General features: G+C 29.3%; 230 protein-coding genes, 2 tRNA genes and 1 CRISPR repeat array (2 of these 233 only partly in view). Of the genes, 42 read left to right on the top strand and 190 right to left on the bottom strand.

The window, feature by feature from the left end; translation table 11 throughout:
• The 6 genes from QU666_RS06865 to QU666_RS06840 form a co-directional block, all read right to left on the bottom strand.
• Positions 1-403: the 5' portion of a M15 family metallopeptidase gene (locus QU666_RS06865; protein ID WP_021768675.1), read on the bottom strand. 233 nt of this gene lie to the left of the window's left edge; 403 of the gene's 636 nt are visible here — the first part of the coding sequence; its start codon is at positions 401-403; the stop codon falls past the left edge of the window.
• 11 nt (positions 404-414) lie between these two features.
• On the bottom strand, positions 415-744 hold the full coding sequence (locus tag QU666_RS06860; protein ID WP_021768674.1) for a hypothetical protein: 330 nt from the start codon (positions 742-744) through the stop codon (positions 415-417).
• A gap of 45 nt (positions 745-789) precedes the next feature.
• The gene (gene hisJ / locus QU666_RS06855) at positions 790-1,641 is read right to left on the bottom strand and encodes a histidinol-phosphatase HisJ (RefSeq protein ID WP_021768673.1); all 852 of its coding nucleotides are present in this window, start codon (positions 1,639-1,641) and stop codon (positions 790-792) included.
• A gap of 42 nt (positions 1,642-1,683) precedes the next feature.
• Entirely contained in the window at positions 1,684-2,106 is a 423-nt protein-coding gene (locus QU666_RS06850; RefSeq protein WP_021768672.1) for a hypothetical protein, read from the bottom strand.
• 30 nt (positions 2,107-2,136) lie between these two features.
• Positions 2,137-2,790 carry a bifunctional phosphoribosyl-AMP cyclohydrolase/phosphoribosyl-ATP diphosphatase HisIE gene (gene hisIE / locus QU666_RS06845; protein ID WP_021768671.1) on the bottom strand — a complete coding sequence of 218 codons (654 nt, stop codon included), beginning with the start codon at positions 2,788-2,790 and terminating at the stop codon, positions 2,137-2,139.
• A 123-nt stretch (positions 2,791-2,913) separates the two neighbouring features.
• A complete protein-coding gene (locus QU666_RS06840) occupies positions 2,914-3,177 on the bottom strand; it encodes a nucleotidyltransferase family protein (protein WP_156908192.1) in 264 nt (87 codons plus the stop codon).
• A gap of 132 nt (positions 3,178-3,309) precedes the next feature.
• Here QU666_RS06840 and QU666_RS06835 point away from each other — a divergent pair, with 132 nt between their 5' ends.
• Both QU666_RS06835 and QU666_RS06830 read left to right on the top strand, forming a co-directional pair.
• Entirely contained in the window at positions 3,310-3,567 is a 258-nt protein-coding gene (locus QU666_RS06835) for a type II toxin-antitoxin system Phd/YefM family antitoxin (RefSeq protein ID WP_015769455.1), read from the top strand.
• Positions 3,557-3,889, top strand: a complete 333-nt coding sequence (locus QU666_RS06830) for a type II toxin-antitoxin system RelE/ParE family toxin (protein WP_021768669.1) — start codon at positions 3,557-3,559, stop codon at positions 3,887-3,889. Before QU666_RS06835 ends, QU666_RS06830 begins: the two co-directional genes overlap by 11 nt.
• A 60-nt stretch (positions 3,890-3,949) precedes the next feature.
• Here QU666_RS06830 and hisF read toward each other — a convergent pair whose 3' ends face one another.
• The 5 genes from hisF to QU666_RS06805 all read right to left on the bottom strand — a co-directional run bounded on the left by hisF (position 3,950) and on the right by QU666_RS06805 (position 7,793).
• Entirely contained in the window at positions 3,950-4,705 is a 756-nt protein-coding gene (gene hisF, locus QU666_RS06825) for an imidazole glycerol phosphate synthase subunit HisF (protein WP_036070182.1), read from the bottom strand.
• Between the two features lie 47 nt (positions 4,706-4,752).
• Positions 4,753-5,469, bottom strand: a complete 717-nt coding sequence (gene hisA / locus QU666_RS06820) for a 1-(5-phosphoribosyl)-5-[(5-phosphoribosylamino)methylideneamino]imidazole-4-carboxamide isomerase (protein WP_021768667.1) — start codon at positions 5,467-5,469, stop codon at positions 4,753-4,755.
• A gap of 179 nt (positions 5,470-5,648) precedes the next feature.
• A complete protein-coding gene (locus tag QU666_RS06815) occupies positions 5,649-6,503 on the bottom strand; it encodes a hypothetical protein (protein ID WP_021768666.1) in 855 nt (284 codons plus the stop codon).
• A gap of 82 nt (positions 6,504-6,585) precedes the next feature.
• Entirely contained in the window at positions 6,586-7,215 is a 630-nt protein-coding gene (hisH, locus tag QU666_RS06810) for an imidazole glycerol phosphate synthase subunit HisH (RefSeq protein ID WP_021768665.1), read from the bottom strand.
• Positions 7,216-7,655: 440 nt separating this feature from the next.
• Entirely contained in the window at positions 7,656-7,793 is a 138-nt protein-coding gene (locus QU666_RS06805; RefSeq protein WP_021768664.1) for a hypothetical protein, read from the bottom strand.
• Between the two features lie 190 nt (positions 7,794-7,983).
• On the opposite strand from QU666_RS06805, the gene QU666_RS06800 reads away from it, so the two are divergent.
• The gene (locus QU666_RS06800) at positions 7,984-9,198 is read left to right on the top strand and encodes an ATP-binding protein (RefSeq protein WP_021768663.1); all 1,215 of its coding nucleotides are present in this window, start codon (positions 7,984-7,986) and stop codon (positions 9,196-9,198) included.
• A gap of 232 nt (positions 9,199-9,430) precedes the next feature.
• Here QU666_RS06800 and hisB read toward each other — a convergent pair whose 3' ends face one another.
• Entirely contained in the window at positions 9,431-10,021 is a 591-nt protein-coding gene (gene hisB, locus QU666_RS06795) for an imidazoleglycerol-phosphate dehydratase HisB (protein ID WP_021768662.1), read from the bottom strand.
• A 161-nt stretch (positions 10,022-10,182) separates the two neighbouring features.
• Between hisB and QU666_RS06790 the strand changes: the two genes are divergently transcribed.
• On the top strand, positions 10,183-10,554 hold the full coding sequence (locus tag QU666_RS06790) for a hypothetical protein (RefSeq protein WP_021768661.1): 372 nt from the start codon (positions 10,183-10,185) through the stop codon (positions 10,552-10,554).
• Between the two features lie 63 nt (positions 10,555-10,617).
• On the opposite strand, the gene hisC is transcribed toward QU666_RS06790, so the two are convergent.
• The 22 genes from hisC to QU666_RS06680 form a co-directional block, all read right to left on the bottom strand.
• Complete coding sequence (gene hisC, locus QU666_RS06785; RefSeq protein WP_021768660.1) at positions 10,618-11,697, bottom strand: histidinol-phosphate transaminase; 1,080 nt, start codon at positions 11,695-11,697, stop codon at positions 10,618-10,620.
• Between the two features lie 18 nt (positions 11,698-11,715).
• Positions 11,716-12,408, bottom strand: a complete 693-nt coding sequence (locus tag QU666_RS06780) for a hypothetical protein (RefSeq protein ID WP_021768659.1) — start codon at positions 12,406-12,408, stop codon at positions 11,716-11,718.
• A gap of 49 nt (positions 12,409-12,457) precedes the next feature.
• A complete protein-coding gene (locus QU666_RS06775) occupies positions 12,458-12,604 on the bottom strand; it encodes a hypothetical protein (RefSeq protein ID WP_021768658.1) in 147 nt (48 codons plus the stop codon).
• A gap of 242 nt (positions 12,605-12,846) precedes the next feature.
• Positions 12,847-14,127 carry a histidinol dehydrogenase gene (gene hisD / locus QU666_RS06770; RefSeq protein WP_021768657.1) on the bottom strand — a complete coding sequence of 427 codons (1,281 nt, stop codon included), beginning with the start codon at positions 14,125-14,127 and terminating at the stop codon, positions 12,847-12,849.
• A 61-nt stretch (positions 14,128-14,188) separates the two neighbouring features.
• Complete coding sequence (hisG, locus tag QU666_RS06765) at positions 14,189-14,806, bottom strand: ATP phosphoribosyltransferase (protein ID WP_021768656.1); 618 nt, start codon at positions 14,804-14,806, stop codon at positions 14,189-14,191.
• A gap of 1 nt (position 14,807) precedes the next feature.
• Positions 14,808-15,941, bottom strand: coding sequence for an ATP phosphoribosyltransferase regulatory subunit (locus QU666_RS06760; protein ID WP_021768655.1), 1,134 nt, complete (start codon positions 15,939-15,941; stop codon positions 14,808-14,810).
• Positions 15,942-16,157: 216 nt separating this feature from the next.
• The gene (locus tag QU666_RS06755) at positions 16,158-16,565 is read right to left on the bottom strand and encodes a hypothetical protein (protein ID WP_021768654.1); all 408 of its coding nucleotides are present in this window, start codon (positions 16,563-16,565) and stop codon (positions 16,158-16,160) included.
• Positions 16,566-16,717: 152 nt separating this feature from the next.
• Entirely contained in the window at positions 16,718-18,331 is a 1,614-nt protein-coding gene (locus QU666_RS06750) for a DUF4435 domain-containing protein (RefSeq protein ID WP_021768653.1), read from the bottom strand.
• Positions 18,332-18,407: 76 nt separating this feature from the next.
• Positions 18,408-18,605: a hypothetical protein gene (locus QU666_RS06745; RefSeq protein WP_021768652.1), complete on the bottom strand. Its 198-nt coding sequence runs from the start codon at positions 18,603-18,605 to the stop codon at positions 18,408-18,410.
• A gap of 165 nt (positions 18,606-18,770) precedes the next feature.
• The gene (locus QU666_RS06740; protein WP_036070180.1) at positions 18,771-19,304 is read right to left on the bottom strand and encodes an NUDIX domain-containing protein; all 534 of its coding nucleotides are present in this window, start codon (positions 19,302-19,304) and stop codon (positions 18,771-18,773) included.
• A gap of 140 nt (positions 19,305-19,444) precedes the next feature.
• Positions 19,445-20,527 carry a dihydropteroate synthase gene (folP, locus tag QU666_RS06735; RefSeq protein ID WP_021768650.1) on the bottom strand — a complete coding sequence of 361 codons (1,083 nt, stop codon included), beginning with the start codon at positions 20,525-20,527 and terminating at the stop codon, positions 19,445-19,447.
• Positions 20,528-20,595: 68 nt separating this feature from the next.
• Positions 20,596-21,981 (bottom strand): folylpolyglutamate synthase/dihydrofolate synthase family protein, encoded by a 1,386-nt coding sequence (locus QU666_RS06730; RefSeq protein ID WP_021768649.1) that lies wholly within the window; start codon positions 21,979-21,981, stop codon positions 20,596-20,598.
• 66 nt (positions 21,982-22,047) lie between these two features.
• Positions 22,048-22,290, bottom strand: a complete 243-nt coding sequence (locus tag QU666_RS06725) for a T6SS immunity protein Tdi1 domain-containing protein (RefSeq protein WP_021768648.1) — start codon at positions 22,288-22,290, stop codon at positions 22,048-22,050.
• A 47-nt stretch (positions 22,291-22,337) separates the two neighbouring features.
• Positions 22,338-22,595 carry a GAD-like domain-containing protein gene (locus QU666_RS06720; RefSeq protein WP_232218403.1) on the bottom strand — a complete coding sequence of 86 codons (258 nt, stop codon included), beginning with the start codon at positions 22,593-22,595 and terminating at the stop codon, positions 22,338-22,340.
• Positions 22,596-22,634: 39 nt separating this feature from the next.
• Positions 22,635-23,108, bottom strand: coding sequence for a hypothetical protein (locus tag QU666_RS06715; protein WP_021768646.1), 474 nt, complete (start codon positions 23,106-23,108; stop codon positions 22,635-22,637).
• Between the two features lie 10 nt (positions 23,109-23,118).
• On the bottom strand, positions 23,119-24,585 hold the full coding sequence (locus QU666_RS06710) for a hypothetical protein (RefSeq protein WP_021768645.1): 1,467 nt from the start codon (positions 24,583-24,585) through the stop codon (positions 23,119-23,121).
• Between the two features lie 35 nt (positions 24,586-24,620).
• Entirely contained in the window at positions 24,621-25,211 is a 591-nt protein-coding gene (folE, locus tag QU666_RS06705) for a GTP cyclohydrolase I FolE (protein WP_021768644.1), read from the bottom strand.
• Positions 25,212-25,648: 437 nt separating this feature from the next.
• Positions 25,649-26,137 (bottom strand): 2-amino-4-hydroxy-6-hydroxymethyldihydropteridine diphosphokinase, encoded by a 489-nt coding sequence (gene folK / locus QU666_RS06700; RefSeq protein WP_021769789.1) that lies wholly within the window; start codon positions 26,135-26,137, stop codon positions 25,649-25,651.
• Between the two features lie 28 nt (positions 26,138-26,165).
• Positions 26,166-26,492, bottom strand: coding sequence for a dihydroneopterin aldolase (gene folB, locus QU666_RS06695; protein ID WP_304984789.1), 327 nt, complete (start codon positions 26,490-26,492; stop codon positions 26,166-26,168).
• A gap of 152 nt (positions 26,493-26,644) precedes the next feature.
• The gene (galU, locus tag QU666_RS06690; RefSeq protein ID WP_021769791.1) at positions 26,645-27,547 is read right to left on the bottom strand and encodes a UTP--glucose-1-phosphate uridylyltransferase GalU; all 903 of its coding nucleotides are present in this window, start codon (positions 27,545-27,547) and stop codon (positions 26,645-26,647) included.
• A gap of 48 nt (positions 27,548-27,595) precedes the next feature.
• Positions 27,596-28,144 (bottom strand): hypothetical protein, encoded by a 549-nt coding sequence (locus QU666_RS06685; RefSeq protein WP_021769792.1) that lies wholly within the window; start codon positions 28,142-28,144, stop codon positions 27,596-27,598.
• Between the two features lie 240 nt (positions 28,145-28,384).
• Positions 28,385-28,918 carry a PH domain-containing protein gene (locus QU666_RS06680; protein ID WP_021769793.1) on the bottom strand — a complete coding sequence of 178 codons (534 nt, stop codon included), beginning with the start codon at positions 28,916-28,918 and terminating at the stop codon, positions 28,385-28,387.
• Between the two features lie 203 nt (positions 28,919-29,121).
• On the opposite strand from QU666_RS06680, the gene QU666_RS06675 reads away from it, so the two are divergent.
• The 3 genes from QU666_RS06675 (at position 29,122) to mscL (ending at position 30,746) form a co-directional block, all read left to right on the top strand.
• Positions 29,122-29,799 carry an XRE family transcriptional regulator gene (locus tag QU666_RS06675; RefSeq protein ID WP_021769794.1) on the top strand — a complete coding sequence of 226 codons (678 nt, stop codon included), beginning with the start codon at positions 29,122-29,124 and terminating at the stop codon, positions 29,797-29,799.
• 37 nt (positions 29,800-29,836) lie between these two features.
• Positions 29,837-30,181: a hypothetical protein gene (locus QU666_RS06670; RefSeq protein ID WP_021769795.1), complete on the top strand. Its 345-nt coding sequence runs from the start codon at positions 29,837-29,839 to the stop codon at positions 30,179-30,181.
• Between the two features lie 163 nt (positions 30,182-30,344).
• Positions 30,345-30,746 (top strand): large-conductance mechanosensitive channel protein MscL, encoded by a 402-nt coding sequence (gene mscL, locus QU666_RS06665; protein WP_021769797.1) that lies wholly within the window; start codon positions 30,345-30,347, stop codon positions 30,744-30,746.
• 205 nt (positions 30,747-30,951) lie between these two features.
• Here the strand turns inward: mscL and QU666_RS06660 are convergent, their stop codons facing one another.
• The 8 genes from QU666_RS06660 to QU666_RS06625 form a co-directional block, all read right to left on the bottom strand.
• The gene (locus QU666_RS06660; RefSeq protein ID WP_198012139.1) at positions 30,952-31,683 is read right to left on the bottom strand and encodes an amino acid ABC transporter ATP-binding protein; all 732 of its coding nucleotides are present in this window, start codon (positions 31,681-31,683) and stop codon (positions 30,952-30,954) included.
• A gap of 69 nt (positions 31,684-31,752) precedes the next feature.
• The gene (locus tag QU666_RS06655; RefSeq protein WP_021769799.1) at positions 31,753-32,409 is read right to left on the bottom strand and encodes an amino acid ABC transporter permease; all 657 of its coding nucleotides are present in this window, start codon (positions 32,407-32,409) and stop codon (positions 31,753-31,755) included.
• On the bottom strand, positions 32,409-33,197 hold the full coding sequence (locus QU666_RS06650) for an amino acid ABC transporter substrate-binding protein (RefSeq protein WP_021769800.1): 789 nt from the start codon (positions 33,195-33,197) through the stop codon (positions 32,409-32,411). The genes QU666_RS06655 and QU666_RS06650 overlap by 1 nt, the downstream gene beginning before the upstream one ends.
• 199 nt (positions 33,198-33,396) lie before the next feature.
• Positions 33,397-34,386, bottom strand: coding sequence for a DUF3829 domain-containing protein (locus QU666_RS06645; RefSeq protein ID WP_021769801.1), 990 nt, complete (start codon positions 34,384-34,386; stop codon positions 33,397-33,399).
• Positions 34,387-34,476: 90 nt separating this feature from the next.
• Positions 34,477-35,421, bottom strand: coding sequence for an AEC family transporter (locus tag QU666_RS06640; RefSeq protein WP_021769802.1), 945 nt, complete (start codon positions 35,419-35,421; stop codon positions 34,477-34,479).
• A gap of 8 nt (positions 35,422-35,429) precedes the next feature.
• A complete protein-coding gene (locus QU666_RS06635; RefSeq protein ID WP_021769803.1) occupies positions 35,430-35,876 on the bottom strand; it encodes a hypothetical protein in 447 nt (148 codons plus the stop codon).
• Positions 35,877-35,921: 45 nt separating this feature from the next.
• A complete protein-coding gene (mnmA, locus tag QU666_RS06630) occupies positions 35,922-37,016 on the bottom strand; it encodes a tRNA 2-thiouridine(34) synthase MnmA (protein ID WP_036071498.1) in 1,095 nt (364 codons plus the stop codon).
• A gap of 321 nt (positions 37,017-37,337) precedes the next feature.
• Complete coding sequence (locus QU666_RS06625) at positions 37,338-37,832, bottom strand: hypothetical protein (protein WP_021769805.1); 495 nt, start codon at positions 37,830-37,832, stop codon at positions 37,338-37,340.
• A gap of 636 nt (positions 37,833-38,468) precedes the next feature.
• On the opposite strand from QU666_RS06625, the gene QU666_RS06620 reads away from it, so the two are divergent.
• Positions 38,469-40,103, top strand: a complete 1,635-nt coding sequence (locus tag QU666_RS06620) for a malolactic enzyme (RefSeq protein WP_021769806.1) — start codon at positions 38,469-38,471, stop codon at positions 40,101-40,103.
• A gap of 582 nt (positions 40,104-40,685) precedes the next feature.
• On the opposite strand, the gene rpmA is transcribed toward QU666_RS06620, so the two are convergent.
• From rpmA to QU666_RS06570, 10 genes are all read right to left on the bottom strand, one after another.
• A complete protein-coding gene (rpmA, locus tag QU666_RS06615; protein WP_021769503.1) occupies positions 40,686-40,979 on the bottom strand; it encodes a 50S ribosomal protein L27 in 294 nt (97 codons plus the stop codon).
• Positions 40,980-41,053: 74 nt separating this feature from the next.
• Complete coding sequence (locus QU666_RS06610; RefSeq protein ID WP_021769502.1) at positions 41,054-41,392, bottom strand: ribosomal-processing cysteine protease Prp; 339 nt, start codon at positions 41,390-41,392, stop codon at positions 41,054-41,056.
• Positions 41,393-41,441: 49 nt separating this feature from the next.
• Positions 41,442-41,750, bottom strand: a complete 309-nt coding sequence (gene rplU / locus QU666_RS06605; RefSeq protein WP_021769501.1) for a 50S ribosomal protein L21 — start codon at positions 41,748-41,750, stop codon at positions 41,442-41,444.
• Between the two features lie 114 nt (positions 41,751-41,864).
• A tRNA-Ser gene (locus tag QU666_RS06600) sits at positions 41,865-41,951 on the bottom strand.
• A gap of 109 nt (positions 41,952-42,060) precedes the next feature.
• Positions 42,061-42,831 carry an SDR family NAD(P)-dependent oxidoreductase gene (locus QU666_RS06595; RefSeq protein WP_021769500.1) on the bottom strand — a complete coding sequence of 257 codons (771 nt, stop codon included), beginning with the start codon at positions 42,829-42,831 and terminating at the stop codon, positions 42,061-42,063.
• Positions 42,832-42,867: 36 nt separating this feature from the next.
• Entirely contained in the window at positions 42,868-43,167 is a 300-nt protein-coding gene (locus tag QU666_RS06590) for a type II toxin-antitoxin system RelE/ParE family toxin (protein WP_021769499.1), read from the bottom strand.
• Positions 43,168-43,395 carry a hypothetical protein gene (locus tag QU666_RS06585; RefSeq protein ID WP_021769498.1) on the bottom strand — a complete coding sequence of 76 codons (228 nt, stop codon included), beginning with the start codon at positions 43,393-43,395 and terminating at the stop codon, positions 43,168-43,170.
• Positions 43,396-43,500: 105 nt separating this feature from the next.
• Positions 43,501-43,965, bottom strand: a complete 465-nt coding sequence (locus QU666_RS06580; protein ID WP_021769497.1) for a hypothetical protein — start codon at positions 43,963-43,965, stop codon at positions 43,501-43,503.
• 21 nt (positions 43,966-43,986) lie between these two features.
• Entirely contained in the window at positions 43,987-44,817 is an 831-nt protein-coding gene (locus QU666_RS06575) for a hypothetical protein (RefSeq protein ID WP_021769496.1), read from the bottom strand.
• Entirely contained in the window at positions 44,807-46,084 is a 1,278-nt protein-coding gene (locus tag QU666_RS06570) for a hypothetical protein (RefSeq protein WP_021769495.1), read from the bottom strand. Before QU666_RS06570 ends, QU666_RS06575 begins: the two co-directional genes overlap by 11 nt.
• 223 nt (positions 46,085-46,307) lie before the next feature.
• On the opposite strand from QU666_RS06570, the gene udk reads away from it, so the two are divergent.
• The 3 genes from udk to QU666_RS06555 are packed head-to-tail and all read left to right on the top strand — an operon-like array spanning position 46,308 to position 49,140.
• Positions 46,308-46,955, top strand: a complete 648-nt coding sequence (udk, locus tag QU666_RS06565; RefSeq protein ID WP_021769494.1) for a uridine kinase — start codon at positions 46,308-46,310, stop codon at positions 46,953-46,955.
• A 51-nt stretch (positions 46,956-47,006) separates the two neighbouring features.
• Positions 47,007-48,344 carry an FAD-dependent oxidoreductase gene (locus QU666_RS06560; RefSeq protein WP_036071175.1) on the top strand — a complete coding sequence of 446 codons (1,338 nt, stop codon included), beginning with the start codon at positions 47,007-47,009 and terminating at the stop codon, positions 48,342-48,344.
• Between the two features lie 13 nt (positions 48,345-48,357).
• Positions 48,358-49,140 (top strand): potassium channel family protein, encoded by a 783-nt coding sequence (locus QU666_RS06555; protein ID WP_021769492.1) that lies wholly within the window; start codon positions 48,358-48,360, stop codon positions 49,138-49,140.
• A gap of 87 nt (positions 49,141-49,227) precedes the next feature.
• On the opposite strand, the gene QU666_RS06550 is transcribed toward QU666_RS06555, so the two are convergent.
• The 17 genes from QU666_RS06550 to QU666_RS06470 form a co-directional block, all read right to left on the bottom strand.
• A complete protein-coding gene (locus QU666_RS06550; RefSeq protein ID WP_021769491.1) occupies positions 49,228-50,760 on the bottom strand; it encodes a contractile injection system protein, VgrG/Pvc8 family in 1,533 nt (510 codons plus the stop codon).
• A gap of 698 nt (positions 50,761-51,458) precedes the next feature.
• Complete coding sequence (locus QU666_RS06545; protein ID WP_304984788.1) at positions 51,459-51,974, bottom strand: hypothetical protein; 516 nt, start codon at positions 51,972-51,974, stop codon at positions 51,459-51,461.
• An 82-nt stretch (positions 51,975-52,056) separates the two neighbouring features.
• On the bottom strand, positions 52,057-53,160 hold the full coding sequence (gene ychF / locus QU666_RS06540; protein ID WP_021768173.1) for a redox-regulated ATPase YchF: 1,104 nt from the start codon (positions 53,158-53,160) through the stop codon (positions 52,057-52,059).
• A gap of 24 nt (positions 53,161-53,184) precedes the next feature.
• Positions 53,185-53,718: a uracil-DNA glycosylase family protein gene (locus QU666_RS06535; protein ID WP_021768174.1), complete on the bottom strand. Its 534-nt coding sequence runs from the start codon at positions 53,716-53,718 to the stop codon at positions 53,185-53,187.
• Positions 53,719-53,748: 30 nt separating this feature from the next.
• Entirely contained in the window at positions 53,749-54,522 is a 774-nt protein-coding gene (locus QU666_RS06530) for an MBL fold metallo-hydrolase (RefSeq protein ID WP_021768175.1), read from the bottom strand.
• Between the two features lie 55 nt (positions 54,523-54,577).
• On the bottom strand, positions 54,578-55,015 hold the full coding sequence (locus QU666_RS06525) for a hypothetical protein (protein ID WP_021768176.1): 438 nt from the start codon (positions 55,013-55,015) through the stop codon (positions 54,578-54,580).
• 163 nt (positions 55,016-55,178) lie between these two features.
• Complete coding sequence (yqeH, locus tag QU666_RS06520; RefSeq protein ID WP_021768177.1) at positions 55,179-56,300, bottom strand: ribosome biogenesis GTPase YqeH; 1,122 nt, start codon at positions 56,298-56,300, stop codon at positions 55,179-55,181.
• A 56-nt stretch (positions 56,301-56,356) separates the two neighbouring features.
• Positions 56,357-57,469 carry a tyrosine-type recombinase/integrase gene (locus QU666_RS06515; protein ID WP_021768178.1) on the bottom strand — a complete coding sequence of 371 codons (1,113 nt, stop codon included), beginning with the start codon at positions 57,467-57,469 and terminating at the stop codon, positions 56,357-56,359.
• 176 nt (positions 57,470-57,645) lie between these two features.
• Complete coding sequence (gene topA, locus QU666_RS06510) at positions 57,646-60,030, bottom strand: type I DNA topoisomerase (RefSeq protein WP_021768179.1); 2,385 nt, start codon at positions 60,028-60,030, stop codon at positions 57,646-57,648.
• 363 nt (positions 60,031-60,393) lie between these two features.
• Positions 60,394-61,485, bottom strand: coding sequence for a DNA-processing protein DprA (gene dprA / locus QU666_RS06505; protein ID WP_021768180.1), 1,092 nt, complete (start codon positions 61,483-61,485; stop codon positions 60,394-60,396).
• A 21-nt stretch (positions 61,486-61,506) separates the two neighbouring features.
• On the bottom strand, positions 61,507-62,184 hold the full coding sequence (locus QU666_RS06500) for a tetratricopeptide repeat protein (RefSeq protein ID WP_021768181.1): 678 nt from the start codon (positions 62,182-62,184) through the stop codon (positions 61,507-61,509).
• Positions 62,185-62,310: 126 nt separating this feature from the next.
• Positions 62,311-63,699 (bottom strand): asparagine--tRNA ligase, encoded by a 1,389-nt coding sequence (gene asnS, locus QU666_RS06495; protein WP_021768182.1) that lies wholly within the window; start codon positions 63,697-63,699, stop codon positions 62,311-62,313.
• 409 nt (positions 63,700-64,108) lie between these two features.
• On the bottom strand, positions 64,109-70,366 hold the full coding sequence (locus tag QU666_RS06490; protein WP_304984787.1) for an autotransporter-associated N-terminal domain-containing protein: 6,258 nt from the start codon (positions 70,364-70,366) through the stop codon (positions 64,109-64,111).
• A gap of 211 nt (positions 70,367-70,577) precedes the next feature.
• On the bottom strand, positions 70,578-77,651 hold the full coding sequence (locus QU666_RS06485) for an autotransporter-associated N-terminal domain-containing protein (protein WP_156908189.1): 7,074 nt from the start codon (positions 77,649-77,651) through the stop codon (positions 70,578-70,580).
• Positions 77,652-78,023: 372 nt separating this feature from the next.
• A complete protein-coding gene (locus QU666_RS06480; protein ID WP_021769195.1) occupies positions 78,024-78,905 on the bottom strand; it encodes a hypothetical protein in 882 nt (293 codons plus the stop codon).
• Positions 78,906-78,933: 28 nt separating this feature from the next.
• The gene (locus tag QU666_RS06475) at positions 78,934-79,851 is read right to left on the bottom strand and encodes a hypothetical protein (protein ID WP_036070839.1); all 918 of its coding nucleotides are present in this window, start codon (positions 79,849-79,851) and stop codon (positions 78,934-78,936) included.
• A 24-nt stretch (positions 79,852-79,875) separates the two neighbouring features.
• A complete protein-coding gene (locus tag QU666_RS06470; RefSeq protein WP_021769193.1) occupies positions 79,876-80,730 on the bottom strand; it encodes a hypothetical protein in 855 nt (284 codons plus the stop codon).
• Positions 80,731-80,965: 235 nt separating this feature from the next.
• Between QU666_RS06470 and QU666_RS06465 the strand changes: the two genes are divergently transcribed.
• Both QU666_RS06465 and QU666_RS06460 read left to right on the top strand, forming a co-directional pair.
• Positions 80,966-81,877 carry a toxin-antitoxin system YwqK family antitoxin gene (locus tag QU666_RS06465; RefSeq protein WP_036070836.1) on the top strand — a complete coding sequence of 304 codons (912 nt, stop codon included), beginning with the start codon at positions 80,966-80,968 and terminating at the stop codon, positions 81,875-81,877.
• A 193-nt stretch (positions 81,878-82,070) separates the two neighbouring features.
• Positions 82,071-82,439, top strand: coding sequence for a hypothetical protein (locus QU666_RS06460; protein WP_021769191.1), 369 nt, complete (start codon positions 82,071-82,073; stop codon positions 82,437-82,439).
• Between the two features lie 113 nt (positions 82,440-82,552).
• Here the strand turns inward: QU666_RS06460 and QU666_RS06455 are convergent, their stop codons facing one another.
• The 4 genes from QU666_RS06455 to QU666_RS06440 form a co-directional block, all read right to left on the bottom strand.
• The gene (locus QU666_RS06455) at positions 82,553-82,948 is read right to left on the bottom strand and encodes an OsmC family protein (protein ID WP_021769190.1); all 396 of its coding nucleotides are present in this window, start codon (positions 82,946-82,948) and stop codon (positions 82,553-82,555) included.
• Positions 82,949-82,973: 25 nt separating this feature from the next.
• On the bottom strand, positions 82,974-84,305 hold the full coding sequence (locus QU666_RS06450) for an FAD-dependent oxidoreductase (RefSeq protein WP_021769189.1): 1,332 nt from the start codon (positions 84,303-84,305) through the stop codon (positions 82,974-82,976).
• 220 nt (positions 84,306-84,525) lie between these two features.
• Positions 84,526-84,771 carry an integrase core domain-containing protein gene (locus QU666_RS06445; RefSeq protein ID WP_304984786.1) on the bottom strand — a complete coding sequence of 82 codons (246 nt, stop codon included), beginning with the start codon at positions 84,769-84,771 and terminating at the stop codon, positions 84,526-84,528.
• A 25-nt stretch (positions 84,772-84,796) separates the two neighbouring features.
• Complete coding sequence (locus tag QU666_RS06440) at positions 84,797-85,228, bottom strand: helix-turn-helix domain-containing protein (protein ID WP_304984785.1); 432 nt, start codon at positions 85,226-85,228, stop codon at positions 84,797-84,799.
• 18 nt (positions 85,229-85,246) lie between these two features.
• Here QU666_RS06440 and QU666_RS06435 point away from each other — a divergent pair, with 18 nt between their 5' ends.
• The gene (locus QU666_RS06435; protein ID WP_304984784.1) at positions 85,247-85,867 is read left to right on the top strand and encodes a hypothetical protein; all 621 of its coding nucleotides are present in this window, start codon (positions 85,247-85,249) and stop codon (positions 85,865-85,867) included.
• Between the two features lie 126 nt (positions 85,868-85,993).
• Here QU666_RS06435 and QU666_RS06430 read toward each other — a convergent pair whose 3' ends face one another.
• The 5 genes from QU666_RS06430 to QU666_RS06410 all read right to left on the bottom strand — a co-directional run bounded on the left by QU666_RS06430 (position 85,994) and on the right by QU666_RS06410 (position 90,241).
• A complete protein-coding gene (locus tag QU666_RS06430; protein ID WP_369750584.1) occupies positions 85,994-86,137 on the bottom strand; it encodes a hypothetical protein in 144 nt (47 codons plus the stop codon).
• 228 nt (positions 86,138-86,365) lie between these two features.
• A complete protein-coding gene (asrC, locus tag QU666_RS06425; RefSeq protein ID WP_036070828.1) occupies positions 86,366-87,340 on the bottom strand; it encodes a sulfite reductase subunit C in 975 nt (324 codons plus the stop codon).
• Between the two features lie 41 nt (positions 87,341-87,381).
• Positions 87,382-88,260 carry an anaerobic sulfite reductase subunit AsrB gene (gene asrB, locus QU666_RS06420; protein ID WP_021769183.1) on the bottom strand — a complete coding sequence of 293 codons (879 nt, stop codon included), beginning with the start codon at positions 88,258-88,260 and terminating at the stop codon, positions 87,382-87,384.
• The gene (locus tag QU666_RS06415) at positions 88,257-89,417 is read right to left on the bottom strand and encodes a 4Fe-4S dicluster domain-containing protein (RefSeq protein ID WP_006804090.1); all 1,161 of its coding nucleotides are present in this window, start codon (positions 89,415-89,417) and stop codon (positions 88,257-88,259) included. The genes asrB and QU666_RS06415 overlap by 4 nt, the downstream gene beginning before the upstream one ends.
• Positions 89,418-89,476: 59 nt before the next feature.
• The gene (locus tag QU666_RS06410; RefSeq protein WP_021769182.1) at positions 89,477-90,241 is read right to left on the bottom strand and encodes a formate/nitrite transporter family protein; all 765 of its coding nucleotides are present in this window, start codon (positions 90,239-90,241) and stop codon (positions 89,477-89,479) included.
• A gap of 333 nt (positions 90,242-90,574) precedes the next feature.
• Between QU666_RS06410 and QU666_RS06405 the strand changes: the two genes are divergently transcribed.
• Positions 90,575-91,075, top strand: a complete 501-nt coding sequence (locus tag QU666_RS06405) for a hypothetical protein (protein WP_021769181.1) — start codon at positions 90,575-90,577, stop codon at positions 91,073-91,075.
• Positions 91,076-91,229: 154 nt separating this feature from the next.
• On the opposite strand, the gene QU666_RS06400 is transcribed toward QU666_RS06405, so the two are convergent.
• The 4 genes from QU666_RS06400 to QU666_RS06385 all read right to left on the bottom strand — a co-directional run bounded on the left by QU666_RS06400 (position 91,230) and on the right by QU666_RS06385 (position 94,924).
• Positions 91,230-92,750, bottom strand: a complete 1,521-nt coding sequence (locus tag QU666_RS06400) for an ABC transporter permease/substrate-binding protein (RefSeq protein WP_021769180.1) — start codon at positions 92,748-92,750, stop codon at positions 91,230-91,232.
• 203 nt (positions 92,751-92,953) lie between these two features.
• A complete protein-coding gene (locus tag QU666_RS06395; protein ID WP_021769179.1) occupies positions 92,954-93,478 on the bottom strand; it encodes an NAD(P)H-dependent oxidoreductase in 525 nt (174 codons plus the stop codon).
• A gap of 144 nt (positions 93,479-93,622) precedes the next feature.
• Positions 93,623-94,453, bottom strand: a complete 831-nt coding sequence (locus QU666_RS06390; RefSeq protein ID WP_021769178.1) for an ABC transporter ATP-binding protein — start codon at positions 94,451-94,453, stop codon at positions 93,623-93,625.
• Between the two features lie 15 nt (positions 94,454-94,468).
• Positions 94,469-94,924, bottom strand: a complete 456-nt coding sequence (locus tag QU666_RS06385) for a MarR family winged helix-turn-helix transcriptional regulator (protein ID WP_021769177.1) — start codon at positions 94,922-94,924, stop codon at positions 94,469-94,471.
• Positions 94,925-95,037: 113 nt separating this feature from the next.
• Here QU666_RS06385 and QU666_RS06380 point away from each other — a divergent pair, with 113 nt between their 5' ends.
• Complete coding sequence (locus QU666_RS06380) at positions 95,038-96,024, top strand: zinc-binding alcohol dehydrogenase family protein (RefSeq protein WP_021769176.1); 987 nt, start codon at positions 95,038-95,040, stop codon at positions 96,022-96,024.
• A 184-nt stretch (positions 96,025-96,208) separates the two neighbouring features.
• On the top strand, positions 96,209-96,748 hold the full coding sequence (locus QU666_RS06375; protein ID WP_021769175.1) for a C40 family peptidase: 540 nt from the start codon (positions 96,209-96,211) through the stop codon (positions 96,746-96,748).
• A 260-nt stretch (positions 96,749-97,008) separates the two neighbouring features.
• Here QU666_RS06375 and lon read toward each other — a convergent pair whose 3' ends face one another.
• From lon to serA, 12 genes are all read right to left on the bottom strand, one after another.
• The gene (lon, locus tag QU666_RS06370) at positions 97,009-99,369 is read right to left on the bottom strand and encodes an endopeptidase La (protein WP_036070845.1); all 2,361 of its coding nucleotides are present in this window, start codon (positions 99,367-99,369) and stop codon (positions 97,009-97,011) included.
• A gap of 27 nt (positions 99,370-99,396) precedes the next feature.
• Positions 99,397-100,626, bottom strand: a complete 1,230-nt coding sequence (gene clpX / locus QU666_RS06365; RefSeq protein ID WP_021769173.1) for an ATP-dependent Clp protease ATP-binding subunit ClpX — start codon at positions 100,624-100,626, stop codon at positions 99,397-99,399.
• A 356-nt stretch (positions 100,627-100,982) separates the two neighbouring features.
• Positions 100,983-101,558, bottom strand: a complete 576-nt coding sequence (gene clpP / locus QU666_RS06360) for an ATP-dependent Clp endopeptidase proteolytic subunit ClpP (protein WP_036070820.1) — start codon at positions 101,556-101,558, stop codon at positions 100,983-100,985.
• Positions 101,559-101,748: 190 nt separating this feature from the next.
• The gene (tig, locus tag QU666_RS06355; protein WP_021769171.1) at positions 101,749-103,035 is read right to left on the bottom strand and encodes a trigger factor; all 1,287 of its coding nucleotides are present in this window, start codon (positions 103,033-103,035) and stop codon (positions 101,749-101,751) included.
• Between the two features lie 56 nt (positions 103,036-103,091).
• Positions 103,092-104,789, bottom strand: coding sequence for a single-stranded-DNA-specific exonuclease RecJ (gene recJ, locus QU666_RS06350; RefSeq protein ID WP_036070816.1), 1,698 nt, complete (start codon positions 104,787-104,789; stop codon positions 103,092-103,094).
• 76 nt (positions 104,790-104,865) lie between these two features.
• Positions 104,866-105,234 (bottom strand): 30S ribosome-binding factor RbfA, encoded by a 369-nt coding sequence (rbfA, locus tag QU666_RS06345; RefSeq protein ID WP_021769169.1) that lies wholly within the window; start codon positions 105,232-105,234, stop codon positions 104,866-104,868.
• A gap of 19 nt (positions 105,235-105,253) precedes the next feature.
• Entirely contained in the window at positions 105,254-108,319 is a 3,066-nt protein-coding gene (gene infB, locus QU666_RS06340) for a translation initiation factor IF-2 (RefSeq protein WP_304984783.1), read from the bottom strand.
• Entirely contained in the window at positions 108,316-108,885 is a 570-nt protein-coding gene (locus QU666_RS06335) for a DUF448 domain-containing protein (RefSeq protein WP_021769166.1), read from the bottom strand. The genes infB and QU666_RS06335 overlap by 4 nt, the downstream gene beginning before the upstream one ends.
• A 66-nt stretch (positions 108,886-108,951) precedes the next feature.
• Positions 108,952-110,109, bottom strand: a complete 1,158-nt coding sequence (gene nusA / locus QU666_RS06330) for a transcription termination factor NusA (protein ID WP_036070812.1) — start codon at positions 110,107-110,109, stop codon at positions 108,952-108,954.
• Positions 110,109-110,597 (bottom strand): ribosome maturation factor RimP, encoded by a 489-nt coding sequence (rimP, locus tag QU666_RS06325; protein WP_021769165.1) that lies wholly within the window; start codon positions 110,595-110,597, stop codon positions 110,109-110,111. The genes nusA and rimP overlap by 1 nt, the downstream gene beginning before the upstream one ends.
• A 523-nt stretch (positions 110,598-111,120) precedes the next feature.
• Positions 111,121-112,029: a homoserine kinase gene (gene thrB, locus QU666_RS06320; protein ID WP_021769163.1), complete on the bottom strand. Its 909-nt coding sequence runs from the start codon at positions 112,027-112,029 to the stop codon at positions 111,121-111,123.
• Positions 112,030-112,144: 115 nt separating this feature from the next.
• Positions 112,145-113,737, bottom strand: a complete 1,593-nt coding sequence (gene serA / locus QU666_RS06315; RefSeq protein WP_021769162.1) for a phosphoglycerate dehydrogenase — start codon at positions 113,735-113,737, stop codon at positions 112,145-112,147.
• A 258-nt stretch (positions 113,738-113,995) separates the two neighbouring features.
• Here serA and QU666_RS06310 point away from each other — a divergent pair, with 258 nt between their 5' ends.
• From QU666_RS06310 to QU666_RS06295, 4 genes are all read left to right on the top strand, one after another.
• On the top strand, positions 113,996-114,352 hold the full coding sequence (locus tag QU666_RS06310; protein ID WP_021769161.1) for a Fur family transcriptional regulator: 357 nt from the start codon (positions 113,996-113,998) through the stop codon (positions 114,350-114,352).
• Between the two features lie 142 nt (positions 114,353-114,494).
• Positions 114,495-115,430 (top strand): metal ABC transporter substrate-binding protein, encoded by a 936-nt coding sequence (locus QU666_RS06305; protein WP_036070806.1) that lies wholly within the window; start codon positions 114,495-114,497, stop codon positions 115,428-115,430.
• A 21-nt stretch (positions 115,431-115,451) separates the two neighbouring features.
• Positions 115,452-116,180 carry a metal ABC transporter ATP-binding protein gene (locus QU666_RS06300; RefSeq protein WP_021769159.1) on the top strand — a complete coding sequence of 243 codons (729 nt, stop codon included), beginning with the start codon at positions 115,452-115,454 and terminating at the stop codon, positions 116,178-116,180.
• A 42-nt stretch (positions 116,181-116,222) separates the two neighbouring features.
• On the top strand, positions 116,223-117,065 hold the full coding sequence (locus QU666_RS06295) for a metal ABC transporter permease (RefSeq protein WP_021769158.1): 843 nt from the start codon (positions 116,223-116,225) through the stop codon (positions 117,063-117,065).
• A gap of 88 nt (positions 117,066-117,153) precedes the next feature.
• Here QU666_RS06295 and QU666_RS06290 read toward each other — a convergent pair whose 3' ends face one another.
• From QU666_RS06290 to QU666_RS06220, 15 genes are all read right to left on the bottom strand, one after another.
• Entirely contained in the window at positions 117,154-119,061 is a 1,908-nt protein-coding gene (locus QU666_RS06290) for an AAA family ATPase (protein WP_304984782.1), read from the bottom strand.
• Positions 119,062-119,073: 12 nt separating this feature from the next.
• A complete protein-coding gene (locus tag QU666_RS06285) occupies positions 119,074-120,111 on the bottom strand; it encodes a hypothetical protein (protein ID WP_021770169.1) in 1,038 nt (345 codons plus the stop codon).
• 144 nt (positions 120,112-120,255) lie between these two features.
• Positions 120,256-120,987 (bottom strand): YaaA family protein, encoded by a 732-nt coding sequence (locus QU666_RS06280; protein WP_021770170.1) that lies wholly within the window; start codon positions 120,985-120,987, stop codon positions 120,256-120,258.
• A gap of 3 nt (positions 120,988-120,990) precedes the next feature.
• On the bottom strand, positions 120,991-121,995 hold the full coding sequence (nrdF, locus tag QU666_RS06275; protein ID WP_021770171.1) for a class 1b ribonucleoside-diphosphate reductase subunit beta: 1,005 nt from the start codon (positions 121,993-121,995) through the stop codon (positions 120,991-120,993).
• A gap of 77 nt (positions 121,996-122,072) precedes the next feature.
• Complete coding sequence (locus tag QU666_RS06270) at positions 122,073-122,369, bottom strand: type II toxin-antitoxin system YafQ family toxin (protein ID WP_021770172.1); 297 nt, start codon at positions 122,367-122,369, stop codon at positions 122,073-122,075.
• On the bottom strand, positions 122,359-122,649 hold the full coding sequence (locus QU666_RS06265; RefSeq protein WP_021770173.1) for a type II toxin-antitoxin system RelB/DinJ family antitoxin: 291 nt from the start codon (positions 122,647-122,649) through the stop codon (positions 122,359-122,361). Before QU666_RS06265 ends, QU666_RS06270 begins: the two co-directional genes overlap by 11 nt.
• Before the next feature lie 73 nt (positions 122,650-122,722).
• The gene (locus QU666_RS06260) at positions 122,723-123,667 is read right to left on the bottom strand and encodes an Abi family protein (protein ID WP_304984781.1); all 945 of its coding nucleotides are present in this window, start codon (positions 123,665-123,667) and stop codon (positions 122,723-122,725) included.
• Positions 123,668-123,877: 210 nt separating this feature from the next.
• Entirely contained in the window at positions 123,878-124,027 is a 150-nt protein-coding gene (locus QU666_RS06255) for a hypothetical protein (protein ID WP_304984780.1), read from the bottom strand.
• A gap of 34 nt (positions 124,028-124,061) precedes the next feature.
• Positions 124,062-124,589 (bottom strand): Fic family protein, encoded by a 528-nt coding sequence (locus QU666_RS06250; RefSeq protein ID WP_021768208.1) that lies wholly within the window; start codon positions 124,587-124,589, stop codon positions 124,062-124,064.
• A gap of 72 nt (positions 124,590-124,661) precedes the next feature.
• On the bottom strand, positions 124,662-125,990 hold the full coding sequence (locus tag QU666_RS06245; protein WP_304984779.1) for a hypothetical protein: 1,329 nt from the start codon (positions 125,988-125,990) through the stop codon (positions 124,662-124,664).
• A gap of 33 nt (positions 125,991-126,023) precedes the next feature.
• Positions 126,024-126,440 (bottom strand): hypothetical protein, encoded by a 417-nt coding sequence (locus QU666_RS06240; protein WP_021769422.1) that lies wholly within the window; start codon positions 126,438-126,440, stop codon positions 126,024-126,026.
• Complete coding sequence (locus QU666_RS06235) at positions 126,437-126,595, bottom strand: hypothetical protein (RefSeq protein ID WP_021769423.1); 159 nt, start codon at positions 126,593-126,595, stop codon at positions 126,437-126,439. Before QU666_RS06235 ends, QU666_RS06240 begins: the two co-directional genes overlap by 4 nt.
• A gap of 85 nt (positions 126,596-126,680) precedes the next feature.
• Positions 126,681-128,780: a class 1b ribonucleoside-diphosphate reductase subunit alpha gene (nrdE, locus tag QU666_RS06230; RefSeq protein ID WP_021769424.1), complete on the bottom strand. Its 2,100-nt coding sequence runs from the start codon at positions 128,778-128,780 to the stop codon at positions 126,681-126,683.
• Between the two features lie 386 nt (positions 128,781-129,166).
• Positions 129,167-129,538, bottom strand: a complete 372-nt coding sequence (nrdI, locus tag QU666_RS06225) for a class Ib ribonucleoside-diphosphate reductase assembly flavoprotein NrdI (protein ID WP_036071107.1) — start codon at positions 129,536-129,538, stop codon at positions 129,167-129,169.
• Positions 129,539-129,881: 343 nt separating this feature from the next.
• The gene (locus QU666_RS06220; protein WP_021768585.1) at positions 129,882-130,121 is read right to left on the bottom strand and encodes a thioredoxin domain-containing protein; all 240 of its coding nucleotides are present in this window, start codon (positions 130,119-130,121) and stop codon (positions 129,882-129,884) included.
• Positions 130,122-130,792: 671 nt separating this feature from the next.
• Here QU666_RS06220 and metH point away from each other — a divergent pair.
• The 4 genes from metH (at position 130,793) to QU666_RS06200 (ending at position 135,981) form a co-directional block, all read left to right on the top strand.
• Entirely contained in the window at positions 130,793-134,302 is a 3,510-nt protein-coding gene (metH, locus tag QU666_RS06215) for a methionine synthase (RefSeq protein WP_021770063.1), read from the top strand.
• A 76-nt stretch (positions 134,303-134,378) separates the two neighbouring features.
• Positions 134,379-134,918 carry a hypothetical protein gene (locus QU666_RS06210; RefSeq protein ID WP_021770064.1) on the top strand — a complete coding sequence of 180 codons (540 nt, stop codon included), beginning with the start codon at positions 134,379-134,381 and terminating at the stop codon, positions 134,916-134,918.
• Complete coding sequence (locus QU666_RS06205; RefSeq protein ID WP_021770065.1) at positions 134,906-135,283, top strand: hypothetical protein; 378 nt, start codon at positions 134,906-134,908, stop codon at positions 135,281-135,283. Before QU666_RS06210 ends, QU666_RS06205 begins: the two co-directional genes overlap by 13 nt.
• 98 nt (positions 135,284-135,381) lie before the next feature.
• Positions 135,382-135,981 (top strand): hypothetical protein, encoded by a 600-nt coding sequence (locus QU666_RS06200; protein WP_021770066.1) that lies wholly within the window; start codon positions 135,382-135,384, stop codon positions 135,979-135,981.
• 125 nt (positions 135,982-136,106) lie between these two features.
• Here QU666_RS06200 and QU666_RS06195 read toward each other — a convergent pair whose 3' ends face one another.
• The 5 genes from QU666_RS06195 to QU666_RS06175 form a co-directional block, all read right to left on the bottom strand.
• The gene (locus QU666_RS06195) at positions 136,107-136,931 is read right to left on the bottom strand and encodes a hypothetical protein (protein ID WP_021770067.1); all 825 of its coding nucleotides are present in this window, start codon (positions 136,929-136,931) and stop codon (positions 136,107-136,109) included.
• Positions 136,932-136,961: 30 nt separating this feature from the next.
• Positions 136,962-137,318, bottom strand: a complete 357-nt coding sequence (locus QU666_RS06190; RefSeq protein WP_021770068.1) for a hypothetical protein — start codon at positions 137,316-137,318, stop codon at positions 136,962-136,964.
• A gap of 31 nt (positions 137,319-137,349) precedes the next feature.
• Positions 137,350-138,033, bottom strand: coding sequence for a DUF1003 domain-containing protein (locus QU666_RS06185; RefSeq protein WP_036071808.1), 684 nt, complete (start codon positions 138,031-138,033; stop codon positions 137,350-137,352).
• A 255-nt stretch (positions 138,034-138,288) separates the two neighbouring features.
• Positions 138,289-138,756: a hypothetical protein gene (locus QU666_RS06180; protein ID WP_021770070.1), complete on the bottom strand. Its 468-nt coding sequence runs from the start codon at positions 138,754-138,756 to the stop codon at positions 138,289-138,291.
• Positions 138,757-138,987: 231 nt separating this feature from the next.
• A complete protein-coding gene (locus QU666_RS06175) occupies positions 138,988-139,449 on the bottom strand; it encodes a hypothetical protein (protein ID WP_021770071.1) in 462 nt (153 codons plus the stop codon).
• Between the two features lie 500 nt (positions 139,450-139,949).
• On the opposite strand from QU666_RS06175, the gene thrC reads away from it, so the two are divergent.
• The gene (thrC, locus tag QU666_RS06170) at positions 139,950-141,443 is read left to right on the top strand and encodes a threonine synthase (protein WP_021770072.1); all 1,494 of its coding nucleotides are present in this window, start codon (positions 139,950-139,952) and stop codon (positions 141,441-141,443) included.
• A gap of 304 nt (positions 141,444-141,747) precedes the next feature.
• On the opposite strand, the gene QU666_RS06165 is transcribed toward thrC, so the two are convergent.
• From QU666_RS06165 to QU666_RS06115, 11 genes are all read right to left on the bottom strand, one after another.
• Positions 141,748-142,167, bottom strand: coding sequence for a lysozyme inhibitor LprI family protein (locus tag QU666_RS06165; RefSeq protein ID WP_021770073.1), 420 nt, complete (start codon positions 142,165-142,167; stop codon positions 141,748-141,750).
• A 28-nt stretch (positions 142,168-142,195) separates the two neighbouring features.
• Positions 142,196-142,630 (bottom strand): lysozyme inhibitor LprI family protein, encoded by a 435-nt coding sequence (locus tag QU666_RS06160; RefSeq protein ID WP_021770074.1) that lies wholly within the window; start codon positions 142,628-142,630, stop codon positions 142,196-142,198.
• A gap of 83 nt (positions 142,631-142,713) precedes the next feature.
• On the bottom strand, positions 142,714-143,358 hold the full coding sequence (locus tag QU666_RS06155; RefSeq protein WP_021770075.1) for a hypothetical protein: 645 nt from the start codon (positions 143,356-143,358) through the stop codon (positions 142,714-142,716).
• Between the two features lie 64 nt (positions 143,359-143,422).
• Positions 143,423-143,899, bottom strand: coding sequence for a hypothetical protein (locus QU666_RS06150; RefSeq protein ID WP_021770076.1), 477 nt, complete (start codon positions 143,897-143,899; stop codon positions 143,423-143,425).
• 93 nt (positions 143,900-143,992) lie between these two features.
• On the bottom strand, positions 143,993-144,511 hold the full coding sequence (locus QU666_RS06145) for a lysozyme inhibitor LprI family protein (RefSeq protein WP_021770077.1): 519 nt from the start codon (positions 144,509-144,511) through the stop codon (positions 143,993-143,995).
• Positions 144,512-144,524: 13 nt separating this feature from the next.
• A complete protein-coding gene (locus tag QU666_RS06140; protein ID WP_021770078.1) occupies positions 144,525-145,511 on the bottom strand; it encodes a M48 family metallopeptidase in 987 nt (328 codons plus the stop codon).
• A 31-nt stretch (positions 145,512-145,542) separates the two neighbouring features.
• Entirely contained in the window at positions 145,543-145,890 is a 348-nt protein-coding gene (locus tag QU666_RS06135) for a hypothetical protein (protein ID WP_036071813.1), read from the bottom strand.
• Positions 145,891-146,263: 373 nt separating this feature from the next.
• Positions 146,264-148,597: an ATP-dependent zinc metalloprotease FtsH gene (gene ftsH, locus QU666_RS06130; RefSeq protein ID WP_021768877.1), complete on the bottom strand. Its 2,334-nt coding sequence runs from the start codon at positions 148,595-148,597 to the stop codon at positions 146,264-146,266.
• On the bottom strand, positions 148,587-150,113 hold the full coding sequence (gene tilS / locus QU666_RS06125; protein ID WP_021768878.1) for a tRNA lysidine(34) synthetase TilS: 1,527 nt from the start codon (positions 150,111-150,113) through the stop codon (positions 148,587-148,589). Before tilS ends, ftsH begins: the two co-directional genes overlap by 11 nt.
• A 39-nt stretch (positions 150,114-150,152) precedes the next feature.
• Positions 150,153-151,103 carry an endolytic transglycosylase MltG gene (gene mltG / locus QU666_RS06120; RefSeq protein WP_021768879.1) on the bottom strand — a complete coding sequence of 317 codons (951 nt, stop codon included), beginning with the start codon at positions 151,101-151,103 and terminating at the stop codon, positions 150,153-150,155.
• 145 nt (positions 151,104-151,248) lie between these two features.
• Positions 151,249-152,322 carry a hypothetical protein gene (locus QU666_RS06115; protein ID WP_021768880.1) on the bottom strand — a complete coding sequence of 358 codons (1,074 nt, stop codon included), beginning with the start codon at positions 152,320-152,322 and terminating at the stop codon, positions 151,249-151,251.
• A gap of 339 nt (positions 152,323-152,661) precedes the next feature.
• On the opposite strand from QU666_RS06115, the gene QU666_RS06110 reads away from it, so the two are divergent.
• From QU666_RS06110 to QU666_RS06100, 3 genes are all read left to right on the top strand, one after another.
• A complete protein-coding gene (locus tag QU666_RS06110; protein WP_021768881.1) occupies positions 152,662-152,859 on the top strand; it encodes a hypothetical protein in 198 nt (65 codons plus the stop codon).
• A gap of 40 nt (positions 152,860-152,899) precedes the next feature.
• On the top strand, positions 152,900-153,397 hold the full coding sequence (locus QU666_RS06105; protein WP_021768882.1) for a hypothetical protein: 498 nt from the start codon (positions 152,900-152,902) through the stop codon (positions 153,395-153,397).
• 206 nt (positions 153,398-153,603) lie between these two features.
• Entirely contained in the window at positions 153,604-155,301 is a 1,698-nt protein-coding gene (locus tag QU666_RS06100) for a DEAD/DEAH box helicase (RefSeq protein ID WP_021768883.1), read from the top strand.
• A 179-nt stretch (positions 155,302-155,480) separates the two neighbouring features.
• On the opposite strand, the gene QU666_RS06095 is transcribed toward QU666_RS06100, so the two are convergent.
• The 6 genes from QU666_RS06095 to QU666_RS06070 form a co-directional block, all read right to left on the bottom strand.
• Positions 155,481-156,233, bottom strand: coding sequence for a DUF4846 domain-containing protein (locus tag QU666_RS06095; protein ID WP_232218421.1), 753 nt, complete (start codon positions 156,231-156,233; stop codon positions 155,481-155,483).
• A gap of 159 nt (positions 156,234-156,392) precedes the next feature.
• Entirely contained in the window at positions 156,393-157,340 is a 948-nt protein-coding gene (locus tag QU666_RS06090; protein WP_304984778.1) for a DUF4300 family protein, read from the bottom strand.
• Positions 157,341-157,375: 35 nt separating this feature from the next.
• Entirely contained in the window at positions 157,376-157,915 is a 540-nt protein-coding gene (locus QU666_RS06085) for a hypothetical protein (RefSeq protein ID WP_021768886.1), read from the bottom strand.
• A 184-nt stretch (positions 157,916-158,099) separates the two neighbouring features.
• Positions 158,100-159,752 (bottom strand): Na/Pi cotransporter family protein, encoded by a 1,653-nt coding sequence (locus QU666_RS06080; protein WP_021768887.1) that lies wholly within the window; start codon positions 159,750-159,752, stop codon positions 158,100-158,102.
• A 126-nt stretch (positions 159,753-159,878) separates the two neighbouring features.
• The gene (locus QU666_RS06075) at positions 159,879-160,457 is read right to left on the bottom strand and encodes a chromate transporter (RefSeq protein ID WP_021768888.1); all 579 of its coding nucleotides are present in this window, start codon (positions 160,455-160,457) and stop codon (positions 159,879-159,881) included.
• Positions 160,457-161,002 carry a chromate transporter gene (locus QU666_RS06070; protein WP_021768889.1) on the bottom strand — a complete coding sequence of 182 codons (546 nt, stop codon included), beginning with the start codon at positions 161,000-161,002 and terminating at the stop codon, positions 160,457-160,459. Before QU666_RS06070 ends, QU666_RS06075 begins: the two co-directional genes overlap by 1 nt.
• A gap of 240 nt (positions 161,003-161,242) precedes the next feature.
• Between QU666_RS06070 and QU666_RS06065 the strand changes: the two genes are divergently transcribed.
• The 3 genes from QU666_RS06065 to QU666_RS06055 all read left to right on the top strand — a co-directional run bounded on the left by QU666_RS06065 (position 161,243) and on the right by QU666_RS06055 (position 164,218).
• Entirely contained in the window at positions 161,243-162,283 is a 1,041-nt protein-coding gene (locus QU666_RS06065) for a 2-hydroxyacid dehydrogenase (RefSeq protein WP_021768890.1), read from the top strand.
• Positions 162,284-162,495: 212 nt separating this feature from the next.
• A protein-coding gene (gene prfB / locus QU666_RS06060) for a peptide chain release factor 2 (protein ID WP_198012117.1) occupies positions 162,496-163,591 on the top strand; the annotation gives its coding sequence in 2 pieces (ribosomal slippage) (positions 162,496-162,567 and positions 162,569-163,591; 1,095 coding nt in all).
• Between the two features lie 105 nt (positions 163,592-163,696).
• A complete protein-coding gene (locus QU666_RS06055) occupies positions 163,697-164,218 on the top strand; it encodes a DNA-3-methyladenine glycosylase I (protein WP_232218423.1) in 522 nt (173 codons plus the stop codon).
• Between the two features lie 401 nt (positions 164,219-164,619).
• Here QU666_RS06055 and rnmV read toward each other — a convergent pair whose 3' ends face one another.
• From rnmV to QU666_RS06005, 10 genes are all read right to left on the bottom strand, one after another.
• On the bottom strand, positions 164,620-165,201 hold the full coding sequence (gene rnmV / locus QU666_RS06050; protein ID WP_021768893.1) for a ribonuclease M5: 582 nt from the start codon (positions 165,199-165,201) through the stop codon (positions 164,620-164,622).
• Positions 165,202-165,226: 25 nt separating this feature from the next.
• Positions 165,227-166,711, bottom strand: coding sequence for an aminoacyl-histidine dipeptidase (locus QU666_RS06045; protein WP_021768894.1), 1,485 nt, complete (start codon positions 166,709-166,711; stop codon positions 165,227-165,229).
• An 85-nt stretch (positions 166,712-166,796) separates the two neighbouring features.
• Positions 166,797-166,946: a hypothetical protein gene (locus tag QU666_RS06040; protein WP_021768895.1), complete on the bottom strand. Its 150-nt coding sequence runs from the start codon at positions 166,944-166,946 to the stop codon at positions 166,797-166,799.
• Positions 166,947-166,983: 37 nt separating this feature from the next.
• Positions 166,984-167,694 carry a purine-nucleoside phosphorylase gene (gene deoD, locus QU666_RS06035; protein WP_021768896.1) on the bottom strand — a complete coding sequence of 237 codons (711 nt, stop codon included), beginning with the start codon at positions 167,692-167,694 and terminating at the stop codon, positions 166,984-166,986.
• Positions 167,695-167,897: 203 nt separating this feature from the next.
• Positions 167,898-167,974 (bottom strand) — tRNA-Lys (locus QU666_RS06030).
• 235 nt (positions 167,975-168,209) lie between these two features.
• On the bottom strand, positions 168,210-168,395 hold the full coding sequence (locus tag QU666_RS06025) for an excalibur calcium-binding domain-containing protein (protein ID WP_036070480.1): 186 nt from the start codon (positions 168,393-168,395) through the stop codon (positions 168,210-168,212).
• A 54-nt stretch (positions 168,396-168,449) separates the two neighbouring features.
• Positions 168,450-169,162: a CRISPR direct-repeat array (repeat unit 26 nt; unit sequence GTTTTAGTCCCCTTCGATATTGGGGT).
• A 130-nt stretch (positions 169,163-169,292) separates the two neighbouring features.
• The gene (gene purH / locus QU666_RS06020) at positions 169,293-170,813 is read right to left on the bottom strand and encodes a bifunctional phosphoribosylaminoimidazolecarboxamide formyltransferase/IMP cyclohydrolase (RefSeq protein WP_021768899.1); all 1,521 of its coding nucleotides are present in this window, start codon (positions 170,811-170,813) and stop codon (positions 169,293-169,295) included.
• A gap of 214 nt (positions 170,814-171,027) precedes the next feature.
• Positions 171,028-172,251, bottom strand: a complete 1,224-nt coding sequence (locus tag QU666_RS06015; RefSeq protein ID WP_021768900.1) for a replication-associated recombination protein A — start codon at positions 172,249-172,251, stop codon at positions 171,028-171,030.
• Positions 172,252-172,277: 26 nt separating this feature from the next.
• Complete coding sequence (locus tag QU666_RS06010) at positions 172,278-173,084, bottom strand: hypothetical protein (RefSeq protein ID WP_021768901.1); 807 nt, start codon at positions 173,082-173,084, stop codon at positions 172,278-172,280.
• 78 nt (positions 173,085-173,162) lie between these two features.
• The gene (locus tag QU666_RS06005) at positions 173,163-174,122 is read right to left on the bottom strand and encodes a hypothetical protein (RefSeq protein WP_021768902.1); all 960 of its coding nucleotides are present in this window, start codon (positions 174,120-174,122) and stop codon (positions 173,163-173,165) included.
• A 196-nt stretch (positions 174,123-174,318) separates the two neighbouring features.
• Here QU666_RS06005 and QU666_RS06000 point away from each other — a divergent pair, with 196 nt between their 5' ends.
• The 5 genes from QU666_RS06000 to QU666_RS05980 all read left to right on the top strand — a co-directional run bounded on the left by QU666_RS06000 (position 174,319) and on the right by QU666_RS05980 (position 176,132).
• Positions 174,319-174,816 (top strand): methylated-DNA--[protein]-cysteine S-methyltransferase, encoded by a 498-nt coding sequence (locus QU666_RS06000; protein ID WP_021768903.1) that lies wholly within the window; start codon positions 174,319-174,321, stop codon positions 174,814-174,816.
• A gap of 179 nt (positions 174,817-174,995) precedes the next feature.
• On the top strand, positions 174,996-175,175 hold the full coding sequence (locus QU666_RS05995; RefSeq protein ID WP_021768904.1) for a hypothetical protein: 180 nt from the start codon (positions 174,996-174,998) through the stop codon (positions 175,173-175,175).
• A gap of 127 nt (positions 175,176-175,302) precedes the next feature.
• Positions 175,303-175,479, top strand: a complete 177-nt coding sequence (locus QU666_RS05990) for a hypothetical protein (protein ID WP_021768905.1) — start codon at positions 175,303-175,305, stop codon at positions 175,477-175,479.
• Positions 175,430-175,660, top strand: a complete 231-nt coding sequence (locus QU666_RS05985; protein ID WP_304984893.1) for a hypothetical protein — start codon at positions 175,430-175,432, stop codon at positions 175,658-175,660. The genes QU666_RS05990 and QU666_RS05985 overlap by 50 nt, the downstream gene beginning before the upstream one ends.
• 235 nt (positions 175,661-175,895) lie before the next feature.
• Positions 175,896-176,132 carry a DUF6290 family protein gene (locus QU666_RS05980; RefSeq protein WP_036070486.1) on the top strand — a complete coding sequence of 79 codons (237 nt, stop codon included), beginning with the start codon at positions 175,896-175,898 and terminating at the stop codon, positions 176,130-176,132.
• A 574-nt stretch (positions 176,133-176,706) separates the two neighbouring features.
• Here the strand turns inward: QU666_RS05980 and QU666_RS05975 are convergent.
• The 8 genes from QU666_RS05975 to QU666_RS05940 form a co-directional block, all read right to left on the bottom strand.
• Positions 176,707-177,906: a Sapep family Mn(2+)-dependent dipeptidase gene (locus QU666_RS05975; protein ID WP_021769959.1), complete on the bottom strand. Its 1,200-nt coding sequence runs from the start codon at positions 177,904-177,906 to the stop codon at positions 176,707-176,709.
• Between the two features lie 12 nt (positions 177,907-177,918).
• Entirely contained in the window at positions 177,919-178,884 is a 966-nt protein-coding gene (locus tag QU666_RS05970; RefSeq protein WP_021769958.1) for a N(4)-(beta-N-acetylglucosaminyl)-L-asparaginase, read from the bottom strand.
• 27 nt (positions 178,885-178,911) lie between these two features.
• Positions 178,912-179,991, bottom strand: coding sequence for a M42 family metallopeptidase (locus QU666_RS05965; protein ID WP_021769957.1), 1,080 nt, complete (start codon positions 179,989-179,991; stop codon positions 178,912-178,914).
• A gap of 5 nt (positions 179,992-179,996) precedes the next feature.
• On the bottom strand, positions 179,997-181,022 hold the full coding sequence (locus tag QU666_RS05960; RefSeq protein ID WP_021769956.1) for a hypothetical protein: 1,026 nt from the start codon (positions 181,020-181,022) through the stop codon (positions 179,997-179,999).
• On the bottom strand, positions 181,003-181,524 hold the full coding sequence (locus tag QU666_RS05955) for a GrdB-related putative oxidoreductase (RefSeq protein WP_021769955.1): 522 nt from the start codon (positions 181,522-181,524) through the stop codon (positions 181,003-181,005). Before QU666_RS05955 ends, QU666_RS05960 begins: the two co-directional genes overlap by 20 nt.
• Before the next feature lie 199 nt (positions 181,525-181,723).
• The gene (locus QU666_RS05950) at positions 181,724-183,073 is read right to left on the bottom strand and encodes a PTS sugar transporter subunit IIC (protein WP_021769954.1); all 1,350 of its coding nucleotides are present in this window, start codon (positions 183,071-183,073) and stop codon (positions 181,724-181,726) included.
• A gap of 1 nt (position 183,074) precedes the next feature.
• Positions 183,075-183,401 (bottom strand): PTS sugar transporter subunit IIB, encoded by a 327-nt coding sequence (locus QU666_RS05945; RefSeq protein WP_021769953.1) that lies wholly within the window; start codon positions 183,399-183,401, stop codon positions 183,075-183,077.
• A 44-nt stretch (positions 183,402-183,445) separates the two neighbouring features.
• Positions 183,446-184,342 carry a PEP phosphonomutase gene (locus QU666_RS05940; RefSeq protein ID WP_036071673.1) on the bottom strand — a complete coding sequence of 299 codons (897 nt, stop codon included), beginning with the start codon at positions 184,340-184,342 and terminating at the stop codon, positions 183,446-183,448.
• Positions 184,343-184,630: 288 nt separating this feature from the next.
• Between QU666_RS05940 and QU666_RS05935 the strand changes: the two genes are divergently transcribed.
• On the top strand, positions 184,631-185,827 hold the full coding sequence (locus tag QU666_RS05935) for a replication initiation protein (RefSeq protein WP_021768137.1): 1,197 nt from the start codon (positions 184,631-184,633) through the stop codon (positions 185,825-185,827).
• A 333-nt stretch (positions 185,828-186,160) separates the two neighbouring features.
• Here QU666_RS05935 and QU666_RS05930 read toward each other — a convergent pair whose 3' ends face one another.
• Entirely contained in the window at positions 186,161-187,900 is a 1,740-nt protein-coding gene (locus QU666_RS05930; RefSeq protein ID WP_021768138.1) for an alpha-glucosidase, read from the bottom strand.
• A 124-nt stretch (positions 187,901-188,024) separates the two neighbouring features.
• Complete coding sequence (locus QU666_RS05925; RefSeq protein ID WP_021768139.1) at positions 188,025-189,347, bottom strand: 6-phospho-alpha-glucosidase; 1,323 nt, start codon at positions 189,345-189,347, stop codon at positions 188,025-188,027.
• Positions 189,348-189,576: 229 nt separating this feature from the next.
• Here QU666_RS05925 and QU666_RS05920 point away from each other — a divergent pair, with 229 nt between their 5' ends.
• Entirely contained in the window at positions 189,577-190,284 is a 708-nt protein-coding gene (locus tag QU666_RS05920) for a GntR family transcriptional regulator (RefSeq protein ID WP_021768140.1), read from the top strand.
• Positions 190,285-190,394: 110 nt separating this feature from the next.
• Here the strand turns inward: QU666_RS05920 and QU666_RS05915 are convergent, their stop codons facing one another.
• The 6 genes from QU666_RS05915 to QU666_RS05890 all read right to left on the bottom strand — a co-directional run bounded on the left by QU666_RS05915 (position 190,395) and on the right by QU666_RS05890 (position 196,694).
• Positions 190,395-192,578, bottom strand: a complete 2,184-nt coding sequence (locus tag QU666_RS05915) for an RNA ligase (RefSeq protein WP_021768141.1) — start codon at positions 192,576-192,578, stop codon at positions 190,395-190,397.
• Positions 192,579-192,599: 21 nt separating this feature from the next.
• Positions 192,600-193,427, bottom strand: coding sequence for a Cof-type HAD-IIB family hydrolase (locus QU666_RS05910; protein ID WP_021768142.1), 828 nt, complete (start codon positions 193,425-193,427; stop codon positions 192,600-192,602).
• Between the two features lie 143 nt (positions 193,428-193,570).
• Positions 193,571-194,347, bottom strand: coding sequence for an OmpA family protein (locus QU666_RS05905; RefSeq protein ID WP_021768339.1), 777 nt, complete (start codon positions 194,345-194,347; stop codon positions 193,571-193,573).
• A gap of 33 nt (positions 194,348-194,380) precedes the next feature.
• On the bottom strand, positions 194,381-195,124 hold the full coding sequence (locus QU666_RS05900) for a basic amino acid ABC transporter substrate-binding protein (RefSeq protein WP_021768338.1): 744 nt from the start codon (positions 195,122-195,124) through the stop codon (positions 194,381-194,383).
• Positions 195,125-195,235: 111 nt separating this feature from the next.
• Positions 195,236-195,964: an amino acid ABC transporter ATP-binding protein gene (locus tag QU666_RS05895; RefSeq protein ID WP_021768337.1), complete on the bottom strand. Its 729-nt coding sequence runs from the start codon at positions 195,962-195,964 to the stop codon at positions 195,236-195,238.
• On the bottom strand, positions 195,957-196,694 hold the full coding sequence (locus QU666_RS05890) for an amino acid ABC transporter permease (RefSeq protein WP_021768336.1): 738 nt from the start codon (positions 196,692-196,694) through the stop codon (positions 195,957-195,959). Before QU666_RS05890 ends, QU666_RS05895 begins: the two co-directional genes overlap by 8 nt.
• A gap of 277 nt (positions 196,695-196,971) precedes the next feature.
• Between QU666_RS05890 and QU666_RS05885 the strand changes: the two genes are divergently transcribed.
• A complete protein-coding gene (locus tag QU666_RS05885; protein ID WP_021743886.1) occupies positions 196,972-197,481 on the top strand; it encodes a DUF1439 domain-containing protein in 510 nt (169 codons plus the stop codon).
• A gap of 16 nt (positions 197,482-197,497) precedes the next feature.
• Here QU666_RS05885 and QU666_RS05880 read toward each other — a convergent pair whose 3' ends face one another.
• The 8 genes from QU666_RS05880 to QU666_RS05845 form a co-directional block, all read right to left on the bottom strand.
• On the bottom strand, positions 197,498-197,845 hold the full coding sequence (locus tag QU666_RS05880; RefSeq protein WP_006803784.1) for an inorganic diphosphatase: 348 nt from the start codon (positions 197,843-197,845) through the stop codon (positions 197,498-197,500).
• A 60-nt stretch (positions 197,846-197,905) separates the two neighbouring features.
• On the bottom strand, positions 197,906-198,187 hold the full coding sequence (locus QU666_RS05875; protein ID WP_304984892.1) for an AzlD domain-containing protein: 282 nt from the start codon (positions 198,185-198,187) through the stop codon (positions 197,906-197,908).
• An 85-nt stretch (positions 198,188-198,272) separates the two neighbouring features.
• Entirely contained in the window at positions 198,273-199,004 is a 732-nt protein-coding gene (locus tag QU666_RS05870) for an AzlC family ABC transporter permease (protein WP_021768334.1), read from the bottom strand.
• A 100-nt stretch (positions 199,005-199,104) separates the two neighbouring features.
• Positions 199,105-202,245, bottom strand: coding sequence for a DNA polymerase I (gene polA / locus QU666_RS05865; RefSeq protein WP_036069915.1), 3,141 nt, complete (start codon positions 202,243-202,245; stop codon positions 199,105-199,107).
• Between the two features lie 400 nt (positions 202,246-202,645).
• Positions 202,646-203,083 carry a hypothetical protein gene (locus tag QU666_RS05860; RefSeq protein ID WP_021743260.1) on the bottom strand — a complete coding sequence of 146 codons (438 nt, stop codon included), beginning with the start codon at positions 203,081-203,083 and terminating at the stop codon, positions 202,646-202,648.
• A gap of 134 nt (positions 203,084-203,217) precedes the next feature.
• Positions 203,218-203,862 carry an HIRAN domain-containing protein gene (locus tag QU666_RS05855; RefSeq protein WP_021769024.1) on the bottom strand — a complete coding sequence of 215 codons (645 nt, stop codon included), beginning with the start codon at positions 203,860-203,862 and terminating at the stop codon, positions 203,218-203,220.
• 106 nt (positions 203,863-203,968) lie between these two features.
• Complete coding sequence (locus QU666_RS05850; RefSeq protein ID WP_036070628.1) at positions 203,969-204,949, bottom strand: NAD(P)-dependent oxidoreductase; 981 nt, start codon at positions 204,947-204,949, stop codon at positions 203,969-203,971.
• A gap of 102 nt (positions 204,950-205,051) precedes the next feature.
• On the bottom strand, positions 205,052-205,780 hold the full coding sequence (locus tag QU666_RS05845) for an HAD family phosphatase (protein WP_021769026.1): 729 nt from the start codon (positions 205,778-205,780) through the stop codon (positions 205,052-205,054).
• Positions 205,781-206,041: 261 nt separating this feature from the next.
• On the opposite strand from QU666_RS05845, the gene malQ reads away from it, so the two are divergent.
• Entirely contained in the window at positions 206,042-207,532 is a 1,491-nt protein-coding gene (gene malQ, locus QU666_RS05840; protein WP_021769027.1) for a 4-alpha-glucanotransferase, read from the top strand.
• A gap of 102 nt (positions 207,533-207,634) precedes the next feature.
• Here malQ and QU666_RS05835 read toward each other — a convergent pair whose 3' ends face one another.
• The 12 genes from QU666_RS05835 to QU666_RS05780 form a co-directional block, all read right to left on the bottom strand.
• Entirely contained in the window at positions 207,635-208,189 is a 555-nt protein-coding gene (locus QU666_RS05835) for a T6SS immunity protein Tdi1 domain-containing protein (RefSeq protein WP_198012121.1), read from the bottom strand.
• Between the two features lie 124 nt (positions 208,190-208,313).
• Complete coding sequence (locus QU666_RS05830) at positions 208,314-208,448, bottom strand: hypothetical protein (RefSeq protein WP_255349273.1); 135 nt, start codon at positions 208,446-208,448, stop codon at positions 208,314-208,316.
• Positions 208,449-208,712: 264 nt separating this feature from the next.
• Positions 208,713-208,865, bottom strand: coding sequence for a hypothetical protein (locus tag QU666_RS05825; RefSeq protein ID WP_021769030.1), 153 nt, complete (start codon positions 208,863-208,865; stop codon positions 208,713-208,715).
• A 28-nt stretch (positions 208,866-208,893) separates the two neighbouring features.
• Entirely contained in the window at positions 208,894-209,517 is a 624-nt protein-coding gene (gene purN / locus QU666_RS05820; protein ID WP_021769031.1) for a phosphoribosylglycinamide formyltransferase, read from the bottom strand.
• A complete protein-coding gene (purM, locus tag QU666_RS05815; protein ID WP_021769032.1) occupies positions 209,505-210,503 on the bottom strand; it encodes a phosphoribosylformylglycinamidine cyclo-ligase in 999 nt (332 codons plus the stop codon). Before purM ends, purN begins: the two co-directional genes overlap by 13 nt.
• A gap of 36 nt (positions 210,504-210,539) precedes the next feature.
• On the bottom strand, positions 210,540-211,991 hold the full coding sequence (gene purF, locus QU666_RS05810; RefSeq protein WP_036070631.1) for an amidophosphoribosyltransferase: 1,452 nt from the start codon (positions 211,989-211,991) through the stop codon (positions 210,540-210,542).
• A 21-nt stretch (positions 211,992-212,012) separates the two neighbouring features.
• Positions 212,013-212,732, bottom strand: a complete 720-nt coding sequence (purC, locus tag QU666_RS05805) for a phosphoribosylaminoimidazolesuccinocarboxamide synthase (protein WP_021769034.1) — start codon at positions 212,730-212,732, stop codon at positions 212,013-212,015.
• 25 nt (positions 212,733-212,757) lie between these two features.
• Complete coding sequence (locus QU666_RS05800; protein WP_021769035.1) at positions 212,758-213,486, bottom strand: hypothetical protein; 729 nt, start codon at positions 213,484-213,486, stop codon at positions 212,758-212,760.
• A 12-nt stretch (positions 213,487-213,498) separates the two neighbouring features.
• Positions 213,499-213,978, bottom strand: a complete 480-nt coding sequence (purE, locus tag QU666_RS05795; protein WP_021769036.1) for a 5-(carboxyamino)imidazole ribonucleotide mutase — start codon at positions 213,976-213,978, stop codon at positions 213,499-213,501.
• Between the two features lie 79 nt (positions 213,979-214,057).
• The gene (locus QU666_RS05790; protein ID WP_021769037.1) at positions 214,058-215,173 is read right to left on the bottom strand and encodes a DUF3829 domain-containing protein; all 1,116 of its coding nucleotides are present in this window, start codon (positions 215,171-215,173) and stop codon (positions 214,058-214,060) included.
• 197 nt (positions 215,174-215,370) lie between these two features.
• Positions 215,371-219,177, bottom strand: a complete 3,807-nt coding sequence (locus tag QU666_RS05785) for a phosphoribosylformylglycinamidine synthase (protein ID WP_021769038.1) — start codon at positions 219,175-219,177, stop codon at positions 215,371-215,373.
• A gap of 714 nt (positions 219,178-219,891) precedes the next feature.
• Positions 219,892-220,560 carry a DNA-3-methyladenine glycosylase gene (locus tag QU666_RS05780; RefSeq protein ID WP_021769039.1) on the bottom strand — a complete coding sequence of 223 codons (669 nt, stop codon included), beginning with the start codon at positions 220,558-220,560 and terminating at the stop codon, positions 219,892-219,894.
• Between the two features lie 345 nt (positions 220,561-220,905).
• On the opposite strand from QU666_RS05780, the gene hpf reads away from it, so the two are divergent.
• Complete coding sequence (gene hpf / locus QU666_RS05775) at positions 220,906-221,226, top strand: ribosome hibernation-promoting factor, HPF/YfiA family (protein WP_006803647.1); 321 nt, start codon at positions 220,906-220,908, stop codon at positions 221,224-221,226.
• 102 nt (positions 221,227-221,328) lie between these two features.
• Here hpf and QU666_RS05770 read toward each other — a convergent pair whose 3' ends face one another.
• From QU666_RS05770 to QU666_RS05710, 13 genes are all read right to left on the bottom strand, one after another.
• Positions 221,329-221,703: a DUF86 domain-containing protein gene (locus tag QU666_RS05770; protein ID WP_021769040.1), complete on the bottom strand. Its 375-nt coding sequence runs from the start codon at positions 221,701-221,703 to the stop codon at positions 221,329-221,331.
• Complete coding sequence (locus QU666_RS05765; protein ID WP_021769041.1) at positions 221,696-222,016, bottom strand: nucleotidyltransferase family protein; 321 nt, start codon at positions 222,014-222,016, stop codon at positions 221,696-221,698. The genes QU666_RS05770 and QU666_RS05765 overlap by 8 nt, the downstream gene beginning before the upstream one ends.
• Positions 222,017-222,053: 37 nt before the next feature.
• Positions 222,054-222,704, bottom strand: a complete 651-nt coding sequence (locus QU666_RS05760) for an NUDIX hydrolase (protein ID WP_021769042.1) — start codon at positions 222,702-222,704, stop codon at positions 222,054-222,056.
• Positions 222,705-222,728: 24 nt separating this feature from the next.
• Positions 222,729-223,130, bottom strand: a complete 402-nt coding sequence (locus QU666_RS05755) for a hypothetical protein (RefSeq protein WP_021769043.1) — start codon at positions 223,128-223,130, stop codon at positions 222,729-222,731.
• Positions 223,118-223,396 carry a hypothetical protein gene (locus tag QU666_RS05750; RefSeq protein ID WP_021769044.1) on the bottom strand — a complete coding sequence of 93 codons (279 nt, stop codon included), beginning with the start codon at positions 223,394-223,396 and terminating at the stop codon, positions 223,118-223,120. The genes QU666_RS05755 and QU666_RS05750 overlap by 13 nt, the downstream gene beginning before the upstream one ends.
• An 80-nt stretch (positions 223,397-223,476) precedes the next feature.
• Positions 223,477-223,620, bottom strand: a complete 144-nt coding sequence (locus QU666_RS05745) for a hypothetical protein (RefSeq protein ID WP_021769045.1) — start codon at positions 223,618-223,620, stop codon at positions 223,477-223,479.
• Positions 223,621-223,675: 55 nt separating this feature from the next.
• Positions 223,676-224,857 carry a phosphopentomutase gene (locus QU666_RS05740; protein ID WP_021769046.1) on the bottom strand — a complete coding sequence of 394 codons (1,182 nt, stop codon included), beginning with the start codon at positions 224,855-224,857 and terminating at the stop codon, positions 223,676-223,678.
• A 142-nt stretch (positions 224,858-224,999) separates the two neighbouring features.
• Complete coding sequence (locus tag QU666_RS05735; protein ID WP_036070636.1) at positions 225,000-225,887, bottom strand: hypothetical protein; 888 nt, start codon at positions 225,885-225,887, stop codon at positions 225,000-225,002.
• A gap of 92 nt (positions 225,888-225,979) precedes the next feature.
• Positions 225,980-226,666: a hypothetical protein gene (locus QU666_RS05730; RefSeq protein WP_021769048.1), complete on the bottom strand. Its 687-nt coding sequence runs from the start codon at positions 226,664-226,666 to the stop codon at positions 225,980-225,982.
• Between the two features lie 80 nt (positions 226,667-226,746).
• Positions 226,747-227,382 (bottom strand): Fic family protein, encoded by a 636-nt coding sequence (locus QU666_RS05725; RefSeq protein ID WP_021769049.1) that lies wholly within the window; start codon positions 227,380-227,382, stop codon positions 226,747-226,749.
• Positions 227,383-227,394: 12 nt separating this feature from the next.
• On the bottom strand, positions 227,395-227,535 hold the full coding sequence (locus QU666_RS05720) for a hypothetical protein (protein ID WP_156908196.1): 141 nt from the start codon (positions 227,533-227,535) through the stop codon (positions 227,395-227,397).
• A complete protein-coding gene (locus QU666_RS05715; RefSeq protein ID WP_021769050.1) occupies positions 227,484-230,459 on the bottom strand; it encodes a TaqI-like C-terminal specificity domain-containing protein in 2,976 nt (991 codons plus the stop codon). The genes QU666_RS05720 and QU666_RS05715 overlap by 52 nt, the downstream gene beginning before the upstream one ends.
• 23 nt (positions 230,460-230,482) lie before the next feature.
• On the bottom strand, positions 230,483-230,686 hold the 3' end of the coding sequence (locus tag QU666_RS05710) for an endonuclease/exonuclease/phosphatase family protein (RefSeq protein ID WP_021769051.1). Its footprint extends 522 nt past the window's final position; the window shows 204 of its 726 coding nt (coding positions 523-726); its start codon lies beyond the right edge, outside the window; its stop codon occupies positions 230,483-230,485.

Genomic DNA, 230,686 nt, shown 5'->3' with positions numbered 1-230,686 from the left:
TTCCACGCCATGAATATCCAATTAACCTTTTTATCGGAAATTTTTCCTTGCCTTTATGTATCTCATGAAAAATCTCCTTTACCTCATCTGCCAAAACATCCAAAACTTGAATTTTCTCTGTGTCAGAAACCTTTTTTCCATCCTTTAGCCGCCAGACAGGCAGTTCGATCCAAACCAGTCTTGATTCAGCTTCTGATCTTGTGGAAACGTCTCTTATTCTATCCTTAACCTTTTGTTTCAATTCAGAATCTGGATCAGGATTCTCAACCTTTCGCTTAGATCTAAAAGAATATAGATTTTCATAAATATCATTTGCTGTACTTAAAGTTGCTGCAATACATATTGAAATAGCTAGAACAGCTAAGTAGTTTGTTTTTTTCCTTAATTTTTTCAAAATTATCATAATCAATCTCCTTATAAACGAATATACGTAACACCTAAAATTTTTTTATTTTGAATATAATATTGCTTAATAAAATTAATATAATCAACTAATCCATTACTACAAATTTCTTTCAAAGTGGCTGGAATTATTTTATTCTTTAATTTAAAATCTTTTGCTTTACTCAAATCTCCAATATCTTCAATCGAAGTCCAAAAGATCATATATTCTGCACAATAAAAATAAATTTTATTATCATAAAATTCAGGTATTTTACAAAATTCAACTCCGTCACTTTGTCTTTCTAATGCTTTTTTATCTCGGTAAATAAAATAAGTTTCTTTCATCTTACTTTTCTCCATAAGTATTTTAAAATTTATTGACAATATCTCACTCTATATTTTTCATTAAATCTTAAAATCCTTAAACTCTCCACCATCCAAAATCTTCACACTCTTAAACCCAACTTTTCTGGCAATTTCAAGACTTTCTTCAAAATAAAAATCAATATTTTTAGTTTCGTGTGCATCAGAAGAAATTGTAATTGGAATATTTTTAGCTAATATTCTTTCCAGTATTGGAACACTCGGATAAGGAGTTTGTGTCCATCCTCTTGACATTCCACCAGTATTAATTTCAATAATCGCATCAGTTTTTGCTATTTCATCCAGTACGTATTCTACTTTCTTTTTGTACCAGTCAGCATTTTCATCAAAATATTTCAAATTTTTGTTAAATTTTCGTACTAAATCCAAATGCCCAATAATATTAGGCTTTTGAGTATGTACCATTTCCACAATATTATCAAAATATGCTTCAATAAACGCTCTTTCATCTCCATCCACATAATTTTTTATCCCATATTCCAAAACTTCAGGCGTATTGTCAACACAATAATACTCATCTTTTTCTCTATCTTTCACATAATGAACAGATCCAATTCTAAAATCAAGTCCCATTTCCTTATCAGTTTCCTTGTTATACCCAGTATAAAAATCAGCTTCGATTCCAATATAAACCTGCATTTTATTTTTGTATTTTTCTTTTAGTTCTTTTAATTCCTTTAAATATTCCTGCGTTCCTTGTTCGGTCATGCACGGTTCTGTATCAAATACCGTAAAAGAATGTCCTGAAAACCCAACACTTGTAAAACCTTTCTCTATTGCAGTTAAAATATAATCTTCAGCATTGTTTTTACCGTCGCAGTAGAACGTGTGAGCATGAAGATTTGATGGGAAAATTGTTTTTTTAGTTTGCATTTTTATCAGCTCCTTATATTGTGATGTTCTGTATTAAGTGACTTAATTATCACTTAAATAAAGTCCATCTATTAATTCATCAAAACTATACGCAATTGTAATATCTTGAAACTCTGCTCTTGTATGAGTATCAAATACTAAACGAATTTTTTTGTCGTATTTTGAAAGTGTTAGCATATTTTCATATCCATCAATATCATTTAATACAAATTTGAAAGCTGAATGCCACTGATGCTGATATTTATCGGAAAAATTTAATTTTTCAATAAAGAAAATATCACCCCTCCAATTTTTACAACATGTTCCAAATTTAAAATATAAAATGTCATATTCTTCAAAAAGAAAACGATATTTCACTATTCCACACTCTTTAAAAAATTCATCATTAAAAATTAAACTTTTTTCAGTTTTTTTTACACTTTTGTCAAAATCTATGATTTCTTTTAAATGATTTTTATTTTCCATATTAAATATCCTTTTTAAACAAATATTTTTTTACTTTTCTCTACCCATTTTTTCCTGTTTAACTTTATGATCGACAACATGTCTTTTAGCAAGTTCATTTTTCACGTCTTGAATAGTAAGCCCTTGTTCAATCATTAATACCAAAGTGTGATAATACAAATCTGCAATTTCATATTTCAGTTCATCATTATCATTATTTTTAGCACCAATAATAACTTCTGTACATTCTTCTCCTACTTTTTTTAAAATTTTATCAAGTCCTTTTTCAAAAAGATAACTTGTATATGATTTTTCATCAGGATTAACCTTTCTATCTTTTATTAAATTATAAAGTTTCTCAGGACTAAAATTACTGTAATTTTCTGCTTCAAATAAAGAATTGAAAAAACAGCTTTCAGAGCCAGTATGGCAAGCAGGACCTTCTTTCTTTACTTCTATTAGCAAGGAATCCGAATCACAATCATATTTTAACGAAACAACATTCTGATAATTTCCCGAAGTTTCTCCTTTTAACCATAATTCCTGTCTGCTTCTGCTATAAAAACAAGTTTTTTTATCTCTCAAAGTTATTTCTAGGCTTTCCTTATTCATATACGCAAGAGTCAGCACTTCTTTTGTATAATAATCTTGTATTATTGCGGGAACAAGCCCTTTTTCGTCAAATTTTATTTGTTCTATATTCATTTTTTACCTCTTTTCTAATTTTTCTCTTAATATGTAAATATACTTTAACAAATCTTCCATTTCAAAAACAGAAACTTCATAAAGCATTTCTAAACTTGTTCCCCACTGAAGTTTCTTCTTTTTTTATACATAAATTACACTCTCCAAAATTTCTTCCTTTATATCAACTTTGTATTTCTGAACTTTCGGATTTTTAAATTTATATTCAAACATACTTTCATCAACTAAATCCATTTTTTTTTGAAAAATTTCTTCTAGTTTTTTATGTAAACTACAAAAATTCTGATACATCCCCTTCTTAAATTCCATTTTTACAAGAATATCAATATCGCTATCATTTGTATTAATATTTTTTGAAAAACTTCCAAAAAGACCTAATTTTAAAATCGAATATTTTTTTTTAAATCTCTTCTTTTCTTATATTCACTTTCTAAAAATTCAAAATTTAATTTTATTGTGACATAATTTATGGTATAATATAGGTATAAATAATATGTATATGTAAAGGAGTGTATTACTATGAAAATTATCCCTATTCGTGATTTAAAAAATACTGTTGAAATTGAAAAATACTGTTCTGAAGAACAAGGACCTGTATTTATAACTAAAAATGGTTATGGACGCCTAGTAGTAATGGATATTGAATATTATGAACGAACTATGCGTGAAATTGAAGAAGCAAAACTTCTGCTTGATGGAATAAAAGATGTTCAAAATAACAATATTTTAGACGGCAAAAATACTATTAATGAATTAAGAGGTAAATATGGAATCTAAATATTCTTATCAATTTACTAAAAGTGCTAAAAATGATTTAGAACAAATTCTTTATTACATCAAAATAGATTTAGGCAATCCAACAGCTGCATTTTCTTTTATTAATAAATTTCAAGAAGATGTTAGTAATATTCAATTATTTCCAAACAGTTGTCCAAAAGTTATAAATAAATTTTTATCTGAATCTATTATTATTAGAAAAAAATTGATTAGCAACTACGTTTTATATTATTCTGTAAATGATAATTTAAAAAGTATAATTATTTTACGTATTGTTTTTAGCCATAGAGATATAGATTCTATTTTAAAAAATGAAAACTAATGAGAGATTAAGAGATTATCTTATCTCTCTTTTTTATTTTAAAATTAAATATCAATTACGTCAAATCCTCATTTCCACTCCATTATCCCTCAGATACCTTTTCAGCTCCATAATCTCCACTTCCTTAAAATGAAAAATCGAAGCTGCGAGTCCCGCATCAATTCCTGATATTTTAAATAAGTCCTTAAAATGTTCCATATTACCAGCTCCACCTGATGCAATTATCGGAATTGACAATTTTTCAGCCAAAATTGATAAAAGTTCTAAATCAAAGCCAGTTTTAACTCCATCCGTATCAATACTGTTTACAACAACTTCACCAGCACCGTTTTCCTGCCCCTGCACAAACCATTCAATTGCATCAATTCCAGTATTTTCTCTGCCGCCTTTTGCAAAAACTTTAAATTTTCCATCAACCCGTTTTACATCGACTGACAAAACAACACACTGATCTCCATATTTTTTTGCAGCTTCTTCGATTAATTTTGGATTTCTTATCGCACCTGAATTAATACTCACTTTATCTGCTCCCGCTTTTAGCACTCTGTCAAAATCATCTAGTGTATTTATCCCACCACCAACAGTAAGTGGAATAAATATCTGACTTGCCACTTCCTTTAAAATATCAGTAAAAAGACCTCTTTCCTCAACAGTTGCCGTAATATCATAAAAAACAAGTTCATCTGCACCAGATTTATTATAAAACTTTGCTAACTCAACGGGATTATCAACTTCTTTTATCCCAGTAAAATTAACTCCTTTTACTACTTTCCCATTTCTTACGTCCAAACAGGGAACAATTCTCTTTGCAAGCATTTTTACCACCCACTTTCTTTTAATATGCTTAAACAATTTTTAAAATATTATTTGCTAACTTCCAATACTTCTTTTAAGTCAAGATTTCCAGAATAAATCGCTTTTCCAACAATAGCTCCGTAAACCCCATTTTTATTAAGTTCCTTTATTTCATCTAAAAATGTAATTCCACCAGAAGCTATAATATTTGATTTTACTATTTTGGACAATTTTTTATAAATTTCAAGATTTGTACCATTTAACATTCCATCTTTTGAAATGTCAGTATAAATTATTGTTTTTACTCCAATGTCCGATAATTTTTTACAAAACTCAACTGAATTTAATTCAACGGTTTCTGTCCATCCCTTTACAGCTACTTTTTCATTTTTCGCATCCACAGAAACTGCAATTTTATTTCCATATTTTTTTATCATTTCTCTTAAAAACTCTTCATTTTCAACAGCAATCGTTCCTAAAATAACTCTATTTACACCTAACTCAATATATTTTTTTATTCTCTCTTCATCACGGATTCCACCGCCAACTTGAACAAAAAAATCACTTTTTTCAACCAGTTCCTTTATAACTTCATAATTTTTAGTATTTCCGTCTTTTGCTCCGTCCAAATCTACAATATGAAGATTTTTTGAATTATTTTTATTAAAAAAATCCAAAACTTCAACAGGATTTTTAAAAAACACTTCCACTTGATTATAATCTCCCTGTTTCAGTCGCACTGCCTGACCGTTATGTAAGTCTATCGCTGGAAAAATCTCTATCATAATTTAATCTCCTTAAAATATTATATACTTTTATTTTACAACTCTATTTTTTGATGTACTACAAAATTTTTCAAAAAAGTTCGGTTATTCCAAAACACAAAGGAAAAATCCACATGTTTGGAATATCTGCTCCAACAACCATACTCGAAATTCTAACTTTGATAAAAAATCTCAAAATGTTAATCAAGCATTCTTATTTTATCCAGATTTTTTTGAAATATTTTCTTATTATTGTAAAAATCAGTTTTATTCGCCTTTGCAAGCTCCGATTTTATATACCAGTTTTGATACCTGTTGTAGTACAATATTTCTTCACTTGGCTTATTTTTTCCTTCAAAGTTTTCATAATAAAAATCAATTGCATCCTGCGTACGGTTCTCATTTAAATAAAAACTTATAGCAAACCATCCCATCGTCAATTTATATGCCCACGCCTGCTCATCAGAAATATGTGATTCTTCCGTTTTTGTTTTATCATCGCACATCTTCATAATGGAATTTAAACTTGCAAGTGCGGCTTTTTCATCGTTTTTCATAACATTCCAGATTGCATCTCTTCCTATCGTATATGTTACAGCAATTCTAGTGATTAAATAATCAGGGTATTCCCTTTTAAGTTTTTCATAATTTTTATCAAACGCTACTGTATCTCCTTTGTTAGAATAATACATGTTTGAAAAAAATAATTTTGACACTTCATAAGGATTATATTTTTCATACCGCTTCAAATTATTTAATTTTTCAGCATCACTTCTTCCAAGTGCATTATAAATATTTATCAAATTTTCTGACAATACAAAATTCTTCTCATTCTTTTTCAGCAATGCTTCAATTTTTAATGCCAGATTTTTTACTTTTTCCCTATCAGGTTCACTAGCTACATTAGGTATTTCTTTATCCAGTTCTATTGTTTTTATTATTATTTCCTGAGAAACTCCTAATTTTGACAAATCCTGCCTTATCATTTCACTTCGGCTTTTAGCATTCATATTCACTACAACAAAAAGGCTTATCAATAATATCATTTTTTTCATAAATACCTCTTTCTCAATTAAAAAAATAAGTTATCAAAGCTAGAAAATCAATAAATTAAACAAAATAATCATAATGTTAATTTTATTTTATTAATTCTCCCCAGTTTTTTAATAACTTCAATCCAGTATCTCCACTTTTTTCAGGATGAAACTGCATTCCATAGACATTTTCATTTTTTACAATTCCAGGTATTTTTGTCCCATACTCTGAATATGCGACAATATTTTTCATATCTGTTTTTGCAAAATATGAATGAACATAATAAACATATTCGTTATCGTTTACATCTTTTAAAATTTTATCATCCTTAAAACTATCATTTATAATCAAACTATTCCATCCCATGTGAGGTATTTTCAAATCAGAGTTTTCAGGAATGTATTTTTTTATTTCCTCAACAGTTCCATTTATAAGCCCAAGTCCTTCATATTCACCATATTCATAACTTTTTTCAAAAAGCATCTGCATACCAAGACAAATTCCCAAAAACGGCTTCCCATTTTTCGCTTCATTTATCAAAGTCTCTTTTAGCCCATATTTTTCCAAATTCCCAATAGCATCTCTAAAAGCCCCGACTCCTGGCAATATTATCCCCTTAGCATTTTTTATGTCTTCAATATTATTAGTCAGCTTCGTATCCAGTCCGACATAGTTTAAAGAAGAAAGTAAGGAAAAAAGATTTCCTACCCCATAATCAATCACTGCTATCATAATTTAAAATTTTCCTTTCTATTTTATTGTTTATTTATACACTTCATTATTTTGTTTTATCAATTCTATCCTTCTATTATTCAATTTACCAAATAAAGTTAGTGTTTCTATTTCTTTTATATTATTTCCAGTATTTAAAATTTTATTCATTATTTTTTGTGCTTCATATTTTTCTTTTGAAATATCCTTTGATTCATTAATTACTTTTATAAAATTTTATTGCTTGTAGCGAATCCCATTTTATATTTTGAATAGAAGTTATCATTGCTTGCTTCTGCATTTTATTTTCCCAAATATATTTCTTCATTCTTGTTATACCATAAAATTACTATAAAAACAATTTTTTACTTTTTATTAAATTTAGAATTTATATCGTATAAACAAAAAGAAGCAAAATATAATCAGCTTTTTTTGTACTTCATATAATCAATTATTTTTCACTATTTTACACTCCACTTTAACTTTTTCCCATAAAATGCCATTCCCGTATACACAATTTCCTTTACTCCTTTTTTTCTTTTTTTCATATTTTTTTCTTTACTATTTTCATTAATATTCATCGTTTCTTTTTCTTCCATATTTATACTTTTCCTCTTAAAATATTGTTTTATTTTATTTTATCATATAATTTCAAAAAAAGATAGGGAAATACTTTTGATAATTTTTCTTATATAACAGAAATAAATTACAAATTTTTGTATTTTTTCTTTTATAAGTTGAAAAACTTTATAATAAGTGCTATAATTTTCTTATATAGGCGGTGATAAAATGATAAAAAGAGAACAATATTTAAAAGAAATCAGAAAATTTATGGATAAACCTGTAATAAAAGTTATTACTGGTATGCGTAGAAGTGGTAAATCTATGATATTAAAATTAATATCTAAAGAACTTGAAGAAAATGGGATAAACAAGGAAAATATTATTTTTATTAATTTTGAGTCTTTAATGTTTGCCGAATTAACAAATTTTAAAAATTTATACAATTATATTATTGATAAATCCCAAAATATAACTGGAAAAATCTATATATTGCTTGACGAAATTCAGGAAGTTGATTCTTGGGAAAAAGCAATAAATTCATTATTGGTGGACTTGAACTGCGACATTTATATTACAGGCTCTAATGCTAATTTATTATCTTCTGAACTTGCCACTTATATCGCTGGAAGATATATTGAAATAAAAGTTTTCCCTTTATCCTTTAAAGAATTTATAGAATTTTCTAAAATTCAAAATCCACAGAAAATTTACACTACAGAGGAGTATTTTGAACAATATCTGAAGTTTGGAGGACTGCCTGCCATTCATAATTTTAGTCAAGATAAAACTTCGATTTATCAATATTTGACTGATATTTATAATTCTGTTTTATTAAAAGATGTTATTTCAAGAAATAATATAAGAGATATTGAATTACTGGAAAGAGTTATTTTATTTATTTTTGATAATATCGGAAATACTTTTTCTGCAAAAAAAATTTCAGATTTTTTAAAAAATCAAGGCAGAAAGTTAAGCACTGAAACCGTCTACAATTATCTAAAAGCACTTGAAAATGCCTATATTATTTCAAAAGTTCAAAGATACGACATAAAAGGAAAATCCATTTTAGAAACGCAAGAAAAATTTTATCTTCTTGATTTAGGATTAAAACATTCTCAATTAGGATATAGAGCAAATGATATTGCCGGCCATCTTGAAAACATTATTTATTTAGAATTATTAAGAAGAAAATACAATATAAATATCGGGAAGCTAAAGACAAAAGAAATTGATTTTATAGGACAAAGAGAAAATGAAAAATTATACATTCAAGTTACTTATCTTCTGGCTTCTGACGACACTGTTGAACGAGAATTTGCGCCATTAAAGGACATTAAAGATAATTATCCTAAATACGTTCTTTCTATGGATAATTTAACTAAATTCAACATAAATGGAATTGAAAGAAAAAAAATTATAGACTTTTTATTGGAACAATAATTTTAAAAAACTAAATAATTTGTTGGGGGAAATAAATTAATATTATTCCCCTTAAATTTTTATTTTTATTTCTGATTTTCTAATTTTTTTTGATATTTTTTTCAAAAGAAGTTTCAATAAATAAATTTATTGTGGTTTCTTTTAATTCTTTTGTTACATTTTCATTAAACAATGGTTTGGTAAACGAATTTACTGAACAACATACTTATAAACAGTATCTTCTTAATTCCCATTAAACCAAAACCCCTTTAGTCGAAGGAATCTCATCCTTATACTTTTCATCAATACTTACAGCCTCTGCCAAAGCTCTAGCAACCCCCTTAAAAATCGACTCAATTATATGATGTGAATTTGTCCCTGCCATATTCTTTATATGCAACGTAGCATTCAAATGCCGTGTAAAGCCAATAAAAAACTCTTCCACCAATTCTGTGTCAAAAGTCCCAACTTTCTCAGTCGGAATATTCACATCAAAATTCAAAAAATATCTTCCGCTTAAATCAACAGCAACTAACGTCAGAGCCTCATCCATCGGCAAAAGAAAGTTACCATATCTTCTTACCCCCTTCAAATCTCCCAAAGCTTCATAAAAACATTTTCCCAATGCAATCCCAATATCCTCGGTACTATGATGATCATCCACCTGCGTATCCCCATCACAATAAACCTTCAAATCAAATTTCCCATGCTTCGCAAACAAGTCAAGCATATGATCCAAAAATCCAACCCCTGTATTATTTTCATATTTCCCAGTTCCATCAATATTTAATTCAACTTTTATTTTTGTTTCAAATGTATTTCTTTCAATTTTAGATTTTCTCATAACTTTATCCTTTCGTTATACCTTTAATTATAAATAGTATAATCTATTTTTTTCTCTTTTTCAAGATTGACCAAAAAACAAGAAATTTGTTTTGAAATATTAAAAATCGTGTTATAATTTAGTAGATAATTTAATTTATTAAAAATATAGGAGGTGAAAATATGCTTACTTCTGATGAGAGAGCTGAAAATTTTATAAAAAGATTTGGTTTTGACTTTGATAAAATTGATAAAAATCAAATAATTTCTTTAATAAATGAAGAATTTGAAAGAGCAGTTGAAGAGAGAAAAAGATGTTTTTATGATAGTTCTGAATGTCTACGTGTATTGTGCGGATATTTGTTTTGTTTAGGCGATATTTCTGATGTTCCGTTATTAGAAAAAGTAAAATATAAAATTGATATGGATGTTGGAACTATGATTGATAGCGAATGGATTGATAGTTTGGAAAATGGTGGGATAGAAGATAAATATACTCGAACAAGAAAAGAAATAATAGAAGATTTTGTAGATTATTATGAAAGTTGGCTCTAATCTAATCAGTATTCTGACAAGGGGAATTACCCCCTTGCATATTCATTTTATTTTTAATTTACATTATTTTTCCAACAAATCTTCCAATTTCTCAATAAAAATCCGCATTTCCTCATCCGTCCCAATTGTAACCCTCAAATAATTATCAATTCTATCTTTTGTAAAATATCTTACTAAAACTCCATTTTCTTTTAGCTGTTTATACAAATCGCCTGCGAAAACTTTGTTGTGAGAAATAAAAATAAAATTAGCACTTGAATTTAACACTTTAAATCCTAATTTTTTCAATTTTTCAACCGTTATTTCTCTAGTCTGAATAATTTTAGCATTAGTTTTTTCAAAATATTCATCATCCTTAAACGACTCAATTCCAGCTTCAATTGAAATTCTGTCGATTGTGTATGAGTTAAATGAAAATTTCAGTCTATTCAACCCTTCAATTATATTTTCGGAGCCAAGTGCATATCCAAGCCGTATTCCCGCCATAGAACGTGATTTTGAAAATGTTTGAACTACAAGAACGTTATCGTATTTATTTATTAATTTTACAGCACTTTCTGCCCCAAAGTCAACATACGCTTCATCAATAACAGCCAATTGATTTGGATTTTTTTTTATTATTTCTTCAATTTCATTCAATTTTAAAGCAATCGAAGTTGGTGCATTCGGATTTGTGATAATTATATGCCCATTCAAGCCAAAATATTTTTGAATTTCAATTTCAAAACTATCATTTAAAGGAATTTTGACTTCCTTCACATTAAATAAATCGGCATAAACTGGATAAAAACTGTATGTAATATCGGGATAATACACTTTATCTCCCGCATTAAAAAATGTCATAAAAATAAATGCCAGAACTTCATCCGATCCATTTCCAATAAACACCTGTTTATGTGTAACTTTATCGTTTATTTTATTAGAAAAATATTCAGCAATAACTTTTGCAAGCTCCATTACATCTGGATCTGGATACAATTTCAAATCTTCCAAATTCATAGATTTTATTTTTTCTATAACTTTCGCTGATGGCGGATAAGGATTTTCATTTGTATTAAGTTTAATATATTTTTTGTCTTTAGGCTGCTCTCCCGGTATGTAAGGCTCTATTTCTTTTATTTTATCATTCCAAAATTTACTCATTTATATTCCTCTTTTCATTTAATCATCATTTGTATTAAACCCATTCATAATTTCATTTAGATAAGTATTAAAATCATACTCTAATTCCCATTTTCCATTAATTTTTTTTACTTCTATTTCTGAATAATTTTCATCATAATCAAAATTGTTCAGCTTTTCTTTAATTTCTTCATCAAGATATTTATAAAATTTATCAAATTTTATTTTATTAATTTTTTCTATATTTTCAAGTTCTTTGTATGAAATATTAGCTTTTTCAATTGCTTCATCAATAATTTTATCAGTATCAATATTATCTATATCTTTAAATTTCGATACTATTTTAACTTTTGCTTTATTTTTTTCTGAAAATGAAATTTCATTAACAAAAATTTTTAAATTATCAATTTCACCTAAAAAATTTTTTCCCATAACTTCATTTATTTTATTAAAATACTCTTTTGCAGCCTGTTTTTGTTTTTTAGGAACATTTTTCACCAATTCATCAATTGATTTATTCATATATTCACGATAAAGTCCTTTTATAGTTTTTTTACCTTCTGTATTATATCTTTCAATTATTTCTTTATTTACAAGATTCTCAATTTCTTTACTATCCCTATCAACTTCACTTTGTGAAATTTTAACCCCACTTTTTACATAAACCTCATAATTACTTTGTGCCATTCCCAATGTTCCCAAAATAAACAATCCTAGTAGTATTTTTTTCATTAATTCCTCCAATATTTTGTTATTATTTTTTTATTTTAATTTATTTGTTTTATACTGTATTTTGCAAAAAATCTAAAATATTTATATGCCTAATTCCATCTTCGCTCAAATCTATTTCATCCATCGAAATTATAAACTTATGAAAATTATCCTTGACTTTTTTCAATTTTTTCAAGTATTCAGTTTTTTTAATCATAAAATCACCTCATACAAAGTATACCAAAAAAAGAAAAATAATCAATTTTTTTATTTTCAAATCAAAAAACTTTCAAATTTCACAATTTTTTCTTTTCTAAAATAAAAATTTCCAAAAATTAAATACTTTTTATTTTAAAAATGAAAAATTTTAATATTTTGAAAAAGCCTGAAAACTAGAAATTTATAATTTTCAATCTTATAAAAATTATTAAAAATCTGTTTTCAGACAAATTCTATTTTTTATTTATCAAATCTTTTTGAAACTGAACGAGCATGTGCTGTAAGCCCTTCATTTTCAGCAAATCTAATTACTTTATCCTTAACTTCTTCAAGTCCTTGTTTTGAATAGTAAATAAACGAAGATTTTTTAACGAAATCGTCTACTGAGAGTGGAGAAGAGAATTTGGCAGTACCGCTTGTCGGCAATGTGTGATTTGGGCCTGCTAGATAATCTCCAATTGGTTCAGGCGTGTTGTGTCCCATAAATATTGATCCTGCGTTTTTTATTCTTGGCAATAATTCAAATGGATTTTCTACTGCCAGTTCCAAATGTTCCGGTGCAACATAATTGCTTACAAAGACAGCATCATCCATATTGTCTACAATAACTATTCTTCCCTGAGTTTCAATCGATGTCCTTGCAATTTCCTCTCTTGGCAATTCCTTTAACTGCTTTTCCAATTCCTTAGTAACTTCATTTGCCAACTTTTCAGAAGTCGTAACTAATATGCAGGCTGCCAGTTTGTCGTGTTCCGCCTGTGACAATAAATCTGCCGCTGTATGAACTGGGTCTGCACTTTCATCAGCAATTATAAGCACTTCACTCGGTCCTGCTATCATGTCAATCGAAACTTCCCCATAAACCATTTTTTTAGCCATTGCAACGTAAATATTTCCTGGCCCGCCAATCTTATATACCTTTGGAATAGTTTCCGTACCATAACTAAGAGCAGCTATTGACTGAGCTCCACCCACTTTAAAGATTCTGTCAACTCCAGAAATTTTTGCCGCAACAAGAATAGAGGATAAAATTGTTCCATCTGCAGTTGGAGGTGTTACCATTATAATTTCATCACATCCAGCAATTTTAGCTGGAACTGCATTCATAAGCACAGTCGAAGGATAAGCCGCTGTTCCACCAGGTACATAAAGTCCAACTTTTTCAATCGGATTAACTACTTGCCCCAAAATTACGCCATTTTCCTGTCTTATTAAAAAATCATTCCTAACTTGCTTTTCGTGAAATTTCTTGATGTTGTGGTGTGAATACTGAATAACTTCCATTAATTCCTTGTCAATTGTGTCAAAGGCTTTTTGAATTTCCTCCTGTGTAACTTCCAGATTTTCCAGTTTTACACCATCAAATTTTTCAGTATACTCTATCAAAGCCTTATCTCCTCTAGCTTTAACATCTTTCAGAATGCTTTCCACAGTTTCATTTACATCATCGTACGAAAACTGGCTTCTAGCAAGCTCCTTTTCCAAATCAACATTTTTTGAATACTTTATTGTCTTAATCATAACGCATCACTCCATTTCACTTTTTTATTATATTTAAAATATTTTTATCAATTTTTTTATTTTACAAAATTTCTTTTATCTTATTAACAATTTCCTCAATTTTTTTATTCTTAAATCTGTAACTTGACTTATTGGCAACAAATCTGGCACTTATATCTTCGATGTTTGTAAGAATCTTCAAATTATTTTCCTTCAAAGTTGTCCCAGTTTCAACTATATCCATTATCACATCAGAAAGTCCCAGAATTGGGGCTATTTCGATAGAACCATTTAATTTTATAAGCTCTACATCCCTATTAATTGAGTCAAAATATTTTTTCGCCACATTAAGATACTTTGTTGCAACCACAAGAGGTCTATCGAAATTTTCCTTAAAATCCATCGGTCCTGCAAGCGAAAACCTGCATTTCCCAAATCCCAAGTCCATTAATTCATATACATCAGGATCTTCTTCAAGCAGTATATCCCTTCCTACAACTCCAATATCCGCACTTCCCTTTTCGACATAAACCCCTACATCCGACGGCTTCACTAAAAGAAATCTAATATTTTTTTCCTCATTCTCAAAAATCAATTTCCTATTATCTTCCTTCATTTCCAAACTTTCATAACCTATTTTCTCAAATAAATTATACACTTTATTTCCTAATCTCCCTTTAGGAAGAGCTATATTTATCATACTATTCCTCCTTTTTCAATTCCCCGTTTTGAAAAACATATTTCTCATCAAAATTAAAAATTTCAAAATCACTTTTACCTAAATTCTCAATATTTTCCGTCCTTATTCTAAGCCCCTTTTTCTGAAAATCACTCACAATTTCCACCAATTTTTCAAAATCACTGTTATCATAAGCAATCAAAACCTCAAAATCTTTTTTATCCCTATCCTTATAATACCCTTTCAATCCATCAGTCAAAATCGCAAATCCAACTGCTCCAGTATCAACTCCAAATTTTTCAAACAATTTGTCGTATCTGCCACCAGTTAAAATTACGTTTGGAAAGCCTTCAATATACCCTTGCAAAATAATTCCGTTGTAATAATTTAGATTTTTTACAACAGAAAAGTCAAATATAATTTTTGATTTCTTGTAAAATTTCATCAATAAACTGTTTAGCTGTTTAAGTTCAGATAATATTTTTTTCGTATTGACATTTATTTCATATTTTAAAAGTTCCTTTTCAATATTTTCTAAATTCCCCGACAATTCAGGAATTTTATAAATTAATTTTTTCACATTTTCTGAAATATGTTCATTTCTTTTTAGTATTTTTTGTATATCGTGGCTGTTTTTTCTATTAATGCAATCCAATATTTCTTCTTTTATTTCATATTCCAAATCAAAATTTTCAAAAATCGAAGAAATAAATCCCGCATGCGATAAAACAATCATACTTTTTTTATTTATAATATCCAGACTTTTTACTGCAAGATTAATAATCTCAAAATCCAAAAATGTCGATTCTTTTCCAATTAATTCAATCCCCAGCTGTTCATCCTCTTCGTAACCAACATATTTTGTCAAATTGTAAGTATTTTCCTGATAATAAATTTTACTGTATTTCAAAGACTGATCTTTAGACACCTTTTTAGCAACCGACAACGTAATATCGGGTCTCAACGCTAACAATTTTCCATTCGGACTCATAACAGTCAATACATTTCTATCAATAAAATCCTTATTTTCATTATATAAATCATATTCCTCAAAACTCGGAAGAGAAATCTTTTTATATCCATACGAATCATACATTTTCCGTATATTTAGTAACACTAAATCTTTTTTACTCATATTTTTTATATAATTTTTCATAATTTACTTCACTTTCCACACCTGTTTTACTTCTATCTTACCATATAATCAAAATAATTGCAAAAAAAGGAAGTTTTTATACTTCCTTACTCTTTTTACAATAGATTCCCTTCTTTATTTGATACCATCTTTTTGAACTACGGTGTATTATTTTTACTATATTTTCTCTGCTTTAATTTTACTATTCAAATTTGTTTTCCCTGTCTTAATATTATTTTAATATCCAAAATTAGGATTTTCAATTACCCATTTTCCATTCTTCCTATTAGCCTCTAAAATTTCTTTTCTTCCGACATATTTTCCATTTTTCGTTATTTTGGCAAACTCTTCATCCATAATTTCCATTTGAATTTCTCCCATTATTTCAAAAAATTTTTTCATTGCTTTTTCATCTTTTTCTGAAATTGACTTTGAATATTTTTCCATTGTTTTTCCTGTTTTTTTCTTAAAGGCAGCATCAAGTTTTTTAGAACTCTCCTCGGCTTTTTCTAGCATTTTATCGATACTATTCATACTTTTCATTTCATCCATATTAATAGGAAATCCCAATTTAACTTTTACATAAGTTTTATTTTCAGAAATATAATTTGCTATAAATTGAATTCGTTCATTTGAATTTTTCAATCACATTCCCCTCCTTTAAAATAACTCCAAGTATTGAAAATATTCTTAGCAACTTAGAGTTTTTGAATTTTTTTACATTTAGTAGTGTATATTCACTTTTCTTATTATTATCACAATTAATTTTTAATAAATTTTAGAATGATTAAATATAATTATATAGGGATATCTTCTGGTAAATACGGAATTATAGCATTAATAATATCATTTGCTTTTTCTCCTTTTATTTGTCTCAGTATAAAATTTTGATATTCTTTATTATTTATTTCCAAAAAATGCCCTATTGATTTTGAAAGCGACTTGCAATTAAAAACTTTTAAAATATCTTTATATACATGAGAATCTAAAATTTGTTTAAATTTGTGTGTTTGTTCTATTTTTATATTATCATATGATATTTCGTTAAAGGCGTTATCTAAAGTTTCTTTTGCTTTTTCTTCATTTACTTTTGATATAGATGCTGTATTGAGTTTGAACTTTAACTCGGATACGATTGCTTCACATGTTTGTTTATCAATTTCTTTAGCAAAGCGTTCTTCAATAATATATTTTTTAATATCCTCTATTCTTGAATTATTATCAAATTCCATAATCTTATTAACAGCACAAAGTAATTCTTCTGTTAAAAATAAATTTTCTACCTCTGCTACTTCTAGAGCAAAAATATTGTCTCTTTTGTAAACCTCTATCTCATAATCATTTCGATAATCACGATCTATTATTCCATAACACTTTAAATGATGTAATTGTTCATTGGCATTCATAGATTTTGTTTGAGTTATAACTGAACTACAACTACCACATGGTATTATGTAATAGTCTTTATATATTTCAGAATATAGTTTAGTATCATAACTATCACTTGTTCCTTCTACAAATAGAACAGGCTTTCTATTACCTAAAATATCTAATAAAAGTTGTTCTGGAAGATTACTATCTTTTATTTCCTCAAAATTCCAATTTGTACCATCATAATTTTTAATCCATAGTTTTTCTGAATTTTTATGAATAGCTGCAAATTGAGTATCATGTGTAATATAAATAAAAAAACAGTCTTCTCTTTCAGCTTCAATGGAGGTCCAAAGTTTATCTATAATGGAACGATGTAAATGAATTTCAGGTTCATCAATTATAATTATTTTATCTTTAGGGATACATAGACACTGTGCTATAAGATATAAGACAACTCTTTCTCCATCACTCATGTCTCTACCTTCATATTCAAAATCATTTAAGATACCTATAACTTTTCCATCTTTAATATCTATTGTCCTATGTGAAGAAAATATAGTATTCCAAATTCTTTTTAGTTTATCTAAAACCATTTCAGGAACTTTATCATGCTTTTCTCCTTGCAATTCTTTTTGTTTACAATCTTTTATAAATTTGTCCTGTTGTTTTGTTTGCATTGCAATTAAGGCTGAAAGTGCATTTTCGTAATCCTTAAGCATAGATGTTATATTATTATATTTTTCTCCATCCCATTCCCAACGATAATTATGATTTTGTGAAGGAGTTTCATTACCATAAGTAAGTAAATTTATAGCTGCTTCATAAGGTTTTAGATTTATATATTTATTAAACGTTAATGAACGTTGAGCACTTATTCTATGGACTTTATCTAGATTGTTTTGTTCTATCCAAGCTCCTAATCTGCTTTTTCCAGAACCATTTGCTCCTATTATAATCATAGATTGATAATTTGTTTCTTTTTCATTAGGGGTGTTATTCTGATCTGGTAATATATATTTATAACTTTTTTCTTTCATAATTCATATTTCCTTTCAATATGCTTATTATAATTTTTCAATTTGTTATAGGCTTTTCTAATTTTGGTATTGTAATCTAATTTATTTTTTCTATCAATCCAAACATTTCTTCTTTTGAATATATTTTGCTGACCTCTTTTTCAATTTGAGAATTATAACTTTGAATAACATTTTGAAATATTTTTGCCGATGGTTCTATTTCTATTCGATATTTTCCCTGCGTAAAAGTTGATAAACTTAGCAATACAAATAAACTTAAAATTATTTTTTTCATATTATTCACGTCTCCTTTTTTATGAATTTACCTTTATTATAAAAAACTCTATTTTTTTACTTCCTTATCATTATAAACAAATCATCTGAAGCTTCCTACAAAGCTCTTTCTTGTATAATTTGATTTGACAGATCTTATATATTATATTGTACCTCATCATTCCTATTATTCCAAATACTTATAATACCCCTTAAATTCCTCATCAGACTCATTTTCTCCTAGCAAAAACCATTCCAATTCAGCCTTTTGCGCTTCTCTATCTTCATCCAAAATAAGTTTATATCGAAAATCAATATGAATATGCTCCCCTTCACTTTTCACAGGATTTTCAGGAATATCAATCACATTAACATCAATCAATCCAAAATTTTGCATATTTTCATCAACTTTCGCAAAAAATGCAGTTTCTTCCAAAAATTCACGGATAGCAGTATCCAAAGGCATTTCACCATTTTCTACATGTCCTGCTGGCAGTAAAATAGTTTTTAAATACGGATGTTTTATAAAATAGCATTTATTTTTATTAAAAACAACTGCACTTGCTGATAAATGAACTTTTGATTTTCTGTTCGTTAAATCCTCTATTTTCATTTGTGATAATATTTCCGAAATTTTTTCAATTTTTGTTTTCAATTCAGGCTCGTATTCTGCTAAATTTTGTAAATGTTTTTTCAAAAAATTTATATTTTCAATTTTCAAAATCTTCTCCTTTTGGATATTTTCTTTAATTTTATAGTAAAACCAGTTTAAAACAGAACTCAAAGGCTATGACTATTTACTCAAACCCTAAGTTTGTATAATTTTTAATAGTTTAATTTTAAACGGGTTCGAGTATAAAATTAAATTTTATTATAAACTTCCAACATATTCAAAATATCCCTAGTTTCCTTTACATCATGAACTCTTAAAATCCTTCCACCATCTTGGACCATCAGACCCTCAAACATCAATGTTCCCATAAGTCTTTCTTCCAGCGACAGCCCAAATATTTTTTCATTAAAACTTTTTCTTGAAATTGCAATCATAATTGGTAATTTCATATCTCGCAAATATTTTACCGACTTAATTCTTTCCATATCTTCAGGTGTATTCATGCTGTTATTTGAAGAATATCCAACTCCTGGATCTATCGAAATTTTTTCTCTTTCAATTCCAGTTTCTAAAATTGCTTTTACCCGCTCATCAAAATAATTTTCCAAATAATTTTTCAAGTTCGGAATTTCATCAAACCGTCCATTATTCATAACAACCAACGCAGGTTTATATTTTTCAACTAATTTCAATTTCTTTTCCGAAGTAAATCCGTTAAAATCATTAATAATATCAATACCCGCATCCAGTCCTTTTTCAATAACTTCCTCAGTATCACTGTCCAAAGCCAGCACAATATCTGGAAACTCCTTTTTCACAGCCTCAATATATTTTTCAATCCGATTCCATTCTTCTTCTGCCGAAATATCATCAAAATTAGGCTTCGACGATTTCCCCCCAAATTCAAATATCTTAGCCCCATTTCTAACATCTTCTTCAATTCGCTTCAAAACCTTATCTAGACTCGAATTTCTCCCACCATCATAAAATGAATCTGGAGTAATATTCAAAATTGAATAAATAACCGACTCAGTTGTCAAATCAAACTCAAACCTATTCCCCTTCCAAATCAGTCTATTTTCTTGTAAAATCTCTTCCAATTTTTCAATTTCCTTTTCAAATTCAAAACTATTTTCTATTTTCAAAATCTCAACTAACTGTTTTAATTCTGAATATTTAAAAATGGTTGTAATCCATTCATTTTTATTAAATGAAAAAATATTTTTTTCTTCCAAAAAATTTTCAAATTTACGTAGTTCTTCTCTATTTCCATTAAATTCAATAACAATATTTTTTGAATCCTTATTCTTAATTTCATTGATTTTAATCATTTTTTTATTTCTTTCCCTTCTTAAATGATATGTCTGTTTTTTCCGTTTTAATATTTATTCTGATTAAATTAAAAATATTTTTCAATAACCTTCTTTACTTCTCCTAACAAGTAAAATGATCCAACTACAAAAATACACTCATCTTCATTCTCCCTCAATTCCAATGCTTTCAAAAAAGCCTTTTCAATATTTTTTTCAGAAATTATAATATTTTTAGAGTTTTCAATTTTTTTATCTTCAAAATATTGTTCCAAAATCTCTGAATCCAATTTTCTTTCTTCATTATTCGGCTCTGTCAATATAAAATTATCCCCAGCCATTTTTAAAAGATTCACACATTTCTCCACTTCCTTATCCTTTAAAAATCCAACTACAAAAAATTTTTTTCTATTATCAAAATTCTTTTTAACATAATCTACAAATGCTTCGAGACTATCCTCATTATGTGCCACATCCAAATACACATTTTTAATTTCCTCAACTTTTTCCATCCGTCCTGCAATTTGTAATGTTCCCAAAGCTCTATCTAATATTTCATCCGTATTTTCTACACTATTTTTAGAATTGTCAAAAAATCTAAAATACCACGTTAAAACTGTCGCTAGATTCTCCAGCTGTTGTTCACCTTTTAGCCCAAATTTAAAAAAATACTCATTATTTTTAAAATTTTTCCCAAAATTATAATTTCCAATTATTTCAGCTCTAACTTTATCTTGAAATTCTGAACCATTTTCAAAGTTTAAATCTTCTTTTTCGTAAATATTTTGGCTATTTTCTTCTATATTTTCGACTTTTTCAATTTTTATATTTTTTTCAGCTAAAAAAATATCACAATTTTTATATTTTGCTTCTTTTTCCAAAATTTCATAAACTACATTTCTCTGATTTGGAGCAATTATAACATTGCTCTGTTTTCTTATAATTTTTGATTTTGTTTGACAAATTTCCTCAATCGTATTCCCCAAAATATTTTTATGATCAATCCCAATCTTTGTAAAAATAGTATAATCAATTTTTGAAACTGCATTCGTTGCATCCAGTTCCCCTCCAAGCCCACATTCCAAAATCAAAACATTCACATTCTTATTTTTAAAATGTATCATCGCAATCAAAAACACCATTTCAAAATACGATAAATCATTTTCCAAATCCAAACTCAGCTCATTCAAAACCAGTCTTAACTTATTTTTACAATCTTCAAATTCCAGCTCAGTAATTTCAACTCCATTAACCTTAATCAATTCGTAAATTGTCGTTATTTGAGGACTCGTAAATAACCCAACTTTATATCCCATTTCACAAAAAATGCTATTAATCATATAACAAGTCGAACCTTTTCCATTCGTCCCGCTAACATGAATAACCTGAATATCACTCGCTGGATTATTCATTTTGTCTAAAATTTTTTCAAGCAATTTTACTCTTTTCTTTTCCCCATATAATGATTCTTTCATCACTTTTTTCTCCTATTTTTGTAAAATTATCATTTATTAAGTTTATTTTGATATTCCAGTTTAATTCTAATCATCTATTCCTACTTTCCCCACAAGCTCCGTAATCAGGTAAATATGTGTCAAAGTATCCCCTTTATCTAAATTATCAACACTTTTCTTCCCACCTAACCCTAATAATGGAACAAAACAAAAACTTTGATTATACTCTAATTCTCCATATTTTTTTACAGCCTTTTCATATAAATTTAAATCAAAAAATTCATTTCTAAGACTATCTTCAGTGTATATATCTGTAAAAAAGAAATCCATTCCAGAATCTATTATATCAAAATCTTCTTCCCTGTAAAAAATTATTCCTATATATTATTATTTTCCCAAGTTATCACATCAGCAAAAGCTGTTGTAAACAAAGGTATTGATTCTTTCCCACTAAAATAAGTCTCTTCTACCAATTCTTTGTAATCATCTGGATTTATTACTCTTAGATACCCATTCAAAAAATTTCCCAATCCATAATTTTTCCAGATTTCTATAATCTCATTTAGTACTTGTCCTTTATATTTTTCAATAATTTCTTTTGGCATTTCTTTTTCTTTTTTAAAATCTCTTAACATTTTACTTCCTCTCATAAATACTCTAAAAAATTAATTTTATTATTTGTATTTATCCATTATCCACTTATTCTTAATATAATTTTCTTTTATTTTTTCAGTATTTCCTTTATCAAAAAAATCTTTTATAACTTCACAAACAAATTCTTTATCTTCTACGAACATATTTAAAGGAACTTTATGCAGATTATTGTCTATTAAATCTGGATAATTTGGATAATATGTCAATGCTATCGGTGCATTTGGATTTATATAATAATAATATTCATAATCTTCTTCCTCATCTTCATCAAATACTTCCAAAAAAATTTTTCCATTTAGTATTTTTATGCTTAAACTTTTAGATATATAATGATTATTTTCTACTACATCAATCAAATCTAACCCTGCTCCTTGTGAAACATATTTAAATTTTAGTAACTTTTTATATTTTATTTCAAACATTTCTAATGCTTCTTCTAAATCTACTTTATTGCCATTTATTTGTCTTATATAATAATTAGTTCTTTTACACATTTTTTATTGCTCACTTCGTTGTTTTCTTATAAATTCTATCTATTTTCGCTTCAGAGATTAATCCTTTTTTTCCAAATTTTACATAATCATAAGGAAATTTATTTTTGCATTTCCAGTCGAATATTTCCTCTATTTCTGGTTCTATTAACAATTTCATTTCATTTATTTTTTCATTCATATCCGTTTCTTCCGTATAATCATCCCATACGTGAAAAGTAGTTAATCCTTCTTTTTTATTAAATGTTATAAAAACAACAGCATCACTTTCACCAGTTGGTTTTCCTCTATCTAAAATCGAAAAAATTTGTATTTCTTCAACTTCATTTTTTTCTATCATTTCTTTTATTCTTTTATCTGTTGATGTATCTAAATATTTTAATGAATTATCTTGATTTAGCCAACCATCATCTGTTCTTAATTTTACATAATTATTTTCAAATGAATGAAAATCTAAATACCATTTCATCTGTTCATACCATTTTAACTCCTTTTCTTTGTTACCTATATATTTACCTTTTATATATGCCACCCTTATTTCCACCATATACAAATCTTCCTCTTCCATAGAAATATTAGTTGCTCCTTTTCCATTCAGTTTTTCTAGTGCTTCAAAATATGGAGTAAAATCAAAATCCGTCTTATGCATTGTCAAAACATATTCACAATATCTATCTATCGCTTCAGCTGGGTTGCTAAGTATCTTCATATTTTCTATATCGCCATTTTGTATTGCATATACAATTCCATCTTTTAAATGTGTCTTCACAAATAGCGTTGTTTCAATTTCATTTTCATTTCCTTCATATCTTGTATCCAAAAAACTCATAAAATCCGTACATGTTCCGCCCAATGATTTCAAATCAAATTTTGGCATAAATTGTTCCATCCATTTATACCATCTCTTCTGTTTCCCTTTAGGAATTTTGTACGAGTCCATATATTCATCAAAACTATCCCAGCTGTTACGAGGTAATACAGATCCGATTCCACTAGTTCCAAAGCCACTAAACCTATAAAAATAAGCCATCTTTATTTTTTCTGGAAGAGAATGATACCTATTTATTTCTTTAGATATAGTTTTATTTTCCTCTTTATCACATAAGTTATTTCCATAAAAATCTCTTTCAATTTCAATTATTGTATTACTACATTCTAATCCTAAGAAAGTATTTCCCAATTCTCCTTTTTCTGTATACTCTAATTTAGTATCTAAATCTACTCCACCAAAAAGTTTAGAGTTTTCCTTCAAAATTTTTCCAGTTCTAGGCTGATATTTGTATACGTATTTCAATAACCAATCTTTTCCCCATTCTTTAAAAGGCGTCAGTATATCGTATGAATTTTCATTCTTGTAAATATCTTCTTTCAATATTTGTAATAAGTTTTCAGATATATCCTCGTATTTTCGCCAAAAAATATATTCAGAATATTCTTCCATTAATTTATAAAATTTTTCCTTAGTTATTAACTCCATCATATTTTTTCTCCAAACTAAAAAATATCCTTAAAATTTTATTTTATCCCATCCAAAAATTCCTTCTTCTTATCCGCATTCTCCTTAAATTCGCCACTATAAAAAGAAGTTCTAGTCACAGAACCAATTTTATTAACTCCTCTCATTTCAATGCACATGTGTCGTGCCTCAACCACTACAGCAACTCCCAGTGGATTTAGTATTTTTATCAATTTTTTTGCAACATTTACAGTAATTTCTTCCTGAACACTCAGTTTTCGTGAAATAAATTCCACAAGTCTTGGTATCTTGCTAAGTCCAATAACTTTATTATCTCTCGGAATATAAGCAACATGCACCTTTCCAAAAAATGGTAGCATATGATGCTCACACATTGAAAAAAAGGGTATTTCCTTCACAAGTACCATTTCCTGCGAATCGCCTAAATCTACATCAAATAATTTATAATTTTCAAAATCATCTACACTTTTTGTACTCAGAATCTCCTCATACATTTTTGCAACTCTTTTAGGAGTCTCAACAAGCCCTTCTCTATCAGCATCTTCCCCAATATTTATTAAAATTTCACGTACTGCGTTTTCAATATTTTTTAATCTCGTTTCTTTATCTATGTTTTTGTTTTTTTTCATTTTCTTAACCTTTCTTTTTATTTATATAACAAATGCTACTCTTCAATTCATCTTGGCAAATTTTATTCTCATATTTATATGCTCTTAAATAAGTTTAGTATATATTTATTACATGATTTTATCTTCGTAATTTATTATTTATAATAAATGATTACTAACTTAACATTATTCATCTTTAGTAAAGAAGATTAACTCCTTTATAAATAATAGTTATTTAATTATATTTCTAAATTTACTCAATTACATTAATAATTGTTAAATGAGTTTTTACATTTTTTTAGTTTGTCGCAATATATTGTTCTAATTAAAATAATAAAATAATAATTAACGTCCGATAATTTAATTTAAAAATTCAAAAAATATAAGAATTATGATAATTCTTTTTATTGTATTCAATATTTTAATTTGATCTATTAATTTTATAATTATTGGTTTTTTCAAATTTTTTCAATTTTTTGATCCCCTGCTTTAACTAACTCATTTATTTTTTCTGCAATTTCTTCTTTGTCAAAATACTCTCCATCGTAAATTTCAATCAATGGAACTAGTACAAATAATCTATTCATCATTTCCTTATGTGGAATTATCAAATCAGGTTCGTTAATTTTTTTATCTGAAAAAATCAAAATATCAATGTCAATAGTTCTTGGACCCCATCTAATTTCTCTTTTTCTATCCAGTTCAGCTTCAATTTTATTTATAATTTTTAAGATTTCTCTTGCTGAAAAATTAGTTTCAATCTTAATTACTGCATTTAAAAACAAATCCTGCTCTAAATATCCAACAGGAGTTGTTTCATATAATCCTGATTTTTTCAATACCTCAATTCCTTCAGTTTTTTCAATTGCTTCAATAGCTTTTTGAATATATTCTTCTCTTTTTCCAATATTACTGCCCAAACTTAAATAAACTATATCTTTAGCCATTTTTATTTTATCCCTTTCCTTGCTTTGCCTAATCTTTTATCTGAATTTCAACGCTGTCGAAAATTCCATTAATTGGAACTGCCAATTTTCGTATATTTACTTGTACATATTCAATTTTTTCATTCAATTTTTTCATTTCTTTTATAATATCCAAAGCCAATGTTTCCAGCAAATCTACTCTGCTTGCTTTAACAATTTTCTCTATTTTCCTATAACAATCTCCATAACTCAATGTACTATTTATATCATCATTCTCAATAATTTCTTTTGAAAGCGAAATGATTAAATCAATTTCAATATTTTGTCCAATTTTTTTTTCTTCTTCATAAACACCTATATATGAATGAAATTTCATATTATTAATCTTTATTTTATACAATTGAATCTCCCTCATTTTCGATTTAAAATTTGTGTATATTTTAACATATAAAATCTTAAAAATAAATAGCATTCATTCAAAAATAAAAGAGCATAACGCTATTAAACTTATGCTCTTAATATAGAAAATTATAGTTTTTCCACTAAATCTTTCAAGTAATCTTTTACTTTATCTTTTAATTCTTCATGTCTTAATCCAAATTCAACGTTTGCAACAAACATTCCAAATTTATCTCCAGTATCGTATCTTAATCCATCAAAATTATACGCATACAATTTTTCACCATCGTTCTTCATTGCCAAAATTGCATCTGTCAACTGAATTTCTCCACCTTTTCCAGGTTTTGTCCTTTTTAAATATGAAAAAATTTCAGGTTCCAACACATATCGCCCTAATGCAGCAAGATTACTCGGAGCTTCATCAACTGACGGTTTTTCAATGAAATCTTCTACTGCCACTGTTTTTTCGTCAATTTGCTTTAATGGCTTTATTATCCCATATTTTGAGACATTTTCGTGAGGAACTTCCTGTACTCCTAAAATTGTACCGCCTTGTAATTCATTATATTTTTCCACAAGCTGTTTTGTAACAGGATTTTGCCCTTTATCTTTATCTGTATAAATAATATCGTCTCCTAAAAGCACAACAAATGGCTCATCTCCCACAAATGCTTCTGCACAGCTTATTGCATGCCCTAAACCCAATGGTCTTTTCTGACGAACATAATAAATATTTGACATTTCAGAAATATTATTTACGATTTTCAATAAATCTTTTTTCCCTTTTTCTTCTAATGTTTTTTCTAATTCATAAGAATAATCAAAATGATTTTCTATTGATCCCTTATTTCTTCCAGTAATAATAAGAATTTCTTCAATTCCAGCAGCTACAAGTTCTTCTACAAGATACTGTAATGCAGGTTTGTCAACTATTACAAGCATTTCTTTAGGCTGTGCTTTTGTTGCTGGTAAAACTCTCGTCCCAAGTCCAGCGGCTGGAATAACAGCTTTCCTTATTTTTTTTATACTCATATCTAATTTCCCTCCTGAATAATTATAGACTCAAATATGATCAAATTTTTAATATATATGCCCTTCATCAGAATAAGATATTTTTGTTGATGCTAATGGAGCAAACAAATTTATTTTTTCAAAGTATTCTTTTGCCTTTGAATTAACTACTAGCTGATATTCTTTAGTTTTTAAATCATATTCATATTTTCCTATTATTATTATACTTCTTTCATCTGGAAACTGAATATAAAAACGTACTATTTCTTTATCTGGAAGTGGATTTTTCCCCAAATTTTTTGTATCAATTTTTGTAAAGAAATTTTTATAGTCATTAAATTTTTTATAAAAGTCCTTTTTAAATTCATCATTCGATGTTGTTGGACTAACTTTTATTACTATACCTACATTTGCATTATAGTCCTCATCTTCAATAGTATAATATGCCATTTTTATTTTGTCTCTATCACAAAAAATATCATCTGATCGCTTTTCAGATTGTATTTTTTTTATAACTCTATCTAAAAAAGTATCAGGGTTAGAGGCAAAGTTACATGTGCTATTACTAAATCCTTGCATTGCAACTAAAATTAAAAGTGATAATATTAATTTTTTCATTTTATCTACATCCTTCCGATCTATGCTTGACTTTGCAAAATTGAATCATAAAAATTTAGTCTAAATTAGTAAACAATAATAAGTCATAATTTTTGAAATTAAACTAATTTTATTATGTAATTTCAATTTTACCTAATTATATCATAATTTTTAAAATAATACATCAATATTTTATTATTTTATTTAAAATAAATTTTCACGTAAATATTACTTTTCTTGCATTTAAACAACCCAAAATTTTTATTTCAACAACTCTTTCTTTTTTTTGTCAAATTCTACCCGATTTATTACTCCTTCATCTAGTAATTTTTTAAATTTTATTAGTTCGTCAGCAACTGAAGTCTGATTTTTTTTTAAATTCTCAAACTCTTCTATCGAATCATTTACAGCATTTACAAATGGAACAAGCGTTTTTTTCAGTATATTCGTTACTTTAATCATAGAGGCTCCATCCCATATTTCTATTTCTCCAAGAAAAAATCTTTTTCTATATTTTATTGAATTTACTTTACTTAGAGGTATCTCTATTTGATTTACACCAAAAAACATTCCTTTATCTAAGAAAATAATTCTTTTATTTGTTGAAATAACTAACCAAGTATGTCCATCATAAACACCTGAAGTAGCATATGTTATAATTTCATCATCACTAATAATGTTTGGCAACTCCTTAACTTCCTTCTTCGTTCCCCAAATTGCTGCACCACATTTAACCAACATTTCCTTTATATCCTTCAAAGTTCTCATATTTATATTTCCTTTCTTACACATCATTATTTTATATAATTGTACTATGTTTTTATAAATTAATCAAAGAAAATTTTGTACCGATTTAGCAACTAAAAAAGATTTTAAAAAATTTTGTTGCTTTTTAGGAACAAATGGAGTATAATATAATAAATTAAATTTTAAAGTATAATTATCTAACTTAAAACCCTATAAACTTATATATTTTTAAAGTATTGGAGGACTATTTTATGAATATTGGCAAACGTTTAAAAGAATTACGAAAAAACAATAAATTATCAATGGATTCCCTAGTTGAAAAACTAAATAAAGAATACAATTTACGTATAACTAAAAGCATGGTATCACGCTGGGAAAATAATTTATCTGAACCAAGCAACAAATTTGTTACAGCCTATGCAAAATTTTTTAATGTTGATTTAAATTATTTAGCTGGTATAACACATTTTGATTCTAATGAAAAATACAGTACTATATCTCACGGAGAAATAATTCCTGTTGAAATAAGAGAAATTCCAATGTATGGTAAAGCTAGTGCAGGAACAGGATATATAAATCTTTCTGAAGAAATTGGGAGTTATTCTATACCAAAAGATATTTATAAAAATGGTCTTTTTGCAATAAAAGTTGCAGGTGATAGTATGAATGGTTTTGATAAAAGCATCCCAGATGATTCAATTGCTATCGTAGATCCTGAGTTATGTACTAATCCGATAAGTTTAAATGGAAAAGTATGTGTATTTGAATATGATGATGAAACATACATAAAACAACTAATAATAGATAAACAAGGAATTATTAGATTACATTCATTTAACCCTGAGTATGATGATATTGTAATTTTGAACACTGAATTATTATATTGTAAAGGGAGAGTAATTAGAACTTTTGTAGAAAATCAATGGTAAAAACTAAAAATAATTTAAAACTAGAGGAGGATAAAAAATGACATTAGTTAAAGAAGCTATTTCTGCAGTTATTGATGAAAATGGAAATTTTAATTTTGAAAAGGACAAATTAACTTATTTTAAGGAAATAAAAACATATAGTATTGATAAATTAGATAAAGAAGTTCAAAAATACAATCTTTCAAATGATGAAAGAGTAGGAAAACTAAATAAATGGGAAAAAATTCAATATATCAAATGTTTACTTTCTGATACTTTTGTTTATACTGATAACGGCACTATAAGTAATGAAGCTAGAAAAAAACTGTTAATTTCTCTTAACAAAGTATTTTTTAAAACATTAGAAATGCATAAATCAAAAAAACAAAAAAATATATTTTAAAATTAAATTTAAAACGTTTATAAATTCTAGACTTAAATAGTTTAATTTATTATTTGTTATTTGAAAAAATTGAATTACAAAAAAAATTTTATAAAAAAGTTGCAATTCTGTAAAAAATACATTATAATAAACCGTATAAAATTTTGAAAGGAGAATTACTTTAATGTTTAAAGAATTCAAAGAATTTATCTCAAAAGGAAATGTAATGGATTTGGCAGTTGGAGTTATAATTGGTGCTGCTTTTGGAAAAATAGTTACTTCATTGGTTGATGATATAATTATGCCAGTTATTGGAATTATTTTAGGAAAAATTGATTTTTCAAACTTAAAATTTGTTATTACACCTGCTACTGCAACTACTCCAGAAGCTGCAGTAAAATATGGATTATTTATTCAAAATATAGTTAATTTTTTAATTATGGCATTTGTTATTTTCTTAATGGTAAAATTTATCAATAAACTAAGAAAACCTACTGTTGAAATTGCAGAAGAAGTTGCCGAAGCTGTTCCAACAAAAGAAGAAACATTATTAGCAGAAATTAGAGATATTTTAAAAAATAAATAATTTAATCTAAGAAATAATATTACATGTGAACTGTACCAAAAATCTTCTAAGTAAGATAGATGGTGCAGTTTTTTATATGAAAATTAAGTAGAAAAAAACTAAAAGGATTAACTCCTATTTTATATAGAAATCAATCCTTATTAATTATCTAATTTTAAGCTAAATTTTGAGAATTGACTCATAAATAGCTATAAAAATTAACTTTTTAACTATTTGTATTCAAGAATTCCTTTACTCTTTGAGAAGCTGGATTTTCAAAGATTTTCTGTGAAGTCCCTGTTTCCAGTATTTCACCTTTTTCCATAACAATTATTCTGTCTGAAATTTCACGTACAAAATTCATTTCATGGCTTACAATTAGCATTGTAATTTTTTGCTTTTTCAGTTTTCTTATTATATCCAGCACTTCTTTTACCAGCTCTGGATCTAGTGCTGATGTTGGTTCATCGAAAAGCATAATATCTGGCTGTAATGCCAATGCCCTCGCTATTGCCACACGCTGCTTCTGCCCACCTGAAAGTTCATTCGGAAAACTGTCAATTTTATCCGAAAGTCCAACTAGGTCTAGCATTTTATTGGCAATGTTTTCAGCTTCTATTGTCGTCTTTTTCTTTACAAGTTTTAAAGTTCTGACTATATTGTTTCTAACTGATAGATGAGGAAATAAATTAAATGTCTGGAAAACCATTCCTGTCTTTAGCAGCATTTCCTTTTTTATTTTTTTATCGACATTTTTATCCGCCAAATTATTTCCTTCAATCATTACTTCTCCTGATGTTATGCTTTCCAAATCAACTATGCACCGTAAAATTGTTGACTTACCACTTCCAGAAGGCCCTATTAGCGAAACAACCTCACCTCTATCAACATGCAAATTAATATTTTTCAAAATTACATTATCGCCATACTGTTTTTTTAAATTTTTCAATTCTATTATTTTTTCACTTTCCACGATTTATCTCCCAGCTTCTTATATTTTAATAAAACCATTCGTAAATCAGAAATTTTAAATTCTGATTTTATTTCTTTTTTCAATATTCTTAAATAGCCTGTCAACAGCAAAGCTTAATACTAGATAAATAATAATTGCACAAATATACGGAGTAATATTATAATAAATATTTGCTAGCTCCTTTGTCCGTTTCATTACTTCTGTAACAGCAAGAACATATACAAGGGAAGTATCCTTTATAAGAGTAATCGCCTCATTTCCCAATGTTGGCAGTACTCTTCTTATTGCCTGCGGTAAAATAACGTATATTATTTTTTGCCAATAACTATAGCCTAGTACTTTTGCAGCTTCATGTTGTCCTTTGTCTATGCTTTCAATTCCACTTCTCATAATTTCCACAAGATATGCGGCATAATTTATTATAAATGTAATTGTGGCTGCCATGTACGGTGCAAGAACAATTTTATAACCTCCAAACTTCATTAGCGGTATTCCATAATAAACAACCATTAATTGCAGCATCAAGGGAGTACCACGAAAAATCCAGGTATAAACTGAAATAATAAATTTTACTATCTTATTTTTTCCTGTATACGCCAATGCTCCTAAAATTCCTAACGGGATGGAAAATAAAACCGTGAATATATACAGTACTACTACATTTGGTAAAGTTTTTACCAGTTCTATAAATATTGGTAACGATTGATTCATTAATCTTTAAACCATTTCGAGTAAATTTTTTGATATGTCCCGTCTGCTTTTAATTCCTCAATAGCTTTATTTATAGCCTCAACTAATTTTATATTACCTTTTTTAGCTGCAATTCCGTATTCCTCTTCACCATAATTATCATTTAAAATTTGGTACAGTTCTTTTTTAGCTTGAGTTTCTTTTGTTTTTTTAGTATATTTTGCCAATACTTCATCAGCTATAATTGCGTCAACTCTGCCTGCATCAAGATCCATAAACGCCTGATCATACTGAGCATAAGTTTTAAATTCCTTAAATTTCTTGTCATCCCCTGATTTTTTCACAGCTTCCTCTCCACTGCTTTCAGTTTGACTTCCAACATTTTTTCCTGCTAAATCGGCTTTTGTATTAATACTTGAACCTGCTTTAACCACTATAAGCTGGTGACTTGTAAAATACGGTTTTGTCATTTCAGTTTCTTTTTTTCTTTCTTCTGTTATAGTAAGTCCGTTCCAAATTAAATCAATATTTCCACCATTTAAATCCAATATTTTAGAATCCCAGTTTATAGGTTTAAATTCAACCTCGCTTCCTAATTTTTGAGCAACTGCCTTAGCCAAATCAATATCAAACCCTACAATTTCGCCTTTTTCATCCTTGAATCCCATTGGAACAAATGAATCATCCAATCCAATTACAATTTTCTTAGGAACTCCATCAGTACTTTTTCCTGCTTTTTTTTCTTCTTTTTCAACACTACACATAAAAATGCTTAACGCTAAAATCATCAATAACAATATTTTTTTCATAGCTATTTCCTCCTGCTTTTATTTATATAATAACTTTTACAAATTAATTTCTAAACATATTATAATAATAACATTTTTTGAAACCCTTTGTCAATAATTATAATATATAACTTTTATATATTTCAATATATCTTATTTATGATTAAAGATTAAAACATAAGGTGAGCAATAATTACTCACCTCTTTTTATTATTAAATTTTATTTTTTTAATACTAAAACATTAAACACATTTTCTAAATCTGTCTTTGCACTCAAAATATTACTTGCACTCATTACCACATCTTGAATATTTTGGTTTTTCACGCCTGCTACCATTTTTTGCATATTTTCTGATAATAATTTTGAACTTTCTTTTATTTTCTTGAAGTCTTCCTCATTTATATTTTCTTTTTTGGCATTTTCAAGTGTCATTTCAGACACTGCCTTATATGTATTTTGCACGTTTTTATTTGCTTCTTCCAGGATTTTTACTTCATTTTCATCAAAGTTCAAATTATTTTTCCCAAAAGCTATTTTTCCAAAATTATCTACTGAATTTACAAATTTCAAAATATTTAATTTTGCTGTTTTTCCATCTGTTTGTAATTGTTTTTCTATTTTTTGATTAATTATTTGGGCAATTTCATTTAATGAATTAGTAAAAATTTTATGATTTTCCTGTCTATTTTTCAATACAACTTTGTATTTATCATTCAATTCTTCTATTTTTGACAATTTATCAGTTTTATAGTCGCCTTTTTCAAAATAATCATTAATCTCCGTTAACACTTTTTGTTCTTCAATCAATGAATTTAAAAGATTTTCAGCATTTTTATCAATTGCTTCCATTTTTGGAGCTTTTTGCATTACATCCGTAATTTCTTTTATATATTCACCAGTCAAATTAATTGAGTTATCTAAATTTTCAGTAAATGTAGCTAGTTCTGAGATATTTTTTATATTTCCAGCTTGATCAGTAAATTCTTCTTTTTTTATCTCTGTAAAAAAAGCATTCCATTCTTCAGAATTTGGCACATCACTTAATTTCAAATATTCATTATATTTTATGATTTCCTCAGTTGAAATATCCCTTTTCACATCTGTTACTTTCACATTATCCTTGTCATTTTTTTCATTGCCCTTGTTATCACATCCAACAATAACTAACAATGCCATTATGCCAATCAAAACATATTTTTTCAATTTCATTTTTTCCCTCCAGAATACTTTATTTTTATAAACTTAATTATTCTCACAATACTCTGCTATTATACCAAATTTTTATTTATTTAACAAATTTTATACTAATCCTGCAATTTTCAAAATATAAAGCCATCCAGTTAATGTAAAAATACTCATAATTGTAGTAATCACAACAGTTCCCGAGGTTACTGCCCCATTATGCCCCATTCCTCTTGCCATAGTAAATGAAGTTGGAGTTGTTGGACTTCCCAGCATTCCAAGCGCAGCAACCAGCTTTTCATCCTTAAATCCAAATTTTATTGCTATTGGCAGAAATATTGCTGTAAGAATTAAGAGCTTAAATGAAGACGAAACTAATACAATCTTTATTTTTGAAAAAACTTCTTTCATGTCAAAACTTGCTCCAAGTGCAAGCAATCCAAGTGGAGTTGCCGCTGCAGAAAATGTCGAAATTGATTTTTTCATAATTACTGGCTGAGGGATTTTTAATAATGCCCAAATCATCCCAGCCAAAATTCCAAGTATCAAGGGATTCCTCATAACTCCCTTTAAGGTATTTTTCAAAATTATTCTATTCAATTTTCCTTGTTTTGGACGAAGTAGCATCAAAATCACAACTGAGGCAATATTGTACAAAGGAACGGCTCCAATTACCATAAGAGCCACAATTTTAGCCTCTCCATACACATTCTGCACAAAGGCATAAGCAAGTAAGGCAGCACTGCTTCTGAATCCAGCTTGAATAAATTCTCCGCGAATTGACTTATCCTTCAGAAAAAGTGAGATAATACACATTATCGTTATTGAAAAAAATGTTGCAAAAAAGCAGAACATCAGATATTTCAAATCCCAGATTGCCGAAAAATCAGACAGCGACAGTTCTTTAAACAAAAGTGCAGGCAAAAGTGCCAAAAATACAAATCTGTTCATCTTATCTGCAAATTCTAAATCTATAATTCCTATTTTCCTAAAGATGTATCCAAGTATCATAAGTAAAAATACAGGCATTGTAGCATTTAAGCAAAATATCAATTCTTCCATTTTCCTCCTTAACTTCCACACGCTACATAAAATACAGGAATTCCGTCTATCTCATTATCTGAATCCATACCTTCAAAAAATACATGATCTCCTAATTCTTTATTCGCCTGCTGATTATGAACTTTTGTCATTAATTCAAGATTTGTAAAATATTTTCCATTATCAGCCTTTAACAACGCTCTTACATCAACTTGAAAATAACCATCGTCTGCATATTCTTCCGATAATTCTTCTTCATCAGTCGTTTCATTTTCCAGCAAGTCTTCTTTCCCTTTTATCCATGCCTCATAATCAACATAAATTTCTGATTGTTTAACAGCTATTTCATCAGGTTTCCATTCTCTGTCAACATATTCACGCATTCTATCATAATATGCCTTAATATCCTTATCAAATTCTTCCGTGCTTTCATAAATTTTCTTACTAAACGTCCACATAACATCATTAAGTGCCATATTTTATCCACCTTTCAATTTTTATATTTTGTATAAATTAAAAAACTATTTTATAATTTTGTCAATAATTCCTCCACCAAGACAAACTTCGCCATCATAAGCAACCACAATCTGTCCCAGCGTTACAGCCTTTTGCGGCTCATCAAAAATCACTTCATATTCATTTTCATTAAGTTTATTAATCACAACTTTTGTGTCTTTTTGTCTATATCTAAATTTTACAGTACATTCCAACGGAAACTGTACTTCATTTATAAAATTAAAATCTGTTGCGATTAACCCTTTTGAATAAAGTACCGAGTTATCACCCTGTGTTACTATCAGTTCATTTTTTTCCAAATCCTTATCCACAACAAACCAAGGCTCTCCAGTTCCCTCCTTTGTATTTCCAATCCCAATTCCTTTTCTCTGTCCGATTGTATAATACATAAGTCCATTATGATGCCCTAGAACCTTTCCTTGCGTATTTACAATATTTCCACCCTTTGCTGGCAAGTATTGTGATAAAAATTTATTAAAATCACGTTCCCCAATAAAGCAGATTCCTGTGCTATCTTTTTTCTTCGCCGTTGCCAAATTATATTTTTCAGCTATTTCACGAATCTGTGGCTTTGTGTACTCCCCCAATGGAAATAAAACTTTTTCCAGTTGCTCCTGACTTAACTGACAAAGAAAATATGTTTGATCTTTATTATCATCAATTCCTCTTAACATAGTCGATTTGATTTTTCCATCTTTTTCTTCGTGAATAATTCTCGCATAATGCCCTGTTGCCACATAATCAGCCCCAAGTTTCATCGCATAGTCCAGAAATGCACGAAATTTGATTTCCTTATTACACATCACATCGGGATTGGGCGTTCTTCCTTTTTTATACTCATCTAAAAAATATGTAAACACTTTGTCCCAATACTCTTTCACAAAATTCACCGAATAATAAGGTATCTCCAACTGCTCTGCCACAGCAATTACATCCTTATAATCCTCTTCCGCCATACAAACTCCATTTTCATCCTTCTCTTCCCAATTCTTCATAAAAACTCCGATTACATCGTAACCCTGTTCTTTAAGCAAAATTGCCGCAACAGAAGAATCAACTCCACCAGACATTCCTAGTACTACTTTCTTTCTTTTTTCCATAATATTTTCTCTATTCATAAATTCCTATTGCTCCTTCTATTTTTCACAGTTTTTGATTTTTATTTTAAAATTTACTTTTTCTTTCTTTTTTATATTTCTTTTTTAAGCATACTTAGTAACAGAATTTATTACAACTTTAAGTTTTTAGCTTTATTTCACAAACAAACAACTTATTATTCATTTAAAATTCAATAGTTTACTATACAATAAATAATATTAGTATAGCACAATATATGAAATCAGGCAAGACTAGTAAATAAATTAAAAAAGAGCAATCTTATATTGAACTGCTCTCTACTTTTTAATTTATATTTTAAGATTTTAATTTACGGCTACTCTTTGTAGAACTTCGATTAGATTTAAGTTTTTATCAAGTATAACTACTGTATTGTGTTTTTTATCAAATCCGAAATACAATCTTGCATGTTTTTTCCCATCCAAGGCTACATAATTATTTACATAATATACACCTTTTTTCCCTGCTGAATAAATTTTATATGATCCATATACTGTACTGTCATCATCAATATCATCATAGATTTTTTCTCGTATTTCTCCACCTGTTTTTTTACCAATTTCATAACCTTGGACTAATTCATCTATTTTTCCTTTATTATCCTCCATTATAAAAAACGAATATCTTTCATAATATTCGTTGTTATCAAAACTTCCATCCATCCAGTAATAACCGTTAGGAGTTGCTCCTTCTAACACCTCCTTCAATGAAATTTCCAATGTTTTATTTGAAGGTGTAAATTTTTCTGCAAATACAGACATTCCTATTGCCAACATTGATACTAGAATTAATTTTTTCATAACTTTCCACTCTCCTGCTCTAATTTTGATTTACAAATTGATTTTATCATCCAAACCTTAAAATAAACTGAAGCTTATTTAAAAAATAAAATTTAATATACACTCAAACCTATTTAAAATGAAACTGCTAAAATTATATAAATTAAGAGGTTGAGTTAAGTAGTCATAGCTTTTGAGTTCGCTTTTAAAGAAGTTTTACTATAATATAATTCAAAGTGGAATGTGTTTATAAACAGAATTTTGTTCTAGTATTTATTTAGCAAATATACTGTTAAGTTTATACCAAACTAAAAATCATACTAGATTTAAATAAAAAATAAACTAAAGGGTAAATGTAATCTCGAAGATACAAAATTATAGATTTCGGGCATTTAACAAAAATTCTTAAGACATATTCAATGCAATTTTTATAATATTTTTTTCATTAATATTCTATCCTTACTAATATTTTAATACATAATTGTCATAATTTTTTAATTTGTTACAATATATTCTTAACATTATTTTACAACAGACAAGAAAAATAATTTAAATAACAGGATAAACAAATTGATTTCCGAATATTTCAGTGTTATACTTGGATTATCTGATTATTACAAAAAATAAATTTGAAATATTATTTAGAGGTGATTATTTATGAAATTAGGTTATGAAATTTTAAACAATCCATTCCTTAACAAAGGTACAGCTTTTACAAAAAAGGAAAGAGAAAAATATGGATTATTAGGACTTTTACCACCGTATATTCAAACTATAGATGAACAGGCAAAACAGGCTTATGGACAATTTCTGAAAAAAGACAAGTTAATTGAAAAAAGACATTTCTTAATGGAAATTTTTAATACAAACAGAACATTATTTTATTATTTATTTAGCAAACACGTAGTTGAATTTATGCCAATTGTTTATGATCCTGTAATTGCAGAAAGTATAGAAAATTATAGTGAATTATTTGTAAATCCTCAAAATGCGGCTTATTTGTCAGTAAAAGAACCAGAAAACATAGAAACTATTTTAAAAAATGCTGCTGACAATAGAAAAATCCGTTTAATTGTCGTTACTGATGCAGAAGGAATCCTTGGAATTGGTGACTGGGGAACTAACGGAGTTGATATTTCAGTTGGAAAACTGATGGTTTACACTGCCGCCTCTGGAATTGATCCCGCTACTGTCCTACCAGTTGTAATTGATGCTGGAACAAATAGAAAAGAGCTGCTGGAAAACGACTTGTATCTAGGAAATAGATTTGAGAGAGTTCGAGGAGATGCATATTATAATTTTATAGACAAATTTGTAAAAACAGCTGAAAAGCTTTTCCCAAATTTATATCTTCACTGGGAAGACTTTGGAAGATTAAATGCGGCAAATATTTTAAATAAATATAAAAATGAAATCGCAACTTTTAACGATGATATACAAGGAACTGGGATTATCACTTTAGCCGGAATCTTAGGAGCATTAAAAATTTCTGGTGAAAAGCTTACTGACCAGATTTATATGTGTTTTGGAGCAGGAACTGCGGGAGCTGGAATTGCCAGAAGAATTTTCAATGAAATGGTAGAGCAGGGGCTTTCTGAAGAAGAGGCAAAAAAACGGTTTTATCTAGTTGACAGACAAGGCTTGTTATTTGAAGACACGGAAGGACTAACTCCAGAACAAATTCCTTTCGCAAGAAAACGGAGTGAATTCACAAATGCAAATGAATTAACTACTTTGGAAGCCGCTGTAAAATCCGTGAGACCAACTATACTTGTCGGAACTTCCACAGTGCCAAATACTTTCACAAAAGAAATAGTTCAAGAAATGGCAAAACACACTGCAAGACCAATAATTTTTCCACTTAGCAACCCAACAAAACTAGCAGAAGCCAGTGCAAAAGATCTTATCGAATGGACAGACGGAAAAGCTCTCGTTGCAACAGGTATCCCATCAGATCCAATAGAACTCAATGGAATTACGTACGAAATTGGGCAAGCAAATAATGCTTTAATCTATCCTGGGCTGGGACTTGGAATTATCGCAACAAAATCAAAGATTGTAAACGACAAAATAATCTCAGCAGCCGCACATTCACTAGGTGGAATAATTGACACAACAAAACCTGGAGCTGCCGTACTTCCTCCAGTATCAAAACTGACAGAATTTTCTGAAACAGTGGCACTAGCAGTCGGACAAAGCGTACTAGACCAAAAATTAAATACAGAATCTTTAAACAATTTAAAAGAAGCAATAAAAAATACAAAATGGATTCCTAAATACAAGGATTTTTAATTAATTTTTGAAATTTTTAGGAGCAAAATAAATTCTAAAAACTTAGATACTTACTGCTTATTTGATAAATGAAAAATACATGGATAGAGTAGATAGGGTTGTAACAAGTTAAAAAATACAGTAAAAAAGATATTTATTGTTATTAACTACTAAAACAGTAGATTTAAACTTATTATAAACTTTTTTTGCAAAGGCTTACTCCCCTTTCTACTAAATAAAGAAATAATATATTTTTATTTTTTTAATAAGTTTAATTTAATTTTTTTCAAAAAAATACTGCATAGTCCTTCAGGTATTATTCATTAAGTTATAGACAACAAAAGATATAAACTAAATTTCAATTGACTTCTTTTACTAAAAAATATATGTACTTGAACTCATTTAAAATTGAAATACTAAGAATTATATAAATATAAGGGTTGAGTTAAGTAGTCATAGCTTTTGAGTTCGCTTTTAAAGAAGTTTTATTATAAATCATTAGAAAAATATCTATTAATAAGTATTTATTTTATAAAATTTAAATAAAAAATACCATCCTATTTCTAAGACAGTATTTCAAAAATATATTATACAATTCTGTTATTATGCTTCTACTCTTTCAGGGTAAATGCTTACTCTTTTTTTACCGCTTCCAAAATTTTCAAATTTTACATACCCATCAGTTAATGCGAATAAAGTGTAATCTTTTCCTAATTTAGCATTAGTTCCTGCGTGAAATTTACTTCCTCTTTGTCTTACAATAATGTTTCCAGCTTTTACAGCTTCTCCATCATATTTTTTTACTCCTAAATATTTAGGGTTAGAATCTCTACCATTTCTAGTTGATCCTTGCCCTTTTTTTGAGGCAAATAACTGTAAGTTTAATTTTAATAACATTTTCCAACCTCCTCGATTTCTTTTTCATATTTTATTTCTTGGATTTTTTCAAATCTTAATTTGTGAATCAAATTTTATTTTTTTATTACTTTAAGTTTCACAAAATTACTATAACTTTTTGCAACTTCCTTCAAATACGAATACATTGATTCAACCAAAACATCTGCATTTTCTAGTTCATCATCAGTCAATCCAGAATTTTTTAAATCACAGGAAATATACCCATCTTCCTCAATAAACTTCAATTTTTTATTAAGTTTCAAAGTTTCAATAAGTCCATTTACTGTCATTTGTCCTACTGACGAAACAGCTGCACAAATTACATCTTCTCCATATTCTGAAAAATTTGCATGTCCTTTTATTTCAAAATATATTATTTTATTTTTTTGTCTTTGAATTTCTATTTTTATCATTCAAACCACAACAGCTTTCACAATCTAAATTTATATTTAAAAAATACAATTAAGCATTGATTGATTTAATTTCAATTGCTGTAAAAGATTGTCTATGCCCTTTTTTTCTGTAGTAAGTTTTTTTGTTATATTTAAAGTTAATTTTTTTATCAGCTTTTCCATGAGATTTAACTGTAGCTACAACTTTAGCTCCTTCTACTACTGGAGTTCCAACTGTTACGTTATCTCCTTCTCCAACTAATAGAACTTCGTTAATTTCGATGTCTGAATCAACATCAGCTGCTAATTTTTCAACTTTTAATACAGTTCCAACTTCTACTTTGTACTGTTTTCCACCTGTTTTAATTACTGCAAACATTTATGTTCACCTCCAAATAATTTATCGCTATCATTGGTATTAGCCACCAATTTTATGCGTATATCTTAATTAGTTTACTATATTTTCACTAATTTGTCAAATTATTTTTATAAATGGCGGAAGTAGAGGGACTCGAACCCACAAGACGTTTAACCGCCCACAGCTTTCCAAGCTGCTGCCATACCATTAGGCGATACTTCCCTTTCCCAAAAATAATTACAAACTATTATACTAAACTTATTTATAAAAGTCAATGAATTTGTTTAGTGTATTTTGTACATCTTTACTATGTATTTACTATCTCAGACCATTATTTATTTTGATTTTTTCTGTAAATATTAAATCCAGTCGCCTGATTTGTCGCCATTATTGTAATATCTGAAATTTGTACGTGTTTTGGCTGATTTGCAATATAAACTATTGTATTTGCAATATCTTCTGGCTTCAATGCCTCAATTCCTTCGTAAACCTTCTTAGCCTGCTCTGTATTCCCATGGAATCTTACATTACTAAAATTAGTTTCCACAATTCCAGGCTGAACAGTAGTTACTTTAATATTTTTATCTATTGTATCAATCCTAATTCCATCGCTCAAAACCTTTACAGCCGATTTAGTCGCACAATAGACGGCAGCTCCTGCATAAGCATAAATTCCAGCAGTTGAGCCAATATTTATAATATGCCCCTCATCATTTGCAACCATGCTTGGTAAAATTTGTCTTGTAACATATAACAGACCTTTTATATTAGTGTCTATCATTCGTTCAATATCCACAATATCATATTCCTGAAATTTATCCAGCCCCAATGCAAGCCCTGCATTATTTACAAGAATATCTACCTTTTTCACATCATCCAATATTTTCTTTGTAAATTTTACAACATCGTTATATTTAGTAACATCCAGTACAAAGATATATGCATTAGTGCCGTATTTTCTATCAATATCAGCCTTTATTTCCTTTAATTTATCTGCATTTCTAGCACACAAAATCACATTATCTCCATTTTTCGCAAAGGCATAAGCTGTTTCCTTCCCAATTCCACTTGTAGCTCCAGTAATAAAAATATTTCTATTCATAAAAACTCATCTCCCTATATTTGAATTTATCATTATTTATTTTAAAAATGATTTTTTTAATTTATTCAAAATCAAATATACTTTACTTCTATGCTCTATTTCAACAGCTAAAACTATTAATTCATCATCTTGTATTTCAACTATTATCCTGTAATTTTTTAATGGTTTGTACTTCCAATATCCTTTTAAATTATGGCTCAAAGCCTCCCCTTTGATTCTTGGATTTTCAGAATTGTTTATTTTTTTCAGAAAATCATAAATTTTTTTACTTGTATTTTTATCCATCTTTTGTAATTTTTTTGCTGCATATTTAGATAACAATACTCTGTATTTCACTTAAAATCCCATTTTCTTTCCAAAATCTTCAAGAGGTATCATTGGGGATTTTTTAGCTTTTTCAGATAACTTCACTATTCTTTTTATTTCTGATTTGGAAATTTGTTCATTTTCTTCTATTTTATCTAGTTCTTTTAATATCAAATTATTAATAAAGTTGTTATCATATTCCAAAACTTCTTTTAACTGTTTTTGTTTTTTTTCGTTTAATTCAACATCTATAATCATAGTATTTCCTCCTAAAATAAATTTTGTAATTTTTTTACAAATAATTTTTAAGTTTATTTAAAAATATCCACATTTTTATTATACCACAAAATTTTAATTTAAGTGTTATTTTATGTCCAATTTATTTTTCTGATGAAATTTTTGTCTCAATTTCAGCTTAAAAATTCCTATCCCTTTTTCAATGCTCATTTCCTGCGAAAAATTATATACAAACATATTTGTAAATTTTAAATCCATTTTTTTATTTGAACCCAAATCAACAAACATTTCCAAATTTCTGTAATCACTTTTTTCCAGATATGATTCTGCCCATTCCACTAAATCTATTATATTCTTTTTATTTCTTTCATACAAATCATCATTTATGCTCTCATTTTCTAAATTATTTCCTGTATTTTCCAAATTTGAAATAATTTTTCCGATTATTTCCATTTCTACTGTGCTTCTGCTATTTGCAAGATTTGTATCTTCTGCAAGTCCAATTTTATATTTTACTTCCATAATTTCGTCTTCACTTACATTTATTTCCTTTTTATTTTCCTCATCTGTAATTTTCAATCTATATTTCATTTATTCCACCCCTTTATTTTTCTAAAAAACTGCTATTTCATCAATTTTTGCTGTTTCATCAACATTTACAACTCCAAAATGATTTTCCCAAAATACTTTTAATTCCATTCCAAGTTCTAGGAACAGTAATTCCAAAGTCTTTACTTTTGCTATATTTGACCTATTTTTTGGTTTATTTATATAAATTATTATTTTATTTTTTTCTGATCTTTGTCTATAAATAAGAGAATCAATAAAAAAATATTTTATTCCCAATCTAAAATTTTTCATGCAATTTACATTATTTATTTTTTCATTATAAATTAAAAGTGCTATATATTGCTGTTCTTCGCTATTCAAAAGTAAAAAATACTTTTTCAAGCTTATTCCTAGAATTCCTTTTTTTATATCTTCTGAAATTTTTTCACAAATAACATCAATTACCGTTGTTCCACTAACAAAATCAAGTTCCTGTAAATAATTTATCGCATTATTTTCAATATTTTTCTTAAATTTTTTTAAAACAGATATATTTCCCTTTTTTTCTTCAACTATGCTGTCTCTACCTCTAAAACTATTTATTTTAGACTCTTTTTTAGGTGTATTTTCCATTGTCAGATTTTTAATTTTAGTATCTTTTTCCAGCTTATTTTCAAACTCAAAAAAATTATCATAATAATTTACAAAACTGGTAAAAATTTTATTAAACCTCACATACGGATTTACTTTTACAACCTTCTTTTTCACAATTTCATTATTCAAAAAATCTGCATTTACCTCAATATATGCTGAAACACTATTTTCCAGCTCAAATTGCATATTCAGAGGAACTGCCCATATATATTTGTAGCCTTTTTTATTTTTATTCGCCATACAAGTACCCCCTGCATTCAAATTCGTTATAATTATTCTGAATTTCTGAGATTAAAAAGCTAACCTTGTCTTCTGAATATTCATCAAAATCCTTTATTTCTACAAATAGATTCAATTTCGGCTTTTTATCAGAATATCCCTTTTGAAAATCATTTTTCAAACTTTCATTACAGTCATAAGTATCTATATTTTTTTCAATGTTTTTTTTAAAATTAATATCTTTTAACAAAATTTTATCTTTTGTAAATTCATATTCCAAAAAATATTTTTCTAAAAATGCACGGCTTCTAGTATTTCTATTTTTTGTTTGAATTTTATCAATAAAGGTCTTATTTCTAAAATTTGTAAAATGAAAATAATCTTCTTGATTCTCGCTACTTTTTCCATAAAGTTCAAGAATTTTTCTACATTTTTTGATTGGCTTTATTGAAAATACATCCCAAATGTCGCCTGTATTTTTCTTTGAAACAATATTTAATTTGTTTTTTCCGCTGTAATAGCAGCACAAAATATCTTCATTTTCATGATTTGATACCAAAATCTGTTCATCACTTTCAAAATTTATTGTATATTCAAAAGATAGATCAATTTTTGTCGGACGTACAAAAATGGTGCTTATTATCTTTTTCTTTTCAATATTCCAAAGCAATTCCCTATCTCTTAGAACTTTATCCTGAATTTCTTCAAAATCATAAGTAATCTCATATTTCCCATTTTGAATTTTCTCCAAAATATCCTGTGGCATATTAAAACCGTACTCAGCTAGTTTAACCCTATAAAACCTCATAAAATGTGCCATATTAATAGTTTTCCATTTTTTTCCATTGAGTTCAAAAGAATTATGCAATTTCTTTATTTCGTCAAAATATCTTTCATCTTTTACAAGCCTTACTTTAATCTCATAATTATCTCCATCAATGTCTATCCACCCCAAAAATTCCCTTTCCAGAACTTCCTCAATCTTATGTAAGCTCAAATTCAAATATACATTTTCCAAATAAATATCCTTATAATTCTCATCAAGAATATCTATTTTATCAACTACAGGAAAAAAAACTCCATCCATCTTAAATATATTTTCTTTTTCCGCTAATACCGTTTCAACAAAAATATCTTCATATTCGGAAATTTCATTAATTTTTGCTTCTAAAAACTTATCTTTGATTTCTCGAAACCTCTCCTCCATCTCCAAATTCAACTCAAAAAACATCTCTCTCAGACTTTTTCCAAGCATTTCCTTCTCAAAAATTTCATTCTCTCTATTCATAACCCCTCCAATATTTAACTATATTTTAATTTTACCATATAATTAAATTTTTTTCAAACATTTTTATTAATTTTTTAATTTTTAAAAAATATACAATTTTAAACTTTTACATTATTGTAAAACTGCAAAAAAAATGCTAAAATTATTTAAAAACTATAAAAAGATACAAGTCTTCTAAAAAAATTCAAAAATTACTAAAATCTATTCAGGAGGAAATATTTTTATGAGCTATCAAACTATAATTGTCGGAATTGCTGGAGGTACTGGTTCTGGTAAGACTAGCGTTACTCAAGCCATAATTAAAAACTTGGAAAAAACAGGGATTTATTCAATTTTGCTTGAACAGGATTCATATTATAAGAGAAATGATCACTTGACTTATGAAGAGCGAACTGCATTGAATTATGATCATCCAGATGCAATTGACTTTGACTTGCTTGAAAAGCATATACTTGCATTGAAGGATGGAAAATCTATTGAAAAGCCTATTTATGATTTTCAGGTTCATAACAGAGTTGATGAGACTCAGCATATTGAGCCTGCAAATATAATTATTGTTGAAGGAATTTTAGTCCTTGCAATATCAAAAATTAGAAGTCTTTTTGATACAAAAATTTTTGTTGATACTGATGATGATGAAAGACTGCTTAGAAGAATCGAACGAGATTTAAACGAACGGGCAAGAAGTTTTGAAAGTGTAAAAAATCAGTATATAAATACAGTGAAACCAATGCATTTGGAATTTGTTGAGCCTTCCAAAAGATATGCAGATGTTATAATTCCACGTGGGAAAGACAACAAAGTAGGTATAAATATGGTAGCAAGCAGACTTAGGTATCTATTTAATAAAATGAATCAAGAACAAAAATAACAAAAAATGAAAGGAGTGTATGATTTTATAAATTATCATGCAAAAAATATTATGAAAATAGTTGTAATCGGAGGCGGAGCAGCTGGAATGATGTTTTCGACTCAATATAAAAAAGCAAACCCTGAAGATGAGGTTATTTTATTTGAAAAATCCTCTTATGTGGCTTGGGCTGGATGTCCAACACCTTATTTCATTGCTGATGAATTGAAGAAAAGTGATGTTCTGCATGGAACACCTGAAGATTTTATAAATCGTGGAATTGAAGTAAAAATTCATCACGAAGTTACAGAAATAAATTTTCAGAATAAGACTGTAACAGTAAAAGGAAATGAAATTAACGGAATAATCTTTTACGACAAACTGGTAATTGCCGTTGGGGCAAAATCTTTTGTGCCAAATATTGCTGGATATTCAAAGGATTTGGAAAATGTGTTTACTTTATCTCACGCAGAACATGCCTTTAAAATAAAAGATTATCTTAATGAAAATAAATCAAAATTAAAAAATGCAGTTGTTGTAGGAGCTGGATTTATTGGACTGGAAATGGCTGAATCATTTAGAAAAAATGGGTTAAATGTCACATTGATTGAAAAGGCTGATCAAATTTTTCCAAATGTATCTGAAACTTTGAAGAAAAGAATTTATACAGAAATAGAAAAAAATGAGGTTGCATTAAAGTTAAATTCAGGCGTTTCAGAAATTATTTCTGAAAACAATGTGGCAAAATCAGTAAAACTGGATAATGGCGAAACTGTAGACTTTGATATTGCATTATTTAGTATCGGAATTACTCCAAACATTGATTTCTTGCCGAAAGAATTAAAAACTGATTCTGGAAAAATTGCTGTAAATGATAAATTCGAAACAAACATTAAAGATGTGTATGCAATTGGAGATTGTATTTTTAATAAATATTACAAAACAAATAGAAATTTATACGCTCCATTTGGAGATGTGGCAAACAAGCACGGAATGTTCCTTGCAAAATATCTATCTGGAAAAAATGTAAGCTGGAAAGGTTTAATCCGTTCTTTCGCAACTTCATTCTATGATGTAAAACTAGCACAAACTGGACTTTCCCTAAAAGAAGCCCTGCAATTAGGATACAATGCTGATATAGTTTCAATGAAAGCAATGTATAAAAATTCTGGCTTTGAAGACTCTGTTCCTGCAAGTGCCGAAATTATTTACGATAAAGATAAAAAAATCATTCTTGGTGGAGCAATGGTTGGAAAAGAAGCTGTTGCACAATTTGTTGATCAGATGGCTATTGTTATTGCACTTGAAACACCTATTGAAAAATTCATAGAAATTGACTTTGCATATTCTCCAACAAATGCAAGTGTTTGGAATCCGTTATTAGTAACATATAGAAAGGTTATTAAATAAAACAGGAGTTTTTATGAAAAAGAAAATTGAAAAATTACATAAAAACAAAAGATTCCGTATAAGTTACCAGGTTATTTTTATTTTCTTGGCATTATACAGCTTTGTCACTACACTTTTAGATTTACACGGTGATATTAGTATTTTTAATAATCCAATTCTGGAATTTATTGATGTATCAATCTATTTAATTTTTGCAGCTGATTATTTTATACGTTTTACGAATTCAGACAATAAATTAGATTTTATTGAAAGCAATATTCCTGATTTAATCTCAATTATTCCGTATTATTCTATTTTTAGGCTATTCAGAATTTTTAAGATTAGACGTTTAGCCAGAGTTTTTAAACATTTAAAACTGACAAAAACTTATTTATCTGTAAAAAAATTCTATAAAAAAATAAAAAAAATCTTGAGAGCAAATGGACTTATTTATTTGTTAATATTTGCTGTACTTGGAATCATAGTATCTGCCCTAATAGTTTCCTATGTCGAAAAACTCTCGTATTTTAATAGCCTATGGTGGGCTTTTGTAACTGCGACTACTGTTGGTTATGGAGATGTATATCCACATACATTTATTGGAAGAATAATTGCTATTTTTCTGATACTCATTGGAATGGGAACTTTTGGAATGATTACGGGAGCAATCACAAGTTATTTCTTAAATCGGCAAACTGATTTAATTCCAGATGATGATTTAGATGAATATGTTTTAAATTCCCAAAACTATACAGATACAGAAAAACAGGAAATTATAACTTTTATACAATTTATAAGAAACAAAAGAAAAAAATAAATTATACTAAAATCTTTTCAATACAGGAAGAACAGTTAGTTTTAACTAACCTTATTATTCTCCTGTATTTTTTATTATTAACTACTATTAATTACTGTGAACTTTTTTCCCTTTAATTCTCACATCTGAACTTAATGATTCCATCGTTATTTCCTTCTCTTTCCCAATAATATTTATCTTAGAGCCATAAAAATCAGCATCCCCAATCGACTCTATCCCCAAATAATTATTAGAAGCCACTATCATATTTTGATTAGCCTTATTTACAAAATTATCTGCATTTTCAACTATATTTGGTGATTCTACGCTATATTTCTCAGCTGTTTTCACTTCAAAACTATTCAAATTCAAGCTAAAGTTAAAATCACTCTGATTAACCTGAAAATTTCTTTTGGTATAATCGCTAAATCTTCCATTTCCTTTATTGTTTATTGCCCATGACACTTTTGCAAATCGCTCATCTTCATTTGGAAAATAAACTTCCACAGTATCATTTATTTCGGGAGTACAGAAAAATCCAGTATTTGTCTGCGAATAAAAGGTCTGATAACTTAATGGAAATCTTTTTATCCCATAATCATCGTACGCTTTATCATTACTTTCCTCATTGCTTCTTTCCTGAACAATTTTTTTCAGTCCCTCTGCAAATCTGACTTCCATTTTCGCAATTCCACCATCTTCGAACACCCGTTCAACATTTGCTTCAATTCTACACCCTTTTATTTTTTCATTATATTTCTTGAATATGTGATAACCGCTCATATCTGTTGCTAAAAATTCACTTTTTAAAATAAAATCCTTCAAAAATATCCTAGTTTTTAATACAGAAAAATTGCCTTTATTCCCACCAGAATCTTTATCATTTCCTTCATTTTCTACAGCATTTTCAGAAATGGAAACAGTATCTCCCAAATTTATTACTTTATTTGACTGCACTTTATAATATAGATTTTTGTAATCTCTCACAAGTGAATAATCTGAAAAATATTTATTTTCCTTCTTAATTTCTCCCATTTCCACGATTCCAAACAATATTATTCCCTGTTCAATTACAAACATCCCAGTTTTTAATTGACTTGCAAGCCTTACCAAAAATTCCCAGTCTGTTTCATCAAACTGAACAATCAAACTACCTATCTGCTTTTTGGCAATATCAGAATACTTTATTTCCAACTTTTTATCAGCATAATCCTTATTAATCTCATCAATTATATCTGAAAACATTAAATTCCTATCCTGAAAAACCCTATACTTCTTCTCATTTTTCCTGTCAAAAAGCACACTTTTAGAAAACGCCTTCATCAAAATTCTGCACCCATAACTCCCATAATCCAGAATCTCAAAATAATCAACAATCCCACTAAAAATTTTCCTTTTGATATCCTTATCTACATTAGCAAGCTCAATTTCAATCCCAACATCTTCCTTTTCAATAATTCTTTCTAAATTTTTTCTCTGCTCATCATCCATTTCCAATTGAATTTCCAGCTTCTGATGTTCATTAATATTTTCATCCAATACAAATTCCTGAATCACAAAATTCTCTAACTTTGTTTTATTCAGTATGATTCCAATATTTTTCCCTTCATACATATTTTCAACAATTACATCTTTACTCATTTTTACCACCTCAATTATTTCCTTTTATTAATTTTATTTAACAATCATTTTACAATTTAATCCTTAAGTACTAAAATAACAATTATTTCTAATTTTTGAAAAGAGAATTGTTGTTAATAAAAATTTTTTCGATAATTTATAGATTTTTTCTTTTTTATAACGTAAAGGGAATCAATCGCCATCCCCTTTACAATCCCCGCTCGTCTAAGCATTTTTTTGAAATATTCCCAAATTTTATTTGGGGAAGTAGTCAAAACATTTATTATTTGGATAAGCCTGAATTACTACGAAAACGAAACTCGCTAACGCTCACTTTCGCAAATAAAGACTATAACAACTCCATAAAATACATTTGCGATAAAGGTTATGGCGAAAGAAACACATAAATGTGTTTAGTCGTTTTTATTCCAAGAAAATCACGACACTTTATAACAATTATAATAAAAAAAATTTTCAAAAATATAAATAAAAAGTAATTATTAGTCAAAATAATCTGAAATTTAAAAATCTTTTATTTTAGTACTTAATTGATATTTTTAAAACAAATTATTAATTAAATATTAATATATATTTTATTATACTATATTTTTAATTTAATTTCAATTATAATTTTAAAAATAGCTATTGCCTAAAAGCAGAATATATAAATTAGAATAATCTAGGTAATAAATTTCTCTAACTTTTAAAAATCAGGACTTTTACTCTTTATCCCAAGATTTTGGATATATTTTAAATTTAATTAATATTAAAATAACAGGGCTAAAAAATAAAGCTATTATAAATTTAGCAACTAACATTTCGTAAAATAGATTAAATTCATCTTTACCATATTTATTTATATATTTTTTAGCTTTTTCCAATTTAATTTTTTGAGAAAAAATTTTTTCTATGTCTTCTTTTGTTAAATTAAATTTCTTTTTATTATTATCTGAATAATTAATATAAAAATATTGGTTATTTTCCATTTTCCCTATTAAATAATTTTTATCCTGATTTGAAATTTCTTCTACAACAAAACAATCCAAATTAACTTTATTACCTTTTGACTCACATATAAATACTGAATAAAAAGGATCGGGTCCACTTTCAAGATGATAATATTCATTTATTTCCATAAAAGTTTTTTGTATAATTTCTCCTTTAAAATAACTTTCAAAACAAAAAATAACTAGCAGTATTGTAAATAATTTAACAAAAATCTCAAATTTTTTCATTTTAATCTCCTAAATAATTCAAAAAAGCTCCTTAATAAGCAACAAACTTAAAAAAGAGCTTCTAAAATTAATAAATATTTTCTTAAACATTAAATCTGAAGAACATTACATCCCCATCTTGCACAATGTACTCTTTTCCTTCCAGTCTCATTGCACCTTTTTCTTTTGCACCGTTCCATCCGTTTAGTTCGATGAATTTGTCGAAAGACACTACTTCGGCTCTGATAAATCCTTTTTCAATGTCTGTGTGAATTTCACTGGCAGATTTTTGAGCGTTTGTCCCTTGTTTTATTGTCCATGCTCTTACTTCTTTTACTCCAGCTGTAAAGTATGTGATTAGTCCTAACAATTTGAATCCTGCTCTAATTAGTCTATTTAGACTTGGTTCTTTTATTCCTAATTCGTCAATGAACATTTGTCTTTCTTCTTCATCTTCTATTTCAATTAATTCTGCTTCTACTTTTGCTGAAAAGGTTACTACTTCGCTGTCATACTGCTTTGCAAATTCACGCACTTTTTTTACGTAATCATTTTCAATTCCAGCCGTCAAGTCTTCTTCCGAAATATTTGCGGCAAACATCATTGGCTTTATTGTCAAAAATTGATAAACTTTTATTAATTCTTCTTCTCTTTGGGTAAATTCCAATGTTTTTAACAACTTAAATTCCTCCAGATGAACTTTACATCTTTCAAGAACTGCGACTAATTCTTTTCCTTCTGCATTTCCTCCACGAGCCAGCTTCTGATTTTTCTGAATCGCCCTTTCAACTGTTTCTAAATCAGCAAAAATCAATTCTGCATTAATCGTTTCAATATCTCTTATAGGATCAACGCTTCCTTCCACGTGAATAATATTATCATCATCAAAACATCTTACAACCTGACAAATTGCAGCTGTATTTCTAATATTTGATAAAAACTGGTTTCCTAGTCCTTCCCCTTTTGATGCACCTTTTACAAGTCCTGCGATATCTACAAATTCAACTGTCGCTCCAACCGTTCTTTCTGGGTTAACTACTTTCTCCAAATCTTTTAAACGTGGATCTGGCACGCTTACAAGCCCTACATTTGGCTCAATTGTTGCAAATGGATAGTTTGCCGCCTCTGCATTCTGTGTTTTTGTTATTGCGTTAAATAATGTTGATTTTCCCACGTTTGGTAATCCTACAATTCCTATTCCTATCATTCTTCTTTGGTTTCCTTTCTTCTTTTATAATTTTTCCAAAATTTTTATTAATTTCCATTTTTCCTTATCTGTCGCTTTAAACAAATAGGAAATATCGTAAATCGGTACAACCTTAATTTCTCCATAAAAATCAAACACTTTTCCTACCAAATCTTTTATATCCTCTTTTTCTACATCTTCTAAAAGTGATTTAGTCGCTCTTTCTCCAACTGTTACAATGTACTTTGGATTAATTAAGGCAATTTGCGCTACAAGAAACTCATTACACTTTGTAATACTGTCTTTCTCGATTAAATTACCATGTGAACTGCATTTTGTGAGAGTTGTAAAATAACATTTATTCAAATCCAGCTTTGAATACTCCAAAAATTTTTTGAAATATTTTCCATTTTTGTCAACTAAAAGTTTCTGCTTTACATCCTCTTCCTCACTTATACTATCAAGCACAAACAAAATTTCCGATTTTTTATTTCCTTCACCAACAATTGGATTAATTCTAGTTTTTTCCAAAATACATTTAGTACAAATCTCGATTTCTAGCTTTAAGTCATTCCACATAACTTTTTCCTTATTTTTTATTCTAATATTCTATATTTTATAAATTTCTGTTCCCTCTTCGTTAATAATTTCAATTTCCAAATGGCTTTTATTTTCCCGCTCCAAAATTTGATACAGCGAATTATAAGCCAGCTCTGGCGTGTTATTATCCTTACTTATATGCATTAAATAAACCTTTTTCAGTTTTTCGCTAAGCACTTGCCCAATCAGCTTTGATGCTTCTGCATTTGACAAATGTCCATTTCTTCCTTTTACACGGTTTTTCAGTTCCCAATGATAAGGGCCTGTCATCAGCATATTATAGTCATAGTTACTTTCCAACACAATTACATCACTATTTTTCAAATTTTCCTTAATAATATTGTTTACACAGCCAACATCACTTGCATAGGACAATTTTTTCCCTTCATATTCAAATGTGTATCCCAAGCACTTTTCAGCATCGTGCATTACTTCAAAATTATTTATCACACAATTGTCAATAACAATTTTTTCATCTCTTATAAAATTTAAATTTTTTTTCTCAATTTTTCCAATTCTATCCTTAATTACATTATAAGTTACTTCATGAAGATAAATTGGAATATCGTATTTTCGTGAAACAACACCAAGTCCTTGAATATGGTCAGAATGCTCATGTGTCACAAATATCCCCATTATATCATCAATTCTTTTTTCAATATTATTCAATTTTTCTACAATTTTTTTACCACTAAATCCTGCATCTATAAGAAATTTCTTATTGCCCATCTCAATATAGCTTGAATTTCCGCTACTTCCACTTCCCAAACTTGAAAATTTCATTTTTTTTACTAATCTTCTTTCTAATTGAGTTTTTTAACTCCCCCATTTTATAATTTTAAATATTTGGTGAAATCGTTCCTTTTAACCGATCATAAACCCATCCACCTTTTTTATCCTTTTTTGTTACAATTCTATTGCTTCTTTCCCTAGAATCCTTTATGCTTTCAGGAATTTCATAAATTTTCTCACTTCCATAAAAAGTCCCAAAATTATACACTCCATCTGAACTCTTTACATCATGAAGATTATTTTCTAATCCCTCCAATTTAGGATTAGAACCTGTTTTTTCATTAAATTTTTTTACTGCATTTTGTAATTTTATAGTTTCTACCTGAATATCCGCCGTTATAAGTTTATCTACTTTTCTTGACAATAAAATCACAACATTTAGCATTGCGATAAATACAACTATAAGAAAAGTTATTCCACGAAGAGCAATTTTTCTAGTCATTTTTGCTCTATTATTTACATAATAATCGTTATCAAAAGCCATTTTCCCGCATGAAATTTACAAAATTTTAAATTTAATAATTACAATGTAAAAAATCACGCCCTCCTTCTTTTAGATTTTTTTATTTCAATTTTCCTATTTTTTTAGTCTGTTTTTTCAAAAATCAAACCTTCACTAAATTCAAGTTTCTAATAATTTCTTAAATTTATTTTTTATTTTTAAAAATTGACGGTCTAACAATCACTTTTACATTTTCTGGAACTTCCAATTGTACCTTTAGTGGACCTCTTTTAACATTTATCCATCCTAGCCCTGCTATTACCAGTTCCTCATTTTCCCCGATTTCCACTTCATGAGTTACAAATTCATTTTGAAAATATTTTTCTTTTTCAGCTCCTTGTAAAATTTCAAAGTAATTTCCATTTAGCAAGTCTTTCACTCTTTCCTCACGAGCCACATGAAACTTCACACTTTTTGAAGCATAAGCAGAAAATATAGGCTTGCTTCCACTTTCCAGAAGTTCATTTCCAAGTATTTTAAATCTGCAGAAAACATCAAACATAAATACCTGATTTTCTTCAAGTTTAAAAGTTTTTCGTGAAATTTCTCCAGCTGGCACTAACTTTAATCCATTTTCTACACTAATCAAATCAGAAATTCTTCCATCTGGAATAAGTCCAGGCGTGTCAATTATCGTAATTTCACTATTTGGAATTTTATTATTAATTGATTTTAAAGTAGTTCCAGAATATTTAGAGGTCGTTATTTTATTGTTCCCAAGAAGTAAATTTATAACTGATGATTTCCCAACATTTGAAACTCCAAGTACAGTTGCCTTTACTTTTTTGTTATGAAAAATATTTTTAATTTTTCTGATTATTCCATTTACTCCGTATTTATTTTTCGCACTGATAAAAGCGATATCATCGGGTACAATATCTTCTTCGGCAAGCCTGTCCTTTACCCAGTTGGAAATTTCAGTTGGATGTATAAAGTCAGGCAGCAAATCTATTTTGTTAATTAAAATTATAGATCTGTAATCTCTTAGATAATCCAAGATTTCCTCAGTAAATGAACCTTCAAAGTCAATAATATCAAAAATTGGAAGTATTATATCAGATTTTTTTACACATTCATTTACTTCCTTCAAATAATCTTCCCTGCTAAAATTATTTACAAGGTTTTCCCCATAATTTTTAATTTTAAAACATCTCTGACAAAGTAAGTTATCCTCTGTTATAAACTTCTCTTCAGGAACATATCCTTCCTTATTTTTATCTTCAAACTGCAGTTCAATTCCACAACCGCTACATTTTTTTATAATCAAAATTTCCTCCTATTTTCTCATTCCTTTTGCATTAAAATTCAATCCAATCAAATCCATTATTCCTTAGCCAATGGATGAGTACTCATATAAATATCTCTCAAGAAAGCCTTGCTCACATGTGTATAAACTTGCGTTGTCGCAATGCTGCTATGCCCAAGCAATTCCTGTAAATATCGGATATCCACTCCGTTATTCAAAAGTTCTGTTGCAAACGAATGTCTAAATACATGCGGTGTTATTTCCTTTTGTATCCCCGCTTCATGTGCGTGTGCCGAAATAAGCCTCCTTAATGAACGGGTTGTCAATTTTTTTCCTTTACTGTTTACAATCAAGACTTCCCTAGTGTAGTTTTCATATTGCCTTTTCTTTTCCTCAATATACTTTATCAGCCATTTCTTAGCATTTTCACTAAAAAAAGTTATTCGCTCCTTATCCCCTTTTCCAATAACTCTGATTTCCCGCTCTTCAATATCAATCATAAATTCACTTAAATTAATAAGTTCTATCGAACGAAGCCCACTAGAATAAAGGAGTTCAATAATCAATCTATCCCGAATTCCAGTAATCTTTTCGGTATTTATAACGTTTCTCAATCTGTTTAAATCATCTCTATTCAACACATTTGGCAATTCCTTCTCAAATTTCGGAACATTAATATAAGCCGCCTTGTTTGTTTCAATCACTTTTATTTCCTGAAGATATTTAAAAAATGTCCTAAGTGCTGAAATCTTCCTATTTATAGTTCTTTTAGACACTGGCTTGACACTCATTTTTGTATTTAATTCTTCCATATCTTCAATACTTTTTATCTTATCAATCTCTGATTCTGTATTATCAATTTCTATATTTGCAGTATTTTTCTGAGAATCCTTTTTTTCCTTCTCTTCCTCTTTAGCCAGTTTTTTCGGAGAATTTAAATACGCAATAAAAGATCTGAATGTCATCATTTCAATTTCTTCAAAATTATGAATTTCCTCATATTCATCCAGATATTCCATAAACTGCAGTAAATCCCTCCGATAACTTCTAATCGTATTAAAACTTTTCCCAAGAATAACCTCTTCATAATACAAAAATTTGTCAACATACATCACAAGATTTTCATTTCTTATATTGTCTTTATTTCCAATTGCCTTTTCTTTCTCAACGTCTTTGTCACTATTATTCATTAAAACTTCTCCATTTATTATAACACAATCATTTACAGCATTCTCTTTTTTATTTAAAAACTATCTAAAATTGTATTTAAAATCTATAACACTCTACATTATTCAATTTATTGGTCCGATAATAAATAACAAAATAATTTTAAACTTATATTTTAATAAATTAATTATTTTTCTAGCTATTTAGACTTTTTTGCTGTAGATTTTCTAGTTGCTGCTGTCTTTTTAGCCTTTGCAGATGTAGATTTTGCTTTAGCTGTCGTTTTTTTAGTCGCTTTTTTTGTAGTTTTCTTGGCTTTTTCTGCTTTTTCAGTCACTCTTGTAACTTTCCCAGTTTTTATATTTTTTATAGTTTTACATTCTGGATAGCCTGTACAAGCCAAAAATTTTCCAAATCTTCCAGTTTTTATTTCATAGGGTTTTCCGCAAAATTCGCAGACTCCTGCTTCTTCTATTATTTTTCTGTCAATTTCATAAAGCCGTTTCATTTCATCGCTTATTTGCAATACTCCATCCAGCTCTATTACAGCGCCTTTTTTATATTTTTGCTTCAATTCAGCTGGCAACGACATTCTTTTTTCATCTTTTTCATAATTTTCACTTTCAAGATATTCTCCGAAACGTCCAACTTTAAGCACATATCTGTTTCCTTCTTCATCAAAATAATCAGTTAAAATTCCTTTTTTATTGTTTTGAAGTTTCTCTACTTCCTCTTTTACAAAGATTTCTCCCTTTTTAAGAACTTCTGGCGATATTGCAATTCCTTTTAATGAAATTTTTTCCTTCTCGTTTGTTTCGCTGATTAAATATTTCCCATAAAGCCCTGTTTTTAAAACCATTGGATTCCCCTCTGAATCCAGCACATCCGATACAATTCTACGATTTTTTATTTTATCAATTTCCTTCTCAAACTTGTCGATGTCCTTTTCAAGCGAATCATAAAAAGTTCTCAAAAGCTGTATCCATTCAACTGTGCCTTCTTCAACCTTATCCAGTTCCTTTTCCATATTCGCCGTAAATTTTACATTCATAATGTCCTTAAAGTTCTTGACAAGTTCATCCTTTACCTCGTATCCCAAATACGTTGGATAAAAACGCTTTTCAATAAGTTCAACATATTCCCTTGATTTAAGCGTTTCAACAATTGAAGCATAAGTCGATGGACGTCCAATTCCCTCTGATTCCAGTTTTTTTACAAGCGTCGCTTCGGAAAATCTTGTTGGAGGCTTTGTTATTCCTTCTTCCACATTCAATTTGTCTATTGGATGAACATTGCCTTCCTTTAATTTTGGAAAATCACCAGTCTTAATTTCATCCTCATCTTTAAAAATCTTGTAATATCCATCAAAAACTACTTTGTTAATAGTCCCACGAAAATTGTAATCCCCATTCACAGCGTTAATTTGCATCTGCTCGTACTGCATAGCTGCAAACTGTGAAACTAGAAATCTATCCCAAATCAATTTATACAATCTGTACTGATCATTAGTCAAATAAACTTTTATATTATCTGGAACTAAGTTAATATCAGATGGACGGATTCCTTCGTGGGCATCCTGAACATTTGATTTTGAATTTTTTACAACGTATCTCCCAACATACTTTTCACCATAGTTTTTTGTAATGTAATCTTTTGCCATATTTAGGGCATCAACAGAAATTCTTGTAGAGTCTGTTCTCATATATGTTATTAGCCCTTTGTTTTCACCATTAATTGCAAGTCCTTCATAAAGCTGCTGTGCAATTCTCATTGTTTTGCTTGCACCGTAACCAAGATATGATGAAGCAAGCTGCTGCAGTGTACTTGTCTTAAATACAAGTGGTGGTCTTTGCGATTTTTTCTTAACTTCTATTTTTTCAAGCGTTAATGTTTCATTTTTCAAATCTTTTTTCAATTTTTTCACAACTTTTTCATCAAAGATTTTATCCACTTTTTCATCTGCAATTTTTACTAAATTAAGATTAATATCTTTTTCAATTAATGCACTTACTTCCCAATATTTTTGAGGTACAAACGCATTTATTTCATCTTCTAAGTCACAAATCAGCTTTAATGCAACTGACTGTACACGTCCAGCGCTGGCATTACGATTAATTATTTTCCATAAAAGCGGACTTATCTTATATCCCACAATTCTATCCAGCAGTCTTCTCGCCTGCTGTGCATTCACAAGGTTATCATTAATATCTCTTGGATTTTTAATCGCATTATTTACAGCCGTCTTTGTTATCTCGTTAAATTCTATCCTTTTTACCTTGTCAGGCTGCTTAATATAATTAGAAATATGCCAAGCAATCGCTTCCCCTTCCCTATCCTGATCTGATGCGAGATAAACAGCATTTGCGCTTTTCGCTTTTTCCTTTAATTTCTTTAAAACCTCACCTTTCCCTTTTATAACCTTATATTGAGGTTCAAAATTATTTTCCACATCTATTCCAATTTTCGTTTTAGGTAAATCAATCACATGTCCGTAAGATGCAACAACTTCATAATTTTTACCAAGTATTTTTTCAATAGTTTTTGCCTTCGACGGTGACTCAACAATAACTAACTTTCTAGCCAACTCTATTTTCTCCTTATTTCTTTATCTACTTATCTATGTTTATTTTTAAATTATTTTGATTAATAATTACTTTTCTTACTTTATTCATATTAGTTTTTAAGCAGGGAGAACAAACGCCATCTCCCTGCACCCACGCTCTACGCAAAACTTTCTTATAAAAGAAAAATAGAACTCACTTTTGAATATAAATTATTTCAATCTAAATAATTTTATTTAATTTACAATCTATTCCAAAAGTTCAAACAGCTATTTTTCTTTTAACGAAATTTTGCTTATTATTTTTTTAATATCCATTGTATTACTAAATTAAAAATACTTAGACAATCGCGGGATGCAAGGTATAGTACTAATTCCTTACTTTAATTATACTATCCTTATATACTTCGCCCCATTTGTTTCTGTAATTAATCCTCTGATTTTTAGACTCATAATTATTGAAAACAATTTATTTTTTTCGATTTTTTCTTTTACATTCTGCAGAATTTGTTCAAAACTTACTTCTTCCATTATTGTTTCAAATACAATTTGTTCTTCTGATGTAAGTTTTTGTAATTTACTTTTTTCTTTTTTTATATCCCATAAAAATTCTTCAGCAATGTCATTCCCGCAAGTTACTAATTTTGCTTTGTTGTTTTTTATTAAATCATTACAGCCTTCAAAAGATGGATAATTTATGAATCCAGGTACAGCAAAAACTTCACGGTTCATGCTAAAAGCCAGTTCTGCTGTAATTAATGCACCACCTTTTTTAAAACTTTCGGCTACTAGGACTCCATCTGACATTCCCGCTATAATTCGGTTTCTTCTAGGAAAAGTCCACCTTGTGGGTTGTGTCCCAAGCGGATATTCGCTTATAAGAGTTCCAATTTCTCCTATTCTTTCCCATAAATCCCGATTTTCGTATGGATAAACTACATCCAGCCCTGTTCCAACTACTGACACAACTTCTATTTCCTTATCCAGTGCTGTTTTTAATGCAATTGTATCTATTCCATCAGCAAGTCCACTAATTATAGTTACATTATAGTTCACAAGTTCATTTACAATTTTTTCACAGGCTGTTTTTCCAAATTTAGTAGCTCTTCTTGTACCTACTACACCAATATTTCGCTTACTATCTACTGAAATTTTGTCTTTATCCATTTTTATTTTATCGTAATCTTTTAATTTTTTTCCCTTTAAATACAAAAAGACTGGAAAATCCTTTATTTCCTTTAGTTTTTTTGGATATTCCTTATCATTTGCACTTATTATTCTTACTTTGTTTCGCTCATAAAGATCAAGCCTTGCTTTCATATCAATTTTCATTGCTTCTTCCAGCTGATATTTTAATTCATCATTAAATAATTTAAAATTTTCTTCATAAAACAATTCTTCAAAATCTTGAAAAATTAACATCAGTTTTTTTATATGAGCATTTTTCATCCCATATTCCTTTAATCTAAGCCATTCCACAATAATTCCCCCCCTATTTTCTTATTTTGAACTAGCTAATATTTCATTTAATACTGCAATTTCTTTTTTTACTTCATCGTCAGAATATTTTGAATTGTATTCACGTAAATATCCTAACGCCTTTGAAAAATCCCCTTTTGATTTGTAGGCTATGCCTATCCCCAGTTTTGCTTCAGCTTGATTGCTATCCTGTGACAAAATTCTAGTGTAATAATCAATTGACTGCTCATTATTCCCCATAAGCCTTGAACCAATCGCAATTACATACATTACAGGAATATCAGGCGCTTCGTCTTTTAATGCTAGATTTACTGCCTTTTCATAAAGTCCATCACGAAAGTAAAGCTGTGCCATTCTGAATGTAGCTGATGAACTTTTTTTAGCAAGTGTAGCATTTTCATAATTTGCATAGGAATTATATTTTGCCTCAGTTGAGATGTCTTCAGTCTGTGTTGCGGGCATAGTTCCTGTGTCAATTGTCTTTTTTTCTTCTTTAGGATTCGTCTTTTCATTTCCTTGCTCAAGCGCTTTTTGTGTGCTATCATCATTTTCATTTGTTGCTGGCACTATTGGTTCTTCCACAGTTGTCGCAGTTGCATCATTATTGTTTGTATTTTCTACAATATAATAATTTGCCTTTACAATTGTTGCAAAAGAAAGTAACAATATTCCCATTAATATTCGTTTTAATTTCCTCATTTTTCCTCCTGACTATATAGTTCCCATATTATTTTTATACCTTAACATAAATTATACAAAAAATATAATTCTACTTTTTCTTTAAATACAACTTTAATATATTGTCAAGCGGGATTTCCTAAAATACTAAAACTCAAGATTTTTAGTAGTTCTTGGGAATGGAATCACATCTCTTATATTTGTCATTCCAGTAATGTACATAAGCATTCTGTCAAATCCAAGTCCAAATCCTGAATGTGGTACACTTCCATATTTTCTCAAGTCTAAATACCACCAGTAATCTTCCTCTTTTAATCCCATTTCCTTAATTTTCCCTAACAGAGTTTCATAATCATCTTCCCTTTGGCTTCCACCTACGATTTCTCCAATTCCTGGTGCTAATAAATCAACCGCTCTTACAGTTTTACCATCTTCATTCAACTTCATATAAAATGCTTTTATGTCTTTTGGATAATCAGTTACAAATACAGGTTTTTTGAAGTGTTTCTCTGCCAAGTATCTTTCGTGTTCAGTTTGCAGGTCAATTCCCCATTCCACTTCATACTCAAATTTCTGTTTTGAATTTTTCAAAATTTCAATTGCTTCTGTATAAGTAATTCTCCCAAATTCATTATTTACTAAAGTATCAAGCCTATTAAACAGATCCTTGTCTACAAATTGATTAAAGAATTCCATTTCTTCCTTAGCATTTTCTCTTACATAATTTACAATATATTTTATCATTTCCTCAATAACATCCATATTTACATCCAAATCTGCAAATGCAATTTCAGGCTCCATCATCCAAAATTCTGCAGCATGTTTTGGAGTATTAGATTTCTCAGCTCTAAATGTAGGTCCAAAAGTGTATGTATTTTTAAACGCTGTTACAAATGTTTCAACATTTAGCTGCCCACTTACTGTAAGATTTGCCTCTTTTCCAAAGAAATCCTGCTTAAAGTCAATGCTTCCATTTTCAGTTTTTGGAACATTGTTTATATCAAGTGTCGTAAGCCTAAACATTTCTCCAGCACCTTCCGCATCACTTCCAGTAATTATAGGTGTTTGAACGTACACAAAGTTCTTTTCCTGAAAAAATTTATGAATTGCATAAGATAAAATTGAACGCACTCTGAAAGTTGCAAAAAAAGCATTAGTTCTAGGACGCAAATGTGCAATTGTTCTCAAAAATTCAAAACTGTGTCTTTTATTTTGCAACGGATAATCTGAATCGGCTTTTTGATAAACAGAAATTTTTGTTGCTTTAATTTCGTAAGCTTGTCCCTTTCCTAACGATTCAACTACAATTCCTGTAACTTTAACAGAAGTAGAAATTGTAAGTTTAGAAATTTCCTCAAAATTTTCCAATTCTTCATCAAATACAACTTGTATTCCAGTAAAGAAAGTTCCATCATTCAGTTCGATAAATCCAAAGTTCTTTTGGCTTCTAATTTTTTTTACCCATCCATTAATTTCAATTTCTTTACCTAGATACTCCTTCGTATTTTTTTGAAGTTCTCTTAATTCTAATAACATTTATTAATTCTCCTTTTCCTAAAAATTATTTTCATTTATTTCTTAGTTTATACTAAACCTTTTTAAAACTTAACTTATAATTTCAAAATCTATTACTAAAATTATAATTTGTCTACTTTTATAAATTTTTTTATTAGGTTCAAATTTATATCCATATTTTCACATTATAACATAATTTCTTGCATATTTTAATAAGAAATTCAAAAAAATATTATAATTTCAATCTTAATAAAATATAAATTTCTTTGATTGTATTATATCACGTTTTTTAATTTTATCAATCATTTCAATAATTTATTCATAAATCTCTAAAAATCATAAAAACAAAATATACTTATTTTCTAAAAAAGAACAGCAAAACCTAAGTTCCGCTGCCCTCTCTTTCTTTATTCTGTCTTCTGTCTTTGTTCTAGTAAATAGCTCTAAATCCTATTCCTGCCCTTACGTTATTTCCTTTAGTATCATATCCTCCATTTACTGTAACTCCAAATCTTGTGTTATCCACTCCAATATTTAAGTCAAACTTACCATTCCCTCGTCTGTCCTCTTTTTCTCCTCTGATTCCAAACCAGTCTGCTGTAGTGTATCTTACTCTTCCCTTATTGTTTACATCTCCAACTTTTCCTAGTTCATTTTCATACGCAGCTGTTACTCCTACTGTTAAGTTTGTTCTTACTGCAAGTGGCTGTACATATCTGAATTCCATTCCAACTTCAGGTTTAACTGAGAAATAGTCGTTTCCTTTTACTTCCAGTCTCATTTCCCCTCTATCTTCTTTGATGTCATTGAATTTACCATATTCCATCTTCAACGCTCCATATGGACGTAAATGTGTTCTTTCACTCATTCTAATGTCATATCCTAAATCTGTCTTAACTGCCGCTCCATAAGAATGATAGTCTGATTTAGCCTGGAACACTTCATCTACAACCAAGTATCTACGTTTCATTGCATTAATACCTACAAATGCATCTCCACCAATTGTCCATTGCAATGCTCCATTATGGTCTCCTTTTGGTGACATAGTTTTAAATACTCCTGCTTTAAGTATTGTCTGATCTTCTCTTGAGCTTCCAATATCCTTGAACTTAAATCTATTTGTTACTGCTCCTGCATACCATCCGCTTGAGTTACCCATCTTAATCTTTTCATCTTCATGAACATAAGCTACACCATAGGCATTGCTTGTATAGTTGATGATTCCTGCTGTATCAGTGTTGTATTCATCTCTCATACCAAACACTTTAATCTTGTTGTTTTGTTTAGATGGATTTCTCCAGTTGTGTTTTAAGTATTTAAACTCTTTGTCAAGTAAGTTTCCTGTAGCATTGATTCTTTGCTGTAAGTTTCCATACTGATGTCCCATCATTTCATCAAATGCTTGATACAACAATACTTCTTCGTTGTTTCCAATTCCATTCAGTTTTGTAAATATTAATCTTTCCCTAGTTCCTAAATCTTTTACTCCATATCTTTGCTCCAATCCATCTGCAAAGTTATATGTGTCTAAACTGTTTATTGGTGTTGCTTTTCTTCCAGCCCATTCTGTGTACGGCACTTTTGCCATGTATAGGCTTGTTATTGAACCATCATTTGGATCCAGTGTTGGAGTTGCAATCCATCCTATTGATCCTGAATACACATTCCATTTAATGTTTGGATTACTTAGCATTGCTGTTTTATACGGATTTATTATATTAGGGTCATTTACTAATATATATTTACTGTTTGTTGATTCAGCTGCCTCATTACCAATGATTAAGTCTGCTTCACTTGTCAAGTTTTGCAATCCGTCTATTGATCTTGTGTAGTTAACTCCTGATGTATTTACATATAGACCAATACTTGAAGCTGATACTGATATTGGATTTCTTCCTGTCGTATTTACAACTGTCGGTATTTGTGGTACTCCATTTACAGTAATTGTCGCAGTAGGTGCTCCTGCAGGTGCATCAATTGCTACTCCTCCTATTCCTTTTCCTGTGTCAGGAACTGTAAATTCATATATCAGTTTACCATCTGTCTCACTGTTATTTGTTTTAGAAACACCATTTACTGTTATAGTTCCGTAGTTTTCTACTATTCCTCCTTTTAAGTAGACTCCTACACCGTTCTTGGCATTTATATTAATTGATGCTCCAGGATTATTTATCAGTTTAGAATCTTTTCCTAGATATACTCCAACCGTATTCGTATAAGTTCCTGAACCTGTTGTAATATTTTTGTTATTTATTGCTGTCGCTCCATTGTCAGCATAAATACCTGTTGTGTTGCTTTCGTTCAAGAAAATATCCCCATCATTTGTCGCAGTACTTCCTGCTCCACTTGCATACATTCCTATACTGTATTTACCATTTACATTAATTGTTCCCTTGTTCACAATGTTTCCTGTATCAATCGTATCATATCCTGCTCCCATACCTATTGAGTAAAGACTACTTGTAACATCAGATGGTCCTACAGTGATTGTTGCATTATTTGTTGCAGTTCCTCCTTTAATACTGTAAATTGCCACACTTCCTTTTCCACTCGACAAGTCAATATTTCCATTATTTGTTACTGTACCTGCTGAATAGATTCCGTAGTTCTGTTCTCCAGTAGAAGTTATGTTTGTAAAGTTTGTTACTGTACCTGCTTTATCATTTGAATACATGTACACATTGTTGTCTCCAAGTCCTACATTTGAAATACTTGAAGTTATTGTATTTCCAGTTCCAACGTTTACAAATCCAAATGAATTATTTCCAATGTTAAATGATGTACCACTATTTGTAACTGTTTGTCCACTTCCTACTGTATAAACTCCAACTGCCTCATCAGTTCCAGTTGTAATTGTTCCTCCTGTCAGATTAACATTTCCACTTTGAGAATAAATTCCAATTGCTGCATTTCCTATCTTCAAGTCACCTGAATTTTCTACAGCATGTCCATATATTCCAATTGTGTTGTTTCCAGACTCTATTTTACCTGTATTTTGTAATATTACAGTGTTATGATCAGTATAAAGTCCAACATTAGGACTCGTAATTGATGCTGAATCTCCCAATGTAATTGTTCCACTGTTCTTAGCCGTGTATCCAGGCGTACCTGTTGCATACATTGCTGTATTTCTGTCACCTGTCATTGTGATTTTACCTGTATTTTCAAGAACTGTTCCTAAAGTAAGTGCTGCATCTGGTTTGTAAGATATTGCAACTGAATCATTTCCTGCTGATTCTATCTCTCCTGTATTTTTTATTGTTTGTGTCTTAGATCCTTCTGAATACAGTCCAGTTGAATTTGAACCTATCGTAATTTTTCCTGCATTTTCAATCAATGAATCTTCAATTCCATAAATCGCAGTTGATTTGTCACCCATTGTCATAACACCTGTTGCTTTGTTATACAATTCTCCGTATTTAGCGTAAATTCCTGTAGAGCCTGTACCACTTAAGTTAATTGTTCCTTCATTTGATAGTGTAACTTTGTTTCTTGCATACAACTTACTATCATTTTCTTGAGCCATTGCAACCTGGTCAGCTTTTGTTCCTGTGATAGTCTTAGTATTCGCATTTGTTATTGATGAGTTTGAAATTTCAAGCTGATTGTATGCATCGTTAGCATTATCTAGGTTTACATCCTGATTAATTGTCAATTTACTTAAATACAACATGAATGTTTTGTAGTCAGTTCCGTTTATATTTGCTCCTGTAGCCTTTGAAACAGCATCTCCTGTTGTATCAGATAAATCCATTCCAACATTTTGAGCAATAAATAATCTTGAACCTTTATTCATATTCAATGTTAAATTTCCTAAAGTTGTCTTTGTCCCATCTCCAAAGTTATTCTTTGCCCATCCTTGAATTTGAGATTTTCCAAAGTCTCCACCATTTCCTACATAGTAGAATGCGTTACCTCTCTCATTAGGTGTTGTTCCTCCTTCAATAGTGGCAGTCATAGCACCGTCTATTGAAACCTTTCCTGAACCATCTTGTCCTAGATAGAATAACAATGATTTTTGTCCTGTAGTTGAAGTCCCTGTACCTTTTAAAGTTATTTTACCTTTGTCAGCATCATAGTTTACTGCACCCTCATAGGCTTTTACATTATGATCTCCAACTTCAAGTTCAGCTCCTTCTCCAGAGTACAACCCTATTGATTCCGTACCTTTTACATCAGCAACTACATTTACATTACCTGTAGGACTACTTAGAAGTTTTGAATTTTTACCTACAACAATACCATAAGAACCCTTCTTAATTTTAGTTTTACCATCAGAAGCTAGATATTCATAAACTCCAGCAGATCCACCTGCACCATCATTTACTGTTACAGTCCCAGCTTTTGTAGCCGTTACAACAGCAGTATTTGCAGCCGTATTGTCTCCTATGATTAACCCTGTTACTCCATTTCCAGTAGCAGTAGTAGTTCCTCCATAGTTCAATGTACCGTTTGTAATAAGGACACCTGTTGAGTTGTCTCCTTCTACACTTATATCACTTGTCGCTGCAAGTGTTCCTGATGGATTTCCAGTTCCTTTTGTCATGTACACACCAACATTAGTTGATGCTCCTGTACCTTTTAGCTCAATTTTTCCTGCATTGTCAAGTTTTCCACCACTAGTTGCCATACCAATTCCATTAATGATTGTCTTTCCGCTAGTAGTTCCTATTGTTTTATTAGCATTATTTACAACATCTGCATTTGTTCCAACCATTCCTATTGATGAATCTCCATCTAGATTAATTGTTCCATCATTTATTGCCTTTGGTGTTTCATTTGCAGCATCTGTTGTAACTGAACCTTTATCAACCCTCATAGCAATGTTCTGTCTTTTTTCAGTACTGCTAACATTTATTGTTCCACTATTAGTTATATCGTCGTCTGCTTTTACAATTAAAACCATAGCTGTATTACCTTTACCACCAGACACGTTAATTGTTCCTTTATTTTCAACCTTTCCTTGATACGCTCTTATTGTAGCATTTTTTGCCGCATTAGTTTCTATTACAGCAATACCTGACGATAATGAATTTACTGGTTTATTTTTAGAATCAACTCCAGCATCACCAGTTACGTTAATTACTCCGCTTTTATCATTAATCATTGTACTGTTAGCTCCTACACGTGAAGACCATTTCATACCATAACTTGCTGTACCACCTATATTCATCTTATTTGTATTTGCTACTTCTACAAGTGAAGGTGAACCTGGTGCATAAACTTGAATTCCTATTGATTTTTCACCGCCAAAATCAATTGTTCCATTATTTGTTAATACATATTTTGTATTAACTCTCGTATCATTATTTTCATATGTTAATATCATACCGATTTTATATCCTGTGTATCCAGCTGCAGTTCTATTTATGTTAACAGTTTCATTCCCTAATAAAGGGGCAAGAGTTAATGGTGCAGAATCTCCTTTATTTAGTCCACCAATAGTTGCAAGCGTTGTTTCAGCAGCATCTGTTATTGTTCCTGTATTAACCATTTCTCTCTTACTTCCATTTGCTCCATAATATACATCTGTTTGAACTTCAAATCCCACTGTCAAAGGACCAACTAAATTAACTGTTGCTTTATTATCAAGCTTAACATCTGTATTTGCAGGTGCATTATCCATTGTAGCTACCCGAGAACCTCCAACTAAGAATCTTTGGGCATTATAACCTCTGTTTGCATCTCTTTCAGACTGCTTTTGAGTATCATTAAGCGGATTTTCAGAATTAACTGTTAAATTAGTTGTTAAATCATAATTTCCTTCTGTGTCAAAGTATGATTTCAATAAAACGCTTCCTGTTGTATTCCATGAATGTCTTAATGAAGGACGACCATCTACAAGTGTTCCTCTAACAGTTCCATTAGCTAAAACAGAAACAGCATAAGTATCAAAATCATAATTATAAGCCCCTCCACTTACACCTCTTCCACAACCTGTCATATAGTTACAATAAGATCCTAATTCTATATTAAACGTAGGTGGTGCTGGTAACTCTGGCAATTCTGGTAATCCGATAACTGGACTTGGTGGTGTAAAGCTAATTGCCTCTGGCAATGTAGGAGTAATAGCTGTTTTATCAGCTATTGTAATTGCTGATTTGTTTATACTTCTTGGACGTATTCCAGCCCTTACTTCAAATGGTATAATTGGCTCTCTTACTGGTTTGAAACTCGCTATACCGTATCCAGCAGCTGAACCTGAAGCAAAGTTTGCTCTTCTGTTTCTACTTAACAATCCATAATTTTCACTATCTGGTGAGATTGTTCTTTCATAAATATCTGAACTTCTTTCAAATACTCCTTCGTATGGATATTTTGTTTTCTTATCTCCACGTCCTTTATATGTTCCATTCCAATTATTATTAAAATAGTTTATTCCGTACTGCCAGCTACTCCAAGGTGATTTAACTACATGATCTCCTTGTTCCATTAATTGAATCAGTTCAAGATTTGTATTTTTTAATAATTTATCATTCTCTTTTCGTGTTTCCCTAACCTTTTGATGCATATTTTTTATTGAAGATGAAATCTCCAGTTTTTGATTTTCTATGCTTTTATCTGTAGTTTGTGAAAACAAATTACTTGTAATTGATACTACTCCTGTCATTAAAAATGTGACCAATGCAGAATCTGTGTATTTAAAATCTTTTGTTTTTTTTGCAAACGCACGTAGATCTTTTTGCAAATTTCTAAGATTATTCGTCATCTTTTTACTTTGTATGATAAATATATAATCAATTATATAAAATATCACACTCTCCTTTCTTTTATTTTTTAATTTATTTTATTTATCCTTCTATTGCTTTAAAAATAGATAGCACGTTATTTTATCAAATTTAACAAAAAAATACAATACATTTTGATAATTTTTTTATTTAAAATATTTCAAACCAAATTTAATAAATTAACCGAAATCCAATTCCACCTCTTATATTTTTCCCTTTAGTATCGTAACCAGCATTTACAGTAACTCCATATTTTGTATTGTCAATTCCGATATTCAAATCAAATTTACTATTTCCACGTCTGTCTTCTCTCTCTTTTTCAAGGTTATACCAGTTTGACGTTGTATTTCTTAATCTTGTCTGATTTGAATTTTGTAATTTTCCAATTTCATTTTCATAAACGGCTGATACTCCTACTGATAAATTTGTTTTTACCGCAAGTGGCTGAACATACTTAAATTCTATCCCTGCTTCTGGTTTTATAGAAAAATAATCATTTCCTTTTACTTCCAGTTTCAGTTGTCCACTATTTTCTTTTATACCGTTAAATCTTCCATATTCCATTTTTACAGCCCCATAAGTACGTAAATGGGTTCTTTCGCTCATTCTAATATCATAGCTAACCTCATTTTTAATTGCTGCTCCATAAGAATGATAGTCAGATTTAGCCTCAAATACTTCGTCAACAACCAAATATCTACGTTTTATATTATTAATTCCTGCAAATATATCTCCCGAAACTGTCCACTGCAATGCACCATTATGATCGTTTTTAGGTGACATGGTCTTGAAAACCCCAGCTTTAAACATTGACTGATTTTCTTTTGATTTTCCCAAATCTTTAAATCTATATCTGTTAATTACAGCTCCAGCATACCATCCACTTGAATTTTCCATTTTAATTTTTTCATTTTCATGAACATAGGCTACACCATAAGCATTATTTGTATAATCAACAATTCCAGCTGTGTCTGTATTGTATTCATTTCTTGAGCTAAATAATTTAATTTTATTATTTTGCTTACTTGGGTTTCTCCACTCATTTTTTAGATATGAAAATTCTTTATCCAAAACATTTCCCGTAGCATTGATTCTTTGTTGTAAACTACCATATTGATGCCCTTTCATTTCATCAATGGCTTGAGCCATTATATGTCCTTCACCTTTTCCAAGGTCATTTAATTTCTGGAATATTTCATTTTCACGTGTCCCAATTCCCTCAGCACCATATCTTTGTTCCAAACCAGTTAAAAAATTATATGTGTTTTCATCTCCCTTTTGAGCTAGAGCAGTATAAGGAACTTTTACTAAATATACTTTATCAAGAAGCCCAGTTACTGGATCTTTTGTTGGCTGAGCCATCCATGTCAGACTTGATGAAGTTACATTAAGCATTGTCCCTGCTGTCACGACTCTGCTTAACGCATCATTGTATGGTGTCAATATATTATCTCCAACTTGTATAACTTTAGAAGTAGTATATCTTGCCACTTCTGTACCAAAATACAAGTTAATATCTGAAAGTCTTCCTAAATTTTCAATACCTTGAATCGGATTTGTGTAGTTTATTCCTGATGTATCCACATACATTCCAATTGTATTTGCTTGCGATCCTGACGGATAATTCAACATTGAAGAATTCCCAACTTTTAGTGTACTTAAATCAAGTGCAGTAACTCCCGAAGGAGAAGTTACATTTACCATTGTCGGTGCGGGAGAAGATACATTTGTATCTACATTAACTATTGGAAGCACATTACCTTTAGCATCAGTTACAGTTACTGGTGTAGCTGCTGGCGGAACTTTTATAGTTACTCCTCCCATTTCTTTCATATCAGTAGCTGTTACTACTTTTGTCGCAGGAGTGGATGTTCCTCTTCTGTTTGTTAATGGATTAAGTGCATTCTCTTCAACATTTTCTGAAGATTCCTTATCAGTCCATATTCCAGCACTTTTGGCATCAGATGCCAGAATATTTATTGTTCCATAATTTTTAATATAGCTTCCGTTTGCAAGATAAATACCTTTTACTTCCTTCAGTCCAGAAACTGTTGTTTGAATCGTTCCCCAGTTTTCACCATGAGCCCCTCTGTCAAGATACATTCCAATCGTATTATTGCCTGAAAGATTTATATCTCCATAGTTCACTGCTTTTGAATTAGGCCCAACTGCATACATTCCCATTGAGTTTGCCTGACTTACTTCTATAGTTCCTTTATTTATAATAGTTCCTTGATTACTATAAGAATTTGCAGCGTGTTTATCATAATATCCTGTTGCCATTCCCACACCAAATTCCTTATTCTGCAAGTTAGTCCCACCAACTTTAATTAATCCGTGATTTGTTGCAGTTCCCTCAGTAGAATATATCGCTACATTTCCTACACCCGTCACAAAATCAATATTTTCTGTATTTTCAATAATTCCGTTACCATAAAGTCCATAATTTCTATCTCCAGTCGAAACCAATGCAGTATTATTGAATACTTTTCCTGTATTATCATTTTGATAAATATAAATTGCATCACCTTTTAATGTTACTGGATTTGCATTTGAAGTTATCGTATTTCCTTGTCCAGCATTTACAAAGCCAAATGAATCTTTTCCTATGTTAAACTGCGATCCAGAATCTGCCGTAACAGTCTGGTCTTTTCCAACTACATATACTCCAACTGCTTGATTTTCTCCAACATTTACAATTGATGCTGAAGTTAAATTCACATTTTCTAAAGGATTTGTTCCGCTTCCAACTGTATAAATAGCCGTTCCATTATCTCCAGTATTTATAGTTCCGCTATTTGTTACTCCATATCCATAAATTCCAATAGCATTTTTCCCTGTTGCAATTATTCCTTCGTTAATTATTTTACTGCTTCCTTTTGCATAAATTCCTACATTTGCATCAGATTGCGATGTTGCATCAGACAATGTAATCGTTCCTTTATTTATCACATTCGCTCCATTTGTCACTATCCCAAATTCTTTTGCAGATGATGTTCCTGTGATTGTTCCAGTATTTATCAAGTCTTTTCCAGTAGAAAGCGTATAAATTCCAATCATTCCGCCTGCTGTACCAGAAGCATTATTTAATTTTATATTGGCAGAATTTGTTATATTTACAAGATTTCCGTTTGTGTCTGTCTGGTCATAAACTATTCCCATACCTGTTTTTGAAGTATTTCCAGCATATTTATATTCAAGTGTCCCTGTTACATTTGTCTCTCCTGAAGCAAATATTCCAACACCGTCATCTTGTGTTTCAATCACATAATCTCCACCTGTCAGGTTTACATCCGAATTTTTAGCAAATATCCCTTTTCCTTCAATTCCAGCAGTAATGTCTGAACCAGTTCCCGAAGCCATTGCCGTTAAAATCCCGCCATTTTCAGTACCACTTGCTGATTTCTCAGAAACTATCGCAATTCCAACTCCTTCTTTTCCTACCGTTAATTGATGATCATTTACAACTGTTACTCGATTTCTCGCAACGCCAGTATTATTTTTTGCAAAAATTGCAATTGCTTTATCTCCGGCAACATTAATTGTTCCGTGATTTTCTATTTCAACGGTAGGCCCTGTTCCTGTATCATCTGTTCCATAAGTTTGAACTGTTGCTCCTGTTCCAATCCCAGCAATTCCGACTCCAGATGTAGAAACTGTCACTGTTCCTGTTTTTTCATTCACAAGTTTACTTCCATTTGTTCCATAAAGACCTGCTCCATTGTCTATTGTCACAGAATTTTTATTTTGTATTGTTCCATAACTTACATTTATTCCAGCAATTCCCTGTGCACCAGTTCCTCCAGTTACATTTACTGTACCTTCATTAACAAAACCAGATGTAGCATTTGAAGGCGTTATACCTGCTGATACTTGAATACTTGTTGCAATATTTCCCATAGAAAGACCTTGAGCTTCACCTTTTCCAACTAACCCTGTTGAGCCTATATTTCCAGTTACAGTTGTAATATTTTTAATGGTTACCATTTCATTTCCCATTTGTATTCCATTATACAAATCACTAGAATCATTTAAATCCACATTTGTCGCTGATACTTTTAATGTTCCATTTACAAGAATTGACTTATAAGTGGCATTTGATATCAAATTAACCTTTCCACCTGCAAATTTTGAAATTCCTGGTAACCCATTCTGATAAGTCTGTTTACTATCAGTTTTGTCATCCCATTCTAAATCTAGCCCATCAAATGATCCTAATGTAACATTGTGTCCGTGAATATTTACTGTTACATTATTTAATCCCTGATATTTACTCTTATTATCAATAGTTTTACTGTAATCAGTATTTGTTCCTGTTATTAAAATTCCATCGTGCATATCAAGCGTAGTTGCACCATTAAATTTAATTTGTCCATCTGTTGTAGCATAAAACGGAGTCGTATTATCATGATCGTTCTTATTATCAGCAGTCAAAGTCAGGTTATCTTTGTGAGTAATCGTTCCACCGCCGAAATTTATTGCTCCTTTATCTTTAGCCACCAATGCACCCGCAGCTCCTGTATTAATTGTGGTATTTGTTCCATACATATTAACTGTAGAGCCTTCTCCGTCCGCATAAGCTCCCAAACCATTTATTACAGTTGTTATAGCATTTTTACTTGTCCCAAAGTTTACAATTCCACCATCTTTAGCATATCCACCAACATTAGTCCATTTTAGTTTTTTAGTATCATCATCATTTGCAGCATTTGCATCCTGAGCCGTTACATTTCCTTTTAAATTAACTTCACTTCCTGCTTTAGTATCTCCATTTACACCGCTAGCGTAAGCAATTATAGAACCGTATCCCAATGCCTTTGTTGTTTTTTCTGCATTAACTATTCCACCTTTAGTTGCAGCATAAGCAATTGGATAAATTTCTTCCACATCTGCTTTCCCATAAACAAATTTATGATATCTTGCCGACATTTCAACATCTTGCCCTATGTTAATGGTACTTGAAAGATTTTTAAGATTTGTTACAGTATTTGAAGACATACTGCTCATATTGCCTGCTGCATCACTCCATTTTCCTTGTGCCAGTGCTATTATGGTTCCTGTTGCCGCTTCATTAGTGGTATCATCCACAGCAGATGTTGGTGCTGCTCCACTTACTCCATAATCAGTTAATTTGGTCTGAGTTATTTGAGTAACTTTGTTACCTCCACTATCCTGCACATCCTGTAAATTTGCGCTCATCAATACATCAACTTCTGTCCCATTTTGAGCAGCGATCATTACTCCATTCTTAGAATATTTCCCAAATTTGAAATCCGCTCCATTTATTTGCAATGAATGAATAACGTCCTGAGAAAAAGGAATATTACGAGTTCTTGCACCTGCATCGGCTCCCAAGTCGTTTTGTGAACTTATACCCGTTCTTTGGCCAGATGCAGCCAATATTCCTACATTTTTTTCTACCCATTGATTACTGTCACTTCTAGTTCCTGTATTTCCTTGAATAGTTTGAGCAGTAGTACCTCCATTTTTACTAAGTTCCGTACCTATTTTTGCCCCTGTTTTAATTTCTCCTTGATAAATTCCTATTACAGACTTATTCCAAGCCTTTTTTTCGGGTGAAGTTTCAGCAAAAGTTTGTGTTGCAGCCCAATACGGAGCTATATCTGTAACCGTATTTGGAGCAAAAAACATTACAATATTTCCATCTCCCGAAGATGATATCTTATTACTGTCAAAATTTATATATGGCTTCATTCCTGCCAGTGTATGCTGCGAACCATTTGTGCTGGCATTATTAGTAAGGCTGCTTGCAAATGCTCCGTAATTGGCTTGATATCCTAACCCTGAATACAATGTATTTTTAGATCCTTCCAAATTATACATTCCGTGATTGTTATCTATTCCAAATGAACCTGCATTTCCAACAACAGAATAAACTATATTATAACGAGTAGTCAAATCTGCATTTACATCTCCATTAAATTTCCCTCTGTTACGGTTAGTCAAAGTATGTGCTGTAAAACCAGTTGTTGTTTCATAGTAGCTAGGATATATATTAAAAATGATATTTTCATCAGAAAGCCCTTTTTGATTTGTAGCTTCATTTTCAATTCCTTTATCAATTATGTTTACTTTTACCCCACTAAAACTCCAATCATGCATTTGCCATGTTTCTAGTGAGAAAGCATTTGCTTTCCCATACATATTAATTGTAGAATTAGTGACTGTATTTTTCCCAAACAAATGAAACGCTATCTGTCCATTATGCGTAGAATTACTAGCATTTTGTGATATTACCCTTCCATCAAGAGCTGTTCCACCTAAAGAAGTAGAAGTTGTTGTTCCTACTTTTCCAGCCCCTCCTGTATTTCCAGCAACATGAACAGTTACACCAGAATACGTAGGAGCCCCATTTGTCAAGTATATCAAAACTCCTGTTCTTTCACTGTTACTTGCAGTATTATTAGCCAATAAATTATTCCCAAATCCTTGAACATAACTATTTGAGTACGGATTGTATCCAGCCCAAAAAGTTTTACCAGTATCACTCATTCCACTTCTATTCCAAAATCCATTAAGAAATGTAAAGTCTGAAAATGGATTCAAATTTGGTGAAGGTGTTGATGGTATTATATTTGGCAATGTTGGATTAATAGTTGTTACTTGGAGTGGATCCGATACTCGTACATTTAATTGCGGAGTTGCTGGAGTTCCAATAACTGGTAAATTTATATTTAGTGCCGTTTTACTTATATTTTTAGGAACAACTCCCGCATCTATCGGTATAAACGCTATTGGCTCTACTAGTCTTGCTAAATTAGTTGGACCATATTTTGCTCCAAAATGAGTATCTCCAGACATTTTAGCATTTTTATCTCTAGTATAAATTATATTGTCAGCTTTGTCACCACGTCCTTTATAAGTTCCACGCCAATCATTATAAAAATTATTTATCCCATATTGCCAGCTGCTCCATGGCGATTTTGTAATATGATCCCCTTGTTCCATCAATTGTATTAATTCTATATTTGTATTTTTTAACAATTTATTATTTTCAGCTTTTGCTCTTTTAAAATTTTGATGTATGTCTTTAATTGACTTAGAAATTTCCTGTTTCTGCTTTTCAATATTTGAATCTTTTCCCTCTGAAAAAGCATTTTTAACCGAAAAAATCATTCCTGTCATCAAAAATGTAATCAACGCTGAATCTGTATATTTAAAATTTTTGTGCCTTTTTGCAAATGAACGCAAATCTTTTTGTAAAGTTTTAAGATTATTTGTCATTCCTCTCTCCTTTTTTATTTTTGATTCTATTTTTTTAATAATATTCTCAAACTCAACATTTTTAGAAATCAAACAATTTTTACCTTAAAATTTGAATAAATAATTATTTTATATAAACCTAAACTGATAACCAAATTGTAAAGATTTCAAAAATTTTATCACAAGACGTATTATATCATAAAAAAAAAGAAAAAAATAGTGTTTTTTTATAAAAATATAATATTTTTATCAGATTTTTTAAAGAAAAAGTTTTCAAATATAAAACCAAATTTAATACAATTTCTAAAACTTCTTAAAAATAAAATTTTAAAATATCAAAAATTTTTCATCAAAAAATCGCTGCTCTCTAAAACAGCGATTTATTAACAATTTTTAATTATCTTTATTTTCGTTATTATCTGAGATTTGATTCTTTTCATCTGAATTATTTTTAATTCCAAATTTTAATTCTTCGTTTAAATTTTCCCCCAAGTAATCATATTCCACATTTAAAAATACTATAATATCTAAAATTTGTAAATACATTACAAATAAACTCAAAATCATCACAAAGATAAATATTATAATTAAATTTACTACAAAATTTTCTATATTTAAAATATTGAAAAATATATTTGTCATAATGTTAAAAATTAAAATTCCTAAAGCAATAATAAGTCCTGGTAAAAATTTTCTAATCCTATTTCCATCAGACAAGTTCAAACTGTAGTCAATTGATTCCATAAGTCCAAAATTACGAATATAATAAGTCTCAAAATACCAAAAAGCCCATACTGCAATACAAAAGGAGACAATACTAAATATAATTAAAAAAATAACTCCAACTGTTGAATTTTCCATTCTATTTATAATAATTCTTGCTACAAAAAATATAAGTGCCAATACCGAAGCTTTTGAAAACAATTCTTTTAATTTTAAATTTTTTTTATTTCCTTCAATTGTTAATGCTACTTTTCTAAAAAAATATACTGTGACAAAAATTGAAGCTATTGAAATTATTACATCTAAAACATTAAATATTTTAGCCCACAGTATCATTATTTTACTAGCTCTAAAATAAACGAGTAATTCCTCATCCAATGTTAAATTTACAATTTTTATTATAATTGACGCAATTATAAATGCAAATATTGAAACCATCATTAAAGTGTTCTCTTTCCAAAAATTTTTAAATGCTTCAAAAGCAAGAATAAAGTATTCTAAGGTACTTAATTTTTTTTCTATTAATTTTTCTCTTATATTTTCTAAACTCATAATTTCATCTTACCTCTCTCTCTATAAATTAAATATTTTTTTCAATTTTTCTCATTTCTTCATCTTTATTTTTTAAATAATTATACTCTACATTTAAAAATATTACTACATTCATTATTGTTATAATAAGCACTAAGACACTTGCAAATACCCCGTATATAATATTTACAGGTATAATATAAGCTGGTATATAAAACAATAATTTATCAAGTACCAGAGAAATTATAAAATTTAATACTGTAATTCCAAAAACAGGAATCACTATTCTTAGTCTATTCTTCTTAGACAATTTTAAGTTATATCTAAAAGCATCTATTACTGTCGTATCTCTAATGTAATAAGTTTGTTCAAAATAAAGGATATTTATAGCTATAAAAAATCCAATAATTCCAAAAATTATCATAGAGATTATTTGAATAACCTTTACCGCTAATGCCGAATCTAATTTCATAATTAATATAACAAAAACCTGTATCATTGATATAAATAAAGCTATAAGAAAAAATACAATTGTAGCCAAAAGAGCTACTCCAATCATTTTTATATATTTTACAAAGATTTTTTTTAAACTATAACTATCTTCATTGCCCTCAATTTTGCAAGCAACTTTAAAATATATAATTCTTTTTACAAAACCTACATACAAAATTATTAAAAATGTACTAAAAACAATCAATAACATTGAGGTGAAATATCCTGTCAATAATTCCATTTGTTCATACGAACCCGTATTTCTTATTTCTAATGATAATCGTTGCATTTTTAAAAATATTTCTCTTATCTTTATATTTGAAAGCATTAACCATATATAACTTAGGACAAAAAATAAAATCCATAATTTATTTTCTTTAATTACATATTTTAATACTTCAAGTACTTTTTTAAAATATTCTACTATTTTTAACTTTCTTTCAAATAATTCCCTTTGTAAATTTTCAAAATTCATAACTAATCTCCTTCTGTTCATAATTTAAATTATTTCACTTTTCAATTCCTTTAAATCCATATATTCCAGATTCAAATAAACGACATTTTCAAGTGTAACTACAAAAATTTCAGAAATTGTTTTAATTATTCCTGCAATTATTGAAATAACTACGGTTAATAATTGTGGATTTTTAATCATTATTTCCAAAGTCCATCCAAAAAATTGATTTAATAAAAGAGTAATTAAAATTATTATTACTAATGGAATTACTATTAATAACCTTTTTCCTTTGCTCAAATGAAGATTATATTTAAATGCTTCTATTATATTTACATCTCTTAAATAATATGCTTGTTTAAAATATAAAAGATTTATTTTGAGAATCAGTAAAACCATTACTATTAAGACTAATGGACTTGCAACTATTGAAAAAATAATTGCAATAATTAACAATAATGTCCAAACCAATATATTTATAAAAACCATTATTAAATATTTAACAATAATTTCCAACACTTTAAATTCATCAATCTTCTCCTCTATTTCTAATCCTATTTTTTTTCTAATAATCACAATAATGAATTCAATAAATCCAGAAATTGCAATATAGCCCAATAAACAAATAACAACTGTCAACATTGCCAAAATAAATTTATCTGTAGTTAATTTGTTTTGTATTTTGTTATACTCAAAAGCTGCTTCATACATTTTTCTTAACGGTGTCCATAAAACAAATGATATGAAAAGTCCTAAAATAGTAGAAACTAAAAAATGCAAAAATACTATTAAAGGATGCTTTTTTACAAAGGATTTAAAAACATCAAAACTATTATTCCCATATTCCAAAAAGGAAAAATATTTTTCTTGTAAACTTTTTCTCAAATTCCCTAAATTCATCCAAACTACCTCTTTCTACAAAAATAAGTTTAAAATTCCTCAATGCTAAAATTATAACATACTTTATTAGTTTTTAAAAATTATTTTCCTTTATTTTAGCTGTTTTTTATTCTTACAGTTTATAAATTTTACCAAAATAAATTTTTTCATTTTGTTAAATAATTTTTTTCTCTAAGCAAAATATAATTAATTATTGATATAATAAAATTAATGCTAAAAAAGGAGGAATTTTATTATGTTAAAATCATTCAAAAAATCAATGATTGTTTTATTTTCATGTATATCTATTAGCATGATTTCATCTGCCGCAACTCAAAGTGTTACACCAAAAAGAAGTAGTGAATATCTATCACAATCATCACGTGCATTAAGTTCGCCTTACAGCACAGTTGCCGATGTTGCTGTTTCTGGAAACCTTGCGACTGTAAAAGAAACTGGGCAACCATTTACTGGAACTTATGTTGAATTTAATCAGTCTGGAAATGCTCAAGTTGTAAGAAATTTCCAAAATGGAACATTAAACGGGCCTATGTTCTTGTATTATGAAAACGGTAACATCCAAAAAGTAGTAAACTATGTAAATGGTGTAAGAAATGGTGAAGATATTGATTTTTATGGAAACGGAAATTCAAAAGTCCTAAGAAATTACCAAAACGGTCTGTTAAATGGAAAAAGTTTTGAATTTGATGAATTTGGACGTTTAACTTCTTCGCTTGAATATGTAAATAATGCTAAAAATGGAAAAGAAATAAAATTTTCTAATGGTGTTGTAACAAATGAAAATACATACGCAAACGGACAATTAAACGGTGAAGCAAAATCGTATTATTCTAATGGTACTATACGTTCAAATGGGAATTATTCAAGTAACTTTAGAAATGGACAATGGACTTGGAATTATGAAAATGGTAAGAAAAAATTAATTGAAACTTATCAAAACGGTATAATTACTGAAATTCTTGGGTATTCAAGAAATGGTTCAAAAGAGCGTGAAATGAAACTTGTAAATGGAAATGGTAATTTTACCCAATATTATGATAACGGAAAAATCAAAGTTCAAGGTGCATTAAAAAACTACAAAGCTTATGGAAACTGGAGTTTTTATAACAAAGATGGATACTTGACTGATACTCAAGGGTTTTATTAAAAACGATTGATTTTTTTATAAAATAGTGTATAATTATAGTAGGAAGACTTTAAAACTAACTAAAAAAGATTAAAATAAAATTGATTTTCACATGATATTTTATTAATTTTTATAATTATATTTTAAAGTAATCCGAATATATATTTAAGGAGATTTAAGAAAAAATTTTTATTTTAGAAAGTGGTGTTTAAGTATGAAAAAATTATTGTTTGTATTAATGTTTTTATTAAATGTTTTGGGCTTTTCAGCAATGAAAAATGGTATTTATTCTGTTGAAAAAAAGCATGATGGTAACTGGACTTCATTCGTAAAATTAACTGTTAAAGATGGTAAAATAATTGGTGCCCAGTACGACAGAAAAAATCAAAAAGGTGAATTATTATCAATGAATCAAAACTCATTTAGAGATATAGCTCTTGAAATTTCAAGAAATCTTATAAATTCCCAAAACGTAAGTTCCGTAACGGGAAAAGACGCAACAGCGGTATCAGAATTTAAACAAATGTCAAACTTTTTAATTAATAAAGCCAATAATGGTGAAACTGGAGATTTCAAAATGTAATAAATCATTACAATTAAAATCTTAATTTTTTCAAAATTAAAAAGTTAATATAGTAAAAAAGGAGTTCTCTTCATTAATCTATGAGATTGCTCCTTTTTTATTAATTATTTTTTCTATTCAACATCATAAATAAATGAATAGTTTTGTTTCACATCTTTACTTAAACTTCTGCCAACTACACACATTTCTTCTACTGATTTTTCAGCTTTTTCTCTTACTTCCTGACTGTATTCCTTTTTTAGATGAAACGCAATATTGATTTCTGTGACTTTAAAAGTTGTTAAATCGACTGTTTTTCCAACTTCTGCATAACAATTTTCAAAATTCTGATTATTAGATTCTAATCTTATTGATAAAACTGTCATTGCACATGAAGCTACAGAGGCAGCCAGAAGTTCTGACGGAGAAAGCATTTCGCCATTACGGTCTGTCAAAATAATCTCGCTATTTCTGTTATTTTCGATTTTCATTCTAAAATTTTTGTCATATTTTACTATCATTTTATCCATTTTTATCCCTTAATTATCTTAAATTCTATTTTAAAGTATTTAATCCTGCTAAATTCAAGAAGTTCCAAGGCTTGTTGTAATGAGGCTGGAAGAAGAAGTCTACAAATGCCAATTCTTCTACAGTCATTTTATTTTGAATACATACTGACAATGTATTAATTGATTGTGTTAAGTCAATTTTAGAAGTTAACTGTGCTCCTAAAATTCTTCTGCTATTTTTTTCAAATACCACTTTTAATGTTACTTTTTCATAAGTTGGCATAAATTCAGGACGATAGTTGTCAACTGCAATTACACTTTCAACCTCTACTCCTTCCTGTTTTGCAATTTCTTCTGTTAATCCAGTTGCAGCCATATTGTTTTCGTAAATTTTAATTCCTGAAGTACCTTGTGTTCCAAGATGTCTAACTTTATTTTCAAGCAAGTTTATACCTGCTAATGTTCCCATTCTTACAGCGTTAGTTGCAAGTGGAATATATCTTTCTCTTTGTAGCGGATTATAGAATACTGAACAGCAGTCTCCTGCAGCCATAACGTCTTTATTGCTTGTTCTCATATATTCGTCAACTTTAATAGCTCCATTTGGAAGCATTTCAAGCTGTCCTTTAAACAATGAAGTGCTTGGCAGGAATCCAACACACATAATTACCATATCAGCTTCATATTCATTTTTGTCAGTAATTACTTTTGTTACATTTCCATTACTTCCTTCAAATTTAACAACTTTTTCTCCAGTTGCAATTACAATTCCTCTATGTTTAAACGATTCTTCAGCAACATCTGTAAATTCCTTGTCAAAATATTTACTCAAAACTCTTTCTTCCGCATCTACTAACACAACTTCTTTTCCATTATCCCTAAATGCTTCAACAAGTTCCACTCCAATGTATCCTGCTCCAACAACAATAACTTTTTGTGAATGTTTTGCTCTTTCAATAATTTCATTTGAATGATTATAATTTTTACAAAGCAAAATATTATTCAAGTCAATTCCTTCAATTGGTGGAATAATAGGCCAAGAACCAGATGTGATAATCAATTTGTCAAAAGTTTCATTAAATTCAATTCCAGTTTCCAAATTCACAACTCTTACTTTTTTACCTTCAATATCAACATTCTTTACTTCATGTCTCATTCTAGTGTCAACATTTAATTCTCTTAATTTTTCAGGTGAGCAGTAAAACAACCCTTGAGGGTCTTTTACAACTCCTCCTACATACAAAGCAATCCCACAAGACAAGAATGAAATATTATCATTTCTTTCAAATACTGTTATCTCCGCATCAGGATTTGTCTTTCTCAAATTTAAGATTGCCGCTGTACCAGCGTGTGTACATCCAATTACAACTACTTTCATCTATTTCCTCTCCTTCACTATATTCATATTTTAATTTTTAAACAAAATTTATAATAATTGTTAAATCAAATTATTTTTTTCCCAATCTATTTAATTATACTACATTTTAAAAAAAAATCAATAGTATTTTGAAATTTTTACAAATTTATATTGTATAGATGTCAAACATTTGTTACAAAAATATATAAAAAAAATATTTCTTTCCTAATATATCTTTAACCTACTGATTTTCATTGTACTCTTTTAATACTTCATTTGGACTCTTAAAGCCTAATACTTTTCTTGATATGTTGTTGTATCTTGTATTGTATTTCCTTATTGCCCTTAACAGTTCTTCCTTGCTTTTAAATTTCTTGTCTTCATAGTACTTGCTGTCAAGCCTGTGGCTTCTTTCCACTTTTCCATTCTCCCATGGCGAATATGGACGGGTTGTCACGTACTCTATCCCCTTCTCCTCCAGTTTCACCTCAAACAGCGTTTTCTTATCATTTTCAGAATTTGTGAACTCTTTCCCCAGGGTACTTCGCCTGTTCAACTTTCTTTTTTCTTTTATACAGCTTTTTAGGCTTTTCTTTGGCATTGCCCTTCATTTTCCTTATTATCCTGCACATTGAATCGTATGTACGGCTGTAGCCTTCCTTTCTTACTTTAACATAAACTTCTGCCAGCCCTTCATAGCCAAATTTCCTGTATTTTCTCATAACCATCTCTATTTCTTCTTGCGTGTGCTGGTTCGGGTGGCTTTTAGGTCTTCTGCTTTTTGGCAGGAGAGATTGGACTGTGCCGTCGTATCTGTTTCTCCAACGTTTTATCTGCTGACGTGATGTCTTATACTTCACTGCTGCCTTTGAATTATTATTATGTTTTATTGCATACTCAATTGCCCGTTGACGAGCACGGTATATTTCTGATATACTACTCATATGAAAGGTTTCTCCTTAATGTGGTTTGGTAGATTTACATTATATCAGAAACCTTTCTTTTTTTGTATATTCTTGTCACACATGTATTATCTCACAACATTTATTTTTTTAGATTGTAATTCGTCTTTTATATTTTTTAAGAAATCTTACTTAGAAGAAATTAATTTATGTGACAGAGCACAAGGCGTAGACTATACAAATACGGAACTTAATCTTCAGTTCGGAAGAATACAGGATAACGGAGAATTAAATGATATTAAAGGCGACAGGCAAAACAGGGATGAAATTTTAAACAGTGAGAAAAATTATCTTTTAGAAAAAGAAGCGCGAAACCAGTTCAGAAAATGGGATAATGTAAAATATACTGCTGAAAGTGTAACTAAAAAAATGATAGCAAAAAATTCTTATACAAATAAAAATTGGGGAATGGAAATTAAGACAAATAACAGACTAAATCCTTCCGATGGAGAAGGAATCAGATTTGGGGTAGTCGTAACCCTGAAAGAAATGAATGGCATAAACAGAATAGATGAATTTATAAAAAACTGTACCTCAAACAGATGGTTAGTCAATGTTATTGATGTTGAAAATAAGATTGATTTTCACCAGAAAATTAATGAAGAAATAGAACTTGGATAGAATAGAAATAAAATATTTATTAAAAAAAGGCAGGAAGGCATTCCCCTTTATGGGAAGCCCCTGCCTTTAATATATATTCCCTTCTTTCCTGATTATCATTATCCCTCTGCATATATTTACATATAGCTAGTATGTCCTGTTTCCGTACTTGTCTTTACAGTAGGCTTCTCCGTTAGCCCTTCTATAACATCTTATACCTTTTTCAGCGATTCTCCGATTTGAATCTTTCCAAATGGCTATATCTTCTGCAGTACACCCAACTATAGCCATCACAAGAATAACCAAGAGTAAAATTTTCTTAAACATTGCTATCATCTCCTTACGTTTTAAATATCTATCTATGTCAAGTACATTTATTCCATTTTATGTATTAATTATTTGTGTTCTTTTTATATTTTAATTATACAATACTTTAAGCTGCAATGCAAATTGTTTTTTATGTTTATTCAGAAAATTTATTGATTAGTATGCCCTCTTTTCTAAAAAAGTCAAATCATTTTACAATATTCCTTGATATTTTATACCTTTCCAGTACACATTATTTACAATTACAGCTTCTTCTGGAAGATTAACATCTTTTAATGCCCATTTTTTAAACTCTTCAAAACCTGTTCTGTCAACAATGTATCCAATATGCTCTTTTGGAAGACTTCTGTCGATGTATTTGTCAACATATTCGTAAGTATTTTTTATAATTTTTATTATCGATTCTTCATCTGCCCAGAATAACCAGTCTTCTGCCAATCTTGGATTTTGTTTTCCACTTCTTCCCATTATTGCAAGTTTGTAATATTTTTTAGGAGACCTTGTCCATGCTCCTGTTGGACAGTTCAATACACATTCTCCACAACCTATACATCTTTGGTGATCTCTTACAGGTTTATAATTTTTATATGAAATTGCTCCTGTTGAAAGCTTTTTACACTTTCTTTCACACATTCCGCAAGAAACACATTTAGATTCATCAAGTTCAGGTTTTGCCATTCCAATTATTCCAAAATCATGCATCCTAACTTTTTGACAATCATTTGGACAACCTGTTAATGCTACTTTGAAGTGAAAATCATGTGGAAATATTGCTTTTTCGATTTTTTTTGCAAATTCTGTCGTATTATAGGCAGCTTTTGGACACACTTTGTTTCCAATACAAGCGGCAATATTTCTCGTACCAGCTGCAGCATATCCTTTATCCTTATCCTTATAATTAATTTCCAGTTTTTCCATAATTGGCTGCACCATCTTGTTTACTTTTTCAATATCATTCCAAGAAATTCCCAACACTTCAAAACCTTGACGAGTTGTAATATGAACATTTCCATCTCCATAAGTGTTAGCTATCTTTGCAACCATTTCCATTATTTCCCCAGTAATTGCTCCTCCTGGCACTCTCACACGCAATGCGGTTTTAGATCTGTCCTTTGTTACCCTGAATGCATTTTTGGTAACAGTTTTTCTATTTATATCCATGCTCATTATTTTTACCTCTTCTTTTGTTTTTTCTTAAAATTCATATCTTAATCAAGCAGTTTTTTTGCAAAATCATATCTAAATACTGGACCTTCAAGGCAAATATACGTTTCATCAATTTTACAATGCCCGCATTTCCCAACGGCACAGGACATCTTTCTTTCAAAGGAAACCCATATTTTTTCAGTTGGAATACCTGTTTTTAGGATTTCAAGGCAAGAAAAATGCATCATTACTGGAGGACCTACAACAATGTATTCAACTTCATCCATATTTTCAGGAATTTTTAAATCTGGAATATATTTTGTAACCATTCCTTCATGAATTTCATTTTCTGTTTTTCCAATATTTCTTGCTGTTTCTACATTATCCAATGTTACAAGTATTTCAATATTTTCCCTCCAACGTGGAAATTCCTCTTCAAAAATAACACTTTCATAATTTTTATATCCAACAATGATTTTAAAGGACTTCATTTCATCAGGATGCTTTGTAAAATATTCGATAATTGGACGAACTGGAGCAATTCCACTTCCTCCAACAACCATTACAATATGCTTATTTTTGTATTGTTCGATTGGGAATCCATGCCCATAAGGACCTCTCAAAAAGATTCTATCTCCTGCTTTCAATTCAAAAATTTCATCTGTAACTTTCCCAACTTTTCTAATAAGAAAATCAAGATACCCTTCCTCCAAGTCAAAATTTGCAATGGAAATAGGGGCTTCTCCAACTCCTGGTAACGAAACCTGCATAAACTGTCCAGCTTCTACACTTCCCTTTTTATACTCCACACGAAATAGCCATTCCAGCTCGGTAACTTTCTCGATGAACAAAAGTTTGTGAACAGTCGGTAAATATACATTCATATCCATTATAGCTTGTTCATCCATATTTATTGTATTTAATGTGTTAATTGTACTCATTCTGATTTTTCACCTCTTTTTTCAGCCGAAATTCTTTTTAATTCGGCACTTAGCTTGTTTATACAGTTTGAGAATGAAATATATTCAGGACACGCATCATCACATCTTCCACATCCTGTACACATCTGATATCCAAATCTCTTTTTAAAATCAGATATTTTGTGCATTACCTTAAATCTCATTCTATCTCCGTGCCTTTGCCTGAATGAATGCCCTCCAGCCATATCCGTAAAGCCGTTCACATGACATGAAGCCCACACACGTCTTCTTTCTCCATTGTTTTCATTTTCGCTGTAAAAAACATCTTGTGTAGTCGTGCAGGTACAAGTTGGACAAACAAAGTTACATTTTCCGCAGGCTATGCAACGGCTGTCGTATTCACGCCATAAATCCAAATTTATTATATCTTCAAGCTCAATATTGTCAGGAATATCCACATGAATTTCATTATCTTCTACAAATTCCATTTCAAATTCAACATTTTCCTTTATTTTATTGCTATTATTTTCAGCAATTATCTCTTCAAGATATTTTTTCATTTTTTCATCTTTTACATCCATGTACATTTCATTTATTTTATGTTCATCATTACTTCCATTGTTTTTCTCAGCGATAAGTTCTTTAAAATAAACCTTCAGCTCATCATCTTTTATATCAGCAAATATTTCCTCTTCTGTAACTTTTATTCCAATATTATATTCATCAGTCTTGTTAGTGCCCATATCTACACAAAAACAGTTCTCAAATGAATTTGGACATCCAAACACTACAAATTTAACTTTATCTCTAACCCTCTTGTAGTAAATATCCAAAAATTTATTATTCAAGTAAATATCATCAACTCTTTTGACACCATGTAAATCACAGCTTCTAAGAAATATAAGATATTTTTGTTCCTGTTCTTTGGGCATCTTGCATCCTTCTTCTGTAAAATAAAACATTGTTTGTGTTATTGGCAACATTATTTCTTTTGCTGAAAAATGAGATTTTTTGTCAAAACATATTTCATCAATTTTTTCAATTTCAGAATATCTGATTACAGAAGTATCTGAAAATGTACCACGAAATGGTATCTCAATTGGAGCATATATCTTGTATTCTTTTTTCAGCTTTTCAAGTGCCAGATTAAAATTTTCACGATTTAAACTGATTTTCATTTTCCCTCCTAAATTTTACTTTATCTCTCCGTTTAAAAATTATTTTTTTATTTAAATTATTATTTATCCTTTTTTGCTAAATAATAGCAAGCAAAACCAACAAATGCTCCACCAACAATATTCCCCAATGTTACAAATAATAAATTATAAAAATAACCATTTAATGTTATTTCTTTTGCTCCATTGTATATTATCCCCATCATTAAAAGAGTCATATTAGCAACACTGTGCTCAAATCCAGCAGTTATAAATGCAAATAAACACCAAAATACCATTATTAGCTTAGCAGTTTCCTCTTTTAATTTTATTCCAGCCAGAACCGCAAGACACACAAGAATATTACATAAAATTCCTTTAAAAAACAGTTCGTGAGGCAGTGCAGTAATTTTTGCCTTTGAAACTTTCACAATAAATTCTACAACAGGTTTTGAAGCAGAATTTGAAAATACGTATACTATTGCAAGCATAATTGATCCTACAATATTTCCAAGATAAGATGCTATCCACATAAAAATCATATCCTTAAAGCTTATACCCTTGTTCAGAAGCCCTGCTACCCCTATCATATTATTCCCTGTAAAAAGTTCTGTTCCAAATACAACTACAAGGCTAAGCGCTATTCCAAAACTAATTCCCATAAGAATTTTGTTAGTTGGTAAGCCGCTACTAACTCCACCAACCGTAAATGTCAATAAAATTCCAATTCCAATAAACATTCCAGCCAAAAATGCAGATAAAAAATATTTCCCGCTATGCTCTTTTAAAAATCTAACCTTATCCTTTGCAGCATTTGAGACTTTTTCCAAAGTTTCTTTATTTCTCATTCTTTACATTGCAATAAAATCTCTATATTTTATTACATTCTCCTTTCCTATCAAATTTATTTGTGAAAAAATTCTTATATTAAATTATTACATATATATTTAAAAAAGTCCACAGTAAAAAATAATTATTTTATATTTGTAATGATAATATTTTGATAAACAAAATTATAATGAATTCGAATTCATTTGATACTCAATTTAACAATAAAATTAAAATTTCACAAAAAAGACACAAATTCTTCATTTTTTTGTCAAAATTTAGTGATATTATACTCTTGTCGGTAAGAAAGACGAAAAAAATAAAATTATAAATAAACAATTGGAGGAATTACTATGAAAAAAATAGGTAAAAAGAAAATTTTAGGAATCGCTTTACTAACATCATTATCAATATTTGCAGGAACAACAATTACGGCAAATAATAATAACAGAGCTACTACTGCTGCTAATAGTATGCCTAATAATGAATGTAAACCACCACATAAATTACAAAAAGACAGCAACGGAAATCTTCTGGATGAAAATGGAAATATTATAAAAAAACCTGATCCTGCTAAAATAGAAGAGTTAAAGAAAAAACTAACTAATGGAAAAATTACAAAAGATGAAGGTGCTGAAATTGCAAAAATGTTGGAAAGAAAGGGACCTCATGGAAAACCAAATGATAAATGCAAACCAAAAGATGCTCCCAAAAGATTAACTGATACAGAAATTCAAACATTAATAAATTCATTAAACAGCGGAAAAGTTTCAAAAGATGAAGCTAGTAAATTAATAGAAATGCTAAATAACCGTCATAGAGGACCAAGATCTAATGATATTCCTAAAAATTAACTTGGTTAATAAAATCGTACTAATAATAATGCTAATAAATATATTTTTAATAATTCATATCTTGAATAGTGAATTATTCTAATTCTCTCTCCATATTCATTATTCAAGAAAAAAATGACAGTGATAAAAATTGATATACTGTCATTTTTTGTTTTTATTTTTTTATCATTCCATTTTTAATCAAATATTCCTTTGCCACATCATAAGCCTTTTTTCCATTGACTCCCACTTCAAAGTTCATTTTACGCATCTCATCATCTGTGAATTTATTATGTAATTTATTCAAAATTTGCTCTAATTTCGGATATTTTTTCAAAGTTTCTCTTTTCATTAAAGGAGCTCCCTGATAAGGTGGGAATAAATTCTTATCGTCTTCTAGAACTGTAATTTTATACTGCTCCAGCTCACTATCCGTAGAATAAGCATCTATCACATTTATATCTCCACTCTGTACTGCCACATAACGTAATTTCGGCTCAAATTCCTTCACACTTGAAAATTCAAAGTTATATAATTTCTTCATTCCTTTGTATCCGTCTTCCCTGTCAACAAATTCTCGTGTAAATCCAACTTTTGCCTTATCCTTCACTCGTGCCAAATCCGATATTTTTGTAAGATTATTTTCACTTGCAAATTTTTGTGTAACCCCAACTGCATAAGTGTTATTGTATGCCATCGGCTTTAACAGTACCATATCATATTTTTTCAAGATTCCATTTCTAGCCTGCTCATAAACTTGGTCTTTTATATTGCTTACTGGCGTTTCGTTAAGGAATGTAAATACTACAGTTCCTGTAAATTCAGGATAAATATCGACATCTCCTGATTTTAAGGCATTAAAGTTAAATGATGTATTTCCAAATCCTGATTTTAGTTCTACATCCACGTTCATTTCCGCTTCAATCAGAAGTTTATACATATTTATCAATATTTCAGGCTCTGTTCCCAATTTCCCTGAAATTACAATTTTATCTTTTTTGCTTTGCTTATTCACAACTAAATTTCCAGCCAAAAATATTATAAATAAACTTATAAATGAAATTACAATTACTTTCCAGTTTTTATTTTCCAGTTTTTTCAGTACAAAATCAAATAAAACTGCTAACAATGCTGATGGAATTGCTCCAAGTAAAATTAAGTTCATATTATTTCTATCAAGTCCAAGCAAAATTAGTTTTCCAAGCCCTCCTGCACCAATTAACGAAGCAAGTGTCGCCGTTCCAATGATAAGCACTGTCGCTGTACGAATTCCAGCCATAATTACAGGCATCGCAAGTGGCAGTTGAATTTTAAAAAGCTGCTGTGCCTTATTCATTCCCATAGCCCTTGAAGCTACCATATATACTGGATCTACCCCATTTATTCCTGTATATGTGTTTCTTAAAATTGGAAGCAGTGCATAAATTACAAGTGCTGTAATTGCTGGTTTTCTACCAATTCCCATAATTGGAATCAATAATCCAAGTAATGCGAGTGAAGGTATAGTTTGCATTATTGCTGTAAGTCCGATAATTATTTCTGCTATTTTTTTCTTATATGTCAAATAAATTCCAAGCGGAATTGCAATAATTAAAGCAATCACAAGTGCATAAAATGAAATCTGCATATGCTCAAGAACAGCCTTAAAAAACTCCTCTTTCCGCTCATAAAATACTTGAAAAAAGTTATTATTCATTATTTTTCTCCTTTAATTTCTAAAATTTTCTCATTTAAAGTTAAATTAGGGAGTGTCTAAAAAATTCAAAATCTATGTTGTATTTTGTTTATGAATTGTTATAAAACTAATACTGTTGTTTTTGACTTAAAAAATTTTTTAAAAAATTATTATTTTAATAGTTTTCAGCATGCCTAATTATAACTGTTTATTTTGAATTTAAACTAATCTTGTAAATTATTTTTTATATATTCTGCATATTTTTTTGCACTTTCAACAATCTTTTCATCGCTTAAATCAGGCATTGCCCCATATAATGAATAAATTGGCAATTCAATTCCTTCGACATGAGCTATGCTTAATAAAAATGGTTTTAACACTTCTTTTATTGTCAATCCATTTGTTCCATCATATCTTGATGCAATTCCTCCAGTTGTCACTGCAACTCCAATTTTTTTACCTTTAAGCACTTTATTTTCGCCATAATGAGCTGCCATAAATACAGTATCTATCCATTCTTTAAGTAAAGACGGACAATTAAACCAAAATAAAGGAAATTGCAATATTAAAGTCCCTGTTTCAGACAATAATTTCAGTTCTTTTTCAACGTCAATCTTTCCATCAGGATATTTTTCATAAATATTATACAGCTCTATATCTGATAATTTTTCTGCTTCTTTTTTAAAGGCTTTATTCGCTCTTGAATTTTCCATATCAGGATGTGCCAAAACCACTAATGTTTTTTTCATTTTTATTTTCCTTCTTTCTTTCAAATTGTTTTTCTTAGTTTTATTAATAATTTATTTTCAAAAATTATTAAAATTACTTCTTTATTAGGATATTTCTGAAAACTATTAAAATAATAATCTTTTAAAAATTTTTTTCATTTTTATTTATATTTTTTTTATTTCTAAAATCATTTTCTCATATTCCCCATTTTCCTTTAATTTATCAATAATTTTCTTATCAATTTCATTTTCAGCATTTTTATTTTGCTCCAAACTGATAAATTCCCTTACAAATTCATCTTTCGGATTATTAATTAATTCGGATTTCGTCCCAGATTGAAGAATTTTTCCATCCTTAATTATAAAAATCCTGTCTCCCAGATAAAAGGCTTCTTCAATATCATGTGTTACAAAAACAATTGTTTTATTAATTTTCTGCTGCAATTCTTTTATGTCTTTCTGTAAACTTTTCCTTGTAATCGGATCCAATGCACTAAAAGGCTCATCCATAAGTATAATTTCAGGATTCCCTGCTAATGCCCTTGCAATTCCGATTCTCTGTGCTTCCCCGCCAGACAGTTCAGACGGCATTCTTTTCAAATATTTCTCGCTTTCTAGCCCAATCATTTCCAGAAGTTCCTCTGTCCTTGCCTTAATCTCATCTTTCTTCCACCCTTTCAGTTCAGGCACGATACTTATATTTTCTTCTACTGTCAGATGTGGAAATAAAGCCACTTGCTGTAAGACATAACCCATATTCCAACGCATTTTATGAATATTATATTCAAAAATATTTTTCCCTTTTATTTCTATTTTTCCAGAAGTCGCATCCTCCAGCCTATTTATCATTTTCAAAGCTGTAGTTTTTCCGCTTCCCGAAGTTCCGATAAACACAATAAATTCTCCTTCATTTATCGAAAAATTTATATCTTTTACAGCTTCATTTCCATTCGGATACACTTTATTCACGTTCTGAAATTCTATAATTTTGTTCATATTCTCTCCTTCCCGTTATTTCTTGCTTCTTTCCTTTTCAACTTTCTCTAAATTTTGCGAAATTCTTTTAAAAAAACCTTCACACATCTCAATTTCCTCTTGAGAAAATCCCTCATAAACATAATTTGTCATAGTTTCAGAAATTTTCTCATATTCTTTTTTAAAGCCTTGTGCGTATTCTGTAAGTTTTATCAGCACTTTCCGTCTATCATCAGGATGTGGTAATCTTTCTATCAGTCCAGCCTTTTCAATCCTATCCAGCATCGGTGTAAGCGTATTTATCGCAAGCCCCGTTTTTTCCGACAATTCCTTGCACGTTATATTATCTTTTTTCCAGAGTATATGCAGGATTTTCCCACGTTCACCATTAAAAACGGTAATTTCTCTTTTTGAAAGAATATAATTTAAGATTCTATCGTGCGTCTGTTTAATTTTGCTTATATATATTCCCAAATTTACTTTTTTATTCATCATAGCCTCCTAACCTAAACAAAATTTTCTTGACTTTTTACTTCTATATAGTATAATACTATAAAGAATTATTTTTGTCAATTAAAATTTAAAAGTAAGAAAGGAATTTTACTATGTCAAATAAAAAAAATACTATGAAAGCTGTTGTTCTTGAAAAACCTTGTACTGCTGATGAATTAAAAATTCAAAATATTGAAATTCCGAAAGTAAAAAATGGCTGGATTCTTATAAAAATTAAGGCTTTTGGAATAAATCGGGCTGAAATATTTACTAGAGATGGATTTTCTGTTTCTGTGAAATTGCCACGTGTGATTGGAATTGAATGTGCTGGCGTTATTGAAGATGCTTCTGACAGCGATTTTCAAAAAGGAGATAGAGTTTTCACAATGATGAATGGTTTGGGACGTGAATTTAACGGAAGTTACGCAGAATACACGCTTGTACCGCCTTCTCAAGTTTATCCGATAACTCTTTCAGAAACAAACTGGGCAAAGCTTGCAGCATATCCTGAATTATACTACACAGCTTACGGCTCTTTATTCAAAAGCCTGCAGTTAAAAAACACTGACACTCTGTTGATTCGTGGCGGAACAAGTTCAGTTGCCCTTGCTTCAATTCAGCTTGCCAAAAGTTTTGGAAATACTGTGATTGCAACATCAAGAAGTAAGACTAAAGTTGAATTTTTAAAAGAAATGGGAGCAGATTTTGTCCTAATTCAAGATGAAACTTTTGACACTCAGTTACAAGAATATTTTCCAGACGGAGTTGACAAAGTTCTTGATTTAATCGGTACTCCTACTTTGAAAAATTCTTTAAAATCTGTGAAACAAGGTGGAATAGTCTGTATGACAGGCTGTCTTGGAGGATGGGTAATTAAAAATTTTGAGCCGCTTGACGAAATCCCTTCAGAATCCTACCTAACTTCATTTAACAGCACAATTGTCAAAAAAGATACAATAAAAGAAATGTTTGATTTTATTGAAAAACATGGTATAAAGCCAAGAATTGCAAAAATTTTTACATTAAATGAAATTTCTTTGGCACATAAATTTTTAGAAACGAATAGTGCTAATGGAAAAGTTATTGTAGAAGTAAAATAATTGATTTTGAACTATTAAATATGCTATAAATTCAATTTAATTTACTTTAATTTAGTTGTTTCAAACAATTTTATAAGTTATACTATCATTTAATTAATCTAAAATTAATTTTTTAAAAACTAAAATAAAAGACAATGTTGCTATAATATATTTACCAAAGTTCAAAGGTAGATTGGAGGTTCTAATGAAAAAAATATTGATGCTAGCTGGAGCTTTAGTTATATCTGCTTTATCATTTGCAGATTTACAAAATACAATCAAAAATCATTATAGTAATAAAACTATAGATTTATCTGTTGTATCAAAACCAAAACAAGAGGTGAAAAGTAGTGGAAGTTCTTCTACAGCAGTAAGAGATCAAATTATCTCTTTTGCACAAACAAAATTAGGTTCACCGTACGTTTGGGGAGCAACTGGTCCTAACAGTTTTGATTGTTCTGGCTTCGTTGGTTATGTATTCAAAAAAGCTGCTGATGTAAACTTGCCTAGAGTTTCAAGTTCACAAGCAACATTTAAACCAAGAATTTCATCAATGAATATGACGAAAGGCGATTTGGTATTTTTTGAAACAACTGGAAAAGGTCGTATTTCTCATGTAGGTATTTATATGGGTAATAGACAATTTATTCACGCTTCTTCTGGAAGTAGAAGAGTAACAGTTTCTAGTTTAGACAGTAATTATTACAACAAGACATTTAGATGGGCAATTAATCCATTTAGTTAAACTGTGAATTAATTTCTTATAAATAAATATATTCTTTACATAAATTCTTGTATAACAAGTAATTATAAAATCAAATAGATTTTGAAAAATTAAGAAACTTTGGAATAAGGAGTTATATCTTAACAGAGATATTACTCCTTTTTTTCTTTTGTTAAAATTTAGGATAAAATAATTTCATATTTCTTTCTCTTTTATTATTTTCTCAAAATAAAATGGAAAACTCTATAAAATAGAATTTCCCAATATTTAAATCAATATATTTATTTTTTCACAGCCTTGCTTTTCTTTACTTCTTTATTTTTCTTATCCACAAAAACAATCTTTTTCACATCATCATAAGTTTTAGCAAAGTAGAATTTCATCTGGTCTGCAATTTCCTTTGGCAATTCCTCTGTATCAACTTTATTGTCATAAGGAAGTACAACATCTCTAATTCCAACCCTGTGAGCTCCAATTACCTTCTCCTTGATTCCACCAACTGCTAAAACCTCTCCAGTAATTGTAATCTCTCCTGTCATTGCAACATCCTGTCTAACTTCTTTATCCGTCAATACTGAAATTATCGCTGTTGTAATTGTAATACCTGCTGATGGCCCGTCTTTTGGTACAGCTCCTTCTGGGAAGTGCAGATGAACATCTGTTGTTTCGTTAAATTTTTCCTTGATTCCAAGTTCATTTTTTATATGCCGTACGTAAGAATAAGCCACTCTAGCTGATTCCTGCATTACATCTCCTAGTTTTCCTGTAAGCTGCAGTACACCTTTTCCTTCCATTTTTACTGCCTGCACTTCTAGAGTTGTACCTCCGACTGCTGTCCATGCAAGTCCATTGACAACACCAATTTTACCTTCTTTTTCCTTGACTTTATCTGCTCTGAATTTTGCATTTCCTAAATATTTCTTGATTTTTATTTCAGAAACAGAGATTTTTTTGCTCTTAGATTTTGATACAAGTATTTCTTTTGCTATTTTTCTGAATAATTTACCAATTTCTCTTCGTAAATTTCTTACTCCAGCTTCTCTTGTGTATTCATTTATAATTTTCATAACTGCTTTATCAGAAAATGAAATTTTGAATTCCTTTAATCCGTTTTCTTCTTGTGTTTGAGGTATTAAATATCTTTTTGCAATATTTAATTTTTCAAATTCTGTGTACGATTCAATTGAAATAATCTCCATTCTGTCACGAAGCGGTCCTGGAATTCCGCCCAAATCATTTGCTGTACAAATGAAAAATACGTTTGACAAGTCAAAAGTATGGTCAATATAATGATCTTCAAATGAGTTGTTTTGTGCAGGATCTAAAACTTCCAGCATTGCTGAAGCGGGATCTCCTCTAAAATCAGAAGCCATTTTATCAATTTCATCAAATAGCATTACTGGATTATTTACACCAACTTGTTTTAAAGAATTTATAATTCTTCCTGGCATTGCTCCTACATAAGTTCTTCTATGTCCACGAATTTCAGCTTCATCTCTTACTCCACCAAGTGAGATTCTTGTGAATTTTCTGTTCATTGAACGTGCTACCGAATGTGCAAGTGATGTTTTCCCTACACCTGGAGGTCCCACAAGACAGATAATTGAACCTTTTAATGTGTTATTCAATTTTTTAATTGCCAAGAATTCTAGTATTCTTTCCTTAACTTCTTCCAATCCATAATGATCTTCATTCAGAATTTTTTCAGCTTTTTCAATATCAATTTCATCATTAGTTGAAACTTCCCACGGTAATTCAAGTACAGTTTCAAGATACGTTCTAATTACTGAAGACTCAGCAGAAAAATCTGGCATTTTCTTCATTCTTGAAAGCTCTTTTGCCAGTTTATCTTTTAGCTCCTGAGGAATTTTTGCATCTTTAACTCTTTGGTCAAGTTCCTCCAGTTCCTCGTCAGAATCAGTTCCTTCACCCATTTCTTCACGCATTACCTTAATTTTTTCACGTAAATAATAGTTTTTCTGAACTTCTGCCATCTGTTCCTTTACACGATTTTCAATTTCACGCTCAAGCATAAAAATTTCAATTTCTCTCTCAAGAATACCCAAAATTTTATACGCTCTTGCTTCAACATCAAGTGTTTCAAGTAACTCCTGTTTCGTTTCAACTGCAACCATTAAGTTCGTGCAAATTAAATCAAAAACCTTGTCAATATTACTTATTTCTTTTATATTGTAAATAATATCAGGCAGTACTTTATTAGTTTTTTGTGCATAATTTGAAAATTCATCAATAACCCTACGTTTTAGTGCTTCAGCTTTACTTTCATCAATTGGTTTTGAAAAAATTTCTTCATATTCAGCATAAACAACACCTTTATCATCTTTTGGAAATTGATTGATTAAAACCCTATGTTTTGCCTCAACCAGAACTTTTACATTTCCATTTGGCATTTTTACAGTCTGTATTACATGAACCAGTACTCCTGTTTCATACACATCTTCTGGAAATTTTGGCTCTTCTACATTTGCATCTTTTTGTGCTGAAAGAATTAGTTTACTGTCAAATCTTGCTATTGCTTCTTCAAGACTTTTCAAGCTTGATTGTCTACCAATAAAAATCGGAGTTACAACACCTGGAAAGACAACTAATTCTCTTGTAGCTATAAATGGTTTATTTTGCATAATTTCCCCTTTCATACTTTGTTTTAATTATTCAACAATTACCTTCTCTTTATCTGTAACTGCTTCTTTAGTAATTATTACTTTCTTAACATTGTTTTTTGATGGAATTTCGTACATCAAATCAGTCATAACACTTTCAATAATTGAACGAAGCCCCCTCGCTCCAATTTTTCGTTTAAGTGCCAGCTGTGCAATTTCTGTAATCGCATCCTTCTCAAATTCTAAATCGACATTTTCCATCTCAAAATATTTTTTATATTGCTTAACAAGTGAATTTTTAGGCTCTGTCAATATCTTAATCATGGCTTCTTCATCAAGTCCATGAAGTGCTGTGATTACTGGTAACCGCCCAATTAATTCAGGAATCAGACCAAATTTTATTAAATCTTCAGGCAATACATTTTCAAACAATGTCAAATCATCCAGTTTTGTATTATTTGTTTCCAGTCCGAATCCAACTCTTTTTTCATTAACTCTATCCTTAACCTTCGCTTCCAAGCCTTCAAATGCTCCACCAACGATAAATAGAATATCCTTTGTATTAATTTCAATCATTTCTTGATTTGGATGCTTTCTTCCACCTTGTGGAGGCACGCTCGCAACAGTCCCTTCAATAATCTTAAGTAACGCCTGCTGAACTCCTTCTCCAGAAACATCCCTTGTAATTGACATATTTTCCGATTTTCTAGCGATTTTATCAATTTCATCAATATAAATTATTCCATGCTCTGCTGCTTCAATATCGTAATCAGCCGCTTTTATCAGTTTTAAAAGTACATTTTCGACATCATCCCCAACATATCCAGCTTCCGTCAATGTCGTTGCATCTGCAATCGCCAAAGGCACATTCAATGTTTTCGCCAGTGTCTGTGCAAGCAAGGTTTTTCCACTTCCAGTAGGCCCTACTAGCAGTACATTTGATTTTTGAAGCTCCACATCATTATCTACATTTTTCTGTTTGTGCATTATTCTCTTAAAATGATTATAAACCGCCACAGACAACACCTTTTTAGGCTGTTCCTGTCCGATAATATATTCATCAAGTTTTGCCTTTATTTCTTTCGGCTTTAACAGCGTGATTTCCCTGTTATGCTCATTTTCGTCATATTCCCTAAAACTATCTAGCAATTCCGCACTGTCTTCTATACATTCATTACAGATAAACACATCATCCTCTTCAGGACTCTGTATTAACCGTTCCACTTCATGCTCTTCCCTGCCACAGAATGAACAGTAATTTTTTTTCTTATTTGCCAATATTTTTCACCTCATTTTTTCTTTAAAATTTATACTTTTACCTATATTTAATAAAAAAATCTATTATTTCGTTATAACAAGCAAAATTTCGTTAAAAGAAAAAGAACTGTTTGAGCTTTTGTAAAAATTTTTAAATCATATACATTCATTTATAGCAAATTCAAAAGCGAGTTTTCTTTTTCTTTTATAAGAAAGTTTTGCATAAAGCGGGTATGCAAGGGTATGGCGTCTGATACCCTTGCTTAAAATGAACTAGAAATAATACATAAAAATTATTATTAATTAAGTAAATTAAAACACTTATAATTAAAATCATTTTTAGTAAATTATTCACCCATAGTTCTTTTTGCAAATAATTACAATATCTTATCAATTAATCCGTAATTTACAGCTTCTTCTGGTGACATAAAGTTGTCTCTTTCAGTATCTGCATAGATTTCTTCTACTGATTTTCCAGTTGCTTCTGATAAAATTTTGCTTGTAATTTCCTTCATTCTTTCAATTTCTTTTGCCTGAATCTGAATGTCTGTTGCTTGACCTCTTGCTCCGCCTAGTGGCTGGTGAATCATGATTCTTGAGTTTGGCAACGAGTACCTTTTACCTTTTGTTCCAGCCGCTAATAACACTGCTCCCATGCTTGCCGCCTGTCCTACACATACTGTAGAAACATCGCTTTTAATGTGACGCATTGTGTCATAAATTGCAAGCCCGGCAGTAATTACTCCTCCTGGACTGTTTATATACATAACTATATCTTTTTCATTATCCTGTGCATCTAAAAATAATAATTGAGCGACAATTGCATTTGCCATTCCATCCTCAACTTCTCCACTTACAAAAATTATTCTATCCTTTAAAAGTCTTGAATAAATATCATAGCTTCTTTCCCCACGCCCATCATTTTCAATAACTACTGGACTATATGCTGACATATTATTTCCTCCTATTTCTGTCAATTTTCTTTCATTTTTTATTTTTCTCATTATTACAAAATTACAGTAAAATTGTTTTAAAATTTTGCAGTTTAAATATAGAGAAAAAGAATTCCGCAATAAACTATTTTATCACAAAATTCTTCTAAAATCAAAATATTCTTTTTATTTAACAATTTTCTCAAAATTACTATTTAACTTTTGCTTCTTTTACTAACAAATCAATTGTTTTTTGATTTACTAATCTATAGTTTGTTTCATCAATGAATCTTTCGTAGTTTCCGTTTTTTCTTACATCAGCGATTAATGCATCTTTTTCAAGTCCATACATTGCAGCTAATGTTTCGATTTCTTTTGATACTTCTTCATCAGTTGCTTTAATTCCTTCAGCTTTTGCGATTTCAGCTAGTACTAATTCTGTTTTTACTGCTTTTTCAGCATTTTCTTTTGAACTTTCTCTCATTGCTTCCATTGTTTGCCCTGTCATTTGGAAGTATTGGTTAAGATTAATTCCTTGCATTTGCAATTGTTGTGCAAATCTGTTGATTTGATAGTCAATTTCTCTTTGAACTAATGCTTCTGGAACTTCAACTTCTGTTCCGCTTACTACAGCGTCTATAACTTTGTTCTTAAATCCATTTTCTGCTCTTGCTTCTTCTCTTTTTGTAATATTTTCTCTAGTTTTAGCTATCATATCTTCAACAGAATCAAATCCTAATTCTTTTGCTAAATCATCATTTAATTCAGCTTCTTCTTTTCTCTTAATGGAATTTACTTTTACTTTGAATAAAGCTGGTTTTCCTTTTAGGCTTTCAGCGTGATATTCTTCAGGGAATGTAACATTTACGTCAAATTCATCACCTTTTTTATGTCCTACGATTTGATCTTCGAAAGTGTCAATAAAGCTGTGAGAACCTAATGTCAAGTCGTATCCTTCAGCTTTTCCTCCATCAAATGCTTTACCATCTATAAATCCTTCAAAGTTGATATTTACAACGTCATCATTTTTAGCTTCTTCATTTTCTGCAACTTCTTTTAGTTTTGCAGCGTTTTCTCTTAATCTTTCGATTTCTTCATTTACTTTTTCATCAGTAATTTCTACTTTTTCCTTTTCTACTTCCACACCTTTATATTGTCCCAATTCGAATGCAGGCAATACAGGTATTGTAAATACTACTTCAACTTTGTCATCATTAAGCTCATATTTTTCAAGTTTAATATCAGCAATTGGTTTTAATTCATTTTCTGCAACTGCTTTTCTGTATTCATCAGAAATAATATGGTTTAATATTTCTCCTTCAATTTCTTTCTTGAATTTTTCTTCAATCACTTTTGCAGGTACGTGTCCTGGACGGAATCCGTCGACTTTTGCATCTTTAAAATGTACTAAAACATGTTCTTTTAAATGTTTTAATTCTTCTCCTTCTCTAACTGCTGATACTTCATAAGTAGATTCATTTAATTTTTTTACTGCCATTTTTTTAATTCCTCCTAAAATTTTTTGTTATATATAATTTTTTTATTAATTTATTTTTATTTAAAATCTTTTATTTTCAATTCGATAAATAAATCCGAATGCCCAGACTTAAATATCGGAGTATAAACTATTTTAAATTTTTTCTTATAAAAATTATTTGTTTTCAATTTATGTCCTAAATTATACCCAATTACTGAAATAATACGGTTATTTTTTCTAATAAATCCCTTAAAGTGCCGATTATTTATCCCAAATTTTGTCAAATTAAGAAAACTTACATCTGAATCCATAAAATTTGGCTCCTGATTATCCAGCCCAAAAGGAGACAGCCTGTTTATTTCGTGCAGTTTTCTTTTGTTTAAATATTCAATATTCAACCATGCGTCAACATACAAAGTTTTTTGTACATTTTCCCTGTTTTTTCTTGCAAGTTTTTGACGCAAATGTTTTTCAATTTCGCCTAAATACTTTTCCGAAACAAGAAATCCAGCTGCCAAGTCATGCCCTCCAAATCGCTCCAGTTTGTCTGACACACTTTTTAAAATATCAAAAATATTTATTCCTTCGATACTTCTGCATGATGCCTTTCCATATCCATTTTTTATTGAAATCAAAATTACTGGTATGTTGTATTTGATGGAAATTCTTGAGCAAACTACCCCAATTACCCCAGAATGCCATTTTCTGCTTTTCATAAAAATATATTTTGGACGTTCCAGACGCTGTATTTTTTCTTCCAGTTCATTATAAATCTCATTTTCCAAATAACGCCTGATTTTATTCGCACGTTTCATTTCTTCAATTATTGAGAAAAGTTTAAAGTCATCTTCCTGAATAAAGAAATTTACAACACTTTTTGAATTATCAATTCTTCCAAGTGCATTAAAAATCGGTGCAATGAAAAATCCAATATCGCTAGTTGTTATATTTCTAGGATTTATCTTCAAATAATTGATAATATACTTCAAACCTTTTATTTTGGTTTTTTTTAAATTATTTAGTCCTTTTTTTATGATAAACCTGTTTTCATCGGTCATTGGCACAACATCTGCAACTGTTCCAATCATTATAATATCCATATAATCATACAATATTTTTTTATTTGCACAGTATCTTTCATAAATAGCATCCGCAAGTTTAAAGGCAACTCCAGAGCCTGACAGTGACTTATTTGGATAAGTACTGCTGGTCTTTGGATTTATTGTAAGAATATCCAATTCTTTTTCCTGCTCCCTATCCTCCAGAATTCCAATTTGTCTATGATGATCTGTTATAATTATGTCAATACCGCTACTTTTTAACATCAATATTTCTTCACGGTTATTTATTGAAATATCAACTGTTATAAACAATTTTGCGTCCCGTTTTTTCAAAAAATTCAAAAGATTTTTATTTATACCTATTCCCTCATGAACTCGATTTGGAATGTAATAATCAACATTAAGCCCCAATTTTCGTAGCATGATTACCAGATACGCCACTCCAGAGATTCCATCAACATCGTAATCTCCGTAAATTACAATTTTTTCCTTATTTCTTCCAGCTTTTTTTATTCTTTCTACAACTTTTTCCATATTTTCAAATAAAAACGGATTATGGATGTCCTTCTTATCTGAATTTAAGAATTTAGAGACCTTTTCCTTCGTATTAATTTCCCGATTTAAAAGCAGCCTTGAAATTAACTTGCTTTCACCAAATTCAGAACTTTTTGATGTCAAATAATCTTCATTATAGCTTTTTAATTCCCATTTCATTACAAGATTAATCGCTTCCTTTTTTCTATAGTTGCAGGACTGCCTCATGCTTTTTTAAAGCAGCCTGGTATTTCTGTTACTCGATATTGTCATTTTCCTTTTTTATTTCATTCAGTATCGAAGCAATTTTTACTCCGTATTCAACGCTGTCATCCAGATGAATTCTCACTTCTGGAACAAATCTTATCGACAGCTGTGAACCAATTTTTTTCCTAAAAAAACCTTTTAATTTATTCAAATCTTCAGCGATTTTTTCTTTATTTATATTGTCTTTCAAATCCAGTATTGAAAAAGTTAAATCAAGATACCGTCCATCTTTTGTCAGTTCAACCTTATGAATTGATACAAGATTTTTTATTTTGTCATTTTTTATCTCCGTTAAAAGTGTCATTCCAATAATTCTTGATATTTCCTTTTCCAACCCTCTTTTTCTTCTGTCATTCATACAATCACCTATCTATTTGTTATCTTGGGATTTCTTCCATAATATACGATTCGATAATATCTCCAGCCTTAATATCATTAAAGTCTTGAATACCAATTCCACATTCTTGTCCCATTACAACTTCCTTAACATCGTCTTTAAATCGTTTCAATGAACCTAATTCTCCGTTAAAAATAATAATTCCATCACGAATTACACGGATTTTCGAGTCTTTTGTAACTTTTCCATCAACAACGATAGCTCCAGCGATATTTCCAACATTTGATACTTTAAACACTTGCTTAACTTCAATTCTTCCATAGTAAACTTCCTTATATTCTGGATCAAGCATTCCTTTCATTGCTTTTTCAATTTCCTCAGTTGCGTGGTAAATTACGTTGTAGTTTCTGATTTCTACTCCAATTTTTTCGGCAATGATTCTGGCTGGTGTAGTTGGACGCACATTAAATGCGATTATAATTGCATTTGAGGCTTCTGCAAGTTTTACGTCCCCTTCTGTTACAGCTCCTGCACTTCCTTGAATTATATTAATTACAACTTTTTCAGTATTAAGTTTTTCAAGTGATTCCCTTAATGCTTCAACAGATCCTTTTGAATCGGCTCTTATAATACATTTCAATTCTTTTAATTCTTGTTCTTCTAATTCTTGAGACAAACTTTCTAGTGAAATATGTTTCTTCTTATTCTGCTCGTTTACTTTTTTCTCTCTAATAAAGTCTTCTACAATTTTTTTAGCCTGCTTATCGCTTTCTACACCGTATAAAACATCACCTGCATTTGGCACAACATTAAATCCTGTAATTTCTACCGGCTGTGAAACAATGGCTTTATTTATTTTTTTACCTCTGTCGTCAAGCATTGAACGGACTCTACCATGAGATTCCCCTGCTACGAACACATCTCCAATTTTAAGCGTTCCTTCTTGTACAAGCACATCGGCAACTGCTCCCATTTTTGGATCCAGTCTTGATTCCACTACAACGGCTTTAGGTCGTTTATTGGGATTGGCCTTTAATTCTTCAAGTTCCGCTGTAATTAATATTGTTTCAAGAAGTTCTTCCAAATTAATTTTCTGTTTTGCAGAAATTTCAACAAATTCAGTAGTTCCTCCCCATTCAGGTGACATCAGTCCATATTCAGTCAATTCAGTTCTAACCTTCATAGGATCTGCACCTGGCTTATCAATTTTATTAATTGCAACGATTATTGGAACTCCTGCTTCCTTAGCATGAGAAATTGCCTCCACAGTTTGAGGTTTTACTCCATCATCAGCCGCTACAATCAGAATCGAAATATCAGTAATATTGGCACCTCTTGCCCTCATTTCAGTAAACGCCTCATGTCCTGGAGTATCAATAAATGTAATTCTTTGACCTTTCCAGTTTACTTGATAAGCTCCTATTTTTTGCGTGATTCCTCCAGCTTCATCACCCATTACATTTGTATGTCTAAGTGCATCTAGCAGTGATGTTTTACCGTGATCAACGTGTCCCATTATCGTAATAACTGGAGCTCTTGTTACAAGTTCTTCAGCTGTATCTTCCTGTTCAAGCTGATATTTCTCACCGTAACTAATTTCCTCTACTACTTCTTTTTCTACAATTACTTCATATTCAAGTGCCACTTCTTCAGCTTCCTCAAATGATAAAATAGCATTCGCAGTAAGAAGTTTTCCTTCCATAAAGAATTTTTTGATTATATCAGAAACATTGATTCCTAGTTTTTCAGCTAAATCTTTAATAACAATTTCTTCTCCAATTGTTATCATTCCTATGCTCTCTCCTTCGATTCTGACAATTTCATCCTTGACAACTTTTTCCTGTTTCTTATTTTTCTTTTTCTTTTTGTCATCTTTTCTAAAGTCTGAACGAAGTTCCTTTTCTTGATTTTCTCTGTCTCTTTTATTTTTTTCATATTTTTTCTTGTCGAATTTTCCTTTTCCTTTTCCACCAGCTTTTCCTTTTTCAGCCACTGTCGCTGCTGGAATTTCAGAAGCTGGCTCCTTTTTAGCGTTAGAAAAATTTCGGTTATCTCTTCTAAAGTCATCTCTATCTTTATTGAATCCACCTCTATCAGAAAATCCTCTATTATCCTGTCTATCTCTAAAGTTTCTTCCTGTGCTTTGATTATCTCTATCTCTATTTTGGAAACCTCTGTTGTCACGATTATCTCTTGTTTGATTATTTCCGTCTTTATTAAAGTTACGATTGTCTCTTCTGAAGTTATCTCTTCCTTCTTTTCTAAATCCGTCTTTATTTCTGTCTTCTCTATTTCGATTATCTCTGTTTTGGAAAGTTCTTCCGCTGTTTTCCCTATTTTCTCTATTATCTCTATTTTGAAAACCTCTGTTGTCACGGTTATCTCTTGTTTGATTATTTCCGTCTTTATTAAAGTTACGATTGTCTCTTCTGAAGTTATCTCTTCCTTCTTTTCTAAATCCGTCTTTATTTCTGTCTTCTCTATTTCGATTGTCTCTGTTTTGGAAAGTTCTTCCACTATTTTCTCTGTTTTCTCTATTTTGAAAATTTTGCTTTTCTTTATTTAATTCATTCGCTTTATTATTTTGGCTACTCAAATTAACTTTCATCTCCATTTTCTTATTATTTTCTTTTTTATCAAACTTATTTGATTTTTCAAATTTTTGATTTTTATTATTATCTAAATTTTTTGTAGTATTCAGATTATTTTTATCATTGTTGTCATCTGATTTTTTTTCTACATTTAGTTTAATATCTTTTTCCAATGGCTGTTTTGATTTTTCGTAATTTTTATTAATGTTTTTAGATTCACTAATCTTATTGTGTTCAGCATTGCTGTTTTTTTGACTGTCTGAATGGTTAATTACTGTTTTTGCAATATTTTCTTTTGTACTCTCTGTTTTAATTTCACTTTTATTCAGATTTTCAGTTTTACTGTTATTTTGATTATTTTGGATACCTTTTTGAAGTTTTTTCCTTATTAGGCTTACTTCTTCATCACTTAGTACATTCATATGATGTTTTTTGTCTACCCCAAATTTTCTAATTTCCTCCATAAATTTAGTTGCCGTAAAACCATTTTCTTTTGCTAATTCATGCACTTTCATCCATTCATCACCTCCACTTTGCTTAATATTCCTTTGATTACTTTTTTGTCAAAAATACCGACAACATTCACATCTCTTGAAAAAAGCTCTATTAATTCGATTTTCTTTTCAACAAATACAATTTTAAAATTAAATTTTTCAGTTAATTTTTTAAACTCCTCAATGTATTTTGTCCTTATATCTTTTGGAATAATAACAAGCTTTACTTTTTCACGCTTTATTCCGTTAATTGCTTCCTCAACTCCAAAGACAAAATATTCAGAATTTTTCATCGGCTTTAAAATATCAATTATATTTTTCTTTTGTTTTTTTACTTCCTCAAGCATTCGTACAAGCTGTTCTATTTCAACATTATATTTCTTGTGCTTTGACAGCCTTTCAATACATTCATTCGTTTTACAGACATAAAATCCTCTTGCCTGCACCTTCATTTCCTTATCGTAAACATATTTTCCGTCTTGCTCAATTATCCTGAAAAAATCTATCTTTTTACCTTTTTTCCTGCAGCAAATACACATTCTTTCAGGTTTGTTATTTTCTTTCTTTTCTTTTATTAATGTATCCAAACTCTCTAATCATCTCCTTGTTTGATACTTTTTCAATACTTATCTTTTATAATTTTTTTACAAATTTCAGTCTTCCTCGTGAAGTCCAGCAAATGCACTTTCCTCAACTTCATCTTCAAATGAATCATTAAAAGCCGTATCTTCTTCGTACTCTTCAAATTCATCAATTTCAGCAGGCTCTGTATGAATGTCAATTTTCACTCCGCACAGTCTTGCTGCAAGCCTTGAATTTTGACCTTTTTTACCGATTGCAAGCGATAATTGATTTTCTGCTACAAGCACTCTTGCAACTTTCATATTTTCTTCGCCTTCCTCAATGATTTCCACTGACAGAACTTCTGCAGGATTCAAGGCATTTTTTACAAATTCCGTTATATCCTCATTCCAAAGAACAATGTCGATTTTTTCTCCGCAAAGTTCATCAATGATATTTTGAATTCTCATTCCATTACGTCCAATACATGCACCTTTAACGTCCAGATTTTCATCATTTGAGTAAACAGCGACTTTAGAACGGCTTCCTGCTTCCCTTGCAATGTTTCTGATTTCAATAATTTCCTCATAAATTTCAGGAACTTCTAATTCAAGCAATCCTCGAAGTAATTCCTCAGATTTTCTTGAAACAAAAGTTTTTGTAAATTTTGTAGACTCTTCCACAGCGCCGATATAAATTTTAATTCTATCTCCTTGTCTGAATATGTCTACTGGCGATAATTCTTTTGCTGGCACAATTGCTTCAAGACCATTTATATCCACATACAAATTTCCTTTTTCATCAGTTTTTCTAACATTTGCAGAAACAATTGAATTTTCAATTTCTTTAAATTTGTTAAAGATATTCCTTTTTTCACATTCTCTGACTTTTTGTACAACAATCTGCTTTGCATTCTGAATTGCATTTCTTTTAAAACTTTCCGCATTAATTTCCAAATCCAGAATATCTCCCAACTTAGCACGCTTTTTAACAGAAATTGCATCTTGCAGACTAATTTCCTCTTCTGGATTTTCTACATTTTCTACAATCAGCCTTTGTGAATAAACCTTCACATCTCCGCTGTTTCTATTAATCGTTACTTTTACATTGTCCTTTTCACCATAATTTTTTTTATACGCCGCAAGCAATGCAGTTTCTATTGTTTCCAGTAATTCTTCCTTTAAAATTCCCTTTTCTTTTTCAAGTTCATCAAGTGCTTCCAAAAATATTTTTTGATCTCGCCCTTTCATCATTCCTCCTCACTATTTAATATGCCATTCGGTAATTCATATATTAAATTTGCTTTCTTTAATTTAGAAAGTGGTATTTCCACTATTTTTTCCAATTTATCATCCAAAAGAAAAACCGTATCATTCTCAAATTTTTCCAATTTTCCTATAAATTTCTTCGCCCCTTCAATATTGCTCTTAGCCTGGACGTTAATTCTCTCTCCCGAAAATCTCACAAAATCCTTAGGCTTTCTCAATCTACGCTCAACCCCAGGTGTCGAAACCTCCAGAAAAAACTTCTCCTCAATCAAGTCATCCGCAATACCGTCAATCTCACGGCTAAAATCAATACAATCATCAAGTGTAGTAGTTCCATCCAGTTTCTCCACATATACTCTCAAATAATTATATCCCCCATCCCTCACATATTCCAAATCTGCCAATTCCAGATTCATTCCCTTTAAATGCGGTTCGATTTTCTTCTCAAACTCATCTAAAATCTGTTCCATAAAATTACACCTCATATCTAAAACTAAAGAGTGGGCTAACCCACTCTCTACCTAAAATTATTTTCTACAACTATAATAACATATTTTCGCTTTTTTTTCAACCCCCTATTTTATTTCCAAACAAAAAAACAACCTTATAAAAAAGTTGTTATTTTTTAAACCTTGTTTTAATGGATAACTTACTTTAATCCGTACTTTTGAGAAAACCATTTATTAATAAGTATTACAGAATTTTTTTCAGACATTAAAATCACATTTTTTGACTTGATTTTTATCATTTTTTGCTGTTTTTTGGACATTTTCCGTAACTCCTAATTTGCATTTTTATTGGCTTTGAATAGGTTTTTCTCTGCTTTTTTAATTTTTAGTAGTGGTAGGAATTTTTACCACAAACTTATCGTACCACATTTTTTTGATTTTTCAAAATTTTTTTAAAAAATTATTATTAAAATTTATTTCTCTAAATAAAAAAACCTCTCCCCCTTTTTTGACTAACTAACTTAAATTAACTTCCCTTTTTAAATTAATAAACCTCCGCACCTTTCAAATTAATCTTCTTTTTCTCAATAGTCCAGTTATCCGACAATTCTGCAAGTTCTTTTTTCATATTTTCCAAAAATTCATCATTGTCGTAATTCAAGGAAATCAATGTAGGACCTGCACCGCTTATATATTCTCCCAATGCACCGTGTTTTTTAGACGCTTCAAAGATTTTTTCTGAATCGTTTATTAATGCGAATCTGTAAGGCTGATGAATTTTATCGCCTAAAAGGAAACGCAAATTGTCGTATTTTCCTTTGTTAAAGGCATCTACAAGCAATCCTAACTTTGAAATGTTGTTTATTGCGTCAGAAACTAAGTAGGTTTTGGGCAATACACTTCTTGCTTTTTCTGTCGATAATTTAAAATCTGGTATCATTACGTAAAAACATAAATCATCAGAATTTATCAATGAACTGTGGACAAGGTTTTCCTTATCATGTGCAGTAAGCACCATTCCTCCGAAAATTGCAGGCACTACATTATCAGGATGTCCTTCCATTTCCACAGCCAATTTTGCCACCTCATTAATATCCAGCACATCACCAGCAAATTTATTTGCAATCATAATCCCAGCAACAATAGCAGATGAACTGCTTCCAAGCCCACGTGAAATTGGAATATCATTTTTCACAATATTCACTTTATAACTAGGAATATTTTTTACCAAATGTTTTTCCGTATATTTTATCGCTTCAAAAATCAAATTCTCTTCAATCGGAATCGAAAATGGCTCTCCATTTTCCAAAAATTCTATTTTATCGCTTTCCTCCACTTCCAGTTCCAGAAAGTAATCCAACGCAACTCCCAGACAATCATATCCCACACCAATATTAGCCGATGTCCCCGGCACTTTTACTTTAAATTTTAAACCCATATCTATTCCTTTCATTTTATCATCATAATTTCTACAAGAAGAAACATGTCGCAAGACTTAATCTAAAAATACAGCAAAATACCAACAAAAAATATACCAATTTATAATTTTTATTTTCTTTCACAAAATGCTATATTGTCAAATCCAAGTAATGAGCCCATTTTATCTGACTCAGTCCTCTAAGTTCCTTCAAGGATCTTCTTCCAACTTCACTGTCAACTGTAAGCAGCATAATTGCACTGTTTTCACGTCTACCTACGTTCATTGTAGCAATATTTATATTTTCTTTTCCAAGTGTTGCCCCCACAGCTCCGATAACTCCTGGCACATCTTCATTTCCTAAGTAAATCATATTGTCAGAAATTGCCATATCCACATCGTGATTTTTTATGCTAATAATTCTTTCCTCGTTGTTCATTCCAATTGTTCCGACAACATATATCTTCTTGCCTTCTTCATTTGTTATTACAAATTCTATTGCTGAAGAATAATTTTTATATTTATGTTCCTTTTTATTTATTGAAATATTAATCCCTCTTTTTTCAGCAAGCGGCTTTGAGTTAATATAATTAACTTCCTCTTTTAAAACTGGCTCTAGAATCCCTTTTATCGCTGTCGAATCTACAAGTGCGGTTTCCTGCTCGGCAATTTCTCCGTAATAATTAAGCACAACATTTGTAATTGGAGTTTTTTCAATTTGAAAATAAATTTTTCCTAATTTTTCAGCCAGATTTATAAATGGTTTTACAATTAAAAATTCCTCTCTTCCAATCGCAGGCAGATTCACAGCCGTTTCAACTATTTCCCCACGAAGTCCATTTAATACCTGTTTTACAACCTGAGTCCCTACATTTCGCTGTGCTTCATAAGTTGTCGCTCCAATATGTGGCGTTGTAATTGCATTTTCAAATTCATAAAGAATGCATTCAGAACGCGGCTCAACCGTGTGAACATCATATCCAAAACTTGCAATTTTTCCGCTTCTTAATCCTTCAGCCACAGCCTCCTCGTTAAATAATCCTCCACGTGCCGCATTTACAAGTCTTACACCATCTTTTAACTTGTGAATATTTTCAGCGTTTATCATATCTACTGTTTCTTTAGTCTTAGGCGTATGAATAGTTATCACATCTGATTTTTCCAGCAGTTCATCCAATGTTTTAGCCTTTTCACAGCCATATCTCTTAAAACGCTCATCTGAAATATACGGATCATAAGCAACAAGTTTCATTCCAAACGCTTTCATTCTCGTAGCAACCAGTCCACCAATTCTTCCAAGTCCGATAATCCCCAATGTTTTTTCAAACATTTCGCTTCCTACAAATATCTCTCTTTCCCATTTTCCACTTTTTATAAAATTATTTGCCGCAATAATATTTCTCGCAGAGGCAAGCATTAGCCCAATCGCAATTTCACAAGCCGAAACCGTATTGCTGTCAGGAGTATTCGCTACAATTACCCCATGTGCAGTTGCCTCAGGAATATTAATATTATCTGTACCGTTTCCCGCACGTCCGACTATTTTCAGATTTTTTGCCTTATCCAGCAGTTCCTTATCTACTTTTATAACACTTCTCACAATAAGAGCGTCATATTCGCCAATTATATCCAAAATTTCCTCACGTGAAATCCCAACTTTCACATCAACTTTCACATCCCTAGCTTCCTGCAGTCCCGCAATCGCCTCATCATCAATATATTCCCCAACTAATACTTTATACATCTATTTTTCCTCCTCAAATCTAAACAACACATTTATTTAATTAATATATTACCATAATTTCCAGTACAATTCAACAACATCACTTCTTTACGTCAAAATAAATTAATTTTAAAACATTTTGATTCTATTTCAATAAAAAAATATTGTTATAAATTTATTTGACAAAATATATTTTTTTATATATAATAAATTATATTTTGCGAATGATTTGCAAATTTGTGAAATAAAAAACGTTTTTTATTATTAGGAGATGTTATTATGAAATTAACTAAGAAAAGACAACAAATACTTAATCTTATACAGTCTTCAGACACTCCAATAAATGCCAAGTTTTTAAAATCAAAAGTGGATTTTGACTTATCGACAATTTATCGGGCTTTGGAATTTTTAGAGAAAAATAATTATATTTTTTCGTTTGACTTTGAAAATGAAAAATATTACTTTAAGGAAGAAAATGCCAATTTTTTTATTTGTGATTCTTGTAAGCATATTGAAACTGTGCCAGAATTTTCAAATGAAGAAACAGAAAAGGAAAAAAGCGAATTAAAAAAACGAGGCTTTTCACTATTGTCGCATCTTTCGATTTTTAAAGGAAAATGCAACGATTGTGATTAAATCTATTATTTATACTAGACTCTGTTTAGGAAATGAAATTATATTTCAATTATTTAAAAATATTAAGCTTTTATCTTTTTCTAGAAAAGTTTTTAATAAATTCATTATTTTATTACAAAAAATACATATAGGAGGAATTAAAATGAAAAAATTATTATCATTATTTTTATTATCAGCTCTGTTTATTTTTTCTTGTGGAAATAAATCAGAAACTAAAAAAGAGCAAGGAACTACTGCAGGAGCAAAGGAAAAAATTGTAACAAGCGTACCGCCTTTAAGATGGCTTACTCAAAAAATTGCAGGAGATGATTTTGAAGTTATTTCAATTGTGCAGCCAAATATGAATCATGAACTATTTGAGCCAAAACCTTCAGATTTGAAAATTCTGGAAAATTCAAAAGTATTTTTCACTTACAATATGTTGGGATTTGAAGAAACTATTTCTAACAGCCTAAGCGATAAAAATAAAATTGTTAATGTTTTGGATGGTGTTGATAAAAATTTATTTATCAAAGGAGATCATGATCACGAACATGAGCATGAACATGCAGATAAAAAGGAAGAAGAACACGAACATCATCACGAGCATGAAGGACACGGTGGAATTGATCCGCATGTTTGGTTCTCACTTGACATGATGCCTAAAGTTGCTGAAAATATAAAAAATGAATTGTCAAAACTTTACCCAGACAAAAAAGAAACTTTTGAAAAAAATTACAATGTTTTCATTACAGAACTTAATCAGGTAAAAGCAGAACTTTCACAAAAAATGGCTTCAAAAACTAAAAAATCATTTATGATTTATCACCCTGCATTAAACTATTTCCTAAAAAACTATGCCATTGAAGAAATTTCAATCGAACAGGAAGGAAAAGAGCCATCAGCACAGCAAATAAAAGAAATTATCGATGAAGCAAAAGAACACAATGTAACTACAATCTTAGTTCAGCCTCAATTTCCAAAACAAAGTGCCGAAGCTATTTCAAAAGAAATTCCTAACTCAAAAGTCGCTGAATTTAATGTTGACAAGGAAAATGTGTTTGAAAATCTAAAACAGTTTGTAGATTATTTAAATTAAAAATTTTTATTCAAAAAAAGAATGAGAAGAAAACGAAAGGATAAAAATTTGATGGCTAACGGACAGAATAAAAAACTTGTGAGCGTGCAAAATCTTAATTTTAAATACAACAATGATTATATTTTGAACGATATAAACTTAGATATTTTCAAAGGAAAAAATGTTGCAATTCTGGGAAGAAATGGTGGCGGAAAATCGACTTTGGTAAAAGTTATGCTGGGATTTTTGAGAAAAAATTCTGGCAGTATTGAATTTTTTACAAGTGAAAACAAAATTGGGTATTTACCACAAATAAGGGAGTTTGACACTTCCTTTCCCATTAACATTTTTGACTTGGTAATATCGGGATTGACTAATAAAAATAATCTTTTCAGAAGATTTAACAATGAAGAAAAAAAACGTGCTGAAATACTCTTGAAAGAATTTGATATTTTTCATTTAAAAAATAAATTAATAAACGAAGTATCTGGTGGACAGCTTCAAAGGGCATTAATTGCACGTGCCTTAATTTCTTCGCCAGAACTTATTTTTCTTGATGAGCCAGAATCATTTCTGGATAAGGAATTTGAATTCAAACTTTTTGAAAAAATAAAGGAACTGTCAGATTCGACAATCGTTGTAATTTCTCACGAACTGGAAAAAATTTACGACTACATCGACTCCATTTTTGTTGTGGAAGGCAATATTCGAGTTTATGAGAAAAAGGAAGATTACGTGTGCAGCAATCCTTACTTACATTCACACAAATAAAATTTACAAAATTAAAGATAAACTATTAAAGATTGGGGAATTATGGAATTTATAAAAATTTTTGAATATGCCTTTATGAGAAACGCCCTTATTGTAGGGCTTCTTTCAAGTATATGCTGTGGAATAATAGGAACTTATATTGTAAATAAAAAAATGGTCTTTATTTCATCAAGTATCAGCCATGCCTCTTACGGCGGTATCGGAATAGGAATCTACCTAATTTATTTCTTTAACTTGCCAATAAAAGATCCATTATTTTTTGGACTGATTTTCTCAATACTGTCAGGTGTGCTAATTTTGGTTTTAAAAGACACTCTGCACGTTGACGGTGATTTGGGAATAGGTATCGTTATGTCAATGGGAATGGCTATCGGAATTATTTTTGCCTTCCTGACACCAGGCTATCAATCCGATATGTCAACTTATTTATTCGGAAATATCCTTTTATCCAACACCCTAAACATAATTTTACTGTTAATACTGGACATAATCACAATCACATTTTTCATCATCTTCTACAAAAGCATCGTCTACACCAGCTTTGATGAAAACTTCTACAAAATCCACAGTGTCCCAGTAACCTTCATAAACTACTTTATGATAATCCTAATATCCTCCGTCATAATAATAAACATAAAGACAATAGGAATCATCCTAATAATCTCAATCCTGACAATCCCACAGGCAATCGCAGCCTCACTCGCAAGAAAATACTCAGCAATCATAATTCTATCCATAATTTTCTCATTCATCGGAATACTGTCAGGACTATATTTTTCTTACACGCTAAATATTCCGTCAGGCCCTTCAATTATTGTATTGCTTACGATTTTATTGGCGTTAGTTAAGGTTGGGGGATTTGTGAAAGGGAAATTTTTGAATTAACAAATTTTAATTATAAAACACCTTCCTTTTAGAGTAATTTTTAAAGTTACTGTTACAATGGAAGGTGTAATTTTATTATAATTTATTCTTAAGAATTCTTGTTATTCTCTTTATTTCCTAATTTCTCTAGTTTTGCTTGATATTCTTCTATCTTTTTTCTATAATATTCTTCATCTTTATTTTCAAACTTTGATTCAATCATTGATTTTAACTTATTAGAAATTAACTTTTCTCCAATTTCATCTATTATAAAATCAACCTCATGTTTTATATCCGAATACTTTTCAGCTTTTTCTATTTTATCTACCACTCCTTTAATCTTTTCAGTAGCAAATTTCCCAAAAGTCGATTCTAAAAACATAGTATTCTTAAACAAATCAATAATATTAGCCCCAAAAGTTTTCAAATCATTATGTATTTTGGCTTCAATTTTTCCATTCTCTTTTTCTAAATAAATACAATCTTTTGCCAAAACATCTGCTATTAAAAAAGGACTGTGTGTTGCAAAAATCAATTTAAACTTTTTATCTTTATACCTTCCTAATTCTTCTATTAATTCATATAAAAATCTTCTGCTCCATTCAGGATGTAGATAAGTTTCTACTTCATCAAATAAAAGAGTTACGTATTTCTTATTTTTAAATTCACCATTCAAAATACTGTAAAGTGTAGAAAAATAACCTAATTTTATCTTTTCTCCATCACTTAGTCCTTCTTCTTCTATTTTTATAAATTCTACTTCTTTAAATAATGAATTTCCAAAATCAATTAAATATCTTTTCTTTTCTTCTATTTTTGGAATATGAAAATCATCATATTCTTTTAACAACTCTAAAACTTCTTTATTTTCCTCTTTACAACTAATCTTAAATTTTCTAATAATTTCATCATTATTTTCAATATCCATTTCATTTGCTGATTCAATTTTTGATACAATATTATCTATAAGGTCTGCAACCTTCTCAATAATTCCATATTTTTCTTTATTAAATTTAATTATATTGTTTATTGAGTTTTCATATTCTTCCAATAATATTTCAAATTTTCTATAAACTGAAGATTCATTATTTAATAACTTTAATAATTCTTTTTTTCTTTCTTTTAATTCTTTCTTTGTTTTACTATTTTCCCTTAAATTTCTCCATATAATTTCTGAATAAATAAAATTAAAATAGTTGCTCAAAATAGTATTTTTCAGATTATTTTTATTTATATCATATAATCTAATAAAATCATCAATCCTTTCATTAGAGTTCACGTCTATTATTTTTTCTTTTATTTCTGTAATTTTTTCTGCTTCATACAAATTAGGAATTTGTAATGTCAAATACGAATTTTCAAAATTTTCTCCTTTATTTGCATTAACTAGATAATTATATATTTTTCCTTTACTTCCGTTTTCTAATCCAATATTTAGTTTATAAATACTTGTTCTTGTTTCTCCTCTGTTTTCTTGTTCAAATTTAGCTTCCCTCATTACAGCATTCATCGTTTTTTCTTTAAACGAAAATTTTAACACTCCTGTATTTTCAATATAATTTCCATTATCTTGCGATTCATATATCTCCTCTTCAATTCTAATTTCTTCTATTTCTTTTCTTTTTGTAAATTTTTTTGCAATATATTGTTCTTCAAAAATAAAATTTTTATCATCTTTACTAGATTTATATAGAATCATATAATTAATTTCTATTTCTAACTTATCAAAATAACTTTTTCTTTTTTTCTTCTCAAAATAATTCATATTCAGTATTTCTAAAATACTTGTCTTCCCACTTCCATTTTTCCCAATCAACAAATTAACACTATCTATATTTCCCTTTGTTTTATAAATAGAATAAAAATTTTCTATATCATTATTTGTAGATTCAAATTTTTTATTAATTGATAACGTGTCTTTCTCTCTATTATACTTAATTTCATAATTATTATCAAAAGTAATTTCAAAATCTTTCAATCCTTTATATTCTTTTACATACATATATATTGGAAACATTTCATGCTCTCCTTAAATTTTTATATTAAATTCCTCTAAAATATCTTTAGTTAATTTTGCCAAAGGCTCTCCATTTTCTATTCTTTTTCTATACGGCTCTTTCACAATATCTTTAAAATATTCTTCAAGCTGTTTTTTCTTATCAACATTACTTTCAAACATTTCTACACAATTTTCCAAATAATTTTCTGGATATTTTTCAATATTATATAGTAAATTTTGAATATACTGATTATGCGATTTTTTATATACTCTATCCAATCCCAAATTTTCAATACTATTCTTTACTTTTTCTCCGTCTTCTTTATTTTTAAGATTTTCATAGTCAATTTTTACATAAAAATCTGAATATCTTTCTCCTAAAGTTTCGCTTATAACTTCTTTTGAAGTCCTAAATTTCACTCCTAATTCATCAAAGCCTTCCTCATACAAATAAACAGAATCACGTGTATCTTTATTCCCTTTAAATCTGCTATTGCAAATTTGGCAACTAGGAATAAAATTATATAAAGACAAAGCTAAAAACGGATAAAGTGATTTTGGATAAAAATGGTCCAAATCTGCTGTTGTTTTTTCATCGTTATTTTCTTCATAACTACTAATATAATTTCTTTGGCAATATGGACATATTTCTATTCCTATTAAAGACAATAATTTATGTCTATTCCAATTTTTATTGCCAGTTTGTAATTTTTTATAACAAAAAAGTTGATTTGGCAAATATTCTTCAGATATATTTAATTTTTCAAAACGTATTTCCAAAATACTTTTACTTTTTTTATTCTTTTTCTTCATTATTTTAATTATCTTGTCAATTTCTTTATTTTCATAATCTAAAAATAATTCTTTTTGTATAATAAAATCTTTTCCTTTATCTATTATTTTTTTTAATAATTCTAAATATTTTTTCATTGAATAACTTTTACTTTTTTGAGATTCAATAAATTCATAAGCATTTCTAATATTAGGCAAAATATTATCGCTGTACCATTCAGAATGTTCTTCTTTTATTTTCTCCCACTTTCTCTCATCTACATCTATTTTTATCATCTTTTCTCCATTTACGAAATTTAAAAATCTACAATTTTATAACTTCTAATTTTTCTTAATCCAGTATACTATATTTCATCAACAATTTCTATTACTATTCACAAAAAAAAGAGGAAAATAAAAATTCCCTCTTTCTAAAATCTATTATTTCTTCACATAAACAAATTTTCTCTCATCCGACATATCCTCATCAAAAACATACCCATTTAAAGTAATATTTCTCAATTTTTTCACATCACTAATCTTATTTTTCACAATATAATTTAAAGTAAAGCCTCTCATTTTCTTCGAGTTTGTACTCACTTGCTTTAATTTCCCATTTGAGTCTTCCCAAAACTCAAAATCAATCAATTTATCAGGGTTTATAAGTTTAGAATATTCCTTTGAGGCAAGATTTAAAATAATGTCTTCGTGTTCAAAATATTCATTCACGCTAGTTTTCCAAACCTCATAAAGCGATTTACTTTCAAAAATTGAATTTGTCATATCAAGACGATACTCCTTCACATTTGTATAAGGGGTCAAAACCCCATACAAAGCAGATAAAATAACTAAATGCGACTCCAAATATTCAAAATCACTTTTATCAAACGTTTCAATCTTTATAGCCTTATACGCAACACCAGTATAACTTGCCAAAGCATTTCCACTTTTCTCATTTTCATAATTTTGATAAAATCCTAATAAATTTTGTGCTTTTTCATTTTTTAATTTAAACTTTTTCTCAATTTCCTCTACAGAAAAGTTTTTTATTTTTTCAATAATTTCCTTTGTTATTTCTAGATAAAAAGGCTCTTTTTCAGTCAAAGAGCCACTATCTTTTATTGGCAAATTGTTAATTTTTTTAGTTTTGCTTGGTGATATTATAATTTTCATAGATTAAATCTCCAAATCTAATTCATCATTATTAAACTTAAAATCATCATCATGCAAATGAACCACTTCCAGTGCTTTTTCATAATTCGTAGATTTTTTTGAGAAGAAATCATGCTGTGTTGTTTCCACATTTAAACCATTTAACACAATCGGATTTACATTCTTCACTTCAAATTCTTCTTCAAATCCTAGATTCATCAAGGCTTTGTTTGCATTGTAACGAATGTATTCCTTCACATCGCCTGTAAGCCCTAAATCACCATAAATTTCATCAGTATATCTTGTTTCATTTTCATATAAATCGTACATCAATTTTTTCAGTTCAGCTCTCATATCAGCTTTTTCCTCTTCGCTGAAAGAATTGTATAATTCTTGGAATAATAATCCAACAAAAACTCCGTGAATTGACTCATCAGCTATGATTTTCTTGATTATATCACAACTTGCAACCATTTCTCCCTGTCCTGCAAGCCAAAGCGGTAAAAAGAATCCGCTGTAAAATAAATATGTTTCCAAATAAACCGAAGCTGCCAGAGCCATCGCAATATCTCTTTTTGAAGCCTCAGGATTGTTCATTTTCTGATAATATGTATCAATTTTATTGGCTTTATACTGCAAGTGCGGATTTTCCTGAACCCATCTGAATGTTTCATTAATCTCCCTTGTAGACGCAACCGTTGTAAATATTGTCGAATAAGACTTTGCATGAATCGTTTCCATCATACACATATATGAAAGCACCGAACGATTTTGTAGCGACTCAATATGATCAATAATTTTCGGCATCCCCGTATGGCTCTGCAACGTATCCAATAACGTTAACCCTCCCAGTACGTGTAAATACGCTAACTTCATCGCAGGCTCAAGCGAATTCCAGCTATCAATATCCTTAGACGGAATATACTCCGTATCAATCCAAAACTGCTTCAAATTCTGCTCCCAAAACATCTCCACATAATCATTTTCTGGTGTGTTCCAGTTTACTGCTTCGTATATTTTTTTCTCCATTTTTTGTTTTCCTTTCTTGATAAAATTGTTTTATCAATTTATGTTATCTCAATCAACTCCCACATTTTATATAAAATTTAGAATAGTTCACTATGACTACCTGATGCTAATAAAATCAATATTAATTTATCTTCAACTATCTCGTAGATTAATAACCAATCTGGAGTTATATGACATTCTCTTGCCCCGTCATAATTATTGACTAATTTATGATCCTTATTTTTAGGAGGAAGTTTTTCTCCTTTTGCTAATATTGAGATTATACTTTCTAATAATTTTAAATCTTTTTTCTGTTTTTTTAGATTTTTTAAATGTTTTTTAAATTTCCCAGTAAGAATAATAGAATATTTATACTCTTCTTTTTTACCCTTCATAATCTTCTCCCAAGACATCTTTAAACATTTCTTCTGGACTACTGTACGATTTATAATTTGAAGGATTTTTCTTAATTTGTTTGGCTTCTTCAAATGCTTGAGCCAATTCTGAATTTTCAGGTAAAGAATTTATATAAAATGGTATGCCTTTTTCTCTTATAGCTTGTTTCAAAAATATATTAATTGCTGTACTAAGGCTTAATCCTAAATCTTTAAATAATTTCTGTGCTTCTTTTTTAGTTTCCTCATCTATCTTTATACTTGTATTAACTGTTGCCATAAAATATCACTTCCTTTTATATATTATACATACAAAGTATATCTTTTGTCAATCAATTAGTTTATCATAATGTCTATTTATGCCAATCTTTTGGAAAATCCATTTTATATAAAATATCATTTATATCTATAATATCTTTTAGTTTAAATTCAAGTAAATTTAATAATTCTCGTAACTTTTTTGTTAGACTTTCATATTCTTCTTTTGATAAAAATAATTTAAGTCCTTCATATATCGTAAATAATTTTTGTTTCTTATTATTTGTTATACCTATAATATTATTTATATTTACAATATTTTTTGATGAAAAATCATACATTCTTTCATTATGTGCTGCTATGTTTCTAAATAATGAACTTGCACGTAAAAAAGTTTTTATAAAATTATTATTTAATTTAGGTAAATTTGTGTACTCATTTTTATACAAATTTCTAAAATGGCTTATTATTTTATTTTGTACTCTATTTTCCAAAATCAAATAAAATCTGCTCATTTCTCCAAATGTAAAAAAATTAATCACTATCCAAAATGGTATGTTATCTTTTGTTGTACTATAATGCTTTATTATACTATTGCTTTTGTTATTCCTTAAAAAATTTAATTTTTTTACTAAATGTGAAATAAGATGTATATTTTCATTTCTAATTCCAACATAACAATTATTAAGTTCCAAATAACTTTCTTTATTTATATAACATTCTGAATAATAATATGCAATTGCTGTTTTAAAAGCTCTTTCCAATTGTGTCAAAACATCAAAAAACAACATTCTCAAACTTTTATCAAAATCATACAATGCTTTCAAATGATTAAAATGAACTCCCGATTTATAAATATCATTTCCATTTAAATCTTTCCCTTTTAAAAAAGGTTCTTTATAAAAATTTATGATGGAATAATAATTATACCTCATTAAATAATAAATTGTTTCATCATCAGTTTTTACACGTAGTTTATCTCCGTTTTCTCCATTTAAAATCTCAACTTGTTCCTTAAAAGTTTTAAATGGCTTATCCATTCCCTTTCCCCTTTTTATATCAAAAATGCAAAAAAGCCCTATCAAAATTGAAAGAGCTTTTTCTACAGTCTACAACAACGCACAATTAAGTGGGTTATTCTTGTAGTACGATCACTAAAATTATTATACTCTATATTTTGATATTTGTCAAATGTAAAAAACTTTCATTTTACTTCGCTTTTTCTATAAAATAACTCTGCCTTTATTTGACTATTTATCCCAATCTCTTGGAAAGTCCCTCTCTGTTTCTGGATAATTCTCAAACCTCTTTTGATAAACTTCTTTCGGATTAATTCCATTCTTTTTTAAATATTCTTCAAACTTCATTTTTGTATCTTCATCAAAATATTTGTAATACATCCAAAAAGTATTTTCAACACTCTTTTCTATAAAATCAGCAAGCAGATAGATGAATCTTTTCAAAATCAGCATGAAAACAAGCAACCTTCATTATCAAATCATAATTTTCATTACTATTAAATTCATCAATTAATTCAGTCAGCTTCTCTTCAACAAGATAGTGAGGCGTCGTTTCAAATCCAGCACCCAAAATTTCATTATTACTTTTCTTAAACTTCCCTCTATTCTCAATATCATCATTCAACACAAGAGCATGAAACTCTCTTATCAACCTCAGCGATAAAGATTCATTTGTTTTTATAACTTCCTTCAAAAAATTAAGAGCATATTCCTGCCCCTTTACTTCCTCATGTTCTTTCAAACTTTTCCCTTTCACAGTAACCCCATATTGAAGAATAATATCCGTTTCTTTCAAAGTAAGAGTGCTACCTTCAATCGCATTTGAATTATAAATAAAATTTGTTTTAAGATTATTTTCCAATTTTGTCAAAATTCCTTTATTTAAGGGTCTTTCTTTTTCTAAAAAGTTTTTAAAAATTTCAATTTTGAATATTTTAAACATTTTTTATCCCCCTCCCCATTTATTTAATACATAAATTGCAATATTAATTGCAATATTTTCCTAAATTTCTTACTACTTTCTATTTTTAATCCCTTTTTTTATAATTTCTTCAATTTCATTAAATTTAAATTTTCCGTTAGTAAAGAAACATACGCTCTTATTTTCTAAAATAATGTCTTCTTTTTTATTTATTACTTTTATTTTTTTTGTAATAATAGTGTATTCCTCTTCATATTCAGCTTCCAAATAATCAAATTCTATTTTAATTTTTATATTTTTATTATTTAATTTATTTTTTTCTATAAAGTCATTTAATTTATTATTCTCTTTTTCTGATAAATATTCTCTTATATCCTTTTCACTATATTCTTTATTAGACATTTTATTTAATTCCGTCATCATTTTTTTATTCTTAGGTATATTCTCCAAACGTTTTTGTTCTAAATATTCAAGACAAAGTTTCATTCTTTTTAATTTATTTTTTTTAGAATTTGAAAGAACTTTGTCTACTAATTTTACTTTTGAAAAATATAATAACCACCCAATTGTAATTGTCATCATTATACCAAAAAAAGAAATATTTATTAAACTTTGCATTTTACTATTATTTAAAATTTCAACTATATTATTAGAACCTGATTGAAAATTTTCAAACGTTTTATCCCAAAATTTATCTATGATACTTAATATTGAAGCTATTCCTATTCCAATTATACTATATTCTTTTATTTCTTCCATATTTATTGACAAAAATCGTTTCTCTTCCTCATTTTCTATTTTCTTATCTAACATTTTTTTTATTTCTAAATAATTTTCATTTGAATCTATTTTAAATATCTTCTCTATTTCTAATTCAAACACTAAAAGAAGATTCTTATTTAAACATTTACTTTCTTTTTTATATTTACAAAGGTATACCATTATCATAAATATAACTATAACAATTATTCCCCAAAATGCAATATTTACTTCTAAAAAAATAAATATAATTGGCAAATAAAACACTAGATATAACAAAAAATTTAGACATTTAGAATATTCATTATTTAATTTTTTGTTTAATTTATTAGCCAAAATAACATAATATATCAAATAAAATGTTAAAAATAATATTACCCATAACAAAACAATTAAAATTACTATTAAATTACTTATATTTGATTTTATAAATTCAGTAGTTATAATTTTATTAAAAGGGACACATTTGTTTATACATTTATAAAGAAATTTAATTGTTTCAAATGTTTTAAAATATATTTTAAATGTTAAAATAATTGGAATTACCGAAATCCATATTTCCATAAACAAAGCATATTTAAATATTACATCATTTATTTTTTTATCTTCGATTTTAAATTTCTCAAATTTATCTATTGTCAATATTTTCTTGTTATCTACCATAAAGTTACTATCTCCTTTACTATAATATCGTATTTATTTTTCAATATTATTCCATTTATTATAGACCTTTATTGTTGCTTTGTATCGTGAAGTTTGAGTATATTTTTCTTCAAAATTTTCGATATTATTTTTTATTTCATCAGAATAATTTTTTTTAAATCTAACTTTATCAACTTTATTATCTATATATTTTGAACATGCTTCATCATATGAATTAAGATAATTCTCTAAAGAAGACTCTAAAATATTTTCATATACTTCTTTTAACCGCTCTTCTTCATTTTCCTTAAATTTTATTAACATATCTTCATATCTTTCTCTTGAAGATGTTATCATATTTCTTAATTCTATTTCAACCTGCCCTTTAGTAACTTTAATTGCAAACATCGAAATCACAATTGCAATAATTGAAATTATTAATGTCAATATTTCTATCATTATTTCTATCATTTTTTAGTTCCTGTATTATCATTCTTTATTTTTTTTACTAATTTAATGAAATTTCTATTATCGCCTTCTCCGTATCCTTTTTTCGCTTTAATTTCATTAACTGATAATTTTGAATTCCCCTGTTTTATTTTAATATTATTTATTGCTTTTTCCATTATTTTCCTCCTTCTATAAAAATTAATTTAATGTTAAAATATCTTAAAACACAAATAAATCTTCTAAAACCTTCAAATTTTATAACTAAACCGAACATGAAATACACTCCTCAATTGTAGTCTTTCTCGTTCTCGTATAATAAAGCGACTTCAATCCCAGCCTATGTGCATAAATATAAAGTCTAGCCAAATCTCTAGTGCTGTCCGTACTCTTCGTATACAAGATAGTCGAAATTCCTTGATCTACGTGTCTTTGAATTACAGAAATTAGTTTCAAGATATTTTTTTGATCCATATCGTATGCTGACTTATAGAAGAAGTAGTTGTCGTTTGTTAGGTACGGCATTGGATAGAATGTCGTACTGTCTCCGTATTCTCTTACTTCGATTGTGTCAACTACTGGCATTACTGAGGCTGTGGAGTTCATTATGTAGGATGTTGACTGGTTTGGGGCGATTGCCATTCGGTAGGCGTTGTAGACTCCGTGTTTCATTACCTGTTCTTTTAGGTTTGCCCAGTCTTCTTTTGTTGGGATGTAGATTCCTTCAAATAGCTGTTTTATTTTTTCTGTTTGTGGCATATATTCTTTTGTAATGTATTTGTCAAAATAGTTTCCGTTGGCATATTCAGATTTTTCAAAGTCTTTAAAAGTTTCACCTTTTTCTTTTGCAATTTCCATTGAACGTTCCAATGAATAGAAGTTCACCATCATAAAGAATACGTTACAGAAGTCAAGCGCTTCCTTGCTTTCGTACATAATAAAGTTTTTAGCCAAGTATCCATGCAGGTTCATTGCTCCCAGCCCTACTGAGTGCAGCTCGTCGTTTGCTTTTTTTATTGATGGAACAATATCAATGTTTGTCAAGTCTGATACCATTGTAAGTGAATCAATCGCCGCTTTTGTGGCTTCTTTTATTCTCTTATTTTCCATTACAGTTGCAATATTCAATGAACCTAAATTACATGAAATTCCACGTCTTATTGTATCTTCTTCATAGTAAGCATTAATATCTGAAACTTCTGATAATTGCATAATTTCAGTACATAGATTAGAGAACTTAACTGTTCCGATTCCTTTTAATGCGTGTTCCTTATTTGCATTATCTTTAAAGAATAAATAAGGATATCCACTTTCTTTTTGCGTTTGAGAAATTTTTACAAGAAGTTCCCTTGCGTTTATTTTTTTCTTTTTAACATTTGGATTATCAACCAGTTTTTCATACATTTCGTTCATATCCATTTCGTCCAAATATTGCCCATATTCTAGGAATACTGTGTGTGGATTAAACGTATAGCAAACTTCATCTTCCATTGCCAACTGCATAAATTTATCTGGAACGATAACTCCGATTGATAATGATTTTATTCTGATTTTTTCATCTACATTTATCTTTTTACTATCCAAAAATTCATTAATATCAGAATGGAAGACATTCAAATAAACCGCTCCAGCCCCAGCTCTTTGTCCTAACTGATTTGCATACGAAAAAATATCCTCTAAAATCTTCATAATTGGCAAAACTCCAGAAGCTCTGCCTTCAACTCCTTTTATTGACTCTCCTCTTGCCCTTACTTTAGAAAGGTTAATCGAAACTCCTCCACCAATCGAAGAAAGTTTCATTGAAGAATCAAAAACATATCCAATCCCGCTCAAATTATCTCCCATTTCATCAAGAAAACAAGAAACAAGCTCTCCAGAACGTTTTTTTCCAGAATTTAAAAAAGTTGGCGTAGCTGGCTGATACTCCTGATTTATCAACATTAAAGCATACTCTTTTGCCTTTTCAACATTTCCCTGTGCCAAATAAAGCGAAACTGTCGCAATCCTATCTTCATATCTTTCCAAAAATTTCTCTCCAGTATCATCCATCAAAGCATAACTTTGATAAAATTTCGATGCACTCATAAACGAAGCAAATCTAAACTTCTTATCATAAACCAGCTTAAACACTTCCTTTATCTCATCATGGCTATACATTTCATAAAAATCAATATAATAATCATTTTTTATCAAATATCCCATTTTTTCCTCAAGATTGTGAAAAAATACAGTATTTTTATTCACATAATCTACAAAATACGAATAAACAGCCTCTTTATCTTTCTCAAGCTGAAAATCCTCACCTTGTTTTACCATTATCTCATTATTTAAATATATCCATTTTTTTGCTCTTTTATCTACCATAATCTTCTCCTATTTTTTTTATTTTATAATTTAACTAAACTCAATGCTTATATAAAATTAATAATTTTTCTTTCAATTTTAAAACAAATTATTGTTAATAAATATTTTTTCTATAATTTTTATGTTTTTTCTTCTTTATATAATGTAAAGGGGATCAATCGCCATCCACTTTACAATCCCCGCTTGTCTAAGAATTTTTTTAAAATAAAATTGAAACTCGCTTTTTAATAACAATTAATTTCATCTCTTTAGATAACTATAATTTAAAGACTTTGAAAAAGCTAAGACAGTAAATTTTATTCCAAAAAAATCACGACAACTTTAGTTTAAATAGAGCGATTAATTTACTATCCCTAAAGTAAACAATAATCAAAATTTTATAAAAGTTAATTATTTTCCAAATAATCTATATAATTCTCCACTTCCGTACTTGTTCCTGACAGCTCAAATTTCATCAATACTGGAATTCCGTATTTTTCCTGAATTTTATCGGCTGCTAGTGCGAAAAATTGTCCCCAGTTTCTGTTTCCGCTGGAACTTACTGATTTTAATAGTTTGCTGTTGTTTTTATTTTGTAGAAATTCGTCTGTTGTTGCTGGAATTTCTCCAATTTTTGTTGTAAATGTTAGAAAATGTCCTTCATTTTTGATTGCCATAGTTGGATTTATCTTTATAAAATGCCAGTCTGGACGTTGGGATTGCATTTTTTTTGTGAAACGGTGGACGTTTCCTGTTTTTGAATCGTAATATATATACATCGATTTCACCTTGCTTTTTAATATTTATTATGCCTTTTTATTACTAAAATTTTGTTTTACAAATACTTTTTAAAATCAAAAATCCTTAATTATGCTAATTTTCTTAACTTTTATAACTTTAAATTTCAAGTAATTTTAAATATATAGTAAAACTTCTTTAAAACTGAATTCAAAAGCAATATCTATTTTACTCAAATACTTGATTTATATAATTTTTAGTAGTTTAATTTTTAAGTATATTTCCAAATTTTAGGCATAAAATATACTCAAAACTAGATATTTTAATAAAAATCGTTTTGAGTAGTATTAATTTATTATTTTAAATTGTATTTTAAATTGTTCATTACATCATTGAGATGATTTCATTGATTTCTTCTGGCTTAAATCCAATTGTTCTTTTTATTTCTTCGTTTTCTTCAAACAAAATTACTGTTGGAACACTTCTTATTTTATATTTTACAGCAATTTCTGGATTATCAAATGGATTTATTCTTTCATATTCTATACCTTTTTTATCTAATAAATCCGACACCATTGCACACGGATTGCAATCATTTTTCTCAAATTTCACTATTTTTTTCATTTTTTCTATCTCCTTCTATATTATATAAAAAACACAATATATTGTGTTTTGCTTGAATTTTTTAACATATATGTAGTGTATCTTATTTTTAAAATTTTTTCAATAAGATTATATTTAATTTTTGATTAAAGAGTTTCTAAGTTGCTAGATAAAGGGATTTATTAATTATATATTTTATATATTAAAATCCATTTATTTATTATATTTTAAAAGGATTCCGAAAAAATAATAGTTTGTAAAACAATTTTATTTTTTTTATTTTAAGGATAATACAAAATTTTTAAAAATTTATATTTGAATATTTAAATTTTATTAAAAAAATCCGAAAACATCAGCACTAATTTATAGATTTTTTATTCTTTTATATTTAAAAATTGCAACAAATATACAACTTACTCTACAAGAAAAGTAAATGAAGAAATGAGATTTGAAATATAAATACAATTACTAAAATAAAAAAGACAGGAAGGTATTATTCTGAACAAGAAAATTCCTGTCTTTCATTACATTTCTCAATAACTGTATATATTCACAATATTATCGACGTTAAATTTAACTTGATAATATGTACTTTTAAACATATTTTTGAATTAATTTCATATTTTTATATACACATAAAGGTTTTTATGATAAAATAATAGGATAAATTTACTAAAATAGGAGTTGAATAAATGACAAAAAATAAATATAAAAATTCTTACAATTTATTACAAAATGATTTGAAAAATAAAATATTACTGCTGGATGGAGCGATGGGGACTATGATTCAGCAGGAAAAACTGACTGCAAGTGATTTTGGCGGAGAAAAATATGAAGGGTGCAATGATTATCTTGTATTGCAAAGACCTGACGTTATTAAAAATATTCATAAAAGATATTTAGAAGCTGGGAGTGATATTATTGAAACTAACAGTTTTGGAGCTTTGGATATTGTATTAAAGGATTACGATTTGGAAGATAAAGTCTTTGAGATGAATAAAGCTGCAGCAGAGCTTGTAAATGAAGCTATTGCTGAATATAGAAGCGAGCATCCTGAAGTTACGAGAAATCTTTATGTTGCAGGAGCATTAGGACCTTCCAACAAATCTATCAGTGTTACTGGGGGAGTAACTTTTGAAGAGCTTATCCATAGCTATTATACAGCTGTTTCTGGGCTTATGGCTGGTGGAGTTGATTTAATTCTGTTTGAAACTATTCAAGATACAAGAAATTTGAAAGCGGCTTATTTGGGACTTAAAAAGGCTATGGAAGAAAATTATACCGTTCCATTAATGCTGTCGTTTACAATTGAAAGTACAGGAACTACACTTGCAGGACAAACTGCAGATGCCTTTTATTACGCTGTAAATCACATGAATCCATTTTCTGTAGGACTGAACTGTGCAACAGGGCCTGAATTTATGACACAATTTTTAAAGACATTAAATAATATTTCAAATACATATATTTCAGTTTATCCAAATGCTGGACTTCCTAACGAAGATGGAGAATATGAAGAAACTCCAGACACATTGTCAGCAAAAATTGAGCCGTTTTTCCAAAATAATTATTTAAATATTGTTGGAGGGTGCTGTGGAACTACACCTGAGCATATTCAGAAAATTAAGGAAAAAAGTGTAAACTATTCTCCAAGAGTTATTGACGAAAACAAAGATTTTAATGATGTATCAGGACTAATTGCTTTAGAAACTCCAAAAAATCGTCCAATTTACGTGGGGGAACGTACAAACGTAATCGGTTCACGTATTTTTAAAAACTTAATTGCCAGCGAGAAATTTGATGAGGCGACAGAAGTTGCCAGACTTCAGATTAAGGGGCGTGCAGATGTAATTGATATTTGCCTTGCAAATCCTGATAGAGATGAAATTGCCGATATGAAAGCATTTTTAGATAAAGTAGCAAAATTTGCAAAAGTTCCTCTTATGATTGACTCAACTGATATAAATGTTATCAAGGAAGGTCTTACTTACTTGCAAGGAAAAGGAATTATAAATTCGATTAACCTTGAAGATGGGGAAAAGAAATTTGCTGATATGGCAAAAGTTATTAAAGATTTTGGGGCTTCTGTCGTTGTGGGACTGATTGATGAGGAAGGAATGGCTGTTTCAGTTGAGAAAAAATTGAAAGTTGCTAGAAGAAGTTACGAACTTCTTACGAAAAAATACGGAATTGATGAAAGAGATATAATCTTTGACACATTAGTTTTCCCAGTTGCTACAGGAGATCAGAAGTATATTGGCTCTGCCACAGCAACAATTGAGGCAATTAGGCAAATTAAAGTTGAAATGCCAAATGTAAAGACAATTTTAGGAGTAAGTAATGTTTCATTCGGACTGCCAATCGCAGGAAGAGAAGTTTTGAATACTTATTATATGCAAAAAGCCTACGAAGCTGGACTTGACTATGCGATTGTAAATACTGAAAAAGTTATACCAATGAGCGAGATTTCAGACGAAGAAAAAGAATTATCAGAAAACATTTTATTTCACACAGATGATGAAAATGTATCAAAATTTGCAAACTTCTATCGTGAGAAAAAAGCCGTTCAAAAAGTTGTCGATACAAGCAACTTAACTACCGAAGAAAAAGTCTCAAATCTTGTTGTAGAAGGAAGTAAAAAAGATTTAACAATACATCTTGATGAACTTCTAAAAAAATATTCTCCAATTGATATAATAAATGGTCCTCTAATGGATGGAATGGACGAAGTTGGAAGACTGTTTAACAACAATGACTTAATTGTTGCCGAAGTTCTGCAAAGTGCAGAAGTTATGAAAGCCTCTGTTTCCTATCTGGAACAATTTATGGAAAAAGATGAATCGTCTGTAAAAGGGAAAGTAATTATGGCAACAGTAAAAGGGGATGTTCACGACATTGGAAAAAATCTGGTTGGGATAATCATTGGAAATAACGGTTATGAAGTAATTGACTTGGGAATAAATACGCCTGCTGAAAAAATCCGTGAAGCAATAATTGATCATAAAGCTGACTTTTTAGGACTTTCTGGACTTCTTGTAAAATCTGCCACAGAAATGGTGAATACTATGGGCGTTCTGCATGAAGCTGGCATTGATATTCCAATATTTGTAGGAGGTGCGGCACTTACGGAAAAATTTACTGTAAATAAAATTGAGCCTGCCTACAAAAATAACATTGTAATTTACTCAAGAGATGCAATGACTGCCCTTGCTGACTTAAACAAAATGATTGATGAGAAAAAATTTCAAGAGTTTAAGGAATATTTGCAAAAACGAAGAGATCTTGTAACGATTAAAGATGCAAAAAAACTTGAACAGCTGAAAGTTAAGCCAACGGTAAGTGATATTAAGGATGCTGATGGAACATTTGATTTTTCAAAAGTTGAACTTCCAAAATATGACTTTGAAAAAATTTATAAGCCACAAACATTAAATAAACAAATTATAACAAACATAAAAGCAAAAGATGTATTCCCATTCATAAATTTGCAAATGCTAATTGGAAAACATCTTGGAATGAAATGGATTGTAAATAATCTAATTGAAAAGCAAGACCCTAGAACAATAAAATTATACAATGAGATTTTGGATATTATCGAAAATGGCGATGAATACTTTGATATAAAAGCTATCTACAAGTTTTTCCCTGTACGTCGAAAAGCTGGAGAAAGAAAGGAAGATTTCAAAATCGAAGTTTTATCAGATGACTTGTCAACTGTTTTGGAAACATTTGATTTCCCAAGACAAAAATATGGACAGTATTTATCATTAAATGATTATATAAGCCCAGATGTAATCGATTACATCGGATTCTTTGTTGCAACTGCAGGAGAAAAGTCAAGACTGGTTTCAAATGAACTTAAAGAAAAAGGTGAATTTTACAGAGGGCATATTGTAAACTCTGTAGGACTTGAACTTGCTGAAGCAACATCAGAATATATTCACAAGATGATGCGTCAGGATGTAGGAATTATTGACAAGGACATCTCCTTAAACGAAATTTTAAACGCTCAGTATCAAGGAAATCGTTACTCTTTCGGCTACCCAGCCTGTCCAGATTTAAGTGACCAGAGAAAATTGTTTAATCTTTTAAAACCAGAAAGATACGGAATCTCTCTAACAGAAGAGTTTATGATGTACCCAGAAGCTACAGTAAGTGCGATTGTATTCTCACAGCCGTTCTGTAAATATTTTAATATGTAGTTTTTTGAATTTTTTATAAGTGAAGTGTATTATTTTAACTTATATAATGCACTTTTCTTATGAAAGGAGAAATAAAATGTATCAAATAATAAAAATGATTTTATTAAATTCAATTTTTATGGATTATATTGATATTCAAAAATTGGATAAAAACGGATTTACAATACATATTATTGAAATAATGCTTGTTTTGTCACTAATTAACGGAATTGTAAATTTATATGACGAGAAAAAATTTTTTATAATTGAATTTCTTATGATTATTTTATTTCATCTAGCGGGAAACAAGATTATTCTAGAAAATTTTTCATTTTTTTGGCAATTAATAAAACTAATCGGCGTTTATATCCTTCATCTTCTTATTACAACTGATGTTGGAATGGATGACAATAATACCAATCCTTTTTCCAAAACTGAATGGATAATAGTTTCAATTACTGTTTTAATATTTTTACTGTTAATGTTAATTTTTGATATTGAAATTAATAGTTTAAGTATTCTATCACTTTATTGCATTACATTATTTGAATTAAAAGGAATTTTTATAAACATTACAGAATATATAGAAAATCAGAAGAAAATTGAAAAGGAAAATAGAGATAAATGGCAAAAATAATAATTCGTGATAAATTAAAATTTAGGATATTCCCAAAAATACTTTGGATTGATAATGAAAAGATAAAATTAAAAGCAAATTCTGAAACTATTTTTGAAACTGATGAAAAGTATGTAATCCTTTCAGAAAACAGGGCTAAAAATAGAAGATTAGGAATAGATCTTGAAGATAAAAAGGAAATTTTAATAGAAATAAAATACGACTTTTTTAGGTTAATAACTATATTTTTAATAATTCCAATATTTGCAGTTATTGTAAAATTATTTTTACTTTCAGATGTCGAAGCCAGTCACTTAGGTACTTTTGCCGGGGTTCTTATTGTTGTTCTGTGGAAAAGAGAAAAATTGGAAGTGGTTGAAAATTAAAATCATTGACTTTTAAAATTTTATATTGTATAATTATTATGCAAAAAACAGAAAATAAGTTACCTTTAATTTAAACAAAATATAAGAGGAGGATTGAAATGAAAAATTCAAAAAAACTAGCTATACTTTTATTTATAACGGCATTATTATTTTCTTGCGGAAGTGACAACAGCGACAATGAAAACACTACAACAACGGCTGCTAATACTACAACTACAAAACAAGAAAATAACTCTAAAAATGCCGAAACTAAAAGTCAAACTGAAAATACTATACAAGGTATCAGATACGGAAATGATACTGTTGGTTATGTAACAAAACCTGAGAATTGGCTTGAATTTACAGATCCAAACTCATCTCCAACTGCGGTTCAGTTAAGTATTGATTCTGCAAATATTGTAACTTTAGACATACTCTCCAAAGATGCGAAAGCAAATTCGGAAAAAGCTGCCTATGTACTTATGCAAAAATATCTTAATGAAGGAATTCCTAAAGAAAATATTACTTTAGATCCTGTTGATATAAATGGATATCAAGGGACAAGTTTAACAATAAAGTATAATGATGGCACTATAATGATTGTAAATTGTATTGATCACGAAGGTAAAGTCTATTTTATCTCTATGGAAGGACTTCAAAATAGACAAACATTGATGGAAATGGCAAACGTTATTGAAACTTGGAAACCAACTAAATAAAACATAACTTTACAAAAAAATTGGAAGAAAATCTAAAATGTAGACAGCTTCCAATTTTTTTATTATTTCACATTATTTGGCTTTTAATGTAAACTTTTATTTTTTATTTTCTAAATTTAAAATCCTTATTTTTTCTGAACTTCATCCACCTTTTTCATAAGACTATCCCACAATTTACCGCCTTCTTCCATCGCTTGCTGTCCTATTTCACTGTTCTTAACGTTATTTATACCTTTTTCAATTTCTTTTAATACACCTAGCATTTTTTCAACATCAATTTGTTTTGCAGAATATAGCTCTTTTCCTTTTTCAAGAAGTTTTGGACATTCCTTATCAAAAGTGGCATCTCCAGTTGGATTACATTTGGCCTTTTTAAATAGATCGTTAGATTTTTTTACTTTTTCCAATGCTTTTTCACCATTTTTAATTCCAGAATCAGTATCTTGTTTTTCAAAGCTTTTTTTCAATGATTCAAATAAACTTTCTGTATTTTTTTGGCTATCAGCAAACATTTTATCAATCCTTGCCTGCTCTTTTCTTACGTTTTCCTGTACTTGTGTATCACCAGAATCCGTAACTATATTATTTTGAATAATTGGTGTTCCTTGATTTTGCTGATTTTGAGGATTTTGATTCTGATCTGTTGTAATTTTTGCCATTGTTCTTTCTGACTGTTGTTGAGCCGTCATATTGTCAGAATTTTCATTTTCGTACAAATAAAAGTTGTAAAATCCACCACCAAGCAAAGCTACAAAAGATAAGTAAAACAGTCCTTCAACTACTTTATCATTTGTCGTTTTAGTATCTTTTATTTTCCCAATCGCCTCATGTTTTCCAAGGCCCTGTTCAATATATTCCTTCATCAAATTTCTATTTTCAATTCCTTTTTTTACAAATGGTATCCCTGTCGCAATAACGACAACCAATGCAAATATTACAAATAACAACATTACATTCACCTTCTTTTTTATTTTCAGTTTTTAATTAAAAAAGATACAAATCCATATACAGCAAGGATTTTTACTTGTATAACTTACTCTATGTTTCTCACCTCTATTGATTAATATTGTATCCCCTTTTGCCAATTGTAGTTGCTTATTATTAGTATTCCTTTGGTTTTTTATTATATTTCCATTTTTTTCAAAATTTTTATCTTCAAAATATTCAATTTCAGCCTCACCTTGAACTAAAATCACAAATTCATTTTGTTCAGATTCCTGCCAATCTGTTGTCTGCCCAGTCGAAATAATTTTTTCAATTTTTACATTTTTACCCTCAGCTAAAATCCTAACGACTTCCTCTTTTTCTGACAAATCTTTTAAATCAAAAATATTCATTTTTACCTTTTCTTTCCATATTTAGTCTTCCTTATTTTCTTTTAGCATCGTGTTCTGAAATATCAATAAACTTATATTCTCTCTTTTCCTTTGCTACTGGTACTTTCTTCTTAGTTTCAAGCTCTGAAACTCGTTTTGCAATTTCATTTTGCTTTTCAATCAAATCATCTAGCTTATAATGCAAATCTTCTATTATAATTTCATTTTTCAAATTTACTTTATAATCATTTTCAGACTTTTTTTCATCAATTTTTTTCTTTTTATTTTGATTAAAAACTATAAGTGAACAGAAAATAAGCATAAAACAAGACAATACAACATTCAATATTACATATGAATATGGATTAAATTGCTTAATAACAAGAAATACAATATTTATCCCAACCCATATTGCTACAAACATTATCATAAAAACAATAAATCCCCTACTTCCAACAAAATTTGAAAATTTATACGATAACTTTTTTTTATCAATTTCTTCTTCTTTTATAACTTTTGAAACCTTTTGTTCTAAAAGCATATGAATAATTTCTTCTCTTTTTACTTCATCATCCATATCTCTTAACATTTTCTTCAATATTTCCTCTTTTTGTTTATTTGAGTTTTCTGCTTTTACATCTTTTTTATTTAATTCATTATTTTCACTTTTTAAATTTTCTGAATTTATATTTTCCATCCTTAATCTACCATTTTTTTCTTCAACCCTGCTTTTCAATTTAAAATTTTCCTCCTTACATATTTTCATCAGTATGATACCATTTTCAGAAAAAAAATACAAGTAATTAAATTCTTTTTATTATTCTGATACTGCTTTAAACTACATTTTTTTATCATGTTTATTTAATTTCCCAAATTTTAAAATCATTTTAATCAAAACAATGCAAAATAATAAAAACAGCTATTCCCAAATGGAAATAGCCAATTTATAAATTTATTCTTACAAAACTCCTTTTTATTTATAATTATTTTTTTATCCTCTCAAATTACTTTCTGCGTCATTTAAAAGTGTATTTGCATCTTTTACTATCTGGTTTTCATTAAGATTAGCATCTGTAAGATAAGCAATAGAAATATAGCAGTTTCTTGTTTTAGATTTTTTCCCCACTATATGATAAATATATTTTCTTTCATTCGAATCATAGTATTTGCTAACATAATATCTATTATTTTCAAAGTTACCTTGTAATTTTACTCCTAATTTATCTATAATTTCTCTCTCAAGAAGTTTAGAAACAGTTTTTCCGCTAATACCGTCATAAAAATATGTTACTATTACATCTTTATTTTTTCCAAGTTTTCCATAATAAACAAGTGCTGCATCTTCATCAAGAACGATATTATAATTTTTTCTTTCTATTTCCCTCGTATTCACAAAGCTAGGTGCTGAAAACGCTACGATTCCAAATGCCAAACATAGTCCTAATATTAATTTTTTCATAATAATTCCTCCTATTTTTTATTATTTTGTTTTTTATCTTAAATTACTTTCTGCTTCACTCAAAAGCTCGTTTGCTTTACGCTCTAAATTATTAGTATAATTTTCATTTGTAGAATACACTATTACAACATAACAATTTTTTACTTTAGGATTTTTTCCTACTACAAGACTGTCGATGCTAGAAATAATCCTAATAATATTTTTTTCATAAAAATCTCCTCTTATTCTCTATTATTTTCTTAAATACTGTTCAACATTTGTTATTACTATATCAGTAATTCTAGATAATTTCTTTTCTGAGACTTCTCCATTTACTGTCAGCAGTGCTGTAACATAACATCCTTTCACTTTTTCTCTTTTGGCTACAATATTATACATATATTTTCCTGTTGAACTTTCATAAAATTTTTGAATATAGGCTCTACTATTTTCCATTTCACCTAATAATCTCAAATTACTTGGTGCAACTTTTTTAAATATATCCTTTACAGCCTTTGGACTTCCTTCATCGGAAAAGTAAAGTGTTACTGCTACTTTCATTTCCCTTGTTTCTTGTATAAATGCAAATGTACTGTCTATATCCTGATATATCGTGTAACCATCTTTACGTATCCTGTTCACATCTACAAAATTTGGTGCTGAAAATGTTGCCATTGATATCATCAAAAATAATCCCAATCCTATTTTTTTCATAATAGTTCCTCCTAAAATTTATTTTATATTTTAATCAACTCAATCTTTTTACAGTAAATATTATACCATATAAATTAAAAAAGTCAATAGTATAAATTTAAAATTTTAAATCAAATTATTTACCGTTTTATTTTGTTTTAAAAATTAACTTAATAATTAAAACAAGGAGAATAAATAATCTCCTTGCCTATTTTTTATTTTATTTATAAACTCTTTATAACTCTTATTAAATTTTCTAACTATTGTGAACTTTTTCTTCCGTCGATTGAAATGCTTTATTTTTCATTTCCTCTTTTCCAAGTGGATATTCTTTTACTGACTTAAATTTTTCAGGAATATTTCTTCTATTTATTATTTGTAAGAAAACTCTTATGTCTCACTTATATTATACAAAATAGCCATTAAAGAAAAATGAGAAAAATACTTTATTACAATTGATTGGGGTATTTTTTTATGTTATAATGTTTTATAAATAAATTAATCAAAGAAGAGGTGTAATTATGAATTATAAAAGTACAAGAGGCGGAGAAGCACAAAACTCAACTTTTGCCACATTACATGGACTTGCAAATGGTGGCGGGCTTTATATCCCTGAAAAATTGCCAGAAATTAAATTGACTTATGATGAACTAAAGAACTTGTCTTATCAGGAACTTTCCGAAAAAATTATAAAACTATTTTTTACAGAATTTTCAGACGAAGAAATTAAAAATGCTGTGAATAATGCTTATAACAATACTACTTTTACTGATAAAAACATTGTCCCTGTACATAAATTAAATGAAAAAGTAAGTTTTGGAGAACTGTTTCATGGAAGAACATTGGCATTTAAAGATTTGGCTCTTTCATTATTCCCGTATTTGCTGCTTTTAAGTAAAGAAAAACAAAAAGAGAATAAAAGAATATTGATTCTCGCTGCAACTTCTGGAGATACTGGAAAGGCCGCACTTGAAGGATTTAAAGATGTTGACGGAATTAACATTGTCGTATTTTATCCTAAAAATGGAGTTAGCCCGATGCAGGAAGAACAAATGCGAAAACAGCTTGGAAACAATGTAGAAATAGTTGCGATTAACGGAAACTTTGACGATGCCCAAAGTGCCATAAAAGTCATTTTTTCCAGCGAAGAATTTAAAAAATATGCAAATGACCATAATGTAATGTTTTCTAGTGCAAATTCAATTAACATCGGAAGATTATTCCCGCAAATCATATATTACGTATCAACTTACGTAAATTTGGTAAAGGCTGGAACAATTAAGGCTGATGAGGAATTTAATGTGGTAGTTCCAACTGGGAACTTTGGAAATATTTTGGCTGGATTTATTGCCAAAAAACTTGGTATACCAATCAAAAAATTTATTTCAGCTTCAAACAAGAACAAAGTTCTAGCTGACTTCTTCCAAACTGGAATATACAACAAAAATAGAGATTTTTACGCAACAAACTCACCATCAATGGATATTCTTCTTTCATCAAACTTTGAAAGATACCTGTATTACGCATTAAATGAAAACTCTGAAAGAGTAAACGAATTGATTACAAACTTACTTTCAGGAGGAGAGTTGTCTGTAAATGAAGAAGAATTGAAAAATATTCAAAATGAATTTTACGGAGAATTTTCAAACGATGATGAAACTGTAAATGCAATTAAGAGTGTGTATGAAAATTATCATTATTTAATGGATCCGCACACAGCAGTAGCTTATTCTGTTTATGAAAAATTAGATAACAACAACTTAGATAAAAACATTCACACAGTAATAATGTCAACAGCACATCCATTTAAATTCCCGACTCCAATTGCAAAAGCATTGGGACTTGATGAAACAAAAGAGCCTTACGCAATTTTAGATGAAGTATCCAAAATTACTGGTGTAAAATTCCCAGAAAAATTAACAGAAGTGAGAAATTCAGAAATAAGATTTTCAAATGTAATTGATAAGGCTGATATTCAGGACTTTGTAAAAAAATATATAAATGATTTAAAATAGAAATATTTTAGAATTTACTTAAAACATAGCACCTTTCTTTTATTAATGTTAATTTAACAATCCTATTAAAACGAAAGGTGTTTTTTGTTATACGATTGTATTTTATAGTAAAACTGCCTTAATACTAAACTCAAAAGCTATAACTATTTTACTCAACCCTAGATTTTTAAATTTTTAGGAGCTCTATTTTAAACGAGTTCAAGTATGTATGTATCTATCAGTTAATTTTATATTTTCTACACTTTCATAACTCAGTCAATAAAAATAGTTATGAAACTAATTTATTTCATAACTATAATTATTTTTACTTATTTAATTTATCATATTTTTTAGCCAGTTCCAAAACTCTTGCCTTTGTCATCTCATATTCAGTTCCAGCCGCTCCAAACAAAGCCATTCTAGGTCCGTCCTCTTCATCAGCTAATGCCTTTTTTATAGCCGCTTTTCTACTTTTTATCCATTTTTCCTGTTCAGCTTTAAATTTTGACTTTTCTTTTGCTGGTAACTTTTTCAAAATCAAATCATAAACTTTGTTTAATTCCTTTTCCCATTCGCCTGTCAATTTATAGCTAGCATTTAGCATGCCATCTGTACTTCCAGACTCCAAATCTGGCTGAACTTTTTCTTCTACAACTTTCATTCTTTCTGTCATTTCATCTTCATATTTCCCTGCAAACACAATCGCTCCTGCAAGAAGCATTCCTAATAATAATATTTTTTTCATAGTAATCTCCCCAAATTAAAATATCTTTTTATTTTTTTACATTCATTTTATCGTATCTTTTTGCCAGCTCCAAAGCTCTTTCCTTTGTTATGCTCAGTCTTTCGCTAGCAGCTAGCTCTCCAGCCATTCTAGCTCCTTCTTCCTTTGTATATTTATTATACGCCTTCTGAACTTTAACTTCCCTGTCTTTTACCCATTTGCTTTGTTCAGCTTTCAATTTTGTCTTTTCTTTTGCTGGCAATTTTTTCAAAATCAAATTATATACATCGTTTAATTCTTTTTCCCATTCAGTATCCAAATCCAGTGAAGCATTAACCATATCGGCTCTTACTCCACTATCCCATCCAGCTTGTGCTTTTTCTTCTGAAACTTTCATTCTTTCTGTCAATTCATTTTCATAATTTCCTGCAAATGTAACAGCTCCTATAACTAATAATCCTGCTATTAATAATAATTTTTTCATTTTTTATCAACTCCTATTTTTGTTTTTTATATTAAATCACAAACCCCTTTTTAGTAAACTTAATTTTAAATAAAATTCAAATATTAATTATATCCTGTTGGACAATAATCCTTTAATATAAATGGAAGAATTATATTCCCATCCTTATCAATTTCAACCATTGTTTGAAGTTTTGTATCAAAAGTAAATCTTCTGTCATCTCCAGTATCTTTAGTTCCATATTCAACGGTAAATCCATTTTTTGCTACAGTTATAAGTTCTTCCCATCCGCCGTCATCCTCACCATGTAAATACCATTTTCCATTTTTCTGAACAATTTCAAACAATTGATCACACCAATATCCCTCCACTTTATTCATATTAAAGTTTGTATCCACTGTTGCTTTTGTTTTTTCAGGCAGTTCAATAAAAAGTATCTGATCTGTGTCATTTTTAGCAAGCGTTACTAAAGTTTTCATTTTCGTATCATAAGCATAAGTTTCTTTTTCATGTTTTTTATAATTTGCTGAAAATTTTCCGTTTTTTTCCATTACTATAGGAACTGTTTCCGTTTCATCAAATCCATCATGTATTTTTGTTATATACCATTTTTCATTTTTTTTAAATATTTCAATACCTTGATATTTTCCTGCCACCTTCTCCAAATTATGTTTTCCATCTGTCGTAACCTTTACTGCAAATGCTGGTATTGCAGCTAACGCCATAATTAAAAATAATATTTTTTTCATAATTTTTACCTGCTCTTTCCATTTAAATTTATCATTTATAATTTTTTCATTTTTTAATTACAATTTATTTGTATAATTTATAATAATCACGGTATAATTTATACATTTCAGGATTATCCTCAGGGAATCTTCTCAAAGTTTCAGGATCATCAACTTTATCGTAGTTTTCATCACGTACAATACTGATTATTCTTTTCGTTTTTCTATTCAAAATTACTGGTTCTTTTAATTTTGTATCGTATCCAACACAGATATATTCATCACAAATCACATTTTTTTCCTTAACCGCATCTGAAATTCGTGGCGGCTCATTTCCATCTCCAGTATCAGAAGCATAATCCCAGAACTGATACTTTCCATTCTTCAATTTTTTTATTTCTATCGAAGTATCATCAGCCGTTATCTCTCTTTTCAGTAATATTTCCTCATGCAGTTTTCCATCACTTGTGAAAGGCAAATCATAACCTTTGTAACTAAATTCTTCTTCTGAAAACCCAACAACTCCAATTAACAGCAATAATGCCATAATAATTTTTTTCATTTTTGTTTCCTCGCTTTCTATTTTCTATTCTTTTTTATCTCAATATTAATATACCATAATTCTATTAAAGAAAAATGAGAATTTTTAACTTTATTACTTTTTATTTAATAGGTCATATCTTTTTGCAAGTTCTAAAGCTCTTTTCTCCATTTCACTTACCCAAGCATTTCCTCCCATAACTCCTGATATTGTTCCGCCTTCTGCTTCTTTGGCAGCTTCATCAGCATTCTTTTCTACTTCTTTCTTCCAATCTTCCTGCTCTTTTTTCAATTTTGCCTTTTCACTATCAGATAATTTTGTTTCAAGCAATCCATAAACTTTTTTCATTTCTGCTTCCAAAAGTTCTTCCTGTTTTGAAACCGCATTATTCATATCTGCTGTTACACCGCTATCCAGTCCTGGCTGAACCTCTTTTTGGATATCCTCTATTCTTTTTTTTAGGCTTGTTTCGTAATTTTCATTGCTATTATGATTTTGCATATTATTTTCAAAAATATTAGAGACTTTCTGTTTATTATCAACCTTTGATTCAGACACATCATCTTGTCCAGATTTTGAACATCCTATAATTCCAGCAATCAATACTGCTACTATTAGCATTGTTTTTTTCATATAAATCTTCTCCTTAATATCCTAATGTCCTAAACTTTTTCAAATTTTCCTCATAAAATTTTCTATCTTTATTTTTATGCTTACTGTTTAATTTTTTCAACGATATCACATATTCGTCTATCCATCCTTTGTACTCATAAGCCATATCTCCCATATATTTAATATTATCTTTAAATTTTTGATAATTATTGAAAAAGTAATCAAAAGTTTCTTCGTCATTACCTTGTTCAATATAAGCATCAAGAATATATAATTGAAAATTTCGTCCTTCATAGTCATTTGTCAGTTCAGTTTCTTCAGGCTTTTGTCCCAAATCTTTTGCTATCCTATGAATCAAATCTGTAGTTGTAAATTCATAATTATAGTATTTCGGTTCCCCTTTCAAATACAACTCTATTGCCTTTTTCCCAGCTTCGATTGCTTTCTTGTAATTTTTTTTGTATTTGAAGTAATGATACAGTCCATCATAGCTTACAGGATTTTCAGGATAAAGTTTTATCAACTGCTCTGCTGTTATTTTCAAATTTTCATAATCTTCATAATCTCTGTATCTTCTTATGAGATTTTCATATCCTTTTTGGAATTTTGGATTTATTTCTATTGATTTTTTATAATAACTTATCGCTGTAGAACGGTCATCCTGTGCATAAGCAATTTTTCCCAAAGCTGCTATTGCCAAATAATTGTTACCATCTTCTTCAAGAGCTTTCATGAAGATCTCTTTTTTCTGTTTCAACGGTATATCTGCATTTAAGGCCATTTTATTAGCTGATAAAAATGCTTCTATTGATTTTTTGTTCACCCCCGCCTTTTGCAATTCATTTCTTATTTCATTTTCAGAATAATAATCAAATTTCCCATTATCTTTAACAGACAATGTAAGATTAACTTCAACTGCTCTTTGATTTTTTTCATTAACTTTGCTTTTTCCAGTTTGATAAGCTGCATACGATAATGCCCCAATTATTACTGTTAATACTGCTACTTTCTTCTTGTTCATTTTCCCACTCCTTCTTAAATACACCTCTATTTTACCATTCAGGATAAATAACTCTCATGTCTTCAGGATCTAGAAATACTGCTTTTTTTAATTTTACATCATATCCAATACAAGTATTTTCTCCACATATAGTATTTTTTTTCAAAGTTGCCTTGCTTACATATTCTTTAGCCCCAGGCTCTTCAGGAGAATAGACAATTTCATATCTCCCCTTTCCTATTTTTCTTATTTCTAATTCTGTATCTTCAGAAACTATACTTCTGTTCAACAATTTTTCTTCATGCAATTTTCCATCTGTATTGAATTTTAAATTAAGTCCTCCTGCTCCATAACTTATTGCTCCTACTAGTAATAATGCAATTAATAACATTTTTTTCATAAATCTTCCTCCTTGTTTACTTTTCAATATTGTATCATACAATTTCTTAAAAAATAATATTAATTATATTTTTTTATTTTAAGTTGATATATTTCAAAAATTTTATCACACCAATATTTTTTACGGTAAATTCTTTTCTTTTCTTTTTACATGATAAGTATACAATATATTTTTTCATTTGTCAATAGCTTTTTTTATAATTTTTTGTATTTTTTACAGTAAATTAAAAACCGTTTTAAATAAAAATAGAGAAATAATAAAAATTATATATTATCTCTCTATTTTATTAATATTAAATTTAGATGTATCTTTTACCTGATTCATTTTAAGTAACATAATTTGATTTTAAATATCTTTAGAATAGAATTAAACTTTATTCCATAAAGCTAGGTAATTTAAAATTACTTTTTCTTTTTTTACCTTTTTCAGATTCATCTTTCGAATCCTTATCATGTTCATCTGAATTATCATTATTTTTAGAAGAGTCATCGGAATTATTATCATTCTCATCCTGATTATCATTTTCAGATTCATCTTTTGTTTCTTCTATTTCCGTAGATTTTTCTAATATTCCACCTGTTTCTCCAGTGATTTCCCTTACAGCTTCAGCTAACTTTTCAGTTTTACTTTTTTCTTCTAGTTGTTTATCTTCTTCTGCAATTTGCTCTTCTATTTTTTCTTCTAACATTATTTCTTTTTTTACTTCTTCTACTGATTCCGTTCTTTCAACTTGCTCTGTTTCAAAAATTTTCTCAGTTTGATTTTCTGATTCTGAATTATCATTTTCTTTTAAAATATGTTCAGCTGTTTCACCTTTAATAATTCTTCTAACTTCATCTCCAGTAATAGTTTCCTTTTTCAGTAACAAGGCTACAACTTCTTCTAATTTACTCCAGTTATCTTGTAATGTATTCAATGTGTTAAAATACTCTTCTGTTAAGATTTTTCTTATTTCCAAATCAATTTCTCTGACAGTTTCATCACTTTTATTTGGTGCAAATGAATATTCATCATCTGAATTTTCAAAGTTAATTGGTCCTAGTTTTTTACTCATTCCAACACTTTCAACATAGACTCTTGCTACTTTTGTAGCACGTTTTATATCAGAATACGCTCCTGTACTTACATCATCCAAACCAATTTCTTCAGCTGCACGTCCACCAAATAACACTTTTATTTCAGCCAACATTTGTCTACTTGTAGTTACCAATTTTTCTTCGGGAAGTGGCATCATAAATCCACCTGCATCGCCTCTAGGAATTATTGTAACTTTATGAACAGGATCAGCTCCTGGTGTCAATTCAGTCATAATTGCATGTCCAGCTTCGTGATATGCCAACAGTTTTTTCTCTTCTGGTTTGATAATTTTACCTTTTTGCCCTAGTCCCATTCCAATTTTATCTACAGCCTCATCCAAATCAGTCATTTTTATTGTATCACTTGCTCTTCTTGCTGCTAAAATTGCAGCTTCATTTAATAAGTTTGCCAAATCAGCTCCAACAAATCCTGGTGTTATCTTAGCAATATCTTCCAATCTTACATCATTTGCAAGTTTTTTATTTCTTGAATGCACTTTTAATATAGCAATACGTCCTTGCAAATCAGGGGCATCAACCGTTACACGTCTGTCAAAACGTCCCGCACGTAACAATGCTGGATCAAGTACATCTTCTCTATTTGTTGCTGCAAGTACAATAACTTTTGTATCAGTTTCAAATCCATCCATTTCAACAAGCAATTGGTTTAAAGTTTGTTCTCTTTCATCGTTACTTCCACTATTTTTCCCAACACTTCTTCGTCTACCAATAGCATCAATTTCATCTATAAAGATTATTGATGGACTAGATTCTTTTGCTTTTTCAAATAAATCTCTTACACGTGATGCTCCAACTCCAACAAACATTTCTACAAATTCTGAACCTGAAATACTAAAAAAGGATGCTCCAGATTCTCCAGCTACAGCTTTTGCAAGTAAAGTTTTACCAGTTCCTGGTCTTCCTAATAAAAGTACTCCTTTTGGCACTCTTGCTCCAGCCTTTGTATATTTTTCAGGATTTTTCAAGAAATCTACAACTTCTCGCAGTTCTTCCTTCGCTCCATCAACACCTGCCACATCATCAAATTTTACATCTGGCTTTTTATCAATTTTATTAACTCTTGATTTTCCAAAACCAAAAATATTTCCAGGTCCTCCACCTTGCGAACCACCAACCATTTTTCTAGCCAAGTAAATCATAAGTGCAATCATTATAACCATTGGTAAAAACTGAATTAGAAGTGTCAAAAATAATCCTCCACCTGATGGTTGCAATGCATTTAATTTTACTTTTTTTTGTTCAACTGCATTGATTATCTTAGGTTCGTTTCCAACACGTTCTGTTATTTTTTTAGTATAATAAAGAACATCTTTACCATTTTCTTTTACTTGTGCAATTAATTTGTCATCCTTCTCGCTAATTTCAGGGAAATCTCCCTTTTGTGTTCTACTTACAAATTCCGTATACGGAATATCTCTTTTTTCCAAAAAATATGTTTGTATATCACGCTGAAATATTAATGTAAACACAAATAATAAAAAAACAAAAACGAAAAATAAAAAACCCGAAAAAGGAGACTTATTATTATTTTGTCTATTATTTTGTCTGTTGTTATCTTTTCGTAATTCTTCTAGTCGCTTTCTTATGTCATTTTTATCTCTATCTGCCATTTTTCCTCCCGATTATTAATAATTTACTGGTGTTTTCCAGTTTTTCAATTTCATTATTATAAATTTTTTCCAAAAATTTTGAAAATTTAATATCTGAAACAGTCAAAATTTCTTTTATTTTAATATCTTTTGCCCCAATTGGAAAATCAAAAATTGACTTTTCAATTTCTATCTTTTTATTTTCAAAATTTCCTAAATAAACTTGATTTTCAGAAGTTTCTATTTCAATAATTGGTATCAAATCTCTTTCCCATTTTGAAATTTTTTCATCAATCAATATTTTTTTAACTTTTTTATGCCCCAAATTTTTTACAAATATCTTATCCCCATCCCTTCGGTTTCTAACAATAATCCTTTCGTATTTTTCTATATTATCAGCAAATTTAAAAAATGTATAATTCACATCTCTTTCATTTACAAAATGAGCTTTATAATCCCTAATGTTTTCATACAACACTATCTTATAATTATACCACTCAATCCTTTGATTTTTCTTTAAAATTTCCAGTTTCTCAAATGAATTATTTATATTTTGTATTTTGGACTTTTCATTTCTGTTTTCAATTATCTTCAATTTCCCATATTGATTTTGTAAAAATTTATCTTTCCCCAAATAAATTTCTTTTGATCCTTCATTTTTCAAAATTCCATTTTTATAAAAAAAACTATCAAAAATTTGATTAATTTTATCTCTTGAAATTTCCACATTATTTTGTTTCAAAAACTGAGCTAATCTTTCTTTTTCTTTTAAGTTGCTCTTGAATTTTTTGTTAGTTTTAAGTACTTCAGAAATTTCAAGTTTTTCATTTTTACTTTCATTAATTTCTTCTATTAATGTATAAACTTTTTGTTTAAAATTTGGATTTACTTTTTCAAAATTAGGAAAAATTTTATTTCGGATAAAGTTTCTTGTAAAATCATTTTCATTATTTGTATAATCAATTATATATCTTTGATTGTTTTGTTTCAAAAAGTTTAAAATTTCACTTTTCTCAAACTCTAATATCGGTCTTATTATATTTTCTCGAATTTTAGGAATTCCCTTGAGCCCATTTAAAGAAGTTCCTCGTAAAAGCCTAAAAATAAATGTTTCTACATTGTCATCCAAATTATGTCCAGTTGCAATCTTATTATAATTTATTTTTTGTCTCACATTTTCAATTGCCTCATATCTCAGTTCTCGTGCTGCAAGTTCTAACGACTTCCTATTTTCTTTTGCATACTTTTTTACATCTACACTTTCAATATAATAATCAACATCATTTTCAATTGCAAATTCCTTTACAAATTTTAAGTCATTTTCAACATCATAACGTAAATTGTGATTAATATAAACTATAGAAATTTCAAGTGAAAATTTCTTTTTTAGAATGTTCAAGAAATGATAGAGAAAAACTGAATCTGGTCCTCCCGAAAATGCAATAAGAATTCTTTCTTTTTCCAAAATCAGCTTATTCTCAAGTATTTCTTTCATTTTTTTTAATATTTTTTTTTCAATTTTTTTTACTTTTTCCATTAAATTTATTCCCAAATTTTTATTTTTAAATATCCAAATTTATTTTAATTGACCGCTTTCACGACGTTTTTGTAAATGTTCTTGATGTGTTTTTGAATAATAAGTTTTTCCTTTATGTGTAAAGAAAAACAAATTATCTGTTTTTTCGGCATTTAACACTGCTTTAAAAGTTTCTATTGGTGGATTCCCAATTGGTGTTGGTGGAAGCCCTTTTACCTTGTATGAATTATATGGCGTATTTTGCTGCTTCAATTCATTTCTTGTAGCTTGTCTGCCCAACTCATATTTTAAAGTAGCGTCTGACTCTAATCTCATTCCAATTTCTAGTCTTTTCAAAAATATTCCTGCAACTTTTGGTTTATCTACTGCATCTGGAACTTCCGCCTCGACAATTGAAGCCATTTTTAAAGTATCATAAAACTTTTGTTTGTCAGGATATTTTTCAGGTGGAAATTTCTTTAAAAATTCAGCAAGAATTGTTTGAATAACTTGTTTTGTCGTTACATTTTCAGAAAAGATATAAGTTTCAGGATAAAAATATCCTTCAAAATTATTATTTTCATGTGGATACGGAAAATCAACTTCACTCAATACTTTATTAATTTCTTCAGTTGTTCCCAACTCCAATGCTTCCATTCTTGCAAATAATTGTTTTGAAGTAAATCCTTCTGGTATTGTCAATTTTACTCCATTAGTTTCACTATTTTTAATTTTTTTTATAATTTCATATTTGGAAAATTTTCCATTAAATTTGTAAGTTCCTACTTTTAGTTTTATATTTCCACCATTTAATTTTAGATAAATTCTATCTATTATTCCATAATTTAGTTTTAAGTCCTCATAAATTTGTGTAAATGTGGTTCCTTTTTTTACATTGATATTAACATTTTTGTACTCTTTTTTTGCAGCAAAAAAATTATAAAAAAGTGCTAGACACATAAATAATATCAAAAATATTACAACATAAACAATTCTTAGTGTATTCTTCATTTTATTCTCCTAAATATTCAGTATTTTATATTTTGTAGTTATTTTAAATTATTTAAAAAAGTTATTTACTTTTTTATTTTGAACACTATTATAAAATAACTTTACAAATTTTATTATATAAAAATTTGATAATTAATTATTATACTTAATATTCCTTATTTGTTTCTGTGTCATTACCATTACTTTTAGTTTCATTTTCATTTTTTAAGTCTTTATCCTGAATTTCAATAACTTCTACGTTTTTAGTGCCTTCTTTTGTTTCAAACTTTAACATTTGTTCTTTTTTTCTTCTTCGTTCTAGCTCTTTTCTTGCACCAACTGTATCAATCTGAAATACACTCGCAGGATTTTCACTTAATTGTTTTTCCAATTCGTCTGTTTTAGCTTTCAATTCAGCTTTTTTCTTTTCATTTTCTATTTCACGAATATTTTTTATTTTCACATCATAAACAACATTTTTTAAGTTTCTTTTACTTTCTATAATTTGCTCAAATTCTTCCAATTCTTCATTTTCAAGAGAAATTTTTTCATTATTTGGATAACGTGAAAATACTTTTGTAACTCCATTACTATATCTTATAATCATATAACGATAATTTTTATCAAAAAAAACAATTTCATTTTTGTTATTCTTAAAATATTTTTTTTCAACATCCAAATATACGAGTCCTTTTTTTTCTTCTATCCAGGCTCTATGTCTTTCTTCATTCCAATTATTCGTTTTAGGATCAAAATAACTTTTAACAACTAAGTAACCGTTTTCCTGCTGCAAAAAATCATAACGTACATTTCGTAAATCCTTTTCTAAACTATCTTCTGTTTTTAATAGGTACCACGTTCCATAGCTTTTTGAAATTTGGAATTTTATTATTGGATTAACTTTTTCATCTATTTTTTGAATAAAACGTTCAAGCTTATTAGTTTTTTCCAACTTTTTCTGTTTTATTTCTTCTTCGTCATCCTTAATCTGATCCAAAAAAATCAAATCTTTATCTTCATCAGTATCATTTGTATCATTGCTACCTTTTTCAAATTCATTAATATCATCTTTATTAATAATAATATCAATTTTTACAGCTTCGTCCTCAACTTTATTCTTATTAATTGAATTTTTACTTCCATTAGCAAGAATTGTCAACGAAAACAGCCAAAAACAAGTTGCAATATACAGTTTTATCTTTTCATATTGATTAAATTTTTGTTTACTCAAAGCATTCACCTTTTTATCTTCAATTTTTTCAAATTTTATAATTCATTTTATTCTAAAAATAATGCCTGTAATTCTATATTTTTTACAATTAAATTTTCAAGTTTACTTTAAGAATAAGCCAATTTTTATTAATTATATCACACATTTTTTAAATTGCAAATTAAATATTTTTTATATCGTTACTTTTTTATCTTTTAAAACACAGATTAAACAGTTTTCTATTTACTTTTATTTTTTTACATTTTATAATACAAAGATATTGACTTTTTGAATTTCTTGTTGTATAATTATTTTGAAAACAAAAGAAAATAATTTACCGTTTTTAAAATTAGAAAGGAATGATTATTTATGAAAAATTTTTTAAAACTTTTAACAGTTATTTTAGTAATGTCAGCATTTAACAGCTGTACAAGTTTACTGGCACTCGCAGGAAGCGAAAAGGCAGATGCAGAACTGCGTAACCGTACTTACAATGAATTAAAAACTTATTGTGCTGTTCAAAACACTTATACTGGGCAATGTTTAAAATGGGAACGAATTGATTAACAAATATTAATTTAATTAAAAAGAAGGTAAGGTAAAGAAAATGAAAAATTTAAAAAAAATTTTATTAGTGTTATTTTTGGCAATTTCACTATTCTCTTTTGCAAGAGGAAACTCACAAGAAACTATCAGATTTGGAAGCAAAATAGTTGGATTTATTACAGTACCAACAAATTGGCATGAATTTGTCGATTCTAATCCAGCTACTCCCTCCACCGCAAAACAAGTATCCATAGATAATACAAACATTATTACTCTGGGTATAGTTAATAATCAAAGTGTCACTCCTGAAGAAATGGCAATATCAAAAGTAGCAAAGTATCTTAATTCAGGAATTCCTGAAGAAAATATTGAAATGAATGATGTTACTTTAAATGGTTATAATGGACAGAGAGTAATTGTTGCTTTTGATGATGGAACAGTATTAGCAATGTACTTTATTAAAGCCAATGGAAAACTTTATTCTTTAACTCAAGAAGGTTATCCGAAATATCAAGCAGAGCTAGCAGAGGTTCTTTCGACTTGGCATCCTAATAGATAAAATATTTTCAATACAGGAACGTTTACTGTTTCTGTATTTTTTTGTTATATTTAGCCTTTATGGTATATTTTTACAAAAAAATATTTTTTTAGATAAATTTAAGTACAAAAATAACAAAAGTGTGGTATAATGATATATACAAAAATTTTTTTAAATAAATAAGTATAAATTAAATTATAAAACGAAAGAAGGTAAATAAAAAAGTAATGCAAAGATTTGAAGATTTTGGATTAAGTACAGAGATGCTTAACGCTTTAAGCAAAAAAGGATTCGAGGAGCCAAGTGAAATACAAAAATTGGTAGTCCCTGAATTATTAAAAGAAAGAACTCACTTGATAGGACAAGCACAGACAGGAACAGGTAAAACTGCAGCATTTGGTATCCCAATTTTGGAAACAATTGAAGCTGACAAAACAGTTAGAGCCTTAATATTAACACCAACAAGAGAACTTGCCAATCAAGTTGCTGATGAAATTTATTCTTTGAAAGGAACAAAGGATTTAAAAGTACTTGCTGTTTATGGTGGGGCTTCTATAGAAAATCAAATAAAAAAATTAAAATCTGGAGTAGATATTGTCGTTGGAACACCAGGACGTGTTATGGATTTAATGAGAAAAAAAGTACTAAAAGTTGACAATTTAGATTATTTTGTGCTAGATGAAGCCGATGAAATGCTAAATATGGGATTTTTGGAAGATATTGAAGCTATTCTGGAAAAAACTAACGATGAGAAAAAAATGTTATTCTTTTCAGCAACAATTCCTAAAGCGATTATGGCTATTGCCAAAAGATTTATGCCAGAACATAAATTATTAAAAGTTGAGAAAAAAGAACTTACTACTAATTTGACTGAACAAATTTACTATGAGGTAAAACAGGAAGATAAATTTGAAGCTTTATGCAGAGTTCTTGATTATGAACAAGATTTTTATGGAATTGTATTTTGCCGTACAAAATCTGAAGTAGATGATGTTACAAACAAATTAAAGGCTAGAAACTACGATGCAGAGTGTATTCACGGAGATATTACTCAGGCTCTCAGACAAAAGGCACTTGACTTATTCAAAAAGAAAATATTAACTATATTAGTCGCAACAGACGTTGCCGCACGTGGAATTGACGTAAGTAATCTAACACATGTTATCAACTACTCTATCCCTCAAGAAGCTGAATCTTATGTTCACAGAATAGGAAGAACAGGACGTGCTGGACAAAAAGGTGTTGCAATAACATTTGTAACTCCAAGAGAAGCTAGCAAACTTGCTCAAATTAAACGTATCACAAAAACTGACATAAAACGGGAAGACATTCCAAATGTAGAAGAAATTCTTGAGGCAAAAAGAGAAGCATTGGTGGCTTATGTTGATGAAATCATTAAGGAAAATGATTTTGATGCTTATAAAGAACTGGCTGAAAAACTAATGGATGGAAGAGATGCAAAACAAGTCCTTGCTTCTGTATTAAGACATGTTTATGAAGATGAATTCTTACCTGACAATTATAATGAAATTCAAGATGTAAAAGTTAAAATTGATGACAAAACAAGATTATTTATTGCTCTTGGAAGTAAAGATGGTTATAATGTGGGAAGATTGCTTGATTTATTAAATAAAAAAGCAAAAACACCAGGAAGAAAAGTAAAAGATGTTAAAATTATGGACAAATACTCTTTCATAACCGTACCATTACAAGAAGCTCAATTCATAATGAGAGCCTTAAATTCTAAAAAAGATTCAAAACCGCTTGTTGAAGAAGCTACTGGAAATAGAAATGGTGGGGAAAAGTCTGGTAAAAAATCAGACAAAAGAAAAGATAGAAAAGGAAGAAAAAAATCTTCTGATAAAAAATTATCAAAAGGTTCAAAAGCAAAAAAAGACAAAAAAACAAGAAAAGTAAAAAAATAATCTAATTATTTAATTTCTTAAACAAAAAAACTCGGAAAATAATATTTATCTTCTGAGTTTTTTATTTTATATATTCAAACTATTCTATCAATTTTATTCAAATTAATCTTAATTTTAAAAGTATACTCATAGCCTTTAAGTTCCATTTTAAAGTAGTTTTACTATGCATTTTATAATAACTAAAATTTCCTTAATTTTTCTATCGGAAATTTCCATTCAGGCGTTACAAGTACATCTTTCCCTTTCAATGAATACCATACTCCATCATTATCAGGATTTATCAAAATTTGAGTCTGCTGTGCAGGCATGTACGATTGGGCAAGCATAAATATTTTTTCCCCTTTCTCGTTTTCTGCCATATCCACTACAATAACAGCGTGTCCTGGACTGCCGCCCATAATAAAGACATCTCCTATTTTCATATTTTCGATTTTTTGCGGTGTCATTTCCTTTTCAAGCGATAATGTTCCTGCATATCCAAAAACAATATTCATAAAGTTTCTAAAATCCTTGTATGTATTAGATGAAGCTGATTTTTTATAGTAACTTCCTTTCCCACTAGGATTTATCCGATAACCTTGTATCCATTTAGAATACTGTGCATTAAATCCTGTTACAAAGTTAAAATTAATTTTATCATATTCTTTTTTACCATAAAAATATTCCGCACGTAAAAGCATTATTGCATCAGCACATTGATGTAAATCTCTGTCACCTATTTCTACATCAAATACACTATCATAAATCCCTTCACTTCGTTTATAATTTCCATTAAAATACTGCACTTTTTCTCCATAAGGCTTTAATTTCTGATTTCTTAAAAATTCAGCAAAACTGCCTTTTTCTACCACTACTCTTTTATATCCTTGCGGAACACCATATCTTGCTTGCAGTGTCATTTCCTCTGGATTTATTAATTTTTCAGATTTCATATTATTTTCTGAATTTATTTCTTTAGAATTATTTTTCACTTCATTACTACAAGCAAATTGAAAAACTACCAATAAACTTATTCCAGCAAATAATTTCAATGATTTTTTTCTTGTAAAAAAAAGCATTGTTAGATACTCCTCTTAAAATATTTTAAATAATTATTTATTATTATTTGGATTCCCTCTGTAGCCCTTTAGCAATTCATCGTTTTCCATAATAAATGGCTTCGCAGTCTGTTGTCCCCATGCAGTATCGTATTTGTTCATAAGATAATCATTCAGTTCTGTTCGATTATTAAATTTTAATACTTGATAAGGCTGTTGAAAAGCTAGTTTTTCAATAAATATAAGTTTCCCATTGTTTTCTGGAACAAGAACTCCAACATGTCCAATAAATAAAATATTTTCTTCAGGTTCATCATTAAAATGAAAAAACACAGAAATCATTGATATTTTACTATTTTTATCAAATGTAACTCCTCGCTCTTTCCACACATTTTTAACATTTTCAACGTGAATATTTACATCTTTAGTAGCCTTTGTCGGAATTTCTGAAAATAAATTTACAAATCTATCCTTTTCATTTTGTGAAAATAATTCAAATGGTACATTTTTTAGTGACTCCATATCCATAAAAAGCATTTCTCCTGTTTTTACAACTGGTTTTTCTACTTTTACGTAATCTTTCATAAATGTAAATGCTGTTATCCGGCAATTAAAGCCTGGAAAATTCTTATTTTTTTTATCCCAAATTTGCTGGATAGCCACTTCATCATAAGTTGGATTTATATTTTCAGAATTAACAAAGCCTTCTTTTATAAGCCCTTTATTTTGAGTTGCTTCATTATAATAATTTACACTTTTGGAAAAAAGATTTATATTGCTAGGATTAACTCCAGAATTTTTTAATATTTCCTGTACTTCATTTTGTACTTTTTTATCTGCTAAATTTGAATATGTTATGTTTTTTAAATATCCAGTATCTGTTGATGCGTCATTTTTAGCTTTATTTTCTGTCAAATCAGATTTATTTACTTGTGTGTTGTTTTTATTTGAACAACTGATTATTACCATCAGTAAACTTATTAGTACTACTAATTTTATCATTTTTACCATTCTTGTCAAAAATTCCCCTCTTAATTTTATTTACCATTCACATTAAAGCTTTTACTACCTATAAAATAATTATTGTTATCTTGCGAAACAGATATTTTAACACTATCCAAGTCTGTTTGTGCAACAATATTATTATTTTTTGTGTCTTCAGCCAATTCTACGTAAAGATATTTCCCATTTCCTTCTTTTCCATTTTCATCAATTTTATCACTCGCATATATCTTGGAAATTTCTCTATTTACTTTTGTTTCAGTTGTATTTGCTAAAGGTTCATCCTCTGGATCGTCTATATTTTTTTTGGCAATACTCTTTTGAGTAACAGTAACTGCATTTTTTGATAATTTTTCATTTTTTATTGTTTTATCAAACTCAATAATTACAGCCTTTACTTTTTTTCCTGAACCTTTTTTTTCAGTTACTGCTGTTACATTTTTTATGTTATCTACACTCAAATTTTCGTTATCTGAAATTTTTATATCAATATGATTATCATTACTTTCTGTCAAAATTACAAGTCCAACTAACATAATTAGAGCTCCAAGTATTATATTTCCAATCTTTCTCATAGTTAATCATCCTCCTTTTTCATAACTATTTTAATTAAATTTATAATTTTTGAATACTTCCACAATTATATTATACACCTTATTCTTGTAAAATTTTAGTCTTTTTCCTTAAAAAATCCTGTAATTTTTCCCCAAAATTTAACCTTTTAAAAAATAGGCTATCGCTAGCCTATTCTTATATCCTCTAATTTGCCTTATTTTCAATCATTTTTTCAACTAAGTTTCTGGCATGGTCTCCGATTCTTGTGAAATGTGATACAACATCTATGTAGTAAAGTCCTGCTTTTACATCGCATTCCTGTTTACTTACACGGCTTATATGCGCTTTTCTCACTTCTTTTTCCTTTGTGTAAAGTTTGTTGTGCAAATCTACTACTATAAAGGCTTTTTCTGTGTCATTATTTCTTAGTGCCTCTTCAGCCGTTTCAATAATTTGTTTTGAAATTAGGAACAATTTTTGTATTTCTTCATGAGCTATTTCTGTAAATACCAATTTTTTCTTAATTTCATATCTGGTGTCTCTTACAATTCCAACTGCATGATCCCCTATACGTTCTACATCACGGCACATATCAAGATACATGCTGATTTCTTCTCCATCTTTTTCAGTTATATGTTCCTGTGATAATGAAGTTAAGTATTTTGTTATTTCCTGATCGATATTATTTATTGCTTCCTCTGTTTTGTCAACTCTTTCTGCAGTTTTCTCGTTATGATCATGGAAAAATTCAACTGATCTTTCCAAGTTTTTTAATGCAATTGAAATCATCGAAAGCATTTCCTGTTTTACTTGTCCCAATGCAATTGAAGGAGTATATATTAATGCAGCATCCAGATATCTTGGTTTGTGTTCAACTTTATCCTCTTCTTTTTCTTTAATTATTTTGACAACAATATATTCAAGTACTCCAATAAATGGGAATAGTAAAATTGTTGTCATAGCATTAAACGAACCATGTGCGAATGCTATTGTTACTTTTGGATTCAAATGAAAAAACTGAGCCATTTTTTCCACAAACATCGAAAATGGCGATAAGAAAATCATAAAAATAATTGTTCCTATAACATTGAACATTGTATGTGATAAAGCAAGTCTTTTTGCTGAAGTATTTGCTCCAATTACTGCAATTATTGCTGTTATAGTTGTTCCGATGTTATCCCCAAAAAGTACAGGCAATGCCGCTTTTAACGTTATAAGATTTTCTTGATACACATTTTGTAAAATACTAATTGTGGCACTTGAAGCCTGAACTAGCATTGTAATTATTGTACCGATGAATACTCCTAAAACTGGACTGTTACTTAATTTTATTGTTAATTCTGTAAATGCTGGTAAATGTTTAAGTGGCTCCATTGCACTTGACATCAATGTCAATGCAAAAAATATTCCCCCAAAACCAAATAAAATTCTACCTAAATTATTTATGAAATTATGTTTTACGAAAAATAGGCACGCTGCTCCTAAAAACAATATCGGTAATGCATAATGCGTAATATTAAATCCAATTATGAAAGTTGTAATCGTTGTACCAATATTTGCTCCCATAATAATTCCGATTGCCTGTCTTAAAGTTAGAAGTCCTGCTCCAACTAAACCTATAGTAATAACTGATGTTCCTGAACTTGACTGTATCAAAGCCGTTACAAAAATTCCAACTAGAACTCCCAAAAACGGAGAAGTTGTATATTTATCCAAAATATATCTAAGTCTATCTCCAGCAGCCATTTGCAGTCCGTCCCCCATGTACTTTATACAAAATAGGAACAATCCTAATCCACCTAAGAATCCAAAAGCCATCTGCTGATAGTTAATTGTACTGACTGTTACTGCGTTCATCAAATCAATCCTCTCTTAAATCTTAAATTTTTAATTTACTTAATTTCTTCTTCAATTATACTTATATCATATTTTTCTCAAATTTGCTATATTTTTTTACTAGGAAAATAGAAATAAATTTATTAATTAAAATTTAAACGCTATTCCAATAATAGCTGCAATTAAAATTAACACAATCGGATGTAAATCAAATTTTTTCATTATTCCAAAAATAACTAATGCTAGAATTATTGACTTATAATTTAATATATCAATTAAATTCTGTGTAATTTTATATTTTGGTAAATTTAAAAGTGTTATTTTAGCTACTCCTAAACCTGCTGCTACAATAAGACCTGTTGATGCGGGACGTAATCCATAAAAGATTTTTTGCACTAATGCAGCTTCTTTAAATTTTGTCAATGCTTTTGAAATTGCAATTATTATAATCACTGATGGAAGTACTATTGCTGTTGGAGCTAATATCGCACCGATTAATCCTGATACTGAAAAACCAACATAAGTTGCCATATTTATTCCCATTGGACCAGGAGTAGATTGGGAAATTGCAATCATATTTGATACATCGCCTGCTGTGTACCAGCCAGTTCTTTTTCCAATATCATACAAAAACGGAAGTGTAGCAAGCCCTCCACCTACTGCAAATAAACCTGTTTTAAAAAATTCATATGATAACTCAAATAATTTAATTAATTCTATTTTCATTATTTAATCCCCTTTTTTACAAAATTTTTTATAAAAATACCAGAAATTCCAGTAAGAACTACAATTAAAGCTGTAGATACCCAATTTGTAACTGATAACACAATTACCATAATAAAAATAATAAAACAAAACTTATCAACTACTGAATTTTTTGCCATTTTTCTCACTGCTTTAAAAATTAATACACAAACACAGGCTCTAACTCCATTAAAAGCATACTGAACTGGCTTATAATTCGCAAAGTTTTTCAAAAATGCAGCAATTACCGTAATAATAATTATTGACGGAAACACCATACCCGCTGTAGCAACAATTCCTCCTATAATTCCCTTTGTCTTATGTCCGACAAACGTAGCTGTGTTTACAGCTATTATGCCAGGTGTAACTTGTCCAATTGCAAAATAATCCATAATTTCATCTTCTTTAGCCCATTTATGTTTTTCCACTATTTCTTTTTGCAACATAGGCAGCATTGCATATCCACCACCAAAGGTAAATAATCCTATTTTTGCAAATACAAAAAATAATTCAATTAAATCTTTCATGATTTTTGTTATCTTTTTTCAATTTTTTATCATATAAAGATAACCTCTCCTTTCATTTTTACTCTCTCATAAAAAATTTTAACATATTTTATTTATTTTTTTTACTTCTTTACTTTTTTAGAATCACTTTATAGAAAACTTTTTAAAAATAATAAAAATCTTGTAAAATCATTTGACTTAGCCTAATTTTTTTTGCTATAATGAATATAATATGATAATAAATTTTAGGAGGAATGTAAAATGAAAATTGTAGTTTTCGATGCAAAACCTTATGATATTGAATTTTTTGATAAATGGAATGAAACATTTGGGGCAAACATTACATATTTTGAAGAAAAATTAAGTCTAAAAAATGTAATGCTTACAAAATATCAGGATGTAGTCTGTACATTTGTAAATGATGATTTAAATGCAAAGGTACTAAATATACTTGCAAAAAATGGAGTTAGGGTTGTTGCCGCAAGATGTGCTGGCTATAACAACATTGACTTAAAAGCTGCACGTGAAAACAGAATCACTGTTTTAAGAGTACCTGCCTATTCGCCATTTGCCGTTGCTGAACATTCACTAGCTCTTCTTATGTCAGTAAACAGAAAAACTCACAAAGCCTATAACAGAACAAGGGAAGGTAACTTTAGTTTAGCAGGATTAACTGGAATGGATTTAAACGGAAAAACTGCTGGAATTATAGGAACTGGTAGAATCGCAAGAATTTTTATAAAAATTTTAAATGGACTAGGAATGAAAGTTATTGGTTATGATAAATTTCCTAATGAACAAGCCGCAAAAGAAGAAAACTTCACTTATGTAACATTAGATGAAATATTTGCAAATTCTGACGTGATTTCATTACATTGCCCATTATTCCCTGAAACAAGACACACAATTAACAAAGAAACTATTGCTAAAATGAAAGATGGCGTTATTATCATCAATGCCGCCAGAGGTGGATTAATTGATACCGAAGCTCTCGTTGAAGGATTAAAAGACAAAAAAATCGGCGGAGCAGGACTTGATGTTTATGAAAATGAAAGCAGCTATTTCTTTGAAGATGAATCAGCAAGCGTGCTGGAAGATGATTTGCTAGCTAGATTATTATCATTCAACAACGTCGTTTTGACTTCTCACCAGGCATTCTTAACAAAAGAAGCATTAGATAACATTGCTGAAGCTACATTTAACAACATCTTATCATACGTAAAAGAGGAAACTTTACAAAATGAAGTTTGGTATGACGAAGAAAACAATAAAGTTGTTGAAGGTGTCAGAGTTCAAAAATAATTATTATCTAAAATTTTTACTTTTAAAAACTTATAAAGGGGCTGTTTTAAAAGGCAGCTTCTTTTAATATTTTCCAAAAAAATACAAAATCTAAATTTAAAAGATTTTTTGTATTGAAAACTTATTTAATAGTTATTTTCTTTTTTTCTAAAAAAAATTTTACTTTAGAATCAAAAAAGTTAGCAAAATAATATAAAGAAAGGTTTAAAAATATGGATTTATTTGAAATAAAAAAACAAAACGAAATAAATGAAATTAATATTGAAGAAATCAGGAGGCATCTTTGACATTGAAAATTTAAAAAATGAAATTGATAATTTGGAGAAAAAGACGTTTGAGGCAGATTTCTGGAATAGCGAGAACAGTCAGGAAATATTAAAGACTATTAGTGCAAAGAAAAAGCTCCTTGAGGAATACAGCAGTTTAAACGGGCTTTTTGAAGATGTTTCTACCATTATTGAGTTTATTGAGATGGGGGACAATTCGTTTGAAAATGAACTTGAGCAAAAAGCACAGGATTTGAAGAACGAAATTGATAATTTTAAGACAAAATTGCTTTTGGACGAAGAATACGACATGAATAATGCAATTCTTACGATAAATTCAGGGGCTGGTGGAACTGAGGCATGTGACTGGGCTGAAATGCTTTACAGAATGTACGACAGGTGGGCAAATCGACATGATTTTAAAGTTGAAATCCTTGACAGCCTCGCTGGAGAAGAAGCTGGAATAAAAAGTGTAACATTAAATATAAAAGGAAATTATGCTTATGGTTATTTAAAAGGGGAAAAAGGTGTTCACAGACTTGTCAGAATTTCTCCATTTGACTCTAATGCTAGAAGGCATACTTCATTTGCTGCAGTTAATGTTACTCCAGAAATAGAAGATGATGTTCAAATTGATATTCGTACAGAAGACTTGAAAATTGATACTTACAGGGCAAGCGGTGCAGGAGGGCAGCACGTAAACACAACAGATTCAGCCGTTAGAATTACTCATATTCCAACAAATATCGTAGTTACATGCCAAAATGAACGTTCACAGCTAAAAAACCGTGAAACTGCAATGAAAATATTAAAATCTAAATTATTCGAGCTGGAGCTGGAAAAGCGTGAAAAAGAAATGGCTGAACTAAAAGGAACCGAATCAAAAATCGAATGGGGAAGCCAAATCCGTTCGTATGTCTTTCAGCCTTATAAAATGGTAAAAGATCACAGAACAAAGGCAGAAGAGGGAAACGTTGAAAAGGTTATGGATGGAGATATTGACTTGTTTATAAATGAATATTTAAAATATGTTAAATCCTAATAACATGTTTAAAATTTAAAATAATTTTACTTATAATAACTAAAAAATTGAAAGGATTAGAATATGAAAAAAACTAGATGTCCATGAGCAAAATCTGAAAATGACATTATCTATCATGATACTGAATGGGGAGTGCCTTCCCACGATGATAATTATCTTTTTGAAATGCTAATATTGGAAGGCTTTCAGGCAGGACTTAGCTGGAATCTTATTTTGAATAAAAGAGAAAATTTTAGAAAAGCTTTTGATAATTTTGATTATAAAAAAATTGCAAAATATGATGAAACTAAGTTGGCTGAACTGGCTCAAAATGAAGGAATTGTGAGAAATAAATTAAAAATAGCCGCTTCTGTTAAAAACGCTCTTGCATTTATGGAAGTACAAAAGGAATTTGGTTCATTTGACAAGTACATTTGGAATTTTACAGACAACAAGCAAATTATCAATAACTGGAAAGAGATATCAGAAGCACCTGCTACTACAGAATTATCTGATAAAATCAGTAAAGATTTGAAAAAACGTGGCTTTAAATTTGTTGGATCTACAATCGTTTATTCTTTCTTACAGGCAATCGGAATAGTTGATGACCATTTAATTAGTTGTCCTTATAAAAAATCAGTTAAATAATTAAAATATAATTTTTGCTTTTTTAATAACATAAATTGCAATATTACTCACTACATTTTTCCAATTTTTTTATCGTAAGGGCACCAGACGCCATGCCCTTACAACCCCGCTTCTCGAATTTTAATTTTACAGCAAAAGACAAAACTCGCTTTTAGCAAAAGTTATTTTAAATTTCATAAAGTTATTGTAAATTCAAATAAAATGGAAAAGCTCAAACAAGTTGTCTTTTACTAAAAAATTAAAATCTCAGAAATTCTATAACAAATATCTTTACAGTTTAATAAACTGATTTGTTTAGCTACTACGTTTGATGATTGGAAATAGAAATTTCAGAATTGGATAAATAAAATTCGGAGTATAGTCTTCGATATTGTGTAGCAATCTTACCACAATTTTAATTATCAAGATAAACTATTTATTTCTTCAATAGCTTCCTCAAACTGTTCTTTTGAAATATTAAATGAATTAAGAGCCTTTAAAAGCTGTTTGGCATTATAATAGCCAATTTTTAAAATATCTCCAAGCATTATTCTACGTTCCTTTGCATTACTTCCAGAAATAAGTCCATTATCAATCAAGTCACTAATATCAAACCTATTTTCAATATCTTGATTAGCTGTAACAACATTTTTCAAAGCCTCTAAAATTACTTTGTCATTGGCATTTTCAACTCCTATATTATCATTTTTAGTTGCATCTTTCTGACTTACAAAAGCATGCTTTATGTTCGGAATATATCTTTTTAATGTATCACGAATTTTTTTTCCTGCAAAATCAGGATCTGTAAATAAAATTAAATCATTAGTTTTTGACAATTGAATCATTTTATTTATTGTTTTTTTAGATAATGCGGAGAAGCCGTTTAAGGCGATAATATGTGCATCTACAACTCGTTTTATGGCTGTTATGTCATCTCGCCCTTCAACCACTATAATTTCATTTATTTTTAGTTTTTCTTTTTGTTTATTTGGCTCTTTTTTCATTTAATATTCCTTTTGTTTTTATTTTTTATTTAATGTTATAATCTTCCATAACTTTTAACAATAATTCCCAAGTTTTTCCAACTGAATCTATTTCCATTCTTTCTTCAGGAGTGTGAGCACCGTAAATATTAGGCCCAATTGAAACAATATCAACATTTTCCATATTATTATCAAAAATTCCGCATTCAAGTCCAGCGTGAATTGCCTTAATTTCAGGATCTTTTCCTGTTATTTTTTTAAATGAGTTTACAACTATTTCACGAATCTTTGAATCTTTTCGGTATTCCCAAGATGGATATGGAGAATTTATTTTTACTGCCACTCCATATTTTTCTGAAAGTTCCTTCACATCATTTAGTAATTTTTCAAGTGATTTATTTACAGAACTTCTTGGCAATGCCTGAATTTTTATAACAATTTTTCCATCTTTATTTTCAGTTTTTATAACTCCCAGATTTATTGAAGTTTCTACAAGTCCCTCGATATCTTTACTCATTGAGATAACTCCATTTGGAAATTCGTGGAAAAATGAAATAACGGCATTTGTGTTGGAAATTGATAATTTTCCTTGATTTTTTAGTTCCTCTTTCTTAACTTCCTTCACTTCAATAACTGGATTTTTGTCAATAATTTTAAAATCTTTCGTTATATTTTCAAAAGCCAAATTTGTAAGTCTTTCAAAATCACTGACTTTCTCATCTTCAAGTTTCACAGCCAGCAATGCCACAGCCTCTCTCGGTATTGCATTAGTTTTTTCCCCACCGTCAATGTCCATTATTGCAAGAGTGTATTTTTTATTTAAATGATTCAGAACTTCTGCCAAAATTTTATTTGAATTTCCTAATCCTAAATGAATTTCAGCACCTGAATGCCCACCTAGAAGACCTTTCACATCAATACTTATAACAGTATCATCTTCTTCTAGTTTTTCAGCATCAAAGTTAAACTCATTAAGAATTCTCGCCCCACCTGCACTACTCACATAAACTTGTCCGTATTCTTCAGTATCCAAATTTATAAGTGTCTTTCCAGAAAAAATTCCAAAGTCAAGGTTATTAACTCCGCTCATTCCGTCTTCTTCGTCAGTTGTGATAATAATTTCAAGTGCTGGATGCTTCAAGTCATTGCTGTCAAGTATCGCAAGTGCATAAGCCACAGCAATTCCATTATCTGCGCCAAGTGTTGTTCCATTTGCCTTTAAGTATCCATCTTCCACAACAAGTTCAATTCCTTGTGTTTCAAAATCAAATTGTGTATTTTTATTTTTTTCCCAAACCATATCCATATGTCCTTGCAGGATAAGTGGTGAATATTGCTCATATCCAGCTGTTGCAGGCTTTCTTATTAATACATTCAATGCCTTGTCCTGAATAACTTCCAGATTTCTTTCCTTTGCAAATTCAACAATCCAGTCACTAATCTTTTTTTCTTTTCTTGAACCTCTTGGTATTTTTGAAATTTCACTAAAATAGTGAAAAACTTTTTCAGGATATAGATTTTCTATTTTCATTTTATTTTCCTTTCTTTTAGTTTAAATTAACAACAAGGGGATAATCCCCTTGTCTCAAAGATAAAGATTTATTAAATATCTTTATTTATAAAATATTTTCCAGTAATTCTTCAAGTTCTGACATTTCTCTCTGTGTCAAGTCATACCCGCTTTTTAACTTTTTCAAAATTCTATTTTCAGAACCAACTGAACTACGTTCTAAAACTTTTATAACTAATCTTTTGTAAAATTCCACTAATTTTTTCTCCCTTTAGTTATTTTCTTTAATTATTTTAAAGCTGTAATGCTGTTTCTAAAGCCACTTCTATCATTTCATTGAAAGTTGTTTGTCTTTCCTCAGCACTTGTTACCTCATGAGTAATGAATGAATCACTAATTGTAAGCAATGTCAAGGCATTTACCCCTAATTTTGCTGCAGTTGTATAAAGTTGTGCTGTTTCCATTTCCACACATAATACTCCAAATTCAGCCCATTTTTTCCAAGCATTAGGATCATCTCCATAGAAAGTATCACTTGTAAATACATTTCCAGCCTTTACATTCAATCCTTTTGCCTTAGCAATTTCATAAGCCTTGAAAACTAAATCTGAACTTGCTGTAGGTGCATAATCCGCTCCATTAAATCTTAATTTGTTAATAGCTGAATCAGTTGAAGCTGACATTGCAATAACAACATCCCTAATTTTTACATCTTCCTGATAAGAACCAGCTGTTCCAATTCTAATCAAATTCTTTACTCCAAACTCAGTTATCAGTTCATGTGAATAAATCCCAATTGAAGGCACTCCCATTCCAGTTCCTTGCACAGATACTTTTTTCCCTTTATAAGTTCCAGTAAATCCTAGCATTCCTCTAACATTATTATACTGAACAACGTCTTCCAAAAATGTTTCTGCAATATATTTTGCTCTAAGCGGGTCTCCTGGCAATAGTATAGTTTCTGCAACATCTCCTCTATTTGCTCCAATATGCGGTGTTCCCATTACATTACCTCCTAAATTTTATAATTTATTTTTATATCTTCTAAAAACTTTTTCTTACTATAATTGTACTTCACTTTTTGAAATTATTCAAGGGCTTTATTTTGTTTTTTTTTTGATATTTCTTCTATTTCTAAGTTTCTAATATTAAAACAAAAAAATAAGAGCCTAAAAAACTCTTATCACTAATATTCTATAGAAGATGATGGTGGGACTGGTGGGGATCGAACCCACAACCTACCGATTAAGAGTCGGTTGCTCTGACCAGTTGAGCTACAGTCCCATTATATAACTAATTTAACAATCCTTAAGTATAATAACATAATTTTTTCAATTTGTCAATTTAATATTTAATTTCTTTTATATTTTGTTGTATAGATGTCAAACATTTGTTACAAAAATATATATAAAAATGTTCCTTTCAATTTTTTTCTTTAATAGTTTATCTGTTTCATTCCTATCATCTGCTAATTTCAAAAAAAGAGTTATCCCAATCAAGAAACAACTCTACATTTAATTTATTTACTTTCACAAGCTATACCATCTTTATCCCTGTCTAAATGTTTTGCATATCCTGGCTCGCCTTTTTTTATATTTTTGTAGCCTTTTGAGCGTGCTTCCTTACAATTCTTGAAATACAACGTTTCCGAAAATGTATTTGCACTAACAAATACCAATGTCAATATCACAAAAATTTTTTTCATTTTGGTTTCCTCCATTTTTTATATTTGTAAACCAAAATTAACCCTATAAAATCTGTTTTACTCCCCTTCGATATTGGGGTGGTCTATATCGAAACAGGCACATCTCTCGAAGGCAACCGCTTAGGTTTTAGTCCCCTTCGATATTGGGGTGGTCTATATCAGAAATAGAAAAACTTTATAACGTGGTATTCAGTTTTAGTCCCCTTCGATATTGGGGTGGTCTATATCCTTTCAACTTCCGATGGATTTCCACCATTTAGTTTTAGTCCCCTTTGATATTGGGGTGGTCTATATCCATAATGCCTTTTCAATAGTACAAACAGAAAAGTTTTAGTCCCCTTCGATATTGGGGTAGTCTATATCAACAAAGTTAAGTGAAGATGAGAATTTAATTGTTTTAGTTCCCTTCGATATTGGGGTAGTCTATATCTATTTTACGATAAGGACGATAATGTAATAAGGTTTTAGTCCCCTTCGATATTGGGGTGATCTATATCATAAATATTTTTTTCATTTCATTCCCCTTTATGTTTTAGTCCCCTTCGATATTGGGGTGATCTATATCTTTAATATCGACCCGCATTCATTTGATGCTAGTTTTAGTCCCCTTCGATATTGGGGTGATCTATATCAATCCGTCCATTTCAGGTTTTAAAGTTCTATGTTTTAGTCCCCTTCGATATTGGGGTGATCTATATCACATTAAGCTATCTGCACCTCCTTTTCCAGTTGTTTTAGTCCCCTTCGATATTGGGGTGATCTATATCCCATCATATAATTGGAATAATATAGTTTTTTGAATTTTAATTGTCCCTCTATTCTTAAATTTTGATATAGATTACCCCTTTTCATATATTTTAGTACAGTTTATCTATAAAAACAAATATTTGTTTAATTTTAATGTTTGAAATGTCTGATTCCAGTAAATACCATTGTCATTCCGTGTTCATCGGCGGCTTCGATTGATTCTTTGTCTCTAATTGAGCCGCCTGGCTGTACTAATGCTTTGATACCGTATTTTGCAGCTTCGTCTACACAGTCTCTGAATGGGAAAAATGCGTCTGATGCCAGAACTGCTCCTTCTAGTGAATCCAAGTCGCCTTTGGCATGTTCAAGTGCGTGCTGAGTTGCCCAGATTCTGTTTGTCTGTCCTGTTCCAACTCCTGTTGCCGCTCCGTCTTTTACGACCACAATTGCATTTGATTTTACGTGTTTTACGACTTTCATTCCAAGTTCCATATCTTTTAATTCTTGCTCTGTTGGCTGTTTTTTCGTTACAACTTCCATATTGTCAATCATTTTTTGATTTGTCTGCTGAACTAATATTCCACCGTCAACTTTTACATATTCCACTTTATCCTGCGGTTTTGCAACTTCACATTTTATTACTCTCAAATTTTTCTTGGATTTTAATATTTCAAGAGCTTCATCAGTAAATGCTGGGGCAATTACGATTTCTAGGAAAATTTTGTTCAGTTCCTGTGCAGTTTTTGCATCGATTTCTCTATTAATTGCAACAATTCCGCCAAAAATTGATACTGGATCACAATCATGAGCTTTCTTGTAGGCTGTGAAAACATCATCTGCAACTGCCACACCGCAAGGAGTCGAGTGTTTTACAGCACAGCAGGCAATTTCATCAAATTCATTTGCCACTTTCCAAGCAATATCCATATCCCTAATATTATTAAACGACAATTCTTTTCCATTTAACTGGACAAAATCTTTCATACTTCCATTTTCAGTAGTTGAAACGTAGTATGCAGACGATTGGTGAGGATTTTCGCCATATCTTAAATCAAATTTCTTTTCATACGAAACATTCAAATATTTTGGATATTCCTCTTCCAGCAAGAAATTGGAGATAGCCGCATCGTAAGCTGATGTTAAGTTAAACACCTTACCAGCCAATCTTTTTTTTGTTTCAAATGAAACTTCCCCATTATTTTTGATTTCTTCCATAACTTTCTCATAGTCTTCTGTTTCGCAGATAACTGTAACGTCCTTGAATGATTTTGCAGCCGAACGAAGCATTGTAGGCCCACCTATATCAATAAATTCGATTTTTTCATCAAAAGTCTTATCTGTCTGAACTTCCCTGAAAAACGGATAAAGATTAACAACAACATAATCAATTGTCTCTATTCCTTCTTTCGCAATTGTATCCATATGCTCCCTATTGTCCCTAATCGCCAAAATTCCACCATGAATATTCGGATGCAATGTTTTCACTCTTCCATCCAGCATTTCCTTAAAATTAGTAACTTCCGAAACATCTATCACGGAAAGCCCATTTTCCTTCAAAAACTTGTAAGTCCCTCCAGTCGAAATAATTTCCACACCTTTTTGATTTAAAAACTGTGCAAATTCCAATATCCCAGTCTTATCAAAAACACTAATCAAAGCTCTTTTTTTCATTCGGCATCATTCCTCCAATATATTTTTGTTAATTTATTTTATCACAAACCCTTTTATTTATCAAGGTTATGTAATTATTAACTTTTAAATAAAAAACTGTCTTAAATGTAGGACAGTCCTTTATCGCTTTTTTATTTTAATATATGTTTACTTTTAAAATTTGGCACAAAATTATTTATTATTCAGCTATAAAATTAGAAATTCATACTAAGTCCTACTTTTTCTTAATCTTTCTCAACCACTCATCTGCCGCCTTTTCAAATTTATTTTCCCCATGCTCGTAAAACTTGACTTTTTCATTCATATAAATTTGGTCTACATAATGATTTTCATAATTATGTGGATATTTGTAGTCTTTTGCTCCAACTTTTGTGAGATGGACTGGCACTTCCTGAATTTTTTCATTTTCAATGTGGCTTAGTGCTGAATTTATAGCATTGTAGGCTGAATTGCTCTTGGGAGAAATTGCGAGATAGATTGCCACTTCAGATAAGATGATTCTAGCTTCGGGCATTCCAATTTCCTTTATTGCATTAAGTCCTGCCACAGCAACTGGTAAAGCCTGCGGATTTGCAAGCCCAATGTCTTCAGAAGCCAAAATTACGAGCCTTCTAGCAATATACAAAATATCTTCGCCGCCAGACAGCATTTTCGCCATCCAGTAGACAGCCGCATCAGGATCACTTCCACGGATGCTTTTTATCATTGCTGAAATTGTATTGTACTTGTCTTCTGTTCTGTGGTATGATTTTTTTGTATTCAAAATTTCCTTTACTTCTTCCAACTTAAACTCCACTCCAACATTTGTTATCAGTTCCAAAATGTTTATAGCCTGCCTTGCATCTCCTTCAATTATTTCCGAAATATATCCCAAAATATCATCTGAAATCCCAAAATTCTCCTTTTCATTAATATTTTTCAATATTTTAAGCAAATCTTCTTCACTCAATTTCTTAAATTCAAATGCCATACATCGTGATAACAATGCGTTATTCAAGTTATAATAAGGATTTTCAGTAGTAGCTCCAATTAAAATAATATTTCCATTTTCCAAATCTTCAAGTAGTGAATCCTGCTGCAACTTGTTAAATCTATGAATTTCATCTAAAAATAAGAGTGTCTGCTGTCCATTTGTGTGAAAGCTGCTGTATGCCTTGTCAGAAATATTCTTTATATCCGTTACAGAGGCTTTTATAGCATTCAAATATTCGTAATGGTAATTCATTTTATCAGCTATTATCTCTGCAAGCGTAGTTTTCCCTGTTCCCGGTGCTCCCCAGAAAATCGCATTCATAAAATTTCCACGTTCAATAATCTTCCTCAAAATCCCATTTTCCCCAACCAATCTCTTCTGCCCATAAAAATCATCAAGACTTTTTGGACGGTATCTAAATGCCAGCGGCTTCTTATCTTCATATACTTCGTCAAATAAATTCATTTTTCTATATTTCCTTTTTTTAATTTCTATTTAGTGTTATTTATTTTTAATTCCAATTTTTTATTATCTGAAAAAACGTTTAAAACTAATATAGTTGTAAAAATTACAATAATCAAAACTACCACATAAAAAAAATAATTAAAGATCGCTTTAGATAGATCTGTACTCTTTATTATTTCTATTATAAATTTCCAAATATAATCATTCTCTGTACCTGCTATAGTTTGGTACATATATATATCCATAAAAATAGATATAAAATAATACATTATAATTAAGATTATTGAATTTATAGCTGTATAAATAATTGAAAATATACTTTTTCCATTATTTTTCTCATATACTTTGATAGAAAATAAGGATATTGTCAGCAAGATTCCAACTAATTCTGTTCCCATTATTCCATTTAAAATTCCTTTTTTAAAAAATAATAAAATCATATAATTCAAATCTATTATTTCAGAATTCTTTGACACAGAAAAAGCAAATCCTCCTCCAAGCAAGAAAATTATTATAACCATCATAGCAAAAGTCCACAGCATTATTTTTATCAAATTTTTTGCACCAAATCTTGCTTTCATCATTTTTATAAAAATAACAGTTAGTATAGCCAAAACAATAAAACTAAATACCGCCTCTACTAACGTCGGAATCATCCCAGCATTTTCATTGCCATAATTCAACTTTAATACATTGATATAGTAATAATAATTAAAGATTGCTCTTTGTACTAATAACACAATCCATGTAGAAATAAATATTCCTGTTATTTTTAATATTCCTAAAAAAACATCAAAAAAATCTCTTTCCACTTTCTTTTCAAAATTTCCCATGAAAACCTCCGTTATATTCTAAATTTTTTTGAATTTTTGTAAATCAACGTTTATAATTTTAAGTATGATTTATTTCACTTAAAAACCGTACTCTTTATAATCAAACCAGACATACCACAGTATTATTTCTTTCTGATTAGGATAATCCCCAACAAGTTCTGTTACTATTGCCAATTCTTTTACTACTTCACTAAGCCACACATCTTCATCAGCTTCATCGTAATAAATTTCATATTTCTCCATTTTCTCTTTCGTTAAGTAATCGCCAATTTTCAAATCTTCTGCTGGAAAATACTTCTCATCTTTTATATCAATCTTTACAATTTTTCCAGTTTTTGGATTTGCAAATAATGAATATTTCTGTTCCTTGTCTTCATACAGCAAATACTGATAATATTTTTTTAGATTTCTTTTCTCTGACGCAGGAATTACTTTTTCAATGTGATTTCCTAATTTTATTCCGCTATATTTACGGTTAATTTTAATATTTTCATCCAGTTTGACTTCAATTTTCCCTGTACCAAAATATCTCTTTAAGATTTTTTCAATTAACGTCAATTCATCCCAATAATATCTTTTCAAATTTACAAATTCAGGAACATCAAGATTTACGTTGTATTCCTGCAAATTATTTAAAAACTCCTGAGTATTCCCTATTTCAATTTCATCAAACCATTTATTCTTAACAATATACTTTCCTTCTTTTTTACTTATATAAAAAAACACGCAAAAAGCATACATATCTCTAAATATTGCAATAATAAATGGCTCTCCATCCTTTGCTTCTTCATTATAAATCAAAAATTTATTTTCAAAATTTCCATTTTTGACTTTTACATATTTTTCTGTATTGTTTAAAATGTCACAAAGCAATTCATAATTTAAATTTTCCTTAATTATTACCTCTTCTTCTCCACTATCTGTTTCTTCTTTTTTATATTGATTATACAGCCACAATTTTAATTTTCTATTGATAATCTTTTTTAAAAGAAAACTATCCCCAAATATTTTCTTTTCCCATAATGACTTATTCAACATAACTGAAAAACCTCATCTAATTTATTTCCCATTATATCATAAAAAGAGAACTCTGAAAATGTTAAAGTTTTCATTTCAAATTTTTACTTTTTCACTCCCTATTTACTTTTTTACCCAACCATATTATAATACATTTACCACAAAATGAATTAAAAAATTCAAATTTTAAATATAAAAAATTGAAAGGCTAATAACAATGAAAAAAAATATCTATTTTTATGAAACCAATACTCCAATTGGAAAAATTGGACTTGCCACAACAGAAAATGATTCTCATATTACTGATGTAATCTGGAATTATGAAATTAAAAAATTTAAAAATGATGATAATTTTCAAATTAAAGAAACCGAGTTAATAAAAAAGGCAAAAAATCAGTTGTTTGAATATTTTTCCAAAAAACGAAAACAATTTGACTTGCCACTTCTAAAAGAAGGGACACCTTTTCAAATTTCCGTCTGGAACGCTCTTGAAACAATCCCTTACGGCGAAACCCGTTCCTACAAGGACATAGCAGTTGCAATTAATAACGGAAAAGCAGTTCGTGCTGTCGGAATGGCAAACAATCGAAATAAAATCTCAATTTTTATTCCCTGCCATCGTGTAATTGGTATGAATGGAAAGTTAGTCGGATATGGTGGAGGACTTCATATAAAGGAGTTTTTATTGGAATTGGAAGGCATTGAAATAAAATAATTTAGGAAAATTACATTGTAATTTAGATATAATTTTATTTTTTATTAACTTTTCTAAAGAAATATAAAAAACAATTTGTATTCAAACTTAAAATATTGTATAATAAAAATATAAAAAACACAAATAATCAATACATAAAATGAGAGAAATATATTTAAAACATAAGGAGATGATATGCAATGTTTAAGAAAATTTTATTGATGGTTATACTTACTATGTCTGTCGTGGGATGTGAGCTTTTAAGTCCAAGTTACTGGAACGATGTAAATCAATCCAGAAGAGAAGAAGGTAGAAAATGTTATAGAAGAGCTAGTGGAACATTCTATTGCAAGGACAAATACGGAAACAGAGTTTACTAGCTATATGTAATTTTGTATTTCAACTTAAAATATTATTTAGTTAAAAAGAACACAAATAGTTAATACACAAAATCGAAGAAATATATTCATATAAATAAATAATTTAAACGGAAGGAAATGATACGCAATGTTTAAGAAAATTGTACTGATAGTTGTACTTGCTATGTCTGTGGTGGGGTGTACTGCACATGATATGGCTCTCTGGAAAGAAGCTAAACAGGAAAGAAAGGAAAGAGGTGTAAAATGTTATAGAGATGAAAATGGATATGTCTACTGTGAAGACAGATATGGAAACAGGTATTAAGCTATATGTAAATATACAGAGCGATAATGATGATCAGGAAAAAGAAAATATATATTTAAGGCAGGGCTTCCCATACAGGGGAATGCTTTCCTGCCTTTTTTCTTTTGGGCAAATATTCTATTTCTTCATTAATTTTCTGATTAAAGTCAATCTTGTTTTTGACATTAATAATATTAACTAATCATCTGTTTGATATATATTTTTTATAAAGCCATCTATTTTGTCTTATATTATTCACTTCTTTCATTGTTTTCTGTATGAATGATGTCTTCTATTCTAATAGGAACAATTTCATGCTTTCCTCTGTGGCAATTTTTTTGATACAAATTGCAGTTAATAAAATATTTTGGTTGCTTTTTATTATTTTTTATGTTAAAATTTTATTAACAAAAATAACAAGAAAGGGTGTGAATTTTATGATAACCGTTTCTATAAATGCTCATCCTGACATAGAAGACAAAATAAACAACTATGTTAAGGAAAACAATATCAATTTAAACCAAGTAATGTTAGATTTAATTCTTGAAAAAATCGAAGATGAAGAGGACTACAAAGTGGCTGTTGAAGCTTATGAAGAATATAAGTTAAACAAGGAAAAAGCAATTTCATTTGAAGATTTAGTAAAAAAAATGGGATTGGAAAATGAAATATAAAGTTATCATCAGACAAAAAGCTGAAAAACAATTAAATAAGCAAAATTTCGTTAAAGGAAAAATAACTAAGTACGAATATATTTCTTTCGCCATAATTTTTATAATTATAAACTAATCCGTCGGAGCATTTTTCTGTGCTGGCAAAACTGTTTGAGCATAGCGAGTTTTTTGTCAGTATAGAAAAATGTCGTAGACTAGCCATAGGTTATTGCGTAGCAATCTTGCCACAATTTTAATTATTAGGATAAACTTTTACTGCAAGATAAGGTTTTGCGGCAATGAGCAATCCTACGAAAATAAAAAAGAAAAAACATAGTAATATGAAAAAATATTTATTAATCAAAATATCTAAAAAATAATAAAAATACTTTAATTGAATGATTATGAATTAGATATCAAACAACCTTCTTATAAAAATTTATTCTCATTTTTAAACGGGAAATAGTATTAAATAGATAAAAGGGATAAAATTTATATTTAGAATTATTTCTAAATTTATTAGGTTAATTAAAATTGAAAATAATAAAAACTGTCTGATATTCTTATTTTTAAGAATAAAAAACAGTTTTTTTCTTTATTTTCTATTTTTCAACTTACTTATTTCATAGAATGAAAGTGCATAAATCTCTGTTATTTTCTCTAAATCTGATAAATCAAGCCACTCATCAGGTAAATGTGCTATATCCTTCTGACCTGGAAAACTTGGGCCATATGCAATAATATTAGGAATTATTTTTGCATAAGTTCCTCCTGTCGTTGTGACAGGTTCCGCATTAAATCCTGTAACATAATTATATACTTTCTGTAAGGTATACACATATTCAGAACTTTTATCATATAGAACTGGATTCCAGTTGGAAATTTCCTCCAGCTCCGTTCCTTCCGTCAAATTACTCCTGATTAGATTCATAAGTTGTTCTTTTTTACATATTGCAGGATAGCTCATTACAAATTCAAAAAAATGTCTATTTTCAGCAATTCCAAATCTGTACCCTCTTAATATCATTTCTCCGAAATCATCATCCTTAAAGTTTATTTTTAATTTCACACCGTTACTAGGTGCTGATAGAATATATCCATTTACAAATTCATATAATTTCTCTAAATCTTTCATTTCAGAATATATTCTTACTTTAAGCCTTCCCCTTTCTCCGTATACAACTGGCCATTTACAATCAGGAGTCCAGCCAAAAATAGGGGCTTTTTCCTTTGTTAGATAATGTTTTACACATGCAAATCCTGTTTCTTCATTTGTTCCGAAAACTATTCTTACAGGAACATCAAATTTTATTCCTAATTTTTTCAGAATATGGAGTGCAAAAAGATTTGACAGAATGGGACCTTTATTATCTAGAACACCTCTTCCATATATGCGATTATTTTCTATTTTTCCACCTAATGGAGGATACTTCCACCCTTCACCAAGAGGAACAACATCTACATGTCCAAAAATCCCTATATATTCCTCATAATCCCTTATTTCTTCCGGTACATATTCTGCATAACCTATTTTATTATCTATATTCGCTGTATTAAATCCCAGTTTTTCTGATATTTCCAGAGCTTTATCCAGTGCCTCGGCAGGCCCTTTTCCAAATGGAGCATTTTCTTCAGGTTCCATCTGAATACTGTAAATTGAAACTAATTCACGTATTGTCTCTATTAATTCTGGCTGTATTTTTTTCACTTCTTTTTTTATTTTCTGTATCATTTCCTCATCGGAAATATTCCTATTTTTATCATATTTTTTATTATCATCCGTATTTTTATCCATTTTCTACCTGCCTTACTTTTCTATAAGAGGTTTAGTTCTTTCATTGATATATTCCTGCATCCACTCTTCGATCGCTTCTTCATGTACCATCTCATCGCCTTTTCTTTTTGTCCTGTATACTTTTACAGGATTTTTTTCATTTCCTGCAACAAAGGAAAAATTCTCAATATTTGTAGCTACTCCCCATTCTCCTTTGTTATTCATGGCAATTACAGAAATATCTCCTGCTTTTCCTCTTTTTCTTATCAATTTCTTTTCAAAAGTGAAGACAGCCTTTTCACATGCTTTCTGAGGAGAAAGACCACTTTCCATAAGTTTTACTATCTCATATGAAATTATTCCTTTCATTATATCTTCTCCGAGTCCTGTTGCACTTGCTCCTCCAATCTCACTGTCAGCATAGAGTCCTGAACCGATTACAGGCGAATCTCCCACTCTTCCTTTCTTTTTCATGAAAAGTCCGCTTGTAGAAGTTCCTGCAACTATATTTTCTTCTTTATCAAGGCACACCATACCAACCGTATCATGTCCTGAATAGGGCTTTATTTCTATTTCTTTTATATGTGCCATATCCTTCAATCTGTTTCTATAATGTATTTTTGCCCTTTCTGTAAGCATATTTTTTCTTTCAAAACCTCTTTTATGTGCGTATTTTTCTGCGCCTTCACTTACTAACATGCTGTTTTCATTTAAATAACTTAAATCCTTAGCGACAGATATAGGATTGGCAAAATCCTTAATCGCACAGACTGCACCAAAATTAAAGTTGCTTCCATCCATGTATGCCGCATCCAGTTCAACTTCCATTTCTTCATTTGGAAGTCCACCATAACCTACAGATTTATAAAAAGGAAAATCTTCAACATTTTTTATTGCAGTTTCTATCGCTTCTCCCGCTTTTCCATCATTTTTCAGTATTTTTGCAGCTTCTTTGACACCATCATGTGCCATGCACCATGTTGCAATTATTCCCCACATCTTCTTACCTCCTCAAGTTTTTTCATCTTATTCACTGTAATTATAGTTTTCCTTCAGTATTCTGTCATACTTTTCAGGAGTCAGATCTTCTACTATCAGTTTCAGCAGTTTCAATGTCGCAATAATATCGTCCTTATGTACGACTCCAAGATGAGTATGCATGTATCTCATAGGTATGGATAAAGTTGTTGCAGGTATTCCAGTTCCTGATTTGTGAATATTTCCTGCATCAGTCCCACCATCTGTAAAACAGCTCAGCTGATAAGGAATATCATTCTTTCTGCAGAGATTTTCAATATAAATTAGCAGTCCCCTGTTCATTATGGTCATTGAATCAATAACATTAATAGCTACTCCTTTTCCAATCTTTATATTATTTTTATTTAGAGGAGTATCTCCTGCCAAAGTAGTATCTACAGCTATTGCAAGATCAGGAAATACTTTATGTGCTGTTGTTCTTGCACCTCTTAGTCCAACTTCCTCCTGTACCGTTGCCGCAAGAGTAACCTTATTGCCTGTATTTTCTTTTTTCAGTATATTCATAAGCCATATCCCTGTCGCTACACTTACACGATTGTCAAAAGCTTTTCCTGCAAGGTATCCTTCTTCATTCAGCTCTATCATTTTTCCATACGGACATATCATGTCTCCTACTTTTATTCCCAGCTCTTCAATCCGTTTTTTACTGCTAACTCCCATATCAATATATAGTTTATCAATTGGCAGCACCTTTTCCCTTTCCTTTTCCTTTATTGAATGGACTGCAGGTCCACCAATAACACCATAATACATATTCTTTTTTTCATTTATAACTGTCACCTTCTGGTTAAGCAGAACATGCGACCACATATTTCCTACATTCTGAAAATACAGGTACCCCTGCTCATCTATTTCCTTTACGACAAATCCTACTTCATCCATATGAGTGGCTACCATTATAGAAATACCGTTGCCTTCTTTTGTAAAAAGGCAGGATCCAAGACCATCCTGAGAAAATGGAAGATTTATATGCTTTTTCAATATATCAACAATATCCTCTTCAAATCCTGAAATTGCATAAGTTTCTGTCAGCTCCTTCAAAACTTCCCATTCTATATCAAAATTCATTTTTCTCACCCTTTAAATCCAAATTTTTCTATTTTTTCAGCAGTCAGCCCCTTAATAAACTCTATGATTACATCACTAAGATTATTTATGTACTTCACTTTTAACGAATTTAAAAGAGCCTGTTTATATTTTAAAGGCAGTACAAGTACAACTGTCGGAGTTCCCTCCAATGACTTATGGATAAATGAGCCGTCTGTTGCTTCCAATTGAACATGCCCTTCAGGAATATATCCTTTTTTCTGTGCGGTTTCATAAAATTCCTGTTTTAACATTTGATTTGGAAGCATTGACTTATCAAAACTACGAATATATATGGCATTTTCTTTGGGTTCTTTTACATATGCTGCATCAATAACAATAGCTATATCAGGTTTTACAGCAGTTGTTGCCGTTATTGCACCACGCTGACCTGTTACCGAATGGGATATTCCGCCTACTGCTACATCAAATGGAAGATTTTCGTTCCCTTCTTCCAGTTTATCCAGAACTGTAAGACCAACCTCAAGCCCTGCCCTGTTAGAAAGATTTTTAGAAAGTATCTCTCCTTCCGGAAGGCATAAAGTTGGAACATCAAGTAAAAAAATATCTCCAATCTGAATTCCTGCCTTTAAAACTTCCTCTTTGCTTCCATATCCTGTATCGAGTAAAAGTTCATTTTCATTTTTTACTATAAATCCTGTATATTTTTCGTGTCTTCTATTAAGTACTTTTACTGTTCTCTGCTCAAACAGATTCTTTTCATAAACTCCTATTGTTAAAAATTCCATCAATCCATCTTCCCTGATGTCTGAAATCATTCCTCCACTTTCATCCATGTTGGAACTTATCATTATTTTATATGATGAATCGTTTCCTTTTTTAAGACCAAAAACAGAACCAAGTCTATCTTTTATTATTGAAAGATTTCTTTTTTTATATTCATTGTACAAAAAATCATGTACTTCCTTTTCATCCCCTGAAACTCCCCTTAATTGGCATAATTCCTCTAATCTCATACCTACTCCATTTCTTTTATTTATATATGTAATCATTTACTTCAGATAAATCTGCTCCATCATAAACTTTTTTAATTACTTTTGCCATATTCTGCAATGATTCACGTAATCCTACTCCACCTTTTTTGGGCATTTTTATCATTAACAGATTATTTTTATATTTATCTATTATTTCCTTATTTTCTTCTGAACATACAACTACAGGTTTACAGTCTGTTTCCTTCTTTACGTGTTCTGCTAAAATGGAAGACATTTCTGCATAGTTGTAATAGTTGAAACATGGTCCACACAAAAGAATATCAGCTTTTACCTTATTCAGAAGACCCGTCATTTTTTCAAGTACAAGTTCCTGATTTTCCTTAAAATAGCTGTCGCTACAGTATGTTGTTGCAAGCACTGTTCCACCTATATTTTTTATATATTCTGAAAACATCATGTATGAACCCATTCCACCTTTTTCAAGTGCAAGTTCTACATTAGCTCCTTCTTTTCCACCTGTTCCTGATTGAATCTGGTCAAAAAATAAAACTATTCTCATTGTCTGTCTCCTTTACTGCTAAAAATTTTACTTAGATGTTCTGCTATTAGCTGTCCTTTTATTCTTATGATTACTTGTGTATTTTCCTCTTAAATGAAGTTCTCATATTGAAGTAACCTCTATAACGAACAAAACTGCCCCAAAATTAAAATTTATAAATTAATTTTGAAACAGCCTTATTCAATACAAATTATATTTTCTAGAAAGAGATATCATCAAGTGAAATATCTTCCAAATCATCTTTTTCATTTTGTTCTACAGGTTTTGTTTCATCTTGCAAATACTGAGTATCCAGTATTTTAAAGAATGGATAGTAAATCATACATCCTATTGCTACCTGTACTATCTGGAAAAGTCCTGCAACTATGCTTCCTGTAGAAAGCCATCCTGAAAAGAATAAAGGCGTTGTCCAAGGTAATAATGTTCCTGTAGTACGAGGAATAATATGTAATACTGTTGCAAGTGTACCTAAAATTGTATTAACAAGCGGTGTTAATAAAAATGGAATCGCAATAATTGGGTTTAACACAACTGGAAGTCCAAAAATAACCATTTCGTTTATTCCAAAAATTCCAGGCACTATAGATAATTTTCCTAATTTTTTCATACGTTCTGACTTACCTTTAAAGATCATCAGTAACACTAGAGATAGTGTACTTCCTCCTCCACCAAAGTTACAGAAGAAATCAGAGAATGAACCTGTAAATATATGAGGTAATGGCATATGAGCCGCAAATGCTTCCTGATTTCCTGTTGTCATAGCCAGGTGTAATGGAGAGAAAACTGTATTTGTAACAGCAGGACCGTTAATACCAAAGAACCAGAATAATGTTGATAAGAACTGATAAATTGGTTCAAAGAAGAAATTCTTTCCTAAACCTTCAAGAGGACCTTGCAGAACTTTATAAATAAAATCATGTGCATACTGATCTTTTGTAAAGAAATAGAAGAAAAGTCTTAACACAAAAAACAGAAGCATTACAAACATACTTGGTATTAATGCTGCAAATGAATTCATTACTGCAGGCGGCACTCCTTCAGGAAGTTTTATTGTCCACCCTTTATTTTTAACTGCAGCAAATACAGTTACCGCAAGTAGTGCTGTAATCATTGCAAGGAATAAACCTTCTGTTCCTAAATTTTTAAGTGCAAATCCTCTAAAAGCGTTTCCTTCTGCATTTACAAACAAATCATGAGATTGAGGACTTATGATAAGAAAGGCTACTAATGATACAGCTGCTCCTGAAATTCCTTCTACTCCCTTTGCCTTCGCATAATAATATCCAATACCAATAACACCAAGAAGAGCTATTACTCCAAACGTTGAACGGATAACAGCATTAAGATATCCATCCCATCCTTCACCTAAAAACTGTGCAACAAATTTTTCATATCCTTCAATAGGGAAATTACCAATAACTAAAAATATTGAAGCTGCTATAATTAACGGTGTTCCCACTAGAAACCCATCACGGATTGCCGCTAAAACTTTATTACTGCTCAATTTAGAAGCTAAAGGTCCTAAAACCTTTTCTAATTTATCAAACATATTATTTTACCGCCTTTTCTTTTAGTATTTTTATTGCTCTTTTTAATATACGTTCCCCGTCAACTTTTCCATAATCTTCAAGATCAATTACTGCTACTGGGATACCTTTTGGTTCATATTTTGAAGCTGTCTCTTCAAGTTTAAACTTTACTTGTGGTCCCAACAAAATTATATCAGGATGAAATTCCTCAACAATAATATCTATCTTATTGTCAGGAAAAGCTTTCACTTCAACGGGAAGACTATGTTTATCAGCTACTTCCTGCATCCTTCTAGCAACTAGACTTGTAGACATTCCCGCACTACAAAATAAATATATTCTTTTCATAAAATCCTCCTCCAATTATGTATAATTTATAATATTTTTTATTTTTATCTATCATTTGAAGCAGCAATCATTCTAATTGTGTGTCTTACACCTCTTATGGCGATTGACAGTTCCATTATATTTTCATAATTTGCAACTCCTGAATATCCAGCATCTCCAATATGTTGAATATCCACTCCAGCTATTTTATTCATTATTGCTATTTGTCTTATTGTTTCTCTTGTTGAGCTTTCTTGACTTGTCCCTATCGCAGACATTGATAATGCTCCATTTTCCTTAATAAATCTTACAGCCTTTATCATTTCATCTTGAGTAAAGCCAGGTACTGTTCCTACAGCTGGAAGCATAATAACATCTGCACCGTTTTCAATAAATTCTTTTACAACATCTAAATTTGCGACAGGTTCATCAACTCCTGCTGAATGCATTTTCCCTGCTATTACCATTCCACTAAAATATTTTTTAGCCTGTTTTATTCCTTCTGAAATTCGATTGTTTGTAACTCCTGTACCAGGATTTCCTGTAAGACACACAAAGTCAAATCCCATTTCCTCTATTTTTTTTAATGTTGCTTCAGAACACATTCTTCCTTCAGGAATAATTTCTATTTCCTCCATCATATCCGCATTCAAGTCTACAGGCTCAAGATTCAGACCTACTGGTCTACCTGTAAGCTTTTTCAAAAGCTTTATTGGTTCATCACTTTCAGGCAAAGCTGCTATAACAGGATTATACACATCCAATCCATTTAGTAATATAAGATCTGCTCCAAATGCTCTTGCTAATTCGCTATTTGTAACATCTCCTGTAACGCTTCTTCTTCCTGTAACATTTTCTGATAATACTGTTCTTCCTTCACTTGCCTTAATAGCATTCTTCAAGTCTTGGCCTGACATTTTATTAAAATCACTAGTAAAACAGCTTAATAACCTCTTTCCCATTTGTTCTTCCTCCAATTTTAATTTTATCTTTAAATATTTTTATTTTTCACTATCGTTATACCCCACATTTTTCATTTTGTCAAAAAAAATTTTAATTATTAATTTAATATTTTTTATATTATTTATTTTTATCTTAGTTGATTTTTTCCTTTATTTAAAGTATAATTATAAAAAAGCGAAAATTTATTTATGTTTTTCGTTTAAATAAATATAATTTATAAATAATAAAATTAATTATAAAAATTAGACGAAAAATATAATTTTTTTTTCGTTGTTAAGGAGAATAAAATGAATATCTATTTTTCAGAAGAATTTACAAATCTTCAAACCAATATCAAACTTGAATTTTCAAAAAAAATAACAAAAAATGAAAAAATATTTCTCAAATTACTATTTTTTAGAATTATTTCAGATTCTTTATTTTTAAAAAAAGCTGAAATCAGATTTGAAGAAATTCTTTCTACACTTGAATTTGATTCAATTGACAATCTCACAACATTTTTTAAAACTCTATCAGAAAAATACATACTTTTTTCTACAGATGCTCAATTTTCAGGTTCTTTTGGAATTATTTCATCCTTTATTTTGCATTCTGACTATTGCCAGATATTTTTTACTGAAGAATTTAAAAGTTGTTTTTCTCTCAAAAAAAATTTTTTCTCTCTTCTTGATATTGAAAAATTTATTTTTATGAATGATTCCTTCTCATTCAATTTTTATAATAATATTATCAAAAATTTAAAAAATAAAAACGAAGTTACTTTACCTGTTTCATTAGTAAAAATGTATTTAAACACAGATAACAAATATGAAAGATTTTTTGATTTTGAAAAACATATTTTGAAAAAAGCTATATCAGATATAAACACTTTTACAGATTTTTCAGTTGAATATGAAAAGATAAAAGAAAGTAAAAAAGCAACAAATAAAATTATTTCAATAAATTTTTTTATTAATAAATCAAGACAGTCTTACAAGCCTTATGATAATAAAATTTATAAAATGCTGGAACTTATTAAGGAAAAAATTTCTAATCCTGAAGAAATTTATCATTTATTCGTTCTATACGTAACAAAGAGAGGATATAAATATGTATATGATAATATAAATTATGTAAAAAGTTCTTTTTCTGAAGATTTTGAAAAAAATTTAAAAAAATCTCTTATGCTTAATTTAGCTTCAAAAAACCTAAAACTTTTTGTAAATGTATCAAAATCCGTTAAATCTCCGATAGTCCTATTTTACACTCTTACAAGAAAACTTAACAAAATTAAAAGACATTATCCGAAAATTGAAGAACTTATGCATAACTTTAAATTAAGAAACATTGATTCCATAAGCTATTTTAACGATAAGGACTCTTTTGAATTTTCAAATAAACATATCAGAATTTTTGTAAAATATTATTCTGACAAGAAATCCATTATTGAAATATACCTTCCAAGTAATATTATAGAAAAAATAAAACTAGAAAATGAAATTTAATATTATACTCGAATCCATTTAAAATGAAACTACTAAAAATTACACAAATTTAAGATTTGAGTAAAACAGTCATAGCTTTTGAGTTTGATTTAAAAAAAGGGTTACTATCCTATATGACCAAAATACCATGTAATTCTATAAAACTAAAAATTATAATATTAAACAAAATTTTAATTAATTAAATTAATTATAAATCGAAAATAATAAAAACTGTCCAATATTTCTATTTTAAGAATAAAAGACAGTTTTTATTTTCATTTCCCTGCAAGTAATCAAACAATATTAATTATTTTTAATTCTATTTTTTAAAAAATCTTACATTAAATTTTATTGTTAAATTTCTACTAACAAACTTTGGTATCCTTCTAAAACTAATACCTTTCCATTATTTTCAGCATTTTCATAATTATTAATCAGAACATCGCCCAATTTGATTTCTTCTTCACTAATACTTTTAGCGATTTCATTTAATTCCACTTCCTGTTTTTTCTCAGAAAAATTATTAATACAAAGAACTTTCTGATTTTCATATTTTCTTATATACGCAATTATTTTATCATTTTCTAAGTCTACTGGAACAAATTCTCCAAAAATCAGGCAATCTGAATATTTTCCATTTTGTCGTAAATCAATCATTTTTTTATAATGGGCAAAAATTGAATCTTCATCATTTAATTGATTTTTTACATTTGTTACAGTATGGCTTCCTGTTAGTTTTATCCATGCTTTTACATTCTCATCTTCTGAAAAACCAGCATTTTTACCTTCATCCCATTGCATAGGAGTTCTAGAATTGTCACGGCTACGTTTATTTACAAAATATAGTGCTTCTTTAGGAGAAAAACCTTCTCCCAGTGCACGCTGATACTGGTCTTTGCTGGCAATATCGTCAAATTCTGAGATATCGTTTCTTACAAAGTTATCCATTCCTATTTCCTGCCCCTGATAAATGAAAGGCGTTCCACGCAGGAAGAAGAATACATTTCCAAGCAGTTTAGCATTTGTTTCATTTGCCTTTTCTCCAAAAAATTTATTCAAACTTCTAGGTAAGTCATGATTTTCCAAAAATGGTGCTCCCCATCCATATTTCTGCTGTGTTAGCTGACTCTCAAAAATTTTGTTTCTTAATTCTTTCACTTTCACATCCTGTACTGAATAGTAAAAACCTTCCTTTGCCATATCCAAATCAGAATAACTAAAATCAAAAATCATTGAAAAAAATCCATCTTCACCAATAAAATCATTATATCTTTCATATTCCAGTAAAGGTGTTTCAGCTACAGTCATGCAGTTATATTTTTTAAAAGTTTCTTGTGCCAATTCTCCCAAAAATTCTTCAATTCCTGGCTGATTTAAAGTATACTTTATATTATGTGCAAGTCCATCTGCACCGTCAACAGGTAAATCCAAATAATCCTTATCTTTTTTTATTGAATTTATGGCATCTACCCTAAATCCAGCTATTCCCTTTTCCAGCCAGTAATTTACCATTTTATAAAGTTCTTCCCTAACTTCAGGATTTTCCCAATTTAAATCAGGCTGTTTCTTTGAAAATAAATGTAAATAATACATTTCGTTCCCATTTTCATCAGTTTCTCCTTCAACCTTTTCCCAAGCAGAACCTCCAAAATGGCTTCTCCAGTTTGTTGGCGGCAGTCCATTTTTTCCTCTTTTAAAAATATAATAATTTCTATACTTGCTTTCAGGATTTTTCAACGCTTCTATAAACCACTCATGCTCATCTGAAGTATGATTAATTACTAAATCTAAAATTATCTTTATTCCTCTTTTTTCCGCCTCTACAATTAATCTTTCTAAATCTTCCTTTGTTCCAAATTCAGGATTTATATCATAATAATCAGAAATATCGTATCCATTGTCATCCATTGGTGACTTATACACAGGACAAATCCAAATAAGAGTTATCCCCAGTTCTTTTAGATAGTCCAATTTTTCAGTAATTCCATTCAAATCTCCAATTCCATCATTGTTGCTGTCATAAAAACTTCTTGGATATATTTGATATCCAACTTCTTTTTTCCACCATTTTCTATCTAGTTTTTTTGTATCCATATTCTCTCCTTTTTTAGAATTATTTTATATTATCAATAAAAAGATTATCTCACAAGTTAAGAATAATTCATAAATAAATTTTTAAACTTTTGAGATAATCCTATAAATTAAATATATTTGTTAATTATTTCAATACTGGCCAGAAATCCTTATTAGCTTCAATTAAATCATCCAATATTGCTTTTGCAACAGATGCACTTGGTACAGTTCTTGACAATGTGATTGCTTGCCATAATTTTTGGTATGAACCTTCTATCCATGCTTCTACTACTAATTTTTCAACTGATACTTGTTGTTCCATTAATCCTTTTTGGAATTGAGGGATTTTACCTTGAACAATTTTTTCTGGTCCATTTGAACCTACTATACAAGGTACTTCAACCATTGCAGTTGGATCAAAGTTTGAGATTGCTCCATCATTTTCTACTATTAATAACATTCTTTCTTTTGTATCATAAGCAATCGCTCTTGCCAAGTCAACTATATATGAAGCATGATCATCAACGTGAAGTTTGCTATCTTTTGCTGTTCCTTTTTCAGCAATTGCTCTACATTCTCCAAATACAAATTTTTCTCTTCCTTCCATTACTTCATTTGCTCTTGTATGGTTAGGATTTGAATGTTCTACTACATAATCAGGGAAGAAATAGTATTTTAAGTAAGTATTTGGCATTGTTGTAGGATCAATTGCAAATACATCTCTTGCTTTTGTGAATGTATCATTCCAGCTTGCTTCTGTATTTTCTCCTTCAATTTCTACATTATATCCAATTTTTGCCACTTTTTCTCTTAATGCAGGCATTAAGTCATTTCCTTCTTTATCTCTAATGTCTGTCCACCATCCAAAGTGATTTAATCCAAAGTATCTAATTACCATATCTTTTCTTGATTTAAGCCCAAGCATTTCAGCCATTCTTATTTCAATTCCGATTGGCATATCACAAATATTTAATATTTTAGAGTTTGGACGTAATCTTCTAGTTGCTTCTGCTACGATTGCCGCAGGATTTGAATAGTTTAACATCCATGCATTTGGTGAATATTTTTCCATATAATCAACTAACTCGATAACTCCACCAATTGAACGCATTCCATAAGAAATTCCTCCAGGTCCGCAAGTTTCTTGTCCTAATACTCCGTGTCTTAAAGGTATTTTTTCATCTTTTTCACGCATTGCATATTTTCCAACCCTTATATGTGCCATAACAAAGTCAATATCAGTAAACGCAGTTTCAGGGTCTGTTGTGTAAACAAAGTTAATATCAGGTGCTTTTTCCTTTATAATAATGTCACAAGCCTTTGCTATAACTTCCTGTCTTTCTGCATCATTATCGTAAAATTTTATCTGTCTAATCGGAAATTTATCTAAATTTTCAAGTAACATCAACACAATCCCCGGAGTAAATGTACTCCCTCCACCAGCTACTGCAATTGAAAATTTCTTCATAAATGATCATCTCCATTTCTATATTTTATTAATTTTTATTTCCTATTTACATTATTATAATAACACACTTTTTTAAAAAAGTCAACAACTTTTATATAAATCTTTTTAAATATTTTAAAAGAATTATATAAACCTTTTTTTATTGCTATTTATTATTATTTATTGTATAATCATAGTAATAATACTTAAAATCGAACTTAAAATTTATAAGAAAGGTTTATATAAATGAATGAATAAATATGAAAAAGTATATCACGATATAAAAAATAAAATTAAAAATGGTAAACTAAAGCCTGGAGATTTTCTAAAAAAAGAAGATGACTTGGCACTAGATTATAATTTTTCCAAGCTGACTGTAAGAAAAGCTCTCTCCATGCTAGAAGCAGAAGGCTATATTCAAAAAATAAAAGGTAAAAAATCTATTATACTTGAGAAAAAAAATCTGGAAAATATTTCTTTAACTTCCATTCAGACTGTACAAGAAATTAACAAGCTTCAAAATATTCATCTTGAAACTGATTTAATCAGTTTATACATTGTTCAAGGGATCAAAAAACTAATGGAAGAATTTCAAGTACCTGAAAGTGCTGATTTTTATAAAGTTGTCCGTACCAATTCTTTAAATGGGGAAGTTTTAAATTATTCTACAAGTTTTTTTGACAGAAAAATTGTACCCTTTCTAAATGAAGAAATAGCAAAAAAATCAATATATGAATATCTGGAAAAAGAACTTAACCTAAAAATAGCTTATTCACGTAGAGATATTAGTTTTAGAAAAATTACTTCTGAAGAACAGAAATATTTTAAGTTAGAGGATATAAATATGGTTGTGGTTATTGAAACTCATGCCTATCTTTCAAATGGCACACTATTTCAATACGAAACCATAATTCATCATCCTGAAAAATTCACCTTTAGTGCAATTGCAAAAAGATAGTTTAAATTTCAATAATTTTTAAACAACAAACTCCTAAGAAATAAAATATAATAAAAATTATGGGCTACACTAAGACATTCTCCTAGATCAAGCCCATATTTTATTATTAATTATTTTTTCTTACTCTCATATTCATTCATTAAGTCAATAATATGAGCATTTTCAACTTTATCATTATCAAGTTCAATAAGCCATTCAATAAACTCCTGTTCGTCCTTATATCTTCCAGCAAGTTTTGCTCTATTGAAATCTTTTCTATAAAATTCCAGAATTCCACGCCGTTTTTTCCAAAGACTATAGTGCTTTGCCTTGTATTTAAACATAAGTCCATTTTGAGCACAAAATACAATACCTTCAGCATTTTCAAAATTATCATAATTTTCCATCAAGTCAATTATTTCGTCAAAGTTATTGCATTTTTTGATTTCCTTTTTCATTTTAACAACATCATCATCAAAATTCAGCTCTTTTAAAAATCTTTCACTAAAATTATTATCCACATGCACACCATTTATAAACAAGCTATTATCAATAACATCTAAAATAAAAAGATGTTCTCTTCCAAAATAATCAACTATGTGCCTATCTTCATTTGAAACCACTTCAAACACTATAGAAACATCATTTTCACTGCAAATTCTAAAAATCTCATTTTTCATCTTTTCACTTGCTTTTTCAAAAAGAGTTTCAAAATATTTAACGTGTGTTCCATTTGTTACACTTTTTGTTGCAAATACAAATTTTTCATCAATAACTGAAAGTATTCCTAAAAAACCGTTGTATTTTTCGTAGGCTGTAACTGGATAAACTATGTTGTTTTCAAGATATTCTCTTGTAGAATATTTATTTTCTCCATAATTAAAGAATTTGTTATAGCTTCTTATTTTCACTTTCCCAGTTTCCGCATCCACAAAAAGTCCACGTGCCTTAATTGTCGAGTCATTCCACAATTTTTTCCGAAACACGTTTCTTCCAAAATTTAATGAATATAAGTTCGGTTTTATCTTTTTAACGCTGATCAGTTTACTTACAATCAATTTATTCACATCTTCATCCGCTGTCAAATTTATCTGCTTGTTTTCTTTTGCCTTTTCCAGTTCGTGCTGCAAATAATCTCTATCGTAAACAGTGTTTATAACTGATTTTTGCAAAATTTTATCTGGCATTACATCCAAATATTTCAGTTCTCCACCATACTCAACTTCTCCTTCCAGACAAATTGAATGTTCAGTCGAATTTACACCTCTATGCCCATGAACCTGCACAAAATCCTGACATTTACCTTTCAAATAATTTTCTTCATAAAGTTCTCCAATTTCTGTTTCAAAGCTTCCAACGCCGTTTATCATTTCGTTAGTCGATACAAGTGCTAAATTAGGTACAAAAGACAGTCCTGCATGTGTACAAAGAATTTTATGATTGTGAAATTTAAAGGCATAACATTGTCTTAACTTTTTATAAAATTTTCTAATTTCCCTTTTAAAACTATCAATATTTTTTTCATTTTCCAAAATTGATGGCAAAGTTACATTTAAAAATTCCTTTGAGTTAATTTTAAAATCATTGGCAAAATTTTCCAGATGAATTTCGTGATTTCCTTCAATCATTATAACATTTTCCTTTTTATATAAATTCAGCATTAACAAAAGTGTCTGTTTATGCTCAATTCCTCTGTCCAAAAAATCTCCTAAAAATACATACAAGGTATTTTTGTCAAAATCCTTCACAATTTCAGAAATCGCTGTAAAACACGAATGAATATCCCCAATTATCCGAACTTTATCATATTTTTCCGTTACATCGGCAACATAAAAATTTATAATTTCATTTATGTCAAAAATTCTTTTAAAACTTCCTGAAAGTTTTTCATTTTGAATATTCCTAAACATTCTGCTTATAACATTTTCATCAACCTGCTTGTAACTTTCCCTTTTTTTATTATTTTCAATACACTCTTCAAGTGGGGTATCAAGCTGATAATAATAAATTGTATATTTATACTTGTCTGCAAGAGCCTTGTAGGAATTCATCGCTTTTTTTGTAGTATGTGTCGCATCAACAACTGTAAATTCTCCCTTTTTCATTCTTTCTTCCAGACAGTTAAAAAGCATTTCCCAAGCCAGCCTGTCATTTTTCTGCGAAATCTCAAAATCCCCAAATTTTGTTAATTTAGGATTGGAAATTAAAAGCCTAAATTTATCAGCCTCAAGAGTGTATGGCTCCAAATTATTTTTCTTAATAAAGGTACTTTTTCCGCTTCCAACTGTTCCCCTTAGCAGTAACAGTGTTCTCATCTTTCCTCCTTATCTATATAATTATAATTTATTTAAAGCATATTTTCTAATTGCCTTTGCCACTCCATCATTTTCATTAGTATCAGTTGTGTATTTAGCTGCATTTCTTGCTAATTCAGAAGCATTACCCATTGCAACACCATAATTTGCATATTCAAGCATTTCAACATCGTTGTTTCCATCTCCAATTGCCATTACTTCTTCCTGTTTTATCCCCAATTTTTCCACCAAAGCCTTTAAACCAGTTCCTTTATTATTTCCTTTTGGCAATACTTCATAAACATAAGGCTGACTCAAGACTTCGCTGTAATTTTCTTTTAAAATATTTTCATAATTACTGTGAAACTCTGCCATTTTTTTAGGGTTTCCCAAATACATCGCTTTAACAATGTTGTATTTTCCGCTCTTAGCTTCTTCCAAAGTTATATCTGTAATATCAGAAAACACAAAGTTTGCATCCATAATAAGCTCATCAGTTGGCTTTTTCCCGATATTAAAATAATGTTTTTCATCAACTAATGTAAAATTTATACCTTCCTTTTTTTCACTGCATTTATACAAATAATCGATGTCATCAGCAGTCATCTTAGCCGAATCTATCAACTCCCAATCGTGAGTTCTATGAATTGAGCATCCATTATTTAATATAACATACCCTTCCAAATCCAGCTCATGTAACTCAAGTTCCTCATAAAATGGCAAAATTCCATATAAAGGTCTGCCTGTACAAAGAACGATCTTTATCCCAGCCTCTATTGCTTCGTGAATAGCTTCTTTTTGTGCTTTATCAATATGTTTTTTCTCATTTAATAAAGTTCCATCCATATCAATTGCAATTAATTTTATCATTGTTTTCCTTTCCGTTTCAAAATTGTATTACTAATATTTTTTATAAAAAATTTATTTAATTATAATAATTATTTATATAAACTTAAAAGGAATTATCCCAAAACTAGAAATAATTCCCCATAACAAATAAATAATTCGACTTGTTATACTTGACCTTTTTTCACAAATCTAAATTCTACTCTTCGATTTCCTTCTCTTCCTTCTTCTGTATCATTTGTTTTAATTGGATTACTTTCTCCACGCCCTATTATATCCAAAACTCTATCTTTAGAAAGTCCTAATTCTATCAATTTTGAACTTACTTTCTCAGCTCTTCTAAGAGACAATCTTTTATTATATGAAGATGCACCCCTAGTATCTGTATATCCAACTATTGATACAAGAAAATCATTTTTTTCAATATAATCCTTTATGTCACGTAAAACAGGATATGCTTCCTTGTTTATATCAACACTATTTTTATGAAAGCTCAAATCATTCGTTCTCAATGTTATTATTTCTGACTTTGAAATTTGTACTCTTTCTGGATTATTTATTGGATTTTTCTGAATATTGGAAGATATCTGTTCAGATTGTACTGGTGTTACTGTTGGCTCTTGTTGAGAAACAGTTACTGATTTCTGCTGAGTTTGTTCTGGTGCTGCTATTGGTGTTGGTGTTTTTTTATCAACTATTTGTGTTCCAGTACCATCTTGTGTTAATGTAACTGTTATTAAATCTGGATTTTCTTCTGCTGATACTGTCTTTTGAGGATTTGGCGTATCTAGTGTAGGGACATCATTTTTTACATCCTGTTGTATATCCGCCACATTCGCACGAATTATATCTTTTCTCATATCAGAAGTTGTTATTTTTTCAGATACCGTTGGTACAGCCATTGCTACTATTGAAGAAACTGCAACTAATGTTGGCTTTTTCATGATTTATTCTTCCTCCCTTTTCAGTCAGCTATTTTATTTTTGGCTTTTTTCTAAATCATATTTTTTAATTAATTCATCGTATTTTCCATTTTCTCTCATTTTTTTCAATTCAGCATTTATTTGTTTTATTAATTCAGGGTTTTTACCTTTGTTTACAGCCATTGCCATTCCAATTTTAGCTGGTTTTTCATCAAAAATTTCCATTTCAGGATTTTTTTTCATATATTCTTCAGCTACTGCTTTTTCAAGAATAATCACATCTATTTTTCCAGCTTTTAAATCCAAAATTGTATTTACAGTGCTTTCATTTGGCACAACAGTCGCTCCGTTAATAGCTTTTGCTGCTATTTCCTGAATTGTTCCAAGCTGAACTCCTATTTTCTTACCACTTAATGTAGATGGTGTAACCGCTGTATTTCCTTTTTTTCTTATATAAGTTTCTTTTGAAATAAAATAATCATCTGTAAAATCAACTGATTTTTTTCTTTCTTCAGTAGAACTCATACCAGATACAATAATATCAATTTTCCCTGCTTTTAATGCTGGTATCAGACCATCAAAGGACTGGTCTATAATTTCAACTTCATATCCAAGATTTTTCCCAATTTCATTTATCATATCTACATCAAATCCAGCAACTTGACCATTTTCAATATATTCAAACGGAGCAAAAACTGCATTTAATCCCACTCTTAATTTTTTCTGCCCACTATCTTTTTTTCCACACGACACAAGTCCAAAAATTACCAATGTCAATACTAAAAATACTTTTTTCATAACCTTCCTCGCTTTCCATTTTTATATTTCATTTTTATTTATGTTTATCTAAAATTACTAATTTATCCTAAATACTTATCATTTTTCCACTATCTAGTTAAAATCATTTTTTTAATGATTTAGCACTTTGTCTAAAAATTCCCTTGCTCTTTCTGTTTTTGGATTATCAAATAAATCCTGTGGTTTTGCATCTTCCAGAATATATCCCTCATCCATAAAAAATACTCTATTTGCAACATTTCTAGCAAATCCCATTTCATGTGTTACCACAATCATCGTCATTCCAGCATTTGCAAGTTCTCTCATTACCTCCAGAACTTCCCCTATCATTTCAGGATCAAGTGCAGATGTTGGTTCATCAAATAAAATTACTTTTGGATTCATTGCTAATGCCCTTGCAATCGCAACCCTTTGTTTCTGACCACCAGACAACTTGTTTGGATAAACATCTTTTTTATCAGCAAGTCCTACTTTTTCCAATAATTCTACAGCCAATTTTTCTGCCTCAGATTTTGACATTTTTTTCAGTCTAATTGGTCCTAAAGTAATATTTTCCAATACTGTTTTGTGAGGGTATAAATTAAAGTGCTGAAACACCATTCCAACTTCTTCACGAATTTTGTTTATATCCACTCCATGTTCCAAAATATTTGTGTTATTTATTTTAATTTCTCCAGATGTAGGTTCTTCAAGTCTATTTATACAACGTAAAAATGTTGATTTTCCACTTCCAGAAGGCCCTATAATTGAAATTACTTCCCCCTCTTTGATTTCAGTGCTAATTCCTTTTAGCACTTCCAGTTCTCCATATTTCTTCTTCAAATTTTTTATCTTAATCATTTTCCTTTAATCTCATCTCCAATCGTTTCCCAATAAATGAGAATAATTTTACGCTGATATAATAAACCAAACCAGTAAATAAGATTGGTTTTACACTATAATATACAGCTTGTAAACTTTTACTGTTCATTGTAATGTCTACAACACTAATATATCCTACAACAGCTGTTTCCTTAAACAAGTTTATAAATTCATTTAAGAGTGCTGGTAAAATATTTTTTATAGCTTGCGGCATTATAATTTCATTCATTGCCATTCTATAAGGCATACCAGTCGCTCTTGCAGCTTCCATTTGTCCCTTATCTATACTTTCAATTCCAGAACGAATTGTCTCCTCCACATAAGCCGCACTATTAAGTCCTAAAGCAATTAATGCAATCCAGTAATTATTAAATATCACAACTACAAAAGATAGTGTCAAAAGCTGTAGAACCATTGGTGTACCACGCATTATATCAACATATTCATCAATAACAACATCTTTTATCATATTAACAGTTTCACTTTTTGTCTTTTGAAATTTAAAAAATGCTAACAACATTCCCAAAAGAATACCAATAGCAGCCCCTCCGACTGTCAGTCCTAACGTAGTTACAAAGTAGCTACTTGCATAAATTTCCCATTCTTTTGGTTTCATATCATACGGAAACACAAGAAGCACAGCAACAGTTACAACTGCTATAAAAAATGAGGTTTTTACTATTTTTCGTGTTTTTTCCAATTCTTCCATTATATTTAATGAACTTTAATTTTGTTCATATCCTCCTTATATTTTAGTTATTATAATATTATTATACCTAATATTTATAGGTTTTTCAATAAAAAAATTTTATTTTATTATCTAACTCATTCATTTTCTTCTATTTAGCCCTCTTCAAAGACTATTAAATATTTTTTCAAAATATTTTTAAATAATTAAGTGATATAGTTACTTGATTTTGGAAATAATGTTTATAAACACAACAAAAATTCCAAAACAGAACATAATTTAAAAAGGAGTTATAACTATGAAATTATTTAAATTTTTATTTTTTTCAGTTATTGTATTAATTGCAGGCTTAGGTTACTACATTTACACTCAAAATCAGTTAAAAATTCCAGATTCTATGGTAAAAAGTGCTGTTGCTTCGAAATTTCCAATAGAAAAATCTTACCCTCTTGGAAAAATTAAACTATTTAATCCAAAAGTACATTTTGAGAATGATAAGTTAATTATTGAAGCAGAATACCTAAATGATGCATTAAATGATCAGATTAGCGGAACAATGACCTTTGCAACTGACATTCGTTATGATCCAATGAAATCAAATCTTTATCTCGAGGACTTCCAAATTGTAAGACTTACAAAAGAAAATAAAGAAATTGATCTTGATAAAAAACCTATTATCAGAACAGGCTTAAATTATGCTTTTAGTCAGCTTGAAAAAAAAGAAATTCTGAATTTATCAGGAGTTGAAAAATTTCAAATGATAAAGGATATAAAAATTGAAAATAATAAATTGACTGTTGTTAAATAAAAAATAATTTTAATTATTATTCAGTTAAAATTTTATGTTTGAAAAAACGTTCCTGAAATTCAACCAGTACTTCCATTTGGGAAACTGTATAATTTTTCCCATCTGGAATTACTATAAGTTTATTCTCCTCATCATCATACCTATATACAATAGCTCTACATATTCCACAAAATTCATCAACAGGTTCAAAAACTCCCAAAATATACACATCTATTTCTTCTCCATCTTCACTAATAGTATTTGGAATATATCCATAATTTACTGGATATATAAAATTATATTTAGGATGTCTTTCTCCCATTTTTCTATCCATCTTTACATGTATTTTTTGTCCTAAAAATTTTTTATAATTATCTAAACTCATAAAAATCCTTTTTAAATATCAATTTTAATTTATATTTCTTTAAAATTTTTCTGTTTTTATTTAAAAACTTCCTTTTAACATTCCTAAAAAATATATCACTGCAATAGAAACAATTATTATTATTCCCAGATTCGTCTTCCTAAAAGTTAAATATGCCACGATTGCCATTCCGATCAGAACTCTTATTATGTCAAAATTTGTACTTCCAGTAGAAGTAAAAATATCTGGAAATACTAATACTGTTAGTACTGTATAAGGAAGTGCTTCAAAGAACTTATTAACTTTTAGGTTGTTTTCTGGAATTTTTACAAATATTGGCAATGTCCTCAGTATTACCGTCATGATTATGAGTGTCATCAAAATCATTGTTAAAATCCCTAAATTTTGGTTATAATTCAATCTTATCACTTCCTTTCCCTTTATTAATTTAATCGTTTTCCTGCTTTTCAGGATTTTCATTATAATAAAGCTGTGCATATATAAAACTTGCCAAAAACATCGTCAAAATCATAACCCATCCTGAACTTATCTTATTTAAAATCGGCAAAAATGTAAATGCCATTTTTATAATAAGTGCCAGCAAAACAATTTTTATATATTTAAAATTTTGGCTTAAAGCCATTATTAACATACTGAAAAATATTGAATAAAGCACAAAATTCATACTAGTCATAAGTGATTCTGCCAATTTTTCACCAAATATTGCTCCAAAAATTGTACCAAAACAGTAGCAAAAATATGGAATTGTATTTACTCCCATCATATACCATGCATTTTTGGCCTTTTTCAATGTCAGATATGTTACAGTTTCATCAGTAAGCCCCACGCCTACCAGAAACTTCTGAAAAATAGGAGTTTCTTCACCAAGCTGTCTAAAAATAACAATATTTAATAATAAATATCTTAAATTGATAAGAGCAATAGATAAAATCACTTCAACTGGAGGCGACTTCATCACATAAAGTATCTTTAACAGTAACGAATGAGCCCCTCCTGCATACATTCCAAACGATGTAAGCCCAATCATTGGCAAAATTTGAGAAAAACTTTTGGCTGAAATCAGTCCGATTGCAACTCCAAAGGGTATATAGGCAATTCCGATTCCAGTACCGTCTTTTAATCCCTTTAAATAGTTTTCCAGTTTTCTTATTTGTGCCATTTTTTGTTCTGATTCCTTCCTTATATAGTATTATTCTAACAATTTCAAAACAATTAGTCAAATATATAATATATATTTCTATCATATATAAAATATATTATTACTTTAATAATCCCCAATTTTTAGCCACACTTCCATTAGCTTTTAACGGAACTTTCTTAAATTTAACAGTATTTTCCATAATTTTTTCAATTTTTTCCATGTATTCCTTAGCAAATTCATCACGAACTTCAAAAATCAGTTCATCGTGAACTTGAAGAAGCATTTTGATATTTTCATCATTTTTAAACTCCTCATGAAGTTCAATCATAACTTTTTTTATAATATTTGCCGCTGTTCCCTGAACGACAGTATTTACCGCCATTCTCACAGCCTGTGCCTGTACATTCTTATTTGTAGCATTAATTCCGCTAATATATCTTCTCGTACCGTAAAAAGTTTCTACAAAACCGTGAAGTTTAGCCGTTTCTGTCACAATATCCAAAAATTTTCTGACTCTAGGATATTCCTCAAAATATGTCGTTATATATTGAGAAGCCTCTTGAACTGTAATCCCTAGTTCCTTCGACAGTCCAAACGGTGTTTTTCCATACAGGATACTAAAATTAATTACTTTTGCAATACTTCTCTCATGCCGTGAAATCTCATCTTCTTCAGTTTTGAAAAATATCTTTCTTGCCGTCAAGTTATGCAAATCCTGATTATCCTGATATGCCTGCACTAAATGCCTATCTTTTGACAATTCAGCCAGAACTCTCAATTCAATTTGTGAATAGTCAAATGAAATCAAACTATGTCCTTCTTTTGCGACAAAACCAGTACGAATCCTTATTCCATCATCTGTTCTCACAGGAATATTCTGTAAATTTGGATTTGCTGACGAAAGCCGTCCAGTAGATGTCCCATTTTGGTTAAAAGTAGTATGAATCCTTTCCTCTTTATCCGCCAGTTTTGGAATTGGCTCAATGTATGTTGATAATAATTTCTTATAAGCCCTGTATTCCAGAAGCTTTTTCCCAATCATACGTTTGTCTTCTGTCAATTCTCCATTATTTGCAATCATTTCCAGAACTTCCACATTTGTTGAATATCCAGTTTTTGTCTTTTTACCTGATGGAATCTGTAATTTTTCAAATAAAATTTCTCCCAGCTGTTGTGGCGAATCAATATTAAATTCCCCATCAGCAAGTTTATAAATATCACTTTGAAGCATATTTATCTTTTCTTCCAGCTCATTCTGAAATTCACTGAAATATTTTTTATCAATTTTTATTCCAGTTTCTTCCATTTGTGCCAATACTGGTATTAATCGACTTTCCAGCTTGTCAAATATATTTAAGAACTGCTCATTTTGTAACCTATTTCTAAAAATTGTTTCTAATTTATAAATAAAAAATGTCCTCTTTGATAAAAACTCACAAATCACATCATCAGAAACATCACTAAAATCCTTCTTTCTTCGTTCCTTTTTAAATTGCTCCTCAAAAGTTGCAATCTCAACACCAAACTCATCCAGAATTATTTCCTCAATTTTCTGTAAACTTTCCGTCCCAAGTACATATCGTGCAAGCAGAATATCAAAATATTCAGTACATTTTATTCCAAACCTGTCATTATTTATCCCATAAGTTTTTCCGCCAACAGAATATCCAAAATACTCACTTTCCCCACTTTTCATATACTCTTTCACATTATAGGCGATAATTTCTTTCTCGCTCAATAATTTATAAATATTCTCAATATTTTTTTTATTATCTTTTTGCTCATCAGAGTTATTACTTGAACTAAACAAATTAATCTGTACTCCAGACTCTGCATTTTTTTGATTTCCATTTTGCAAAATATCCTTAAGTTCACTATCCAAAAGCACAATATTCGTTTTTTCATCACAAATAGAAAGTCCAAGCATATTCTCAAAAATTGCTACTTTTTTATCCATTTTCTCAATCACAGAATAAGCATCATTCCAGCTCACAACTTTTCCATAATTTTTCTCAAAATACACTTTTTCATCTTTAATTTTCTTGGTTTTTTCAGTTTTCTGATTTTCTAGTGCGGTCTCTTCCTGCTTTTTCTTCTGAGCCTCGTATTCCATTGCCAATTTTTCTTTTAAAACTTGAATTTCATCAATTTTTTTATCTATTTCTGAATTATGCTCATACTCTACATGCTCATAAAAATGTGAAATTCCATCAAAAATCGGATTTTCCTTATCATACTCCAATTCCTGCTTTTCAACTTTTTCTCTTTCAAGTCTCTCTTTTTCCAATTTTTCTTCATTAATTTTTTTATTTTTTTCTAAAATTTGCTTTTCTTCTTCAGTAAGTTCCTTTTGGTTTCCATTTTGCAAAAATCTTTCCTTTTCTTCTTCCACAGCTTTAGAAAATCTTTTAAAATCAAGCTCCTCATAAAGTTCCAAAAGACTGTCAAAATCCTTTTCCTCAAATTTCAATTTATTTTTATCGTATTCAACATCAAGTTCTCTTTTCACAGTTGCAAGTTCCCGACTTATAAAGGCATTTTCCTTATCAGTCAGTAATTTTTCCTTCTGTTTTCCCTTTATTTCATCAATATTCTCATAAATTCCTTCTAGATTTCCATAAGTCGTAATAAGTTTTACCCCATTTTTAGGCCCAATCCCAGCAACTCCTGGAATCCCGTCTGACTTGTCCCCCATAAGCCCAAACAAGTCAGGAATCTTATCGGGTGTAACTCCCAAATATTCAACTACATCTTCATCAGTCTTTATATGTTTAAATGCAGAATTTTTATCCCCTTTTCCAAGTAAGGCAATGTTAATTTTCCCATCTACAAGTTGTGCCAAATCCTTATCCCCAGTTATTACAAAAACCTCAATCTGCTCATCTTCATCATTAGAAAATTTAGTGGCAAAAGTGGCAATAACATCATCCGCTTCCTGCCCAGCCTTCTTATATTTCGGAATTCTATACCCATCTAACACCTTCATAATAGTGTCAATCTGCATAACCAATTCTTCAGGCATACTTTCCCTATGTGCCTTATACGTTTCCAACTCCCCAGTTCTATCTAGTTCACTCCTTTTAACATCTAAACAAGCCACCAGATAATCAGGTCTAAATTCCCTAATTACACTTTCCAGCGTATTAATAAACCCAAATGTCGCTCCAGTAGACATTCCGTTACTATTTCTCATTCCCATTAGTGCAAAATGACTTCTATACATAATCGCACTCGTATCCAATATAACCGCTCTTTTCAACTTAATTATTCCTCATTTCTTTTTTTAATTTTAACAATATTTATATTTATATATTTTACCATTTTTTACATTTTTTCTCAAATTTAATATTCATTCAATCCCTCTTGTATTATTCCCATTTAAATGGAAAATAATCTAATATTAAATTCCATTATAAAATAGAAACTATCATTAAGGACAAAACATTTTAATTCTTTACTAATATAGTATGTAATTCAAAATTTATTAAACATCAGCTATTTAAACAGGGAATAACATTAATAAAAAAATAACCTCTAATCCTAAATAAAATTTAAGAAAAAAGAGATTATTTTTATATAATTTACTTAAAAAATTTTCCAAAGTTCAAAAATGTTTTATATTTTTGATTTTAGAATTTTCAAAATTCTAATTTGCTAAATTAGGCTTCCTGTGTTGCATATCCACCTTCGATTGCCACTTCCTTCACCTTTTCCTTCTTCTGTTTTATTTTTAGTGAAAAAGTTCCAGTTCCAGCCTGATTTCCATATTCTTCAATATAATCAACTACAAATACGTTTGTCATATCAATTTTTCTTACCATTTGTCCTGCTGAAATTATTTCAAGGCTGGCTTGCCTGTAAGCATCGCTTGCTTCTGATGGTACTAACGACCATTGTGCTACTTTTCTTGTATCGTCTTCCGTATCTCCATTTGCTGCTGCCAGTATTTTTCCACGAATTTCCAAGATTACTCCCAAGTCTGTTGCTCTCGCATTCGAGTCATCGGGCGTTTCAGAAATGTATTTTACATCCAAAATGCTTTCCTTATCAAGTAAAATTTCATTTTCTTGCCCTTTTACACTCAATCTGAATCCCATAATTATTCCCCCTGTTTTATTTTTGACAATTAAATAATAGTACTATTTTTTAAATTAATTTAATTTTAATTATCTAGTATTATTTTACATCAAAAACATTTATTTGTCAATATTATTTTTTAATTTTCTATTAATTAATCTACAAGATAAATTTTAAGAGCTATCTCCTCATCATAAGGAATCGGTACTGCGATAAACTTTTTCCCAGCATCAATCATTCTTGCAATAATTTCACTTTGGTTTTTCGGCAAATATCCAACTTTTTCCTTTTTGGAATTATACATGGCGACTGCATTTAGCGAAATGCCGTTAAATTCACGGAATAAATCCAATTGAACTTCATCTTTAATTTTAATTGCAAAATTTCTGATATATTTAGCCCCTTCCAAATAAGTATCCAGTAAAAAGAGCCGTTTTGATTTTTTTGTATATTTGTCAATTAATGTTTTGGCATATTCAAACATCATTTCCTTGCCAAGCCTAATTTTTTCCTCACGTCCGTTATTTTTCTGAATAACAAGCACTCCATTCCCAAAATTGAATTCATTTATCATATAATCTCGCTGATTTTTCAAAAGTTCAAAATAGTCCATCATTTCTTCAAAAATCATAATTTCCTTTTGATTAATCTGGAAAGAGCCTTTTCTTAGCTCAACTGATGTATTTTCAATGTATGAATAATAAAATCTTCCATCTGGAAAAATTTCAATTTCATAATTTCCACCATAATAAAGTCCATCAAACTCAAGTTTTATGCCACTAAAATTATTTATTAACATTTATCTTTCACCTCTTTCACCTTTCTAGTAAAATCTTTTTGTAAAAATATTTCTGAAAAATATTAGTTTGGTACAGAATTTTCTGTAATATTTTTGAAAATTTTCCCTATTTTAAACCTTCCAGTCTTCCTTCAAGAAACAATTTCAAATTTTCCTCAACATCGTCCATCAGTTTTATCATGCTTTTTTCAGATTTCCAAGCAATATGCGGTGTAATTAAAATATTATCCAGCTCAAATAATTTAGAATTTTTTTCAATTGGCTCAACACTTGTAACATCAACAGCCGCTGATTTTATTATTTTATTTTTTAGTGCAAAATACAAATCTTCCTGATTTATTACAGGCCCTCTTGCAAGATTTAAAATTACCGCACTTTTCTTCATCTTTTTCATTTTTTCAAGATTTATAAGATTCCGTGTCGAATCAGTCAGCGGGACATGAAGCGTTAAAACATCACATTTTTCCAGCACTTCGTCCAATTCATACCGTAAAATTCCATCTTCTCCAATCGCAGTATCACTTTTGCCATATTCTTTCCCAGTATTTTTAGCAACCATAACTTTTATTCCAAGCATTTCAGCAATTTTTCCAACTCTTTTCCCAATATTTCCAAATCCCACAATTCCTAAAATCTTCCCAGCCGCATCATCTATCGGATATTTCTGATATTTAGGAACAGCAATATTTATCCATTTTCCATCCTTAACTTCCTCATAATATCTATTAACAGGTGTCAATCCGTTCAATAAAAAAGTAATCGCAAGTTGTGCAACGGAATTAGTCGAATACCCCGAAACATTTGCCACTTTTATCCCAAACTCATTTGCGCTTTTCACATCAATATGGTTAAATCCTGTCGCTGTAACAAGTATCAATTTAAGTTTTTCAGCCTTCTCAAATTGCTTTTTCCCTAATTTTATCCGCGTCGTTATTACAACATCCACATCCTTTATTCTTTCATCAATTTCGCTAGAATCAGTATCTTCATACTCAATGTATTCACCGTATTTAGAAAATTTTTCTTTCAAATCAATAGGCCCTGCCGTAATTCTGTCTAAATAAACTATCTTTAAATTTTTATCCATAACTATCATCTCACTTTAGTTAATTTAATTTTTACATATTTATAAAAAGTTATTTTATCAAATTATATTTTTGGTGGAAAAATGTATTCGTTTAATGTCAATTTATATAATATCCACATCCGCTTTTAATTTATAGATAACATCTTTTCTTTCTACAACAATCATAACTTTTTCTTTCAATTCCTTATCTCGTTTTATTTTCTGCAATAATTTTTTAGCAGGATTTATGGCAATGGCGTTCCCTACGTTTTTAAACATTGTCAGATCGCCTGTTGTATCTCCGTAAGCATACGATTTTGTCAAATCTATTTCGTACATTTTACAAAAATCTGCTATTGCCTTCTGTTTACTCTTGGCATCCCACATTGGAGTTACTTTCCCTGTAAAAATGCCATCTTCATTAACTTCATAAATAGAAGCCCTGTAATCTTTGACTCCATATCTTTCAGCCATTTTGCTTACAAGAAAGTCTGGACTTCCAGAAATAATTATAACTTTATGATCTCTTTCCTTATGATATTTAAGCCTCTCACGTGTATATCTGTAAACTTTGTCCCCTTTTAGTTTCATTACTCTTTTAGCAATAAAATCCATATCTTCCTTGCTAAAATTCTTTAATGCATCCATATAAGTCTGAACAAGCTCATCTAGATAATCATCGTAATCCCCAGTTCTGTTTTCCCACTTGGAAAATTTTTCCTTAACTTTCCCTTCCCAAGTCATCATATCAATATATTCATACTGTACAAGCATCTTAAAATGCTCAATTAGTAAAGAATCCCTGTAAATTGTTCCATCTATATCAAAAAATGCTGCTACGTTTTTTTTCATCTGCGTTCCCCCTTACTTTGATTTTAATATTTTTTTATTGTTATATTTTACCCTATTTTTCTCACAAATTCAAATAAAATAGGAAATAAAAAACTGTATAACCGAAAAATAATCAAACTTTGATAAAAATTATATAAAAACATTTCTTAAATTTTTGTTCTAGAACATTTACGTATATGTTGACAATTCTGATAAAATATAGTATATTTAGTATGAGAAATCAAATTAATTTTATTAATAAATTTTAAGGAGGATATAGAAATGTTTAAGAGAAGTTCTGGAATTTTGTTACATCCTACTTCACTTCCTGGAAAATATGGAATTGGAAGTTTAGGAAAAGAAGCATACAAATTTGTAGATTTCCTGAAAAAAGCAAATCAAAAATTATGGCAAATTTTCCCACTTGGGCCAACAGGATATGGGGATTCGCCTTATCAATGTTTTTCAACATTCGCTGGAAACCCATATTTAATTGATTTTGACTTGTTAATCGAGCAAAATTTATTGAATGAGGAAGATTTGAGAGATGTTGATTTTGGAGGAAATGAAGAATATATTGATTATGGTGCTATTTATAATCAAAAATATCCTTTGTTAAGAAAAGCTTATGATAACTTTAAAGCTAATGGAAATGATTATTTAAGAGGAAAATTAGATGCTTTTAAAGCTGAAAACAATGCTTGGCTAAATGATTACAGCCTGTTTATCTCTTTAAAAAATCACTTCAATGGACTTCCTTGGACTGAATGGCCGCATGACATTAAAGTTAGAGAAGAAGCTGCAGTTAGTAAATACAGAGAAGAATTAGCTGATGATATTGAATACAACAACTTTATTCAATGCCTGTTCTTTACTCAATGGGACAACTTGAAAAAATACGCTAACGACAATGGAATCAAAATAATCGGAGATATTCCAATTTTCGTTGCAGTAGACAGCTCAGACGCATGGGCAAATCCAGAAATTTTCCTATTCGACCCTGAACTAAAACCTGTTAAAGTAGCTGGTGTTCCGCCTGATTATTTCAGTGCCACAGGACAGCTTTGGGGAAATCCTCTATACGACTGGGACAAATTAAAAGAGTTAAACTACAAATGGTGGGTAGACAGAGTTAGAGCCAACCTTTCTACATGCGACATCATAAGAATTGATCACTTCAGAGGGTTTGAAGCATACTGGGCAGTTCCTTATGGAGACGATACTGCAATAAACGGTCAATGGGTAAAAGGACCTGGAATTGATTTATTTAACAAAATAAAAGAAGAACTAGGAGATTTACCAATTATTGCAGAAGATTTAGGATTAATGACACAAGGAGTTATTGATTTAAGAGATGCAACTGGATTCCCAGGAATGAAAATTTTAGGTTTCGCATTTGATTCTAACGAAGAAAATGAATATTTGCCTCATACTTATACAAAAAACTGCGTAGTTTATACAGGAACTCACGATAACGATACGCTAATCGGATGGTTCACAAAAGCAAAAGAAGAAGATAAACAAGTTGCAAGAAATTATCTAAATTCACACTCTGACGACGAAATCCACTGGGATGCCCTAAGAGGTGCGTGGAGTTCAGTTGCAAACATGGCAATCGCTCCAATTCAAGATTTCTTAGGATTAGGAAGCGAAGCTAGAATCAATACCCCTGGAGTTGCTAGCGGAAACTGGCAATGGAGATTAAAAGACGGTGTATTGACAGACGAATTGGCAGAAAGAATTGCTAAATTAACAAAAATTTACTCAAGATAATTTATAAAATTTTTTAATTTGAAAAATTAAAGTGAATAAAAATAGAGAGAAGTTTGAAAATATTATTCAAAAAACTCTCTATTTTTTTATTTGATAATCATTTTATGTTCCCCATTGAAACAAAATTTCATGATGAATAACAGCATCTCCTTTGTCAACATATTTTAATTCTTCTGCACCACCAGCAATTAATGCAGGAGCAAAGAAATATATTTCTTCCTTTTTCAAAATTCCTTTGGATTTTTTAGCTTCTTCAAAAAGTTCTTTTTTTAATATTTCCTTTTTCACATTTTCTGAAACAATATAATTTTTTAAAAAATCTTCTAAAGTGTAAGTACAGACAGAAATATCACGATAATGTATATCCAAAAGTGAAATATCATATTCTTCGTCACCTAAATTCCTATAGTAAAATATATCTCCAAATCCTGTCATAAAAATCGGTATTCTTGAATAATCCTCTTTTCCAAGCCAAGTATAAAATCCAGACATATATTCTTCAGGATCAATCACTTTTATAATTCCATCTCCATAATTTCCAAAGCCATAAGAAGTCCAAAAATCAATGATTTCTTCAGGTACTTTTGCACTTCTTGCAGCGTCTATAATATGTTCAGAAGGTTTTATAAGATTTTCTTCAGGTGGATAATTTTTCAAAAAATCCAAAAAGATATCTTCTTCATTTTGTGTTTTTTTTTATTATTTTTAAATCTGTCAAAAAATCCCATTTTCACTCTCCAATATTTTCCATTAAATATACTTTTTTATTTTTATAAAAATTTTATTTTCTCCATTTGTCCTCAATTTTATCTTTCATTTTATTTCCAACTTTTTTACCAAATTTTCCGCCAACAAAAATTCCCAATCCAACTCCTACAACCACTACAATTATAATCAATACTGTTTCTATATCCATATTCTCTCCTATCTTTAAAATTAATTCAAGTGTATACAAAACTATTATATATATTTTTAATAATTTTTTGAAAATTATAAATATTGATTTTATTGTAGTTTATCATATTTTTACAGTCAAAAAACTTTAAAAACAACATAAACTTTAAATTTTTAAACACACTTATAGATATTTATTTTTTATTTTTCTCTTTTAACTTCTTCTGAATAAAATTTATTAGAAAAAATCCTGTTAATCTTATAATTTTTTGCACAATTTCAAAAATCAATCATCTAATTTTTCTTCTTCTAATTTATCTTTGCTTTCAATTTTTCCCAAGTTTCTAAAAAAAGCTACTATTAATCCTATTCCAGCTACCCCTCCAATAATTATCATAATATATGTTAATGTCACTAAAATAGTATAATCTGTATCCATATTTAACTCATTCCTTTACTTTTCAAAATTATTGTCCCAGCAATTTCTTAATCCCTTCAATTAACAGAATATGCTCTTTTTCTAGCACTCTCTTTTGCAAAATTTCAGGTGTATCGTCTTCATAAACAGGTACTTTCACATTTGTTATAATTTCTCCTGTGTCTATTCCATTGTCTACAAAATGGATTGTGCATCCGCTTTCTTTTTCCTTGTTTGCGATTACGGCTTCGTGAACTTTTATTCCATACATTCCTTTTCCACCGTATTTTGGGAGAAGCGATGGATGAATATTTATAATTTTACGATTCCATTTGTTTATGAAATTTTCTGATAAAATTGATAGATAACCTGCAAGTACAACATAGTCTGTTTTTTCAATATCATTTTCTAAAATTGCACTTATTTCGTCCGATAATTTATTTCCAAATAATTTTTTATCGAGCATTATACTTTTTATCCCATGTTTTTCAGCTCTCTCCAGTCCAAAACATTCCCTATCGGCAATTACGTAGGAAATTTCACAGTTTAAGTTGCCATTTTCGATATTGTCGATTATTGACTGTAAATTGGAGCCTGAACCTGATATAAATACTGCTATCCTGGTTTTTTTATTTCCTGTATCATTTTTTGAATTTTCAATTATTTTAGACATATTTTTTCATCACCTTTTCCAATATGTCCAATTTCATAAGCATTTTCACCATTTTTTTCTAAAATTTCGATAACTTTTTCTTTATCTTTTGCGTCCACAATCAATACAAATCCTACACCCATATTAAATGTTCCCCACATTTCCTCTTCGCTTACTCTTGAAAATGCATCGTGCTTGAATAACTCGTGAATTTGAATTTTTGATTTTTGTATATTTGCACAAAGTCCGTCAGGTATTGTTCTTGGCACATTTTCGATTAGCCCTCCACCAGTAATATGAGCCATTCCATTAATTTTTACTTCCTTCATTACCGCTTGAACTGGTTTTACATAAATTTTTGTTGGTGTCAATAAATGCTCTCCAATTGTTTTTCCATTGTAAACTTCAGCAAAGTCAGTAAATAATTTTCTGATTAATGAAAAACCGTTACTGTGTGCTCCACTTGATGGAATTGCAATTAAAACATCATTTTCCTTAACATCTGAGCCATTGACAATTTGATCCTCTTCTACTGCACCTACTGCAAATCCTGCAATATCGTATTCACCTGGAGTATAAAATCCTGGCATTTCAGCTGTTTCTCCACCAATTAAGGCAGCTTCTGACTGCAGGCATCCTTCCACAACTCCACTTACAATTTCAGCCGACACATTTGAATCTAATTTCCCGCAAGCTAAGTAATCTAGGAAAAATAATGGCTTTGCTCCGTGACACAAAATATCATTTATGCACATTGCCACACAGTCTATTCCTACTGTGTTGTAAATCCCTGTTTCAAATGCAACTTTTAATTTTGTCCCAACTCCGTCAGTTCCAGAAACCAGCACAGGCTTTTTATAATCTCCAAGTTTGTACAACGCCCCAAAACTTCCCAAATCATTCATAACATTGGCATTATACGTACTTTTTGCACCATTTTTTATTTTTTCTACACTTTTATATCCTTCTTCTTTATCTACTCCCGAATCTTTATAAGAAATTGACATTTTTTCCTCCTAATTTTATACAAATTCTTTAATTTTTTATTTTTCTAATTTTTTCAAAGCCTTTTTTTGAATTGGTGTCAATGAAGCATAAAATTCTTCTTCATAATCGCCCAATCCAGCTGGATAATCTCCATTAAAACATTCCATGCAAAGCCCCGTGTAAGGTGCATCAAAATCAAGCCCTATTGACTCAATCAGCCCATCTATGCTAAGAAATGCAAGCGAATCTGCTCCTATATATTCTCTTACTTCATCAACAGTTTTATTTGCCGAAATTAATTCAGATGATTTTGAAACATCTATTCCATAAAAAATAGGAAATTTAAATTCTGGAGATGCAATACGGACATGCACTTCTTTTGCTCCTGCTTCTTTTAACAGTTGGACTATACGGCTTGAAGTTGTCCCACGGACTATTGAGTCATCTATCATAACTACAACTTTATCTTTTACAACGCTTTTTACAGCAGATAATTTCATTCTGACACCTTGCTCACGTAATTCCTGAGTTGGCTGAATAAAAGTACGTGCTACATATTGATTTTTAATTAAGCCCATTTCATAAGGCTTTCCAATTTCTTCCGCATATCCACTTGCTGCTGACAATGATGAATTTGGAACTCCAATTATAATATCTGCGTGTTCAACTGGAGCTTCCTGCGCCAATCTTCTTCCACATCTTTTACGTGACTTATGAACATTTACTCCAGAAATATCTGAATCAGGACGTGCAAAATACACATATTCCATTGCCGCAATGGCAGTTGAAGTATTTTCAGTATATTTTTCTATTCTGTATCCGTTTTCATTAATAATAACTACTTCTCCAGATCTTATATTTCTAATAAATTCTGCTCCAACAATTTCCAATGCACATGTTTCACTTGCTAAAATATACGCCCCATTTTTTGCTTTTCCTAAAATTAAAGGACGAAATTCAAATGGATCTACTGCCCCATACAATTCTGTCTGAGTTTGAATTACGAAAGAAAATCCACCTTTTACTTGACGCAATGCATCTTTTAACTGGCTCAGAAAATCCTTTTCCTTGCTTCTTCTTATCAAGTGAACCAATACTTCCGTATCAGATGAAGAATGAAAAATCGCACCGTGTTCTTCTAATTCCCTTTTTAATGTTTTGGCATTGATTAAATTTCCATTGTGTGCCAATGCAATACTTCCATCAAAAAACTGAAATAGAAATGGCTGAATATTACGTCCGCTGCTACTTCCAGAAGTTGCATACCGCACATGTCCTATGGCACTATTCCCTTCCAGACGGTTAAATATCCTGTCATCATTAAATACTTCTGACACTAATCCAGGACCACGATGTCCGTTTACACGTTTTCCATCACTTACCACAATTCCTGCCGCTTCCTGCCCTCTATGCTGAAGACTGTGAAGCCCGTAATAAGTTAGTCTTGCTGCATCAGGATGTCCATAAACTCCAAAAACTCCACATTCTTCATTCAAACTTTTAAACACGATTTTTCCCTCCATTCAAATTTATTCTGCCAATGCTTTTTCTAAACGACGTAAAACTTCACGATATGCCCCCATTACATCTCCCAAATCCTGTCTAAATCTATCCTTATCCAATTTTTTAAGCGTGTCCTTATCCCATAATCTCATCGAATCTGGACTTATTTCATCTGCCAGCAAAATATTCCCATCCTTATCTCTTCCAAACTCAATTTTATAATCCACCAAAATCAAGTTCATTTTATCAAACAATTTTGAAAGCAAGTCATTTATTAAAAAAGTTTGCTCCTTAATCCCAGCCAATTCCTCTTCAGTTACCAATTCCAGTGCCAAAGCGTGATCATCGTTCAATAGTGGATCTCCTAAATCATCATTTTTATACGACAGTTCAAATGTAGGTCTTTTAAAAATTTTCCCTTCTTCAGCTCCATATCTTTTCACAAAACTTCCAGTCGCCCTATTTCTAATAATCACTTCCAAAGGCACAATTTCAACTTTTTTACAAAGTTGCTCCCTTTCGTTCAAAGTTTCAATCCAGTGAGTTTTCACACCATTTTTTATCAAATACTCATAAATCAACGTAGAAATTTTATTATTCAAAATCCCCTTATCTTCCAATTGATCCTTTTTAACCCCATTAAAAGCTGTTGCATCATCTTTAAAATACATAATTATTTCATCCGCTTTATCTGTTGAAAAAATTGATTTTGCTTTTCCTTCATAAATTTGTTCTCTTTTTTCCATCTTTTATTTCCTCCATTTATATTTTTTATTTTATCAAAAAACCTTGAACTATTTCAATAACTGCCAAAGCTGTCCCTATAGCTGCAAAAATTTTATTCCAATTCTCACTTCTTTTATCTTCTTTCTCTTTTTCTTTTTCCCGTTTTCTTTCTAACTGATAAGATGTTACATCTCTAATAAGGGAAATTATTTTCTCCAGTTCAGCAAACTGTTCATCAATATTATATTCTTCCATAACTTCATGCAGTTCTGTTGAAGTACTTCTTACTTCACGAATAGGATATCTGTAATACATTTTTGCATAAAATAATGTTATCTCTTGTATTATTTTTTCTATTTTCTTTAATCCTTCTTCAGAATAATCTCCATACAGTTTTTCAAAATCTAATGAAGCTATTTTTATTTGAAAATATTTTACAATTTCACTATAATAATATATTATAGCTTCTCCTACTATTCTTAAATTTTCTCTACGGATTTTATCATCTTCACTATTTATTTCAATTTCTTCAGGAAATTTTTTATTAACTTTGATAGCAGTGTATTTTCCTTCACTCATTTTAAAGAAGTAGTAATAGTAATTTTTATCTTTTTCAAAATTACTGTAACTTATGTTATCTCTTAAATTTCCTTTCAAAGTATCTTTTCCGCAAACCTTATTCTCTTCGTTTATATATTTCTTTTTAAATTCATCTAACTCTTCCTGAGTCAAAAATATTTCTTTTTTATAAAGTTCATAAATTTTATTGTTCATAAGTATCTCTTTTTAAAATTCCACCTTTTCTTCATTTTCCTTAATAAACTTAGCCTTCATTTCTTTTCTGAAATTAATCAGTTTTTCCTTAATTTCAGGATATTTCACTGCTAAAATCTGTACAGCCAGCATCCCCGCATTATAGGAATTATCAATTCCAACTGTTGCCACAGGAATAGATTTTGGCATCTGTACAATTGAATAAAGTGCATCCAGCCCTCCAATCGCTCCATTTAAAGGTACGCCTACAACAGGAAGAATTGTCTTTGAAGCAATAACTCCTGGTAAATGCGCCGCAAGCCCTGCTCCAGCGATAATCACTTCAGCCCCTCTCTTTTCAACATCTGCAAGAACTTCCTCTAATTTTTCAGGAACTCTGTGAGCCGACAGGACATAAGCCTCGTACCCAATCCCAAATTCCTTCAGGCAATTCGCAGCACCTCTCATTTTCTCAGTATCTGACTGACTTCCAAAAAATATTGCTACTTTCATTTTTTAATTCTCCCTTCATTTCTTCTTTATTTATTTTTACTTATCTATATAAAAATCAGCTTTCTTTTTATTTGAATCACTATCTGCTTCTTGCAAGTTGTTTTCTTATAACCTGTTCTATTTCCTGATTTCTTTTCATAAGAAGTATTCCAATTGGATTTATATCTGTATATTTCTTATTTTCCATATCAGACATTATTTGATTAATTAATTCTAAATTTGATTTATTTTCTTTTTTAGCCAAAAGATAGATTTCTTTGTTTATTATTGTTTTGGAGTTTATAAATTCATACTCCTTGTTTTCCATCGTATCTGATAATTTTTTTATTTCTGATTGAATTTTTTTCAAATCTTGTAAATATTTTTCCCTGTCTTTTTCTTCAACTGGAACTTCAAATGCTTCTTCTGCATTATAAATTTCATTCCAATCGTACAATTTATAGTAAAATATATCAATCAATAAACTTTCTTTAAACAAATCACCTATTGGTGTATTATTTCCATATTGCTGATCTGTATAAAAAACAGCCGTTTTTTTTAGTAAATATTTTAATTTAAAAATAAATATTTTGTTTAATTCCTTATATTTTTCCTTACGTTGTTTAATACTTTCCAAATATTCAGAATTTAAAATTTTTCCCTTTGCAAAATTGTCCTTTTTATAATCTCCTGATTGATAATAATTTTCCAAGTTATCTGCTTTCGACTTCCAAATTTTTAATGATTCAATCCAATTTCCTGTTAATTTACCAAACAATTTATCATTTTTATTTTCCTTTTCCAGCACTTGAATTACACTGTCAAAATCTGAAAAATTTTTTTCTGATGCCATTTTCAAAAAGTCATTTATTTGCTTTTCATCAGGTTTTACAAAATTATTATTATCATCTAAAAATATCTTTTTGTAATCATAAAAAAAATCTTTTTCATAAAAATACAAAATTATTTTAGTCACATTGTTATCATAATTAGGCATGTTTTCAGCAATTTCTCTGAATTCTTCCTTCCAATTCTTAGGTATATGTTCAAAATCCAGCATTTCATCAAGTGAGATTTCACGTAGAACATCCTGATTACTCACATTTTCAATTTTTTTATTTTGAGTATTTGTCGACTTTTCTTCTTTCTTTTGGCAATTTGATAAAACTAACGACAGCAAAATGGCTAAAAACAGAAATTTATTTATTTTTTTCACACCAAACTTCCTTTACAAAAAATTAAAATTATTTAAGTTATACTCGAACCCATTTAAAATTAAACTATAAAAAATTAAACAAACTTAGGGTTTGAGTAAATAGTCATAGCCTTTGAGTTCTGTTTTAAAACAGTTTTACTATGCAAAGATAGAATCAATATTAATTCAAGATTCTATCTCCATAACATAATTTTTTTCTATTTAAAAAATTTTATTCCATTTCTAAAGATATTCTGCTCTTTATTCCCATAAATATTTTTATAAACATTCTTGCCTTTTCTTTCAGAATGTCCCATTTTCCCAAAAATTCTTCCATTGTGGGCGAGCATTCCTTCAATTGCATAATATGATCCATTTGGATTAAATTGGGAATCCATTGTTGAGTTTACATCTAAACCAACGTATTTTGTTGCAATTTGATTATTTTCAAATAATTTTTTATATTGTTCTTCTGTAATAATTACTCTTCCTTCACCGTGAGAAATTGCAACCGAGTGAATATCTCCTTCTTTCATATCTGAAAGCCAAGGTGAGTTGTTTGTAATAATTTTTGTCTGTACGATTTTCGACATATGCTTGTCAATTGTGTTAAAAGTCAATGTTGGCGAAGTTTCGTTCAATTCACGAATTTCTCCGTAAGGAAGTAATCCTGATTTTATTAAGGCTTGGAAACCGTTACAAATTCCTAGTATTAATCCATCACGTTTTAATAAGTTTTCTACTGCTTCTTTAACTTTTTTATTTTTTAGTACGGCAACCATAAATTTAGCAGAACCATCTGGCTCGTCTCCCGCACTAAATCCTCCAGGGAGCATTAAAATCTGTGAATTATTAATTTCTTTAACAAAATTATCAATCGAATTTAAAATATTATTATGCGACAAGTTGTTAAATACTCCTATTTTAGCAAATCCTCCCTCACGGTTAAATGCTCTTTCCAAGTCATATTCTGAATTTGTTCCTGGAAATACTGGGATAAATACTCTAGGTTTTGCATAAGTGTTTGAAATGTTGCTAATTATATTTTCATGTTCAATTTTTTTCAATTTTTCATATTTTAAGCCTTCACAATGTGCAATTTCATGCTCTTTTGCCACTTCTTTTCTTGTTGGGAAGATTTTTTCAAGTTTGCTTTCCCAATTTTCAATTAACTCATCTAATTCAAAAGTTATTCCATTTATACTAATTTTGGCTTCATCAGTAACTTTTCCGAGCAACATCGCATTTTTATGCTCAATATTTTCAGCAGTTTCCACAATAAATGCTCCGTAATTTACTTTAAACCAGTCATTTTCATCAAGTTGTGCCGAAACATCCACACCAAGTTTATTTCCAAAGGTCATTTTTGGAATACTTTCTGCAATTCCACCATTTTTCACAGCCATTGCAGATACAATTTTTTTATTTCTAATATTTTCAGTTATAAAATCAAAATTTGCCTTTAATTCATCAAGTTTTGGCAAATCATTTTCATCATTTGGCGTTGTAATTAAGTACACATTGTTTCCAGCCTTTTTAAATTCGCTAGAAATCACATTTTCTGCACCTATAACGCTTACTGCAAATGATACCAATGTTGGCGGTACAGAAATTTCATTAAATGTTCCGCTCATTGAGTCCTTTCCACCAATTGACGGCAATCCAAAAGCTTTTTGAATGTGCAATGCTCCTAATAATGCTGATAATGGTCTACCCCATTTTTTAGAATCCTGTCCCAGTCTTTCAAAATATTCCTGGAATGTAAATCTGATGTTTTTGTAGTTTCCTCCACCAGCTACAACTTTTGCCATTGACTCAATTACAGCGTAAGCACCACCGTGGAATGTACTTTGTTTTGCAACATAAGGATTATATCCATACCCAACCATTGAAGCAACGTCTGTTTCTGCATTAATTACAGACACTTTCTGTACTGAAACTTCCGCAGGTGTCAACTGATATTTCCCACCAAACGGCATTAATACAGTAGTTGCCCCGATTGTTGCGTCAAAAGTTTCAACCAACCCTCTTTGTGAAGCGACATTCAAGTCTTTCAGGTTATTTATAAATTTGCTTCTAAAGTCATTTCCTTCAATTTCTCTGTTCAAGTTTAGTTTTGGCGTATTTTCAATTGTAATATTGATATTTGAGGCTGCTCCGTTTGTATTTAGGAAATCTCTTGAAATATCAACAATTGCTTTTCCATTGTATTTCATAACAAGCCTATTTGAATCGTTAATTTCAGCCACTTGATACGCTTCCAGATTTTCCTCGTTTGCAAATTCTATAAATTTATCCAAGTTTTGTTTTTCAATAACAACCGCCATTCTCTCCTGCGATTCTGAAATAGCAAGTTCTGTACCATTTAATCCGATATATTTCACTCTTACCTTATTCAAGTCAATTTCAAGCCCGTCAGCAAGCTCTCCGATTGCGACTGAAACTCCTCCAGCTCCAAAGTCATTACATTTCTTAATTAATTTTGTAACATTTCTGTTTCTGAAAAGTCTTTGAATTTTTCTTTCAACAATCGCATTTCCTTTTTGTACTTCAGCACTTGATTTTTCTGAAGATTCTGTTGTATGCTCCTTAGACGATCCAGTCGCTCCTCCAATTCCGTCTCTTCCAGTTCTTCCACCAAGTAAAATTACAATATCCCCATTTTCAGGCTTTTCACGAATAATATTTTCAGCAGGTGCCGCTCCCACGACAAGTCCCAGTTCCATCCTTTTAGCCTTATATCCTTCATCGTAAATTTCATTCACATGAGTTGTTGCAAGCCCAATCTGATTTCCGTAAGAAGAAAATCCGTGTGCAGCTACTTGTGTAATAACCTTTTGCGGCAATTTTCCAGCCATTGTATCCTCAATTTTTTCAGTCGGATCAGCAGAACCGCTAATTCTCACAGCCTGATAAACATAAGTTCTTCCAGATAACGGATCACGGATTGCTCCACCAATACAAGTAGAAGCTCCTCCAAACGGTTCAATTTCTGTTGGATGGTTATGAGTTTCATTTTTAAACTGCAAAATCCATTTTTCAGTAACTGTATTCTTTTTCCCATTTTCATCAATTCTTTCAATTGGCACATCAATATAGATCGAACACGCATTTATCTCATCCGAAACTTCCAAATCTGGCAAGTTCCCATTTTTTCTCTGTTCTTTTCCAAAAATTGTAGCAAGATCCATAAGAGTCATAGGCTTTTTAGAAATTCTGTCAGCATGAACGTACTCCCTGCTTTCCAAGTACTCATTAATAGCCTTTTCTATAATATTTTTGTAAGTTTCATTTTCAATTTTTATATCATCAATAATTGTTTCAAAAGTTGTGTGTCGGCAGTGATCACTCCAGTAAGTATCAAGAACACGAATTTCAGTTTCCGTAGGATTTCTTTTTTCCTCATTTTTAAAATATTCCTGAATAAACAGCAAATCATTCACAGTCATCGCCAGTTCCAATTCATTTTTAAGACTTTCAATTTCCTCTTTTGGTTTTTCAGTAAATCCTTCATAAACAATAACATCATCCGTATTTTCAGTTTCAACATTTTCAGTTAGAACGTTTAAATCTTTTTCCCTCGCCTCAACCTCATTTATATAATATTTTTTTATTCTCGCAAGTTCATCAGGAGAAATTTTTCCGTATAAAATTATCAATTTCCCGCTTTTTACGTTAATATTATTATCTTCGTCAATCAATAAATTTATACATTGAATTGCAGAATCCGCCCTCTGATCATATTGCCCCGGCAAAAACTCCATTGAAAAATACACATTTTCTGAATCTTTTTCCTTAAACACTTCATCAAATGATCTAAAAACATTGTCAACATTTATTTCTGAAAATACAGTTTTTTCCAATTTTTCCAAATCATTTTCACCCAAGTTAAACACATCATAAATATTCAAGACTCTTACATCAACAAGCCCATCTATCCCGATGTTCTCCTTCAAGTCAATAAACAAATTCTGTGCTTCCACTCTAAAATCTTCTTTTTTTTCCACAAAGATTCTATAATTCATTTTTTTCTCTCCTTCTTTCTGCTATATTTTTTATTTATATTAATTAATTGAAACCCATATTATTTTTTATTAAGTAATTATTTTTATAAAACAATCCTAAACAGTTGCCATCTCCTTTAAAAATTAGACCTGTCTAAGTATTTTTTGACATTTAATCATAATAGTTTATTTGACTAAAATAAATACCAAGCAACATTTCGTTAGAAGAAAAAGAATTGTTTGAGCTTTTCCAAAATTTTAAAAAAATCTATTTTTTGATATTAAAATAATTTATTCTCAAAAGCGAGTTTTCTTTTTCTTTATATAAGAAAGTTTTGTGTAAAGCAGGAGTGCAGAGATATGGCGTATGATATTATCTATGTCTAAAAAAGATTGTTAAAAATAATAAATAAAATAACTGTTATTAATCAAAGCAATATAAAAAAACAAAAAAAATCTAAGTAAACAAAATTCACCTAGATTTCTGACATAAATTTATATATTTATTTTTTTTACATTTTATACATAACAAAGCAGACAATTTTACAATTTGTCTTGTGAAAAATATCCTCATTGCTCTCGTGACAAAAAAAATTTTTTTCATCTTTCCTCCACAATAAATTTAACTTTACATCCTAATAACAAAAATAATCTACTAAAAAATTTCATATTTGTAAAATTTCCTACCTAGTAAAAGTATAACAAAATTTTACTATTTTTTCAATACCTAAAAAATTATTTCCAGCAATTATCATTAAATTCAGATTTTTTCATTCTTGAAACATATTTATTCCCTGCCACAAAATATCGTAATTGCTTTTCTGTCCAAACTCCTTTATTTGGAATTCCTATTCTTGCCGAAATTTCAATTTTCTTTGGAATTTTACTATTTTCAAAATCAACATAAAGTAGATTTTCCTTCATATTTTCACTATTATAAATCAATTCTTGCGTTATTTTATGAAAATTTTTAGTAATTTCAAAAATATTACTCTTATTAAATTTGTCACTAATTCCCATAGCCTTTGTCAATTTTCCCGGACCATTGCTAACTAGAATCCCAGATTTTCCTCTATTTTCAACCATTCTTTCAACATTAATCACTGGCTCAATTCCCCTAATCAGTACTGCCTGCGGATTTCCTTCTTCACAGCTGACAATATTAAGCATTTTATGCGTATGCATTGTATAAATATAAACTGTGCCAGCTTTTCCGAATAAAGCCTCAACCTTTGGAGTTCTTTTGCCTTCAAATCCGTGACAAGCCCTATCAACTGATCCCAAATAAGCCTCTGTTTCCACAATATATCCCCCTAATATTTCATCATCCTTTTTCACAAGTATCAATTTCCCAAGTAAATTTTTCGCAAGCGAAATTGTATCCTGCTTAAAAAACTTTATCATTTTTTCACCTTATATTTCCATTTTATAAATCAATAATTTACAACATTATTATATACAATTTATTGAATAATTTCAAATTCAATAAACACTAATTTAAATTTTTATATTATATACTTTAATCTTTTTTTATATTAAAATATAGATTAAAAGATTTGAAGTTACATAACATTGTAATTACTTTATAAATCTTATTATATGCCAGTTTATCTCACAGAATTTAATAAATAACAGATGTTTTTTTAATCATTTATTATAAAGAATTTTTAATTTTTTTATTTCGGCTATTGACATTTAGGATTTTCAAGGTACAATATTATTGACATAGATGAAAGGATGTGATGATTTATGAAAATCATTATTAGCGGAAAACAACTTAAAATTACAGATGCAATTAAAAATTATACTGAAGAAAAAGTAAGCAAAATTTCTAAGTATTCAGATGCTATCACAGAAATCGATGTTGTTCTAACAGTCGAAGATACCAAGTCTGAAGGTCCTGTTCACAAAGCTGATGGATTAGTTTATGCAAGTGGTACAAAAATAAAAATAGAAGCTGAAAATAAAGACTTATACGCAGCGATTGACGACTTATCTGACAGACTGGAAAGACAAGTTAGAAAATATAAAGAAAAACAAAAAGATTATAATAAAAAAGGTTCTCGTTAATTATAATTTTTAAAAAATATTTTAAAAGTAAAAAAGTGTGATATATAAAAAAAGACTATTTTAGAACTTATTACGTTTTAGAATTAGTCTTTTTTATGTTTTTTAGTTAGTATTAATTACATTGTTTCTTACTTGTTTTATATATTCTAATAACTCTTCCAATTCATATAAAGAAACTTCATAAACCATTTCAATACTTGTTCCCCAATACTCATGAATCAATCTATTTCTCATTCCCTTTATATTTTCCCAATAGCTAATTTCATTATAACTTTGTAACAAAATATTTTTATCTAACTTTTGTATTTGAGTTATCGCTTCTCCTATTTTTTCAAGTTGCCGTTCAACATAACCAATCAATTTTTTATCAGCAGCAAATTCAACATATTCTATCCCATTTACTTCTTCTATTACTTCATTTATACATTCTTCTATATCATAAGCAAATTGAATAATATTTCTATTTTTCTTATACATATATTACACTTTCTAGAATCTCTTCTCTTATTTTTTCTTTATATTCTCTAACATTTTTTGTTTTAAATTTATAATCAAATACACTTTTTTCTATCAAATCTACTTTTTTATGAAATATTTCTTCCAATTCTTTTTGTAAATTACAAAAATTTTGATACATTCCTTTTTTAAATTCCATTTTTACCAATACATCTATATCGCTATTTTCATTTTCTACATTTTTAGCATAACTTCCAAATAAGCCTAATTCAGATATACTGTATTTATTCTTGTCTATTTTTGACAACTTTTCTAAAATGTATTTTTTATCCATTTTCCCCTCCTACAATTTAATATCTATTGTTTACAACTTAATCAAAAATCACTTTCCAATTATCTCTATTTTCATTTGCATCAAAGCACATTCGTATCTGCTCAGCGGTAGTTTTATTAGTTGCAAGCTCTGGCAATTCATCAATTCCAAAATATCGGCTGTCAATTGTTTCTATATTTTTCTCAAATTTTCCGCTAACATATTCACACAACACAAAAATTTTTGTTATGCCATAAGGAATTGCTTTTCCTTGATTTTTTGTTACATCCAGTAAAGCTACAATCATTTCTGCACTTGCTTCAATTCCAGCTTCCTCCTTAACTTCCTTTAGCACATTTTCCTTAACTGAAAGATGAACATCTGCCCATCCGCCTGGCAATGCCCATTTTCCATTACTCTCCTGAATTAGTAAAATCTTATTATTTTCAAAAATTGCAGCTCTCGTATCAATTTTAGGTGTCTGATATCCAACTTCATTGCAAAACAGATTTTTTACTTTTTCTATCGAAATATCAGTCTTGTGAGCTACCATCTCTGCTGAAATCTCTCTAATTCTCTCAAATCGCTCGATATCAAACTTATCCTTTCCATACGCAAGTCCCGCCTGAGCCAGACTTTGTAACTCAATCGCCCAATTTAGCCATCTTTCCTCTTCCGCTTTTTTCTCCGATTTTTTTCCATATTTCATCAATCATCACCCTCCATCAAAACTCTACTCCTCAACATCGACTTTTATTACTTCTCTCATAAACATCAAATACACGAATAAAATTAAAAAGATAACACTAATAATTGTTCTCAAAATAGATGGTTTTTGTAAAATAAAATTATTTATTATTAATTGAAGTATTACCATCATTATCGGCAAACTAACATCTATTCTTACAGAAACCTTCGCATCTTTCCCCGCTACCTTAATTTTCTTCACAACCTTTTTAAGTCCAGTCCTAAATATTGTAACTTCATGCTCTCCTTTTGAAACTTGAATCTCCAAATATTTTTTTCTAAATTCTATTGGATTTCCACCATCTATTTTTACTCTGTAACCAGTTGTTCCATTTTTATCAGCATTTTTTTCTTTTATATTTAGGTTGTTTATTATTAATTTTGGCATTTATTTACCCTTTCTTTTAAATTTATCGCATAATCAACTGCAAGCCATGTTTGAACTTCATTTTCTACATTTACATTTTCTAGAAAAGAAACTCCAAAACTAAAAATTTGATTCCTTGTTTTTTCAAAAATTACAATTTCAATTCCATTTTCCAAATACTCAATATCAAAATCATTATTATTCCCATCAGATTCTGCCATAGACAATCCAGAAGTTGTCCCTATTGTCAATTTACCATTTTTAATTTCAAAAGAAATCGCTTCCAATCTCTCTCCACTCTCAACGTAACTTTCACATCCAAAATCTGTTTCTAAAACACATTTTAAAAAATGTTTCTTTATTTTATCTACTTTTCCTTTTTAAATTCATACTTCAATAAATATGTTTCAGTTTTCAAAAAAGATTTAGAATTTTGAATTTTAGAAAAATTAAACTCAACTTCTTTTTTATCTAAAAATATTCGTATATTTCCAAATGATGTTTTTAACATTATTTTCTCGTTTCATCTAATTTTCAACCTCAATTAACCCGTATTTATCTATTTTTTAGTCTTCCAAAATTTCTTTTGCAAAACTTCCTTCTTTTTCAGTTCCCAATAAAATTTCCTCAACAGTTGCCGCAATATCCGCAAAAGTTTTTCTTGTTCCAATATTTACATTCTTCTTAACATTTTTACCACAAATCATTATAGGTATATATTCTCTCGTATGATCTGTTCCTTTGTATGTAGGATCGTTTCCATGATCGGCTGTGATAATCAGAATTTCATCATCTTTCAAGTTCTTTTCAATTTCAGGAAGCCAGTTATCAAATTCGATTAGAGCCTTTACATATCCTTCTACATTTCTTCTATGTCCGTAAACAGCATCAAAATCAACTAAGTTAGTGAAAATCAATCCTTTTGTATCTTCCTTCAATACAGCTATCGTTTTCTTAATTCCATCTAGATTATCCTGATTAGCTTTTCTGTTATCGGTAATTCCTTTTCCATTGAACAAATCGCTTGTCTTACCAATTCCTACTACATCAAGTCCCGCTTTTTCCAATCTTTCAAGCATGCTTTCTTTTGGAGGATCAATCGAGAAGTCGTGTCTATTCGCAGTTCTTTTAAATTCTCCAACTTTTTTACCAACATAAGGCCTTGCAATTACCCTTGCCACAGGCGATTTTTCATTACAAATTTCAAGTGCAATTTCACACGCTTTGTAAAGTTCTTCCAATGGTATAATTTCTTCATTCGCAGCAATCTGAAACACAGGGTCCGCTGAACCGTAAACTATCCAATTTCCAGTTTTAATTTGTTCTTCTCCATATTGGTCAATCGCTACAGTCCCTGAAATTGGCTTATTCAACATAGCTTTTCTTCCTGTTTTCTCTTCAAATTCCTTTATAACCTCATCTGAAAATCCATTTTGGTAATTTGGAAATGGTCTTTCTAGCGGCACACCAGCAATTTCCCAATGCCCAGTCGTAGAATCTTTCCCATGTGACACCTCAATCGCTCTTCCATAGGCCCCTTCAGCATTTTCTACAGCTGGAGTCCCTTCAATCTCAGTAATATTCCCAAGTCCTAATTTACCCATATTAGGTAAGCTCATTCCCCCATAAGCTTTAGCCATATTTCCTAAGGTATTTGACCCACAGTCATCAAATAAATTTGCATCAGGCAATTCTCCTGCTCCGACACTGTCTAGTACAATTAATGTAATTCTTTCTATTTTTTTCATTTCTATCTCTCCCTTTCTTTTTTATTTACTGATATTATACCTTTTATGTTTTTTAAAGGCAAATAAATTACCTGTTTTTTATTATTTTTAGTAATTAGAACCAAATATAAACAGAGCTATATGTGATTTGTATTCAATAATTTTAATTATCATATTTTTTATAATTTTTAGGCATAACATTATTTTGAAAATAATAAAAATTAAATTTTACGCTATTAAAATTTGTATTTTCATAATTAATTATTACTTTTTTATCTGTTTCAAAAAAATAATCCATAATATAAATTTCTTTTTTCTTTTCAGAAATTGATATACTATAATTATTGTATCTTTTCATAATATAATTTTTTTTAAAAAATCTTATTACAGTTACTACCAGTAATAATATTATTATTGTAAATAATTTAATCATTAAATTTAAATATCCCCAAGCAATTCCAACTGAAAAAATTGTCATTAAATTAAATATTGCAAAACACATCATAAAATTCTTTTCAAAAATTGAATATTTCACATATAATTTTTCTCCATTCACTTTTTCACGAATTTCTTTTTTGGGATAACCTATTTTCTCCAATAAACATTCCAAAATTTCATCTTTATTTTTTATGTCACAAAAAATATAACTTTTTTTATGATTACTTTCTATTGAAACATCCATTATTAAATTACAGAAATACTTATAAATATTCATTGAGCTGTCAAAGTTTAAAAAAATATCATACGAACCTAATATATTTTTTCTCACTGTCAAAGTTTTTATATCATTATATTCAATCGTTTTCTCAAAAAATAGACCTTTTATTTTCACTTCATAATCAGAAAAATCAAATTTCATCTTATTTTTAATAATCATTACCAAAAGAAATCTATATATAAAATAACTTATTCCAATAGCTAAAAAAAATATCCCGTCCTTTTCTTTCTCATTAAATAAAATATCAATTCCTCCTAATAAATATCCTAAAAACAGTATTAGAAAAAATATATCCCACATATTAATTTCAAATTTTGAATATTTTATTTTCATCCAATTTATCTCCATGTTTTAGCATTTTTTCCTATACTTTCTGCCTTTTTTTACTTAATTATATCTTTTATCTGTTTTAAAAGCAATTGATTTTAAAATTTTTTATAATACTTCTCTGCAATATCTGTTATATCTATGCTTACATCCAGTCCTGTATTCAAATATATTTTATCATCCTTTTTCAAAAATGCTTCCCAAATTTTTCCGGTATTCAAATAAACCATAACAATTTCAAAATCATTTCTTAAAATTGTTACTATTTCTCTATTTTCTAGTTTCGATACTTCTTTAAAAAAATTTTCAATATTATCATCTAATTTATCTATATCAACAAAATATATATCATAAAATAATTGTTTTTTATATTCTTCAAATGTATCAAAATATCCTTTAAAATTACTCAATCCTAACCACTGTAGCAAAATATCTGAACAAGAAATTTCATCTATTAAACTTATTTCTTCTTTATACATCAATCTTAATAACTGATGTTCAGTAAATTTTAAAGGTAAATATTTATAATCGTACTGATAAATTTTTTCTCGATATGGAACCATCAAAAAATTATTCTCAAATTTTACTATGCCCGTATCACATTTATTTTTTATATCCCCATAATTAAATTCAAACATAAACTTATATCGTGCTTCTTCATTACAAGAAATTAATTCATACCAATATCCATAATAAACAATTTCATTATTTTTCATAATTTGAAGATAATCCTCGTAACAACTATCATAATAATTTTCATCCCAAGTAATTATACTTACATCCATTTTATCTCATCCTGTTTATATTAATTTATTTTTGAATTACCGTAATTTTTTATGATTTTTAAATATTTAAAAATTCAAAATTATTTCTTCCGATACTTTCTCCCTTTTTTCTCTCCAAATGCCTCCAAAATTCCATTTTTCAAAAGTTTATTCAAAAATCTTCTTGCTGTTGAATCTGAAACATTTAAAATTTTTTGAGCCTCACTATTTTCAATATAATTATTTTTCTCAAAATACTCTTCCAGTATTTTCAGTCTTTGTAACTCTTTATCAGTCATTTTATCAGTCAAAATATCAGTCATTTTTAAGTCATTTTTTTGCAATTCTTCCAGAGTTTCTTTTATAATTTCAAGAATAAATGTAATAAATGGCGTAGATTCTCCAGCAGTATTTGATAAATTTATAGCTTCATAATACTTCTGCTGTTTTTTCTGAATCAAAGTTTCAATTGGAAGCCAAGCAAAAAACTCTTTCCATTTTGATAGGATTAATGTATGCCAAAGCCGTCCTAATCTTCCATTTCCATCTTGAAACGGATGAATAAATTCAAATTCATAATGAAATACACAAGCCTTTATCAGTGGATGAACTTTACTTTTTTTTAACCATGAAAAAAGTTGTTCAATTAATTCAGGAATATATTGAGGTGGTGTTCCTGCATGAATCAGTTGATTTCCCTGATAAACTCCTGCTCCTTTTCTGTCTAGTACAATCAATGTAACACTCCTTTATAAATTTTCTTCTATAATTTTTATTTCATCATCCTTTAATCCATATAACTCATAAACCATTTTATCTATTTCTCTATCTATTTTGTCTATTTTATTTTCAATATTTCTTCTTGTTCTTGCAAGAAATATTTTGCCCATTCTGGAGAAATTTCTGTTTTTAATTCTTTTTCAAATTCGCTGAAATTTAATAAATACCATTTTTTTAATTTATTTGATAAATTTTTTTTAAATTTTTCAACTATTAATTTTTGAAAACATAAATTTTCTTCTCTTAATTTCGAATTTAAAATAATCATTTTATTTACTCTTTCTACAAAATTTTCTTGTTTTTCAAGATTGATATACACAAATGGAAATTTTTCTAAGTCATTAATCTTTAAGTGAGGTTTACTATCTTCATTTGTGATAAATACTTTTTTATACATCCAATTGAAAAGTTTTGAATTTACCAAAGCTAATACATATTTTCCTTTTATATTTTCACCAAAATCATAAATAAAATTGATTGATTGCTCAGGAAATATTCCTCTATCATCAAAAGTTGCTTTTATATCACTTCCTGTTTTTCTTAGTATTACTTTTTCTTTAATTCCTAATTTTTTTTTAACTTTGGTTCTACCATTTAAATTTTCTTCTCTAAAATCAAAATAAAAATTACTTTTTATTATATATCTATCTATATTTTCACCTTTTAATATTTCTAATTGGCTATCAGAAATTCTTTCTTTGGTTATTAATTTTGATTTTCCTCCGAAACCAGAAGCATATTTTATTTCTAATTTTTTCATATTATTATTAAACAATATTTTTTCAATAATTTCCTTTTCTATTATACTATCATATGCTTTATACTGAAAATTTTTTATTTGATACTCTGACTTTTTAAAATTTAAAAACATATTTTCAGGCCTACTTTTAACTTTTATTTCATAATCACTAGAATTATTTTCTTTACTTAATAAAAATGTCATTGTATCCGCTTGAATATCAGGAAATTTCCATTTATACACAATCTCTAATAAATTATTTTCTTCTAACATTTTTTTACGTAATTCTTTAAAACAATCATTAAGTCCTAATCTATCAGTAACAAGAAAAGAAAACTTTCCTTTTTCTTTTAAAATTATTATTGACAATGAAATAAAATATTCAAGCAAATTTGGAGAAGTTGTATTTCCATTATATTTTTTTATCAAATATTCTTTACTATGTTCATCTATATATTGTTTATGTTTTCCTGTCAATGAAATCCAAGGAGGGTTTCCTACTACAATATCAAATCCTCCATTTTCAAATATTTCTGGGAATTCTTCCTTCCAATTAAATGCCATTTCTCCCACTATTTCTTTGTTATCAATTAATGAGTTCCCACATTTTATATTTTTATCTAAATTTTCTAATGGTTTTTTCTTATTTGCTGTTTTCAACCAAAGTGATAATTTTGTTATTTCCACTGCTTCTTTACTTAAATCAACTCCGTAAATATTATTTAATAAAATCTCACTATCCATATCAGCAGAATATGATTTTGATACATTGTAGTTTAATATATTATTATTTATTTCTCCTCTAATTTCTTTTAAATAATTAAAAACTTCTACTAAAAAAGCTCCACTTCCACAAGCAGGATCTATTACTTTTATATTTTTTACTTTCTCACGATATTTATTCCAAAAATCTAGATGTCTTTTAGCTTTTATTGATAACTTTTTTTCTTTATGTTTATATTTTTGTTCATAACTTTTTAAAAAAATTTTATTTTCTTCTACTTCTGGTAAATTATAATACCCTAATTCCTTTTTTCTATCTTCAAGCCAATTATCTATAGCATTTTTTACTATATACTGAACTATATATTTAGGAGTATAGAATGCTCCTGTTCTTTTCTGGTTTCCATCTTTTTTATCATAATTTTCATTATTTTGATTTGCTTTCAACTTTTCTAAATCAGTCATGCTTTTTTCAAACACATGTCCTAAAATATTCTCATTTAAATCTGAAGAATAATCATATTCAGCAAGTTGTTCAAGTTCATCAAATATTTCATTTTTTATAATTAATTTTTCTAATTCCTTATCTCTTTTAAATAAGCCACCATTATAGCCATTTATATCTTCTTCTTTATTCCCTACATCTATTCCGTCACAAAGTAATTTAAATCCTTGAAATTTTTTTACATTTCCGTTTATTACAGTTCCATTAATATATTTTTTATAAATATTTTTAGGTAAAAGGCTAGGATCTGTTGCTTCTGCAAATTTAATAAACAAGAATCTGTCTAGTAATTTCTGAGTCTTTTCTATTAATATTTCAGTTCCTGCATTATCGTTATCTAATTTCAAAATGCTAAATATTTTTTCTCTTACTTCTTTATATTTATTATAAAATTCTTTCTTTATTTTTTCCTCTTTTAACGAAATTTCTTCAAATGATTTATCTATAAAAGACTTTTCTTCTAATTTATTTCCAAATAAGAATTCTTTTGAAAATAAACAATAAAATTTTTTAAAATTTTCTTCTTCTTCAAGCATTTCCAAATTAAATACTTCATATTTAGTTCTTCCATAATCATTTTGATAAAATCTTATCTCATATATATTAGATACTATTATATATTCACAACTCTTACCTATATCAGCTCTATAATCAAATGCTTGTTTTACAGGACTTCTAGAATTTTTTCTTCCAACTTGCTCTTTGTCTAAGTCTACATACGGTCCTTTTAGTTCAATCACGGCTTTAACTCTGTCCGAATTATAATCTTTTTCAAAAAAACCTAAACAGGCATCTGATCTTTCCTGAGTCATTTTAGTCTTTTTTTCGAAATATAATTCAAATTTCCCTGATGTAATACTATTGTATCCTAAAATATCTTTAAAAACCTCCATAAAAAATGAAGGCTTTATATTTTCTTCTTTATGATTTTTTAAATCACCATTTCTATGCATCTCTATGTATTTATTTAATATTTTTCTTTTTTCATTTATTTCTTCTTCTGACAGATTAAATTTTTCTAAAATTCCATTCCAATCTTTTTCACTATAAATTCTTTTACTTTCCATCTTTACCTCTATTTAAATAATTTTCATTCAATCTCCAACACCGCCATATACGGCAAATGATCCGACAATTTTGTCCATTCCTGCAAATCATCATTTATAAAAAAACTTTGCTTAGTTCTATAATTTTCACCTTTTTTAGCCATTATATAATCAATTCTCTGTGTTTCAAGATTTCTGTTTTCAAGATTTGATTTATTTTCCAAGTCCTTGCCTTCAAAATAAGTGTC

The sequence above is a fragment of the Leptotrichia sp. HMT-225 genome (assembly GCF_030644325.1).
Lineage (GTDB): Bacteria > Fusobacteriota > Fusobacteriia > Fusobacteriales > Leptotrichiaceae > Leptotrichia > Leptotrichia massiliensis.
Note: the sequence above shows the minus strand (reverse complement) of the source record. Positions and strands in the feature narration are given on the sequence as shown.

What these genes read in the sequence shown, in the direction of transcription:
- QU666_RS06860 (WP_021768674.1), bottom strand. Translation starts at nt 744, where the DNA reads ATGGAGAAAAGTAAGATGAAAGAAACTTATTTTATTTACCGAGATAAA.
- hisJ (WP_021768673.1), bottom strand. Translation starts at nt 1,641, where the DNA reads ATGCAAACTAAAAAAACAATTTTCCCATCAAATCTTCATGCTCACACG.
- QU666_RS06850 (WP_021768672.1), bottom strand. Translation starts at nt 2,106, where the DNA reads ATGGAAAATAAAAATCATTTAAAAGAAATCATAGATTTTGACAAAAGT.
- hisIE (WP_021768671.1), bottom strand. Translation starts at nt 2,790, where the DNA reads ATGAATATAGAACAAATAAAATTTGACGAAAAAGGGCTTGTTCCCGCA.
- QU666_RS06835 (WP_015769455.1), top strand. Translation starts at nt 3,310, where the DNA reads ATGAAAATTATCCCTATTCGTGATTTAAAAAATACTGTTGAAATTGAA.
- QU666_RS06830 (WP_021768669.1), top strand. Translation starts at nt 3,557, where the DNA reads ATGGAATCTAAATATTCTTATCAATTTACTAAAAGTGCTAAAAATGAT.
- hisF (WP_036070182.1), bottom strand. Translation starts at nt 4,705, where the DNA reads ATGCTTGCAAAGAGAATTGTTCCCTGTTTGGACGTAAGAAATGGGAAA.
- hisA (WP_021768667.1), bottom strand. Translation starts at nt 5,469, where the DNA reads ATGATAGAGATTTTTCCAGCGATAGACTTACATAACGGTCAGGCAGTG.
- QU666_RS06815 (WP_021768666.1), bottom strand. Translation starts at nt 6,503, where the DNA reads ATGAAAAAAATGATATTATTGATAAGCCTTTTTGTTGTAGTGAATATG.
- hisH (WP_021768665.1), bottom strand. Translation starts at nt 7,215, where the DNA reads ATGATAGCAGTGATTGATTATGGGGTAGGAAATCTTTTTTCCTTACTT.
- QU666_RS06805 (WP_021768664.1), bottom strand. Translation starts at nt 7,793, where the DNA reads ATGGAAGAAAAAGAAACGATGAATATTAATGAAAATAGTAAAGAAAAA.
- QU666_RS06800 (WP_021768663.1), top strand. Translation starts at nt 7,984, where the DNA reads ATGATAAAAAGAGAACAATATTTAAAAGAAATCAGAAAATTTATGGAT.
- hisB (WP_021768662.1), bottom strand. Translation starts at nt 10,021, where the DNA reads ATGAGAAAATCTAAAATTGAAAGAAATACATTTGAAACAAAAATAAAA.
- QU666_RS06790 (WP_021768661.1), top strand. Translation starts at nt 10,183, where the DNA reads ATGCTTACTTCTGATGAGAGAGCTGAAAATTTTATAAAAAGATTTGGT.
- hisC (WP_021768660.1), bottom strand. Translation starts at nt 11,697, where the DNA reads ATGAGTAAATTTTGGAATGATAAAATAAAAGAAATAGAGCCTTACATA.
- QU666_RS06780 (WP_021768659.1), bottom strand. Translation starts at nt 12,408, where the DNA reads ATGAAAAAAATACTACTAGGATTGTTTATTTTGGGAACATTGGGAATG.
- QU666_RS06775 (WP_021768658.1), bottom strand. Translation starts at nt 12,604, where the DNA reads ATGATTAAAAAAACTGAATACTTGAAAAAATTGAAAAAAGTCAAGGAT.
- hisD (WP_021768657.1), bottom strand. Translation starts at nt 14,127, where the DNA reads ATGATTAAGACAATAAAGTATTCAAAAAATGTTGATTTGGAAAAGGAG.
- hisG (WP_021768656.1), bottom strand. Translation starts at nt 14,806, where the DNA reads ATGATAAATATAGCTCTTCCTAAAGGGAGATTAGGAAATAAAGTGTAT.
- QU666_RS06760 (WP_021768655.1), bottom strand. Translation starts at nt 15,941, where the DNA reads ATGAAAAATTATATAAAAAATATGAGTAAAAAAGATTTAGTGTTACTA.
- QU666_RS06750 (WP_021768653.1), bottom strand. Translation starts at nt 18,331, where the DNA reads ATGAAAGAAAAAAGTTATAAATATATATTACCAGATCAGAATAACACC.
- QU666_RS06745 (WP_021768652.1), bottom strand. Translation starts at nt 18,605, where the DNA reads ATGAAAAAAATAATTTTAAGTTTATTTGTATTGCTAAGTTTATCAACT.
- folP (WP_021768650.1), bottom strand. Translation starts at nt 20,527, where the DNA reads ATGATTAAAATCAATGAAATTAAGAATAAGGATTCAAAAAATATTGTT.
- QU666_RS06730 (WP_021768649.1), bottom strand. Translation starts at nt 21,981, where the DNA reads ATGAAAGAATCATTATATGGGGAAAAGAAAAGAGTAAAATTGCTTGAA.
- QU666_RS06725 (WP_021768648.1), bottom strand. Translation starts at nt 22,290, where the DNA reads ATGGATTTCTTTTTTACAGATATATACACTGAAGATAGTCTTAGAAAT.
- QU666_RS06720 (WP_232218403.1), bottom strand. Translation starts at nt 22,595, where the DNA reads ATGTTAAGAGATTTTAAAAAAGAAAAAGAAATGCCAAAAGAAATTATT.
- QU666_RS06715 (WP_021768646.1), bottom strand. Translation starts at nt 23,108, where the DNA reads ATGTGTAAAAGAACTAATTATTATATAAGACAAATAAATGGCAATAAA.
- QU666_RS06710 (WP_021768645.1), bottom strand. Translation starts at nt 24,585, where the DNA reads ATGATGGAGTTAATAACTAAGGAAAAATTTTATAAATTAATGGAAGAA.
- folE (WP_021768644.1), bottom strand. Translation starts at nt 25,211, where the DNA reads ATGAAAAAAAACAAAAACATAGATAAAGAAACGAGATTAAAAAATATT.
- folK (WP_021769789.1), bottom strand. Translation starts at nt 26,137, where the DNA reads ATGGCTAAAGATATAGTTTATTTAAGTTTGGGCAGTAATATTGGAAAA.
- folB (WP_304984789.1), bottom strand. Translation starts at nt 26,492, where the DNA reads ATGAAATTTCATTCATATATAGGTGTTTATGAAGAAGAAAAAAAAATT.
- galU (WP_021769791.1), bottom strand. Translation starts at nt 27,547, where the DNA reads ATGAGTATAAAAAAAATAAGGAAAGCTGTTATTCCAGCCGCTGGACTT.
- QU666_RS06685 (WP_021769792.1), bottom strand. Translation starts at nt 28,144, where the DNA reads ATGAAAAAATTAATATTATCACTTTTAATTTTAGTTGCAATGCAAGGA.
- QU666_RS06680 (WP_021769793.1), bottom strand. Translation starts at nt 28,918, where the DNA reads ATGATGTGTAAGAAAGGAAATATAAATATGAGAACTTTGAAGGATATA.
- QU666_RS06675 (WP_021769794.1), top strand. Translation starts at nt 29,122, where the DNA reads ATGAATATTGGCAAACGTTTAAAAGAATTACGAAAAAACAATAAATTA.
- QU666_RS06670 (WP_021769795.1), top strand. Translation starts at nt 29,837, where the DNA reads ATGACATTAGTTAAAGAAGCTATTTCTGCAGTTATTGATGAAAATGGA.
- mscL (WP_021769797.1), top strand. Translation starts at nt 30,345, where the DNA reads ATGTTTAAAGAATTCAAAGAATTTATCTCAAAAGGAAATGTAATGGAT.
- QU666_RS06655 (WP_021769799.1), bottom strand. Translation starts at nt 32,409, where the DNA reads ATGAATCAATCGTTACCAATATTTATAGAACTGGTAAAAACTTTACCA.
- QU666_RS06650 (WP_021769800.1), bottom strand. Translation starts at nt 33,197, where the DNA reads ATGAAAAAAATATTGTTATTGATGATTTTAGCGTTAAGCATTTTTATG.
- QU666_RS06645 (WP_021769801.1), bottom strand. Translation starts at nt 34,386, where the DNA reads ATGAAATTGAAAAAATATGTTTTGATTGGCATAATGGCATTGTTAGTT.
- QU666_RS06640 (WP_021769802.1), bottom strand. Translation starts at nt 35,421, where the DNA reads ATGGAAGAATTGATATTTTGCTTAAATGCTACAATGCCTGTATTTTTA.
- QU666_RS06635 (WP_021769803.1), bottom strand. Translation starts at nt 35,876, where the DNA reads ATGGCACTTAATGATGTTATGTGGACGTTTAGTAAGAAAATTTATGAA.
- mnmA (WP_036071498.1), bottom strand. Translation starts at nt 37,016, where the DNA reads ATGGAAAAAAGAAAGAAAGTAGTACTAGGAATGTCTGGTGGAGTTGAT.
- QU666_RS06625 (WP_021769805.1), bottom strand. Translation starts at nt 37,832, where the DNA reads ATGAAAAAATTAATTCTAGTATCAATGTTGGCAATAGGAATGTCTGTA.
- QU666_RS06620 (WP_021769806.1), top strand. Translation starts at nt 38,469, where the DNA reads ATGAAATTAGGTTATGAAATTTTAAACAATCCATTCCTTAACAAAGGT.
- rpmA (WP_021769503.1), bottom strand. Translation starts at nt 40,979, where the DNA reads ATGTTATTAAAATTAAACTTACAGTTATTTGCCTCAAAAAAAGGGCAA.
- QU666_RS06610 (WP_021769502.1), bottom strand. Translation starts at nt 41,392, where the DNA reads ATGATAAAAATAGAAATTCAAAGACAAAAAAATAAAATAATATATTTT.
- rplU (WP_021769501.1), bottom strand. Translation starts at nt 41,750, where the DNA reads ATGTTTGCAGTAATTAAAACAGGTGGAAAACAGTACAAAGTAGAAGTT.
- QU666_RS06595 (WP_021769500.1), bottom strand. Translation starts at nt 42,831, where the DNA reads ATGAATAGAAATATTTTTATTACTGGAGCTACAAGTGGAATTGGGAAG.
- QU666_RS06585 (WP_021769498.1), bottom strand. Translation starts at nt 43,395, where the DNA reads ATGATTATAGATGTTGAATTAAACGAAAAAAAACAAAAACAGTTAAAA.
- QU666_RS06580 (WP_021769497.1), bottom strand. Translation starts at nt 43,965, where the DNA reads ATGAAATATAGATTGAAAATTACAGATGAGGAAAATAAAAAGGAAATA.
- QU666_RS06575 (WP_021769496.1), bottom strand. Translation starts at nt 44,817, where the DNA reads ATGGCGAATAAAAATAAAAAAGGCTACAAATATATATGGGCAGTTCCT.
- QU666_RS06570 (WP_021769495.1), bottom strand. Translation starts at nt 46,084, where the DNA reads ATGAATAGAGAGAATGAAATTTTTGAGAAGGAAATGCTTGGAAAAAGT.
- udk (WP_021769494.1), top strand. Translation starts at nt 46,308, where the DNA reads ATGAGCTATCAAACTATAATTGTCGGAATTGCTGGAGGTACTGGTTCT.
- QU666_RS06560 (WP_036071175.1), top strand. Translation starts at nt 47,007, where the DNA reads ATGAAAATAGTTGTAATCGGAGGCGGAGCAGCTGGAATGATGTTTTCG.
- QU666_RS06555 (WP_021769492.1), top strand. Translation starts at nt 48,358, where the DNA reads ATGAAAAAGAAAATTGAAAAATTACATAAAAACAAAAGATTCCGTATA.
- QU666_RS06550 (WP_021769491.1), bottom strand. Translation starts at nt 50,760, where the DNA reads ATGAGTAAAGATGTAATTGTTGAAAATATGTATGAAGGGAAAAATATT.
- QU666_RS06545 (WP_304984788.1), bottom strand. Translation starts at nt 51,974, where the DNA reads ATGAAAAAATTTGAGATTTTTGTTAAATTATTTACAATACTGCTAGTT.
- ychF (WP_021768173.1), bottom strand. Translation starts at nt 53,160, where the DNA reads ATGATAGGAATAGGAATTGTAGGATTACCAAACGTGGGAAAATCAACA.
- QU666_RS06535 (WP_021768174.1), bottom strand. Translation starts at nt 53,718, where the DNA reads ATGTGGAATGACTTAAAGCTAGAAATCGAGATTTGTACTAAATGTATT.
- QU666_RS06530 (WP_021768175.1), bottom strand. Translation starts at nt 54,522, where the DNA reads ATGAAATTTTCAAGTTTGGGAAGTGGAAGTAGCGGAAATTCAAGCTAT.
- QU666_RS06525 (WP_021768176.1), bottom strand. Translation starts at nt 55,015, where the DNA reads ATGGCTTTTGATAACGATTATTATGTAAATAATAGAGCAAAAATGACT.
- QU666_RS06515 (WP_021768178.1), bottom strand. Translation starts at nt 57,469, where the DNA reads ATGAATAATAGTGACAAAGACGTTGAGAAAGAAAAGGCAATTGGAAAT.
- QU666_RS06500 (WP_021768181.1), bottom strand. Translation starts at nt 62,184, where the DNA reads ATGAGGAAATTAAAACGAATATTAATGGGAATATTGTTACTTTCTTTT.
- asnS (WP_021768182.1), bottom strand. Translation starts at nt 63,699, where the DNA reads ATGTTATTAGAATTAAGAGAACTTCAAAAAAATACGAAGGAGTATCTA.
- QU666_RS06485 (WP_156908189.1), bottom strand. Translation starts at nt 77,651, where the DNA reads ATGACAAATAATCTTAAAACTTTACAAAAAGATTTGCGTTCATTTGCA.
- QU666_RS06480 (WP_021769195.1), bottom strand. Translation starts at nt 78,905, where the DNA reads ATGAGTTTAGAAAATATAAGAGAAAAATTAATAGAAAAAAAATTAAGT.
- QU666_RS06475 (WP_036070839.1), bottom strand. Translation starts at nt 79,851, where the DNA reads ATGAATTTTGAAAATTTACAAAGGGAATTATTTGAAAGAAAGTTAAAA.
- QU666_RS06470 (WP_021769193.1), bottom strand. Translation starts at nt 80,730, where the DNA reads ATGAATTTAGGGAATTTGAGAAAAAGTTTACAAGAAAAATATTTTTCC.
- QU666_RS06465 (WP_036070836.1), top strand. Translation starts at nt 80,966, where the DNA reads ATGTTAAAATCATTCAAAAAATCAATGATTGTTTTATTTTCATGTATA.
- QU666_RS06460 (WP_021769191.1), top strand. Translation starts at nt 82,071, where the DNA reads ATGAAAAAATTATTGTTTGTATTAATGTTTTTATTAAATGTTTTGGGC.
- QU666_RS06455 (WP_021769190.1), bottom strand. Translation starts at nt 82,948, where the DNA reads ATGGATAAAATGATAGTAAAATATGACAAAAATTTTAGAATGAAAATC.
- QU666_RS06450 (WP_021769189.1), bottom strand. Translation starts at nt 84,305, where the DNA reads ATGAAAGTAGTTGTAATTGGATGTACACACGCTGGTACAGCGGCAATC.
- QU666_RS06440 (WP_304984785.1), bottom strand. Translation starts at nt 85,228, where the DNA reads ATGAGTAGTATATCAGAAATATACCGTGCTCGTCAACGGGCAATTGAG.
- QU666_RS06435 (WP_304984784.1), top strand. Translation starts at nt 85,247, where the DNA reads ATGTGGTTTGGTAGATTTACATTATATCAGAAACCTTTCTTTTTTTGT.
- QU666_RS06430 (WP_369750584.1), bottom strand. Translation starts at nt 86,137, where the DNA reads ATGGCTATAGTTGGGTGTACTGCAGAAGATATAGCCATTTGGAAAGAT.
- asrC (WP_036070828.1), bottom strand. Translation starts at nt 87,340, where the DNA reads ATGAGCATGGATATAAATAGAAAAACTGTTACCAAAAATGCATTCAGG.
- asrB (WP_021769183.1), bottom strand. Translation starts at nt 88,260, where the DNA reads ATGAGTACAATTAACACATTAAATACAATAAATATGGATGAACAAGCT.
- QU666_RS06415 (WP_006804090.1), bottom strand. Translation starts at nt 89,417, where the DNA reads ATGAAAATCAGTTTAAATCGTGAAAATTTTAATCTGGCACTTGAAAAG.
- QU666_RS06410 (WP_021769182.1), bottom strand. Translation starts at nt 90,241, where the DNA reads ATGAGAAATAAAGAAACTTTGGAAAAAGTCTCAAATGCTGCAAAGGAT.
- QU666_RS06405 (WP_021769181.1), top strand. Translation starts at nt 90,575, where the DNA reads ATGAAAAAAATAGGTAAAAAGAAAATTTTAGGAATCGCTTTACTAACA.
- QU666_RS06400 (WP_021769180.1), bottom strand. Translation starts at nt 92,750, where the DNA reads ATGAATAATAACTTTTTTCAAGTATTTTATGAGCGGAAAGAGGAGTTT.
- QU666_RS06395 (WP_021769179.1), bottom strand. Translation starts at nt 93,478, where the DNA reads ATGAAAAAAACATTAGTGGTTTTGGCACATCCTGATATGGAAAATTCA.
- QU666_RS06390 (WP_021769178.1), bottom strand. Translation starts at nt 94,453, where the DNA reads ATGAACAAAATTATAGAATTTCAGAACGTGAATAAAGTGTATCCGAAT.
- QU666_RS06385 (WP_021769177.1), bottom strand. Translation starts at nt 94,924, where the DNA reads ATGAATAAAAAAGTAAATTTGGGAATATATATAAGCAAAATTAAACAG.
- QU666_RS06380 (WP_021769176.1), top strand. Translation starts at nt 95,038, where the DNA reads ATGTCAAATAAAAAAAATACTATGAAAGCTGTTGTTCTTGAAAAACCT.
- QU666_RS06375 (WP_021769175.1), top strand. Translation starts at nt 96,209, where the DNA reads ATGAAAAAAATATTGATGCTAGCTGGAGCTTTAGTTATATCTGCTTTA.
- lon (WP_036070845.1), bottom strand. Translation starts at nt 99,369, where the DNA reads ATGCAAAATAAACCATTTATAGCTACAAGAGAATTAGTTGTCTTTCCA.
- clpP (WP_036070820.1), bottom strand. Translation starts at nt 101,558, where the DNA reads ATGTCAGCATATAGTCCAGTAGTTATTGAAAATGATGGGCGTGGGGAA.
- tig (WP_021769171.1), bottom strand. Translation starts at nt 103,035, where the DNA reads ATGGCAGTAAAAAAATTAAATGAATCTACTTATGAAGTATCAGCAGTT.
- recJ (WP_036070816.1), bottom strand. Translation starts at nt 104,789, where the DNA reads ATGAAATGGGAATTAAAAAGCTATAATGAAGATTATTTGACATCAAAA.
- rbfA (WP_021769169.1), bottom strand. Translation starts at nt 105,234, where the DNA reads ATGAATGACAGAAGAAAAAGAGGGTTGGAAAAGGAAATATCAAGAATT.
- infB (WP_304984783.1), bottom strand. Translation starts at nt 108,319, where the DNA reads ATGAAAGTGCATGAATTAGCAAAAGAAAATGGTTTTACGGCAACTAAA.
- nusA (WP_036070812.1), bottom strand. Translation starts at nt 110,109, where the DNA reads ATGAAAGGGCGAGATCAAAAAATATTTTTGGAAGCACTTGATGAACTT.
- rimP (WP_021769165.1), bottom strand. Translation starts at nt 110,597, where the DNA reads ATGGAACAGATTTTAGATGAGTTTGAGAAGAAAATCGAACCGCATTTA.
- thrB (WP_021769163.1), bottom strand. Translation starts at nt 112,029, where the DNA reads ATGAAAGGAATAGATATGGGTTTAAAATTTAAAGTAAAAGTGCCGGGG.
- serA (WP_021769162.1), bottom strand. Translation starts at nt 113,737, where the DNA reads ATGTATAAAGTATTAGTTGGGGAATATATTGATGATGAGGCGATTGCG.
- QU666_RS06310 (WP_021769161.1), top strand. Translation starts at nt 113,996, where the DNA reads ATGAAATTAACTAAGAAAAGACAACAAATACTTAATCTTATACAGTCT.
- QU666_RS06305 (WP_036070806.1), top strand. Translation starts at nt 114,495, where the DNA reads ATGAAAAAATTATTATCATTATTTTTATTATCAGCTCTGTTTATTTTT.
- QU666_RS06300 (WP_021769159.1), top strand. Translation starts at nt 115,452, where the DNA reads ATGAGAAGAAAACGAAAGGATAAAAATTTGATGGCTAACGGACAGAAT.
- QU666_RS06295 (WP_021769158.1), top strand. Translation starts at nt 116,223, where the DNA reads ATGGAATTTATAAAAATTTTTGAATATGCCTTTATGAGAAACGCCCTT.
- QU666_RS06290 (WP_304984782.1), bottom strand. Translation starts at nt 119,061, where the DNA reads ATGTTTCCAATATATATGTATGTAAAAGAATATAAAGGATTGAAAGAT.
- QU666_RS06285 (WP_021770169.1), bottom strand. Translation starts at nt 120,111, where the DNA reads ATGATAAAAATAGATGTAGATGAGAGAAAGTGGGAGAAAATAAAAGAA.
- QU666_RS06280 (WP_021770170.1), bottom strand. Translation starts at nt 120,987, where the DNA reads ATGAAAATTATAATATCACCAAGCAAAACTAAAAAAATTAACAATTTG.
- nrdF (WP_021770171.1), bottom strand. Translation starts at nt 121,995, where the DNA reads ATGGAGAAAAAAATATACGAAGCAGTAAACTGGAACACACCAGAAAAT.
- QU666_RS06270 (WP_021770172.1), bottom strand. Translation starts at nt 122,369, where the DNA reads ATGAAGGGTAAAAAAGAAGAGTATAAATATTCTATTATTCTTACTGGG.
- QU666_RS06265 (WP_021770173.1), bottom strand. Translation starts at nt 122,649, where the DNA reads ATGGCAACAGTTAATACAAGTATAAAGATAGATGAGGAAACTAAAAAA.
- QU666_RS06260 (WP_304984781.1), bottom strand. Translation starts at nt 123,667, where the DNA reads ATGGATAAGCCATTTAAAACTTTTAAGGAACAAGTTGAGATTTTAAAT.
- QU666_RS06255 (WP_304984780.1), bottom strand. Translation starts at nt 124,027, where the DNA reads ATGTATTACAAATATTTTGATGAAGATACAAAAATGAAGTTTGAAGAA.
- QU666_RS06250 (WP_021768208.1), bottom strand. Translation starts at nt 124,589, where the DNA reads ATGTTTAAAATATTCAAAATTGAAATTTTTAAAAACTTTTTAGAAAAA.
- QU666_RS06245 (WP_304984779.1), bottom strand. Translation starts at nt 125,990, where the DNA reads ATGGTAGATAACAAGAAAATATTGACAATAGATAAATTTGAGAAATTT.
- QU666_RS06240 (WP_021769422.1), bottom strand. Translation starts at nt 126,440, where the DNA reads ATGATAGAAATAATGATAGAAATATTGACATTAATAATTTCAATTATT.
- QU666_RS06235 (WP_021769423.1), bottom strand. Translation starts at nt 126,595, where the DNA reads ATGGAAAAAGCAATAAATAATATTAAAATAAAACAGGGGAATTCAAAA.
- nrdE (WP_021769424.1), bottom strand. Translation starts at nt 128,780, where the DNA reads ATGGTAGATAAAAGAGCAAAAAAATGGATATATTTAAATAATGAGATA.
- nrdI (WP_036071107.1), bottom strand. Translation starts at nt 129,538, where the DNA reads ATGTATATATATTACGATTCAAAAACAGGAAACGTCCACCGTTTCACA.
- QU666_RS06220 (WP_021768585.1), bottom strand. Translation starts at nt 130,121, where the DNA reads ATGAAAAAAATAGTGAAATTTGAGAAAAATGATTGCAATCCGTGTGCA.
- metH (WP_021770063.1), top strand. Translation starts at nt 130,793, where the DNA reads ATGACAAAAAATAAATATAAAAATTCTTACAATTTATTACAAAATGAT.
- QU666_RS06210 (WP_021770064.1), top strand. Translation starts at nt 134,379, where the DNA reads ATGTATCAAATAATAAAAATGATTTTATTAAATTCAATTTTTATGGAT.
- QU666_RS06205 (WP_021770065.1), top strand. Translation starts at nt 134,906, where the DNA reads ATGGCAAAAATAATAATTCGTGATAAATTAAAATTTAGGATATTCCCA.
- QU666_RS06200 (WP_021770066.1), top strand. Translation starts at nt 135,382, where the DNA reads ATGAAAAATTCAAAAAAACTAGCTATACTTTTATTTATAACGGCATTA.
- QU666_RS06195 (WP_021770067.1), bottom strand. Translation starts at nt 136,931, where the DNA reads ATGTTGTTATTTGTAATATTTGCATTGGTTGTCGTTATTGCGACAGGG.
- QU666_RS06190 (WP_021770068.1), bottom strand. Translation starts at nt 137,318, where the DNA reads ATGAATATTTTTGATTTAAAAGATTTGTCAGAAAAAGAGGAAGTCGTT.
- QU666_RS06180 (WP_021770070.1), bottom strand. Translation starts at nt 138,756, where the DNA reads ATGAAAAAATTAATATTAGGACTATGTTTGGCATTTGGAATCGTAGCG.
- QU666_RS06175 (WP_021770071.1), bottom strand. Translation starts at nt 139,449, where the DNA reads ATGAAAAAAATAGGATTGGGATTATTTTTGATGATATCAATGGCAACA.
- thrC (WP_021770072.1), top strand. Translation starts at nt 139,950, where the DNA reads ATGAATTATAAAAGTACAAGAGGCGGAGAAGCACAAAACTCAACTTTT.
- QU666_RS06165 (WP_021770073.1), bottom strand. Translation starts at nt 142,167, where the DNA reads ATGAAAAAAATATTATTATTAGGAATGCTTCTTGCAGGAGCGATTGTG.
- QU666_RS06160 (WP_021770074.1), bottom strand. Translation starts at nt 142,630, where the DNA reads ATGAAAAAATTATTATTAATAGCAGGATTATTAGTTATAGGAGCTGTT.
- QU666_RS06155 (WP_021770075.1), bottom strand. Translation starts at nt 143,358, where the DNA reads ATGAAAAAAATATTATTTTTAATTATGGCGTTAGCTGCAATACCAGCA.
- QU666_RS06150 (WP_021770076.1), bottom strand. Translation starts at nt 143,899, where the DNA reads ATGAAAAAAATTATTATGGCATTATTGCTGTTAATTGGAGTTGTTGGG.
- QU666_RS06145 (WP_021770077.1), bottom strand. Translation starts at nt 144,511, where the DNA reads ATGAAAAAAACAATGCTAATAGTAGCAGTATTGATTGCTGGAATTATA.
- QU666_RS06140 (WP_021770078.1), bottom strand. Translation starts at nt 145,511, where the DNA reads ATGAACAAGAAGAAAGTAGCAGTATTAACAGTAATAATTGGGGCATTA.
- QU666_RS06135 (WP_036071813.1), bottom strand. Translation starts at nt 145,890, where the DNA reads ATGAAAAAAATGTTATTAATTGCATTATTACTAGTAGGAGCAATAAGT.
- ftsH (WP_021768877.1), bottom strand. Translation starts at nt 148,597, where the DNA reads ATGGCAGATAGAGATAAAAATGACATAAGAAAGCGACTAGAAGAATTA.
- tilS (WP_021768878.1), bottom strand. Translation starts at nt 150,113, where the DNA reads ATGGAAAAAGTAAAAAAAATTGAAAAAAAAATATTAAAAAAAATGAAA.
- mltG (WP_021768879.1), bottom strand. Translation starts at nt 151,103, where the DNA reads ATGAAGAATACACTAAGAATTGTTTATGTTGTAATATTTTTGATATTA.
- QU666_RS06110 (WP_021768881.1), top strand. Translation starts at nt 152,662, where the DNA reads ATGAAAAATTTTTTAAAACTTTTAACAGTTATTTTAGTAATGTCAGCA.
- QU666_RS06105 (WP_021768882.1), top strand. Translation starts at nt 152,900, where the DNA reads ATGAAAAATTTAAAAAAAATTTTATTAGTGTTATTTTTGGCAATTTCA.
- QU666_RS06100 (WP_021768883.1), top strand. Translation starts at nt 153,604, where the DNA reads ATGCAAAGATTTGAAGATTTTGGATTAAGTACAGAGATGCTTAACGCT.
- QU666_RS06095 (WP_232218421.1), bottom strand. Translation starts at nt 156,233, where the DNA reads ATGAAATCTGAAAAATTAATAAATCCAGAGGAAATGACACTGCAAGCA.
- QU666_RS06090 (WP_304984778.1), bottom strand. Translation starts at nt 157,340, where the DNA reads ATGATAAAATTAGTAGTACTAATAAGTTTACTGATGGTAATAATCAGT.
- QU666_RS06085 (WP_021768886.1), bottom strand. Translation starts at nt 157,915, where the DNA reads ATGAGAAAGATTGGAAATATAATACTTGGAGCTCTAATTATGTTAGTT.
- QU666_RS06080 (WP_021768887.1), bottom strand. Translation starts at nt 159,752, where the DNA reads ATGAACGCAGTAACAGTCAGTACAATTAACTATCAGCAGATGGCTTTT.
- QU666_RS06075 (WP_021768888.1), bottom strand. Translation starts at nt 160,457, where the DNA reads ATGAAAATAGAATTAATTAAATTATTTGAGTTATCATATGAATTTTTT.
- QU666_RS06070 (WP_021768889.1), bottom strand. Translation starts at nt 161,002, where the DNA reads ATGAAAGATTTAATTGAATTATTTTTTGTATTTGCAAAAATAGGATTA.
- QU666_RS06065 (WP_021768890.1), top strand. Translation starts at nt 161,243, where the DNA reads ATGAAAATTGTAGTTTTCGATGCAAAACCTTATGATATTGAATTTTTT.
- rnmV (WP_021768893.1), bottom strand. Translation starts at nt 165,201, where the DNA reads ATGAAAAAAGAGCCAAATAAACAAAAAGAAAAACTAAAAATAAATGAA.
- QU666_RS06045 (WP_021768894.1), bottom strand. Translation starts at nt 166,711, where the DNA reads ATGAAAATAGAAAATCTATATCCTGAAAAAGTTTTTCACTATTTTAGT.
- deoD (WP_021768896.1), bottom strand. Translation starts at nt 167,694, where the DNA reads ATGGGAACACCGCATATTGGAGCAAATAGAGGAGATGTTGCAGAAACT.
- QU666_RS06025 (WP_036070480.1), bottom strand. Translation starts at nt 168,395, where the DNA reads ATGAAAAAAATTTTTGTGATATTGACATTGGTATTTGTTAGTGCAAAT.
- purH (WP_021768899.1), bottom strand. Translation starts at nt 170,813, where the DNA reads ATGAAAAAAAGAGCTTTGATTAGTGTTTTTGATAAGACTGGGATATTG.
- QU666_RS06015 (WP_021768900.1), bottom strand. Translation starts at nt 172,251, where the DNA reads ATGAATTTATTTGACGAAGTATATGAAGATAAGAAGCCGCTGGCATTT.
- QU666_RS06010 (WP_021768901.1), bottom strand. Translation starts at nt 173,084, where the DNA reads ATGGGAAATTTTGAAAAGAAAGTGGAAAGAGATTTTTTTGATGTTTTT.
- QU666_RS06005 (WP_021768902.1), bottom strand. Translation starts at nt 174,122, where the DNA reads ATGTTGAATAAGTCATTATGGGAAAAGAAAATATTTGGGGATAGTTTT.
- QU666_RS06000 (WP_021768903.1), top strand. Translation starts at nt 174,319, where the DNA reads ATGAAAAAAAATATCTATTTTTATGAAACCAATACTCCAATTGGAAAA.
- QU666_RS05995 (WP_021768904.1), top strand. Translation starts at nt 174,996, where the DNA reads ATGTTTAAGAAAATTTTATTGATGGTTATACTTACTATGTCTGTCGTG.
- QU666_RS05990 (WP_021768905.1), top strand. Translation starts at nt 175,303, where the DNA reads ATGTTTAAGAAAATTGTACTGATAGTTGTACTTGCTATGTCTGTGGTG.
- QU666_RS05985 (WP_304984893.1), top strand. Translation starts at nt 175,430, where the DNA reads ATGAAAATGGATATGTCTACTGTGAAGACAGATATGGAAACAGGTATT.
- QU666_RS05980 (WP_036070486.1), top strand. Translation starts at nt 175,896, where the DNA reads ATGATAACCGTTTCTATAAATGCTCATCCTGACATAGAAGACAAAATA.
- QU666_RS05975 (WP_021769959.1), bottom strand. Translation starts at nt 177,906, where the DNA reads ATGGATAAAAATACGGATGATAATAAAAAATATGATAAAAATAGGAAT.
- QU666_RS05970 (WP_021769958.1), bottom strand. Translation starts at nt 178,884, where the DNA reads ATGTGGGGAATAATTGCAACATGGTGCATGGCACATGATGGTGTCAAA.
- QU666_RS05965 (WP_021769957.1), bottom strand. Translation starts at nt 179,991, where the DNA reads ATGAATTTTGATATAGAATGGGAAGTTTTGAAGGAGCTGACAGAAACT.
- QU666_RS05960 (WP_021769956.1), bottom strand. Translation starts at nt 181,022, where the DNA reads ATGATTACATATATAAATAAAAGAAATGGAGTAGGTATGAGATTAGAG.
- QU666_RS05955 (WP_021769955.1), bottom strand. Translation starts at nt 181,524, where the DNA reads ATGAGAATAGTTTTATTTTTTGACCAGATTCAATCAGGAACAGGTGGA.
- QU666_RS05950 (WP_021769954.1), bottom strand. Translation starts at nt 183,073, where the DNA reads ATGTTTGATAAATTAGAAAAGGTTTTAGGACCTTTAGCTTCTAAATTG.
- QU666_RS05945 (WP_021769953.1), bottom strand. Translation starts at nt 183,401, where the DNA reads ATGAAAAGAATATATTTATTTTGTAGTGCGGGAATGTCTACAAGTCTA.
- QU666_RS05940 (WP_036071673.1), bottom strand. Translation starts at nt 184,342, where the DNA reads ATGGGAAAGAGGTTATTAAGCTGTTTTACTAGTGATTTTAATAAAATG.
- QU666_RS05935 (WP_021768137.1), top strand. Translation starts at nt 184,631, where the DNA reads ATGAATATCTATTTTTCAGAAGAATTTACAAATCTTCAAACCAATATC.
- QU666_RS05930 (WP_021768138.1), bottom strand. Translation starts at nt 187,900, where the DNA reads ATGGATACAAAAAAACTAGATAGAAAATGGTGGAAAAAAGAAGTTGGA.
- QU666_RS05925 (WP_021768139.1), bottom strand. Translation starts at nt 189,347, where the DNA reads ATGAAGAAATTTTCAATTGCAGTAGCTGGTGGAGGGAGTACATTTACT.
- QU666_RS05920 (WP_021768140.1), top strand. Translation starts at nt 189,577, where the DNA reads ATGAATAAATATGAAAAAGTATATCACGATATAAAAAATAAAATTAAA.
- QU666_RS05915 (WP_021768141.1), bottom strand. Translation starts at nt 192,578, where the DNA reads ATGAGAACACTGTTACTGCTAAGGGGAACAGTTGGAAGCGGAAAAAGT.
- QU666_RS05910 (WP_021768142.1), bottom strand. Translation starts at nt 193,427, where the DNA reads ATGATAAAATTAATTGCAATTGATATGGATGGAACTTTATTAAATGAG.
- QU666_RS05905 (WP_021768339.1), bottom strand. Translation starts at nt 194,347, where the DNA reads ATGAAAAAGCCAACATTAGTTGCAGTTTCTTCAATAGTAGCAATGGCT.
- QU666_RS05900 (WP_021768338.1), bottom strand. Translation starts at nt 195,124, where the DNA reads ATGAAAAAAGTATTTTTAGTATTGACATTGGTAATTTTTGGACTTGTG.
- QU666_RS05895 (WP_021768337.1), bottom strand. Translation starts at nt 195,964, where the DNA reads ATGATTAAGATAAAAAATTTGAAGAAGAAATATGGAGAACTGGAAGTG.
- QU666_RS05890 (WP_021768336.1), bottom strand. Translation starts at nt 196,694, where the DNA reads ATGGAAGAATTGGAAAAAACACGAAAAATAGTAAAAACCTCATTTTTT.
- QU666_RS05885 (WP_021743886.1), top strand. Translation starts at nt 196,972, where the DNA reads ATGAAATTATTTAAATTTTTATTTTTTTCAGTTATTGTATTAATTGCA.
- QU666_RS05880 (WP_006803784.1), bottom strand. Translation starts at nt 197,845, where the DNA reads ATGAGTTTAGATAATTATAAAAAATTTTTAGGACAAAAAATACATGTA.
- QU666_RS05875 (WP_304984892.1), bottom strand. Translation starts at nt 198,187, where the DNA reads ATGACGGTAATACTGAGGACATTGCCAATATTTGTAAAAATTCCAGAA.
- QU666_RS05870 (WP_021768334.1), bottom strand. Translation starts at nt 199,004, where the DNA reads ATGGCACAAATAAGAAAACTGGAAAACTATTTAAAGGGATTAAAAGAC.
- QU666_RS05860 (WP_021743260.1), bottom strand. Translation starts at nt 203,083, where the DNA reads ATGGGATTCAGATTGAGTGTAAAAGGGCAAGAAAATGAAATTTTACTT.
- QU666_RS05855 (WP_021769024.1), bottom strand. Translation starts at nt 203,862, where the DNA reads ATGTTAATAAATAATTTTAGTGGCATAAAACTTGAGTTTGATGGACTT.
- QU666_RS05850 (WP_036070628.1), bottom strand. Translation starts at nt 204,949, where the DNA reads ATGGATAAAAATTTAAAGATAGTTTATTTAGACAGAATTACGGCAGGG.
- QU666_RS05845 (WP_021769026.1), bottom strand. Translation starts at nt 205,780, where the DNA reads ATGAAAAAAAACGTAGCAGCATTTTTTGATATAGATGGAACAATTTAC.
- malQ (WP_021769027.1), top strand. Translation starts at nt 206,042, where the DNA reads ATGTTTAAGAGAAGTTCTGGAATTTTGTTACATCCTACTTCACTTCCT.
- QU666_RS05830 (WP_255349273.1), bottom strand. Translation starts at nt 208,448, where the DNA reads ATGGATATAGAAACAGTATTGATTATAATTGTAGTGGTTGTAGGAGTT.
- QU666_RS05825 (WP_021769030.1), bottom strand. Translation starts at nt 208,865, where the DNA reads ATGGATACAGATTATACTATTTTAGTGACATTAACATATATTATGATA.
- purN (WP_021769031.1), bottom strand. Translation starts at nt 209,517, where the DNA reads ATGTCTAAAATAATTGAAAATTCAAAAAATGATACAGGAAATAAAAAA.
- purM (WP_021769032.1), bottom strand. Translation starts at nt 210,503, where the DNA reads ATGTCAATTTCTTATAAAGATTCGGGAGTAGATAAAGAAGAAGGATAT.
- purC (WP_021769034.1), bottom strand. Translation starts at nt 212,732, where the DNA reads ATGGAAAAAAGAGAACAAATTTATGAAGGAAAAGCAAAATCAATTTTT.
- QU666_RS05800 (WP_021769035.1), bottom strand. Translation starts at nt 213,486, where the DNA reads ATGAACAATAAAATTTATGAACTTTATAAAAAAGAAATATTTTTGACT.
- purE (WP_021769036.1), bottom strand. Translation starts at nt 213,978, where the DNA reads ATGAAAGTAGCAATATTTTTTGGAAGTCAGTCAGATACTGAGAAAATG.
- QU666_RS05785 (WP_021769038.1), bottom strand. Translation starts at nt 219,177, where the DNA reads ATGAATTATAGAATCTTTGTGGAAAAAAAAGAAGATTTTAGAGTGGAA.
- QU666_RS05780 (WP_021769039.1), bottom strand. Translation starts at nt 220,560, where the DNA reads ATGATAAAGTTTTTTAAGCAGGATACAATTTCGCTTGCGAAAAATTTA.
- hpf (WP_006803647.1), top strand. Translation starts at nt 220,906, where the DNA reads ATGAAAATCATTATTAGCGGAAAACAACTTAAAATTACAGATGCAATT.
- QU666_RS05770 (WP_021769040.1), bottom strand. Translation starts at nt 221,703, where the DNA reads ATGTATAAGAAAAATAGAAATATTATTCAATTTGCTTATGATATAGAA.
- QU666_RS05765 (WP_021769041.1), bottom strand. Translation starts at nt 222,016, where the DNA reads ATGGATAAAAAATACATTTTAGAAAAGTTGTCAAAAATAGACAAGAAT.
- QU666_RS05760 (WP_021769042.1), bottom strand. Translation starts at nt 222,704, where the DNA reads ATGAAATATGGAAAAAAATCGGAGAAAAAAGCGGAAGAGGAAAGATGG.
- QU666_RS05755 (WP_021769043.1), bottom strand. Translation starts at nt 223,130, where the DNA reads ATGCCAAAATTAATAATAAACAACCTAAATATAAAAGAAAAAAATGCT.
- QU666_RS05745 (WP_021769045.1), bottom strand. Translation starts at nt 223,620, where the DNA reads ATGTTAAAAACATCATTTGGAAATATACGAATATTTTTAGATAAAAAA.
- QU666_RS05740 (WP_021769046.1), bottom strand. Translation starts at nt 224,857, where the DNA reads ATGAAAAAAATAGAAAGAATTACATTAATTGTACTAGACAGTGTCGGA.
- QU666_RS05735 (WP_036070636.1), bottom strand. Translation starts at nt 225,887, where the DNA reads ATGAAAATAAAATATTCAAAATTTGAAATTAATATGTGGGATATATTT.
- QU666_RS05730 (WP_021769048.1), bottom strand. Translation starts at nt 226,666, where the DNA reads ATGGATGTAAGTATAATTACTTGGGATGAAAATTATTATGATAGTTGT.
- QU666_RS05720 (WP_156908196.1), bottom strand. Translation starts at nt 227,535, where the DNA reads ATGGGCAAAATATTTCTTGCAAGAACAAGAAGAAATATTGAAAATAAA.
- QU666_RS05715 (WP_021769050.1), bottom strand. Translation starts at nt 230,459, where the DNA reads ATGGAAAGTAAAAGAATTTATAGTGAAAAAGATTGGAATGGAATTTTA.